General features: G+C 67.5%; 199 protein-coding genes and 4 tRNA genes (2 of these 203 cut by a window edge). 125 read left to right on the forward strand and 78 right to left on the reverse strand.

Annotation, left to right across the window (positions count from 1 at the left end):
* Positions 1-166 carry the final stretch of an acyl-CoA dehydrogenase gene (locus tag QT386_RS05250; RefSeq protein WP_289272692.1) on the forward strand. The gene continues 2,096 nt to the left of window position 1, outside the view, so 166 of the gene's 2,262 nt are visible here — the last part of the coding sequence; the start codon falls outside the window, past its left edge; its stop codon occupies positions 164-166.
* A 63-nt stretch (positions 167-229) separates the two neighbouring features.
* Here the strand turns inward: QT386_RS05250 and QT386_RS05255 are convergent, their stop codons facing one another.
* Positions 230-1,294: an SMP-30/gluconolactonase/LRE family protein gene (locus QT386_RS05255; protein WP_289272693.1), complete on the reverse strand. Its 1,065-nt coding sequence runs from the start codon at positions 1,292-1,294 to the stop codon at positions 230-232.
* A 191-nt stretch (positions 1,295-1,485) separates the two neighbouring features.
* On the opposite strand from QT386_RS05255, the gene QT386_RS05260 reads away from it, so the two are divergent.
* Positions 1,486-3,129 carry an AMP-binding protein gene (locus QT386_RS05260; protein ID WP_289272694.1) on the forward strand — a complete coding sequence of 548 codons (1,644 nt, stop codon included), beginning with the start codon at positions 1,486-1,488 and terminating at the stop codon, positions 3,127-3,129.
* A 148-nt stretch (positions 3,130-3,277) separates the two neighbouring features.
* Here QT386_RS05260 and QT386_RS05265 read toward each other — a convergent pair whose 3' ends face one another.
* Positions 3,278-4,210, reverse strand: coding sequence for an IS110 family transposase (locus tag QT386_RS05265; RefSeq protein WP_289272695.1), 933 nt, complete (start codon positions 4,208-4,210; stop codon positions 3,278-3,280).
* Positions 4,211-4,781: 571 nt separating this feature from the next.
* Here QT386_RS05265 and QT386_RS05270 point away from each other — a divergent pair.
* Positions 4,782-5,096, forward strand: a complete 315-nt coding sequence (locus QT386_RS05270) for a TRL-like family protein (RefSeq protein ID WP_289272696.1) — start codon at positions 4,782-4,784, stop codon at positions 5,094-5,096.
* Positions 5,097-5,215: 119 nt separating this feature from the next.
* Here QT386_RS05270 and QT386_RS05275 read toward each other — a convergent pair whose 3' ends face one another.
* From QT386_RS05275 to QT386_RS05290, 4 genes are all read right to left on the reverse strand, one after another.
* The gene (locus tag QT386_RS05275; RefSeq protein WP_289272697.1) at positions 5,216-6,028 is read right to left on the reverse strand and encodes a CHAD domain-containing protein; all 813 of its coding nucleotides are present in this window, start codon (positions 6,026-6,028) and stop codon (positions 5,216-5,218) included.
* Positions 6,025-6,798, reverse strand: a complete 774-nt coding sequence (locus QT386_RS05280) for a glutathione S-transferase N-terminal domain-containing protein (protein WP_289272698.1) — start codon at positions 6,796-6,798, stop codon at positions 6,025-6,027. Before QT386_RS05280 ends, QT386_RS05275 begins: the two co-directional genes overlap by 4 nt.
* A gap of 9 nt (positions 6,799-6,807) precedes the next feature.
* The gene (locus tag QT386_RS05285; protein WP_289272699.1) at positions 6,808-7,794 is read right to left on the reverse strand and encodes a hypothetical protein; all 987 of its coding nucleotides are present in this window, start codon (positions 7,792-7,794) and stop codon (positions 6,808-6,810) included.
* Positions 7,795-7,879: 85 nt separating this feature from the next.
* On the reverse strand, positions 7,880-9,064 hold the full coding sequence (locus QT386_RS05290; protein WP_289272700.1) for an acetyl-CoA C-acyltransferase: 1,185 nt from the start codon (positions 9,062-9,064) through the stop codon (positions 7,880-7,882).
* A 164-nt stretch (positions 9,065-9,228) separates the two neighbouring features.
* On the opposite strand from QT386_RS05290, the gene QT386_RS05295 reads away from it, so the two are divergent.
* Both QT386_RS05295 and thpR read left to right on the forward strand, forming a co-directional pair.
* Positions 9,229-9,720: a CinA family protein gene (locus tag QT386_RS05295; protein ID WP_289272701.1), complete on the forward strand. Its 492-nt coding sequence runs from the start codon at positions 9,229-9,231 to the stop codon at positions 9,718-9,720.
* Positions 9,717-10,310, forward strand: coding sequence for an RNA 2',3'-cyclic phosphodiesterase (thpR, locus tag QT386_RS05300; protein WP_289272702.1), 594 nt, complete (start codon positions 9,717-9,719; stop codon positions 10,308-10,310). The genes QT386_RS05295 and thpR overlap by 4 nt, the downstream gene beginning before the upstream one ends.
* 73 nt (positions 10,311-10,383) lie before the next feature.
* Here the strand turns inward: thpR and QT386_RS05305 are convergent, their stop codons facing one another.
* Positions 10,384-11,448, reverse strand: coding sequence for a PHB depolymerase family esterase (locus QT386_RS05305; protein ID WP_289272703.1), 1,065 nt, complete (start codon positions 11,446-11,448; stop codon positions 10,384-10,386).
* Between the two features lie 161 nt (positions 11,449-11,609).
* On the opposite strand from QT386_RS05305, the gene recA reads away from it, so the two are divergent.
* Both recA and QT386_RS05315 read left to right on the forward strand, forming a co-directional pair.
* On the forward strand, positions 11,610-12,668 hold the full coding sequence (gene recA / locus QT386_RS05310; protein WP_289272704.1) for a recombinase RecA: 1,059 nt from the start codon (positions 11,610-11,612) through the stop codon (positions 12,666-12,668).
* An 11-nt stretch (positions 12,669-12,679) separates the two neighbouring features.
* Entirely contained in the window at positions 12,680-13,174 is a 495-nt protein-coding gene (locus QT386_RS05315; protein WP_289272705.1) for a regulatory protein RecX, read from the forward strand.
* Here the strand turns inward: QT386_RS05315 and QT386_RS05320 are convergent.
* Both QT386_RS05320 and QT386_RS05325 read right to left on the reverse strand, forming a co-directional pair.
* Positions 13,134-14,120 (reverse strand): patatin-like phospholipase family protein, encoded by a 987-nt coding sequence (locus tag QT386_RS05320; protein WP_289272706.1) that lies wholly within the window; start codon positions 14,118-14,120, stop codon positions 13,134-13,136. The two genes, QT386_RS05315 and QT386_RS05320, sit on opposite strands and share 41 nt — an antisense overlap.
* Before the next feature lie 238 nt (positions 14,121-14,358).
* A complete protein-coding gene (locus QT386_RS05325; protein WP_289272707.1) occupies positions 14,359-15,690 on the reverse strand; it encodes a serine/threonine-protein kinase in 1,332 nt (443 codons plus the stop codon).
* A gap of 125 nt (positions 15,691-15,815) precedes the next feature.
* Between QT386_RS05325 and alaS the strand changes: the two genes are divergently transcribed.
* From alaS to QT386_RS05360, 7 genes are all read left to right on the forward strand, one after another.
* Positions 15,816-18,440, forward strand: coding sequence for an alanine--tRNA ligase (gene alaS, locus QT386_RS05330; protein WP_289272708.1), 2,625 nt, complete (start codon positions 15,816-15,818; stop codon positions 18,438-18,440).
* 23 nt (positions 18,441-18,463) lie between these two features.
* Entirely contained in the window at positions 18,464-19,684 is a 1,221-nt protein-coding gene (locus tag QT386_RS05335; RefSeq protein WP_289272709.1) for an aspartate kinase, read from the forward strand.
* A gap of 163 nt (positions 19,685-19,847) precedes the next feature.
* Positions 19,848-20,057 carry a carbon storage regulator CsrA gene (gene csrA, locus QT386_RS05340; protein WP_289272710.1) on the forward strand — a complete coding sequence of 70 codons (210 nt, stop codon included), beginning with the start codon at positions 19,848-19,850 and terminating at the stop codon, positions 20,055-20,057.
* A gap of 108 nt (positions 20,058-20,165) precedes the next feature.
* Positions 20,166-20,242 (forward strand) — tRNA-Arg (locus tag QT386_RS05345).
* A 29-nt stretch (positions 20,243-20,271) separates the two neighbouring features.
* Positions 20,272-20,364: transfer RNA gene (locus QT386_RS05350), tRNA-Ser, on the forward strand.
* A gap of 257 nt (positions 20,365-20,621) precedes the next feature.
* Positions 20,622-20,698 (forward strand) — tRNA-Arg (locus QT386_RS05355).
* Positions 20,699-21,080: 382 nt separating this feature from the next.
* Positions 21,081-21,839, forward strand: a complete 759-nt coding sequence (locus QT386_RS05360) for a YaiO family outer membrane beta-barrel protein (protein WP_289272711.1) — start codon at positions 21,081-21,083, stop codon at positions 21,837-21,839.
* Positions 21,840-21,888: 49 nt separating this feature from the next.
* Here the strand turns inward: QT386_RS05360 and QT386_RS05365 are convergent, their stop codons facing one another.
* Positions 21,889-22,662, reverse strand: coding sequence for an SDR family NAD(P)-dependent oxidoreductase (locus QT386_RS05365; RefSeq protein ID WP_289272712.1), 774 nt, complete (start codon positions 22,660-22,662; stop codon positions 21,889-21,891).
* A 119-nt stretch (positions 22,663-22,781) separates the two neighbouring features.
* On the opposite strand from QT386_RS05365, the gene QT386_RS05370 reads away from it, so the two are divergent.
* The 5 genes from QT386_RS05370 (at position 22,782) to QT386_RS05390 (ending at position 29,943) form a co-directional block, all read left to right on the forward strand.
* On the forward strand, positions 22,782-23,690 hold the full coding sequence (locus QT386_RS05370) for a LysR family transcriptional regulator (protein WP_367401396.1): 909 nt from the start codon (positions 22,782-22,784) through the stop codon (positions 23,688-23,690).
* A 146-nt stretch (positions 23,691-23,836) separates the two neighbouring features.
* Positions 23,837-25,219 (forward strand): TolC family outer membrane protein, encoded by a 1,383-nt coding sequence (locus tag QT386_RS05375; protein ID WP_289272714.1) that lies wholly within the window; start codon positions 23,837-23,839, stop codon positions 25,217-25,219.
* A gap of 11 nt (positions 25,220-25,230) precedes the next feature.
* Complete coding sequence (locus QT386_RS05380) at positions 25,231-27,579, forward strand: HlyD family secretion protein (RefSeq protein WP_289272715.1); 2,349 nt, start codon at positions 25,231-25,233, stop codon at positions 27,577-27,579.
* Positions 27,576-29,051, forward strand: coding sequence for a hypothetical protein (locus QT386_RS05385; protein ID WP_289272716.1), 1,476 nt, complete (start codon positions 27,576-27,578; stop codon positions 29,049-29,051). The genes QT386_RS05380 and QT386_RS05385 overlap by 4 nt, the downstream gene beginning before the upstream one ends.
* Positions 29,044-29,943 (forward strand): sulfotransferase, encoded by a 900-nt coding sequence (locus tag QT386_RS05390; RefSeq protein ID WP_289272717.1) that lies wholly within the window; start codon positions 29,044-29,046, stop codon positions 29,941-29,943. The genes QT386_RS05385 and QT386_RS05390 overlap by 8 nt, the downstream gene beginning before the upstream one ends.
* An 18-nt stretch (positions 29,944-29,961) precedes the next feature.
* Here the strand turns inward: QT386_RS05390 and QT386_RS05395 are convergent, their stop codons facing one another.
* The gene (locus QT386_RS05395; RefSeq protein ID WP_289272718.1) at positions 29,962-30,474 is read right to left on the reverse strand and encodes a hypothetical protein; all 513 of its coding nucleotides are present in this window, start codon (positions 30,472-30,474) and stop codon (positions 29,962-29,964) included.
* A 61-nt stretch (positions 30,475-30,535) separates the two neighbouring features.
* Here QT386_RS05395 and QT386_RS05400 point away from each other — a divergent pair, with 61 nt between their 5' ends.
* From QT386_RS05400 to QT386_RS05420, 5 genes are all read left to right on the forward strand, one after another.
* On the forward strand, positions 30,536-30,751 hold the full coding sequence (locus QT386_RS05400) for a hypothetical protein (RefSeq protein ID WP_289272719.1): 216 nt from the start codon (positions 30,536-30,538) through the stop codon (positions 30,749-30,751).
* 69 nt (positions 30,752-30,820) lie between these two features.
* Positions 30,821-31,525: a hypothetical protein gene (locus tag QT386_RS05405; RefSeq protein WP_289272720.1), complete on the forward strand. Its 705-nt coding sequence runs from the start codon at positions 30,821-30,823 to the stop codon at positions 31,523-31,525.
* Positions 31,526-31,737: 212 nt separating this feature from the next.
* The gene (locus QT386_RS05410) at positions 31,738-32,208 is read left to right on the forward strand and encodes a MaoC family dehydratase (protein WP_289272721.1); all 471 of its coding nucleotides are present in this window, start codon (positions 31,738-31,740) and stop codon (positions 32,206-32,208) included.
* Between the two features lie 40 nt (positions 32,209-32,248).
* Entirely contained in the window at positions 32,249-33,766 is a 1,518-nt protein-coding gene (locus QT386_RS05415) for a PA domain-containing protein (protein ID WP_289272722.1), read from the forward strand.
* A gap of 88 nt (positions 33,767-33,854) precedes the next feature.
* Positions 33,855-34,394, forward strand: coding sequence for a hypothetical protein (locus QT386_RS05420; RefSeq protein ID WP_289272723.1), 540 nt, complete (start codon positions 33,855-33,857; stop codon positions 34,392-34,394).
* 84 nt (positions 34,395-34,478) lie between these two features.
* On the opposite strand, the gene QT386_RS05425 is transcribed toward QT386_RS05420, so the two are convergent.
* The 3 genes from QT386_RS05425 to QT386_RS05435 are packed head-to-tail and all read right to left on the reverse strand — an operon-like array spanning position 34,479 to position 38,581.
* Complete coding sequence (locus QT386_RS05425; RefSeq protein WP_289272724.1) at positions 34,479-35,387, reverse strand: PHB depolymerase family esterase; 909 nt, start codon at positions 35,385-35,387, stop codon at positions 34,479-34,481.
* A gap of 48 nt (positions 35,388-35,435) precedes the next feature.
* Entirely contained in the window at positions 35,436-37,730 is a 2,295-nt protein-coding gene (locus QT386_RS05430; RefSeq protein ID WP_289272725.1) for a CoA transferase, read from the reverse strand.
* 17 nt (positions 37,731-37,747) lie between these two features.
* The gene (locus QT386_RS05435; RefSeq protein ID WP_289272726.1) at positions 37,748-38,581 is read right to left on the reverse strand and encodes an alpha/beta fold hydrolase; all 834 of its coding nucleotides are present in this window, start codon (positions 38,579-38,581) and stop codon (positions 37,748-37,750) included.
* 83 nt (positions 38,582-38,664) lie between these two features.
* On the opposite strand from QT386_RS05435, the gene QT386_RS05440 reads away from it, so the two are divergent.
* The gene (locus QT386_RS05440) at positions 38,665-39,486 is read left to right on the forward strand and encodes a cyclopropane-fatty-acyl-phospholipid synthase family protein (protein ID WP_289272727.1); all 822 of its coding nucleotides are present in this window, start codon (positions 38,665-38,667) and stop codon (positions 39,484-39,486) included.
* A gap of 24 nt (positions 39,487-39,510) precedes the next feature.
* Here the strand turns inward: QT386_RS05440 and QT386_RS05445 are convergent, their stop codons facing one another.
* The 7 genes from QT386_RS05445 to QT386_RS05475 form a co-directional block, all read right to left on the reverse strand.
* A complete protein-coding gene (locus tag QT386_RS05445) occupies positions 39,511-39,795 on the reverse strand; it encodes an acyl carrier protein (RefSeq protein ID WP_289272728.1) in 285 nt (94 codons plus the stop codon).
* A gap of 52 nt (positions 39,796-39,847) precedes the next feature.
* Complete coding sequence (locus tag QT386_RS05450) at positions 39,848-40,648, reverse strand: CatB-related O-acetyltransferase (RefSeq protein ID WP_289272729.1); 801 nt, start codon at positions 40,646-40,648, stop codon at positions 39,848-39,850.
* A complete protein-coding gene (locus QT386_RS05455; RefSeq protein ID WP_289272730.1) occupies positions 40,645-42,246 on the reverse strand; it encodes an alkaline phosphatase family protein in 1,602 nt (533 codons plus the stop codon). The genes QT386_RS05450 and QT386_RS05455 overlap by 4 nt, the downstream gene beginning before the upstream one ends.
* 37 nt (positions 42,247-42,283) lie before the next feature.
* Complete coding sequence (locus QT386_RS05460; protein WP_289272731.1) at positions 42,284-47,131, reverse strand: type I polyketide synthase; 4,848 nt, start codon at positions 47,129-47,131, stop codon at positions 42,284-42,286.
* Between the two features lie 7 nt (positions 47,132-47,138).
* The gene (locus QT386_RS05465) at positions 47,139-56,456 is read right to left on the reverse strand and encodes a type I polyketide synthase (RefSeq protein WP_289272732.1); all 9,318 of its coding nucleotides are present in this window, start codon (positions 56,454-56,456) and stop codon (positions 47,139-47,141) included.
* Between the two features lie 21 nt (positions 56,457-56,477).
* Entirely contained in the window at positions 56,478-57,293 is an 816-nt protein-coding gene (locus QT386_RS05470; protein ID WP_289272733.1) for a sulfatase-like hydrolase/transferase, read from the reverse strand.
* 673 nt (positions 57,294-57,966) lie between these two features.
* Positions 57,967-58,617 (reverse strand): TetR/AcrR family transcriptional regulator, encoded by a 651-nt coding sequence (locus QT386_RS05475; protein ID WP_289272734.1) that lies wholly within the window; start codon positions 58,615-58,617, stop codon positions 57,967-57,969.
* A 192-nt stretch (positions 58,618-58,809) separates the two neighbouring features.
* Between QT386_RS05475 and QT386_RS05480 the strand changes: the two genes are divergently transcribed.
* Positions 58,810-59,427 (forward strand): DUF4124 domain-containing protein, encoded by a 618-nt coding sequence (locus tag QT386_RS05480; RefSeq protein WP_289272735.1) that lies wholly within the window; start codon positions 58,810-58,812, stop codon positions 59,425-59,427.
* A gap of 14 nt (positions 59,428-59,441) precedes the next feature.
* On the opposite strand, the gene QT386_RS05485 is transcribed toward QT386_RS05480, so the two are convergent.
* The 4 genes from QT386_RS05485 to QT386_RS05500 form a co-directional block, all read right to left on the reverse strand.
* Positions 59,442-60,278 carry an SDR family NAD(P)-dependent oxidoreductase gene (locus tag QT386_RS05485; RefSeq protein ID WP_289272736.1) on the reverse strand — a complete coding sequence of 279 codons (837 nt, stop codon included), beginning with the start codon at positions 60,276-60,278 and terminating at the stop codon, positions 59,442-59,444.
* A gap of 215 nt (positions 60,279-60,493) precedes the next feature.
* Positions 60,494-61,588: a cell division protein ZapE gene (zapE, locus tag QT386_RS05490; RefSeq protein ID WP_301334174.1), complete on the reverse strand. Its 1,095-nt coding sequence runs from the start codon at positions 61,586-61,588 to the stop codon at positions 60,494-60,496.
* Between the two features lies 1 nt (position 61,589).
* On the reverse strand, positions 61,590-62,906 hold the full coding sequence (locus QT386_RS05495; protein WP_289272738.1) for a D-arabinono-1,4-lactone oxidase: 1,317 nt from the start codon (positions 62,904-62,906) through the stop codon (positions 61,590-61,592).
* A 70-nt stretch (positions 62,907-62,976) separates the two neighbouring features.
* Entirely contained in the window at positions 62,977-63,747 is a 771-nt protein-coding gene (locus QT386_RS05500) for a lysophospholipid acyltransferase family protein (RefSeq protein WP_289272739.1), read from the reverse strand.
* Between QT386_RS05500 and xerD the strand changes: the two genes are divergently transcribed.
* From xerD to QT386_RS05570, 14 genes are all read left to right on the forward strand, one after another.
* Entirely contained in the window at positions 63,746-64,693 is a 948-nt protein-coding gene (gene xerD, locus QT386_RS05505) for a site-specific tyrosine recombinase XerD (protein WP_289272740.1), read from the forward strand. The genes QT386_RS05500 and xerD overlap by 2 nt on opposite strands.
* Positions 64,694-64,748: 55 nt before the next feature.
* Positions 64,749-65,495 (forward strand): DsbC family protein, encoded by a 747-nt coding sequence (locus QT386_RS05510; protein WP_289272741.1) that lies wholly within the window; start codon positions 64,749-64,751, stop codon positions 65,493-65,495.
* A 75-nt stretch (positions 65,496-65,570) separates the two neighbouring features.
* A complete protein-coding gene (locus QT386_RS05515) occupies positions 65,571-68,318 on the forward strand; it encodes a PD-(D/E)XK nuclease family protein (protein WP_289272742.1) in 2,748 nt (915 codons plus the stop codon).
* Complete coding sequence (locus QT386_RS05520) at positions 68,315-71,683, forward strand: UvrD-helicase domain-containing protein (RefSeq protein ID WP_289272743.1); 3,369 nt, start codon at positions 68,315-68,317, stop codon at positions 71,681-71,683. Before QT386_RS05515 ends, QT386_RS05520 begins: the two co-directional genes overlap by 4 nt.
* Positions 71,684-71,862: 179 nt before the next feature.
* Positions 71,863-72,729, forward strand: coding sequence for an alpha/beta fold hydrolase (locus QT386_RS05525; protein WP_289272744.1), 867 nt, complete (start codon positions 71,863-71,865; stop codon positions 72,727-72,729).
* 28 nt (positions 72,730-72,757) lie between these two features.
* Positions 72,758-73,522, forward strand: a complete 765-nt coding sequence (locus tag QT386_RS05530) for a metallophosphoesterase (protein WP_289272745.1) — start codon at positions 72,758-72,760, stop codon at positions 73,520-73,522.
* Positions 73,523-73,524: 2 nt separating this feature from the next.
* Positions 73,525-74,199 (forward strand): ion channel, encoded by a 675-nt coding sequence (locus QT386_RS05535; protein WP_289272746.1) that lies wholly within the window; start codon positions 73,525-73,527, stop codon positions 74,197-74,199.
* Entirely contained in the window at positions 74,196-74,690 is a 495-nt protein-coding gene (locus QT386_RS05540) for an NYN domain-containing protein (protein ID WP_289272747.1), read from the forward strand. The genes QT386_RS05535 and QT386_RS05540 overlap by 4 nt, the downstream gene beginning before the upstream one ends.
* A 77-nt stretch (positions 74,691-74,767) precedes the next feature.
* Entirely contained in the window at positions 74,768-75,115 is a 348-nt protein-coding gene (locus tag QT386_RS05545) for a hypothetical protein (protein ID WP_289272748.1), read from the forward strand.
* A 56-nt stretch (positions 75,116-75,171) separates the two neighbouring features.
* Positions 75,172-75,834, forward strand: a complete 663-nt coding sequence (locus QT386_RS05550) for a hypothetical protein (protein WP_289272749.1) — start codon at positions 75,172-75,174, stop codon at positions 75,832-75,834.
* 9 nt (positions 75,835-75,843) lie between these two features.
* A complete protein-coding gene (locus QT386_RS05555; protein ID WP_289272750.1) occupies positions 75,844-76,194 on the forward strand; it encodes a heavy-metal-associated domain-containing protein in 351 nt (116 codons plus the stop codon).
* The gene (locus QT386_RS05560; protein WP_289272751.1) at positions 76,191-76,580 is read left to right on the forward strand and encodes a hypothetical protein; all 390 of its coding nucleotides are present in this window, start codon (positions 76,191-76,193) and stop codon (positions 76,578-76,580) included. The genes QT386_RS05555 and QT386_RS05560 overlap by 4 nt, the downstream gene beginning before the upstream one ends.
* Positions 76,581-76,671: 91 nt before the next feature.
* Positions 76,672-77,364, forward strand: coding sequence for an SDR family NAD(P)-dependent oxidoreductase (locus tag QT386_RS05565; protein ID WP_367401393.1), 693 nt, complete (start codon positions 76,672-76,674; stop codon positions 77,362-77,364).
* Positions 77,364-77,909, forward strand: coding sequence for a nuclear transport factor 2 family protein (locus QT386_RS05570; RefSeq protein ID WP_289272753.1), 546 nt, complete (start codon positions 77,364-77,366; stop codon positions 77,907-77,909). The genes QT386_RS05565 and QT386_RS05570 overlap by 1 nt, the downstream gene beginning before the upstream one ends.
* A 276-nt stretch (positions 77,910-78,185) precedes the next feature.
* Here QT386_RS05570 and QT386_RS05575 read toward each other — a convergent pair whose 3' ends face one another.
* Together QT386_RS05575 and QT386_RS05580 are read right to left on the reverse strand one after the other, a co-directional pair.
* Entirely contained in the window at positions 78,186-78,584 is a 399-nt protein-coding gene (locus QT386_RS05575; protein WP_289272754.1) for a cupin domain-containing protein, read from the reverse strand.
* The gene (locus tag QT386_RS05580; RefSeq protein WP_289272755.1) at positions 78,581-79,054 is read right to left on the reverse strand and encodes a VOC family protein; all 474 of its coding nucleotides are present in this window, start codon (positions 79,052-79,054) and stop codon (positions 78,581-78,583) included. Before QT386_RS05580 ends, QT386_RS05575 begins: the two co-directional genes overlap by 4 nt.
* Positions 79,055-79,154: 100 nt before the next feature.
* On the opposite strand from QT386_RS05580, the gene QT386_RS05585 reads away from it, so the two are divergent.
* Complete coding sequence (locus QT386_RS05585) at positions 79,155-80,129, forward strand: enoyl-CoA hydratase/isomerase family protein (protein WP_289272756.1); 975 nt, start codon at positions 79,155-79,157, stop codon at positions 80,127-80,129.
* On the opposite strand, the gene QT386_RS05590 is transcribed toward QT386_RS05585, so the two are convergent.
* Complete coding sequence (locus QT386_RS05590; RefSeq protein ID WP_289272757.1) at positions 80,126-80,443, reverse strand: hypothetical protein; 318 nt, start codon at positions 80,441-80,443, stop codon at positions 80,126-80,128. The two genes, QT386_RS05585 and QT386_RS05590, sit on opposite strands and share 4 nt — an antisense overlap.
* Positions 80,444-80,559: 116 nt before the next feature.
* Between QT386_RS05590 and QT386_RS05595 the strand changes: the two genes are divergently transcribed.
* From QT386_RS05595 to QT386_RS05605, 3 genes are all read left to right on the forward strand, one after another.
* Positions 80,560-80,832, forward strand: coding sequence for a hypothetical protein (locus QT386_RS05595; RefSeq protein ID WP_289272758.1), 273 nt, complete (start codon positions 80,560-80,562; stop codon positions 80,830-80,832).
* Positions 80,833-80,835: 3 nt separating this feature from the next.
* On the forward strand, positions 80,836-81,402 hold the full coding sequence (locus QT386_RS05600) for an ACP phosphodiesterase (protein WP_289272759.1): 567 nt from the start codon (positions 80,836-80,838) through the stop codon (positions 81,400-81,402).
* Between the two features lie 69 nt (positions 81,403-81,471).
* Positions 81,472-82,539, forward strand: coding sequence for an NADH:flavin oxidoreductase/NADH oxidase (locus QT386_RS05605; RefSeq protein ID WP_289272760.1), 1,068 nt, complete (start codon positions 81,472-81,474; stop codon positions 82,537-82,539).
* Between the two features lie 139 nt (positions 82,540-82,678).
* Here the strand turns inward: QT386_RS05605 and QT386_RS05610 are convergent, their stop codons facing one another.
* Entirely contained in the window at positions 82,679-84,775 is a 2,097-nt protein-coding gene (locus QT386_RS05610) for an EAL domain-containing protein (protein ID WP_289272761.1), read from the reverse strand.
* Between the two features lie 176 nt (positions 84,776-84,951).
* Here QT386_RS05610 and QT386_RS05615 point away from each other — a divergent pair, with 176 nt between their 5' ends.
* The 3 genes from QT386_RS05615 to QT386_RS05625 all read left to right on the forward strand — a co-directional run bounded on the left by QT386_RS05615 (position 84,952) and on the right by QT386_RS05625 (position 88,098).
* Positions 84,952-86,160 (forward strand): acyl-CoA dehydrogenase family protein, encoded by a 1,209-nt coding sequence (locus tag QT386_RS05615; protein WP_289272762.1) that lies wholly within the window; start codon positions 84,952-84,954, stop codon positions 86,158-86,160.
* 173 nt (positions 86,161-86,333) lie between these two features.
* Positions 86,334-87,191 (forward strand): SDR family NAD(P)-dependent oxidoreductase, encoded by an 858-nt coding sequence (locus tag QT386_RS05620; RefSeq protein ID WP_289272763.1) that lies wholly within the window; start codon positions 86,334-86,336, stop codon positions 87,189-87,191.
* A 133-nt stretch (positions 87,192-87,324) separates the two neighbouring features.
* A complete protein-coding gene (locus QT386_RS05625; RefSeq protein ID WP_289272764.1) occupies positions 87,325-88,098 on the forward strand; it encodes an outer membrane lipoprotein-sorting protein in 774 nt (257 codons plus the stop codon).
* 49 nt (positions 88,099-88,147) lie between these two features.
* Here QT386_RS05625 and QT386_RS05630 read toward each other — a convergent pair whose 3' ends face one another.
* From QT386_RS05630 to QT386_RS05640, 3 genes are all read right to left on the reverse strand, one after another.
* A complete protein-coding gene (locus QT386_RS05630) occupies positions 88,148-88,741 on the reverse strand; it encodes a 2-hydroxychromene-2-carboxylate isomerase (protein ID WP_289272765.1) in 594 nt (197 codons plus the stop codon).
* A gap of 10 nt (positions 88,742-88,751) precedes the next feature.
* Positions 88,752-89,486 (reverse strand): SDR family oxidoreductase, encoded by a 735-nt coding sequence (locus QT386_RS05635; RefSeq protein WP_289272766.1) that lies wholly within the window; start codon positions 89,484-89,486, stop codon positions 88,752-88,754.
* 75 nt (positions 89,487-89,561) lie between these two features.
* Complete coding sequence (locus QT386_RS05640; RefSeq protein WP_289272767.1) at positions 89,562-90,050, reverse strand: helix-turn-helix domain-containing protein; 489 nt, start codon at positions 90,048-90,050, stop codon at positions 89,562-89,564.
* A gap of 186 nt (positions 90,051-90,236) precedes the next feature.
* Between QT386_RS05640 and QT386_RS05645 the strand changes: the two genes are divergently transcribed.
* Positions 90,237-91,094, forward strand: a complete 858-nt coding sequence (locus tag QT386_RS05645; RefSeq protein WP_289272768.1) for a metal-dependent hydrolase — start codon at positions 90,237-90,239, stop codon at positions 91,092-91,094.
* 67 nt (positions 91,095-91,161) lie between these two features.
* Here QT386_RS05645 and QT386_RS05650 read toward each other — a convergent pair whose 3' ends face one another.
* From QT386_RS05650 to QT386_RS05670, 5 genes are read right to left on the reverse strand one after another with little or no spacing between them, the layout of a single operon-like run.
* The gene (locus tag QT386_RS05650; protein WP_289272769.1) at positions 91,162-91,875 is read right to left on the reverse strand and encodes an EthD domain-containing protein; all 714 of its coding nucleotides are present in this window, start codon (positions 91,873-91,875) and stop codon (positions 91,162-91,164) included.
* A 14-nt stretch (positions 91,876-91,889) separates the two neighbouring features.
* Positions 91,890-92,996: a DUF1214 domain-containing protein gene (locus tag QT386_RS05655; RefSeq protein ID WP_289272770.1), complete on the reverse strand. Its 1,107-nt coding sequence runs from the start codon at positions 92,994-92,996 to the stop codon at positions 91,890-91,892.
* Positions 92,997-93,003: 7 nt separating this feature from the next.
* The gene (locus QT386_RS05660; protein WP_289272771.1) at positions 93,004-93,795 is read right to left on the reverse strand and encodes an SDR family oxidoreductase; all 792 of its coding nucleotides are present in this window, start codon (positions 93,793-93,795) and stop codon (positions 93,004-93,006) included.
* Positions 93,796-93,833: 38 nt separating this feature from the next.
* Positions 93,834-95,012: a sulfotransferase gene (locus QT386_RS05665; RefSeq protein WP_289272772.1), complete on the reverse strand. Its 1,179-nt coding sequence runs from the start codon at positions 95,010-95,012 to the stop codon at positions 93,834-93,836.
* Between the two features lie 3 nt (positions 95,013-95,015).
* Positions 95,016-96,122, reverse strand: coding sequence for a DUF1214 domain-containing protein (locus tag QT386_RS05670; RefSeq protein WP_289272773.1), 1,107 nt, complete (start codon positions 96,120-96,122; stop codon positions 95,016-95,018).
* A gap of 156 nt (positions 96,123-96,278) precedes the next feature.
* Here QT386_RS05670 and QT386_RS05675 point away from each other — a divergent pair, with 156 nt between their 5' ends.
* Together QT386_RS05675 and cysC are read left to right on the forward strand one after the other, a co-directional pair.
* On the forward strand, positions 96,279-97,022 hold the full coding sequence (locus QT386_RS05675) for a TetR/AcrR family transcriptional regulator (RefSeq protein ID WP_289272774.1): 744 nt from the start codon (positions 96,279-96,281) through the stop codon (positions 97,020-97,022).
* Positions 97,023-97,031: 9 nt separating this feature from the next.
* A complete protein-coding gene (gene cysC, locus QT386_RS05680) occupies positions 97,032-97,652 on the forward strand; it encodes an adenylyl-sulfate kinase (protein ID WP_289272775.1) in 621 nt (206 codons plus the stop codon).
* A gap of 577 nt (positions 97,653-98,229) precedes the next feature.
* On the opposite strand, the gene QT386_RS05685 is transcribed toward cysC, so the two are convergent.
* Entirely contained in the window at positions 98,230-98,997 is a 768-nt protein-coding gene (locus QT386_RS05685) for an SDR family NAD(P)-dependent oxidoreductase (protein WP_289272776.1), read from the reverse strand.
* A gap of 197 nt (positions 98,998-99,194) precedes the next feature.
* On the opposite strand from QT386_RS05685, the gene QT386_RS05690 reads away from it, so the two are divergent.
* From QT386_RS05690 to QT386_RS05745, 12 genes are all read left to right on the forward strand, one after another.
* A complete protein-coding gene (locus QT386_RS05690) occupies positions 99,195-101,132 on the forward strand; it encodes a DUF1302 domain-containing protein (RefSeq protein ID WP_289272777.1) in 1,938 nt (645 codons plus the stop codon).
* A 6-nt stretch (positions 101,133-101,138) separates the two neighbouring features.
* Positions 101,139-103,058 carry a pyrroloquinoline quinone-dependent dehydrogenase gene (locus QT386_RS05695; protein ID WP_289272778.1) on the forward strand — a complete coding sequence of 640 codons (1,920 nt, stop codon included), beginning with the start codon at positions 101,139-101,141 and terminating at the stop codon, positions 103,056-103,058.
* A gap of 5 nt (positions 103,059-103,063) precedes the next feature.
* Entirely contained in the window at positions 103,064-104,749 is a 1,686-nt protein-coding gene (locus QT386_RS05700; RefSeq protein ID WP_289272779.1) for an FAD-dependent oxidoreductase, read from the forward strand.
* Positions 104,731-105,384: a TetR/AcrR family transcriptional regulator gene (locus QT386_RS05705; protein ID WP_289272780.1), complete on the forward strand. Its 654-nt coding sequence runs from the start codon at positions 104,731-104,733 to the stop codon at positions 105,382-105,384. Before QT386_RS05700 ends, QT386_RS05705 begins: the two co-directional genes overlap by 19 nt.
* Before the next feature lie 182 nt (positions 105,385-105,566).
* Complete coding sequence (locus QT386_RS05710; RefSeq protein ID WP_289272781.1) at positions 105,567-106,007, forward strand: Zn-ribbon domain-containing OB-fold protein; 441 nt, start codon at positions 105,567-105,569, stop codon at positions 106,005-106,007.
* A gap of 10 nt (positions 106,008-106,017) precedes the next feature.
* Positions 106,018-107,184, forward strand: coding sequence for a lipid-transfer protein (locus tag QT386_RS05715; RefSeq protein WP_289272782.1), 1,167 nt, complete (start codon positions 106,018-106,020; stop codon positions 107,182-107,184).
* 190 nt (positions 107,185-107,374) lie between these two features.
* The gene (locus QT386_RS05720; RefSeq protein WP_289272783.1) at positions 107,375-108,379 is read left to right on the forward strand and encodes an alpha/beta hydrolase; all 1,005 of its coding nucleotides are present in this window, start codon (positions 107,375-107,377) and stop codon (positions 108,377-108,379) included.
* A gap of 161 nt (positions 108,380-108,540) precedes the next feature.
* A complete protein-coding gene (locus QT386_RS05725) occupies positions 108,541-108,858 on the forward strand; it encodes a hypothetical protein (protein ID WP_289272784.1) in 318 nt (105 codons plus the stop codon).
* Between the two features lie 112 nt (positions 108,859-108,970).
* Positions 108,971-110,461 (forward strand): class I adenylate-forming enzyme family protein, encoded by a 1,491-nt coding sequence (locus QT386_RS05730; RefSeq protein ID WP_289272785.1) that lies wholly within the window; start codon positions 108,971-108,973, stop codon positions 110,459-110,461.
* 9 nt (positions 110,462-110,470) lie between these two features.
* Complete coding sequence (locus tag QT386_RS05735) at positions 110,471-110,926, forward strand: SRPBCC domain-containing protein (protein ID WP_289272786.1); 456 nt, start codon at positions 110,471-110,473, stop codon at positions 110,924-110,926.
* 67 nt (positions 110,927-110,993) lie between these two features.
* The gene (locus QT386_RS05740) at positions 110,994-112,331 is read left to right on the forward strand and encodes a CoA transferase (protein ID WP_289272787.1); all 1,338 of its coding nucleotides are present in this window, start codon (positions 110,994-110,996) and stop codon (positions 112,329-112,331) included.
* Positions 112,325-113,704, forward strand: a complete 1,380-nt coding sequence (locus QT386_RS05745; protein WP_289272788.1) for an amidohydrolase family protein — start codon at positions 112,325-112,327, stop codon at positions 113,702-113,704. The genes QT386_RS05740 and QT386_RS05745 overlap by 7 nt, the downstream gene beginning before the upstream one ends.
* 244 nt (positions 113,705-113,948) lie before the next feature.
* Here QT386_RS05745 and QT386_RS05750 read toward each other — a convergent pair whose 3' ends face one another.
* Positions 113,949-114,869 carry a pirin family protein gene (locus QT386_RS05750; RefSeq protein ID WP_289272789.1) on the reverse strand — a complete coding sequence of 307 codons (921 nt, stop codon included), beginning with the start codon at positions 114,867-114,869 and terminating at the stop codon, positions 113,949-113,951.
* A 247-nt stretch (positions 114,870-115,116) separates the two neighbouring features.
* Between QT386_RS05750 and QT386_RS05755 the strand changes: the two genes are divergently transcribed.
* Positions 115,117-116,490 (forward strand): DUF1329 domain-containing protein, encoded by a 1,374-nt coding sequence (locus QT386_RS05755; protein WP_289272790.1) that lies wholly within the window; start codon positions 115,117-115,119, stop codon positions 116,488-116,490.
* Positions 116,491-116,598: 108 nt separating this feature from the next.
* On the forward strand, positions 116,599-117,462 hold the full coding sequence (locus QT386_RS05760) for an SDR family NAD(P)-dependent oxidoreductase (RefSeq protein WP_289272791.1): 864 nt from the start codon (positions 116,599-116,601) through the stop codon (positions 117,460-117,462).
* A gap of 61 nt (positions 117,463-117,523) precedes the next feature.
* On the opposite strand, the gene QT386_RS05765 is transcribed toward QT386_RS05760, so the two are convergent.
* Both QT386_RS05765 and QT386_RS05770 read right to left on the reverse strand, forming a co-directional pair.
* Complete coding sequence (locus QT386_RS05765; protein WP_289272792.1) at positions 117,524-118,534, reverse strand: flavin reductase family protein; 1,011 nt, start codon at positions 118,532-118,534, stop codon at positions 117,524-117,526.
* 5 nt (positions 118,535-118,539) lie between these two features.
* Positions 118,540-120,477: a DUF1302 domain-containing protein gene (locus QT386_RS05770; protein ID WP_289272793.1), complete on the reverse strand. Its 1,938-nt coding sequence runs from the start codon at positions 120,475-120,477 to the stop codon at positions 118,540-118,542.
* A gap of 241 nt (positions 120,478-120,718) precedes the next feature.
* Here QT386_RS05770 and QT386_RS05775 point away from each other — a divergent pair, with 241 nt between their 5' ends.
* Positions 120,719-122,131 (forward strand): wax ester/triacylglycerol synthase family O-acyltransferase, encoded by a 1,413-nt coding sequence (locus tag QT386_RS05775; protein WP_289272794.1) that lies wholly within the window; start codon positions 120,719-120,721, stop codon positions 122,129-122,131.
* Between the two features lie 45 nt (positions 122,132-122,176).
* On the opposite strand, the gene QT386_RS05780 is transcribed toward QT386_RS05775, so the two are convergent.
* The 4 genes from QT386_RS05780 to QT386_RS05795 all read right to left on the reverse strand — a co-directional run bounded on the left by QT386_RS05780 (position 122,177) and on the right by QT386_RS05795 (position 126,694).
* Entirely contained in the window at positions 122,177-123,445 is a 1,269-nt protein-coding gene (locus QT386_RS05780; RefSeq protein WP_289272795.1) for a hypothetical protein, read from the reverse strand.
* Entirely contained in the window at positions 123,442-124,638 is a 1,197-nt protein-coding gene (locus QT386_RS05785) for an NHL repeat-containing protein (protein ID WP_289272796.1), read from the reverse strand. The genes QT386_RS05780 and QT386_RS05785 overlap by 4 nt, the downstream gene beginning before the upstream one ends.
* Positions 124,639-124,730: 92 nt before the next feature.
* Entirely contained in the window at positions 124,731-125,975 is a 1,245-nt protein-coding gene (locus tag QT386_RS23355; RefSeq protein ID WP_289272797.1) for an ATP-binding protein, read from the reverse strand.
* Complete coding sequence (locus QT386_RS05795; RefSeq protein WP_289272798.1) at positions 125,972-126,694, reverse strand: response regulator; 723 nt, start codon at positions 126,692-126,694, stop codon at positions 125,972-125,974. The genes QT386_RS23355 and QT386_RS05795 overlap by 4 nt, the downstream gene beginning before the upstream one ends.
* 155 nt (positions 126,695-126,849) lie before the next feature.
* On the opposite strand from QT386_RS05795, the gene QT386_RS05800 reads away from it, so the two are divergent.
* Together QT386_RS05800 and QT386_RS05805 are read left to right on the forward strand one after the other, a co-directional pair.
* Entirely contained in the window at positions 126,850-127,728 is an 879-nt protein-coding gene (locus QT386_RS05800) for a DUF4382 domain-containing protein (protein ID WP_289272799.1), read from the forward strand.
* Positions 127,729-127,737: 9 nt separating this feature from the next.
* On the forward strand, positions 127,738-128,217 hold the full coding sequence (locus QT386_RS05805) for a hypothetical protein (protein WP_289272800.1): 480 nt from the start codon (positions 127,738-127,740) through the stop codon (positions 128,215-128,217).
* A gap of 476 nt (positions 128,218-128,693) precedes the next feature.
* Here QT386_RS05805 and gstA read toward each other — a convergent pair whose 3' ends face one another.
* On the reverse strand, positions 128,694-129,302 hold the full coding sequence (gene gstA, locus QT386_RS05810) for a glutathione transferase GstA (protein ID WP_289272801.1): 609 nt from the start codon (positions 129,300-129,302) through the stop codon (positions 128,694-128,696).
* Positions 129,303-129,433: 131 nt separating this feature from the next.
* On the opposite strand from gstA, the gene QT386_RS05815 reads away from it, so the two are divergent.
* From QT386_RS05815 to QT386_RS05840, 6 genes are all read left to right on the forward strand, one after another.
* Positions 129,434-130,306: a DUF4382 domain-containing protein gene (locus tag QT386_RS05815; RefSeq protein WP_289272802.1), complete on the forward strand. Its 873-nt coding sequence runs from the start codon at positions 129,434-129,436 to the stop codon at positions 130,304-130,306.
* 14 nt (positions 130,307-130,320) lie between these two features.
* Positions 130,321-131,004: a response regulator transcription factor gene (locus tag QT386_RS05820; protein WP_289272803.1), complete on the forward strand. Its 684-nt coding sequence runs from the start codon at positions 130,321-130,323 to the stop codon at positions 131,002-131,004.
* A gap of 2 nt (positions 131,005-131,006) precedes the next feature.
* Entirely contained in the window at positions 131,007-132,233 is a 1,227-nt protein-coding gene (locus QT386_RS05825) for an ATP-binding protein (RefSeq protein ID WP_289272804.1), read from the forward strand.
* Positions 132,234-132,301: 68 nt separating this feature from the next.
* A complete protein-coding gene (locus QT386_RS05830; RefSeq protein WP_289272805.1) occupies positions 132,302-132,841 on the forward strand; it encodes a hypothetical protein in 540 nt (179 codons plus the stop codon).
* A 113-nt stretch (positions 132,842-132,954) separates the two neighbouring features.
* Positions 132,955-135,105 (forward strand): TIM-barrel domain-containing protein, encoded by a 2,151-nt coding sequence (locus QT386_RS05835; RefSeq protein WP_289272806.1) that lies wholly within the window; start codon positions 132,955-132,957, stop codon positions 135,103-135,105.
* Positions 135,106-135,120: 15 nt separating this feature from the next.
* A complete protein-coding gene (locus QT386_RS05840; RefSeq protein ID WP_289272807.1) occupies positions 135,121-136,506 on the forward strand; it encodes a metallophosphoesterase in 1,386 nt (461 codons plus the stop codon).
* 138 nt (positions 136,507-136,644) lie between these two features.
* Here the strand turns inward: QT386_RS05840 and queA are convergent, their stop codons facing one another.
* From queA to QT386_RS05855, 3 genes are all read right to left on the reverse strand, one after another.
* Positions 136,645-137,664 carry a tRNA preQ1(34) S-adenosylmethionine ribosyltransferase-isomerase QueA gene (gene queA, locus QT386_RS05845; RefSeq protein WP_367401397.1) on the reverse strand — a complete coding sequence of 340 codons (1,020 nt, stop codon included), beginning with the start codon at positions 137,662-137,664 and terminating at the stop codon, positions 136,645-136,647.
* Positions 137,665-137,684: 20 nt separating this feature from the next.
* Positions 137,685-137,772 (reverse strand) — tRNA-Leu (locus QT386_RS05850).
* A 72-nt stretch (positions 137,773-137,844) separates the two neighbouring features.
* Positions 137,845-138,252, reverse strand: coding sequence for a protease inhibitor I42 family protein (locus QT386_RS05855; RefSeq protein WP_289272809.1), 408 nt, complete (start codon positions 138,250-138,252; stop codon positions 137,845-137,847).
* 97 nt (positions 138,253-138,349) lie between these two features.
* Between QT386_RS05855 and tgt the strand changes: the two genes are divergently transcribed.
* Positions 138,350-139,510, forward strand: a complete 1,161-nt coding sequence (tgt, locus tag QT386_RS05860) for a tRNA guanosine(34) transglycosylase Tgt (protein ID WP_289272810.1) — start codon at positions 138,350-138,352, stop codon at positions 139,508-139,510.
* Positions 139,511-139,513: 3 nt separating this feature from the next.
* Here the strand turns inward: tgt and QT386_RS05865 are convergent, their stop codons facing one another.
* Positions 139,514-139,756 (reverse strand): hypothetical protein, encoded by a 243-nt coding sequence (locus QT386_RS05865; protein ID WP_289272811.1) that lies wholly within the window; start codon positions 139,754-139,756, stop codon positions 139,514-139,516.
* A 349-nt stretch (positions 139,757-140,105) separates the two neighbouring features.
* Here QT386_RS05865 and QT386_RS05870 point away from each other — a divergent pair, with 349 nt between their 5' ends.
* Both QT386_RS05870 and QT386_RS05875 read left to right on the forward strand, forming a co-directional pair.
* On the forward strand, positions 140,106-141,683 hold the full coding sequence (locus QT386_RS05870) for a DUF1800 domain-containing protein (protein ID WP_289272812.1): 1,578 nt from the start codon (positions 140,106-140,108) through the stop codon (positions 141,681-141,683).
* A 5-nt stretch (positions 141,684-141,688) separates the two neighbouring features.
* Positions 141,689-142,918, forward strand: a complete 1,230-nt coding sequence (locus QT386_RS05875; protein ID WP_289272813.1) for a DUF1501 domain-containing protein — start codon at positions 141,689-141,691, stop codon at positions 142,916-142,918.
* A 58-nt stretch (positions 142,919-142,976) separates the two neighbouring features.
* On the opposite strand, the gene QT386_RS05880 is transcribed toward QT386_RS05875, so the two are convergent.
* Both QT386_RS05880 and QT386_RS05885 read right to left on the reverse strand, forming a co-directional pair.
* Positions 142,977-144,485, reverse strand: coding sequence for a flavin monoamine oxidase family protein (locus QT386_RS05880; RefSeq protein ID WP_289272814.1), 1,509 nt, complete (start codon positions 144,483-144,485; stop codon positions 142,977-142,979).
* A gap of 26 nt (positions 144,486-144,511) precedes the next feature.
* Entirely contained in the window at positions 144,512-146,017 is a 1,506-nt protein-coding gene (locus QT386_RS05885) for a hypothetical protein (protein ID WP_289272815.1), read from the reverse strand.
* 50 nt (positions 146,018-146,067) lie between these two features.
* Here QT386_RS05885 and QT386_RS05890 point away from each other — a divergent pair, with 50 nt between their 5' ends.
* Positions 146,068-146,724 (forward strand): TetR/AcrR family transcriptional regulator, encoded by a 657-nt coding sequence (locus tag QT386_RS05890; protein WP_289272816.1) that lies wholly within the window; start codon positions 146,068-146,070, stop codon positions 146,722-146,724.
* 64 nt (positions 146,725-146,788) lie between these two features.
* Entirely contained in the window at positions 146,789-147,670 is an 882-nt protein-coding gene (locus QT386_RS05895; RefSeq protein WP_289272817.1) for a neutral zinc metallopeptidase, read from the forward strand.
* Here QT386_RS05895 and QT386_RS05900 read toward each other — a convergent pair.
* From QT386_RS05900 to QT386_RS05915, 4 genes are all read right to left on the reverse strand, one after another.
* Positions 147,667-148,923, reverse strand: a complete 1,257-nt coding sequence (locus tag QT386_RS05900) for an MFS transporter (RefSeq protein WP_289272818.1) — start codon at positions 148,921-148,923, stop codon at positions 147,667-147,669. The two genes, QT386_RS05895 and QT386_RS05900, sit on opposite strands and share 4 nt — an antisense overlap.
* Before the next feature lie 73 nt (positions 148,924-148,996).
* Positions 148,997-151,264, reverse strand: a complete 2,268-nt coding sequence (gene ggpS, locus QT386_RS05905; RefSeq protein WP_289272819.1) for a glucosylglycerol-phosphate synthase — start codon at positions 151,262-151,264, stop codon at positions 148,997-148,999.
* Between the two features lie 400 nt (positions 151,265-151,664).
* Complete coding sequence (locus tag QT386_RS05910) at positions 151,665-152,141, reverse strand: glutathione peroxidase (RefSeq protein ID WP_289272820.1); 477 nt, start codon at positions 152,139-152,141, stop codon at positions 151,665-151,667.
* A gap of 51 nt (positions 152,142-152,192) precedes the next feature.
* On the reverse strand, positions 152,193-153,935 hold the full coding sequence (locus QT386_RS05915) for an acyl-CoA dehydrogenase family protein (RefSeq protein WP_289272821.1): 1,743 nt from the start codon (positions 153,933-153,935) through the stop codon (positions 152,193-152,195).
* A gap of 144 nt (positions 153,936-154,079) precedes the next feature.
* On the opposite strand from QT386_RS05915, the gene QT386_RS05920 reads away from it, so the two are divergent.
* The 12 genes from QT386_RS05920 to QT386_RS05975 all read left to right on the forward strand — a co-directional run bounded on the left by QT386_RS05920 (position 154,080) and on the right by QT386_RS05975 (position 169,919).
* Positions 154,080-155,087 (forward strand): NAD-dependent epimerase, encoded by a 1,008-nt coding sequence (locus tag QT386_RS05920; protein ID WP_289272822.1) that lies wholly within the window; start codon positions 154,080-154,082, stop codon positions 155,085-155,087.
* Positions 155,088-155,220: 133 nt separating this feature from the next.
* Positions 155,221-155,487: a preprotein translocase subunit YajC gene (gene yajC / locus QT386_RS05925; protein WP_367401398.1), complete on the forward strand. Its 267-nt coding sequence runs from the start codon at positions 155,221-155,223 to the stop codon at positions 155,485-155,487.
* 113 nt (positions 155,488-155,600) lie between these two features.
* A complete protein-coding gene (gene secD / locus QT386_RS05930; protein ID WP_289272824.1) occupies positions 155,601-157,454 on the forward strand; it encodes a protein translocase subunit SecD in 1,854 nt (617 codons plus the stop codon).
* Between the two features lie 23 nt (positions 157,455-157,477).
* Complete coding sequence (gene secF, locus QT386_RS05935) at positions 157,478-158,407, forward strand: protein translocase subunit SecF (protein WP_289272825.1); 930 nt, start codon at positions 157,478-157,480, stop codon at positions 158,405-158,407.
* A gap of 274 nt (positions 158,408-158,681) precedes the next feature.
* Positions 158,682-160,745, forward strand: a complete 2,064-nt coding sequence (locus tag QT386_RS05940) for a nucleoside-diphosphate sugar epimerase/dehydratase (protein ID WP_289272826.1) — start codon at positions 158,682-158,684, stop codon at positions 160,743-160,745.
* A gap of 228 nt (positions 160,746-160,973) precedes the next feature.
* The gene (locus QT386_RS05945; RefSeq protein WP_289272827.1) at positions 160,974-162,137 is read left to right on the forward strand and encodes a hypothetical protein; all 1,164 of its coding nucleotides are present in this window, start codon (positions 160,974-160,976) and stop codon (positions 162,135-162,137) included.
* Positions 162,138-162,158: 21 nt separating this feature from the next.
* A complete protein-coding gene (locus tag QT386_RS05950) occupies positions 162,159-164,423 on the forward strand; it encodes a polysaccharide biosynthesis tyrosine autokinase (RefSeq protein ID WP_289272912.1) in 2,265 nt (754 codons plus the stop codon).
* A 17-nt stretch (positions 164,424-164,440) separates the two neighbouring features.
* On the forward strand, positions 164,441-165,580 hold the full coding sequence (locus QT386_RS05955) for a glycosyltransferase (RefSeq protein WP_289272828.1): 1,140 nt from the start codon (positions 164,441-164,443) through the stop codon (positions 165,578-165,580).
* Positions 165,577-166,656, forward strand: a complete 1,080-nt coding sequence (locus tag QT386_RS05960) for a glycosyltransferase family 2 protein (protein ID WP_289272829.1) — start codon at positions 165,577-165,579, stop codon at positions 166,654-166,656. The genes QT386_RS05955 and QT386_RS05960 overlap by 4 nt, the downstream gene beginning before the upstream one ends.
* Positions 166,657-166,757: 101 nt before the next feature.
* Positions 166,758-167,813: a hypothetical protein gene (locus tag QT386_RS05965; RefSeq protein WP_289272830.1), complete on the forward strand. Its 1,056-nt coding sequence runs from the start codon at positions 166,758-166,760 to the stop codon at positions 167,811-167,813.
* A gap of 23 nt (positions 167,814-167,836) precedes the next feature.
* On the forward strand, positions 167,837-168,748 hold the full coding sequence (locus QT386_RS05970; protein WP_289272831.1) for a phosphotransferase: 912 nt from the start codon (positions 167,837-167,839) through the stop codon (positions 168,746-168,748).
* A gap of 76 nt (positions 168,749-168,824) precedes the next feature.
* Positions 168,825-169,919: an acyltransferase gene (locus QT386_RS05975; RefSeq protein WP_289272832.1), complete on the forward strand. Its 1,095-nt coding sequence runs from the start codon at positions 168,825-168,827 to the stop codon at positions 169,917-169,919.
* Positions 169,920-170,293: 374 nt separating this feature from the next.
* Here QT386_RS05975 and QT386_RS05980 read toward each other — a convergent pair whose 3' ends face one another.
* The 3 genes from QT386_RS05980 to QT386_RS05990 all read right to left on the reverse strand — a co-directional run bounded on the left by QT386_RS05980 (position 170,294) and on the right by QT386_RS05990 (position 174,780).
* On the reverse strand, positions 170,294-171,910 hold the full coding sequence (locus QT386_RS05980; protein WP_289272833.1) for an FAD-dependent oxidoreductase: 1,617 nt from the start codon (positions 171,908-171,910) through the stop codon (positions 170,294-170,296).
* Positions 171,911-172,003: 93 nt separating this feature from the next.
* On the reverse strand, positions 172,004-173,266 hold the full coding sequence (locus QT386_RS05985) for a polysaccharide pyruvyl transferase family protein (RefSeq protein WP_289272834.1): 1,263 nt from the start codon (positions 173,264-173,266) through the stop codon (positions 172,004-172,006).
* A 32-nt stretch (positions 173,267-173,298) separates the two neighbouring features.
* Positions 173,299-174,780: a lipopolysaccharide biosynthesis protein gene (locus QT386_RS05990; protein ID WP_289272835.1), complete on the reverse strand. Its 1,482-nt coding sequence runs from the start codon at positions 174,778-174,780 to the stop codon at positions 173,299-173,301.
* A 348-nt stretch (positions 174,781-175,128) separates the two neighbouring features.
* Here QT386_RS05990 and QT386_RS05995 point away from each other — a divergent pair, with 348 nt between their 5' ends.
* The 6 genes from QT386_RS05995 to QT386_RS06020 all read left to right on the forward strand — a co-directional run bounded on the left by QT386_RS05995 (position 175,129) and on the right by QT386_RS06020 (position 180,803).
* On the forward strand, positions 175,129-175,704 hold the full coding sequence (locus QT386_RS05995; RefSeq protein WP_289272836.1) for an acyltransferase: 576 nt from the start codon (positions 175,129-175,131) through the stop codon (positions 175,702-175,704).
* Positions 175,705-175,798: 94 nt separating this feature from the next.
* A complete protein-coding gene (locus tag QT386_RS06000) occupies positions 175,799-176,917 on the forward strand; it encodes a glycosyltransferase family 4 protein (protein WP_289272837.1) in 1,119 nt (372 codons plus the stop codon).
* A gap of 10 nt (positions 176,918-176,927) precedes the next feature.
* Positions 176,928-177,548, forward strand: a complete 621-nt coding sequence (locus QT386_RS06005; protein WP_367401399.1) for a sugar transferase — start codon at positions 176,928-176,930, stop codon at positions 177,546-177,548.
* Positions 177,545-178,213 (forward strand): acetyltransferase, encoded by a 669-nt coding sequence (locus tag QT386_RS06010; RefSeq protein ID WP_289272839.1) that lies wholly within the window; start codon positions 177,545-177,547, stop codon positions 178,211-178,213. Before QT386_RS06005 ends, QT386_RS06010 begins: the two co-directional genes overlap by 4 nt.
* Before the next feature lie 50 nt (positions 178,214-178,263).
* Positions 178,264-179,439, forward strand: coding sequence for a DegT/DnrJ/EryC1/StrS aminotransferase family protein (locus QT386_RS06015; protein ID WP_289272840.1), 1,176 nt, complete (start codon positions 178,264-178,266; stop codon positions 179,437-179,439).
* Positions 179,440-179,615: 176 nt separating this feature from the next.
* Positions 179,616-180,803: a polysaccharide biosynthesis/export family protein gene (locus tag QT386_RS06020; RefSeq protein WP_289272841.1), complete on the forward strand. Its 1,188-nt coding sequence runs from the start codon at positions 179,616-179,618 to the stop codon at positions 180,801-180,803.
* Between the two features lie 100 nt (positions 180,804-180,903).
* On the opposite strand, the gene QT386_RS06025 is transcribed toward QT386_RS06020, so the two are convergent.
* On the reverse strand, positions 180,904-181,347 hold the full coding sequence (locus QT386_RS06025) for a low molecular weight protein-tyrosine-phosphatase (RefSeq protein ID WP_289272842.1): 444 nt from the start codon (positions 181,345-181,347) through the stop codon (positions 180,904-180,906).
* Positions 181,348-181,354: 7 nt separating this feature from the next.
* Positions 181,355-182,128, reverse strand: coding sequence for an inositol monophosphatase family protein (locus QT386_RS06030; protein ID WP_289272843.1), 774 nt, complete (start codon positions 182,126-182,128; stop codon positions 181,355-181,357).
* 54 nt (positions 182,129-182,182) lie between these two features.
* On the opposite strand from QT386_RS06030, the gene QT386_RS06035 reads away from it, so the two are divergent.
* The 14 genes from QT386_RS06035 to der all read left to right on the forward strand — a co-directional run bounded on the left by QT386_RS06035 (position 182,183) and on the right by der (position 195,894).
* A complete protein-coding gene (locus QT386_RS06035) occupies positions 182,183-183,001 on the forward strand; it encodes an RNA methyltransferase (RefSeq protein WP_289272844.1) in 819 nt (272 codons plus the stop codon).
* 45 nt (positions 183,002-183,046) lie between these two features.
* On the forward strand, positions 183,047-183,829 hold the full coding sequence (gene cysE / locus QT386_RS06040) for a serine O-acetyltransferase (protein ID WP_289272845.1): 783 nt from the start codon (positions 183,047-183,049) through the stop codon (positions 183,827-183,829).
* A gap of 30 nt (positions 183,830-183,859) precedes the next feature.
* Positions 183,860-184,981, forward strand: coding sequence for a cysteine desulfurase family protein (locus QT386_RS06045; protein ID WP_289272846.1), 1,122 nt, complete (start codon positions 183,860-183,862; stop codon positions 184,979-184,981).
* Positions 184,978-186,516 carry an aminotransferase class V-fold PLP-dependent enzyme gene (locus QT386_RS06050; RefSeq protein WP_289272847.1) on the forward strand — a complete coding sequence of 513 codons (1,539 nt, stop codon included), beginning with the start codon at positions 184,978-184,980 and terminating at the stop codon, positions 186,514-186,516. The genes QT386_RS06045 and QT386_RS06050 overlap by 4 nt, the downstream gene beginning before the upstream one ends.
* Positions 186,513-186,836, forward strand: a complete 324-nt coding sequence (locus QT386_RS06055; protein WP_289272848.1) for an iron-sulfur cluster assembly accessory protein — start codon at positions 186,513-186,515, stop codon at positions 186,834-186,836. The genes QT386_RS06050 and QT386_RS06055 overlap by 4 nt, the downstream gene beginning before the upstream one ends.
* Positions 186,837-186,999: 163 nt before the next feature.
* Entirely contained in the window at positions 187,000-187,431 is a 432-nt protein-coding gene (ndk, locus tag QT386_RS06060) for a nucleoside-diphosphate kinase (protein ID WP_289272849.1), read from the forward strand.
* Positions 187,432-187,435: 4 nt separating this feature from the next.
* A complete protein-coding gene (gene rlmN / locus QT386_RS06065; RefSeq protein WP_289272850.1) occupies positions 187,436-188,545 on the forward strand; it encodes a 23S rRNA (adenine(2503)-C(2))-methyltransferase RlmN in 1,110 nt (369 codons plus the stop codon).
* The gene (pilW, locus tag QT386_RS06070) at positions 188,545-189,294 is read left to right on the forward strand and encodes a type IV pilus biogenesis/stability protein PilW (RefSeq protein ID WP_289272851.1); all 750 of its coding nucleotides are present in this window, start codon (positions 188,545-188,547) and stop codon (positions 189,292-189,294) included. Before rlmN ends, pilW begins: the two co-directional genes overlap by 1 nt.
* Positions 189,284-190,231, forward strand: coding sequence for a RodZ domain-containing protein (locus tag QT386_RS06075; protein WP_289272852.1), 948 nt, complete (start codon positions 189,284-189,286; stop codon positions 190,229-190,231). Before pilW ends, QT386_RS06075 begins: the two co-directional genes overlap by 11 nt.
* 28 nt (positions 190,232-190,259) lie before the next feature.
* Entirely contained in the window at positions 190,260-191,357 is a 1,098-nt protein-coding gene (gene ispG / locus QT386_RS06080; protein ID WP_289272913.1) for a flavodoxin-dependent (E)-4-hydroxy-3-methylbut-2-enyl-diphosphate synthase, read from the forward strand.
* 4 nt (positions 191,358-191,361) lie between these two features.
* A complete protein-coding gene (gene hisS / locus QT386_RS06085) occupies positions 191,362-192,654 on the forward strand; it encodes a histidine--tRNA ligase (RefSeq protein ID WP_289272853.1) in 1,293 nt (430 codons plus the stop codon).
* Positions 192,651-193,283 carry a tetratricopeptide repeat protein gene (locus tag QT386_RS06090; protein ID WP_289272854.1) on the forward strand — a complete coding sequence of 211 codons (633 nt, stop codon included), beginning with the start codon at positions 192,651-192,653 and terminating at the stop codon, positions 193,281-193,283. Before hisS ends, QT386_RS06090 begins: the two co-directional genes overlap by 4 nt.
* Complete coding sequence (bamB, locus tag QT386_RS06095) at positions 193,280-194,422, forward strand: outer membrane protein assembly factor BamB (protein ID WP_289272855.1); 1,143 nt, start codon at positions 193,280-193,282, stop codon at positions 194,420-194,422. Before QT386_RS06090 ends, bamB begins: the two co-directional genes overlap by 4 nt.
* 77 nt (positions 194,423-194,499) lie before the next feature.
* Complete coding sequence (gene der, locus QT386_RS06100) at positions 194,500-195,894, forward strand: ribosome biogenesis GTPase Der (protein ID WP_289272856.1); 1,395 nt, start codon at positions 194,500-194,502, stop codon at positions 195,892-195,894.
* A gap of 60 nt (positions 195,895-195,954) precedes the next feature.
* Here der and accC read toward each other — a convergent pair whose 3' ends face one another.
* From accC to cutA, 6 genes are all read right to left on the reverse strand, one after another.
* Positions 195,955-197,313, reverse strand: coding sequence for an acetyl-CoA carboxylase biotin carboxylase subunit (gene accC, locus QT386_RS06105; protein ID WP_289272857.1), 1,359 nt, complete (start codon positions 197,311-197,313; stop codon positions 195,955-195,957).
* 12 nt (positions 197,314-197,325) lie between these two features.
* The gene (gene accB, locus QT386_RS06110) at positions 197,326-197,799 is read right to left on the reverse strand and encodes an acetyl-CoA carboxylase biotin carboxyl carrier protein (protein ID WP_289272858.1); all 474 of its coding nucleotides are present in this window, start codon (positions 197,797-197,799) and stop codon (positions 197,326-197,328) included.
* A gap of 37 nt (positions 197,800-197,836) precedes the next feature.
* Positions 197,837-198,280: a type II 3-dehydroquinate dehydratase gene (aroQ, locus tag QT386_RS06115; protein WP_289272859.1), complete on the reverse strand. Its 444-nt coding sequence runs from the start codon at positions 198,278-198,280 to the stop codon at positions 197,837-197,839.
* A gap of 120 nt (positions 198,281-198,400) precedes the next feature.
* On the reverse strand, positions 198,401-198,925 hold the full coding sequence (locus tag QT386_RS06120; RefSeq protein WP_289272860.1) for a TlpA disulfide reductase family protein: 525 nt from the start codon (positions 198,923-198,925) through the stop codon (positions 198,401-198,403).
* Entirely contained in the window at positions 198,922-199,482 is a 561-nt protein-coding gene (locus QT386_RS06125; protein WP_289272861.1) for a protein-disulfide reductase DsbD N-terminal domain-containing protein, read from the reverse strand. The genes QT386_RS06120 and QT386_RS06125 overlap by 4 nt, the downstream gene beginning before the upstream one ends.
* The gene (cutA, locus tag QT386_RS06130) at positions 199,473-199,790 is read right to left on the reverse strand and encodes a divalent-cation tolerance protein CutA (protein ID WP_289272862.1); all 318 of its coding nucleotides are present in this window, start codon (positions 199,788-199,790) and stop codon (positions 199,473-199,475) included. Before cutA ends, QT386_RS06125 begins: the two co-directional genes overlap by 10 nt.
* Positions 199,791-199,874: 84 nt before the next feature.
* On the opposite strand from cutA, the gene QT386_RS06135 reads away from it, so the two are divergent.
* The 6 genes from QT386_RS06135 (at position 199,875) to ilvD (ending at position 207,965) form a co-directional block, all read left to right on the forward strand.
* On the forward strand, positions 199,875-201,239 hold the full coding sequence (locus tag QT386_RS06135; protein WP_289272863.1) for an MATE family efflux transporter: 1,365 nt from the start codon (positions 199,875-199,877) through the stop codon (positions 201,237-201,239).
* Between the two features lie 80 nt (positions 201,240-201,319).
* Positions 201,320-203,107, forward strand: coding sequence for an ATP-binding protein (locus QT386_RS06140; protein WP_289272864.1), 1,788 nt, complete (start codon positions 201,320-201,322; stop codon positions 203,105-203,107).
* 62 nt (positions 203,108-203,169) lie between these two features.
* Positions 203,170-205,029 (forward strand): sensor histidine kinase, encoded by a 1,860-nt coding sequence (locus QT386_RS06145; protein ID WP_289272865.1) that lies wholly within the window; start codon positions 203,170-203,172, stop codon positions 205,027-205,029.
* A gap of 63 nt (positions 205,030-205,092) precedes the next feature.
* Complete coding sequence (locus QT386_RS06150) at positions 205,093-205,728, forward strand: peroxiredoxin (protein WP_289272866.1); 636 nt, start codon at positions 205,093-205,095, stop codon at positions 205,726-205,728.
* Positions 205,729-205,736: 8 nt separating this feature from the next.
* Positions 205,737-206,168, forward strand: coding sequence for a hypothetical protein (locus QT386_RS06155; protein ID WP_289272867.1), 432 nt, complete (start codon positions 205,737-205,739; stop codon positions 206,166-206,168).
* Between the two features lie 99 nt (positions 206,169-206,267).
* On the forward strand, positions 206,268-207,965 hold the full coding sequence (ilvD, locus tag QT386_RS06160; protein ID WP_289272868.1) for a dihydroxy-acid dehydratase: 1,698 nt from the start codon (positions 206,268-206,270) through the stop codon (positions 207,963-207,965).
* Between the two features lie 52 nt (positions 207,966-208,017).
* Here the strand turns inward: ilvD and QT386_RS06165 are convergent, their stop codons facing one another.
* The 3 genes from QT386_RS06165 to QT386_RS06175 are packed head-to-tail and all read right to left on the reverse strand — an operon-like array spanning position 208,018 to position 210,112.
* A complete protein-coding gene (locus QT386_RS06165; RefSeq protein ID WP_289272869.1) occupies positions 208,018-208,803 on the reverse strand; it encodes a hypothetical protein in 786 nt (261 codons plus the stop codon).
* On the reverse strand, positions 208,800-209,021 hold the full coding sequence (locus QT386_RS06170; protein WP_289272870.1) for a hypothetical protein: 222 nt from the start codon (positions 209,019-209,021) through the stop codon (positions 208,800-208,802). Before QT386_RS06170 ends, QT386_RS06165 begins: the two co-directional genes overlap by 4 nt.
* A 26-nt stretch (positions 209,022-209,047) precedes the next feature.
* Positions 209,048-210,112 (reverse strand): AraC family transcriptional regulator, encoded by a 1,065-nt coding sequence (locus QT386_RS06175; protein WP_289272871.1) that lies wholly within the window; start codon positions 210,110-210,112, stop codon positions 209,048-209,050.
* A 96-nt stretch (positions 210,113-210,208) separates the two neighbouring features.
* On the opposite strand from QT386_RS06175, the gene QT386_RS06180 reads away from it, so the two are divergent.
* The 6 genes from QT386_RS06180 to QT386_RS06205 all read left to right on the forward strand — a co-directional run bounded on the left by QT386_RS06180 (position 210,209) and on the right by QT386_RS06205 (position 215,756).
* Positions 210,209-211,081: an SDR family oxidoreductase gene (locus QT386_RS06180; protein ID WP_289272872.1), complete on the forward strand. Its 873-nt coding sequence runs from the start codon at positions 210,209-210,211 to the stop codon at positions 211,079-211,081.
* Positions 211,078-212,004, forward strand: coding sequence for a patatin-like phospholipase family protein (locus QT386_RS06185; RefSeq protein WP_289272873.1), 927 nt, complete (start codon positions 211,078-211,080; stop codon positions 212,002-212,004). Before QT386_RS06180 ends, QT386_RS06185 begins: the two co-directional genes overlap by 4 nt.
* Before the next feature lie 17 nt (positions 212,005-212,021).
* Complete coding sequence (locus QT386_RS06190) at positions 212,022-213,527, forward strand: NAD(P)/FAD-dependent oxidoreductase (protein WP_289272874.1); 1,506 nt, start codon at positions 212,022-212,024, stop codon at positions 213,525-213,527.
* A gap of 38 nt (positions 213,528-213,565) precedes the next feature.
* Positions 213,566-214,405 carry a metal-dependent hydrolase gene (locus tag QT386_RS06195; protein ID WP_289272875.1) on the forward strand — a complete coding sequence of 280 codons (840 nt, stop codon included), beginning with the start codon at positions 213,566-213,568 and terminating at the stop codon, positions 214,403-214,405.
* 24 nt (positions 214,406-214,429) lie between these two features.
* Positions 214,430-215,266, forward strand: coding sequence for a class I SAM-dependent methyltransferase (locus tag QT386_RS06200; RefSeq protein ID WP_289272876.1), 837 nt, complete (start codon positions 214,430-214,432; stop codon positions 215,264-215,266).
* 70 nt (positions 215,267-215,336) lie between these two features.
* The gene (locus QT386_RS06205) at positions 215,337-215,756 is read left to right on the forward strand and encodes an SRPBCC family protein (protein ID WP_289272877.1); all 420 of its coding nucleotides are present in this window, start codon (positions 215,337-215,339) and stop codon (positions 215,754-215,756) included.
* Positions 215,757-215,770: 14 nt separating this feature from the next.
* On the opposite strand, the gene QT386_RS06210 is transcribed toward QT386_RS06205, so the two are convergent.
* On the reverse strand, positions 215,771-218,164 hold the full coding sequence (locus QT386_RS06210; RefSeq protein WP_289272878.1) for a DUF1631 family protein: 2,394 nt from the start codon (positions 218,162-218,164) through the stop codon (positions 215,771-215,773).
* Between the two features lie 332 nt (positions 218,165-218,496).
* Here QT386_RS06210 and QT386_RS06215 point away from each other — a divergent pair, with 332 nt between their 5' ends.
* A complete protein-coding gene (locus QT386_RS06215) occupies positions 218,497-218,808 on the forward strand; it encodes a hypothetical protein (RefSeq protein WP_289272879.1) in 312 nt (103 codons plus the stop codon).
* A gap of 1 nt (position 218,809) precedes the next feature.
* Here QT386_RS06215 and QT386_RS06220 read toward each other — a convergent pair whose 3' ends face one another.
* Entirely contained in the window at positions 218,810-219,475 is a 666-nt protein-coding gene (locus QT386_RS06220; protein ID WP_289272880.1) for a transglutaminase family protein, read from the reverse strand.
* Between the two features lie 20 nt (positions 219,476-219,495).
* The gene (locus QT386_RS06225; RefSeq protein WP_289272881.1) at positions 219,496-220,407 is read right to left on the reverse strand and encodes a pseudouridine synthase; all 912 of its coding nucleotides are present in this window, start codon (positions 220,405-220,407) and stop codon (positions 219,496-219,498) included.
* A 245-nt stretch (positions 220,408-220,652) separates the two neighbouring features.
* Between QT386_RS06225 and QT386_RS23360 the strand changes: the two genes are divergently transcribed.
* Positions 220,653-221,951 (forward strand): GGDEF domain-containing protein, encoded by a 1,299-nt coding sequence (locus QT386_RS23360; protein ID WP_289272882.1) that lies wholly within the window; start codon positions 220,653-220,655, stop codon positions 221,949-221,951.
* Between the two features lie 27 nt (positions 221,952-221,978).
* On the opposite strand, the gene QT386_RS06235 is transcribed toward QT386_RS23360, so the two are convergent.
* From QT386_RS06235 to QT386_RS06245, 3 genes are all read right to left on the reverse strand, one after another.
* Complete coding sequence (locus QT386_RS06235; RefSeq protein WP_289272883.1) at positions 221,979-222,905, reverse strand: oxidoreductase; 927 nt, start codon at positions 222,903-222,905, stop codon at positions 221,979-221,981.
* Positions 222,906-222,988: 83 nt separating this feature from the next.
* Positions 222,989-223,903, reverse strand: coding sequence for a DMT family transporter (locus tag QT386_RS06240; protein WP_289272914.1), 915 nt, complete (start codon positions 223,901-223,903; stop codon positions 222,989-222,991).
* A complete protein-coding gene (locus tag QT386_RS06245) occupies positions 223,900-224,793 on the reverse strand; it encodes a dienelactone hydrolase family protein (RefSeq protein ID WP_289272884.1) in 894 nt (297 codons plus the stop codon). The genes QT386_RS06240 and QT386_RS06245 overlap by 4 nt, the downstream gene beginning before the upstream one ends.
* A 100-nt stretch (positions 224,794-224,893) precedes the next feature.
* Between QT386_RS06245 and QT386_RS06250 the strand changes: the two genes are divergently transcribed.
* Positions 224,894-225,925: an aldo/keto reductase gene (locus QT386_RS06250; RefSeq protein WP_289272885.1), complete on the forward strand. Its 1,032-nt coding sequence runs from the start codon at positions 224,894-224,896 to the stop codon at positions 225,923-225,925.
* A 167-nt stretch (positions 225,926-226,092) separates the two neighbouring features.
* On the opposite strand, the gene QT386_RS06255 is transcribed toward QT386_RS06250, so the two are convergent.
* Positions 226,093-226,611 carry a DUF3592 domain-containing protein gene (locus tag QT386_RS06255; RefSeq protein ID WP_289272886.1) on the reverse strand — a complete coding sequence of 173 codons (519 nt, stop codon included), beginning with the start codon at positions 226,609-226,611 and terminating at the stop codon, positions 226,093-226,095.
* Positions 226,612-226,656: 45 nt separating this feature from the next.
* On the reverse strand, positions 226,657-227,375 hold the final stretch of the coding sequence (locus QT386_RS06260; protein WP_289272887.1) for a choice-of-anchor I family protein. The gene runs 943 nt beyond the window's last position; the window shows 719 of its 1,662 coding nt (coding positions 944-1,662); the start codon falls outside the window, past its right edge; the stop codon is at positions 226,657-226,659.

The raw sequence follows: 227,375 nt of genomic DNA on the forward strand, positions 1-227,375 counted from the left end.
CGAGCTGGGGCTGATCAGCGTGCAGGAAGCGCAGCTGGTGGCCCACGCCCAGGCCGCGCGCCTGGAGGCGATCGAGGTGGATGTGTTCAAGCCGGAAGCCTTCTTCGCCACGGCCAAGGCCGAGGCGTCGCAGGACCGCGGCTTCAAGCTCGTCGCCAACGGCTGATTCGTACGGCTGCAACGAAAAAGCCCCGGTTCTCACCGGGGCTTTTTTGTGCGCGTCAGCGACTCAGGGTGCCTTCATGCGCCCGAAGGCCGGATGCGACAGGCTGCCGAAGTACAGCCATTCGCCGCTCTGCTCCACGCTGGTGATAGGGCCGAAGGCGCCGGGGCCGTCGTACTGCAGGTTCTCCACCACCTTGCCGTCCAGGTCCAGGCCCAGCGCGAAGGCCTGGATCTTGGGCTTGGGATGGATCGACTCCGGCAGGCGCTGGATGATCTTGCGGGCGGTGGGGTAGGGCAGCATGCGGTCCAGGTCCGGCAGGCGCGGCGCGTAAATCGCCACCCAGATGCGGTCCTTGCCGTTGAAGCTGAGGTTGTCCGGGAAGCCCGGCAGGTTGTCGATCAGCACCTCCACCTGACCGGCCTTGTCGCCCTTGAGCCACAGGCGGCTGACCTGGTAGCGCGCGGTCTCGTCGAACAGCAGGTAATCCTCGTTGGGGCCCAGGGCCACGCCGTTGGGGAAGTACAGGCCGTCCTTGAGCACCGTGGTCTCGCCGCTGGCGCGGTCGTAGCGCAGCAGTCGGCCGCTGCCGCCGTGCTCCAGCACGTCGGACATCAGCTCATGGATGCCGAAGCGCGCCGAGGCGTCGGAGAAGTACAGCGAGTTGCCGTCGGCGGAGACATCCACGTCGTCGACGAACTTGAAGGGCTTGCCGCCGGCGGTGGTCGACAGCACCTTCACCTGGCCGTTCTCGATCTGCACCAGGCCCTTGTCGGCGTCGGCCACGTAGATCTCGCCGCCTGGGCCGATGACCATGCCCAGCGGACGGCCGCCGGTGTTGCCCAACTCGTCCAGCTTGCCGCTGGCGGGGTCCATGCGCACGATGCGGCCGTCGAGGTAACCGGCGTAGACCCGGCCCTCGCGGTCCAGGGCCACGCCCTCGGGGCCGTTGCCGGCGCCCACCGCGAGCTTCTGGATCGCCTGGAGGCGGTCATTCCTGGCGTAGAGGCCTTCCAGGGCCGGCGCGTTGGGCGGGGTCCAGGCCTGGGGCTCGATGGGGGACGGCGCCAGCGCCGCCCAGCCGATCCCGCCGGCCAGCAGTACCACGACCAGCAGCAGCAATTTCTTCATGACCCGGGTCTCCTCCCTGGAAAAGTTTCGAATGTCGCCGATTCTGCGCCAATCCGCCCGCGGACTGGTAATAAAGGCCCGATTGTCCCTGCGGCCCTGTCTCAGAAAGGGCCGCTTTGGCTACACTCCCCCCAGTCCTAGCCGGCTGCCCGCGTGCCCGGCCATAACGATCTACTAGATAGGGGAAGGAAATGACGACGAGGAACCCGGTCGAAATGCTGCTGCACTGGGAGCAGGAACGGCCGACCCAGCCCTGGCTGTTCCAGCCGCTGCACGGCGAATGGCAGGGCATCACCTGGGGCCAGGCGGCCGACCAGGTGCGCCGCATCGCCTCGGCGCTGAAGGCGCGCTACGAGCCCGGCACCGCCATCGCCATCTCGGGCCGCAACACCGCCCACTGGTTCATGGCGGACCTCGCTATCGCCATGGCCGGCTGCATCAGCGTGGGCCTGTACCCCAAGCAGTCCACCGACGCGGTGAAGTACATCCTCAACCATTGCGAGGCCAAGGCGCTGTTCGTGGGCCCCTCGATGGACCTGGAGGAGTTCCTGGGCGCGGTGCCGGCCGGCATCGACCACATCAGCTTCCCCTATCCGGACGTGCCCAAGGGCAACCTGGCCTGGGACGACCTGGTGAAGGCCCACGAGCCCATGAACGGCTATGTGGCCCCTGACCCGAAGAAGCTGTGGACGCTGATCTACACCTCCGGCACCACCGGCAACCCCAAGGGCGTGATGATCACTGGCGAGAACCTCGCCTTTGCCGCCGGCGGCCTGATGAAGGCGATGCCGGCGCAGGGCCAGGAGCGCTTCTTCTCCTACCTGCCGCTGGCGCATGCCTTCGAGCGCGGCGCGCTGGAAGTGGCCAGCATCTACTTCGGTGCCGAGGTCTATTTCCTCGAGAACATCGAGAAGCTGGCCGAGCAGCTCAAGGAAGTGGCGCCCACGCGCTTCTTCGGCGTGCCGCTGGTCTACGGCCGCATCCAGACCGGTGTGCTCAAGAAGATGCCGCAGCAGAAGCTCGATCGCCTGCTGAAGCTCCCGATCATCTCCGGCATCGTCAAGCGCAAGATCAAGCAGGGCGCCGGCCTGCAGAACGCGCGCTACCTGTTCGTGGGCGCGGCACCGATGCCGATTCCGCTGATGAACTGGTTCCAGAAGCTCGGCATCACGGTGCTGCAGGGCTACGGCATGACCGAGAACAACATCTACGCCACGGCCAACCTGCCGGGCGCCAACCGCATCGGCTCGGTGGGCCGTCCGATGCCGGGCGCCAACATGAAGCTTTCGGAGCAGGGCGAGATCCTGTTCCAGCATCCGGGCGTGATGGCCGGCTACTACAAGGAGCCGGAGAAGACCAAGGAGACCTTCACCGAGGACGGCTACCTGCGCACCGGCGACAAGGGCAAGGTGGACGCCGACGGCTACCTCTTCATCACCGGCCGAGTGAAGGACATCTTCAAGACGCTGAAGGGCAAGTACGTGGCGCCGGGCCCCATCGAGGGTGCGATGGCACGCAATACCGACATCGACCAGATGTGCTTCGTCGGCACCGGCCTGAAGCAGCCGATCATGGTGGTGACGCTGTTGCCGGATGCGCTGAAGCAGCCGCGCGAGGAAGTGGGCAAGCGCCTGGTCGCGGACATGGAGGAGGTCAACAAGACGCTGGAGCCGCACGAGGAGATCGCCAAGATCCTGGTGGTGAAGGACACCTGGACGATCGACAACAACATGATGACGCCCACCATGAAGGTGAAGCGCAACGTGGTGGAAGAGCGCTACATGCCGCTGATCCAGAGGGAAGCGGAGACGCGTTCGAAGCTGGCTTGGGAGTGAGCTTTGTCGATTCAAGAAAGGCCGCCTTCGGGCGGCCTTTTCGTTTTGATTGATCACTTGAACCGTTCATGCCGAGTGCCGCGTAGCGGCGTATTGAGGCACGCGCTGCTGTCATTCCCTCTCCCCGCTTGCGGGGAGAGCAACTGTCTTAAGGGGTCGCCAGTTCGGTCTGTTGGAGGAGGAGTTCGTCTCGACGCCTGGCATTGAGGATCACCAGGAGTTTGCGCATGCAGGCGACCAGGGCGACCTTGCCGGGTTTGCCGCGAGCACGCAGCCTCTGGAAGAAGGCCTTGATCTCGGGTTGCCAACGCACGGCTACCAGCGTGGCCATGTAGAGCACCACCCTCAGGCCGGCCCGACCACCCCAGATATGGCGCTGTCCCCTGAGGGTTCCGCTGTCGCGGTTCAGGGGCGCCACACCGACCAGCTTGGCGATCTGGCGACCTTCCAGACGTCCCAGCTCGGGCAGTTCGCTCAGCAGGGAAGCCTGGACCACCGGCCCCAGCCCCTTCATCGAGCGCAGGCAGGGCGTCAGCTGCGGTTGGCTCAGGGTGCGGATCTGGCTTTCGACCTCGCGCTGCTCGTCGCGCAAGGCCTGCAACGTGGCTTGGATGCCGCGTCGCAGGGCTTCCATCCCTGCGGTCGGCAGTTGCTGGCGCTGCTGCTGGATGGCCAGGACGATCTGGGCCCGGCGCCGCACCCAGGCAGACAACTCCGTCTGCCAGCCCGGTACGGGCAGGCTGCGTCGCAGTTTGGGGTGCAGCAGAGCCGCCATTTGCGCCAGGATCCGGGCATCCAGCTGGTCTGTCTTGGCCAGCACGCCAGTGGCCTTGGCGAAATCCCGTGCCTGGCGCGGATTGACCCGGCTGATCCAAAGATCGGCCTGCGTACAGGCGGTGACCACCGCCGTTTCATAGCCGCCCGTGGCTTCCACCACGATCCGGACCTCATCGAATGACTCCAGCCACCGCAGCAGGCGCTGGATCCCGGCAGGGCTGTTGCTGAACTGCACGATCTTCGAAACACCATCCGTCGCCACGTCCAGCTGGGCCTTGCTGACGTCAATACCAATGCCGATCAATGCGCTCTCCGTTAAAGTGGGCTGGTCAAGAGCACTCACGACCAGCCCAGCCTTATCGGTGCGAACGATACTCGGGCAACTGTACGGGCGTCGGTAGTGAGAACCGGCGTGCGGCTCCAGGCTCTCCCACGATCGCTCGATCAAGGGTTTATCGGGCGCGCACGCCGGGCTCTCGACACCAGATTACGAAAAGACCAAGAGATAAGGGCTAGGGTGAGGGGCGGCGGAGTTTCGCCAGAAGTAGGCGGCTCTAGGCAAAGCGCAGCGCACTCAGCCGTGCTGGCATTTCCCAAGGCGGGATGCGCTGCGCTTTCCCGCCCTGCTGCGTGCTACATGCCGCTGATCCAGAAGGAAGGGGAGACGCGGTCGAAGCTGGCCTGGGAGCAACGATCTCTAGCGGGAGACAAAGGCCGCCTCATGGCGGCCTTTGTCTTGAAGGTGCACTCTGAAAACCTGATTCGCTCGTCACTTTGACACTGAGATGCCGCCGCTGAAACCATCCTGCAAAGTAGCCAGGTCCTGCTCTTCGTTTCGCGGAGGCGCCCGGTTGCTTTTTATCCAAAGGAGAGAAATGAAAACGTTCGGTCTTACTGCAGTCCTTGTTGGTGCGGCTCTGCTTTCCGGCTGCGCCGCCGCCCCCTTCCAGCCTGGCCTGCTGTTCTCGCAGCAGAAGATTCCGGTTGTCGCTCCGAATCAGGCGACTACCTGCGCCAAGACGGGTACCGGCCAGGCCACCAACATCCTGGGATTGTTCGCTTTCGGTGACGCCAGCATTGCTACCGCCAAGAGCAGCGCCGGCATCTCGAAGGTCGACTCGGTGGATATCTCGCACACTGGCATCTTGGGCCTGTATAGCTCGACCACGATCCAGGTCTGCGGCGAGTAAGCCTGTGCAGAAGGCCAGCCTAGCTGGCCTTCTTTTCTTGCGGCACTGGTCGCGGAGAGGGGTGAACCTTTACCCCGCATGGGGCGAATGCAGCGGGCCGGGAATCGCTGCCAGTCACACTACCTGAACAACCGCGCCCCTCTCTGTTTCACTCGCCGCTCCAGGGCGACGGCGGGCGCATGCGTTGCGCTTACCAGCCACTCCCGCTGCGGCTTCGACAAGCCCGTCAACTGCGGCAATACATGCAGGTCGTGATGCAGGCCGAGCAGGTCGCTGAGTTCCGCCAGCGACTTCGCGTCCACGGCGTGCTCGTCCAGCAGGGGATCGAGCAGGGTCTGGATGGCTTCCAGGCGCTTGGCTCGCTTGCGCCATTCGTGCAGGGCTTCGGCGTCCGCGACGATGCTGTCGCGGAAGGCCTGGCGGGCGCGTTTGTAGCTCTTGCGCAAGCCGCGGTGCAGGTCAGTGGGTTTGAGCTTTTTCTCGGGCAGGGCGGCGATCAGCGTGCGTGCCTGCTTCAGCAGCTTGCCGGCGGTGAGCAGGGCGCGCGGGGAGGGCTTCTGCCGGGCTTGCGCCAGTTGCCGCAGGCGTTGGCCCAGGGCTCGCCAGTCGGCGGCGCGGATGTCGATGGGGCGTTTCAGGCGCTTGAAGGTGTCCAGCGCCACGGCGGCTTCGCGTGAGCCTTCCAGGGCGTGGGCGGCGGTGCGCAGTTGCGGGTTCAGTTCCTGCGCGGAGCGCTTGACGGTGCGGCCGACGGGCAGGTCGCGCAGCAGGCGGCCGTAGGCGCGCAGGCGCTTGATGCTCTTGCGGGACTGGTGCACGCCGCGGGCGTCGCGGCGGCCCAGCGCGGCCTGCGCCCGTTCCAGTTCCTGCAGGGCCGCGATGCGCAGGGCGCTGGCGGGTGGCAGGGCCGGATCGGGCGCGGTGCGCTTCATCCGGCGTAGGTCCGGTCCAGGTACTTCACGATGGCAGCGGATTCGTACATCTCGGTGCCGGTGTTGGGATCGATCAGGTACGGCACCTGCACTTGGCCGGTGCGCTCCAGCAGGGCCTTGCGGTTGCGGCTGGTGTCCTTGGGGCCCTTGAACAGCTTGTCGCGGAAGGACGGCGGGCCCATGTCACTCATGCGGGCCTTGCCGGTGCTGCGCAGCAGGTAGGGCAGCTCCAGCTCGCACAGCGCCTCGCGCGCCAGGCGCGAGTAGGGGCTGGACTCGAAGCTGTACAGCTCCAGCGGCTTCTTCGGCGGCTTGGACACGCGCATGCGCAGGCCGCGCGGGCCGCGCCAGGAGCGGGCGGCGGTGGCGGCCATGGAGCCGGCCAGTACCAGCTGGCGGCGCAGGCCCTGCGGCTTGCGCACCGGGCCGCCGTAGGTCTTGCCGAGGTAGGCGACGATGTCGGCGGCCTCGTAGAGGCGCGCGCCGGTGTTGGGGTCCACCAGGAAGGGGTACTGCTGCTTGCCCCCCAGGGTCTGCACCTTGGAGCGGAAGCGCCTGCCGTCCTTGGGGCAGGGGTAGATCATGGCGTCCAGGTCCAGCTCGGTCAGCGCCTCGCGCACCAGGCGGCAATGCGGGCAGGCCTCGAATTCGTAGAGCTCCAGCGGCTTGAGCGGCAGGCGCTCCGCCGGGCGCTGGGTCATGCTGCCGCGCCAGGCGGCGAAGGTGCTGGCGAGGACCGAGGTGCCGACTTCGAGGGTGCGCTGGATCATGGGGCGGGCTTAAGGGGTCGTGGCCTTGCGGCGGAATACCGAGAGGCGATTTCCGATGGGTGAGACGTTGTCGCCGAGGATACCTTTCTCGGTGACGAGGATGTCGGTAGGCGCGAACAGCGGCGGCTGGCCCAGCCGCACCTGGGAGGGGAAGCTGAAGCTCAGCAGCGAGGTGCTGGAGACCACGCTGCCGTCGGGGCCCACCAGGCTGATCTGGCTGGTGCCGAAGCCGGCCACCAGGAAGGAGTCGCGCACGAGGCTGAAGTCGTCCGGCACCGTCAGCAGGCTCGCCACCTGCCGGCCGGCGCTGGCGCTGCCGTCGGGCTGGATGTCATAGGCGCGGATCTCGGCCAGGCCGCCGAGGCCGGTGTTGCTGACGTAGATCGTGTTTCCGCTGCGCTGCACGCCGTTGGGGCCGAGCAGCCCCTGGCGGGTCCAGACCTCGTCGGTCACCACTTTCATGGGGTCGAGCGGATCCAGCTTCAGGCGGCGCACCTGGGGGTTGGGCAGCGCATTGGTGGCCAGCGGGCCGTTGGCCAGGAACAGGGTGTTGTCCGGGCCGTCGGCCAGGCCGTTGGGCGCGGCGATGTCGTACTGGTGGATCGGCTGCAGCCGGGGCTGCGCGGTGAGGCGGGCCGCATAGAGCTGCTTGTCGAAGCAGTTGGCGTAGAGCGTGTTGCGCTGGATGGCCAGGCCGGTGAAGTTGCAGCTGCCCTCCAGCAGCGGCGTGGCGACCCACTCCGTGCCGTTGCGCGTGATCTCGAAGACGTTGGTGCCGCCGGAAACGAACAGGCGGCCGTCGGGGGAGAACAGCAGGTTCTCGGCATCGGGAATGGTCAGCAGCACGGTCTTCTCGCCGCAGCTGTTGGCGACGCAGAGCGTGGCGGGGTCCACGGTGCTGTTGCGGCCGTCGTCGCCGCTGCCGTCACCGCCGTCGCTGCTGCAGCCGGCCAGCAGCAGGGCGGCTGCCAGGGCTGCCCAGGTCTTCGTCCTCATCCTGCTCTCCTCGAAAGTCTTATGTTTTTCCAACGCAAAAGGGGCGGCCTCGCGGCCGCCCCTTTTCAAGCCGCAGCTGCGGTTTTTACAGCATCTCGACTGCCAGGGCCACGGCCTCGCCGCCACCGATGCACAGCGTGGCGACGCCGCGCTTGCCGCCGGTCTTCTTCAGCGCGCCGATCAGGGTGGTGAGGATGCGCGCGCCGCTGGCGCCGATGGGGTGGCCCAGGGCGCAGGCGCCGCCGTGGACGTTGACCTTATCGTGCGGCAGGTTGTGCTCCTTCATGGCCGCCATGGTCACCACGGCGAAGGCCTCGTTGATCTCCCAGAGATCCACGTCGGCCGCCTTCCAGCCGGCCTTGGCCAGCAGCTTGGTGATGCCCTGCACCGGGGCGGTGGTGAACTCGGCCGGCAGCTGCGAATGCGTGGCGTGGGCGACGATGCGAGCCAGCGGCTTGACGCCGCGCTTGGCGGCTTCCGCGCCGCTCATCACCACCAGCGCGGCGGCGCCGTCGGAGATGGAGCTGGCGTTGGCGGCGGTGATGGTGCCGTCCTTCTTGAAGGCCGGCTTCAGCGCCGGGATCTTGTCCGGATTGCCCTTGGCCGGCTGCTCGTCGCGCGTGATCTTCTCGGTGCCGGCCTTGCCGGCGATTTCCACCGGCACGATCTCGAAGTCGAAGCTGCCGTTCTCGCCGGCGGCGCGGGCGCGCCGCAGCGACTCGATGGCGAAGGCGTCCTGCTCCTGGCGGGTGAAGCTGTACTTGTCGACGCAGCGCTCGGCGAACACGCCCATGGCGGTGCGCTTCTCGTAGGCGTCTTCCAGGCCGTCCAGGGCCATGTGGTCCAGCAGTTCGCCATGGCCGAAGCGGTAGCCGGCGCGGGCCTTGGTCAGCAGGTGGGGGGCGTTGGTCATGCTCTCCATGCCGCCGGCCACGACCACCTCGGCGCTGCCGGCCTTGATCAGGTCATGGGCCAGCATCACGGCCTTGAGGCCCGAGCCGCAGACCTTGTTGATGGTGGTGGCTCCGGCGGCGTCCGGCAGGCCGGCACCGCGCACGGCCTGGCGGGCCGGGGCCTGGCCCTGGCCGGCGGGCAGCACGCAACCCATGATCACTTCCTGCACGTCGGCTGGCTGCAGGCCGCTGCGCTCGACGGCGGCCTTGATCGCGGTGGCGCCGAGCTGGGCGGCGCTGAGGGAGGAAAACATGCCCTGCATGCCGCCCATGGGGGTGCGCACGGCGGCGGTAATGACGACGTCCTGCTGGCTCATCGGAAGGAAATCCTGCGCTGGGTGTCTGGTTTATGGGGCGCGCATTATCGCATTGCCGCCGCTGGCCTGACTCACCCTCCCGGGTAGTTGCCCGTGACTGCGGGCGCGATGCCGAAAAAATCCTGTGGAATCCTTAGAATGGAGATCGGTTGATTGGTGCTCCCATGTCCAGGCTCGTCGAACAGATTGCGGAACTCCTGCTGCGCCGCGGCGAGATGCTGGCCTGCGCCGAATCCTGCACCGGCGGGCTGATCGCCAAGACCCTGACCGACCTGGCCGGCTCCTCCGCCTGGTTCGAGCGTGGCCTGGTTACCTATTCCAACCTCTCCAAGACCGAACTGCTGGGCGTGCCGCAGGCCGTGCTGGACGAGCATGGCGCGGTCAGCGGTCCCACCGTGGAGGCGATGGGGCAGGGGTTGATCCAGCGCACCCCGGCGCAGTGGGGCATCTCGGTGAGCGGTGTCGCCGGCCCCTCCGGTGGCAGCCCCGCCAAGCCGGTCGGCACGGTCTGGATCGGCTGGTCGCGCCGCCAACCGGGTGGAGCGGTGGCCGAGGCGCAGCATAACCTGTTTGCCGGGGACCGCGAGGGCATCCGCGAGCAGGCCCTGCAGGTGGCCCTGGAAGGGCTGCGGCAGCGGCTGGAGTCGGCGTCATGATGCTCAAGCTCAACCGCCTGTTCTTCGCGCTGTGGCCGGGCGAGGCCCAGCGCCGCGCCTGCGACGAGGCGGCCCGCGAGCTGCGCCTGAAGATGCAGCCGGGCGGCTACCTGTCCAGCCCGGATCGCTACCACATCACCCTGCTGTTCCTCGGCGACACCGTCTCGCCGGAGTCGGAGGCGGCGGCGCTGAAGGCCGCGGCCAAGGTCCGGGCGGCGCCGTTCGCCCTGAACCTGGAGCTGGCGAGCAGCTTCCGCGCCAACAAGAAGATTCCCTGGTGGCTGGGACCGCGCGAGACCCCGGCGGGGTTGACGCAGCTCTACGACCGCCTCAACGAGGCCATGCTGTCGGCGCGCGTGCTGCCGGAGCGTATGAAGTTCGTGCCGCACCTGACGATCCTGCGCGACGCCCACTTACCGCTGCCGGTGACGCCGATCAGGCCCGTGGCCTGGAACGTGGACGAGTTCGTGCTGCTGCGCAGCCGCCTGGACCAGAAGCCGATGAACTATGAGATTCTGGGTCGCTGGTCACTGGATGGCAGCGCGCCGCCGCCCCCGCCGCCGTCGCAGGAGCAGCTGGGGCTGTTCTAGGCGCTGCCTTCAAGCGCCGCAAATGCAAAAGGCCCGGGCGAACATCTCCGCCCGGGCCTTTTTTCGTGATGCCTCAGGGCAGCGAGTACTGCTCGAAGAAGCTCCAGGCGGCCAGCGTGCCGCTGAAGTCGCGCGAGGTGCGGCCCAGGCCCACGGCGTAGGCGTCGTTGCCGTTCGGCCAGGTGTGGCCGCCGTCCTTGATCACGTACATCTCCACCGCGCCGCCCGAGGCGCAGCTGTCGTTGCGCAGCAGGGTAGTGGTGGTCTTGTCCTGGGTGCTGATGTCCGGCAGCGCCAGGCTGGTGACCTTGCTGGTGTCGCAGTTGTGGATGCCCATCCAGCGGTTCAGCGTGTCCGGGCCGGACAGCAGGGCCCAGGCGCTGGTGCGGGAGTAGGACACGCGGCTGTCGCTGGTGCCCAGCATGAAGGTCATCGGCACGGCGCGCGAGGGGCTGCAGGCGCGGCTCTGGCCCTGCCACATGGTCGCGACGACCGAGGCGCCAGCGGCGATCAGGTCCGGGCGCTCGCAGGCGAAGCGGGTGGTCATGAAGCCGCCGTTGGACATGCCGGCCATGTAGACGCGCTTGGCGTTGAGGCCGTGCTTGGCCACGCTGGACTGGATCACCGTCGCCAGGAATCCGACGTCGTCGGTCTTGCTGCTGCTGGTGGGGTCGGCGTTCCACTTCTTGCTGATGCCCTCGGGCACGATCACCCAGGCGCCCTGGTCGCGGGCCAGCTCGCCGGCATAGGCCATGTTGGCGATGTCGGTGCGGCTGCCGCCGTTGAAGTGCAGCAGCACCACCACCGGCGCCGGGGTCACCGAGGCGACCTTGGGCTTGATGAACAGCACGGTGCGCGCCTTGCCCTGGTGGGTGAAGGTCTCTTCAAAGCTCTCCGTGCCCTCGGTCGGCGCCAGGTACTGGCGCGACAGGTGCAGGAAGGACAGGCCCAGGCCGCGGCCGAGGCCGCCGATCAGGCCGGAACCCAGGTTGCCGAAGCCCTCGCCCAGGCCGTCGCCCAGGCGGCCGAGGCCGTCGGCCCAGCCGTCATAGATCGCGCCCAGGTCGAGCGCGGCGGAGCTCACGCCCGGCGCAACGGCGACACAACAGGCCAGCAAAGCGGCAGAAATCCGGCGCATGAACCCCATCCCCTGAAAACACGAACAATGGGACATAGTGTAGCCCCTGGCGGCGATCGCCGCCGTGACGTGGTATACGGTCCCCTGTCGTCCCACGCCGCCGGTCGCTGTGGGATAATTGCCTACGCTGAATTCTCTACATTCCCCGAGCCCCGAACGCCATGGATCCGAACCGCCAGAAAGCACTAGAAGCCGCCCTATCCCAGATCGAGAAGCAGTTCGGAAAAGGCGCCATCATGAAGATGACGCCGGGCGAAGGCCCCAAGGACGTCGAGGTCATTTCCACCGGTTCGCTGACCCTGGACATGGCGCTGGGTATCGGCGGCCTGCCGCGCGGCCGCGTCGTGGAGATCTACGGCCCTGAATCCTCGGGCAAGACCACCCTGACCCTGCACGCCGTGGCCGAGTGCCAGAAGGCTGGCGGCGTCGCCGCCTTCATCGACGCCGAGCACGCCCTGGACGTGAACTACGCCCAGAAGCTGGGCGTGAAGATCGACGAACTGGTGATCTCGCAGCCGGACACCGGCGAGCAGGCGCTGGAAATCTGCGACATGCTGGTGCGCTCCAACAGCGTCGACATCATCATCATCGACTCCGTGGCGGCCCTGGTGCCCAAGGCGGAAATCGAGGGCGAGATGGGCGACTCCAGCGTCGGCGTGCAGGCCCGCCTGATGTCGCAGGCGCTGCGCAAGCTCACCGGCAACATCTCGCGCTCCAAGTGCATGGTGATCTTCATCAACCAGATCCGCATGAAGATCGGCGTGATGTACGGCTCGCCGGAAACCACCACGGGCGGCAACGCGCTGAAGTTCTACTCCTCGGTGCGCCTGGACATCCGCCGCACCGGCGCGATCAAGAAGGGCGAAGAGGTCATCGGCAACGAGACCCGCGTCAAGATCGTCAAGAACAAGATGGCGCCCCCGTTCCGCGAGGCCCACTTCGAGATCCTCTACAACGAGGGCATCTCCAAGCTCGGTGAGCTGATCGACCTGGGCGTGGACAACGGCCTGGTGGAGAAGTCCGGCGCCTGGTTCGCCTATGACGGCAACAAGATCGGCCAGGGCAAGGACAACGCGCGCACCTACCTGCGTGAGAATCCCGAGATCGCCGCCAAGCTGGAAGCCTCCATCCGCGAGAAGCTGAACCCGAAGGCGGCTGCGGCAGCCCCTGCCGCCGCGCCGGCCCCGGCCAGTGGCAAGGCCGCTTCGGTCAGCAAGTAAGTCCCTGAGGCATGCGCGGAGGCAACAAGCCGCGCAAGCCGCTCGACGCCGCTGGCGCCCGCGACTCCGCGTTGCGGGCGCTCGGCCGGCGCGAGCATTCCGCCGCCGAGCTCAAGGCCAAGCTGCAGCGCCGAGGCCTGGAGACCGATGTCGCCGCCGAGGTGGTGGGCGACCTGTCGGAACGCGGCTGGCAGTCCGATACCCGTTACGCCGAGATGCTGGTGCGCAATCGCGTGCGGCAGGGTTACGGCCGCCTGCGGATCGTGGCGGAGCTGGAGGCGGCGCGGGTGCCGCGCGAGGAGATCACCGCCGCCCTGGCGGCGGCAGCCTGTGACTGGACGGAACTGGCCTGCGCGCTGCAGCGCCGGCGCTTCGGCGGCCCGCCCGCGGGGGCGGCCGAGTGGCAGAAGCAGTACCGCTTCCTGGCTGGGCGCGGGTTCGAGTCCGGCCCGGCACGCGCCGCCCTCAAGGGCGGGGCGCAGGAACCGGAGACAGACCCGGAATAACCGCGGGGTTCACCGCCGGCACCGGGGCCGGCACCACCGGCGGCGCCATGCGCGCTGCCAGCTTGTCGCGAATCTGCGGCATCGCCGCCAGTGCGGCGCGCTCGCCCTGCAGGATCGCCATCTGCTTGCTCTCGAAATCGGTGGCCGTGATGCGGCCCAGGTCCGGCTTGATGATGATGTCGGCCTGCGGCAGTTCGGCGGCGCGGATCGACTGGCCCATGATGTCGAAGGTGCGCATCAGTACGTCGAACTTGCCCTCGCTGGCAGTGCCGGCGGGCGGGGTGGAGACGTCCACCGCGATAATGAAGGTAGCGCCCATCTGGCGGGCGTAGCGGATCGGTACCGGGCTCACAAGGCCGCCGTCGACGTATTCGTGCCCGCCAATCTGCACCGGCTGGAAAACGCCCGGCACAGAGGACGAGGCGCGCACCGCCTGGCCCAGGTTGCCGCGCTGGAACAGCACGCCCTCGCCGCTGTCGAGCCGAGCCGCCACGCAGGCGAAGGGAATCTGCAGCTTCTCGATCGGCTTCTGCTTGACCGCGTTGTTGATGAAGTTCTGCAGCGCCTCACCGCGGATCAGGCCCTTGCCGAACATGGACCAGTCGGCCACCGTGGCGCGGTCCAGAGCGAAGGCCATCTCCTGCAGGTCAAAGCCGTTGAAGCCGGCGGCATACAGCGCGCCGGCCACGCTGCCGGCGCTGGTGCCCACCACCATGTCTGGCTTCAGGCCCTGGGCGTCCAGCATCTTCAGCACGCCCACGTGGGCGAAGCCCCGCGCGCCGCCACCGCCGAGCACCAGCGCCACCTTGGTCGGCGGGGGCGGGGGAGGCGGCGGAGGGGGCTGCTCCACGACCGGGGGCGGGACCGGCGCGGGCGTGGAGCAGCCGGCCAGCGACAGCAGCAGGGCGAGGCCGAGGCCGCGCAGCAGGAAGGGCATGGAGTTCATGGGGGCATTTTAGGCAAGACGGCGTGAAGTTGCCGTGGCGGGTGCTCCGCCGCGCCTTGGCGATGCCTGAATGGCATCGCCTGCGGCGGAGCACGGGCGGCCAAGGATGGCCGCCCCGGGGGTTGTTATGGGTAGCAGACGTCCCGCCATGGATGGCGTCACGGCTGTACGTTACTTCGTGGGGAAAGCGGCCCCTTACCCTAACCCTCTCCCCGCAAGCGGGGAGAGGGAGAACAGCTCAAGGCAATATGAAATCCAGCGCCAGGTCCGATTTCGGCAGCAGTTGCGAGGCCTTCTCGGTGGTGGCGGTCAGCCGCAGGATCAGGTTCTCGCAGAAGATGCGGTAGTAACGCAGCTGGCACTCGTCGGACATGCTGTCCAGTAGGGCCGCGTTGACCTGCAGCACCAGCACGTCGGTGGCGGCCACCACGCTGGCGGTGCGCTGCACGGCGTACAGGAAGCCGATCTCGCCGAAGCAGTCGCCCTTCTCCAGAAGGGCGATCATCTGCCCGTTCTTGCGCACCTCGGCGATGCCCATCAGCAGGATGTACAGGGCATTGTCGGTCTCGCCCTCGCGGATGATGGTGTCGCCGGCGCGGTAGCTGACGCTGGTGCTGGCATCCATCAGCTCCGCCAGCTCCGGGCTGCGGAAGGCGCGGAAGAACTGCAGGCGGCGCAGGGAGTCGTGGCTCATTTTCAGCGCCTTGCGGCGCGGCCCGCGGTCCTGCGACAGCGGCGCCAAGTCCTCGGCCAGCTTGCGGCCGCTGACGTGGCGAGTGTCCGGGTCCTTGGCCAGCAGGCGGTTGACGATCTCGCAGAGCGCATCGGGAAGGTCATCGCGCTTGCTCTGAACCGGCGGCGCCGGCTCCCGCATGATCCGCTCGAACAGGGCCTGGGTGCTGCGTGCCATGAACGGCGGTTCGCCGGTCAGCAGCAGGTACATGACCATGCCCAGGGAGTAGAGGTCGCTGGCCGGGCTCAGCTCTCGGCCCTCGATCTGCTCGGGGGACATGAACAGCGGCGAGCCGCTGATGCCGCCGGAGCGGTCGGCGCCCAGCAGGGCGGCGATGCCGAAATCCATGATCTTGGGCTGGCCGTCCTCGGTGACCATAATGTTGCCGGGCTTGATGTCCTTGTGCAGCACGCCGTTGCGGTGGACGTAGTCCAGGGCCAGGGCGCACTTGAGCATCAGGTCGGCCACCCGTTCGGTCCGGGGGCGGGGGGCGTCGCGCTGGCAGGGGCGCTTGAGCGTCTCGCCGGCCACGAACTCCATGACCAGGTAGTTCAGCGGGCCCTCGGTGCCGGCGTCGAACAGGGTGACGATGCCGGGGTGGTGCAGGCGGCCGGCGGCCCGGGCCTCGGCGAAGAAGGCCTTCTGCAGCGCCTCCGCGGCCCCGTCCAGGCTTTCGGCCACCTTGATGGCCACCTCGCGCTGCACGAAGGGGTCGAATCCGCGGTAGACCCGGCCGTAGCTGCCCCGGCCCAGTTCGCCCCGGATCTCGTATTTTCCCAGCTGGCGCAGGGCGGCATCGCCGTCCTGCCGTGGTGCCCCGCCTGCCGAAATGGCCATGCCCACCCCCTGTCCGGGCCATTATGGGCCAAGAAACGGCTGCCGGACGGCCCCCATTTGTGGCGGCAGGTCAACAGCTTGGCTAACATATCGCCCCTTTTTGTCCGCCGTCCCGCGCAGGTCCCATGAACAGCAACGAAGTCCGCGCCCGCTTCCTGGATTTCTTCCGGAGCAAGGGCCATACGGTCGTGCCCTCGTCACCCCTGGTGCCGGGCAATGATCCGACCCTGCTGTTCACCAATGCCGGCATGGTGCAGTTCAAGGACGTCTTCACCGGCCAGGACAAGCGCCCCTACGTGCGCGCGGCCAGCTCGCAGAAGTGCGTGCGCGCCGGTGGCAAGCACAACGACCTCGAGAATGTCGGCTACACCGCGCGGCACCACACCTTCTTCGAGATGCTGGGCAACTTCAGCTTCGGCGATTACTTCAAGAAGGACGCCATCCTCTACGCCTGGGAATTCATCACCGGCAAGGAGTGGCTGGGCATCGACAAGTCGCGCCTGCTGGTGACGGTCTACGCCACCGACGACGAGGCCTACGATCTGTGGAAGAACGAGGTCGGCGTGCCGACCGACCGCATCGTGCGCATCGGCGATAACAAGGGCGCCAAGTACGCGTCCGACAATTTCTGGAGCATGGGCGACACCGGCCCCTGCGGCCCCTGCACCGAGATCTTCTACGACCACGATCCGGACGGCTCCAAGGGCATCTGGGGCGGCCCCCCGGGCTCGCCCGAGGAAGACGGCGATCGCTGGATCGAAATCTGGAACCTGGTGTTCATGCAGTTCGAGCGCTCCGCTGACGGCACGATGACCCAGCTGCCGGCGCCCAGCGTCGACACCGGCATGGGCCTGGAGCGCATCAGCGCGCTGATGCAGGGCAGCAACGACAACTACCAGACCGACACCTTCAAGGTGCTGGTGGGCGCGGTGGCCCGGCTTGCGAAGCAGGAGCCCTACGCCAATGCCTCGCAGAAGGTCATTGCGGACCATATCCGCGCCACGTCCTTCCTGATCACCGACGGCGTGCTGCCCTCCAACGAGGGCCGCGGCTACGTGCTGCGCCGCATCATGCGCCGAGCCATCCGGCACGGCTACAAGCTGGGCCTGAACGAGCCCTTCTTCCACAAGCTGGTGGCGACGCTGGCCGAGGTCATGGGCGGCGCCTACCCGGAACTCAACGAGAAGCGCGCGCTTATCGAGAAGGCCATCCGCCAGGAAGAGGACAGCTTCGCCATCACGCTCGACAAGGGCATGAAGCTGCTCGAGGATGCCATCGGCAAGCTCAAGGACAAGACCATCCCGGGCGAGGTGGTATTCAAGCTCTACGACACCTACGGCTTCCCGCTGGACCTGACGGCCGACATCGCGCGCGAGCGCGGGTTGGAGCTGGACCTGCCGGGCTACGAGCGCGAGATGGAAGCGCAGCGCGAGCGCGCCCGCGCCGCCAGCAGCTTCAAGGGCGGCGCCACGCTGGCCTATGAGGGTGCGGACACCTGCTTCGTCGGCTACGACGGCCTGGTACAGGAGGGCGCCAAGGTGCTCGCCCTGTACCGCGACGGCCAGGCGGTGAACGAGCTCAAGGCCGGTGAGGCCGGCGCTGTGGTGCTCGACAACACGCCGTTCTATGCCACCGGTGGCGGCCAGGTCGGCGACAAGGGCCGCATCGGCGGCTTCGAGGTCGAGGACACGCAGAAGCTCAAGGGGGCCGTCACCGGCCACTTCGGCAAGCAGGCCGAGGGCACGCTGAAGGTCGGCGATGCCGTGCGCGCCCAGGTCACCGAGAGCCTGCGTCGCGCCAGCATGCGCAACCACTCCGCCACCCACCTGATGCACCGCGCGCTGCGCGACGTGCTGGGCACGCACGTGGCCCAGAAGGGCTCGGTGGTCGACGAGCAGCGCACGCGCTTCGACTTCTCGCATGGCCAGCCGGTGAGTGCCGCCGAGATCGCCGAGATCGAGAACCGCGTCAACCGCGCGATCCTGGCCAACGTGCCGGTCAGCGCGCAGCTGATGAAGTACGACGACGCCATCAAGGCTGGCGCCATGGCGCTGTTCGGCGAGAAGTACGGCGACGAAGTGCGCGTGCTCGCCATGGGCGACTACTCCACCGAACTCTGCGGCGGCACGCATGTGTCCCGCACTGGCGACATCGGCCTGTTCAAGATCGTGGCCGAGGGCGGCGTGGCCGCCGGCGTGCGCCGTGTCGAAGCCGTCACCGGCGAGAACGCGCTGGCCTACCTGCGTGAGACCGAAGGCAAGCTGAAGAAGGCGGCCGAGCTGGTGCGCGGCAATGCCGACGACATCGGCACCAAGATCGAGCAGCTGATCGACCGCAGCAAGCAGCTGGAGAAGGAGCTGGCCGCCCTCAAGGGCAAGCTCGCTTCCAGTGCCGGCAGCGACCTGGTCGGACAGGCGCGCGACATCAAGGGCACCAAGGTGCTGGTGGCGCGGGTCGACGGCGTCGAGGGCAATGACCTGCGCACGCTGCTGGATCAGCTCAAGAACAAGCTCGGCTCCGGCATCGTGCTGCTGGGCGCGGCCAGCGGCGAGAAGGTGTCCCTGATCGCTGGCGTCACCGCCGACCTGACCGGCAAGGTCAAGGCCGGCGAGCTGGTGAATTTCGCGGCGGGGCAGGTCGGCGGCAAGGGCGGTGGCAAGCCCGACATGGCGCAGGCCGGCGGCACCCAGCCGCAGAACCTGCCGGTGGCGCTCGACAGCGCCTACGGCTGGGTCGAACAAAAGCTGTAACCCACTCCAACCTACGAAGAGTCATGGCACTGATCGTTCAGAAGTACGGTGGCACCTCGATGGGCTCGGTCGAGCGCATCGAGCATGTCGCCAACAAGGTGGCGTCCTTCCGCAAGCAGGGGCACCAGGTCGTGGTCGTGGTGTCGGCGATGTCTGGCGAGACCGACCGCCTGCTCAAGCTGGCCAAGGCCATCGATCCCAAGGGCAGCCAGCGCGAGTTCGACCAGATCGCCGCGACCGGCGAGCAGGTGACGATCGGCCTGCTGGCCATCGCGCTGCAGAAGGCCGGCGTGGCGAGCCGTTCCTTCACCGGCTGGCAGGTGCCGATCCGCACCGACGGCGCGCACATGAAGGCGCGCATCCAGTCGATCGAGCCCGAGGCGCTGCTGGCGGCCTGCAATGCCGGCATCGTGCCGGTGGTGGCCGGCTTCCAGGGCATCACCGACGACGGCAGCGTCAGCACGCTGGGCCGCGGCGGCTCCGACACCACCGGCGTGGCGCTGGCCGCGGCCCTGAAGGCCGACGAATGCCAGATCTACACCGACGTGGATGGTGTCTACACCACCGACCCGCGCGTCGAGCCCAAGGCCCGTCGCCTGGACAAGATCACCTTCGAGGAAATGCTGGAGATGGCGAGCCTCGGCTCCAAGGTCCTGCAGATCCGTTCCGTTGAATTCGCGGGCAAGTACAAGGTCCCGCTGCGCGTGCTGTCCACCTTCACGGACGGCCCGGGCACCCTGATCACGCTTGAGGACAACAGCATGGAAGACCCCCTGATCTCCGGCATCGCTTTCAGCCGGGACGAATCCCAGATCACCGTTACCGGCGTGCCGGACAAGCCCGGCGTGGCCGCGGCCATCCTGGGCCCGGTGGGCGATGCGAATGTCGAAGTCGACATGATCGTGCAGAACATCGGCGCCGACGGCAGCACCGACTTCACCTTCACCGTGTCGCGCGGCGACCACGACAAGGCGCTGGAGATCATCAAGCGCGTGGCGGGTGAGTTGGGCGCCAAGGGCGTCGCCGGCGCCACCGACATCGTCAAGGTCTCTGTGGTGGGCGTGGGCATGCGCAGCCATGCCGGCATCGCCTCGCAGATGTTCAAGGCGCTGGCCGTGGCCGGCATCAACATCCGCATGATCTCCACCTCCGAGATCAAGATCTCCGTGGTGATCGACCAGGACTACCTGGAGCTCGCCGTGCGAACTCTTCACAAGGCTTTCGGTCTGGAAGAGAAGAAGTAGTGAATCCGGGCCCTGTTCAATGCCGTATGGGGATTGAACAGGGCCCAAACGGCAGGATAACGCCGCCAAAAGGCCTTATCCACAGGCGGCTGCGATTTTTTGGGGGCTACCGCGCCCCCGGCCGGCGCCCGAGACTGCTCGTACAGGACACGGAGAGAGCGGGATGCTCATTTTGACCCGGCGCGTAGGTGAAACCGTTGTGATCGGCGAGGACATCGTCGTCACGGTTTTGGGTATCAAGGGCAATCAGGTGCGGATCGGCGTGCAGGCGCCGAAGAACGTCGCGGTGCATCGCGAGGAACTCCTCAAGCGCATCAACGAGGGTGAAGCGGCTCCGCCGCACGCCGAGCGGCCCGCGCGCGTCGGTTCCTGAACCCGCATCACCCGTTACCGGGCGATTTCTGCCAGTTTTTCTTTACCTTGGCTCCACAGGCCGTTAGAATCCCGCCCCTCTCGAGGGTGAGAATCCTCGCTTCGTCATGCGCCCGTAGCTCAGCTGGATAGAGCACTTGGCTACGAACTAAGGGGTCGGAGGTTCGAATCCTTCCGGGCGCACCATTCGAAGCAAGAGAGAAAGCAGCAGTCCCGGACAGATGGCCGAGTGGACGAAGGCGCGCCCCTGCTAAGGGCGTATATGGTTTATAGCCGTATCGAGGGTTCGAATCCCTCTCTGTCCGCCAATTGAAATCCGGCGGTTCATTGTGGGAACGGTGGCCTGATCGGGTAACGAAAGGGATTCGAGCCCTCGATAGACAAATGATGGGTTCGACCGATCCGCGAAGCGGATCGGCGTCGCTCCGCAAGGAGCGACCCCGAGCGTAGCGAGGGGCAAGCGCCGCAGGCGCGCAGCCATCCCTCTCTGGGCGAGGGTCGTCGGTAGTAACCGCCAGTTTCCTGGGGCGGGCTGTAGAAGGTGGATGCAGTAACAAGGTTTTATGCGCCCGTAGCTCAGCTGGATAGAGCACTTGGCTACGAACTAAGGGGTCGGAGGTTCGAATCCTTCCGGGCGCACCATTGTTGGAAACAAAAAAGCCTCCGCTGCGCGGGGGCTTTTTTGTTTCCAAAGGGGCGGGCCTGCAGGTTCACTCCGACGGAGGTTGGAAGGTCCATCCATGGACCTTCCTCTCGCTTTGCTCGGGCTACGCTACGCTCGCTCCATTTGCGCATCCTGCGCAATTGTGGCCGGGCCATCCATGGCCCGCACCCTTCGGCGCCTGGCGCCGAGGGGCTACGCGGCCCTTGGCCGCTCGCTCAATTCGGCAATCCTGCCGAATTGTCGCATCCTGCTCAGCTGCCGTGGCCAGCCTTCTTTTGGGGGAGGCAACCGTGCGGATTGAACTGTTCCTGGGTAGCCCGGTCGTTAGCTTGGGCAAGGACGCCCGATGGAGAACAACAAATGGACTTTTCAGGGATTCGCCGCGCCGGCATGGCGCTGGTGTTGCTGCCGTGGGCCGTGCTGGCGGCGGATAACGAGGTGGGGGTGGGGTTCAGCCCGTCCAGCCTCAGCGACGGGTACAGCAGCTGGCAGGATATCCGGGCGCACTGGAAACACCGGCTGGAGAAGGGCTCGGTGGAGCTGTCGATGCTGCAGGCTCATCGCTTCGATGAGCACGACACCCAGCTCCTGCTCGGCGGGTCCTATCCGCTCAGCGAGGACTGGTCGGTCAACGGCCAGGTGGGCTACACCCCCGATGCCGACGTGCTGGCCGAGCAGACCTATGACATCGGACTCAGTCGTTTCATCGGCGAGCAGTGGGCGGTGTCGGCGGCGGCCAACATGGCAACCTATCCCGGCGACAAGGTCTATGGCGGCGAGGTGTCGGTGGAGTGGATGCCCAAGCCCTTTCGCGTCACGGCGGGGTTGCTGTACGGCAGCCTGGAGGATGCGGGGCATGCCTGGTCGCAGCTGGTCCTGCTCGACTATGTCTATGGCGCGGACGACGAGGGCGCCATCGGTATCGGCGTCATCACCGGCGAGCAGCCGGAGCGCATCACCGCGAACCAGGTGGCGGTGTCGGACGCCGATGCGATGTTCGTCGGCGGCTCGCACTGGGTAACGCCGCGCTGGGGCTTCGACTACCGCTTCACCCAGTATCGCCGCGAGCTGTTCTACAACCGCCAGGAGCTCAGCCTGGGCGTGATGATGCGCTTCTGAAGCCATGGCGCAGGCAGGCGCTGCCGTGGCCTGCCTGCGCCTTCAAAGCTCAGAGGAACATGCCGCCGGACACCTCGATGCGCTGGGCATTGATCCAGCCGCTCTGCGGGGCCAGCAGCTGCGCGATGGCGCCGCCGATGTCGTCGGGCAGGCCGACGCGGCCCAGGGCGGTCTGCGAGGCGACGAAGGCGTTGAGCTGGGCGTTGTCGCGTACCGCGCCGCCGCCGAAGTCGGTCTCGATGGCGCCGGGGGCGATGATGTTCACGGCGATGCCGCGCGTGCCCAGCTCCTTCGCCTGGTAGCGGGTCAGGACTTCCATGGCGCCCTTCATCGAGGCATAGGCCGCGTAGCCGGGCAGGGCGAAGCGCGCGAGGCCCGAGGAGACGTTGAGGATGCGGCCGCCGTCGCGGATCAGGGGCAGCAGCGCCTGCGTCAGGAAGAACGGGCCCTTGAAGTGGATCTTCACCAGCTCGTCGAACTGCGCCTCGGTGGTGTCGGCGAAGCCGGCGTGGATGCCGATGCCGGCGTTGTTCAGCAGGTAGTCGAACCGCTCGCGCTGCCAGTGCTGGCGCAGGGCGGCGCGGACCTGCCCGGCGAAGGCGGGGAAGCCGGCGCTGTCGGCCACGTCCAGCGGCAGGGCGACGGCGCGGCGCCCCAGGGCGACGATCTCGGCGACCACGGCTTCGGCTTCGTCGCGGCGGCTGCGGTAGGTCAGGATCACGTCGTTGCCCTTGTCGGCCAGGGCCAGGGCGGCGTTGCGCCCCAGGCCGCGGCTGCCGCCGGTGATCAGGGCGATGCGGGAGGACGCGGGGGTGGTGCTCATCGGAGTCTCCATTGGGCCGGGTGCTCCCGGATGGACTCCACTTTATTGGGCGATCCAATAAGGATAAATTTCCTCGAAATGATTTCTGTGTTCGTTTAAAGCGAACAATGGGACTGATGATGAACCGCCTGGATGCCATGCAGACCTTCGTGCGGGTGGCCGAACTGGGCAGCTTCACGCGCGCCGCCGAGGGGCTGGACCTGCCCAAGGCCAGCGCTTCCACCGCCGTCCAGCAGCTGGAGGCGGCCCTGGGGGTGCGCCTGCTGCACCGGACCACGCGGCGCGTGGAGCTGACCCAGGACGGCCGTGCCTTCTACGAGCGTGCCAAGGACCTGCTGGCCGACATGGACGAGCTGCAGGCGCTGTTTCAGCAAGGCGCCCAGGCCCTGCGCGGGCGCCTGCGGGTGGACATGCCCAGCGGGGTGGCGCGCAATTTCATCCTGCCGCGCCTGCCGCAGTTCCTGGAGGCGCATCCGCAGCTGGAGTTGGAGCTGAGCAGCACCGACCGCCGCGTGGACCTGGTGCGCGAGGGCTTCGACTGCGTGCTGCGGGTGGGCACTTTGGGCGACAGCAGCCTGATCGCCCGGCCGCTGGGGGCCTTCCGCATCGCCAATGTCGCCAGTCCGGCCTACCTGCGGCGGCATGGCGTGCCGCAAACCCTGGAGGACCTGGCCGGGCACCGTTTGATCCACTACGTGCACACCCTGGGCGCCCGGCCGGACGGCTTCGAGTTCCGGGAGGGGCAGGGGTACCGCAGCCTGCCGATGGCCGGTGCGCTGACCGTGAACAATGCCGAGGCCTACCAGGGGGCTTGCCTGGCGGGCCTGGGCATCATCCAGGCGCCGGCGATGGGGCTGCGGCATCTGCTGGCCGAGGGCACCCTGGTGGAAGTGCTACCGCAGTTCCGCGCCGAACCCATGCCGGCAACCTTGCTTTATGCACACCGGCGCAACCTGCCGCGGCGAGTGCAGGCCTTCATGTCATGGATGGCGGGTACCCTGGCTCCCCACCTGGACCCGATAATGTGAACGTGAATTCGGCCGATTGTCTCCCCCAACTTGAATTGGGTTGGCTATGCTATTGACGGGGCTGCACAAATAATGAGAAACAAGCGCCTCATAAAAACAGATCATCACGAGACCGCGACACGGTCCGCACGACAACGAGGACTCACATGCGTTTGAGGAAGACACCCGGCGCGGGGGGAATTGCGCGGGCTGTCCTGGGGGCGTGGCTGGCGGTGGGCCTGCAGGGGACGGCTTCGGCGCAGGGACAGACGGATCTGCTGGCGGTGTACAGCGATGCGCTGGAGCGCAATCCGCAGTATCGTGCGGACGCAGCGCAGTACCACGCGGCCCAGCAACTCGTGCCGGCGGCCTTCGGCAAGCTGCTGCCGCAGATCGGCCTGCGCGCACGCTACGAACACATCTGGGAAAAGATCGACGGGCAGTACTACAACGTCCAGAACTTTTCCTATGACGACGACTACGACCGCCATGGCTATGGCGGCGTGCTGCAGCAGGTGATCTTCAACGGTGCCACCTTCGCCGATCTCGACGCCGCCAAGCTGCGCGTCGCGCAGGCCGGCTTCGCGCTCGAGGCGCGGCAGGATGCGCTCGGCGTGGACGTGGTGGAGAGCTACTTCGCCGCGCTGGGTTCCGAGGAGGGCCTGCGCTACGCCAACGCCGAGGTCGAGACGCTGCGCCAGGAGTCCGAACAGGCCAGCGCGCGCGCTGATGCGGGCCTGGCGCTGGAGGCCGACAAGCAGGTGGCGCTGGCGGCCTACGAGCTGGCCCTGGCCAGCCAGGCGGAGGCGAAGTCCCTGGTCGAGAGCACCAAGTTCCGCCTGGAGAGCCTCACCGGCAAGCGTTACGGCCCGCTCAAGCTGCTGCCCACGGACGTGGCGCTGGACCTGCCGCAGCCGATGGACGAGAACGCCTGGATCGAGCGCGCACGCACGCACAACGCCTTCGTGCTGGCGCGTACCGCCGGCCTGGAAGTGGCGCGCAAGGAACTGACCAGTGCCAAGCGCGAGCGCTGGCCGCGGCTCAATGCCCAGGGCACCGCGTTCTGGGACAACTACGGCGGCGGCGTGGTTGGCCAGCGCGACGAGGAAGAGCAGCGCGTCGGCCTGGTGCTGGACCTGCCGATCTATTCCGGTGGCCAGGTCAGCGCCAAGATCGAAGCCAACAAGTCGGGCGTGGTGGCGGCCGAGGCCCTGCTGGAGCAGGCTCGCGCCGAGGCCGTGCAGGCGACGCGCCAGGCTTATCTCACGATCAGCACCGGCCTGATCAAGGCTCAGGGCCTGAAGCGTGCAGTGGAGGCCGCCAATGCGGCGGAACAGGCCACGCGCTCGGCCTATGAGGCTGGCACCCGCACCAATGCGGACCTGCTGCAGGCCATCGGCACGCGCTACGACGCCGAGCGCAACTATGCGCTCATGCGCTATCGCATCCTGCATGCGAGCGTGCAGTTGCGCGCCGCCTCGGGAACGCTGGTGACGGCGGACCTGATCGGACTCAATCGCCTGCTGCAAGCCGGTGAGCTGACGCCCTGAGGGAAGCGCCCATGTCGTCCGGCCATCCGTTCCGTCGCTACGGCACGACCGAACCCGTCGAGGTTACGGGAGAGCTGCGCGCGCCGCGGCGTCCGCCACCCACGGTGACGGATGAAGCCTTTACCCCGGTGGAGCTGGCGCTGGCGCGCCTGTATGACGGCCAACGCGACGCGGCTGCCATCCTGGCGCTGGCGCGCAGTGACCTGCAGCTGGAGCTGGACCGCCAGGAGCTCGAAGCCTTCGCGGCGCGCCTGGCCATCGCCGGGCAGTTGCAGGCCGGCGAGTGGGAGCCGCTACCGTCGCCGGCCATCAGCGATTCCGCACAGGGCGAGCGGCTGCGTCCGCCAGGACCCTGGGCGATGCCGCCTTCGACCATGCCCGGCTCGCTGGCCGGCCCGGGCACCTTTGGCGGCCTGCTGGGCCTGATCACCGACCGCCGCGGCATCGCGCGCCGGCCCTGGACGCAGATCGATCCGCAGCCCTGGCTGCGTCTCGGCCACCTCCTGAACTGGCCGCTGACCGGCCGTACCGGCGCGCTGGCCTTCGTAACCTTGTTGGCCTTCGTCTTCTTCGGCCTCTGGCAGCTGCGGCTGGAAGCGGCGGTGGACCTGCTGCGCATCCGCTCCTGGGTGGGGCTGGCCGGCACGCTGTGGCTGGCGCTGACGCTGATCCACGTCTTCGGCCAGGCGGCGCGTGCCGCGGCCATTCAATACTTCACCGGCGTGCGGCCCGAGATCGGCCTGATGCGGGGGCCCTTCGTATTGCCGCTGGCCTACATCGACACGGCAGGACCTGCCGAGCGCGCCAACCGCTCCGAGCGCAGCCGCATCGTCGCCTCGGCGATCACCGGGCTGGCGCTGCTGTTCAGCGTCTCTGCGATCTTCTGGATGATCAGCCGGGGTAGCCAGACCTCGGTGCCGTCGGTGGCCTTGTGGGTGGCGGTGATCTCGCTGTTCACGCTGCTTCTGCGCCTCAACCCGCTGGCGCGGCGCGACGGTTATTACCTGCTGGCCCAGCATCTCAACCTGCCGGACCTGCGCGAGCAGGCCATGGCGGCGCTGCTGGGCTACATGCGTACCGGTTGGGTGATGCAGCAGCGCCGTCTCGACCTGCGCACGCTGATGATCTATCTGGTGTTGTGCGCGATCAGCCTGATCGTTCTGATGACTTTGTTCCTTGCCTTTGCCGGTCGCTGGGTGATCGAGAGGCAGGGTGGTATCGGTTTTCTTCTTGTAGTCGCGTTCATGGGGGTTCTTGTGAGTCAGTCATACCGCAACTCGCGCGGCGGTGCCGCCAACACCGGCCTGGGGGTCCCCGGACACCCGTGGTGGAAGTTCTGGGCCGACTTCTCCCGCAAGCAATGGATCATCGTCGGCATCGTGGGCCTGATCCTGCTGCTGCCCTATCGCTACAGCGCCAGCGGAGACTTCGTGGTGCTGCCGAGTGCGCGCGCCGATGTCCGCGCGCTGACCGCCGGCGATGTGCGCGAGGTGCTGGTCAAGGAAGGCGACGTGGTCAAGGCGGGGCAGGTGATCGCCCGCATCTCCGACTACGAGCAGCGCGCCCTGGTGGCCGCCGCCGAGGCGCGCCTGGCCCAGCTCGAAGCCGATATGTCGATCGCCAAGAAAGGCGGCAAGCCGGAAGAAGTGGTGGTGGCCGAGAGCGCGGTGCAGACCGCGCAGACGCGCGCCGATGTGTCGGCGGCGCAGGCCAAGCGCCTGCTGGGCGCTTACCAGAAGAAGTCGGTCACCGCGCAGGACTACGATCGCGCCAAGGGTATCGCCGACGTGGACGCCAAGGCCCTGGAAGAAGCCAAGAGCCGCCTGGGCCTGGTGCGCAGCCCGGCGGTGGGTGATCGTCTGAAGGCCATCGAGGCGCAGCTGCGCGAGGCGCAGGCCGAGCTGGCCTACCAGCAGGAACGCCTGAGCTATACCAAGATCACCGCGCCGATCGCCGGCCGTGTGGTCAGCGGCTCGCTGATGTTCTCGCGCGGCAGCTTCCTCAACCGCGGCGACCAGCTCGCCACCATCGAGGACGCCGGCCAGCGCATCGCGGAGGTGAAGCTGCCGGAAAACACCATCGGCGAGATCGAGCTCGACAACACGGTCACCGCCAAGGCCTGGGCCTTCCCGGCCACCGGCTTCGACGGCAAGGTGACCAGCATCGCCCCGGTCGCGGAGGACGGCGAGTACGGCAAGATCGTGCGCGTGCAGGTGGCACTGGAAGATCCGAAGAACAAGCTGCTGCCGGGCCTCACCGGCAACGCCAAGGTCTCGGGTGGCTGGTCGCCGCTGTTCATGGCCTTCACCCGCGCCATCGGCCGCTTCCTGTTCGTCGAAGTCTGGTCCTGGATCCCGTGATCGAACTGCCGCCGGCGCCCAGCGAGGCCGACTTCCGCCTGACCGCTCCCAGCGGTTTCGGCGACGGCTGGAACCACTATGCGCACAGCATGGCGGTTTTCCAGGGCCGCGTGTACGTCGGCACCACGCGCGGCGCCTTCGCGGGCCTGAAGTTCGGCATCACAGTGCCGGCGCTGAACCCCTGGCCGATCGAGACGCCGCCGGGGCTCTACAACATCGACCGTCGCGCGGAGATCTGGGAGTACGACCCGGTCACCGCGGTGTGGCGCCTGGCGTTCCGCTCGCCCACCGTCACCGGCGTGAACGGGCGGCCCAATGTGCCGAGCTACATCGGCTACCGTGGCATGAACGTCTTCCAGGACGTCAACGACAGCAAGCCCTGCCTCTACATCTCCACCTGGTCGCCGCACCTGGCGCATTCGCCCGACGTGCTGCGCACCGAGGACGGCGTCAACTTCACCAAGATCCCGCGCCCGCCCTGGAGCCCGGCGGTGCGCGCCTGCCGCACCTTCCAGCCTTTCAAGGGGCGCGTGCACATGAGCCCCACGGCGTCCGGCACGGCCAAGGGCTACAACCAGGACGTGGGTTCCGAGGCGGTGATCTACGCCAACGGCGATCTGCAGAACGGCAAGTGGACGCCAGCCAACGACGAGGGCTTCGGCGACAAGAACAACGTCACGATCTTCGAGATGGGCGTCTACGACGACCACCTCTACGCCGGCGTGATGAATCCGGTCACCGGCGGCGAGTTGTGGAAGACGCCGGGCGGTGATCTGCCGTACAAGTGGACCCGCGTGTTCGACCGCGGTGCCGGCCGTGGCCCGCAGAACGAAGGCCCGGGTGCGATGTGCGAGTTCAAGGGCGCGTTCTACGTCGCCTGCGCCATCGTCAACGGTGGCTTCCACCGCGAATACAAGATTGGCCCCGCCGCAGCCGAGATGCTGCGTATCTGGCCCGACGATTCCTGGGACCTGATCGTGGGCGAGCCGCGCATCACCGAGCAGGGCCTCAAGGTGCCGCTGTCCGGTTACTCGCCGGGCTTCGACAATATCTTCAACGGCTACATCTGGCGCATGGAAGTGCATGAAGGCTGGCTCTACGCCAGCACCATGTCCTGGGCCATGCTGATGCCCTACCTGCCGCTGCATGCCTGGCCGGCCGACGTGCATGGCGTGATCCGCCGCCTGGGCGTGGACCGACTCGCCGAGACCGGCGGCTGCCAGCTGTGGCGCACGCATGACGGCATCCACTGGGAGCCGGTGACGCGCAATGGTTTCGGCAACAAGTACAACTGGGGCATCCGCACGCTGGCCTCCACGCCGCAGGGCCTGATGGTGGGCACGGCGAACCCCTTCGGCCCCCGCGTGGCGGTGGAGCGCGATGGTGCCTGGGGCTACGTGGACAATCCGCGTGGCGGCTGCGAGCTGTGGATCGGCAAGACCGGTGCGCGCGAGGCGGCGACACGTGGCTGAAACGCAATCTCCGATCTGGTTGCTTGGCGCGCCGTTCTCCGGCGTCACCTGGCTGGCCGGCGTGCTGGGCACGCATCCGCAGCTCTACGCCACGCCGCAACTGCACTTGTCGCTGGCTGACGATGTCAGCAACCTGCTGGAAGTCTTTGGCGCGAGCCAAGGGGAGCATGGACACGGCCTGCTGCGTACCGTGGCCGAGATCGCCTGCGGTGGCCAGGACGACAGCGGCATCGCTGCCGCGAAGCGATGGCTGGAGCAGCGCCGCCAGCTCAGCACCGCTGCCTTGCTGCAGGAACTGGCCGCGCGTGTGGCGCCGCGGCGCCTGGTCATCCCCGATGCCGAGACCGCGCTGCGTGCCTATGAGTTGCTGCGCCTGACGCGGATGGCGCCGGGCGCGCCGATCGTCCACCTGCTGCGGCACCCGTGGACGCAGGGGCGCCTGATGAGCAGTTGGTGCAAGGAGCGGCTGTTCGTGCCGGTGGACTACAAGGATTACTCGCAGGATCCGCCGCAGCCGGAGCCGCAGGTGCCCTGGCTGCGCGCGCAGATCAACCTGGATCGCGCGGCCGCGCACACGCAGATGCACCGCGTCAGCACCGAGGCACTGGACCGTGATTTCAACACCACGCTGGCCGGCCTCTGCCAGTGGCTGGGCGTGGATGCAGACCCGTCCGCGCTGGCGCTGATGGCCGATCCCGGACGCTGGCCCTATGCCGGACTTGGCCCGGCCGAAGCGCCGGGCGGGCTGGAGCCCGACGTGCTGATGGACTGGCCGGCGGACCTGTCGGCCCAGGCACCGGCAGGCAGCCTCGAAGCCTCCTTGCCCTGGCGCGAGGACGGCATGGGCTTCGATGCCCAGGTGCGCCAGCGCGCGCGGGATTACGGCTACTAGTTCCGGCAGCGTCGCGCCTCAGCGCTCGCGCGTCTCCACCACGACGCCGTTGCGCAGCTTTACCACGAAGGGGAAGTTCTCCATGCGCCGCGAGAACACCCACAGCTCGTAGCGGCCATCCGCATCCAGGCCTTGCTCGGTGTTGTGGTCGGTATGGTTGCCGGCGGCCGCCAGGACTTCCTCCGCCTTCATGCCGGGCAGCACGCGGTTGCCCTGGATGGCCGTGCGGACTTCGGCGGATGTCGGTGCGGGTGGCAGCGCGGCATTGGTGGCTGGCGGCTTGGTGGCCGGAGCCGGAGCCGGGGCCTCGGCTGGCGGTGCGGTGGGCGCGGCCTCCCGCAGAGCCGGAACCACCGACAGCGGCGGCAGCGCCACCGGCCCGCCCCCGCGGCCGGCGCAGGGCTTGTCCTGGTAGGTGGGTGGCTTTCCCGGGACTTCGCAGCGGTAGACCTGCGCGCTCGCGGGCGCGGCGACCAGCAGCAGGGAAAGCAGCCAGGTATGGTGCAATGGGCGCAAGATGGAGCCTGCCATTCGAACTCTCGTGGACTTGCCGGTGTCAGTCGGCGGTGACCATGCAAGGGAGTGTACGCCGATGAACATCAGGATGACCGGGCTGGGACTGTTGATGGCGCTGGCGGCTGCGGGCTGCTCCTCGCGGCAGGTCTACGACAGTACCTCGGAACTGCGCGCGCAGGAGTGCAACAAGCTGGAGCCGCGCGAGCGGGCGGATTGCCAGCAGCGTGCGCGCACGCCGTATCCGGAGGTCCGCGCGGCGCAGCAGGACGCTGCGGGCAGCGCCGCACCCTGACGGCCAGGTACTTGCCGGCCCCCGGGATTCCGGGGCAGCATCCGGGTGGGATCGGATACGGGGTGAACGATGAGAGTGCTGCTGCTGGCCGCGGTGCTGCTGTCCGGCTGTGCCTCTTACGTGACACCCGGAGGCCCGGTGCGGCTGCAGGACATCGACCGTGCGGATATCGCGGAGGCCGCGGCACGCAAGCCCTCGCCCAACTTCCCGGCGCGCCTGGCGGTGGCGCGGGTGCAGGCCACTGGCTACAAGTCCTATTCCGCGGAGGCCTACGGCGCCGGGGTCTTCAGTGTGGTCACCACCCAGGAGCTGATGACGGACGGGCAGATGCAGGCCCTCTCCGGCTGGCCGTCGGTGGCGGGCGTGGCGCCCGTGAGCCGCTTGTTGCTGCCCGCCAGCCTGAAGTCGCTGGATGACCTGCGGCTGTCCGCCGCCAAGCTGCAGGCCGACGTGCTCTTGGTCTATACGCTGGACACGGCCTTCCGCATCAATGGGCGCGGCTATGGCCCGCTGACGGCGATCTCCCTGGGGATCGTGCCGGATCGGGACGCCCATGTGACGGCCACGGCCTCGGCCCTGTTCATCGACGTGCGCACCGGCTTCATCTACGGCGTGGCGGAGGCCACCGCCAAGGCCAGCGAACTGACCAATATCTGGAACTCCAGCGATACCGTGGACCGCAAGCGCCTGGAAGCCGAGCGCGAGGCCGTCGGGCTGCTGCTGGCGGAGGCGGGCAAGACCTGGTCGGGGATCGCCGGGCAGTACGCACGCTAGCGGAAGCCGGGGGCAGACTAGCCGCTGGCCGAAAGCGATCCTTCCGCTCCGGAATCGACGTAGGCAAATTCTCCCACCCCGCTTGTATGGTTGCTGTAAAGGACGGCTGGTAGGCTCCGGCGTCCAAAGATGTCTGACCCATCCACGGCAGGCACGGTGCAACCAACAAGATTCCCTGGCGGGGCAGGACGCCCCGACGCAAAGAACCGTTCATGAGTCATAAGCTCGTCGATTACCGCTTCGATCGCATACCCGCCTTCCTGGGTCAGGAATTGGGTGTCAGCGAGTGGATGACCCTCGAGCAATGGCGCATCGACGAGTTTGCCCACTGCACCGGCGACGACCAGTGGATCCATACCGATCCGGAACGCTGCGCCCGCGAGAGCCCCTATGGCGTGCCCATCGCCCATGGCTTCCTGACGCTGTCGCTGCTGGCGCAGTTGATGAACGATCTCAAGCTGATGCCGGAGGGCACCACCCTGGCCTTGAACGCCGGCATCAACAACGTGCGTTTCAAGAGCGTGGTGAGGGTGGGCAGCCGCATCCGTGTCCGCGTTAAACTGGCCGCGGTGACGCCCAACGGACCGGACCGCCTGCTGACCATTTCCGCCTGCGCGCTGGAGGTGGAGGGCGAGAAAGACCCGGCCTTGCTGGCGGATATTGTCGTGCTGCTGTGCCGCTGAGCGGCCGGCGGCGCGGCCGCCCATAACGAGGAGATTGCGGATGCTTTCGCGTGCCAAGCCTGCGGTAGTGCTGTTTGCGGCCCTACTCTGCGCCTGTGGCGGTGGGGGAGGCGGCTCCTCCTCGGTGGTCGGTGGCCCGGTGGGTGAGCCCGGGGTCGAGACCGAGGCCGCGATGCAGTCCTATCTCGAAGTGATCCGCGGCTCCTCCCGCTTCAACGAATGCTTCGGCACCTCGCTGCTGGCCAAGTGCGAGCGCGGCGCCCGCGCCGGCAGCAACCTGTCCGAGGCGGTCTACGACTGGGCCGAGGGGCAGTTCCGCGCCATCCCGGGGCTGACCGCGGTGCAGCGCCAGAACTTCGGCTTCCCGGTGTTCCAGCTGCGCGGCTACGGGCTGGAGGTGGAGGCTGCTGACGGCCGCAAGACGCCGGTGCCGGCCTTCCCCTGGTACTTCCAGGGCACCACGCCCGCCGAGGGCGTGTCCGGCGAGATTGTCTACGTCAACAAGGGCGGCGCGCTGGACCTGCTGGGCAAGAACCTGCAGGGCAAGATCGCGCTGCTGCGCATCACCCTGGTGCTCAACGGCGAATCCGGCAGCGCGCAGGATGTGCTGAAGACCCTGGCCGAGCGTGGCGCCATCGGCGCCATCGTGGCCACCGATGCGCCGGGCAACGAGATCGCCGCGCAGAACCGCGACTTGCCGACCTACGGCCTGGGAACCTTGCCCACCGTGATCGTCGGCAAGCAGGCCGCCGCCGCGATCCGCGAGCAGGGCGCGCGCGCCCGCATCATCGTGGACGCGGCCTACAGCGCCTCCGGCACCGAGAGCAACGTCGCCGCGCTGCTGCCGGGTCGCGACCCGGACAACATCATCGTCGTCGGCACGCCGGTCAACGGCTGGTTCCTCAGCGCGGGCGAGCGCGGGCCCGGCGTGGGCATGCTGGTCTACCTGGCGCGATACTTCGCCGAGAAGGCGCAGAAGGAAGGCCCGCTGCCATATTCGCTCTACTTCGTCGCCACCGGTGGCCACCAGGTCTATGCCTACGGCCTGAACCGCTTCATGTCCTGCATCCAGAAGGACCAGACCGTGGCCTATGTGCACCTGGGGTCCGGCCTGGTCTACAAGGGCTACCGTGACGTGGGCGGCGAACCCGAAGCCACCGGCGGCCTGTCGCAGGTGCGCACGCTGTCGGTGTCGGAAAACGCGATGCTCAGCGCGATCACCCGCCCAGCCTTCAGCAGTTCGGCGATCAAGCCCTTCTACCAGTTTCCGCCGTCGGTGCTCGCCCCGGGCGAGAACCAGGGGCCCTATGCCAAGGGCATCCCCAGCGTGGGCATGAACGGCACCAACCAGTACTTCCATACGCTGAAGGACGACGAGAGCCAGATCGTCACCGCCGCGCTGGGGCCGATGGCCGTGGCCTTCCGCGATACCGTGCAGGGCCTGCTGGAGACCAATGCCAACGGCTTGCGCTCCGCCAATGCCGTGGCGGCTGCGCTGGGTGCGCGCTATGACGCTCCGAACTGGAGCTGCGCGGCGCCGCTGGTGGGCCTGCAGTAGCCGCTTATAGCTTCCGGCTTGCCGGCTGGCAGGGGCTTTGATCAGGATTGAAACACGGCGGGATTCGCGGGGGCGGATTCCAAGCCGCTTGCTGTTCCGTAATTGGGGGATGCTGCAGATGATGTCGTTCAGGAATCTCGCCGGCCTGCTGCTGGGAGTTGCTCTGCTCCATCCGGCGCAGGACGCGACGGCCCAGGTCTTCAAGTGCAAGACCCCCAGCGGGGCCATCGAATTCCAGGCCTATCCCTGCACGGCGGGCACCTCCGCCGACGGCAAGGGCCGGAACAAGATCAACGGGCCCAGCTGCATGGGTGGTGACGGCGAGTGGTATCCGTATGGCGACGCCCGTTGCATGCCTACCGCCTCCCAAGGCGGCAGCGCTGCGAACCAGCAAGAGGAGAAGGCCCAGGCGGAGCGCTACCTGCGTTGCCTGAACGTGCGTGGCAAGCCGGAGAAGCTGCCGGGCACGGTGTTCTCGACCTTCCGCCAGCTCTGCGATGCCGAGCCGGAAGCCCAGTTCGCGGAGAAGGGGCCCGACGGAGCCCGCACGCGCTGGGTGTTCCGCAGTTATGACCTGGACATCTATACCCAGGGTGACCGGATCGTCGACGTGCGCAAGCAGCGCTGAAGCCGGATACCGCGATCGATCGTTTCTCGGCACATTGAAAAAGCCCGGCCTCGCCATGCGAAGCCGGGCTTTTCTCTTGAAGCCTTACGGATGCTGCTGGAAGAACTGCACGACCTTCTGCGAGGCGTTGTAGTTGTTGGTGCCCTTGCCGAGCAGGCGCGGCAGCAGTTCCTTGGCACCGGCCCACTGGTGGCCCATGCCGTCGATGCCGCAGAGCTTCACCTCGGCGCCGCCGGCGCAGCCGCGGCGGGTGACGCAGCTGGCGGAGCCGTCCTGGTCGGTCGATTCCTGGGCGGCGCACTGGTTGCGGCCGGCCAGGCGGGTGAAGATGTCGCGCACCGGCGGGCGGTAGTTGCCCTCGAAATCGCCGCCGTTCCAGGGAATGCGCGGATCGGCGCGGCCCTGGATCAGAAGGGTGGCAATGCCTTTTTTCGTCGCGGCGCAATTCTGCACCATGATGCCGCCGGAGGCGGCGGCGATGGCCTTGAACAGGTCGGGCGCCTCGCAGGACACGCGGTGCACCATCATGGCGCCGTTGGAGAAGCCGGTGCCGTAGACGCGCTCGGTGTTGATCGGCGTACGACGGCCGATGTCGGCGACCATGGCCTTGAGGAAGCCGACGTCGTCGATGCTCTTCTTCAGCGCCGGGCCACAGCAGCTGCCGGCGTTCCAGGAGCGACCCACGCCGTCCGGGTAGGCGATGACGAAGCCGGCATTGCCGCCAACCAGGTCCAGGCCGGTCAGTTCTTCCATGTTCTTGCCGGTGCCGAAACCGCCGTGCAGGGCGACGATCAGCGGGCGGGGCTGGTTGCCGCCGCCGTCGGGTACGTAGAGGCGATAGCTGCGGTCCACGCCCTGGAAGCTGATTTCGTATTCCTGGGAGGCGGCGGCTTGTGCGGAGGGGATGCCGCCGCTGGTGCCGCAGGCGGCGAGCGCGGCGAGCAGGGCAATGCCCAGGCTGCGCAGCGGGCGGGAGAGGCGCGAGGCGACCATGGAACGGCTCCTTGTTCGTGGATACGGCAGACGCTACCGGATCGAAGCTTAATACAGAGCGTACGCGGTGCCGAGAACTTCCGGTGACAGGTCGGGCTCGGTCCCGGAGACCCCGGCGGCGGCGAAGAATCCGGCGTTGTCCGCGCCCAGGTCGGGGCCGCGCCGCGCAATACGAGGCGTGAAGCCGTCGATCCGGAACGGCAGGCCGGGCAGGGGTGTGCCGGCGGCGTCCTGGAACCAGACGCGGGCGGCCAGCTGCGGGTCGGCGGCCAGGTCGGCGGAGCTGGCGACGAAGCCGGCCGGCACGCCGGCCGCCTGCAGTTCGGCCGCGGCGGCCTCCACGCTGCGCGTGGCGCTCCAGGCGCCGATCAGGGCGTCGATGGCGTCATGGTGTCGGCGGCGGCCCTCGGCGCTGGCGTAGCGCGCGTCCTGCGCGCTTGCGCCCAGCAGGCCGGCCAATGCCTGCCATTCGCTGTCGTTGCGCACGCTGAGCAGCAGCCAGCGGTCCTGGCCCTGGCCGGCGTAGCAGCCCTGCGGGGCGTACTCGGCATGGCGGTTGCCGACCGGGGGCGGCTGCCGGCCGCTGCGGGCCACCTCGGCGAAGAACTCGCCGACGAACCAGGCCGTGGTCTCGCATTCGGAGAGGTCGATCCACTGGCCGCCACCGCCACGTTGACGCTGCCACAGCGCGGTGAAGCCGGCGCAGATGCCCATGATGCCGTTCATCACGTCCATCTCGCGCACGCGGTAGGCAGGGCTCTGTTCGTCGTAGGCGGTCAGCGACTGCAGGCCGCTGATGGCCTCCAGGGTGCCGCCGTAGCCGCAGTAGCTGGCGTAAGGGCCAGTGGCGCCGAAGGCGGACATGGCGACCATGACGATGCCAGGGTTCAGCTCGCGCACACGCTCGTAGCCGTAGCCCTTGGCTTCCATGATGCCGGCGCGGGAGTTCTCCAGGATCAGGTCGGTGCCGCGCACGAGTTCGTCCAGCACGGCGCGGTGCTCGGGGCGCTTGAGGTCCAGGGTCACCGACTTCTTGCCACGATGCAGTTGCCAGAAGCGCGGGTGCTCGTTGACCTTGCCAACGTAGCCGCCGCGCATGCCGTCGAGGCGTTGCGGGTATTCGATCTTGATGACCTCGGCGCCGTAGTCGGCGAAGAAGCGGGCGGCATGCGGGCCGGCCCAGTCATGAGTGAAGTCCAGCACGCGCAGGCCGGCCAGGGGGGCGGCGCCGTGCTTGGCGGCGGTGGCGCGGCGCGGCTCCCAGCCCGGGGCGACCGTGGCTTTCGACGGGGCGGGGCGGTTGCTCCAGTGCGCCTTGCCGGGCAGGAAGGGTGCCCCCGGCATCGTCGCCGGCTGGCCGTCAGGCCGGGGCTGCTCGATGAAGAACTGCCGGGCGGCATGCACCGGCTCGGCCAGGGCTTCGGGCATGCTGGCGAGGTAGGACCAGGCCAGACGGTGCTTCTGTCCCATGTGGAACAGCTCGCGCTTGCCGTGGCGCGCCAGGAAGGGGCGCATCAGGTCCTGCGTCTCGGCCCGGTTGGCCATGCGCCCGCCCATGGTCTGCAGCTTTTCCGACAGCAACTCCGGCGCTTCGAACAAGGGGGCGGCGCGCAGCCAGTGGCGGATGGGGCCGCCGATGATGGCGGCCTCGCCGTCGGCGCAGGGATAGGTGCGCCAGGGCACCATGTTGTGCTCGTCGCCGTTGCGGCGCGCGACCTTGCCGATGTTGAGGAACTCGGCGATGGCCGCCTCATAGTTCTCCATCGCGGCTTCGCGGATCGACAGGTCCACGGTGGCGCCGCAGCCGTCGCGCTCGCGGCGCAGCAGGCCGATGATGGCGGCGCAGTAGGCGTTCATGCCGGCGGTGAGCTCGGCCATGCGTGGGCGGGCGTTGAGCGGCTCGCGGGCGCCGCTGCCGGTGCTCTGCATCAGGCCGGAGAGTCCATAGAGCGTCAGGTCGCTGGCCTTCCAGGCGGCCTGGGGGCCGTCCTGCCCGAAGGGCGTGACCTGCACCAGCACCAGGGCCGGGTTCAGCGCGCGCAGGCGCGCGGCGTCGAAGCCGGTGCCGGCCAGTACACCCAGGCCCCAGCCGTCGAGCAGCACGTCGGCGCCGCGGACCAGGGCGGCAAAGGTCTCCGGGTCCAGCGCCGGGTCCAGCGCCAGGCGCTGCTTGGCGGTGTGGTACCAGGCCTGCTCGTCGGCGCCGAGCGCGAAGCCGGGCAGGGTTGCCGGCGCGGGCAGGTGCAGGACCTCGGCGCCGAAGCCGGACATCAGCTTGCCGCAGAAGGCGGCGGCGACGTGGCCGCTGAGTTCGATCACCCGGATCTGGTCGAGGCTGGACATGTGCGTTCCTGTGGCGTTTACGAAGCGCGCAGCAGCGCCTCGACCTCGGCGCGGACCTGCGCCGGGTGGGTGACCGGGAAGAAATGGCCGGCCTGGGGCAGGCTGACCAGCCGTGAATTAGGGAGCAGTGCCTGCAGGCGGCTGGACGTGGCGCCCGAGCGTGAATGGCTGGGGTACATCAGCAGCGTCGGCTGGCGCAGCGAGGCATAGGCCTCGGCCTCGGCGCCGGGCACCCGGAAGTCCTGGCGCAGGCTGGTGTCGTCGAGCAGGCCCAGCCATTGCTTGGCCGCGCGCAGAGCGCCGCGGCCCTCGCCGAAAGGAACGAACTCTCCACCCGCGTCCAGTTCGACGCCGGCGACCTTGTTGCGCGCCGCCACTTCCAGGAAGCGGAAGCCGACCTCTGGCTCGCTGGCCCAGTCGCCGCCGTCCTGGCGGGCGGCGGCCTGTTCGAAGGCGGTGAGCTGGCCCACGTCGTGCAGGCGCAGTTCCGACTGCAGGCGCTGGATGCGGGTGTCCATCAGGGCCAGGTGGCTGAAGCGCTGCGGCTGCAGCAGCACGGCTTCGAGCGCGGCGGCACCACCGTAGCTGTGACCGATGACGGCGGCCTCTTCCAGGGCCAGTTCGTCCATCAGGTGCAGCAGGTCCTGCCCTTGGTCGGCTGCCGTATAGCCGCTGGTCGGTCGTTCGCTGTAGCCGTGCCCGCGCAGGTCATAGATTGTGACGCGGTACTGCGACGACAAGGCCGTCGCCAGGGGGTACCAGAACGCGCGATTGGCAGCCAGGCCGTGGACTAGCACGACGTCGGGACCGCTACCGAATTGCTGATGCGCCAGTTTGGGTCGGGTGGTCAATTGGGATTCCGGTGAGCAGGCGTTCTTCACGAAACCAACGTGAAGCCGGGATGAGACTCGGGATTCAACGCGGACAGGAAGTCATGCAGACGACGCATACACAGGACGTGGCGCGGCACTACACGCGACGTCACGAGCAGCGGGGCGAGCTGTTCGGCAAGCAGCCCTTTGCCAATTACGGCTACTGGACGCGCCCGGACATGAGCATGGAGCAGGCGGCCGAGGCGCTGACGCTGCTGGTGGCGTCCGCCGCGGGGCTTTCTGCGCAAGACCGGGTGCTCGATGTCGGCTGCGGCTACGGTGCCGGCGCGGTGGCCTGCCTGCGGCATTTCCAGCCCGCGTCCATCGTCGGTATCGACGTCACCGCGCTGCGCCTCGAATACGGTCGGGGCTATGTGCGGGAGCAGGGCTTCGCCGAGCGCATCGACCTGCGCCTGGGCGACGCCACGCGGATGGAATTCGAGGATGCCAGCTTCGACAAGCTGCTGTCGGTGGAGTGCGCCTTCCATTTCGATACCCGCGCGGATTTCCTGCGCGAGGCGGCGCGCGTGCTGCGCCCGGGCGGCACGCTCGCGCTGACCGACCTGATCCCGCGGCGCGGGGTGGATCCCTCGGCCTATCTGCAGGGGGCGACGGCGGTGGGCACCGGGGTGTGCCTCGACAATCGTGACAACGCCTACGACGCCGACGTCTACGCCGCGCATTTGCGGGTGGCGGGCTTCACGGCCCTGCGCATCGAATCGATCGTGGACTGGACGCGCATTCCATTCATCGACGCCTTCGAGCGTGCCGGGCTGCAGTTGCAGGGCGAGCGCGCGGCCGAGGTGAGCCGGTCGGTGGCGCGCCTGCGCGGCCTGGTGGCCGCAGGCGAGGACTACGTGCTGGTGGTGGCGCGCAAGGCCTGACTGCGCCGCCGGCATGGCTGGTGCTCAGCCCGGAATGTTCGCGGCCAGGAAGTCGGCGATCTGGCCGATGGACAGGTCGTCGACGTAGCGGCCGTCCTTCATCAGCAGCTTCTCGAATGGCAGCTTGCCGCCGACGATGTCTTCCTGGATCGCCACGATCAGCTGGATGATGTCGATGGATTCGAAGCTGAGATCGCCCAGCAGCTTGCTGCTACGGTCCATTTCACCGTCGAATTCGTTGTCCCAGTCCTGGGTGAAATCCTTCAGCAGCGTGATCAGCTTGGTGACGTAGACGTCGGAGTTGCTCATGGCTCGTGGCGTATTGTCGTAAGGATGAATGACCCGTATTCCCGGCGGGGAATCAGGGCCAGGTGTACAGGGGCTGCGGCAGGCGCTCGGGGCGGAAGCGGACCTTGTAGCGAACCTTGTGCAGGCGCCAGGCCTCGGGTTGCAGCAGATCCAGCTTGCCGTCCGCGAGGCGTTGCTCCAGGCCGTCCAGCGAGGCTTCGATGCGGCTGTAGTCCAGCTCGTTCTTGTGTGGTGCCAGATTGTAGCGCCACCACTGCAGCTTCAGCAGGCGCTCGACGGTCTTCTCGTCGAAGCGCAGGCGGGCGACCTTGGCCGGCTGGCCGACCACGATGGAGTAGGGCGGCACGTCGCGCGTGACCAGGGCATGCGCCGCCACCACGGCACCGTCGCCGATCTTCACGCCGCGCTTGATGAAGGCGCCGGCACCGATCCAGACGTCGTGGCCGATCTCGGTGAACTCGCGGTTGACATCGCGCTTGGACACCGTGGTCAGGTCCTTGAAGTCCTGGAACACGGCGAAGGGCGGAAAGTCCTCCGGCGAGCAGAAGGCGAAGGTGTGCGTCGACAGGCCGTCGGTCGGGTGCTCGTAGGGCCCGACGATGGCGGCCTCCGCGATGGAGCAGTAACGCCCCACGCGGGTATCGTACAGGCTGCTGGTGTACATGCCGTTGACGTAGGTGAACGCGCCGAAGCTGCAGTTCTTGATCCGCCGCGGCGCGAACAGGTAGCTCGGCCGCTCGAAGTCGATCACCCCATAGAGGCCAGTGGCCCCCATGGCTTCCATGCCGAGATCGAGCAACTGCTCCGACGTCAGGGTTCCTTCGTCGGCGGGCTTGGCGGCTTCAGCACTCACTCCATGTAGCCCAGCATCTGCAGCTGTTCGATGATCTGCTGCTTCTCGCCCTGGTCCATCTCTTCCTTGAGTTCCTTCTTGGCGGGCGGCTTGGTGCGGGCGCCCTTCTTGATCGGGTGCGCAGCGAGCCATTCGGCCTCGAAGAAAGTCTCGGCCGGCTTGCCCTCGAAGTCCGCCGGGATCGGCAGGCCCAGGCTGTGCAGCAGGGTCGGGGCCACGTCCACGATCAGGCGGCGGTCGACCATGCCGCTGGCGGCGATGCCGGGGCCGCAGGCCATGAAGATGCCATCCGGGTGATGCGTGCCGATCGCGGCGGGGCGGTGGGCCACCACCGGCTCGAAGTTGCGGATGGAGACGAAGCCGTGGTCGCTCAGCACCAGGGTCAGGTCTGGCGCGCGCTTCATGTGCTGGCCGGCGAACCAGTCCTCGCGCTTGAGCACGTCGATCACCACCGGCTTGCCGGTCTTGGGATCGGTGATGGTGTAGAGGTCGGCGATCAGCTTCTCGCGGAAGGACTCGTAGTCCTCGGGCCTGATGCCGGCATCGCCCGGCTTCTCGGCCACGCGGATGACGATGCCGTTGGACGACGGCGTCTGGCAGTAGGCCAGGGTCTTGGACCAGTCGAGGTTGGCGAAGTCGGAGGCATCGCGGCGCACGGCCTGCTCGCTACCGTCGTTCTTACCCCAGGTGAGATAGCCCTTCTCGCCCAGGAAGGTGTTGATGCGCAGCACGAAGTTGCTGGCGGTGAAGCCGTGGTCGGAGGCGAAGAACACCTGCGTGTCCGGGCCGGCCATGGTCACCAGCTTCTCGATGTAGCCGTCGAGGTTGTTGAAGTACTCGAGGCAGACCTCGCGCATCTCCTTGTCATGGCCCTGCGGGTCCTTGGGCAGCAGGTCCTTGTCCAGCCAGGGCCAGGCCTGGTGCTGGATCTTGTCGGTGCCGTCGAACATCACCGCCATCAGGTCCGGCTTGTCGCTGCCGAGGATGTACTCGGCAACCTTGAACCACTGTTCCTCGCGCGGCAGGTGGTAGCGCACCCACTTGGCGGTCTCGGTGGCCGAGAGCGATTCCATGGCCTGCTTTTCCTTGTCGAAGTCCCAGGCCAGTTCCTTGGGATCGAAGCCCGGCACGTCGGTCTTGATGCGCTCGAACAGCTCGCGCGGATGCGTGTTGCGGCGCAGGTGCTTGGCGGGGATGAAGCCCGGCACGATCGAGCCGTTGATGCCCTCCGGTGCCGGCGCGGTCAGCGGGAAGTTCAGCGCGGCGATCTTCTTGTCCTTGCGCGAGGCGATCGACCAGATCGTCTCGGCGTCGACGTCACGCGCGTCGTACAGCGTCCAGTAGACCTCGGCGCCATGGTCTTCGGCGCGGATGAACTCGAACACGCCGTGCTCACCCGGGCCCTTGCCGGTCATGATGCTGGTCCAGGCCGGCGGGGTCAGCGGGTTGGGCGTGGAGCGCAGCTTGGCGCGCACGCCCTTCTTCATCAGCGAGGCCAGGAAGGGCATGGTCACGCCTTCTCCCGGCAGGTCGCGGGTCATTTCATCCAGCACGGTGAAGGTGCAGCCATCGAGGCCAATGAACAGGGTCGTCGTCATGATCGTGTCTTCGGAGAAGGAAGTTCTGTAGGAATGTTCAGGCTGCTGGCCATGTTGCTGCCCGTGGCGCTGCGGTGACGCAGAGCGCCAGCATGGCCTGACCGGCTTCGGCATGCAGGGCGATATCGTAATCCTGACCGTTGTAGCGCACGCGCGCCATCTGCGGACCACCCAGGCGGTTGTCCAGGTGCGCGGCGACCACCTGCCAGTCCTGTGGACGGCCGTTCAGTCCGGTGCCGGCTGCCTTGGCGGCAGCCTCCTTGGCGCACCACAGGGCCAGCACGATGCGGCTGCGCTCGGCCCCGTCGACGCCCTGGAACCAGACCTGCTCGGCGGCGGAGAAACCGCCGACGGCCACGTCCTCGGTGCGCAGGTTGTCGGCGCGCTGGTAGTCCAGGCCCAGTGCCACGCTCGGGTCGCTGGCCACGGCATAGGCCCAGCGCTGACTGTGCGCGATGGACAGTGCCGGTGCGGCCATCTGCGGCAGGGCGGGGCAGCGCACCAGCGGCCGGCCGTTGGCGTCGGCGTCGATCTCGACGTCGGCCGGCGACAGCTCGGTGCCGCTGCGCAGGCGGTACCAGTCGCGCGCGGCGTCCTTGGCGGCCAGGCGGCCCATCAGCCATTCCTCGCGGCGCGGGCCCTGCTGTGGCAGGGCGTTGAAGATCGCGCGCTCGCGGCGGCTTAGCACCATGTGGGCCAGCATGCGCTTCCAGATCGTGCCGCCCTCGTCGAGCGTGCCTTCCGGCAGCGGCTCGATGCGGCGCAGGCACAGCTCGGCCGGCAACTGGCCGGCCATGGGCGTTTCCGACAGGCGCGCATGGCCCGGGTCGAGGCGGAAGCCGAAGAAGCGCTCGTCGCCGCTGAACACGCGGTCGTCCCAGCCCTCGGCGCGCAGCAGCAGGCGGCCGTCGGCACCGATCACGTCCCAGCGCGCTTCCAGCACCGTGGGGCTGGGCAGCGTGATGGCGCCATGGCAGGCGTAGCGCAGGCCTGGGGCTGGCGGCGGGGCGTAGAGCGACAGGCGCCGCACGCGGAAGGGGAAGCAGTTGGGCACGCCCGGGTTGCGCTCGCGCAGCCAGAAGCCGGCAAGCTGGCCCGCGGCGTCGAGCATGGCGGCGTCGAGCTGGAAGCGCGGCGTGGTGGTGCCGGCGAAGTAGTCGTGCACCGGGATGGTGGTCAGCTCGGCGACGATGCCCTGCTCGCCGTAGCTGTCCAGGCGCGTCACGCCCTGCAGGCGCGGGCCGTGGAACATGCCGTGCTGGTAGAGCTGGCCCGGCAGGTGGATGTGCGGCGGCTTGAGCCCTGCGGACGGCAGCGGCTGCGGTGCCGGCGCGGCGGGGTAGGCGGGCGCCAGCAGCACCGTGCCTTCGAACACCAGCAGGCCTCCGGGCGTGCTGCCCTCGCCGAGCAGGAACACGCGACAGGCGATGGCGTCGGGGTTGCCCGGTGCCGCCTCGGCCAGCACCCGCAACGTGATGGCGCCGTCGTCGAGCGACAGCCAGCGGCTGCCGCGGGCGTTCTCGATGGCCGACACCACGCGGTCGCTGCGACCGCTGAGGCGCATGGCGGCCTCGGCGATCAGCTCCATGCTGTAGGTGAAGGGGATCACCGGCAGGCCGGTCAGCGCCGGGTCGGCGGCGCTGGGCGCGTCGCCCAGCGTGTGGTCACGCAGGAACAGGTCCTGCTCGATGGTGTAGCGGCGTTCCGATGTCAGCTTGCCGGCCGAGAGCTGCACCGGGCCCAGCAGCGGGAAGGCCGGATCGAAGCCAGCCGGCATCGCTACCGCCGAGGCAGTGACCGGCGCCGGCATCGCGGGCGTGGCACTGCTGGCCAGTCCCAGTACGCGGGCCTGGCTGTCGAGGAAGTCCTGCATCAGCGAGAAGTGCGCGTTGAGCGCCGTCATGCGCGGATCGCTGGATACGGCGGCTGCGGGCATGGCGGCCGGCATCGGCGCTGCCACGGCAGCGGGCGCCGCGGCGGGTGCCGGGGTGCCGGCCGGCATCGCGGGCGCGGCGGCCTGCGGCAGCGGCTTCTTCCACTCCTCCGGCAGTTGCCAGACCGGGTTCAGCAGCTTCATGCGTGGCGGTAGCTTGGCAGCCGGCTTGGGCTCGCCCATCAGGTCGAGGTCGGCGATCCTGCGGTGGGCGAACAGGCGCGAGGGGTCGAAGCTCACGCCAGCGGCGAACAGCTGTGCCAGGGTCTGGTGCAGATGCGCCATGCCCGGCTTGCGACGGCTGTTGCTGGACACGGCCAGCACGTCGTCCTTGCCGCGCAGGGTATCGCCGACGAAGGAGGTCAGGTTTCCGCTGGGGCCCACTTCGAGGAATACACGGTAGCCGTCCTCGTAAAGCCGCTGGATGGTCTCGGTGAAGCGTACCGGGTGTTCCCACTGGCGCGCGGCCAGCTCGCGGATGCCGTCGGCATCGGTGGGGAACGGCGCGCAGGTCGAGGCACTGTAGACCGTGGTCGTGCCGGGGCCGAGTTCCAGGGTCTTGAAGTAGCCGCGGAAGGCATCGGCCAGCGGCTTGAACAGCGCAGTGTGGTAGGCGCGGCCGAAGGGCAGCTCCTGGCAGATCGCGCCTTCGGCACTGAGTTGCTCGTGCAGCTTGTGCGCGGCCTCGGGCGGCCCGAACAGCACCAGCTGGTTCGGGCAGTTGTCCATCGCCAGGTGCATCTCGCCCAGGTCCGACAGCAGCGCGCTGCGTAGTGTTGGCGTCAGTCCGCCGATGGTCAGCAGCGAGCCCTCGGCAATCTTCCCGGCTGCATCCAGCTCGTTGAAGATGCGGTTGAACACCTGCACGGCGTCGGCCGTCTCGGCGCGGTGGCGCACGCGATTCATGCCGGCGGCAGTCAGCACGGTGTTCTCGCCGGTGCTGTGGCCGAGCATGGCGTCGGGCGCAAAGCCGAGATCCTGCAACAGCGCATGCAGTCCGAGGCTGGCGGCGAACACGCCTTCCGCGGCCACGTCCATTTCGTACAGGCGGTCTTCCAGCAGCTTGCGGGCTTCGTCGCTGATGACCGTCGGCGGTGGCAGCAGGGCCGGCACGCGCGAGGGACTGCCGCGCCGGTTGGCGTTCTCCTCGATGAAGTCGAACCAGTCTCGTACCTGCGGGAACTGCACGCAAAGGTCGGCCAGCATGTTCGGATACTGCGAGCCCTCGCCCGGGAACACCAGGCAGAGCTTGCCGGCGACGTCACCGGCGCCGTAGTTGATGCCGGCGCGGGTCTTGAACGGCTTGACGTCGGGCCGCTCGATCTTCTCGATGGCCTGGTGCAGCTTGCGTTCCAGCTCGGAGGCATCGGCACAGACGATGGCCAGGCGGAACGGACCGCGGCCATAGGTGCTGCAGGCCTTGGCGACCTCTGCGAGCGTGGCGGTCTTCAGGTGCGCCAGCGCTGCATGGATACGCTGCAGCAGCTCCTCGCGGGACTCGGCGGCCAGCGCCACCAGCTCGGAATCGCTGGGGGTGTGCAGTACCTGCACCTGCACGGGGCGGTGCTCGCGGTACTCCTCGAGGATGACGTGCGAGTTGATGCCGCCGAAGCCGAAGGCGTTGACACCGGCGCGGCGCGGGTGCGCCTTGCCGTGCAGCCAGGGGCGGGTTTCGGTGTTGAGGTAGAACGGCGTCTTGTCCAGGCCCAGGTCCGGGTCCGGCTCGGTGCACAGCATCGGCGGGAGCACCTTGTGGTGCAGCGCCAGTGCGGTCTTGATCAGCGCGGCGCCACCGGAGGCGGGCATGCAGTGGCCGATCATCGACTTGACCGCGGTGATGGCGATCTGCTGGTCGCGGCCGCGCGAGCCGAAGATGCTGGTCAGCGACTCGATCTCGGTCTTGTCGCCAACCGCGGTGCCGGTGCCGTGCGCCTCGATCAGGTCGATCGTCATCGGGTCGATGCCGCTGCTCTGGTAGGCGCGGCGCATGGCCAGGATCTCGCCTTCCAGGCGCGGTGCCAGCAGGCCCTTGGCGCGGCCGTCGCTGGCGGTGCCGATGCCGCGGATCACCGCATAGATCTTGTCGCCGTCACGCTCGGCGTCGGCGCGGCGCTTGAGCACCAGCATGCCGATGCCCTCGCCCAGCAGGGTGCCGTCCGAGTCCTTCTGGAAGGGGCGGATGCGGTCGCGCGACAGCGCGCCGATGCGGCAGAACTGGATGAACAGCTGTGGCGGCGTGTGCACCTGTGCGCCACCGGTGATGATCAGGTCGCAGCGCCCGCTGTTGAGCTCCGCGGCGGCCTGTTCCACTGCGATCAGCGTCGAGGCGCAGGCGGCATCGACGATGTAGCTCGGCCCCATCAGGTTGAGGCGGTTGGCGATCAGGCCGGCGATGACGTTGGGCGTCAGCACGCCGATGTGCTCGGCGTTGAACGGCGGCAACTGCGCCTTCAGCGCGTTCTGCAGCTTCAGGATGTCGCCTTCGTTGAAGTCGGGACGCAGGCCGCGCACCAGGTCCATGGCCTGGTCCAGGAAGCAGTTGCGCGACATCAGGCCCGCCATGCCGCGGTTGCCGTAGGTGCCGCGCGCGATGATCACGCCGGCACGTTCACGGTCGAAGGGCTTGTGCAGGTAGCCGGCATCGTCCAGCGCCTCGTGAGCCACCTTCAGCGCCAGCATGTGGTCCGGGTCGCTGCCCGCGGCCACGTTCGGCATCACGCCGTAGTCCTGCGGGTTGACGCGTGCGTGCTCGCCCAGGAAGCCGCCGCGCGTGGTGTAGATGCGATCCTCGCGCGTGCTGTTGGGCTCGAAGTAGGGGCCGACCCATTCCGGGTCGCCCTCGCTGGTGGCGTCGACCTTGTCGAGGATGTTCTGCCAGTACTGCCGGGCGTTGGACGCGCCCGGGTAGATGCCTGCCAGGCCGACGATCGCGATGTCGAGGGGTTGGGTCATCGTGAAATCACGCCCGGTCCGACGGCTGGTTCTTGATGGTCGCCGCCTGGCCGCCGAGGCGGTTCAGGGCCGCGCTCATGGTGGCCTCGCAGTGACGCATCTCCAGCCGTACGCGGCCGGCATCGTCGAGGTACAGCGCGTCGTAGACCATGGCCGATTCGTGCGGAGCCGGCAGCAGGCGCAGCGCCAGGCGCAGCGTCTTGGGCAGCGGCTCGCTGCCGTAGCGGCGCACCGAGGCGAAGGCCGACGGCAGGGCGGTCATGTTGCGGTTGAGGCGCGACCAGACGATGGCCATCTGCGGTGCCACGTCGCACAGCGCCGGGTCGAACAGCCAGCTGCCCTGCGCCTCCGGCAGCCATTCGGTCGGCAGGGTCGGACGCACGCGGGCGTCGAGACCACCCTCGGCTACCGCCGGGATGTCCGAGGCAAGCTGGAAGCGCGGGCCGTGGAACAGGAAGTGCGCGTAGGCATCCGTGGCGGCGAAGGGCTTGGCACCCGCCAGCGCCTCGACGTTCATCACCGGCGGTTCCGGCATCTTCTGCGCCAGCACCGCGGTGGCGCGGTACAGCGGCAGCTTCTTGGCCGGGTCGATGATCTCCACGGTGATGGTCTGGCCGTTGAGGTCGGAGTGCGAGGAGGCGCGGGCGCGGATCTGCACGCTGCGCTTGCCGCCGTTGACCTCGGGGTCGAGCATCACGCTGTTGAGCACACGGTGGTCGCGCATCTCCACCACCTGCCAGCCCGGCCAGGCCGCGGTGACGAATTCCGCCATCCACTCCAGCGCGCCGGTGGCGGGCAGCACGCCCTTGCTGTCCAGGCGGTGATCGAGCAGGTAGGGATCGGACGTTACGCAGAACTGGTGGTCCATCATCATGTTGCCGCCAGGCCCCATGCGCGGCGCCACCTGCATCAGCGGCAGGCCGCTGGGCTGCGCGGCCGGGGCAGCCGCTGGGGCTTCTGCAGGCTCCTGCTCGGGCTTGTACCAGGGACCGGCGCCGGCCACGATCTCCACGTCGTTGCGCGGGCCGTAGGCGATCTCGTCCAGGAAGAAGCGGCGGCCCGAAGGCACCGGGATGGCCTCGATGCCACGCTCCTTGAAGGCGCGGCGCACGCCCTCGCTGGCCATGCCGGCGTCCCAGGGACCCCAGTTGACGGCGATCACGCGGGTCTGCGGCCATTCGCGATGCAGCTGCCAGGCAAGGCGGTTGAGCGTCTCGTTGGCGGCGGCATAGTCGCTCTGGCCGCGGTTGCCGTAACGGCCGGCTACCGAGGTGAAGAAGGCCAGCAGCTTGAGGTTCTGCGGCTTCAGGCGCTGCGACAACAGGAAGGCGGCGTCGAGCTTGGTGCCGAGCACGCGCTCGAAGGATTCCGCCGTCTTGTCGACGAACAGCTTGTCCTCGATCACGCCGGCACCGTGCAGCACGGCGTCAATGTTGCCGTGCTTGGCGTAGAGGCTGTCGATCAGGCCGCCGAAGGCGGCTTCGTCGCGCACGTCGCAGGCCAGGTACTCGACCTTGGCGCCAGCGGCGGTGAGCTTGGCCAGGTTGGCGCGGATCTCGCGGTCCACCAGGATGCGCGAGACCTCGCGGTCGATCTCCACCGGCTTGGGCTTCTCGCCGCGGGCCATGCGGGCCTTCAGCAATGCGGCCTTGAGCTGCGCGGCGTCGGCATGGCCGCTGGTCTCGGCGGATTCCGGCGCCGGGGCCGCGGTACGGCCCAGCAGCACCAGGCGCATGCCCGGACGCACCAGTTCCTCGACGATCTCGGCGGTGATGCCACGCGCGCCGCCGGTGACCAGAACCACCCAGTCGCCGCTCGGGACGACCGAGGCGGGGAAGGGGCTGGCGGTCAGCGGCTGGCTGGAAGTGACGCTGCCGTGGCGCACCGTGCCGACATAACCCACCTCGGGTTCACGGCAATCGGAAGCCAGCTCGTCCACCAGCAGGCGGGCGATGTCCTCGTCGGACTGGCCGTCGAAGTCCACCGCGCGCATCAGCGACTGCGGGTATTCATAACGCAGGCAGTTGAAGACGCCGTTGGCGGCGCCACCGGAGGCCGCACCCTTGCCCACGGAATCGCGGCCGAAGGTGCCGCCGAAGCGGCTGGCACCGACGATGCGAGCCCTCTCTAGGTCGCTCTCCAGGGCCTTGAGGCCGTGGTAGAGGCTCAGGGCATCCAGCGAATAGCGCGCCTTCCAGTCGGCGAGATTGCCGATCTTGCGGCGATCCAGCCCGTTGATCTGCAGCAGGGCCTTGGCCGGGCCGTGCTTGGCGCGGGCCGCGGCGATGGCCGCACGCAGCTTGGCCGGATCGTTGTCGCTGACGTGTACCGGCGTCATGCCGCGCGACTTCAGCTCGGCGGACAGCAGCTTGGCCACCGGCATCGAATCGCCGAGCACGATCGCCAGGCCGCCGAGCTTGCTGCTCGCGGCCGGCAGCGGCGCGGGCCGCGACTTGATCACGTAGCGCGGCGTCGGGGCAGCCGGCGCCGCAGGCGCAGCGGCCTTGGCAGCGGGTGCGGCGGCGACACTCACGGTGACGGCGGCAGGCGCTGCGGCCGGAGCCTGCAGGCTGTCGAGGGCCTGCAGGATCGCGCTCAGCGTCTTGGCCTTGGTGTAGCGCTCCATGCTGGCCTGCATCTGCGCGCCGAGTTCGGCGGGCAGGGCCTTCTGGAAGGCGCCGAGGATCTCCACGCGCTTGATCGAGTCGATGCCGAGGTCGGCTTCGAGATCGGCGTCCATGCCCAGCATCTCCGGCGGGTAGCCGGTGCGCTCGGCGACGATGCCGGTGAGCAGCGCGGCGAAGTCGATGCGTGCGGCGGGTGCGGCGACGCTGACGTTCACCGCCACCGGTGCCGGGGCGGCCGCAGGGGCCAGGCGCTGCATTTCGGCGACGATGGCGGCCAGGGTCTTGGCCTTGGTGAAGCGCTCCATGGCGGACTGCATCTGCGCGCCGAGTTCGGCGGGCAGGGCCTTCTGGAAGGCACCGAGGATTTCTACGCGCTTGATCGAGTCGATGCCCAGGTCCGCTTCGAGGTCGGCCTGCATGCCGAGCATCTCGGTGGGATAGCCGGTACGCTCGGCGACGATCGAGGTCAGCAGCGCCGTGGTGTCGATGGCCGGCGCGGCCGCGACCGGCGCGGCGACGGCGACCGTCACCGTGGCGGCCGGGACCGCCGCTGGGACCAGGCGGCGCAGTTCGGCGAGGATCGCCGACAGCGTCTTGGCCTTGGTGTAGCGCTCCATCGAACCCTGCATCTGCGCGCCGGCATCGGCGGGCAGCGACTGCTGGAGGGCGCCGAGGATCTCCACCCGCTTGATCGAGTCGATGCCGAGATCGGCTTCGAGATCGGCGTCCATCCCGAGCATCTCGGTTGGGTAGCCGGTGCGTTCGGCGACGATCGAGGTCAGCAAGGCGGTGTAGTCGACCGCGGCGGCCGGTGCGGCGACGGCGACGGTGACCGTGGCGGCCGGCGCCGCGACGGCGGCGGACGGCGCCAGGCGCTGCAGTTCGGCGAGGATCGCCGACAGCGTCTTGGCCTTGGTGTAGCGCTCCATGGAGCCCTGCATCTGCGCGCCGGTATCGGCGGGCAGGGACTGCTGCAGGGCGCCGAGGATTTCCACGCGCTTGATCGAGTCGATGCCGAGGTCGGCCTCGAGGTCCGCATCCATCCCGAGCATCTCGGTCGGGTAGCCGGTGCGCTCGGCGACGATCGAGGTCAGCAGGGCGGTGTAGTCGACCGCGGCGACCGGTGCGGACACCATCTGCACCGACACCTGTGCCCCCTGCGTCGGCAGCAGCGGCTGCACCTGGGCGAGGATGGCGTTGAGGGTCTTGGCCTTGGTGAAGCGTTCCATCACCGCCTGCATCTGGGCGCCGGTCTGGCCGGGCAGCGCCTTCTGCAGGGCGCCGAGGATCTCCACGCGCTTGATCGAGTCGATGCCGAGGTCGGCTTCGAGGTCGGCGTCCATCCCGAGCATGTCGGTGGGGTAGCCGGTGCGTTCGGCGACGATCGCCAGCAGCGCTTCTCGGGCGTCGAAGGACGGCACGGCGGCCGGCGTGGCCACCGGGGCCGCGGCCACCGGCAGCGCGCGCGGCACCGGCATGGCCGTCGGCTGTGCCGGGGCGACCGGCGCGGCAGCGACTGGCATCGCCGACATCTGGGGCAACGTCAGCGGCATCGGGGCCGGCATGGCGGGCATCGAGGGCATCGCGCCGGGCGCGCCGCCACCGAGGAACTGTTGCACCACGCGCTCCTGCAGGCTCAGGAACTGGCGCATGGTCTGCTGGTAGGCCACCAGCGCTTCGTTGCCGAGTGCCGGCGCGGCGGGCATCGACGGCATCGCCATCGGTGCGCCGGCGACCGGCTGATGCACCACCACAGGCGCCGGGCGCGGCAGGGATGCGGCGATCTTGTCGAGCTGTGCCTGGCGGGCGGCGGCCGAACTGGCCTGCGTCAGCGCCGGCTGGCTGCCGGTGCGCATCAGCGGGTCGTCGATCGGGCGGGCGCAGCCGCCGCTGAGCAGCCACATGTGCTTGGGCACCACGCGCGGCTTGGACAGGTCCGCGAGCTGGGTGTTGTCGAGCAAGGCGAGGTCACGGTTGGCGAACAGCGCCGAGGGCTGCCAGGCCACGCCGGCGGCGAACAGCTCGGCCAGGCCCAGCAGCAGGCCGCGCAGGCCGCCGCCGTTGCCGTCCAGCGCGATCGCTTGGGCGTCCTTGCCGGCCAGCGTCTGCTTGGCCATGTTGGAGCAGATGCCCTTGGGGCCCAGCTCCAGGAACACGCGGCTGCCGGCGGCATGCATCGCCTCGACCTCGGCGACGAACTCGACGCTGCTGAGCATGTGCTCGTCGAGCAGAGCCTGCATCGCAGTCGGCTTGGCCGGATAGGGCTTGGCGGTCTGGTTGGAGAAGACGGTGAGCTGCGGCGCGGCGAACTTGGTGGCACGGATCGCGGCGGACAGCGCAGCCTTGGCACTGGCGACCAGCGGCGTGTGGAAGGCACCGGAGACCGGCAGCAGCGTGGCGCGCAGCCCGGCGGCGCCGAGCTTCTGCGCGGCCGCCTCGACCTGGGCACGGGGGCCGGAGATCACGCACTGCTCGGGCGCGTTGTGGTTGGCGATGGTGACGCCGGCGTATTCGGTGATCTGCGCCGCGACCATCTCGCGCCGGCCTTGCACGGCGGCCATGCCGCCGGGCTCGGAGGTGCTCGAGGCTTCGGCCATGGCCCGGCCGCGCACGGCGGACAAGTGCAGGAACTCGGCCTCGGTGATGGTGCCGGCGGCCAGCAGCGCGGTGTATTCGCCGTAGGAGTGGCCGGCGGCCGCGGTGGCTTCCAGGCCCAGGCGCTTGGCCAGGCGCAGGTAGCCCATGGACAGCGTGCCGATGGCCGGCTGCGCCACGCGCGTGTCGGTCAGGGCGCGGGTCTGCGCGGTCTCGGTGGCGTCGTCGAAGGCGGCCGGCGGCAGGATGCGGCTGGACAGTGCCTGCGGCAGCGCCGCCTGCAGTTCGCGATCGGCGAACTCCATGGCTTCGCGCAGTTCGTCGACGAACAGCGCGACCTCGCGGCCCATGTTGAGGTGCTGCGCACCCTGGCCCGGGAACAGGAAGGCCAGCGATGGTGCGGTGGCGGGCAGCGCGGCGTTGTAGCGGATCGACGGCGTCAGCGGCTTGCCTTCGCGCAGATGCGCCAGGGCGGCGTCGATGTCCTTCGCCAGATTGGAGAGATCGGTGGCCACGATGGCCAGCGCGGTGCCGCCGGAGCGGGACTCCGCCTGCTTGGCCAGCGTGAAGGCCAACTCCGACAGGCCGACGCGGCTGCCGGCTTCGAGCCGGGGCCGCAGCGTTTCCAGTTCCTTGACCAGCGCGGCCTTGTCGGCGGCTCGGAACAGGCATAGCTCCACCGGCCAGCGCTGCGCGCCGGCGATGCCGCCGTGCGGGCTGTACTCCTCGAGCACGGCGTGGAAGTTGGTGCCACCGAAGCCGAAGGCCGAGGCCGCGGCGCGGCGCGGATGCTCGGCATGGGCGACCCAGGGACGCGGGTCCTTGAGCAGGTAGGCGGCGGAATTCGGATCGGCCAGCGTGTCGATCGGCTTCTCGACGCCGACATGGGCCGGCAGCACGCGGTGGTGCAGGGCCAGGGCGACCTTGACCATGCCCGCGACACCGGCGGCGGCCTTGGTGTGGCCCAGCAGGGTCTTGACCGAGCCCAGCGCCACGGAGCGCGGTGCGGCTTCCTCGGCGGCCAGGGCACGGGTGATGGTGGCGGCCTCGGCGCGGTCGCCCACGGCGGTGCCGGTGCCATGCGCCTCGATCAGCCCCAGCGTGGCCGGCGAGAAGCCGGCCTTGGCGTAGGCGCGGTGCAGCGCGCGCACCTGGCCTTCGCTGCGCGGGGCGGTCAGGCCCAGGGCCTTGCCGTCAGACGAGCCGGCGGTGGACTTGATGACGGCATAGATGCGGTCGCCGTCGCGCTCGGCATCGGCCAGGCGCTTGAGCACGGTGATGACCACGCCCTCGGAGATGGCGATGCCGTCGGCGTTCTCGTCGAAGGTCTTGGGCTTGCCGCTGGGCGACAGCGCCTGGGTCTTGGCGAAGGTGGTGAAGCCGTAGGCGGACTGCGTGGTGTCGAAGCCGCCGGCCAGCACCAGCGAACTGCGGCCGGACTCCAGTTCGTTCACGGCCATGCTGATCGCGGCCAGCGATGAGGCGCAGGCGGCATCCACGGTGAGGTTCACGCCGCCGAAGTCCATGCGGTTGGCGACGCGGCCCGCGGCCACGTTGGGCAGCACACCGGCGAAGGACTCTTCCGTCCACTCCGGCAGGCGCTCCCAGACGTCGTCAGTGAGGTTCTCGACGAAGCGCGGCAGTTCGGCGCGCACGCCGTACTGCAGGCCCAATTCGCCCGCGCCGCCGCTGCTGCCGAGGATCACCGATGTGCTTTCGCGGTCGAAGCCGCCCTTGGAATAGCCGGCGTCGTCCAGCGCGCGGCTGGCGGCCTCCAGCGTCAGCAGCTGCATCGGGTCGATCGATTTCATCGAGCGCGGCGGGATGCCGAAGCGCGTCGGATCGAAGTGGATCTCCTCGAGGAAGCCGCCCCAGCGCGAGTAGATCTTGTCGCGGGTCTTGCGGTTCTCGTCGAAGAACAGCTTCCAGTCCCAACGCGATTCCGGTGCCTCGCGGATCACGCTGACCTTGTGCAATACGTTGTTCCAGTATTCGTTGGCGTCGTTGGCCTTGGGCAGCACCACGCCGATGCCGACGATGGCGATGTCGGAGGGCTTCTCCACCGGCTTGGCGACGGAAGGCACGGGAGCGGCCTTCTCCAGCAGCACGTGCGAACCCTGGCAGACGTCCTGGTGCAGGTCGGCGATGGAGACGGCGGCATCGCGCAGCGTCGCCACCTGGCCGATCATGTACATGCCGTCGGCCAGCTGCTTGTCCGGCGCCACGCTGACGACCTTGCCCGACTCGTCGCGGTTGACGCCCTTGGAGGCGACACGCAGGCGGCCTAGGTTGAGGTCCTCGAGGATGTCGCGGATTTCCTCCGCACTCTTGCCCTCGCGGATCAGTTCGCGGCGCTGGTTGAAGAAGTCGTCGGCGAACTGCGTCGCCGCGCAGCGCGTGGAGTGGCCGGGGCCGGTCTCCAGGTTGCGCGTGCGTTCGCAGGCCACGGCCTGTTCCTGGAAGCCCTCGACGATGGCGCCCGAGCGCACGATCTCCTGGCTGAACAGGTAGGCCGTGCCCATCAGGGCGCCCACCTTCATGCCACGCGCCGCGAGCGGCGAGGTCATCGCCGCCACCATGGCGCCGGAGCGGGCATCGTGGATGCCGCCGGCGAACAGGACGTGCACGTCCTTCTCCTCGCCCGGCTTCACGTGCTCCAGCAGCACGTCGATCATCTCTTCCCACAGCACGAAGCTGGAGAGGGGGCCGATGTGGCCGCCGCACTCGCGGCCCTCGAACACGAAGCGACGCGCGCCTTGCTCGAGGTACATCTTCAGCAGCGCCGGGGCCGGCGCGTGGATATAGGTCTTGATGCCGCGCTTCTCGAACTCCGCGGCCTGGTCCGGACGGCCACCCGCGATCAGAGCGTAGGGCGGCTTGCAGTTCCAGATCTCGGCGCACTGCTCCTCGCGCAGCGCATGCGGGATGAAGCCCAGCATGCCTACGCCCCAGGGCAGGTTGCCGGCGAGGTCGCGGGTCTTTTCCAGCATCTCCTTGACCTGCGGGCCGCGCATCAGTGCCAGCGCCAGGAAGGGCAGGGCGCCGCCCTTGGCGACGTCCACGGCGAACTCGGGACTGTCGGAGACGCGGGTCATCGGGCCCTGCGCCAGCGGGTAGCGCGTGCCGTGCGACTCGGCCAGCGGGCCGCCGGCATCCAGGAAGCGCAGCTGCGCGGCCTGCTCGATGTGCTTGAGGCTGGAACGGCGGATGGCCTGCACCAGCTTGGCGACCGTGCGGAAACGGTCGCGAAAGGTCGCGGCCAGGCCGATACCCTGGCCCAGCGGGATCAGCTGGCTGCCGTCGCCGGCCCAGCCGATCTGGCCGGTGATGCGCTCACGCCACTGTTCGAGCGTCAGCAGGGCGCCTTCGACCTGGCGATTGTCCTCCTCGGCCTGCTTGAGTGCGGCCGAACCCGGGCGGGCATAGACGCGGCAGGACTGGTCCACCAGTTCGCCGAACAGCTTGGTCTCGGCGCCGTTGAGGCGGGCGAACTCGGCCTGCTGCTGCGGCGGCAGCGGCGATTCGGCCAGCAGAAGTAACTGGTCGTCCAGTACGACGCCAGCGGCACCGGCCGCGCGGCAGGCGGCGGCGGAGTGCACGCCGATGCCGCCCTGCACGAACAGCGGCAGCTTGCTGCGCTCGCCCAGCTTCTGCAGCAGGATGTAGCTGGTGTACTCGCCGACCCAGCCGCCCGATTCATGTCCACGGACCACCAGGCCCTGGAAGCGGTTGCCCAGCTCCGGCAATGCCGAGGCGTCGGAAATCTCCGCCAGCACACGGTCCTGCTTGCGTGCGCCGATGGCCTTGGCCAGGTGCACGAGGCCGGCGGCGGGGCCGCCCAGGACCAGCGTCAGCGCGCGGTCGCCGGCACGTGCCAGCAGGCTTTTGCCCAGCTCCGCCTGTGCTGCGGTGAGCCGCAGGCCGACACGGCCGCGGCCGCCTTCCTGCAGCAGGCGCTGGAACTGCGCGGTCGCGGCCGCGGTGTCGGCGCAGAATTCGAGGTTGAGCAGGCCGGCGCCGCCGGCGCGGGCCATCGCGGTGGCCAGTGCCGGGGTCGGCAGGCCGGCCGGGCTCAGGCCCAGGATTTCAAAGGAGCTGGTCATGGGAATACCCTGCCTCGCGAATTAACGCTTCTTGCCTTCCAGAAAAGGAATTTCCATGACCTTTTCGTGGACGATGGGACCGTGGCCGAAGAACCCGCCTTCGCCGAAGCATTCGCCGTGGTCCGCGGTGATGATGAAGTGGGTCCCGACCGGGGCCTTTTCAATCAGGCCCTCCAGCACCGTGTCCACGTACTCCACCGTCTTGATCTGCTGCTTGTGCAGCGACTTCATTTGCTCGTCGTCGAAGAACTTGTCTTCGGAGCCCTCGCCCAGGTTGTCATCCATGTGCTTGAACACCCCGTGCACGCCGGAGATGTGCGGCAGGTCCTTGCCGTCCAGCATGTACGGATAATGGGTCTCGCCCAGGTTCAGGAAGTAGAACTGCGGCTCGTCATCGTAGAAATCGATCTCGCGCACCATGCCGGCGAAATCATTGTGATTCGTCATCAGCTTGTATTCGTCGAAGTGCTTGTTCATGTGCGAGGTCGGGTTCAGCACCGGCATCGACACCTTGGCGTTGGTGCGGTAGCCGTGCTGCTTCAGCACATTGGGCAGCGACAGCTGCGGCACGAAGGACTTGAACGACAGGCCGTCCACGCCCAGCCGGTCCACCCACTTGGAGAACTCCTTCTTGTAGACCTCCGAGGCGAACACCCCCTGCGGGTTGTCGTGCGGGGTCATGCCCATCAGGTAGGTGTAATGGGAGGGCGAGGTCCAGGACGCGTAGGAGTAGCGCTTCTGGCCTTCTCCGAAGTAATCCATGTTCTTGGTGCGAGCCTGCTTGTAGCTGTCGAAACGGCAGCTATCCATGACAATGAAGACGAGGTTGTTGCTCATTGGGGGTAGGGAAGGCGCGGAAAGGTGGGACCGGGAAAAGGGACTGGCGGCTATGGCCACTCTGCATTTACGAAAGATGACTCTAGGCTTGCTGGCTCAAGGCTGCTGTAAGAGGAACATGACAAGTGTCGAGCGGTAATGTCGATAAGGCATACCGATATGCCGTTTTGCCGACGGCGCTGTAAGTAAAACCCGACACTCGAATCAGGGGTGACTGACCAAAATTGTCACTGCCTAACAAGTCCTGCCGTGCATATTGACGGCATAGCGGTGAATTCGAGTGCGATACGGGGCTGATCCGGGCCAAAGCCGGCATCTTGCGGAGGAATCTCGGTGCATGAGTAAAGATTGATCGATCAGGCGACAAGATGTCGCGATCTGTCCCAACGATGGCATGATCGTCGGCTATCGTCGCCGATAACGGCATGGTCCTCATCCTCCGCCAACATATGCAGCTATATAGTTATAGCCCGCAGTATTGCAGGCTTTTGTCTCAGTTTCATTGATGCATCGCACCAATCTGGCCCTTTTGGAGCCAGGGCTTTCCATAGCTTCCAGCAAGGCTCGCGCCAGCATGGCGGAGGTCTGGCCATTACCCCTCTTGACCCGGCGGACAAACAAAAAAGCGCGCAGCGGACGGGCCGCTACGCGCTGGGTTCATGCGACAGGAGGGTCAGGCCGCGATGGCGCGTGCCGCCGGTTGGCCGCGGGCGGCGGTGACGCCACCGAGTGCCATCAACAGGCTGACCCGCGTGGCTTCCTCGGCATTGGGCTCGCCGGTCAGCAACTGGCGGTTGATGAGGGACAGCAGCAGGCCGACGAGGCCCTGGGCCAGGGAGTTGCGGGTCTGGTCATCCAGGCCGGTAGCCGTGGCGAGTTCCTCGGCGATGGCCTGCTCCAAGTAGCTGTAGTAGGCCATGACCAGGCGGTCGGCGTTCTCGCTGACATCGTGGCCGTGGCGATACCAGGTCAGGAAACCGTCGCGGTCCTGCAGGGACTGCTGCAGGATGAAGCCGACGACGCTGCGCAGGGAGCTGGCGAGCTCGCGGCTGCGCTCAGCCTTGAGGCGAACCTTGAGGGCCTGCAGGCCTTCGCGAACCGGCTCGAAGTGGCCCTTGAGAACCGTCAGCAGGGCCTCTTCCTTGTCGGTGAAGTGGACATAGAAGGTGCCGACCGCGACGCCCGCCTCACGGGTCACGTCGCTGACCTGGGTGCGGCCGTAGCCCACTGCGGCGAAGCACTTGGCGGAAGCCCGCATCAACTGTGCACGTGTCTCCTCCGGAGCATGCTTGCGACGCTTCTTGGTTTCGATCGGCTGCAGCATCAGAAAACCCCCTTCAAGGTCAGATCATGACGACTGAGTCAGTATATCAAGCGACCCCCTAAAAATGACTCGTTAGTCAGATTTTCCCAGCCTAGCGTTCAATTCCAGCAGCCACGCGGCCGGGAAATGGTGCGAACTGCACGATTCCCGGTGCGGCGCTAGACTTCGCGAGTTGTCCCGCGGAAGCATTCCATGCGTCTTTTCGCCATATCATCCGTTGTCCTGATGGGCTTGGTCTGCACGGCCGTCCAGGCCCAATCGGCCTATCGCTGCAACACCCCGGACGGCACGGTGTTCCAGGACCGTCCCTGCAGCAGCGGGGCATCGGTGCGAGTCCACAAGGCGGCTCCGCCGCCGGCCCCGGCCGCCGAGGAGGCGCCCCGCGCCCAAACCCAGCAGGAATTGCAGCTACAACTCCTGCAGTTGCAGACCCAGCAGAAGATCCTGGAGCAGGAGCGCCTGGCGGCCGAGGGGCCGGGCTCGGCCACGCCGCCGGCGCGGCCGCCTGCCAAGACCGGGCAGCAGAACATGGAGGAATACCTGGATGCGCGGGATCGCCAGCGCGAGCAGCTGCGCTCGGAGCAGCGCAGGGCTTTCGACGGCGAAGATGCCCGTACGGCGCCCGGCAGCGCCCTGGCCCGGGTCGATAACCGGCTGCGAGACCTGCGGATGCGGCGCGACAGCATGGCGGCCACGCCGCAGGAGCGGAGACGCGCGTCCTACCAGGAGGAACGCCTGCTGCGGCTGCGCCCCCGGATTGCGGAAGGAAGCTCCCGGGCCATGCAGGAAGCGGAAGACTACATGTACTGACGCACCCGGACGGCTCAGCCGCCCTGGTCCGAGCGTAGCTTCTCCTGGGCTTTTTCCAGGCGGCGCTTGTAGAACTCGGCGAACAGCTTGAGCGCCGGGCCCGGCACCGCCGAGGTGGCCAGCAGGAAGCCGGTGGCCAGCGGGGTGGTGCGGCGTGCCGGGCGGCGCGCGATGGCGTCCAGGATCCAGCCGGCGGCGTCCGCCACTTCCATCTGCGGCAGGTACTTGTAGACCTTGGTCGGCTCGGTCATGGCCGTCTTGACCAGGGGGTAGTTGATCGTGGTGGCGTCGATGCCATGCTCGGCCAGCTCGATGCGCATGGAGCGGGTGAAGGCGTCCAGGGCGGCCTTGCTGGCCAGGTAGGCGGCAAAGCGCGGCGTGCTCATCAGGGCCGCCACGCTGGACACGTTGACGACGTGGCCATGGCCCTGCTGGCGGAAGCGCGGCAGCAGGTTCAACGTCATGCGCACGGCGGCGAAGTAGTTGATCTGCATGGTCCGCTCGAAGTCGTGCATGCGCCCGACCGACTCGATCAGCGGGCGGCGGATCGAGCGCCCGGCGTTGTTGACCAGCACGTCGATGCGCTCGTGCTCGGCCATCAGCTTCTCGCAGCAGGCGTCCACCGACTTCGGGTCCGCCAGGTCGGTGGGGTAGATGTGCGCCTCGCCGCCCTCGGCCTGGATTTCGGCCTGCACCGCGCGCAGTTCCTCCTCGCGGCGGGCGATCAGGCAGACCACGGCGTCACGGCGGGCCAGTTGACGGGCGGCCTCCGCGCCGATGCCGCTGGAGGCGCCGGTGATGACGACGGTCTTGCCGATGAAGCTTTGAATGGGAGAGGTGGCGGCGCTCATGACGGCTGAAATCCCTGTGGAAACGCTGAAAACATAGTGCAGACCTGACTTGTACGGCATGTCCCTGACGTCAGGGGTCGCTGTCCGCACGGCACTGGTCAAGGCCGTGCCGACGCCAGCCCTCAGGGGCGGCCGGGCGGCGGGCGGGGATTCTAAGGCCGAAGCGTGACGGCCGGGTTGGTAGATTCATCCCGGCCAGCCGCTGGTGGCCCACTCTACGGCAGGTGCGGCCGGGCCAGGTATTCTTCGGACTGCATCTCCGTGAGCCGGCTCTGGGTGCGCTGGAACTCGAACTTCAGCTTCTCGCCGGCATACAGCTCCGCCTGGGGCACCTCGGCGGCGATGATCAGCTTGACCGCGCGGTCGTAGAACTCGTCCACCAGGTTGATGAAGCGTCGGGCGGCGTCCTCGTGAAACACGGTCAGCTTCGGGACACGCGACAGCAGCACGGCGTGGTGGGTGCGGGCCAGCTCGATGTAGTCGGCGGCGCCCCGCGGCCCTTCGCAGAGTGCGGCGAAGTCGAACCAGGCGACGCCGTCGGCCAGGCGCCGGGCGTGGATGGTGCGGCCATGCACCTGCATGTCCACGTCCTTGCGGCACTTGTCCGGCGCCAGTTCGTCGAACCAGCACTTGAGGTTGGCCTCGGCGGCGACGTCGCAGGGGTGGTGGTAGATCTCGGCGTGGGTCAGCGTGCGCAGGCGGTAGTCGATGCCGCCGTCCACGTTCAGTACGCCGACATGGCGCTTGAGGATGTCGATGAAGGGCAGGAAGTTGGCGCGCTGCAGGCCGTTCTCGTAGAGCCGCTCGGGCGGGATGTTGCTGGTGGCCACCAGCGTCACGCCGGCCTCGAACAATGATTCGAACAGGCGGCCCAGGATCATCGCGTCGGCGATGTCGGACACGTAGAACTCGTCGAAGCACAGCACCCGCGTTTCCTCGGCCAGTTCGGCGGCCACCAGCTTCAGGGGGTCCTGCTCGTTGGGATACTTGCGGCGCCGCTCATGCACCTCGAGCATGAAGCGGTGGAAGTGCGTGCGACGCTTGCCGCTGAACGGCAGCGAGTCGAAGAACGCATCCATCAGGTAGGTCTTGCCGCGGCCGACGCCGCCCCAGAAGTACAGGCCCGGGACGGCGGTCCAGCGCTTCCTCGACAGGCCGAAGCGGCGCTTGGGCGGATTGGCGACCAGGGTCTCGTAGACGGACTGCAGGGCGTCTACGGCCTGCGCCTGGGAGGCGTCGCGGCTGAAGTCTGCGCGCTGCAGGTCGCGGTCGTAGCGCTGGCGGGGGTTGAGGGGCTTCGTCACGGGCAAGCTACCGGCGCTGGATGTCGAACAGGTCCGCCAGATGCGGGTTCAGGAACAGGCCGCGCGGATCCATCTCCTGGCGCAGCTGCCGGAAGTCGTCGAAGCGCGGGTACAGGGTGCGCAGTTCATGCGCGGTCTTGTCGTGCTGCTTGCCCCAGTGCGGGCGGCCGTCGTTGCGGTCGAAGATGTCGGTGACCGCGGCGAAGTAATCCTCGTAGGGCATGCCGCGGTACATGTGCACGGCAATGTAGGCCGACTCGCGCTGGTAGCTGGGCGACAGCCACAGCGAGTCGGCCTTGACGAAGCTGATGTGCAGCGGGAAATGCACGCGGAAGCGCAACGCGCTGATCAGCCGGTCGATTTGGCGCAGCGCCATCGGCAGGCGATCCAGCGGGATGCTGTACTCGGCCTGGTGGTAGCGCAGCAGGCGGCGCGTGGCGAGACCCTGGTGCGCGTCGCGGACGCTCTGCGAGGTCGGCATGCGCTGCGAGGCGAAGCGGCTGATGCGCTCGCTGAGCGAGGGCACGCGGCGCGCGGCTTCCGACAGCGCCCACATCAGGCCGTTCTCCACCGCCAGGTCGCTGGCCAGCTTGGCCGGCTGCCACAGGGTGGCCGGACGGCGCGTGCTGTCCATGCACTTGATCTGGGCGGTCTCGCTGTAGGGGAACCAGAAGAACTCGAAATTGCGGTAGCCGTGCAGGTACTCGTCCAGACGCACCAGCGTTTCTTCCAGCGGGGCCTGGAAGGTTTGGCAGTGCAGGCGGTAGGCGTCTACGCACTGCAGTTCCACGTGCGTGATCACACCCAGCGCTCCCAGCGACAGCGCCGCGGCATCCAGCAGTTCGCCGCTGGCGTCGCGCGTGAGGGTCTTGACCGTGCCGTCGGCCACCACCAGCTTGAGGCCGGTGACCTGCGAGGACAGGCTGCCGAACGAGAGTCCCGAGCCGTGGGTGCCGGTGCTGATGGCGCCGGCCACGGTCTGCGCGTCGATGTCGCCGAGGCATTCCAGCGCCAGGCCGCGCTCGAACAGCAGGCTGCCCAGTTCCTTCAGGGTGGTGCCGGCACGTACCCAGACGCGGCGGCGCTCCAGGTCGGCGGCCTCGATGCCGGTGAAATCGTCCAGCGACATCTGGTTCTCATCGCTGTAGCACAGCGGCGAGAAGGAGTGGCCGCTGCCGATGACGCGCAGGCGCTCGCCCTCTTCGGCACAGCGCAGGACCTCGGACTGGATTTCCTCGATGCCAAGCGGGCGGCTGCGGTGGTGCGGCTCGCAGCTTACGGAGCCGGACCAGTTCTGCCAGCGGTAGGTTCGTTTCAGCGCCATCGGTTCTGGGGGGAGGCGAGGGCCGGGTCGCGCAGGGCGCGGGCGGGGCGCAAGGATAGCGGATCGCTGCTCAGATCGCCGCCTCGGAGGCGGCGTCGCCCGGGGGCTCTGCCGGGGCATGGGCGGGGGCGCTGTCGGGTTCGCGGCACAGCCGCAGGACCACGGCGCGGGCCTTGTCGCGCAGCTGCTGGGCGGCCTGGGCCGAGCCGTCCGGCTGGATCGGCGCTTCCAGCTCGACCATCACGGGATTCCAGCGGGGCAGCCGGTTGCCACCGCCATAGAGCCGGCGGGTGCCGCGGATGCCGGCCGGGACCACCGGTACGCCGGCACGGGCGGCGATCATGAAGGCGCCGTTCTTGAAGGGCAGCAGGCCAGGGGGCGCCTTGAAGGTGCCCTCCGGGAAGATCACGAAGCTTTCGCCCTCGGCCATGCGCCGGATCAGGGTGCGAGTCAGGGCCGCGGCGCTGCGGGCATTGCCGCGATTGACGAACTCCACGCCCATGCGCTTCAGCGTCCAGCCGGCGAGCGGCCAGCTGGCGGCGCCGTCCTGCACCATGAAAGTGAAGCGGCGGGGCAGGGCGGCGGTCAGCACCAGGCCGTCGAGATAGCTGGCGTGGTTGCAGACCACCAGCGCCGGGGTGGCCGGCAGGTGCCGGCGCCCCTGCACGAACAGCGGTACGCCAATGCAGCCCAGCAGCAGGCGCACGCCAAAGCGGCCGACCTCGCGCCGCAGGGCGGCGCCGGGGGTGGCGATCACGGTCAGGCAGACCAGCGGCAGTACCAGCATGAAGACCAGGAAGGCCAGCGGCGGGTAGACCAGGTCGAGGAGTCGTCGGAGCATGGGCGGCTATTATAGAAGGGTGAACGACGCCGACTTCGAACAGGGTCTCGCCGAGGCCGCCGGCTTCGAGGACGAGGCTGCCATCGCCCGCTTCCTGGACCGGCTGTGGCTGGAGCGGGGGCTGTCCAGGAACACCCAGTCCAGCTACCGCTCGGACCTGGCCCTGTTTGCGCGCTGGCTGTTGCCGCGCGGCGGCGCGCTGACCGCCGCCGGGGAGGCCGACATCAAGGAATACATGGCGGAGCGGCGGCTCAAGGCGCGCTCGCAGGCGCGGCTGCTGTCGGCCCTGCGCCAGTTCTACCGCCATCTGCATGCCGACCGGCAGCGTCCGGACGACCCGACCGCGCGGCTGGAATCGCCCAAGCTGGGCCTGCGCCTGCCCAAGACCCTGGGCGAATCGGACGTGGAGAAGCTGCTGGAGGCGCCGGATGTGGAAACCGACCTGGGCCTGCGCGACCGCGCCATGCTGGAGCTGCTGTATGCCAGCGGCCTGCGCGTGTCGGAGCTGGTAGGGCTGCCGCTGCCGCGGGTGGATCTGCGACAGGGAGTGGTGCAGGTGCTGGGCAAGGGTGGCAAGGAGCGGCTGGTGCCGATGGGCGATCCGGCGATCGACTGGGTGGGGCGCTACGTCGACAGTGCCCGCAAGACACTCCAGGAGGGGCAGGCCAGTGACTGGCTATTCGTCACCCGCCGCGGCGGGCCGATGAGCCGGCAGAATTTCTGGATGCTGATCAAGCGCTACGCCGAGCAGGCCGGAATCCGAGCCAGCCTGTCGCCCCACGGCCTGCGCCACGCTTTTGCCACCCATTTGCTGGAACATGGGGCGGACCTGCGCATCCTGCAGTCCCTGCTGGGCCATGCGGACCTGTCCACCACCCAGATCTACACCCACGTGGCCAAGGCGCGCCTGCGTGACCTGCATCGGACGCATCACCCGCGAGGTTGAACGCCGCCGGGCGGTCTTTGTCATAATGCCCATACCCCCGCTGTCCGGACCCTCCATGAAACATCTGCTCACTCTCCTCGCCAGCGCCCTGGTTCTCGGCGCCTGCACCGCCTGCGCCCAGGACACCCAGATCGAGCGCGTCCAGAAGGCCCTGGCGCAGTACATCCCCGAGATCAAGAAAGAAGACATTCGCCAGACCAGCGCCCCGGGCCTCTACGAGGTCCAGGCCGGCCCGGTCTACGCCTACGTCACCGCCGACGGCAAGTTCCTGGTGCAGGGCGACCTGATGAACATCGAGACCGGCGAGGAGATCACCGAGAACCGCCGCCGCGAGTTCCGCCTGACCCGCCTGGCCTCGTTGGGTCCGGACAGCACCATCGAGTTCGCGCCGGCCAAGCCGCGGCATGTCGTCACCGTGTTCACCGACATCGACTGCGGCTACTGCCGCAAGCTGCACTCCGAGATCGGGGAGTACAACGACGCCGGCATCGCGATCCGCTATGTGTTCTACCCGCGCGCCGGCCTGGGCTCGGATTCCTACCGCAAGGCGGAGGCGGTCTGGTGCTCGGCCGACCGCAAGGCAGCGTTGACCAATGCCAAGGCCGGTTCGCCGATGACCGGCGACCGTCATGACTGCGCCAACCCGGTGACGCGTGACTGGCAGCTGGGCCAGGAGCTGGGCCTGCGCGGCACGCCGATGATGATCCTGCCCGACGGCGAGGTGGTCAACGGCTACGTGCCGGCGCAGCAGTTGGCGATGCGCCTGGACAACCCGCCGCGCCAGGACAGCCTGCCCAGGTAAGCCGACGCGAGTCGATGGAAAGGCCCGCCTCGGCGGGCTTTTTCGTTGGCGCGCCAAGGCATACTTCCGCCACCCATGACCGCCCACGGCCCCGAATACCCGGATGTCCTGCCGCGCATCGCCGCGCCGGAGCTGTTCGCCCGCATGCTGCGTGCGCCCGGAGCGGCACCGGCGCTGCTTTGCGTCAGCAGCCGCCTGGCGCAGCACCTGTTCGAGGCGCATGCCCGCGCGGCGCAGGCCCAGGGCCTGTCGGCCTGGGAAACGCCGGTGATCCTGACGCTGGAGGCCTTCCTGCAGTCCGCGGCAGAGACCGTGCGCCTGGACCTGCGCCGGCAGGGCCGGCCGCTGCCGCAGGCGCTGCGCCCGCAGCAGCGGCGCCTGCTGTGGCGGCTGACCATCGACGAGACGCGACAGGAACAGCCGCTGCTGCGCGAGGCCGAGGCGGCACAGCTCGCCGCGGAAGCCTGGGACCTGGTCCACGAATACGACCTGCCGCTGCCGCTGCCGGCGACCACGCCGGACGTGGAGCGCTTCAACCACTGGGCGCAGCAGTACCGCAAGCGCTGCCAGGCGCTGGAGCGCGTCGATGCGCAGGGCTGGCGTACCGCCCTGCTGCGGGCGATTGCGGAGGGACGGGTGCCGGTGCCGACCGACGTGGTGCTGGCCGGCTTCCACGAGCACACGCCGTCGCTGCGGCGCCTGGTGTCGGCGCTGCATGTGGCGGGCAGCACGCTGCAGGAACTGCAGCCGCCGGCGCGCGAAGCCCGTGTCCGGCTGGTCGGCGCCGCCGATGCCGAGCAGGAGCTGCGGGCCGCGGCGAGCTGGGCCGCCGCGCGCCTGCGCGAACAGCCGCTGCAGCGCATCGGCGTGATCGTGCCGGACATCGGCAGCCGCCGCGGCGCGGTGCAGCGCCTGTTCGACGAGCAGCTCTGCCCGCAGGCCGAGGCGGTGGACGCGCACAGCCTGGCACGACCCTACAACCTGACGCTGGGCGAGCCGCTGTCCGACACCGCGCTGCCGCAGGCCGCGCTGCGCCTGCTGCGCTGGCTACACGAGCCCTTGCCCTACGCGGACGCCACCGCCCTGCTGTGCTCGCCGGCCTGGGGCGGTGGCGAGGACGAGCGCCTGCAGCGTGCGGCGATCGATGCCCGCCTGCGGCGTGAAGGACATACCGAGGTCAGCCTGGAATCGCTGCGCCACTATGCGCGCTCCGAATCGCTGCGCGGGCGTTGCGAGGCGCTGATGGCGTTGCGGCAGCCGCAGCGCCGTGCGCAGGCGGGTGAGTGGGTGGACGTGGTCGGCGAGGTCCTGGAGGCGGCCGGCTGGCCGGGCGCCCGCGCGCTCGATAGCGAGGAGTACCAGGCGCACCAGGCCTGGAGTGCCTGCCTGGCCGAGCTGGGCCGGCTGGAATCGCTGCTGGGCCGCGTGCCCTGGTCCGCCGCCGTCGCGCAGCTGCGCGAGATCGCCGAGCAGACCTTGTTCCAGCCGCAGTCGCTGGCCACCGGCGTGCAGGTGATGGGTGCGCTGGAGGCCGAGGGCCTGGAGTTCGACGCGCTGTGGATCGCCGGCTTCGACGACGAGCACTGGCCGGCCGCGGTGAAGCCGCATCCCTTCATCCCGTATGCGCTGCAGCGCGAGCGTGGCCTGCCGCATGCCTCGGCGGCGCAGGAATTGGACTATGCACGGCGCCTGACGGCGCGCTGGCTCGCCGCCGCGCCGGAAGTGGTGCTGTCCTGGCCGCGCCAGGAGCAGGATCGGCCGCTCGCGCCCAGCCCGCTGCTGGCGCCCTGGCTGGAGCAGGCAGAACTGCTGCCACCGCAACCCCTGCCGTGCAGCTGGCAGGCGCAGCCGCCTCAGGCGCTGGACATACTGCTGGATGCCCAGGCGCCGCCGCTGCCGCCGGAGAGCCGTGCGCCGGGTGGCGTGCGCCTGCTCGGCGACCAGGCGCTGTGTCCCTTCCGCGGCTTCGCCACCCACCGGCTTGGAGCGCATCGGCTGGAAGTGCCGCGCCCCGGCATCAACGCGGCGGACCGCGGCAACCTCGTGCACCGCGTGCTGGAGTCGATCTGGCGTGAGCTGCGCGACCAGCAGGGATTGATGTCGCTGGATGCGGCGCAACTGGAGGAACACATCGGCACCGCCGTGGATGCGGCGCTGACGCGATTGCTGCGCGAGGCGCCTCAGCGCCTGCGCGCGGGCATGCGCCGCCTGGAGGATGAGCGTCTGCGGCGCCTGGTCGCCGCCTGGCTGGAACAGGAGAAGCTGCGCCTGCCGTTCCGCGTGATCGAGCTGGAAGGGCGCGCGCCGGAACTGGGGCCCGAGCTGGCTCCGGGCAGCGATGGCGAGGTGGAGTTCGAGGGCTTGCGCCTGCGCCTGCGGCGCGACCGCGTGGACGAGTTGGAGGACGGCGGTCGGCTGGTGCTGGACTACAAGAGCGGCGGGCGGCGCAAGGCGCCCTGGACCGATGAGCGCCCGGAGGAGCCGCAGTTGCTGATCTACGCGCTCACCGGCGGTGGCGTGCAGGCTATCGCCTACGGACGCCTGGTTGCCGGGGCCATCGGCTTCGAAGGCATTGCCGTGGCGCCGGAACTCGCGCCGGGCATCGCGTCCTGGGACAGCGTCAAGCAGACCGCCGATGCCGACGGGTGGCAGGCCCTGCTGGGTCGCTGGCGTGGCCAGCTGCACACCGTGGCCACCGAGGTGCGTGAGGGCTGGGCGGCGGTGACGCCCAAGCATGCACGCCAGACCTGCCGCGACTGCGACCTGCATGCGCTGTGCCGTGTGCGCGAGAGCGTGGCGGAAGTGGCGGAGGGCGAGCCATGACGAACATCGCCGATCGTGCGCAACGCGAACGGGCCCTGGATCCCGAGGCCAGCTTCATCGTCCAGGCCCCTGCAGGCTCCGGCAAGACCGAGCTGCTGACGCAGCGCGTGCTGGCCCTGCTGGCGGGCGTCAATGAGCCCGAGGAAGTCGTGGCGATCACCTTCACGCGCAAGGCCGCGGCGGAGATGCGCCATCGCGTGTTCGCGGCCGTGCAGCAGGCGCAGTCCGGCGGCGAGCCGGCCGACGAGCATCGGCGCCAGACCTGGCGGCTGGCGCGCGCCGCGCTGGAACGCTCGCAGGAGCGCGGCTGGGGCCTGCAGGACAATCCACAACGCCTGCGCATCCTGACCATCGATGCGCTGTGCGCGCAGATCACGCAGCAGGCGCCACTCACGGCCGGCTTCGGCGGGCGCGTGCAGGTGGCGGAACATCCGCAGCTGGCCTACCGCGAGGCGGCGCGTGCCACCATCGAGCTGATCGAGAGCACACCTGCGCTGGCCGCGTCGGTGGCGCGGGTGCTGACGCACTTCGACAACCGTACCGCGTTGCTGGAATCGCAACTGGTCTTGCTGCTCGGCCGCCGAGATCAATGGATCTCCTACACGCTGGCCGATGACCGCGCCGAGCGAACGCGCGAGGTGCTGGAGTCGGCGCTGGCGGAATTCGTCGCCGGCAGCCTGGCGGAGGTCGAGGCCTTGTTGCCGCGGCCGCTGCGTATCGCCTGGCTGGATTCGGCGGCCTATGCCTCGTCGAGCCTCTACGCCGCGCAGCCGGGGCTGGCGCTGCATGCGTTGCGCGACGGCGAATGGCCGCGCTGCGATGCGGCGGGCCTGGTCTCCTGGCAGGTGCTGGCCGACCTGGTGCTGAAGCGCGACGGCGACTGGCGCAAGGTGGTCAACGCCACCAACGGTTTCCCTGCCGGCAAGAGCAAGGCCGAGAAGGCCGAGCGTGATCCGCCGCGCCAGGCGCACTTGGAACTGATCGCCGCGCTGACTGAAATCCCCGGCCTGCGCGAGCGCCTGGGGCAGCTGCGCATGTTGCCGCCGCCGCGTTACAGCGATGCGCAGTGGGAGATCCTGCAGGCGCTGCTGGATACGCTGCGGCTGGCCGCCGCGCAACTGCGCCTGGTGTTCATGGCGCGCGGCGAGGTGGACTTCACCGAGGTCGCCAGCCAGGCCGTGGCGGCGCTGGGCGGGGCGGAAGGGCCGAGTGACCTGGCCTTGCGCATGGACTACCGAATCCGCCACCTGCTGGTTGACGAATTCCAGGACACCTCGGCGCTGCAGTGGCAGCTGCTGGCGCGGCTCACCGCCGGCTGGCATTCCGGTGACGGCCGCACGCTGTTCGTGGTGGGCGACCCGATGCAGAGCATCTACCGCTTTCGCAACGCCGATGTCGGCCTGTTCATGGATGCACGCAACCAGGGCATCGGCAACCTGCGGCTGGAGGCCCTCCAGCTGTCCTGCAACTTCCGCTCCGAGGCCGGCGTGGTGGACTGGGTCAACCAGGCCTTCGCCAAGGTGCTGCCGGCGCAGGAGGATCGCGAACGCGGCGCCGCCCGGCATGCGCTGGCGGTGGCGACAAGGCCCGCCGCTACCGGGCCCGCGGTGGCGGTGCATGCACTGGGCGATACGCAGCCGGAAGCCGAGGCGCAGCGCGTGGTGGAACTGGTGTGCGAGGCGCAGGCCGCGGACCCGGCCGCCCGCATCGCCGTGCTGGTGCGCAGCCGCGGTCACCTGGAGGCCATCGCCCCGGCGCTGCGCGAGGCCGGGCTGGCCTACCGCGCGGTGGACATCGAGGGCCTGGCGACGCGCCCCGCGATCGAGGACCTGCGCAGCCTGACACGTGCGCTGTTGCACCCGGCGGACCGTGTCGCCTGGCTGGCCCTGCTGCGCTCGCCCTGCTGCGGCCTGACACTGGCTGATCTGCTGCCGCTGTCGGAGGGGTTGCATCCAGAGGCGCCGCTGCTCGCCGGCCTGCGCGATCCGGCGCGGCTGGCGCGGCTGTCGGCCGACGGGCGCGAGCGGCTGGCGCGCTGCATGTCGGTGCTGGAGACGGCGCTGGCGCAGCAGGGGCGCAAGCCGCTGCGACGCTGGATCGAAGGCGCTTGGCTGGCCCTGGGTGGTCCGGCCTGCGTGGCCGCGCCACGCGACCTGGCGGATGCCCAGGTGTTCTTCGCGCGGCTCGACGATCTGGCGCGCGGGCCGGAGTTGCCGGACCTGGAGGCCCTGGACCTGGCGCTGGCGGAACTCAAGGCCAGCGCCGATGCCGCGGCCGGCGAATCGCTGAGCCTGATGACGATCCACAAGTCCAAGGGCCTGGAGTTCGACGTGGTGATCGTACCGGGGCTGGGCCGCGGCACGCGCAGCGATACGCGTCCGCTGGTGGCCTGGGCCACGCGCCGCGGGCGCGACGGCGGCGAGCGCCTGCTGCTGGCGCCGCTGCACGCCAGCGGCGACGAGGAAGACCCGATCTTCGAGTTCGTGCTCGGCCTGCAGGCCGAGAAGCAGTTGCACGAGGATGCGCGCCTGGTCTACGTGGCCGCCACGCGTGCGCGCCGCAGCCTGCATCTGGTTGGCGCGCTGGAACCCGGGGCCGAGGACAAGGCGCCGCAGCCGCCGGGCCGTAGCCTGCTGGCACGGCTGTGGCCGGCGGTGGCCCAGGACTTCGCGGCGCTCGCCGCGGCAGCCGTGTCGCCCGAGCCCGAGACTGCGCGTCGCCCGCCGCCGATCCGGCGCCTGCCTATGGCCTGGAACGCGCCGCCGCTGCCGCCTGGGCCGGAGCTGCCTGCGGGACTGGCCGCGGCCGACCCGATTCCCTTCGACTGGGCCGGCGAAGCGGCCCGCGCCATCGGCGTGGCCTATCACCGCTGGATGCAGCAGATCGCGCGCGAGGGGCTGGAGCAGTGGAGTCCGGAGCGGGTGACGGCGCTGGGTGTGGAACTGGACGAGATGCTGTCAGTCGAAGGGGTCCCCACTACGCGCTGCGAGGCGGCGCGTCAGCGCGTGCAGCAGGCACTGGTAGCTACCCTGCAGGATTCGCGTGGGCGCTGGCTGTTGCAGGCACACGCGCAGGCGCGCAGCGAGTGGGAGCTGACCACCTTGGTCGACGGACAGCCGCGGCGCCTCAAGCTGGACCGCAGCTTCATCGACGAGGCGGGGCAGCGCTGGGTGGTGGACTTCAAGACCAGCGTGCACGAGGGCGGCAATGTCGAGGCCTTCCTCGAAACCGAACGGGAGCGCTACCGCGGCCAGCTCGAGGGCTACCGCAGCGCCTTGCGCGGCCTGGACGGTGGCGATGCCCGTCTGGCGCTGTATTTGCCGTTGCTGTCCGATCCAGAACATCGATGGATCGAGTTGCCGTGATCTGTCGCGATCTGCGCTGATCTTCGCGTCGCTGTGTTACAGCGGCATGTCATTATCGCTTTCCATGGTGCTGCGGCATGGAGCGACGAGAGGGTGGCGACACATTTGCGCCGCGAGCGCAATCTTGTTCGTGGCGCATCAAGCTGTTTAATCTGCAAACTCCTACAGAGCCTGACCTGATGACCTACACGCTCTCGCCCCGCTGGATTCGTGCCAACGGCCTGGAATTCGCCTATCTCGAAGCCGGCGAAGGCCCGCTTGTGCTGTGCCTCCATGGGTTCCCCGATACCGCCTGGAGTTTCGAGCCGGTGGTGAAGTCGCTGGCTGCTGCCGGTTTCCGTGCCGTGGCCGTGTTCATGCGCGGCTATGCCCCCACCGCACTGCCGGCGGATGGCGACTACCGCATCACCACGCTGGGACGCGACGTCATCGCGCTGATCGATCACTTCGGCGTCGACAAGGCGCACGTCGTGGGCCATGACTGGGGCGCGGCTGCGGCCTATACCGCCGCCGCGCTGCGGCCCGACCGCATCCACCGCATCGCCACCGCCGCGGTGCCGCACCTGCGCCGTTTCCTGCTGCGTCCGGCCCTGCGCCAGCTCAAGCGTTCGCGCTACATGGGCTTCTTCCAGCTGCCGCTGATTCCGGAACGCCGCATTCGCGCGCAGGACTTCGCCTGGCTGCGAGCCCTGATCCACGAATGGTCGCCTGACTGGAATTTCACCGACGCCGAGTTCGAGCCGCTGCGCGCGTTGTTCAGCGAGCCGGAGCGCCTGCGTGCCGCCCTGGGCTACTACCGTGCGATGCCGCGCGGCCTGCTGATGGGCGAGAGCTGGCAGACGCTGATGAAGCCGATCGCCGTGCCCACGCGCGTGATCGTCGGCGAGAACGACGGCTGCATCGGCCGCGAGATGTTCCTGGGCCAGGATCACCTGTTCTCGGCGGGTTACGAGCGCATCGAAATGGCCGGCTGTGGCCACTTCATGCACTGCGAGCAGCCCCAGGCCTTTGCCGACCTGCTGATCGAGTTCTTCAAGCGCGGCTGATCCGGGCAACGGGGAGGAGAGGGCGGGCGTGAAACTGCACATCCTCTCTGACCTGCACCTGAGCGTCTGCCCGATGGAGCGGCCGCAGGCCGAGGCCGACGTGGTGATCCTGGCGGGCGACATCTCGCGCCCGGCGGAGGCCGTGGAGTGGGCCGCTGGCTTCGGCAAGCCGGTGCTCTACGTGCCGGGCAACCACGAGTTCTACGGCGGCAGCATCGACGGCACGCTGGCGCAGTTGCGCGAGGCCTGCGGGCGCAGCGGCGTGAGGCTGCTGGATCGCGAGGCCTGCATGATCGACGGCGTGCGCTTCCTCGGTGCCACGCTGTGGACCGACTTTCGCCTGTTTCCCAACGCCGCGCAGCAAGAACTGGCGCTGCAGGGGGCGATGCGCTTCATGCGCGACTTCGCTCGCATCCGCCTGCACGAAGATGCAGAGGAGTTGCTGAGCCCGGAGTCTTCCGCCGAACTGCATGCCGGCTACCGCGACTGGCTGAGCGCGCGCCTGGACGAGCCGCACGACGGTCCCACGGTGGTGATCACCCATCACGCGCCTTCCACGCGCAGCATTTCAGCGCGCTTCGCCGGCTCACCGATCAATGCCGGATTCGTCACCGACCTGGAGTCGCTGATGGGCCGCGAGCGCGTGTCGCTGTGGATCCATGGCCATACGCACGACAGCTTCGACTACGAGATCAACGGCACGCGCGTGGTCTGCAACCCGCGCGGCTATGCCAAGGGCGAGGTCAACGAGAACCGCCGCTTCGATCCGCAGAAGGTCGTGGAGATTCATTGACGATGAATACAGCCGCCTGGAGTCGCATCGCCCGCCGTCACCCCTCAGCCTTCCTGCTGGCAGTGCAATTGCTGAGCCTGGTTGTCTATCCGCTGTTCGACGGCTTGCCCAGCGGACGGCTGGTGTTCGGCGCTTTCGGCGCGACGGCGCTGGTGCTGGCGGTCTGGGTGGTCAACCGCAGCCCGGCGGTGAACTGGGTGGCCTGGTCGCTGGCGGTGCCGGCCCTGGTCAGCGCGGTGCTGGCGGCCATCCTCAAGAGCCAGGCCCTGCTGGTGACGGCCTCGCTGCTGGAGGCGCTGCTGTACTTCTATGCTGCCGGTGCCCTGATCCTGTACATGATGAACGACAACCGCGTCACTGCCGATGAGCTCTATGCGGCAGGCGCCACGTTCACCTTGCTGGCCTGGGGTTTCGCCTATCTCTTCGTGGTCTGCCAGGCCTGGTACCCCGGCAGCTTCACCGGCGCGGTGGAACCGGAGCGTGCACGGACCTGGCTGGAGCTGCTGTTCCTCAGTTTCACCAACCTGGCGGCCGTGGGCCTGGGTGACGTGCTGCCGCTGCGCTCCGAGGCACGCGTGCTGGTGATGCTGGAGCAGTTCGTGGGCGTGGGCTACATCGCCGTGGTGGTGTCGCGGCTGATCGGCTTGACCATCCTGCGGCAGGGAAGGGAGCCGTGAGCACGACCGCTCCCAGCAAGGTCGCGATCTTCGCGGACGTCCAGAACGTCTACTATACGACCAGGCAGGCCCATGGCCGGCACTTCGACTACAACGCCTTCTGGGCGGCAGCAACCCAGGGGCGGCAGGTGTTCAAGGCGCTGGCCTATGCCATTGACCGGGGTGATGCCAAGCAGCGGCAGTTCCAGAACATCCTGCGCGGGATCGGCTTCGACGTTCAGCTGAAACCCTACATCCAGCGGGCCGACGGCTCCTCCAAGGGAGACTGGGACGTGGGCATCGCCATCGACGTCATGGACCATGCGGCAAGCGTGGACGTGGTGGTCCTGGTTTCGGGTGACGGCGATTTCTCCCTGCTGGTGGATCGCGTCCGGCAGAAGTACGGCGTGACCGTGGAAGTCTACGGCGTCGAGGCGCTTACGGCGCAGGCGCTGGTGCGGTCCGCGTCGTCGTTCGTTCCGATCGGGAACACGTTGCTGCTACGGGGTTGAGCCGATGCAGCGGCGGGTGTCCGCTCCATCTCCATGCCGTTGACCCTGGAGCCAGGTCCTGGCCTATGCTTGGGGGCATGATCCGTCCGCTGCGCTCTGCCCTGCTGATCCTGGTCCTGCTGCTGCAGGGCCTGACCCAGGCTTGGGCGCTGCCGCCGGGTTTGGCGCCTTTCACGGCGGAGGCGCAATCCGTGACGCCCTGTCATGACGATGCCGACATGGCCGACCGCATGCCCTGCTGTGACGACCAGCAGGATTGCCGCTGCAGCGCCGCCTGCTTCGGTGCGACCGGGGCCCTGGCGCCGGGCTTCTCGGTCTTCGGCGAGCTTCCCGGGCCGGTCCCACATCTGGCCGCCGCGTTTCCCGGGCCCTTGCCGGCGCATCCCGTGCCATTGCTGAGGCCACCTGCCGACTCCGGAAGCTGACGCCTTCCGCGCGCCGCTTGGGCGCGCGTTTCCGTTCGTTTTTTCCGGAGGAAGACATGTCCCTGATCCGCTGTTGCGGCGTACTGGCCTGCCTGCTGCCGGCCGCCGCTTTCGCCAAGCCCATCGCCTACCAGGGTGGCACCGCCGTCATGGGCGAGTACGGCGCCGGCACCATGCAGGAATTCCAGGTCTTCTACGCGCCCAGCTATCGCTGGTCGGCAGGCGCCGGTCATCTGCGACTGGACGACGAGGACCAGAGCTTTTCGCGCGACATCAGCTATGTCCGCGGCAACCTGTTGCTGAAGCGCTGGAACCTGCCACGGGCGCAGGCCAATGTCTTCACATGGGGCGGTGTCGGCCGTGCCGTGGGCGACGGCTTTGCAGACCCGCAGACCGCCTGGAACGCCGGCGGGCAGGCCGACTACGAGACGCTGCGGGTTTACAGCTCGCTGCGTACCGACTGGCAGTACGCCCGCGAGGCCTTCTCGCATCGCATCGACACCGTGCAACTCGGCTGGGCTCCCTACGCACACGACTGGGATCGCCTGGCGACCTGGTTCGTACTACAGGGGCGCCACTACACCGGCGGGCTTTACCAGGGCGGCGAGGCCGCGGCGCTGCTGCGTTTGTTCCGCAACGGCCGCTGGGGTGCGGCCTGGGCCGAGGCCGGCGTTACCCAGGACGGCGCCCTGCAGACCATGTTCATGTTCAATTTCTAGGAGCTTCCCATGATCCATCATGTGATCCGCTGTATCGCCGCCGCGTCGCTCGCCGCGTCGCTGGGCTTCACCGCCGTCGCGCAGGACGCACCGCGCACCGTCCAGATGAAGGTGGATGGCCTGGTCTGCGCCTTCTGTGCGCAGGGCATCTCCAAGAAGCTCGGCAAGATGCAGGCGACGCAGGAGGTGCTGGTAAACCTCGAGCTGGGCGTCGTCGCGGTGGCGCTCAAGCCGGGCCAGGAGTTGTCCGACGAGGCCTTGCGCGCCGTGCTGACCGAAGCCGGCTACACGGTGCAGGGTATCCATCGTAGCGCCGAACCGCTGGACGCGTTGCGTGCGCGACTCAAGGCCTCGCCATGAACGGCCACACGCTGGGGTTGCGCGGCAGTTTCTGGAGCGCGCTGCTGTCGATCTTCACCAGCAGTTCCACCCTGGTCTGCTGCGCGCTCCCAGCCTTGCTGGTGACGCTGGGCGCCGGCGCCACGCTGGCGGGGCTGGTCAGCAGCTTTCCGCAACTGGTGTGGCTGTCGGCGCACAAGGGACTGGTGTTCGGGCTGGCGGGCGGCATGCTGGCGGTTGCGGGCCTGCTGCAGTACCGGGCGCGCTTCGCAGCCTGTCCGGCGGACCCGCGCCTGGCGGCGGCCTGCATCCGCATGCGCCGCATCAGCCTGGGCGTATACCTGCTGTCCCTGGCGATCTACGCGTTGGGGTTGGTGTTCGCTTTCCTGCTTCCGCTCCTGGGTTGAGCCTGCGGGCGGGGCGCGTTTCATCCATACAGAGGGGTTCGCGCTCCCGCCAGCATGCTAGCGTCCCGGCATCGCGACAGGAGGAATGCAGATGGGCATGCAGGGCAAGACCGTGATGATCACCGGGGCCGCGGGTAGCCTCGGCCGTGCCGTGGCCGAGGCCTTCCAAGCCGCGGGCGCGACCCTGGCGCTCGTCGACCTGCAACTGGACGCACTACAGAAGGCCTATCCGGGCAACGATCCGCGCCGCAAGCTGCTGCCGGCCAACCTCACGGATGCCGATTCCGCCGCCCAGGCCGTGAAGCAGGCCGGCCGCGTGGATGCGCTGTGCAACATCGCCGGCGGCTTCACCATGGGCACGCCGGTGCATGCCACGCCGGCGGAAGACTGGAAGAAGATGTGGGACATCAACGCCGCCACCCTGCTCAACATGGTGCAGGCCGTGGTGCCCGGCATGATCGCGCAGGGCCGCGGCAGCATCGTCAACGTCGGGGCCGGGGCAGGGCAGAAGGGTGCCGCCCTGATGGGTGCCTACAGCGTTTCCAAGAGCGCTGTCATCCGCATGACGGAGGCCATGTCGGGCGAGTTACGCGAGCAGGGCATCAACGTCAACTGCGTGCTGCCCAGCATCATCGACACGCCGCCCAACCGTGCCGCGATGCCGGATGTCGATCCGGGGAAATGGGTGGCACCGCGGGACCTGGCCAACGTGATCCTGTTTCTGTGCTCCGACGACGCGCGTGCGGTGCATGGCGCGGCGCTGCCGGTAGTGGGACTGAGCTGATGAACGCGTCCCTGGAAGCACAGCTGCACGAGCTGCTCGACAAGCAGGCGATCACGGAGCTGATCCACGCCTATTGCAACGCGGCGGACCGGCACGACCACGCCAAGATGCGCGAGCTGTACCACGAGGACGCGATCGACGATCACGGCCATTTCGCGCGCGGACCGGCGATGGAGTTCATCGACAAGCTGCCGGAAATCCAGAAGGCGATGGCGATCCTGCACCACAACGTCACCACGGTGAACCTGAAGCTGGCGGGCGACCATGCGGAGGGTGAGGTCTACATCCTGGCCTTCCACCAGGTGAAGCACGAGAGTGAGCTGTTCGACGTGCTGATCGGCGGGCGCTACTTCGACAAGTACGAGAAGCGAGCCGGCGTGTGGAAGTTCAGCCATCGGGCGATCGTGGCGGACTGGTGTTATCCCTCGCACCCCACGAAGGTGCGGCTGGATCATCCCTTCCTGCATGGCGCCTACATCGGCGAGCCGGGGCCCAGCGATCCTTCGTACAAGTTCTTTTCGCTGTTGAAGCGAGGCGAGCGATAAGCAGTTTGGGTGGTGGCCGTTTGTGCTGAGCCTGTCGAAGCATGAACGGCTATTGGCCGAGGCTGGGTCCATTCACCCTTCGACAGGCTCAGGGCGAACGGAGGACAGGCCGGCTCTGGATGTCGGTACGTCGGGCGATGAACAGATTCGCAGCCCGTTTTCGCATCGCGAAGCCGGGTAGGGGGCAGGTTGTTTCCCGGCAACTGCTCCATGCGTTTCCCTACCTCGGGGAGCCATCCCCTCGCCGGGTTGCCTGCGGCAAACCGGGCTACGGGTTCACGCAGGCTTGTTTTCGGTGCCGGCACCCGGCGTGATGAACAGCATCTTCGTCGGCACGCGTGTCTTCGCCGTATGCCAGGTGTTGCGCGGCACCAGCACATAGCTGCCGGGTTCGGTGAGCTTGACCGACTGAATGCCGGCAGGCCCTTCCAGCAGCAGTTCCGCCGAGCCCGACAGCAGGATCACCGCTTCCTCGCCGGCCGGGTGGCGCTCCCAGGTGGACCAGTCCTCGCCAAAGCTGAAGCAGGTCATCAGGCGGCCGCGATCCAACTGCGGCATCTGGCCGGCCATGACTTTCGGCCAGAAATCCCCGGTCACCGGCACGACCGTCGCGGTGCTGCCCTCGTCCAGGTGTAGGTATTCGCGCTCGACGTGGAAGGGTTCCGCGCCGCTCATGGCGTACCCTGGAGCATCTCGCTCCAGCGCTGCTGCATCTGCTCCGGGTTGATCTCCTCGCGGCGCGAGGCGAGTTGCCAGAGATGGCCGAACGGGTCCCGCAGCATGCCGGCACGGTCGCCGTAGAACTCGTCCTGCACCGGCCGCAACAGCGTGGCGCCGGCCGCCACCGCGCGGTCCACCATGGCATCCACGTCGGAAACGTAGAGATGCAGCCGGACCGGCGTCCCGCCGACCGCGTCGGGGCCCAGGGCTCCGTAGTCCGGGTACTCGTCGGCCAGCATCAGACGACCGCCGCCGAGCCTGAGCTCCGCATGGCCGACCTTGCCGGAGGGCTCGGTGAGGCGGAATTCCTCTACCGCGCCCAGCACCGACACGTACCAGTCGATGGCGCGCGCGGCGTCCCGCAGGATCAGGTGGGGTGTCAGTGCGGAGCCGGGCTCCGGGATAGGGTTCACGGTTTTCATCATGCGGCTCCGGTTCTACACTCGGAACAATGAGTCTTCGCATTGTTCCGCAATCAGATGGCGCTGTCGCGTCGGAGTGCCCGGCCGGCGGCTGGGCCTGTGCATGAGCGTCATCGGCCTGGACGAGCTGCAGGCCCTGGCCATGCTGCCGGAGACGGCCAGCGGCTATTCCCCCTTCGGCGAGCCCTGCCTGCTGCTGGGCCTTGGCGATGCGGCCGAGCGCCGCTTGGGTGAATGGCTGCGCCGGTTGCCTTGCCCGGTGATCGGCATCGGCCGCGCGGATGCGCCGCTGGCGGCGGACTGCGACACGGTGGTGGATGACGAGCGTGCGGCGGCGCCGCTGCTGGCGGGCGTGCGCCGCAATCCCATCGCCGCCTCGGTGTTCGTGCAGTTGCTGCGCGCCACCGAGAACCTGCCGGTGCCGCATGCGCTGGCCATGGAGTCGCTGGCCTATGCCACGCTGCAGGGTGGCGTGGAGTTCCGCCGCTGGCTGGAGGGGCGGCCGGCGCCGCAGCCCCCACCCCGGGAAGCAGGGCCTGCCGTGCTGCTGTCACGCACGGCAGATGGGCTGCACCTGACGCTGAACCGGCCGGAGCGGCGCAACAGCATGTCGGTGGAGATGCGTGACGCCCTGGTTGAGGCGCTGCAGCTGGCGCTGGCCGACGATGCCGTCTGCGCCGTCCGTATCGACGGGGTCGGCAAGTGCTTCAGCACCGGTGGCGAGCTGGACGAGTTCGGCACCGCGCCGGACCCGGCCACGGCGCACGCCGTGCGCAGCCTTACCGTGCCGGGGCGCCTGCTGGCGGCCTGTGCGGAACGCGCGGAGGCGAGGGTGCATGGCGCCTGCATCGGCTCCGGCATCGAATTCCCCGCCTTCGCCGGAAGAGTCGTCGCGGCGCCGGATGCCTGGTTCCAGTTGCCGGAACTGCAGTTCGGCCTGATCCCCGGTGCCGGCGGCTGCGTCAGCATCCCGCGGCGCATCGGCCGCCAGCGTGCAGCCTGGATGGTGCTGGGCGGCAAGCGGATCGACGCCGCCACCGCCCGGGACTGGCGCTTGGTGGATGCTGTAGAGCCCTAGCGGGCGTTGGCCTCGGTCACGGCCTCATTGATGCGCATCTGGATGCGCGCCATGTCGGCGTTGCCGGCGTTCATGTAATCGGTGATGCACTTGGAGTAGACCTGCGCCCTCTGGTTGTAGATGCGCACCTCGCCGTTGTAGGCCAGGGCCTCGGCGCTGCCGCCGACGCCGGAGGGCATCTGCGGCATCACCGGCTTGCTGCAGGAATGCGCGGGGTAGCCGCCCGGGGGCAGCAGGGTCGGCTCCTCGGCCAGGGCACTGCCACAGAAAAGGAGGGCCGCGAGGGCGGGGGCAAGAATCAGGCGGTTGCGCATGCTGGGTCTCGAGGAAGAAGGCCTTGCTAGGACGTAACGATCTGCGATCATCGCGGTGGCCGCAACCTGCCGCCGTCGTCAGGTTCGTGTAACGCCCAGAGGAGTCCGGGGTACCCATGAAGTTTCTCTTCTTCCTGGCGGTCGTGGCGGCGGTCTTCCTGTGGCTGCGGTCGCTGGTGTTGCGACAGGGCAACCGGCAGGACTCCACGGCGGGGCGGGGCAGCAACCAGGCCAGCGCGCCTGCCGACAGCTATGCCAATCCCTACGAACCGCGGGACTACGATGGTGGCTGCCGCCCCCAGGACGCGGACGGCGCGGGCGGTTCCGACAGCGACAGCAGCTCCAGTGGTGACGGTGGCGGGAGCGATGGTGGAGGCGGCAGCGACTGAGACATGAATTTCCTGGCCCATCTCTGGCTGGCCGAGCGCAGCGCCACCTCGCTGCCGGGCGCGATCCTCGGCGACATCGTCCATGGGCGTGACCTGTCCGCCTATCCGGACGACATCGTCACCGGCATCCGCCTGCACCGGCGCATCGACGTGCTGACCGACAGCCACCCGGGCATCGTTGCCCTGCGCAGTGGCTATCCGCAGGGCGCGCGCCGCTATGCCGGCATCCTGCTGGACCTGGTCTGCGACCATGCGCTGATCCTGGATTGGGAGCGGTATGCCGACGAGCCGCTAGCGGATTTCTGCCGGCGCAGTGCGCAACAGGTGGCGGAAGGCGCCGAGTGGTTCCAGCTCGCCGGTGCCCGCCGGCCGCAGGCCGAGAGCTTTTCGCAGTTGCTGCTGTCTTATGGGGAGCCGCAGGGCATCGATCAGGCGATCCGCCGCACCGCGCAGCGCCTGAGCCGGCCGCAGGCCTTGCTGGAGGCAGGGTCCGGCTGGCGTGAGGTGCTGCCGGCCCTGCGTGAAACCCTGCCGTCGCTGCTGCAGGATCTGTGCCAGGCACAAATCTAGTTCATTGCGAGGCAGTCGGCCCTCAGCGGGCACTGCTATCTTCGCCGTCATGTCGATTGGAGAACGTCCATGAAGCTATTCGAGTCCTTCCGCCTGCGTGAGGTGGAGCTGCGCAACCGCATCGCCGTGTCGCCGATGTGCCAGTACTCCGCCGAAGACGGCGCGCCGACCCACTGGCACCTGGTGCACCTGGGCAGCCGTGCTATCGGCGGCGCCGGGCTGGTGATCGCCGAGGCCTCGGCGGTGCTGCCGGAGGGGCGCATCTCGCCGGTGGATACCGGCATCTGGAGCGACGCCCATGTCGAGGCCTGGGCACCGATCACTCGTTTCATCGACGAGGCTGGCGCCGTGCCGGCGATCCAGCTCGCGCACGCCGGCCGCAAGGCCAGCACTGACACGCCCTGGCTCGGCGGCAAACCCCTGGCGCCGGAGCAAGGCGGCTGGGCGCCGGTGGTAGCGCCCAGCGCGCTGCCCTTCGACGAGCAGTCACCCACGCCGCAGGCACTGGACGAGGCTGGCATCCAGGCGGTGATCGAGGGGTTCCGCGCGGCCACCGTTCGGGCGCTGGTAGCCGGTTTCCGCATGGTGGAAATTCATGGCGCGCATGGTTACCTGCTGCATGAATTCCTGTCGCCGCTGAGCAACCACCGCACCGACGCCTGGGGCGGCAGTTTCGACGGCCGCACGCGTCTGCTGCGCGAGGTGATCGCGGCGGTGCGCGAGGTCTGGCCGGAGCGCCTGCCGCTGTTGCTGCGCATCTCCGCCACCGACTGGGCCGAGAGTGGCGGCTGGGACATCGAGCAGAGCATCGAACTGGCGCGTGAGGTGAAGGCGCTGGGCGTGGACCTGATCGACGTCTCCTCCGGCGGTACGCTGCCCTCGGCGGTGCGCATTCCGGTGGGGCCGGGCTACCAGGTGCCGTTTGCGGCGCGCATCCGCCGCGAGGCGGGCATCGCCACCGGCGCGGTCGGCGGTATCGTCGATCCGGCGCAGGCGCAGCAGATCGTCCACAACGGTGATGCCGACATGGTGCTATTGGCACGGCAGATGCTGCGCGATCCCTATTGGCCCTACCACGCCGCCAAGGCGCTGAGGGCGGAGATCGCGGCGCCGAAGCAGTACGGCCGCGCCTGGTAGGTAATGCCCAGGCATCTCTGATTTGGTTGCCGTTCGCCCTGAGCCTGTCGAAGGGGGGCGGCAACTCGTTGACGGACCTGGCGGGAAATCCGCCCATGCTTCGACGGGCTCAGCACGAACGGACTTCTTCAGGGGTTCCCTAGACGGTCGCTAGGGCCTGATCGAGCATCAGCGCCTCGAAGCGCTCTGCCGGCATCGGCCGGGCCAGGTAGAAGCCCTGCAGTTCATCGCAGCCGTTGGCGCCGAGGAATGCCTGCTGCTCGGCGGTCTCCACGCCCTCGGCCAGTACGCGCAGGTCCAGGTTGTGGCCCAGCGAGATGATCGCCCGGACGATCGCGGCCGAGTCCGGGTCCGTGGTGACCTCGCGCAGGAAGGAGCGGTCGATCTTCAGTGACTGCACCGGGAAGCGCTTGAGCTGGCTCAGGCTGGAATAGCCGGTGCCGAAGTCGTCCATCGACAGGCGCACACCCAGCGCCCGCAGACGCTGCAGGATGGCCGCCGCCTGTTCGGCGTCCGGCAGCACCATGCTCTCGGTGACCTCCAGCTCCAGCAGCTCCGCCGGTAGGCCGGTTTCCGCGAGCACCGCCGACACCGTGGCGGCAATGTCGCCATGCACGATCTGGCGGCGCGACAGGTTCACCGACACGGGTATGGGGCCGATGCCGCTGTCGAGCCAGGCGCGGTTCTGCAGGCAGGCCGTGCGCATCACCCAGTGGCCCATGGCCAGGATCAGCCCGGTCTCCTCGGCCAGGGGGATGAAGGTCTCCGGCATCACCATGCCTTCCGGAGACTCCCAGCGCAGCAGGGCCTCGGCACCGGTGATCAGGCCGCTGCGCAGGTCGAACTTGGGCTGGTAGTGCAGGCGGAACTCGTCGCGCTCGATGGCCTGGCCCATGCGAGTCAGCAGCTCCAGCCGCCCGGCCACGCCGGCCTGCAATTCATCGGTGTAGTACTGCACGTTGTTGCGCCCGGCTTCCTTGGCGCGGTACATCGCCATGTCGGCGTTGCGCAGCAGCGCGGTGGCGTCCTCGCCGTCGCCGGGGAACAGGCTGATGCCGATGCTGCAGGTCACGCGCAGTTCACGGCCGCCGAGCGCACAGGGCTGGCAAATCGCGTCCAGCATCAGCCCGGCGAGATAGGCGATGCTGCCGCGGTGGGTGCGCGGCAGCAGCACCACGAACTCGTCGCCACTTTGGCGCGCCACCACGGCGCCGTCGCGCAGGCAGGCGCGCAGGCGCTGGGCCATAGTGCGCAACAGGGCGTCACCGCTGTGATGACCGAGGGTATCGTTGATCAGCTTGAACTGGTCCAGGTCGATGAAGGCCACGGCCACCTGGTCGCCCTGCTCCCGGGCGACATCCAGTGCCTGCTGCAGGCGTTCCTGCAGCAGCAGACGGTTGGGCAGGCCGGTGAGGGCATCGTGCGTGGCCTGGTAGCGCATCGCGGCGTCGTGCAGCTTGCGCTCGGTGATGGCCTCCACCGTGCCCTCGTACATCAGCAACTGCCCTTCGGCGTCGCGTACCTCGCGGGCGTTCTCCGAGATCCACATGACGCTGCGGTCTCGGCGGTAGACCTGCGACTCGAAGTTGGTCACGGAGCCGTCGCGGGCCATGGCCGTCATGAACTGGGCGCGCCGGCCGGGCTCCACGTAGAGCTGGCGGTCGATGTCGCGCAGAAGGGCGATGAGCTGCTCCGGCGAGTCGTAGCCGTACATGCGTGCCAGCGCCGGGTTGACGGTGACGTAGCCGGCATCCGGCGTGGACTGGAAGATGCCCTCGATGGCGTTCTCGAAGATGCTGCGGTAGCGGCGCTCGGCCTCCGCCAGGGATTCCTCCGAGCGCTTGCGCTCGGTAATGTCCTGGATGATGCCCTCCAGCGACTCCACCTGGCCCCGCTCGTCGAAATTGCCGGCGCCGCGCTCCCAGACCCAGCGGCTGCTGCCGTCGGCGTGGGCGATGCGGTATTCCACCTCGTAGCGGCGACGTTCACTCAGGGCGGCATCCACCGAGGACCGCACGCCGGCCCGGTCGTCCGGGTGCATCAGCTGCTCGAAGGACAGTCGCCGGTTCAGGATCAGGTCCTGCGGCTGGTAGCCGGTCAGCGCCAGGCAGCCCTCGCTGACGAACTCCATGGTCCAGTGCTCGTCGTGGCGGCAACGGTAGATCATGCCGTCGACGTTCGACAGCAGGGTAGTGAGCAGCCGCTCCCGCTGCTTGACCCCATCAAGTCCTGGCACGCGGCCCTCATTGGCCTTGCTGCGCTTCTGCGACTCTGGCATGAGCCCAGGGACAGCAAAAGGCGGGCCAAGAGCTCGCCGGACGGGGCCGTCTCACCCGATTGGGCGAAGCGCCCGGGCCACCGGAGCCCCTAATCTGGCTGGTAAGTCAGACTCACCAGAACTACGGAACCCTCATGGCGAACAGCACTTCTTCCGACCGTCCCTCCGTCCTGCAGGCCTTTTCGGGCCTGTCCCACGACGAGATGGAAATCCTGGCCCAGGCCGATCGCTTCGGCCAGAACGAGCTGTACCCCCTGGCACAGCGCATGGACGACGAGGAATGGTGGCCCAGCGAGATCTTCCCCAAGATCGGCGCCACCGGTTACTTCGGCATCACCGCCCCCGAGCAATACGGCGGCTCGGGCATGGACGTGTTCACCTCCGGCCTGATCCTGCAGGCCTTCTCGCGCTGGAACCACGCCCTGGCCCTGGCCTGGGTGGCGCACGAGAACCTGTGCATGAACAACATCCTGGCCAATGCCAACGAGACCCAGCGCCAGAAGTACCTGCCGGGCCTGAACAGCGGCAAGCTGATCGGCGCCCTTGGCCTGACCGAGCCGGGTGCCGGCTCCGACGCCATCGGGTCCATGCGCACCACCGCGCGCCGCGAGGGCGACTTCTACGTCCTCAACGGCCGCAAGATCTACATCACCAACGGCCCGGTGGCCGACGTGCTGCTGGTCTACGCCAAGACCGACAAGGAAAAGGGCAACCAGGGTGTCTCGGCCTTCATCGTCGAGAAGGACGCCCCCGGCTTCAAGGTCGCCCAGAAGCTGATCAAGATGGGCTTCCGTGGCTCTCAGACCGCCGAGCTGGTGTTCGACGAGTGCAAGGTGCCGGCTGCCAACCTGGTGGGCGAGGAGAACAAGGGCGTGCGCGTGGTCATGTCCGGCCTGGACCTGGAGCGCGCCATGATCTCGCCGATCAACCTGGGCATCGCCGAGCGCGCACTGGCGCTGTCGCTGGACTACGCCAAGCAGCGCAAGCAGTTCGGCCAGTCCATCTCCAATTTCCAGATGGTGCAGTCGATGCTGGCGGAGATGTACACCTGGGTGGAGTCCATGCGCCTGTACACCTACCAGGTGCTGCGCGCCGCCAACACGGTGGGCGAGGGCGAGGGCGGGCGCGGCGACATCCACAAGCTCACCGCCGCCGGCGTGATGTACACCGCCGAGACGCTCAACAAGGTGCTCAACCACGCCGTGCAGATCCACGGCGGCAGCGGCTACATCTGGGAGTCCGAGATCAACCGCCTGTACCGCTCGATCAAGCTGCTGGAGATCGGCGCCGGTACCACCGAAGTGCGCAAGATGATCATTGCCCAGGAACTGCTCCGGTCCTGAGGATACGAATAAACCTACTCCGCAGCCCGAGCTTGCATCTCCGGTGCTCGCCATACTTCAGTACGGCTCCGCTCCTCGATCCAAGCTCGGGCTGCTCGCTAGGGTTTCTTCGCATCCTCAAGGGCGTGTGAAGACCAAGAGCAAACAGCTGAAGACACGAGTGCAGGAAGGTCATGACTGTTGATGTAGAAGCCCTCAACGACCCCGAGACCCTCTGGAACGCGGAGACGGTCTACCGCTCCGACCTGTTCAAGGGCAAGGTCGCCCTGGTGTCCGGCGGCGGCAGCGGTATCGGCCGCGCCGTGGCGCTGCTGTTCGCGCGCCTGGGGGCCACGCTGGTGATCTGCGGCCGCACGGCCGAGAAGCTGGAGAAGGTGGCGGCCTTCGTGCGGGGCAAGGGCGGCACCGTGCTGGTGGTGCCCACCAACGTGCGCGAGCCGGAGCAGGTGGAGGCGCTGTACCAGCACATCCACGCCGAGTATGGCCGCCTGGACTACGTGGTCAACAATGCCGGAGGCCAGTTCCCCCAGAACGCCATCGACTACGCCCCCAAGGGCTGGGCGGCGGTGATCAACAACAACCTCAACGGTAGCTGGTACATGATGCAGCGCGCCGCGCAGTACTGGCGCGACGTGAAGACTCCCGGCTCCATCGTCAACATCGTGGTGGTGACCGAGCGCGGCATGCCGGGCGTGGCCCATACCGTGGCGGCGCGCGCCGGCATTATCGGTGCCTCACGCACCGTGGCGGTGGAGTGGGCGCCGCTGGGCATCCGCGTCAACTGCGTGGCACCGGGCCTGACGGCCACCGAAGGGCTGGAGGTCTACCCGCCCGAGGCGCAGAAGGAGTTCCCCCTGGCCAACCCGCTGAAGAGGCCGGGTACGCCCATGGAGATCGCCGAATCCTGCATCTACCTCTCGGCGTCCTCGGGCAGCTTCATCACCGGCGAAGTGCTGACGGTGGATGGCGGTGGCAAGCTCTGGGGCGAGCTCTGGACCGCCGGCCGGCCGGACTACTACCGCCAGGGCTGACCCGCAGTTCATCCAGACGGGGTACGTCCAGTCATTGGACATCATGCAAATCTAACCGGCACAAGAATTCCGGTTTCGCTACAATGTTGCAGTGCAGCATGACGAGGCCCGGAACCACCGGGAGAGGTGCGCGATGAAGTACGGATTCCTGCTGGCCGTGGGTTTGCTCCTGAGTCTGCCGGCCCAGGCCGCCAAGGATGCCCACGAGGTCTTCGCCTGCATGAAGGCGAATATCCCGCAGACCCTGCGCATCCAGGAGATCCAGCTCGACGCCACCGACCGCAGCGGCGGCGTGCGCAGCCTGCGCGGCAAGGTCTACGCCAAGCGCGAAGACGGCCTGGTCCGCGTCATGCTGCGCGTGTCCGAGCCGGCCAACGTTGCCGGTGCTGCCTACCTGGTGCGCGAGACCGGCCAGCGCGAGGACGACATGTACGTCTTCCTGCCGGCGGTAAACCGCGTGCGCCACGTCACCGGCAACTTCGCCAACGGCGCCCTGCTGGGCACCGACTTCTCCTACGTTGAGATCAAGCTAGTCCAGAACGCCTTCACCGGCGCCGCTGGCAGCCTGGAAGCACCCGAGAAGATCGACGGCCGCGGCACCGACGTGGTCACCATCAAGTCGCCCAGCGGCGACAAGGCCGCCTACAGCCAGGTGAAGATCTGGGTGGACCAGCAGACCTGCGTCGCGCTCAAGGCCGAGTTCTTCAACGGCGGCGCGCCGGTGAAGCGCCTGACCGCTCCGGCCAGCAGTCTCAAGCAGACCGGCAAGCTCTGGTATGCCTCCGCCATGGAGATGCGCGACCTGAAGGAAGGCACCTTCACCACGCTGAACATCACCGGCGTGAGCAGCGACGTGAAGCTGGGCAACAAGCCTTTCGACCCGAATTCGTTCCATATCGGGCGCTGATTCACCCTGGCTGCTTCAGGCTGGTTTTCACCGGCCTGAAGCGGGTTCCTCAAGCCGCCAGTGCCTGCTCCACCATGAACAGCCGGTCCTGCCCCCAGTAGAGTTGTCCGTTGACCACGAAGGTCGGCGCGCCGAAGGCGCCGCGAGCCAGGGCCTCGTCGGTGTTGGCGCGCAGCGCCGCCTTGGCCTCGTCGCTGGCGGCCAGCACCATCATCGCCGCCGGATCGAATCCGGCCCGCTGCAGCACGCCCGCCACCACTTGCGGCTTGCTGAAGTCCTGCGCATCCACCCACATCGCGGTGTAGATCGCGCGGTTGAAATCCTCGAAGCGCCGCGGCTCGCGCAGTTGCATGCCCGCCGCCGCCCGCATCAGTTCCAGGCCGTTGAAGGGGAAGAAGGGGTTGATCGTCAGCGGCACGCCCCAGTGCTTTGCCCAACGGTTCAGGTCGGCGAACATGAATTTGGCCTTGGCCGGGATCGTCACCGGCGAGGCGTTGCCGGTGGCCTTGAACACGGCGCCAAGCAGGAAGGGCTTGTACACCAGCGTGGCGCCCTGCTCCGCGCAGATGCGCGCGATCTGCGTCCAGGCGAGATAGGCGGCGGGGCTGCCGAAGTCGTAGTAGAAGTCGACGGACTTGGTCATGAGAGTGCTCTCACCAGGTTTCCATGTAGGGACGCAGGTCCAGTTCGAAGGTCCAGGCGTCGCGCGGCTGCGCATGCAGCTGCCAGTAGCTCTCGGCGATGTGCTCGGGCTTGAGGATGCCTTGCTTGGGCATGCGCTCGGCGTAGGCCTTGGGGAAGTTGTCGCGGATGAAGTCGGTGTCCACCATGCCGTCGATCACCACGTGGCCCACATGCACGCCCTTGGGCCCTAGCTCGCGCGCCATGCTCTGGGCCAGCGCGCGCAGTGCGTGCTTGGCGCCGGAGAAGGCCGCGAAGCCGGCCGCGCCGCGCATGCTGGCGGTGGCGCCGGTGAACAGGATCGTGCCGCGCCCGCGCCTTACCATCCGCTGGGCCGCCTCGCGGCCGTTGAGGAAGCCGGCGAAGCAGGCCATCTCCCAGATCTTGAAGTACTTGCGCGCCGTCTCGTCGAGGATCGAGGACGGCACGTTGGCACCGACGTTGAACACCAGCACCTCCACGGGGCCGATGTCGCGCTCGATCTGTTCGAACAGCGCCGTGACTTCCTCCTCCTTGCGGGCGTCGGTGCCGAAGGCCTGGGCGCGGCCGCCAGAGGCGACGATCTGCGCCACCAGGGGCTGCAGCTTGTCGGCGCTGCGGCGCACGACGCAGGCGACGTAGCCCTCGCGGGCGAAGCGGCGGGCGATGGCCGCGCCGTTGCCGTCGCCGGCACCGATCACGAGGGCGACGCGGGGCGAATCGGTCATGGCGGCTCCGGGAGGGGGTGTGGGCCGACAGTAAGTTCTAAAAAAGAACCTGTCAAACCACGGTGCCGTAAAGGATCAGGCGCGCTTTTTTCGGCGGCCGACCGCGTCGGCCAGCACCAGTCCGGGGCCGGGTAGGGGCGTGATCTCGTGCGCGTGGACGGCTTTACCGCAGTCCGGACAGCTGAGTTGCGGCGTCACGGTGTGGCCGCAAGGCTCGTGCCGGTAGAGCACAGGCGGACCCTTGCCCTCGTCCATGAAGGCATCGCCCCAGGCGGCCATCGAGATCAGCACCGGGTAGAGTTGCCGGCCCTTGGAGGTCAAGCGGTATTCGTAACGCGGCGGCGATTCCTGGTAGGGCGTGCGCGTCAGGATGCCCTCGTCGACCAGGCGCTTGAGGCGGCCGGCGAGCAGGTGGCGCGTGATGCCGAGGTTGGACTGGAAGTCCTCGAAGCGGCGGATGCGCAGGAAGGCGTTGCGCAGGATCAGGATCGTCCAGCGGTCGCCGATCACCGAGGCGGTGCGCGCGACCGAACAGGACAGGCTGCCGACTTCGCTCCATTTCATGGCGGTCAGTATAGGCCGATCCGCGTTCCTTTCGGGAACCCACGCCTTTCGTCGGCAGGATTTGTTGTGCAGACAGGGGCTTGGAGGGGTGTCGCCGAGTGGTCCTTGACGGCATTTGTGGCGGAACTTAGGCTTAATGTGTCAGTCAACAATGTCACAGTAACCAAGATTCCCGAGGCTCCCAGCATGAAAGCCAAGAAAGCCGTCCAGCCGACCCGTCGCGACCTCACGTTCAATCCGCCCGCGGAACACATCCACGACTGGCTCGACGGCGGCGTGCACTTCACGCACCTGATGAACACCATGTCCCTGGTCATCCCGGTGGGCGAACGCTTCTTCATCGACGCCGTGCGTCACTACCGTGACCAGATCACCGATCCGGAACTCAAGAAGGCCGCCACTGCCTTCATCGGCCAGGAGGCCATGCACGGCCGCGAGCACGACGAGTACAACGAGCTGATGCACCAGCGCGTGAAGGGCTCCAAGGAATTCGAGGACAGCGTCACTGCGCTGCTCAACTGGGGCAAGAAGAACCTGCCGGCGTCCTCACGTCTGTCCGCCACCATCGCGCTGGAGCATCTCACTGCGATCATGGCCGACGGCTTCCTGACCTCGGAGTACATGAACGAGAAGTCCGAGAAGCACTACGGCGCGCTGTGGAAGTGGCATGCGCTGGAAGAGACCGAGCACAAGGGCGTGCCCTACGATATCTATGAGCAGGTGGTGGGCACCGGCCCGCGTGCCTATGCCGAGCGCACCTTGACCCTGGTGATCGCCACCGCGATCTTCTGGGGCAAGGTCATCCCCGCACATCTGTCGTTCGTGCGCGCCGAGGGCAAGCTGACCGATCTCAAGGGCTGGCGCGAGTTCTACCGTGTGGGCTTCGGCGAGGTGGGCTTCCTGCGCAAGATGATTCGTCCCTGGTTCAGCTATTTCAAGCCGGGCTTCCATCCCTGGGATCACGACAACAGCCACTTCCTGGAGGAAGTGGAAGGTCACTCCGCCCCCTGGATCACCAAGCGCAAGGTGCCGGCCGCGGCCTGAGCGCAAGCGAAGATAGCCGCTTCAATGTAGGAGCCAGCAAGCTGGCTCCTACATTTTTGGGGCATCCCTACGGTCCCGGCGTCAGCCGGTACTGGCTGGTGGCCAGCACGTCGATCGTCCCCAGGTCCAGGAAGCGGCCGACGCTGGCCATCATCCGGTCCAGGTTGCGCTGGAACTTCTCCGCATCGCCCACGGCGTCGAAGAAGGCCTGGGGATCGGTCATCGCCTCGGGAGGAAAGCACTCCTCCACGACGGCGTCATAGGGCCGTGCGCCCGGCGTGAGTGCACGCACCACCACGTTCTGGCGATACTCGAAGGTGGACTGGGTCTCGATGGCCACCGGCGTGTGCGTGTCATGCCAGACCGCCAGCCATTCGGCGTAGGGCAGGCGCTCCGGCTTCTTCAGTAGCGCGATCTGCGCGAAACCATGGGTGCGCAGGCCGGGCGTGGGCGCATGGCGCTTGTTGCGCAGCGGCTGCGACTCGGTGACGAGGTAGGCGTCATGGCGCGCCGTTGCCGCGCCGATCAGTGCATCGATCGGACGGCGGTGTAGCGCGATGGCGCTGTCCACCCAGATCTGTAGCAGGGCATCGGGTAGCGGCGCATGGGCGACCTGGCGGATGCCGGCGGCGGGAGCCACGTCGGCATCGTCGATGTTCAGTTGCAGGTGGTGCACGCCGGCCTGCTGCAACTGCGCGGCGAGCGGTCCACGCCAGGCGGTCGCGAAGTCCGCCGTCGCCTGGCCCTCGGGCTTCCACAGCGTGTAGATGAGCTTCTCCATGCGTCTCCTCCTGTTCAGCCTGCGCGCAGCGAATCCAGCGATACCACCCGGCAGCGTGGCTGCGGGTGCTCGCGGGCGTCGACCCAGCGCAGCAGCATGCCGCCGCGGTCGTGCCCGTCGGTATCGAGGTAGTTGGCCACGCCCGGATTCTCGGCGGCGATCACCAGCGTGACGCTGCCGTCGGCATTGCGCCGGGCGGCGTGGTGGTTGATGGCCACCGGGCGGTGCAGGGCATCCAGTGACTCCAGCCACCAGTTGGCCAGCTGGAAATTCCAGTAGGCACAGTCCGGCACCTCGGTGTCGATCACCAGGGCCTCGCCCGGGGCAAGCTGCCAGTAGCCGTGGTAGTAGCAGATCTTCGGATCGCCGCCGACACGCATGGCGGCCTCGGCGTAGGGTGCGGCCGCCAGCTGGTTGGGATGCGCCGCGACCATCTCGGTCCAGTCCGCCACCAGCTTGAAGGTGCCCTGCACGAAGCCGGCCGCGCGCTGCAGGCCGGTCGCGAGCGTGGCCGCGTCCAGCGGGCGCGGGGCCTGCGGTGCGCCGATGCGCTCGATATGGAAGCTGCCGGGTGCTTCGCGGGCACGGTCGAAGAACGTCTCGCGCACGATCAGCATCGAGGAGTCGTCCGCCATCGGCAGCCAGTTGCCAGGGTTGGGTTGACGGCTGGCGACGATCTCGAAACTCCCGTCGGCCTCGAACTGCATCTGCGAGGCCTCCAGTTCGCCGGTGGAGGCCATGGTGCCGTCCACCGCGTAGCGGTTGGCCTTGGTGCCGAAGGACAGGTAGGGCGCCTCGCCACGGCGGCCGCTGATGCGGTACTCGCGGTCGCCCGCGATGGTGGCATTGGCGTAGCGGTTGTCGGGGTTGGGCAGGAAGACCTTGATGGTGTCGTCCGATGCCGCGTAGAACTGCGGGAAGTCCGGATCGCCGAACTCCAGCATCATCTGCAGGCCCAGCCGCGTGTAGCGGCTCAGGCAGCGCCAGGCCTCGGCACGATCCAGCTCCGTGGCCGGCGCGTCCGGCCGCAGGGCGATCCGCCCTGCGGCCTTCAGCGCGTCGCAGAAATCGACCCAGGCCTGACCCTGGTCCTGTTGAACGGGAGGGGCGGCCGGGGTCATGTCCGCCTCAGGGCATGTACATGCCGCCGTTGGCGTCCAGCGCAGCGCCGGTGACGGCGCTGGCGTAGTCGGACACCAGGAACAGCGCGGCACGCGCGCACTCGTCGTCGGTGGGCATGCGGCCCAGCGGGATATTCTGCGCCACGCCCTGCACCAGCTGCTCCACCGGGATGCCCAGTTCCTTGGCCTGCCACTCCATGTAGCCCTGCACCGGCGCGCCCCACATCCAGCCCATGTGGATGGTGTTCACGCGGATGCCGTACGGACCCAGCTCCTTGGCCAGCCACTTGGAGGAGTTGGCCAGCGCGGCTTTGGAGGCGGCGTAGCCGGCTTCGCCCAGCGGCGGGATGGCGCGCACCGCCATGGTGTTGATCATGACCACGGCGCCGGACTTCTGGCTCTTCATCTGCGGGATCACGGCCTGCGTCAGCTTCAGCGTGCCGAACAGGTTGGTCTGCATCACCTCGTTCCAGGTGTCGAGGTTGGCGCTGGAGGCGTAGTCCATGTCGCCATGGAAGAACGCGCTGTTGACCAGAGCATCGACGCGACCGAAGGCCTTGGCAGCGGCAGCGGCCAGCGCGTCGCACTGCTCGCGGCTGGTGATGTCGCAGACCTGCTTCACGACCTTGGTCGACACGCCCAATGCCTTGATGCGCTTCTCCGCGTCGTCCAGCTTCTCGGCGGAGCGGGCGGCGACGACGACGCCGGCGGCACCCTCGCGGGCGGCCTCGACGGCGAGCTTCACACCCAGGCCGGGGCCGATGCCGGAAACGATGACGATCTTGTCCTTCAGTAGCATGTTTTTCTCCTCGTGGTTTCTGAATGGCTGGCCGCGGTTCAGGCGGCGGAATCGATATAGGCGGCGCGGTAGTCCGCGAAGTCGCGCTTGAGCTGCGCCTCGGACAGGCCGAAATCCTCCGCCTTGTATTCATGCGCGCCGCGGCTGTCGCGGCGGTTCTGCTCCATCCAGCGCTGCATGGAGGTCTCGGCCTCGTCGGTCAGAGGCAAGCCGGCGAAGCCGTAGATCGCTTTCACCACCTCGAAGGGCTGCTTCACCGTATCGATGAAGCGCACATCGAGGAAAGTGCCCGGCTGGTCGTGGCCGCGGCGGACGTCCTGGGTGTGGTGGAAGGCACGCGCCATCAGCGTGCTCCACTCCTGGCCGGCGGCCACCGGGCTTGCGTCGGCGCCGTAGATGCACCACAGGGTGTGGATGAAGCTGGCGATGGACGGGATGGTGTCCACCGGGTCGCGGTGGGTCTGGATGACCTTGGCGCCGGGGAACTCGCGTAGCAGCAGGCGCATGCGCAGCAGATGGTGCGGCGCCTTGAGCACCCAGCGGCTGGCGACCACGCCGCGCTGGCGCTTCTGCCATTGCAGGAACTTGAGCACGCGCTTGAGGTAGTCGTAGGCCGGCTTCTCGTCGATGGAGTGCAGCCAGTCCATGTACGACGGCACGTGAACATAGGCATTGAACGCAGCCATGAAGGAGTGCTCCATCAGCATCACCTCCTCGTCGGCCTGGTCGGCATCCATCGGGTGCATCGACATCAGCTTGGGCATGGCCTCGACCATCACCGCGACTTCACCGCGGGCACGCTCGATGCGCTGCGACGGGTCCGACACCGCCTCGCCGGGGAAGGGTACCGGGTAGCGCGACTCCCACCAGGGCATCGAGTACAGGTGCGGATCGGCCGCTAGCACGCGCTGCAGCAGCGTGGTGCCGGTGCGCGGCAGGCCCACGATCACGATCGGCGCCTGAATCTGCTCGTCCTCGATCTCCGGGTGCCGCTTGAAGAACTGCTCGATGCGCAGGCGGTTGACCAGCAGCTCCACGAACTTGCCGTGCAGCAGCTGGCGGCCCAGGTCGGAGAGATTGGCTTCGCGTTCCAGCGAGTCGCACAGCACCTCCAGCGCCTTGCGGAAGGACGGATCGCCGAAGTCGGTGAGCCCGCCGGATTGTGCGGTGGCGGCAGCCAGCAGGGCCGGCGGGTCGAAGCGGAGTTCTGCGGTCATGGATCAGCCCTTGAGGTCTGCAACGCGCACCACGCGCGTCTCTGGGTGGATGTGTTCCTTGGCGCCGACCCATCGCAGGCACATGGTGCCGCGGCGGTGGCCGGTGGTTTCCAGCCAGTTGGGGCGGCCGGGGTCGCGCTGGCTCAGCACGATGGTCACGCCGCCATCGGCATCGTGCTGCGCGCTGTACTTGTTCACGTGAATCTTGTGGTAGCGGTAGTCCAGCGACTCCATCCACCAGTTGTTGATCTGCAGGTTCCAGAAGCGGCAATCCGGGATGCGCGGCAGGTGGATCACCAGCGCCTGGTCCTCGTCCAGTTCCCAGGCCGAATGGTAGTAGAAGATATTGGGGTCGCCGCCGGTGCGCTGGCAGACCAGCTGGTTGGCGGGCGGCAGCTGGTTGACGTGGGGCAGGTAGCCCTGCGCCCAGTCGGCGAACACGCGCGCCGTGCCTTCGGTGAAGGCGGCGGCGTTGCGCAGGCCGGCCTGCAGTTGGGTGGCCGACAGCGGCCTGGGCTGGGCATCCGCGCCCAGGCGCGAGATGCGCATGGTAGCGGCGCGCTCATTGGGGCGGTCGTTGAAGGTCTGGCGAACCACGATCGAGTTGCTCTCCGGCTCGATACGCAGCCAGTTGCCCGGGCGCTGCTCGGCCGACAGCACGATCTCGAAGCGGCCGTCGGCGTCCAGCTGCAGGTCCTTGGCCTCGATGAAGCCGGTCTGCTCCATCAGGCCGTTGGTCTCGTAGCCACCCTTCTGCGTGCCGAAGGACAGGTAGGGTACGGTGCCGCGTTCGCCGCGGATCACGTACTCGTTGCGGCCGTTGATGCGCGCGAACAGGTAGTGGTTGTCCGGGTTGTCGGCGCCGATCTTGCCGGTCTCATGCGAGGGCAGGAAGAAGCCGGGGAAGTCCGGGTCGGCGAACTCCAGGTGCATCTCCAGCCCGATGCGCAGCAGGCGCGTCAGGTAGCGCCAGCCCTCGGCGCGGTCCAGCTCGCTGGCGGCTGCCTCCGGGCGCAGGATCTGCTGCCCGGCGCGCTTCAAGGTGTCGCAAAATTCATCCCAGGCCTGGCCGCTGATGACCGCGCCGGCGGGATCCTGTGCTGCCGTCATGGGCTGCTCCTCAGTGACGCTCAGGATTGATGGATAAGGAAAGTCCCTTAATCTAGGCGTCCGCACGGGCTCCAATCCTCGTCCGGGTGGAGGAGGATCGAGGTGCGATTAGCCTTAACATGCTCCCGGCCTGGATTAAGGCCATATCCTTAGATCATGAAATCCGCCTCGGCCACCGCCCTGCGCGTCCGCCCCCAGGCGGCGCGCACCCCGCAGAGCATCGCCACCCGCGCCAAGCTGGTGGCGATCGCGGAGCGCCTGTTCGCCGAGCGCGGCATCGAGGGGGTGTCGCTGAGCGACATCAACAAGGCCGCCGGGCAGCGCAACAAGAACGCCACCCACTACCATTTCGGCAGCAAGCAGGGCCTGCTGCAGGCGATCCTGGACAAGCACATCCATGGCGTCTCGGCGCGGCGCAACCAGTTGCTGGACGAGTTCGAGGGGCAGGGGGCGGTGGGCCTGCCGCAGGTGGTACGGGCCTTCGTCTACCCGGTGGCGGAGAAGCTGTTCGACACCGATGGCGGGCATCACTTCATCCGCTTCCAGGCCCAGCTGGTGGCCATGCTGACCCTGGACGTGCACCAGCTGCACGCCTCGGCCCTGAAGATCGCCCCGGTGGAGCGCCTGACCTCCGCCCTGCGGGATGCCACCCCGCACCTGGCGCCGCCGCTGATGCGCCAGCGCGCCATGCTGGCCACGGTGCTGCTGTTCGACGGTCTGGCCGACCACTCCCGCATGCTGGAGCAGGCCGACCTGCCCAGCCCCCAGATCGACACCGAGCTATTCATCCGCAACCTGGAAGACTGCATAATCGCGCTCTTCTCGGCCCCCGTATCCCCAGCGACCGCGGAGCGCCTGGCCGCCGCCAGCGCCGCCCTGCCGGGGTCCCACCTCAAGTGAAAGCGAAACATGACTGAACAGAAAGCGACCAACGTCCACTGGCACCACGGCCAGGTTTCCCGCGAAGACCGCAACAAGCTGCTGGGTCACAAGGGTGCCACCCTGTGGTTCACCGGCCTGTCCGGCAGCGGCAAGAGCACGGTGGCCGTGGCGCTGGAGAACGCGCTGACCGCGCGCGGCGCGCTGTGCTACCGCCTGGACGGCGACAACATCCGCCTGGGCATCAACAAGAACCTGGGCTTCTCGGCGGCCGACCGCACCGAGAACATCCGCCGCGTGGGCGAGGTGGCCAAGCTGTTCGTGGACGTGGGCGTGATCGCGCTGTCGAGCTTCATCAGCCCCTACCGCGCCGACCGCCAGCTGGCCCGCGAGACCCACGAGAAGGACAGCCTGCCATTCATCGAGGTCTTCGTCGACGTGCCGCTGGACGAGGCGGAGAAGCGCGACCCCAAGGGCCTGTACAAGAAGGCCCGTGCCGGCGAGATCAAGAATTTCACGGGCATTGACGATCCCTATGAAGCGCCGGAGAACGCGGAGATCCACCTGCGCACCGACCAGCTGACGCTGGAGCAGGAAGTCGAGGTGCTGCTGAAGGAACTGGAGAAGCGGGGCATCATCCCGGCCAAGTAAGCTGAATGCGTTGAAGAGAAAGCCCCGTGACTGCGGGGCTTTTTTGTTTCCGCTCTGATCGCACGGTAGTTGCAGAAAGCGGGATGCGCTTCACTTCGCCTGGAGGCGCCTACTTCTGGTCCCGCCCTTGTCTCTGCGGAATTCTTGATGAGCGCGAGCGAATGCTTTTGATGTACCGGGTTCCCTTCCAGTAGCGCCTGCCTGGGGGCCGAGTGCAGGGTCGAGCCGGACAGGATGTCCGGCCGAGGGGCCTCAGGCCATGGATGGCCTGTGGGCCCGACCCGTCGCACTCGTCCACCAGGCAGGTTGCCCCGCTTCAGCGGGGCCGCGGATGGCAGGGTACGTTTTCTTTTGGGTACTTTTCTTTGTCGTACAACAAAGAAAAGTACCTCGCCCTTAGGCGAAATAAACCTCCAAAGAACCACCTCTCCTGACCGGCGTAGTCGCCGGCACCACCGGCAAGCTGCAGGTCGTGCCTCGATACACCGCTACGCGGCACTCGGCATGAACGGTTCGGTTAGGTAAGTCGAAGACAACAAGGCCGCCCGAAGGCGGCCTTGTTCATGCAGCGCGCAGCTCAGATCCCAAACCCGCCCGACACATTGATCTTCTGCCCCGTCACGTAGCTGGCGGTGGCCAGGTACACGGCGGCGCGGCCGATGTCCTCGGGCTTGCCCCAGCGCTTGAGGCACAGCAGCTTCTGGGTTTCGTCGATCCACTTCTGGTCGAACACGCCGCGCTTGAGCAGTTCCAGGAACATGCCGGCTTCGATCACGCCCACCAGCACCGAGTTGGCGCGGATATTGTTCTTGCCTTCCTCCTTGGCGATGCCGGTGATCAGCGCCTCGTTGGCCGCTTTCGGGGCCACCGAGAGGCCGTCCTTGGCGGGCCACCAGGCGTGGCCGGCAGAGCCCAAGTGAACGTAGGAGCCGCCGCCACTGGTGCGCAGGTGCTCCACGGTGGCCTTGAAGGCGTTGAAGAAGCCGTGGGCTTCGATGTTGATCGACTTCTGCCACAGCTCCAGCGACGTGTCGGCCAGGTGGACCTGCTCCACGACCGGGCCGGCGGCCCAGACCACGGTGTGGATGCGGCCGTGCTCCTTGATCGCGGCGGCCACGGCGGCCTCGATCTGCTTGGGGTCGGTCACGTCGGCAGCGTGGATGCTGCACTTGCGGCCCATGGCCCCGATCTCGCCCGCCACGCGCTCGGCGACTTCCTTCTTCGCGCGGTAGACCACCGCCACGTCGGAGCCGGAGGCGGCAAAGGTGGTGGCCACGCCCTGGCCGATGCCGCCGCTCCCGCCGAACACCAGCGTCGCGCCCTTGGGGAAATCGTTGTTCTGCATGGCCATCCTTGAATGAAAGAGGGGGAGTGGGGCGCAGTATTCGGGCGCGGCCCCGGGGAATCCTCACCCTTTGGGATGAACTGCGGGGCATCGCAGTGCAGCAAAAAACAGTACGCAGTTTGAGGGAGGAGGCTATCCGGGGGGCTTCCTAAGCTGGGCGGGCTGCAAACACTAGAACGATCAGCGGAGGAGAACCCATGTTCCGTCGCAACCCATGGCCGTTTGCGTCCCGCGGCCTGCTGGCCGCCTGTGTCCTGGTACCGGTACTCGCCAGCAGCCCCGCAAAGGCAGGGGAGTTCGAGCTGGTCGGGCTCGATGGTGATTGGCAGATGCAGCTGGGCTATGCGGCGGCGATGCGCCTGCACGATGCCGATGACCGCATCATCAATGCGCCGGGGTCGCCGGACATTCCGGTGCCCGAGACGCTGAAGATTCCCGAGTCCGCGAACTACGACGATGGCGATCGCAACTTCGACAAGGGAGCCCTGTTCAACAACCGTCTCAGCGTGCTGGGCGAGATCGGGCTGACACACGAGGACTACGGCATCCGGGTCCGCGCCGACGCGTTCTACGACGACGTCTACCGCCGCCGTAACGACAACCGGCAGTCGGCCACGCTGAGCCAGACCACGGGCAACATCAACTATCCGCACCAGGGCCCGGTGAACCGCTTCACCGACGCGGCGGAGTACTACGACGGCGCGCGTGCGCGGCTGCTGGATGCTTATGTCTACGGCACCTGGTACCTGGGCGACGAGGCGGCGCTGAACCTGCGTGTGGGGCGCCACATCGCGGCCTGGGGCGAAAGCCTGTTCTTCTCCGGCATCGCGCTGGCGCAGTCGCCGGCCGATGCCACCAAGGCCAACGTGCCGGGGGCGGACGTCAAGAGCATCCTGCTGCCGGTCAACCAGGTGTCGATGCAACTGGCGCTGACGCCGGAGCTGACCCTGCTGGGCCAGTACAAGCTGGAGTACAAGTCCACCGAGTTGAACCCGGTGGGCGAGTACTTCTCGGTGGCCGACGTTGTGGGGCCGGGCGCACAGTTCACCTACGGCCTGGAGAACCCGCTGTACCTGCCGAACCTGGGCGATGTGAACCTGCTATCGAGCGACTTGGGCGAGTACCTGCAACTGGTCGCCGACTTCGCCGGCCTGCCGCCGAACCAGGCGCTGACCTTCCTCAGCAACACCCTGGCGGCGCTGGACCCCTTCCTGCCGGACCTGCCGCTGCCGGTGGCCAGCATCCCGATGCCGGGTCAGCCCAAGTACATCAATGTGCTGTACAACGGCGAGAAGAAGCCCAGCGACCATGGCCAGTACGGCGTCGGCGTGAAATACCAACTGACGCCGAACACCGGTGTGGGCCTGTACCACCTGCGCTACCACAGCACCACGCCGGCACCGGTGCAGACCTACGGCTCCGCGCCGCTGCTGGTGCTGCCCAACGGCACGCCGCTGCTGGCTACCGGCTACCTGGGCCTGCAGGTGCCGGTGACCTACCAGCCTAACTATTTCGACGGCATCCACATGACGGCGCTGAGCTTCTCCACGGCGCTGTTCGGCGCCAACGTGGCCGGCGAGGTGATCTATCGTGACGGTGCCGACGTCCTGGTGGACCTCAGTAGTGGCCTGCTCGGCCCGGTGCCTTCGCCGACGCGCGCCAAGATCATCCAGGGCCTGCTGTCGGCGATCTACTCCTTCGGGCCTCAGAACCTGGGTGGGCTGCCGCTGTGGGACACGCTGTCGGTGGTGGGTGAAACCGGCTACGTGCATGTGCAGGAGGTCGATCCGGTCTGCAATCCCTACGAGTGCAATACCAAGCTGCACAACTCGACCGACTCCTCGGCCATCTCGCTGCTGTTCATCTTCGATCGCAAGAACGTGCTGCGCGGCTGGGACCTCACCGTGCCGGTCTATGCCGCGCGCATGCTGGAGGGCCAGTCCTCGCTGACGGCCGCCTTCGGTCCCCTGGCCGGCATCCAGGACAAGCGCCTCAGCGTCGGCGTCAACATGACCTACCTGCAGCAGTTCACGCTGGGTGTCACCTGGGCCGGTTATTTCGGCACTCCGCACTTTGCCAAGAACCCTTATGCCGACCGTGATTTCGTCGGCGTCTCCGCCAAGTACAGTTTCTGAACCTCGATGAATTTCCGCGCTGTCCTGCTGTTCCTGCTGCCCCTGTCCGCGCTCGCGGCGGACCCGCCCAGCCAGTGGTCCTACGTCGGCGGCGATGCCGGTGGCCAGCGCTGGTCGCCACTGGCGGATATCCGCAAGGACAATGTGCAGAAGCTGAAGCCGGCCTGGACCTTCCATCACGGCGACTTCTCGCAGGGGAACGAGCAGCACGGCGCCACCGCCTTCCAGGCCACGCCCCTGCTGGTGGATGGCACGCTGTACTTCTGCACGCCCTACAACCGCGTTATCGCGCTGGATGCCGCCAGCGGGCGCCAGAAATGGCGCTTCGACCCCAAGGTGAAGCTTGACGGCGTCTATGCGCCGACCTGCCGCGGCGTGGCCTGGTGGCGTGACGCGCAGCGGAAACCCGGCGCCGCCTGTGCAGAGCGCATCTACACCGGCACGGTCGATGCGCGCCTGATCGCGGTGGACGCGCGTACGGGCCGGCGCTGCGAGGACTTTGGCTACAAGGGCGAGGTCAACCTGCTGCAGGGCCTGGGCAAGGTCGGGGTGGCTGAGTACTACATGACCTCGCCGCCTCAGGTGATCCGTGACCGCGTCGTCACTGGTGCCTTCGTCAAGGACGGCCAGCGCATCACTGCGCCCAGCGGCGCCCTGCGCGCCTTCAATGCGCGCACGGGCGAACTGAAGTGGGTCTGGGACCCGGTGCCCCCTGGCATGAAGGCCGTCACGGCGGAGCAGGTGAAGCAGGGCGCCACGCTGACCCCCGGCACGCCCAACGTCTGGGCGATGATGTCGGCCGACGTCGAGCATGGCTTGGTCTTCGCACCCACCGGTAACGCGGCGCCGGACCACTACGGCGGAGCCGAGCGCCATGGCCTGGATTACTTTGCGTCGTCCATCGTCGCCCTGGATGCCGATACCGGCGCGCTGCGCTGGCGCTTCCAGACGGTGCATCACGACATCTGGGACTACGACGTCGCGGCCCAGCCGGTGTTGTTCACCGCGCGCATCGGCGGCAAGCCGGTGCCGGCCCTGGTGGCGGCGACCAAGCTCGGCTTCGTCTTCGTGCTGAACCGGCTCACGGGCGAGCCGCTGCTCCCGGTGGAGGAGCGCAAGGTTCCGCAGTCGACGCTGCCGGGGGAGAAGACCTCGTCGACGCAGCCGTTCCCGACCCGGCCCGCGCCGCTGCACCCGCTGAAACTCACGCGAGACGACATGTGGGGCCTGACGTTCTGGGACAAGGGCAAGTGCCAGGCAGCCTTCGATGCGCTGGACTACCAGGGCGTGTTCACGCCGCCGTCGCTGAAGGGCTCGCTGCAGTACCCGGGCCTGGGCGGCGGCATCAACTGGGGCTCGGTGTCGCTGGACCCGGTGCGCAACCGCCTGCTGGTCAACCTGCAGGCCGCGCCGTTCAGGATCCAGGCCGTGCCGCGCAAGGACTACCACGGCACCACCGGCGCCACCGACCTGGTCGGCATGCATCCGCAGGAGGGCACGCCCTACGTCACCGTGCGCGCGCCCTTCCTGTCGCCGCTGAAGACGCCCTGCATCGCGCCGCCCTGGGGCCGGCTGGTGGCCATCGACCTGGACAGCGGCGACAAGCTCTGGGATCGCCCCCTGGGCAACCTGCACGGCATGGCGCCCTTCGGTGATCGCTGGGAGGTGGGCACGCCCAATTCCGGTGGTTCCCTGCAGACCGCCGGCGGCGTGGCCTTCATCGCCGCCGCCATGGACCAGTACCTGCGCGCCTTCGACATGGACAGCGGCAATGAACTCTGGCGCCACGAACTGCCCTTTGCCGCGCATGCCACGCCGATGACCTACCGGGCCGGCGGCAGGCAATATCTGGTGATCGGTGCCGGTGGGCACGGGGCGCTGGGCACCAAGACCGGCGACGCGATCGTCGCCTTCACCCTGCAATAGCGCTTATGGAACCGCAGAACTGGGATCACGAAACCGACGTGCTGGTGGTGGGCACCGGCGCCGGCGCCATGACTGCCGCGCTGCGCGCCGCCAAGGCCGGTGCGCGCGTGCTGATGGTGGAGAAGGGCAGCCACTATGGTGGCACCTCCGCCACCTCGGGTGGTGGCCTGTGGATTCCCGCCAACCATCTGATGCCCGGCTGCAACATCCCCGATAGCGAGGACGAGGCCCTGGGCTATCTGCGCACACTGACCGGTGATGACGTGCCGGAGGCCAATGTGCGCTCTTACGTAGCCAACGGTCGCCGCATGCTGCGCTGGCTGGTGGACCACAGCCGCGTGGAGTTCCAGGCCATGTCCTACTACGCGGACTACTATCAGCACCTGGCCGGCGCCAAGCCCGGCGGGCGTTCCATCGACCCGCTGCCCTACGACGCAAGACAGCTCGGCGATGACTTCGCCGGCCTGCACGAGCCGCATCGCCAGACCCGCGTGATGGGCATGATGGGTTACACCAATACCGAAGGCGCGATCCTGCTGTCGAAGTCGCCCGGCTGGTTCAGGCTGCTGCTGCAGCTGGCGGTGAAGTATTTCCTGGACCTGCCCTGGCGCCTGTTCTCGCGGCGTTCGCGCCGCCTGACCATGGGTAACGCGCTGATCGCGCGCCTGCGCCATTCGCTGCTCGATGCCGGCGTGCCGATCTGGCTCTCCTCACCGGCAGTGGACCTGCTGCCCGATGGGCAGGGCGGGGTGGCCGGCGCCACCGTGCGTCGCGAGGGGCGGCTGCTGCGGGTCATGGCAGCCAAGGCGGTGATCCTGGGCAGCGGCGGCTTCGAGCACAACCAGGCGCTGCGCGAGCGCTACCTGCCTGCACCCAGCCGCACGCAATGGTCCGCGGCCAATCCCAACAACACCGGCGACATGCTGCAGGCCGCGCAGAAGCTCGGCGCCGCCACCGCGCTGATGGACGAGGCCTGGTGGGGGCCCACGATCCGCCTGCCGGAGGAAGACCGCGCGCGCATGCTGTTCACCGAGCGCTCCATGCCGGGCGCGATCGTGGTCAACCGCGCCGGCCAGCGCTTCTTCAACGAGTCGGTGGCCTACACCACGGCGGTGCAGGCCATGTACGGCCCCGGCAACCTGCCGGCGTACATCGTCTTCGATGCCCGCTACAAGCGCGAATACCCCTACGGCCCGCTGTTGCCGGGTGGTATGCACCTGAACTGGCTGCAGCCGCGCCAGGAGCGCCTGCTCAAGCGCGGCGCCACGCTGGCGGAGCTGGCCGGACAGTTGGGCGTGGATGCCGCGGGCCTCCAGGCGGCCGTGGCGCGCTTCAACGGTTTTGCCGCCGCCGGCAAGGACGGCGACTACCAGCGCGGCGAGAACCCCTACGACCTGCTCTACGGCGACGTGCGCATCCAGCCCAACCCCTGCCTCGCGCCGGTGGCCGAGGGGCCGTTCTACGGCATGGAGATCCACCCGGGCGACATCGGCACCAAGGGCGGCCTGGCCACCGATGAGCACGGACGGGTGCTGGATGGCAATGGCGCCCCGCTGCGGGGCCTGTACGCCATCGGCAACTGCGCCGCCTCGGTGACTGGGCGATACTACCCCGGTGCCGGTGCCACCCTGGGGCCGGCCATGACCTTCGGATTCCTGGCCGCAGAACACGCATGTGCAGTGACGCAGTAGCCGGCAGCAAGCGCCGGAAAGCCCCGCCGGAAGGATCGGCCGCGCCGCTCGGCAAGCAGGCGCTGAAGACCCAGCGCACCCGCGAGAAGATCATTTCCGCGGTGATCTCGCTGATCAAGGAGGGCGGCTATTCGCATGCCTCCTCCAGCCGCATCGCCGAGCGCGCCGGTATCACCTGGGGCGCGGCGCAGCATCACTTCGGCAACAAGGACGAGATTCTCGACGCGGTCATGAACCTGGCTCATGAGCGCTTCGCCCAGCGCATGGCCGAACCCGCCCTGCGGGTAGGCCCGCTGCCGCAGCGCGTGGAGAGCTTCCTGGAGACCATGTGGGCGCATTACCAGGATGACGCTTATCTCGCGATGCTGGAGATCCTGCTCGCCACCCGCGGCTTCCACGAGGAGGCCCCGCCCAACTGGGAAGACCGCTTCAGCCGCGACCCGCTGGTGTCGTTGCGCGAGATCTTCGCCGACGTGAAGCTGGACGACGCCCGCGCCCGAGAGATCCTGACCTTTGCCCACTGCTTCCTGACCGGGCTGACGATCGAGCGTGTGTTCGAGCAGAAGGTGCGCAACACCCCGCGCTATCTGGGCCGCATCCAGCAGACCGTGCTGGCGATGCTGCGGGAGCCCTGAGGCTTTTTCGAAGGTAGGAGCGGCCGTTGGCCGTGAAGGGCCTTGCCCGGAACGGAAAGGATCGCGGCCAACGGCCGCTCCTGCATCGGGCGGGCTGTGGGAAACCCCCATTTCCTGATCCATTCGGAGCAGGCCCCTCCCGCTTTACCCCCTGTAAGGTCCATGCAAACCTGAGGGGATCCATGAGCACGCCAGAACAACCTGCGGCCCCGGCCGCACCCAAGCCCACCCGCATTCCGCCCATCGTAACGCTCGACGCCAAGTTTTTCTGGGAGGGCGCCGACAAGGAGCTGTTCCTCGGGCAGAAGTGCGGCGACTGCGGCGAGTTCCGTTTCCCGCCGCGGCCGATGTGCCCCAAGTGCTTCAGCGTCAAGACCGAGGAGGTGCCACTGTCCGGCAAGGGCACGGTGCATTCCTGGGCCATTGCCCGCCATCCGCCTCCGTTCGGCTTCAAGGAAGCCCCGATCATTGCCGTGATCGAACTGGAGGAGGGCATCCGCTTCGTCTCCAACGTCGTCGGCGTGGGCTATGACGAGGTGGTGCAGGACATGCCGGTCGAGGTCACCTTCGAACCCACGATGAACAACCACAAGGTGCCGGTGTTCCGGCCCATCAAGAAGTAAGGAAGACCCCATGGCCCGCAAATTCACCGAAGCCGCCATCGCCGGCATCGGCGCCACCGAGTTTTCCAAGGAATCCGGCCGCAGCGAGCTGCAGCTAGCCGCCGAGTGCGCCAAGGCCGCCTGCGACGACGCCGGCATCAGCCCGCACGACATCGACGGCATGATCACCTTCACCATCGACAACAGCGACGAGGTGATGCTCGCGCGCTGTCTCGGCGTGAAGAACCTGGCCTACACCACCCGTATCCCGGGCGGTGGCGCCGCCGCGGCCGGCACGATCTTCCAGGCCATGGCCATGATCAATGCGGGCGTCTGCAACAACGTGTTGATCTGGCGCGCCATGAACGAGCGCAGCCAGTACCGTTTCGGCCAGAACCCGACCAACACCACCAGCTACCAGTCCGGCAACGGCACCGGCTCGCTGCTGTGGTGCGTGCCCTTCGGCGCCATGACCCCGGCCAGCTGGGGCGCGCTGCAGGCCCAGCGCTACATGCACAAGTATGGCGTCACCAACCGCGACCTCGGCCTGATTTCGGTGCAGCAGCGTAAGTACGCCGCCACCAACCCCAAGGCCTGGTTCTACAACAAGCCGATCACGCTGGAAGATCACCAGAACTCCAAGTGGATCATGGAGCCGCTGCTGCGCATGCTCGACTGCTGCCAGGAGAGCGATGGCGGGCAGGCGATCCTGGTCACCAGCCTGGAGCGCGCGCGCGATCTCAAGCAGAAGCCGGTGCGCATCCTGGGCGCTACGCAGTCGATCCCCTACAACGTGGAAGTGATCTCCAACTACTACCACGAGGACCTCACCGTGATGCCCGAGGCGCAAGGCGTAGCCGGGCGCCTGTGGGACATGGTGGGCCTGGGTCCCAAGGACATGCAGGCGGCGATGATCTACGACGCCTTCACCCCGCATGTGCTGCTGCAGCTCGAAGGCTTCGGCTTCTGCAAGGCAGGCGAGGGCAAGGACTTCGTCAAGTCCGGCGCGTTGGCCATCGACGGCATCCTGCCGACGAACACCCATGGCGGCCTGCTGGGTGAGGCATATATTCACGGCATGAACAGCATGGCCGAGGGTGTGCGCCAGATCCGCGGCACCTCGGTCAACCAGGTGAAGAGCGTTACCAACGTGCTGGTGTCCTCCGGCATGGCGGGAGCGGTCCTCAGCGCCGACTAGTCTTTGGGGGCGGGCGGGAGCCCGCAGGGAGCAGTGCGATGCGTCGTATCCAACTGGCCGCCTCGGGGGAGGTCCAGGAAGGACGGCTGCAGGCGGTGAGCGCAACCGTGCGCTCACCGCTGCCGGTCCGTATGGCCTTGCGCGCCTGCGCCGTACGCTATCCGCAACCTGATCCCTCGAAGCCATGAACATGCTCTCCCACTCCGAGTACGGCGCCACGCTGCGCGTCGAGTCCGGCATCGAATTGCCCGAGCTGCCGTCCGCGCGCATCGCCGTAGACGTCCACACCCCGGACTTCCGCAGCCTGCGCTCGCCGCCGGTGGTGCTGGTCTGCCTGCCGGGCGGCGGCATGAATCGCCGCTACTACGACCTGATGCCCTCTGACGGCGACAGCAGCTTCAGCTTCGCGCGGCAGATGAGCGCGCGCGGCTTCATCGTCGTCACCATGGACCACCTGGGCATGGGCGACAGTGACCGCCCCGAGGACGGCTACCTGCTGACTGCGGACCTGCTGGCCCGCGCCAACAGCCAGGCCACCGACGTGGTGCTGCAGCGCCTGCGCGAGGGCAGCCTGGTGCCGGGCATCCCGCGCCTGCCGCACCTGCTGAGCCTGGGCGTGGGGCATTCCATGGGGGCCATGATGACCGTGCTGCAGCAGGCCCAGGCCCGGCAGCATGCCGGCATCGTGCTGCTGGGCTTCTCCACCCGCGGTCTGCCGGAGTACCTGCCCCCCGAGGCCCGCGAGTTGGCGGCGGACCCCGTGGCGGTGCGCGCGCAGTTGCCGCGGCTGGCCAGGAAGATGTTCGTGGAGTCCTACCCGGTGATCCGCGCCAACGCGGGCTCCAACTCGATCTATTCCGGCAACAACGCCGACCCGCGAGCAGTGGAGGCGATCAAGGCGGCCCGCGGCCCGCTGCTGCCGGTGCCGGCCTTCATGTCGATGCTGCCCGGCAACGTGGCCCCCGAGGCGGCGCAGATCGAGGTGCCGATCTTCCTGGGCCTGGGCGAGCGTGACATGGCGGGCCCCACCCACCAGATTCCCGCGGCCTTCCACAAATCGCGCGACGTGACTCTGCACATCCTCAAGGAAGCCGGCCACAGCCACTTCCTGTTTGCCTCGCGGGACGGCCTGTTCGAGCGCCTGTCCCTGTGGATCCGCGCCGTGGTCGAGATCCAGGCCGAGCGCGCTGGCTGAGCCTGCCGCCCGCTCCGCCAGGGTCGGGCAGGGAGGTAAGCCGGACTCACTCAAGTGGACGGGGTACTCTCCCCGCTGCTGGACTAAAGTTCAGCCATCGGGCCGCCCCTCGCGCGGTGGCCCTATTATTCGCTTATAACTGATTGACGCTGGAGACAAAGATGGCAAAGACGGCACTCAAGGCAGGCGCTCGCTTCAAGAGCACGGTCTGCGACACCCAGGTGATGGTGGTCAAGGCCCCGGCCGGTGAGTTCGAACTGCGCTGCGGCGGCGCCGACATGGTGGGCGCCACCGCCCCGGCGGCGGCCGGCGGCACCCTGGACCCGGCCCTGTCCGGCGAGACCCTGATCGGCAAGCGCTACGTCAACGCCGACGAGTCCCTGGAACTGCTCTGCACCAAGGGCGGCAAGGGCACGCTGTCGCTCGACGGCGTCGCGCTGGAGATCAAGCAGGCCAAGCAACTGCCGTCGTCGGACTGAAAAGACGGGAATCGGGAATGGGGCATCGGGAATCGTAGAAGCCACAGGTTCAGATTCCTGATGACCCGTCTTTAACGATTCCCCATTCCCCATTCCCGATTCCCGGCTTCCCATGAATATCTCCACCATTCTCGACATGGCCGCCGAAGCCTTCGGCGACCGCATCGGCGTCGTCTCCGGCGGCCAGCGCTACACCTACGCGGAGCTGCGCGAGGCCGCCTACCGGGCCGCGCGCCGCTTCAAGGCCAGCGGCGCCGCCTACGTCGCCCTGCTGGACGTGAACAGCCCGGCCGCTCCGGTCGCCCTGTTCGGCGCTGCCTATGCCGGCATCCCCTATGTGCCGCTCAACTACCGCCTGACCCAGGTCGAGATCAACAAGCTGCTGGCGCGTGTCGCGCCGGCGGTGCTGGTCACCAGCGCCGATTTCAGCGGCAAGCTCGAGCAGCGCGCCGACATCCAGGTGATCGACCGCGCCGATTTCCTGAGCCTGCCGGAGGGCGGCGACGAGCTGCCGCAGCCTGAGGAGGACCCGCGCGCCATCGCCGTGCAGCTGTTCACCAGCGGCACCACCGGCGAGCCCAAGGCCGCGATCCTGCGCCACGAGAACCTGATGTCCTACATCGTCGGCACCGTGGAGTTCGCCGCGGCGGAAGAGGATGACGCCATCATCGTCACCGTGCCGCCGTACCACATCGCCGGCATCTCCGCGGTGCTCAGCTCCACCTATGCCTGCCGCCGCATGGTGCAGATGGAGAACTTCGAGGCCGCCGCCTGGCTCGAAGCCTGCCGCGAGAACAGCGTCAGCAATGCCTTCCTGGTGCCCACGATGCTTCAGCGCATCGTCGACCACCTCGTCGAAGCCGGCTCGCAGCCGCAGCTCCCGGCCCTGCGCGCACTGGCCTACGGCGGCGGCAAGATGCCGCTGTCCACCATCGCCAAGGCGATGCAGCTGTTCCCCACGGTGGATTTCACCAACGCCTACGGCCTGACCGAGACCAGCTCCACCATCGCCGTGCTGGGCCCGGACGACCACCGCGCCGCCGCCGCCAGCAGCGATCCCGCCGTGCAGCGCCGCCTGGCCTCGGTGGGCAAGCCTGGCGCGGTCGAGATCGAGATCCGTGACGAGTCCGGCAAGGTGCTGGGTGCCGAGGAAGCCGGCTTGGTGTTCGTGCGCGGCCCGCAGGTCTCGGGTGAATACCTGTCGCTGGGTAGCCAACTGGACGCCGACGGCTGGTTCCCTACCAAGGACCGTGGCTATCTCGACGCCGAGGGCTACCTGTTCCTCGACGGCCGTGCGGATGACGTCATCGTGCGCGGCGGCGAGAACATCTCACCGGGCGAGATCGAGGACGTGCTGCTCGGCCACCCGGCCGTGGCCGACGTCGCCGTCGTTGCCATGCCCGACGAACAGTGGGGCGAGGGCGTGGCCGCCGCGGTCGTGCTCAAGTCCGGCGCCAGCGCCTCGGTCGCCGAGTTGCAGGAACTCGTGAAGGGCAAGCTGCGCTCCTCGCGCGTGCCGCAGGCCATCGTGTTCAAGGACGCATTGCCCTACAACGAGTTGGGCAAGGTCCTGCGCCGCATCATCCGCCAGGAATTCGTCTGAGGACGCCACATGCCTTTCGTGATCGAGAAGACCGTCGAGATCGCCGCGCCCGCCGACGTGGTGTGGGAAGTGATCACCGACATCGCGCGCTACCCGGAATGGAATCCCTTCCAGGTCCAGATGCAGACCTCGTTCAAGCCGGGCGATGCCATCGACATGCAGGTCAAGCTGATGGCCAAGCCGCAGGCCCAGCGCGAGTGGGTCACCGAGTTCATCCCCGGCAAGCGCTTCGCCTACCAGATGAAGGCGGTCCCGCTGAACACGCTGTCGAGCCGACGCTCGCACGACGTCGAGGCCATCGGCCCCGGCCGCACGCGTTACCACTCCTACTTCCACCTCAAGGGCTGGCTGCACCCGGTCGTGGTGGGCCTGCTGGGCAGCAAGCTGCAGGCCGGCTTCGCCGGCATGACCGCCGCCCTGCAGAAGCGCGCCGAGGACCTGGCCAGGCAGCGCAAGGCCGCCTGAGCCGACCGCGCGCGTAGCGCCGTAGCGCCGTAGCGCCGTCGCGCCGCGTCTGCTGTACTGCGCGCCTATGTCAGAGCGCGAAGACCCCATTGCACAGGCCTATGCCGAACACCTGCTGGCCTCACTAGGCCGGCAGGCCGAGGCATCGCTGGCGCTGCCGATGGAGCATCCCGCCCTGCGCTGGTCGCGCTGCGGCCTGATGGCCCTGACCGGCACGCCCGACACCCCCCTGATGTTTCCTGCGCCGCTGGCGGCCTGCGCCGACGGCGCGCTGGCGGCCCTGGCCGCGCTGGGTCCCGCGGGCGCCCTGGACGGCATCGACGCCGCGGCGCTGCTGGCCGAGCGCGCGGCCATCGCCGGGCACCGGCGGGGAGGGGATGTTTCCCCCGGCGGCGCCTGCCGCCTGCTGCGGGCGGCGGACGGCTGGCTCGCGCTCAACCTTGCACGGGACGACGACTGGGACCTGCTGCCGGCCTGGCTGGAGACGGAACTCTCGCCCGGCTGGGAGGGCGTGGCAGCGGCCGTCCGCGAGCGCCTCCTAGAGGCATTGATCGAGCAGGGACGGTTGCTGGGGCTGGCGCTGGCCGATGCACAGCCCATGACGGACACGGTGCCCTGGCAGCGCGGCCTCACCGCAGCAGCCCCTATGGCCCGCAGCCGCCCGCCTCGAATTCTCGATCTGTCCTCGTTGTGGGCCGGCCCGCTCTGCGGACACCTGCTGCAGCGGCTTGGAGCCGACGTAGTGAAGCTGGAAAGCACCCAGCGTCCCGATGGCGCACGCAACGGCCCGCCGGCCTTCTTCGACCTGATGAACGCCGGTAAGCGCAGTGTGGCGCTGGACCTGCGCGGCGACGAGGGCAGGGCGCAGCTGCGCGGCCTCATCGCCGCCGCCGACATCGTCATCGAAGCCTCGCGTCCGCGTGCGCTGCGGCAGATGGGCTTCGACGCCGAGGCCCTCGCGCGCGAGCATCGCCTGACGTGGATCAGTCTCAGCGGCTACGGCCGCGGCGCGCCGCAGGAGCAGTGGATCGCCTACGGCGACGACGCCGCGGTGGCCGCGGGGCTCAGCGACACGCTGTACCGCGCCACCGGGCAGGCCCTGATCGTCGGCGACGCCATCGCCGATCCCCTGACCGGCCTGCATGCCGCGCTGGCCGCCTGGGCAGGCTGGCAGGCGGGCGGCGGCATGCTGGTGTCGCTGGCATTGCGCGACGTGGTGCGCCACTGCCTGCAGTTCGACCTGCCGGGCGGCGACGAAGCCCTGCGCGCACGCCAGCGCCATTGGACCGGACTGGCCATGGCCGATGGCAGCGCCCGCCTGCCGCAGGCCCGCAGTGCCCGCGGAACGGCGCCCGCGCTGGGCACACACACCGCCGAGGTGATCGCGGAGTGGGCCGCATGCTGATCCGCCGTGCCGAACTGGGCGGCCTGCGCGTGGACCTGCGCCTGCGCGAGAACCGCATCGTCGAGATTGCCGAAGGCTTGCCTGTCCTGCCGGGGGAGGACGTGCTCGACGCGGCAGGTGGCGCCCTGCTGCCTGGCCTCAAGGATCACCACCTGCACCTGCACGCCCTGGCGGCCGCCCGTGCCTCGGTGGACTGCGGTCCACCCGCCGATGCCGACGCACTGGCGCAGGCGCTGCGCTACGCCGACCGCAAGCTACCGCCGGGCCAGTGGCTGCGAGGCATCGGCTACCACGAGTCGGTGGCCGGCGATATCGATCGCCATTGGTTGGACGCCACCGTGCCGGAGCGGCCGCTACGCCTGCAGCATCGCAGCGGCCGCCTCTGGCTACTGAACTCGGCGGCACTCGCCCTGGTGGAGCAATCTGCCGACGATCCCCTGGAGCGCCGTGGTGGACGCGCCACGGGGCGTCTGTACGACGCGGATGCCTGGCTGCGCACGCGCATCGGTGGACGTCGTCCTGCGCTGGGCGAGGTCAGCCGCTGGCTCGCCAGCCGCGGCGTCACCGGGCTCTGCGACACCAGCCATGACAACGACACCGCCGCCTGGTCGGTGTTCGCCGGGGCGCAGCAGCGTGGCGAACTACTGCAGTCGCTGCGCGTGATGGGCAGTGCGGCACTCGATGCCGTCTCCAGCACGCCCGGCCTGCAGCGCGGCGAGCGCAAGTTCCACCTGCACGATCACGAGTTGCCGGACTTTGACGAGCTCTGCGCCGACATCCGTGCCGCACATGCTGCGAACCGCGGAGTGGCGTTCCATTGCGTGAGCCGTGTGGATCTCGCCTTTGCCCTGGCGGCGCTGCAGGAGGCTGGCGTTCGTGGCGGCGATCGCATCGAGCACGCCTCGGTCTGCCCGCCGGAATTCCTGGAGCAGGTTGGCGAGCTCGGCCTCATCGTGGTAACGCAGCCGGGATTCATCGCGATACGCGGTGACGCCTATCTACGCGACGTCGAGGACTTCGATCGCCCCTGGCTTTACCGCCTGCGTGGCTTCCTGGATCGCGGTATCCGGCTCGCGGGCAGTTCCGACGCGCCCTATGGCGATGCCGACCCCTGGGCCGCGATGGATGCCGCGGTGCGGCGGCGCACGGCGTCGGGGCAGTCGGTGGCAGGCATGGAATCGCTGACGCCGGAACAGGCGCTGGCGCTGTTCACCTCACCGCTGGAGGCGCCGGGGTGTGAGGTACCGAAGCTGGAGGTGGGAGCGGTGGCGGACCTGTGCTTGCTGACAGAGCCTTGGGGCGCGGCGCGCAATGCGCTGGCGGAGATCGAGGTTCTGGCGGCGTGGAGAGAGGGGAGGCTGATCTCCGGATGAGATAAGCCGAACCGTTCATGCCGAGTAGCCTCATGAGCGCAGCGAGCGTGCGTATCGAGGCACGTGGCCGGCAACGCTGAGAGCTTTAAAGAGGTGGCGCCATCCATGGTGGGACAGCAGCTACCTGAATAGCCCCCCGGGCATGTTCGGCTTGCTTTGGCATGACATCGAGTCATGCCTCAGCGAGGCCAAGCATTCCATGGCCGCCCGCGATGCCCAGCAGGCGATGCCATTCAGGCATTGCCTAAGCGCTGGGCATCGCCCACGGCGGCAACGGCGCCACCAGCCTCGCTCCGTCATATCCCGTCACCTTGCCGAAGTATTCCGCCTCGGCATTCCAGTCGCGGCAGGCTTGCGTCAGCTCATCCTTGGTGCGCGCCACGAAGTTCCACCACATCAGCGGTGCTTCCTGCATCGGCTCGCCGCCGATCAGCAGCATCACGGCTGGCGCATCGCAGCGCAGCGGCAGGGCATCGCAGCCCTGGCCGAGATAGAGCAGGGTGCCGGGCGCCAGCACTTCGTCGCGCACCGTCACGCTGCCCTGCAGCACCAGCGCGGCATATTCGAAATTCGGGTCCATCGGGAACTGCGTCTGCGCGTCGGCGGCGGCGCGCAGCTCCATGCCCACCAGTGGCGTGTGGATTTCGGCGGGAGAGCGCTCGCCCAGCGCAGTGCCGGCCAGCACGCTCACCAGGAAGCCGTCGTGGCGGGCCTGTGGCAGCTGCGGGTGATGCGCGAAGGCGGGCTCGCCGTGGCGGCGTGACTCCGGCAGGGCGATCCAGAATTGCGCGCCGTGCATGCCGCCAGGGCGGGGCACCGGCGATTCCTCGGAGTGGCAGATGCCGCGGCCGGCGGTCATCAGGTTCAGCTGGCCCGGCTTGATCGGGCATAGGCTGCCGAGGCTGTCGCGATGCAGGATCTCGCCCTCCAGCAACCAGGTCACGGTCTGCAGGCCGATATGCGGGTGCGGTCCCACCCGCATGCCCTTGCCGGTCGATACGTCGGCAGGGCCGAAGTGGTCCAGGAAGCACCAGGCGCCGACCAGTCGGCGCTGGCGCGTGGGCAGGGCGCGGGCGATGCGCATGCCCTCGCCCAGGGTGGCGGTGGAGGCTTCGATCCGCTGCGTCAGCGGACCACCATGGTCGTCAGGGAGGATCAGGCTCATGGGCGGCAGGCTCGCCCAGCCGCGCCGGGGATGCAAGCGGGAACGATGCGCCAGCATGACAGTCCCATGCCAGGTGGCTATTCCCGACTCATGTTGCAGTGCGGGAGTAGTCGGTTCGGACGAGGCACGAAAAGGGGTGTTCAATAACATGGCGCAACGCTACGAACTATGATTCTGGTGGCTGTACCGGGCTGACACGAACTCGAAGGGGACGCAGACGTTCCCCGCGTTATCTGGAGGATATTGGATGAAATTCAAACCCGTACTGGCGTCGTTCCTGCTGGCCTCTGTGGCCGGCATGGCGAGCCAGAGTGTTTCCGCCAAGGTCTCGGCCGAGAAGGCCGCCGAGCTCGATGGCCCGAAGTTCACCTGCATGGGTGCCGAGAGGGCGGGCAACAAGGACGGCACCATTCCCGAGTACAGCGGCAAGTGGGTCGGCACCTGGCCGGGCCAGACCAAGCCTTTCGGCTATGAGCCGGGCCCGTACAAGGACGAGAAGCCGGTCTTCTCGATCACGGCGCAGAACTACACCAAGTACGCGGACAAGCTGACCGAGGGCCAGAAGGCGCTGTTCAAGAAGTACCCGCAGTCCTACAAGATGAACGTGTACCCGACCCACCGCGATTTCGGCCACAAGCCCTGGGTTTGCGACACCACCAAGAAGAATGCCGTCACTGCCGAAGTGGTCAACGACGGCCTGGGCACCACCGGCATCAGCGGCGCCATCCCGTTCCCGTTCCCGCAGAACGGCTCGGAGGCGGTCTGGAACATCATCAACCCGCACCGCGCCTACACCGAGCAGGCGGTCTGCGACATCGCTGACGTCTACGCCAACGGCAGCGTCGCCTGGGGCCGCAACAAGTTCATGACCCTGAACCCGGGCAACAACCCGGCCAAGCGTGGTTCCTACACCGACAAGATCAACGCCTACTTCTACACCGGCTACCTGCTGCCGGAGCGTGACAAGGGCTTCGTCGCTGTCGGCTACCAGCCGAACAACTTCAGCAACGACGCCACGCAGTCCTGGCAGTACCAGCCCGGCATCCGCCGCGTGCGCCAGGCGCCGGAAGTCTGCTGCGACTACCCGGTTCCGCCCGCCGGCCTGCGTACCGTCGACGACGACTACGTCTTCAACGGCTCGCCGGAGCGCTACACCTGGAAGCTGGTCGGCAAGAAGGAAGTGTACGTCCCGTACCACAACTTCAAGATCAACGACCCGGCCCTGAAGTACAAGGACATCATCAAGCCGAACACCGTCAACCCCGACTATGTGCGCTACGAGCTGCGCCGCGTCTGGGTGGTCGAGGGCTCGCTGAAGTCCGGCATGCGCCACATCTACTCCAAGCGTACCCTGTACGCGGATGAAGACTCCTGGATCGCCCTGTGGGCCGACAACCAGGACGGCCGTGGCCAGCTGTGGCGCGTCGCCTTCGTGAACTACTTCTACTCGCAGGAATCCGCCACCTGGCACCGCGGCGCGTCGATCTACCACGACCTGACCTCCGGGGCCTATGAGGCCGGCTACCTGACCAACGAGCGCGGCAAGGACTGGTGGCGCATCAACGTGCCCCTGACCCCGGCCATGTTCACGCCGGAAGCTGCGGCTCGCGGCGGACATTGATGTAAAAGACGGGAATGGGGAATGGGGAATCGGGAATCGTGAAAGCGGTTCCGGTTCCCCATTTCTTTTGCCTGAACGATTCCCGATTCCCGATTCCTGGACGAAGTCATGAAAACCGCATTCATCACCGGCGCCAACATCGGCCAGGCCAACCTGATCACCAAGGCGCTCGCCGGGCAGGGCTGGAAGGTCTTTGCCGGCGTGCTGCCCGGCGCACCCACCGACCTGAAGACCGGCGGCAACATCGTCGTGGTCGACCAGGACGTGTCCAAGACCGAATCCGTGCGCGCCAGCGCCGAGATCGTCACCCAGGCCCTGAACGGTCAGGGCCTCGACCTGCTGATGAACGTGGCCGGCGTGGCCAACGTCGGCGTCGGCGTAGTCGAGGGGGCTGATCTTGCCGCCGTGGAGCGGCTGTTCAACATCAACATGTTCGGACAGCTGCGCGTGATCCAGGCCTTCCTGCCACTGCTGCGCCGCAATGCGCCGGGCTCGCGCATCGCCAACTACAGCTCGGGTGCCATCATCGCCAACCCGGTCGGCGCCGGTGCCTACAACATGACCAAGCACGCCATCCACGGCATGACGCTGACGCTGCGCCATGAGCTGGCACCGCTGGGCATCCAGGTCACCTCCATCATCCCTGGCGGCGTGCTGACCGCCATGTCCGCCAACTCCCATGCCAACACCCTCAAGACCTGGGGCGAGCAGCCGGCCGACATCCAGAGGGTCTATGAGCCGCTGAAGGGCGTCATGTGCCAGGTGTTGCCCGACATGCTGGAGAAGACCGGCAGCACCCCGGAGCAGGCCCTGGAAGGCACGCTGGAGATCCTGGCGAAGAAGAAGTGGAAGCCGATGGAGCTGCTGGGCAAGGACGTGAAGCCCATGGGCGTGATGCGCCGGCTGTTCTCCGACAGCCAGCTCGAGTCGCTGATGCGCATGACCTTCAAGATCCCGACGCTGAAGGCCTGAGAGACTCCCAAAGAAAGCCCCGGCTTCCGCGAGGAGGCCGGGGCCTTTTGCTACGTGCCGTTCAGGCGCCGGTCGGGACGGCGGTCTTGGCGTCCGGGGTTTGCCAAAGCAGGCCCGAGCCGGGGTCGATGGCCCCCAGCAGCCGGTGCAGCAGGGTCTTGAGCATTGCCGCCTCGCCGGGTGCCAGGCGCTCCAGCAGCTGCGATTCCACCGCCTTGGCCGCGGAGATCAGGCGCAGGGCCAGCGCGCTGCCCTCGTTGGTCAGCTGGAACGCCGGGCCTTCGGCATCGGTGGTGCCGCCCACCGAGCGCGCCAGTCCGCGGCGGATCAGAGCACCGGCAGCGGCGTCGCTGTGCTCGCCCAGCACGCTGGACATGCCGGTGTCGAGCTCGTCGGCGTTCATGATGCGTTTCAGGGTCAGCGTCGAGAGCAGGTAGAACTCCTCGTCGCTCAGGCTCTCCTCGGCCAGGGCCTTGCGGATCTGGCTGAAGAACTGGAAATGGCTACGGCCCAGCAGGTAGCCGAGGAAGTCCTCGTTGAAGCTGCCGGCGAGGGCCGGGTTGCGCGGCTCGCTGCTGCCCTTGTGGGCCGCGTGCGCATAACGACCACTGTGGAACACCAGCGGGGCATTCTCGGCACGATCGAAAGCGAGCACCTCGCCGACGAAGATGACGTGGTCGCCACCCTCGTACTGGAAAGCCGTGCGGCACTGGAAGCGCGCATTGCAACCACGCAGCAGCGGCACGCCGCCCAGGCCTTGCTCGATATCAATGCCGGCGAACTTGTCGATGCCGCGCTTGGCGAAGCGCGCCGAGACGGATTCCTGGTCGGCGGCCAGCACATGCACCGCCCAGTTCCCAGCCTTCTGGAAGGCCTCCAGGCTCAGCGAGTTGTTTGCCAGGCTCCACAGCACCAGCGGGGGATTGAGCGAGACCGAATTGAAGCTGTTGGCCGTCAGCCCCACCTGCGTGCCGTCCGGCGCGCGGGTGGTGATGACGGTCACGCCGGTGGCGAAGGTGCCGAGTGCCTTGCGGAACTCCTGCGGATCCAGGGGGGCTGCGGTCTGGCTCATTCTCGTTAGAAGTTGTACTTCGCGGTGAAGCCGACGTTGTCGCGATCGGCGTAGGGGTTGGCCTTGAAGTCCGGCGTGCCGTAGTAGCCGCTGTAGCTGACGCCCAGCGTGATCTTCTGCAGGTAGGTGAAGTTGAAGCCGATGCTGGCTCGCCAGTCGTCCTCGCCCATCTGCGAGCCGAAGCCGGACAGCAGCGAAGACTGGCCCAGCACGGTCTTGGAGTGGGTGACGGGCACCTGCAGGTCCCAGCCGTTGAAGATGTTCTTGCGGTCGAAGATGAACAGGAAGGAATAGGCCGCGGCTTCCTTGGTATAGGTCAGCTTGTCCGAGCAACTGGTCGGGCCGCAGCCCTCGTCACGGTCGATTACCCAGTTGTAGCCGAAGTCCGAGACCACGGTGAGGGCGTCCCAGAAGTACTGGGGCCCGATCACGTACAGCGCGTTGACGTTGACCTGGCCGACCTTGGCGCGTACCGGCGTCGGCACCGGGCCGAGCAGGCCGCCGTCCACGTCCACCAGCACGTCCACGCCGTCGCGGTAGATCAGTTCGCCACCGACGTTGGCACCGAACAGGGCCGTGGAGAAGCTCATCGCCGACATGTGGATGCCATCGAAGTACTTCACGTTGTAGGTCACCGGCACCTGCAGGCCCAGTTGCGCGGTGGTGATGTCCGGGCCGCCCGGCACCGGCGAAGGCAGCAGCAGCGCGGAACCGTAGTTCTGCACCGGAGCTGGCGTGGTGTTGTGGTAGCGCAGGTGGTAGAGGCCGAGATTGGTGTTCGGCGTGAGCTGGTACTTCAGGCCCAGGCCGTACTGGCCGTAGTCGCTGGGGCGGATGTCCGGGCCGCGCTGCACGTTGATGTAGCGCGGAGTGCCGGCCGGCTGGATCGCCTCCAGGTTCGGCAGCGGCAGGTCGGGCAGCAGCGGATCCAGGCGGCCCAGGATGGCGCCCAGCGCGTTGTAGACCGGCGTACCCACCGTGACGTTGGGCAGCAGCAGGCGGTTGATCAGGTCCAGTGCTTCCGGGATGTCGTCGGACAGCAGGTTCACGTCGGCCAGCTGTGCCAGGTATAGCGGGTTGTCGATGCCGTAGATGAACTCGGCGCCGGGGCCCACCACGTCGGCCACGGAGAAGAACTCGCCCACCGGGTTCAGTTCGGTCGGCTTGTATTCGAGCTTGTACTGGCCGAGGATCGTCAGGCGATCGTTCAGTGCCAGCTGCATGGAGACCTGGTTCACCGGCAGCAGGATGCTCTTGACGTCGGCGCCCGGTACGGTCGCCTTGGTGGCGTCGGCAGGCGACTGGGCCAGTGCGATGCCGGCGAAGAACAGGCTCTCGCCCCAGGCGGCGATGTGGCGGCCCACGCGCACGTTCAGCGCGGCTTCGTCGGTCAGGTACCAGGAGCCGTAGACGTAGGCGTCGAGCAGGCGCGCACGCTGGCCGTCGTAGTACTCGGCGTCGTCGCTGAAGCGGTTGGTCGGCAGCTCGGTCTTGTTGATCGTCGCGCCCGGCTGGTCCGGCGCCGGCGAGGTGTTGTCGTTCTTGCGGTGATAGACGTCGTCGTAGAACGCGTCGCCGCGCAACAGGATGCCGTAGTCGCCGTAGCTCAACTGGACTTCGCCCAGCAGCGACAGGCGATTATTCACCAGCGAGTGCTTCTTGAAGTTGCGGTTGCCGTCGTCGTAGTTGTTGGACTCGGGCAGCTTCAGGTAATCCGGCAGCGGGATCGAGTCGGCAGGGGCCGTGGCGATGATGCGGTTGTCCGGATCATGCAGGCGCATGGCGGCGGAGTAGGCGGCCTGGACCTGGTATTGGCCGTCCATGCCCAGGAAATCGAAGGAGCCGGCCATGGCCGGAAGAGCCGCACCACCGAGGAACGCCGCCACCAGCTTCGGACCGTAGGTCCAGCGCGTGCGAGCGCCCTCCATTCCCTGCTTGGACATCATCTTCTCCCCTCAGCCTGCTTTTATTAGGAATATGCAGACGTTACCGTAGAGTTCCGGACTGAGCCTAGCCTCACCCGAAAAGATTAGGGGTGTCTCCTGCGAAGCGGGTATGGCGGCCCTCTCGGAAATCGGGCATCTTGAATGGCGCCTCAGGACAGGCCCTGAAGGCACAGGCTCTGAAGGCACAGGCTCTGAAGGCTGCGGCACACGATAACGACAAGTCCTGGGAGAGACCCGCATGCAGTACCTGAGTCCCGTCGATGCCTCCTTCCTGCGCATGGAGTCCAAGCGCACCCCGATGCACGTGGGCGGCATGCTGACCTTCAAGCTGCCGGACAACGCCTCCCCGGACTTCCTGCGCGACCTGCTGCAGCACATGCGCACGGTGCCCTTCATGCCGCACCCCTTCGACTGCAAGCTGGCCCGAGGCCGCCTGTCGAAGCTGGCCCCGGCCTGGGTCAAGGCCGACCTCGACATCGACTACCACATCCGCCACTCGGCGCTGCCCTATCCGGGCGGCGAGCGCGAACTGGGCGTACTGGTGGCGCGTCTGCATTCCCATCCCCTGGACCTCAGTCGCCCGCTGTGGGAGGCCCACCTGATCGAGGGCCTGGAGAACCGGCGCTTCGCCATCTACTTCAAGGCCCACCACTGCGCCATCGACGGCGTAGGCGGCATGAAGATGGTGCGCAGCTGGCTCAGCGAAGACCCCACCGATATGAGCGGCCCCGGCCGCCCCCGGGCCGCCGAGACCGCCGAAGCCCCCCGTCCGCAGTCCTGGAAGACCCGCCTGGGCAAGCCCTTCAAGGTGGCCGGCCACCAGATCCGCACCCTGCCGGAGCTGATCAAGGTCCTCAAGGAAATGAGCGCCCCGGGGCTGGAGGGTGGCACCCGCGCCGCACTGACGACCCCGCGCAGCCTGCTCAATCGTGCCATCACCCAGCAGCGCCGCCTGGGCACCCAGCTGCTGGACCTGAAGCGTATCAAGGCGATCAGCGCCGCCACCGGCACCACGGTCAACGACGTGTCACTGGCCGTCTGCGGTGGTGCCATCCGCCGCTACCTGCTGGAGAACGGCGCCCTGCCGGAAAAGTCCCTGCTGGCTTCGGTCCCAGTGGCGCTGCCCCGGCCGGCGGGCAAGGGCGGCAACGCCGTCGCCGGCTTCGTCTGCCCCTTCGGCACCGACCAGACCGACCCGCTCAAGCGCCTGCAGCGCATCAATCGCGTCACCAGCGTCACCAAGCAGCAGCTGCTGGGGCTGTCGGCCACCGCACTGGAGCAGTTCACGCTGATGGGCCTGTCGCCGCTGCTGCTGGGGCAGATGGCCGGCGTGCTGTCCAAGGTGCCGCCGTTCTTCAACGTCACCGTCTCCAACGTCGTCGCCTCCAAGGTGCCGCTGTACCTGCGCGGTGCCCAGCTGGAGGCGATGTACCCCATGTCGATCCTGTTCGACGGCTACGCGCTGAACATCACCCTGGTCGGCTACTGCGACCGCGTGGCCGTCGGCTTCACCGGCTGTCGCGACGCGATCCCCAGCCTGCAGAGGCTGGCCGTCTACACCGGCGAGGCCCTGACCGAAATGGAAGAGGCGCTGGCGGCCGCGATGCCGCCGCCGGCCAGCGGCGCGAAGAAGAAGCGCGCCCGCAGCTGAAGACGGCAGGCGAAAGAGGAAGGGGCGGCCTTGGCCGCCCTTTCTTCATTCTGGCTTCTTGCGGTAAGTGTGGATCGAGATTTCGCCGCCGAGGCCACTGAGGTCGTTGGCGCTCACGTCGACCACCGTATCGCCCTCCAGCGACGTCGCCGTGATCTCGCCGCCCTCGATGCCCGCGCCCACGGTGGCCACGCTGGTATTGCGGCTGGTCCAGGTCACGTTGTGCCGGATCGGCCGCTCGATGCCGTCACTGAACAGGCCGTAGGCCTGTGCCTGCAGCGTCTCGCGCAACTCCAGCTGCGCCTTGTCGGTGGACAGCCGCAGGCTCATCAGGTTCAGGTCGCGCGCCTCGATCAGGCGGGTGTCCACGCTCAGTCCGGCCGACTCCAGCTCGTAGCGGAAGCGGAAGGGCTTCTTGGCGGCCAGGGGCTGGATCAGGCGGCCGGCGCTGTCCGCCGTCTCACTGAAAGTGCTCTCGTCGCCCTCGATCAGGTCGCGGGTCACCTGCAGCCCCAATTCCTGCGGCGGTGCCGAGCTGTCCTCGAACAAGCCGGAGATGCGCACGTAGTCGCTATAGCCCAGCGGCAAGAAGGTGTCGGCCGCCTGTTCGTAGGCCAGCTGCAGCTCGCGCAGGTTGCTGAGCTGCAGTTCCCGCCGCACCGAGCGCCCGCACAGCGGCAGCGCCGCCTCCAGCAGGAAACGCGAGTTCACCGGGCCGGTCAGTGCCTGCAGGGCCGAGCCGCTGCGGGTGACTGGGGCACCGGTGGTCAGTACCTGCCATGACGCGACGCTGGTCAGGTCCACCGGCACGCTGCTCTCCAGCGTGGTGGTTTCCAGCTTGAAGGTCTGGCTGGTCTGCGGTGCCATGCGTGTCAGCTCCGGCGTGATGCGCAGCTCGCCGATGGACGTCGCGCTGACGCCGTACTGCGCACGCAGGCCGGCGTAGTCCGCCGTGATGGTGGCCGAGCCCGGCCGCAGCACGATCACCGTGCCCTGTGCGTAGTACAGCCCCGTGGCGCCCGGGATCGGGATATCGCCGTTGCTGACGATTGCCACGCCCGTATCGTTGCTGCTCCAGGTGCTGCGTTCCGACACCGATTCCAGCGTGTCGTCGCCTTCGCCGCTGAAGGTGGCGAGGGCCGCCAGCTGCACCGCCGCGCACTCGTAACTCTCCACCGAATCGCCGCCATAGGCCGAGGTGATCTGGATCTTCACCGGGGCGCGGCCATCGCCGACGCCGCCTGAGCAGGCCGCCAGCGCCAGGAGCGCGGCGCCGGCCGGAGCCGCCGCCGTCCTCGTTGCCGGTCGCTTCACTGGGGGAAGAACAGGATGCGGTTGTTGTTGCGGTCGCTGACGTAGAGCACACCGCTGTAGATGAACGCGCCCGACGCGCCGCTCAGCGTCGTCTTGGCCGGTGTATCGTCGCTGTCGCCATCCTGGTCCGCGTCGTTGGGCGTGACGGCAGTGAAGCTGTCCTGACCGTAGACCTCGCCCGCGGCCAGGCCGTTCTCCAGCGGGAAGGCGTTGTAGCGCAGCACGCGGTTGTTGCCGGAATCAGCCACGTAGATGCGGGTGCCGTCGGAGCCGATGCCGAAGGGTGCGCGCAGGGTGGAGGCCGAGCTGCCCGGCGAGGAACGGCTAAAGCCGCTCTGGCCGATCACGTAGTCGGCCTCGGCGCTCGACTGCTGCGGGAACAGTGCCCAGTACAGCACGCGGTTGTTGCCGGAGTCCGTCACCAGCAGGCGGAAGCCGTCGCTCCAGACGCCGGCCGGCTTGTTCATCTCCTCGGCCTCGTCATCCGCCAGGCGGCTGGTGAAGTCCAGCTGGCCCAGCACCAAGTCGGCGGCGGCGCCATTGGCGGTCGGCACGCTGCTCCAGACCAGCACGCGGTTGTTGTTCTGGTCGGCCACCACCAGGCGCCCGTTGGCGATCACGACCGAGGTCGGGAAGGCCAGGCGCGTCGAGCTGGTGCCCGAGGTGGAGGAGACGAAGTCGGTCTGGCCCACCACCACGTCCGGCAGGGCGCCAGCGGCGGTCGGGATCGTGTTCCAGATCAGCACGCGGTTGTTGCCGGAATCGGCCACCACCAGCTTGCCCTCGCCGATGAAGGCGGCGCTGGGCAGCGCCAGACGGTCGCGCGCGGTGGCAGGGGTGTTGCCGGTGGCGCTGGACTGGCCCAGCACGAAGCTGGCGGCGGTATCCGGGTTGGAGGGGACCGCGGTGAAGCCCAGCAGGCGATTGTTCGCCGTGTCTGCGATGAACAGGCGCGTGCCGTCGCTGGCGACGTTGCCCAGCGGTTGCGCCAGGGTGTTGCCGGCGGTGGAGGCGCCGCGGTTCGGGGCGCTCTTGGTGTAGTCGGCCTGGCCGTAGAGACCGAAGGCCTCGATCAGGTCGAGATCGTCGTCACCGCCGCTGCCACCACCGCAACCCGCCAGCAGGGCCGGCAGTAACAGCAGCAGGGTGGGAACGGCTAAGCGCAGGCCGCGCGCGGACGGGGTCGCCGACATCGATTTCTCCGGGGAATAGTGGGGAGTCCCATGATTTCCCGGACCGTCGCGCTACGGCTGCAAGGCTTTGTATGGAATTGTGTCGAAGGCGCTCAGGCCGTCAGCGGCAGGCACAGTTCCACCGCGAACGGGCGGTCTGCACGGCGCTCGCGCAGTTCCACTTGTGCGCCATGCGCGGATGCCACGCGCTGTACGATCGCCAGTCCCAGGCCTGCGCCGCGCCCATCCCGCGCGCGGTTGCCGCGCTCGAAGGGCTCGATCAGGCGCTGCCACTCCTGCCGCTCGATGCCACGGCCATGATCCTCCACGCTCAGGCGCAATTGCTCGCCGTCGCGTCGCGTCACCACGCGTACCGGCGCCAGTCCATGGGCGAGGGCGTTATCCGCGAGATTGCGGACCAGGCGCAGCAGCCCCAGGCGGCGCGCGCCCACCTGCAGTCCTCGGCAATCGAGATCCAGCTGCAGGCCCTCGTGGCGCTGCAGGGCCGTGCGCACCAGCGCGTCGAGCTCCAGGCTTTCCAGCGGCTCGTCCTGCCCGTCACGCACGAAGTCGATGCACTGGTGGACGATATGATCGATGTCGCGGATGTCCGCCATCATCGGGTTGAAGTCACCCGGGTGATCGGCCGCATGCAGTTCGATGGCGGCCTGCAGCCGTGCCAGCGGCGAGCGGATGTCATGCGACAAACCGGCCAGCATCAGCTCGCGCTCGCGCAGGCTGCTGCGCAGCTTCACGCTCATGCGCTGCAGCGCCTCGCCGATCAGGCGGAACTCCTTGGGCCCACCGGGCGTGACGGAAGGGGGAGCACCTCGCTCGATATCGCCGATGCCCTCGATCAGCCGCCGCACCGGGCGGCGCAGCAGCAGGGTCAGAAGCAATGCCGCCACCAGCATCAGGATGCCGATGGTGGCGAGATTGACCAAGGTGAAATGCCGGCGCATCGCCTTGATCGCCGCCTCGTGCTCCGGCGAGGGCACGCCGCTGATGCGCCGTACCACCGGCGGTACACCGGGCTCGCCGGCATCGCTGCGCAATACCTCCACGCGCGTGCGCAGGGGCATCTGGAAGCCCGAGGCAGGCAGCCCCAGCAGGCCGGTGCCCGGGCCGCCGGCGAAGCCCATGCGGGCCATGCCAGCCACCGGTGTGGCCGGCATGGCCGCAGCGGCACCCGCCTCCTCGCGCCGCTCGCCGGTGGGCGGGGGAGGGGGGGCGGGCATCGTGCGGAGCAGCAGGTCGTCCGGCGGAAACACGCGCAGCAGCGCGAAGTTGAGCAAGGGGCTGGCCAGCAATGCCGCGGCAACGATCAGGCCGACCCAGTTGCGCAGGCTGATGCTCACGGCGCCGCCACCACCGTATGGTCGGGCACGAAGATGTAGCCGCGACCCCAGACCGTCTGGATGTAGCGCGGCTCAGCGACATCCGGCTCCAGGATGCGGCGCAGCCGCGACACCAGCAGGTCGATGGAGCGGGACAGCGTCTCGCCACGGTTGCCGGACACCATGCGGTGCAGCTCGTCGCGGCCCAGCACGCGGCGCGCGTTGAGCGCCAGCGCTTCCAGCAACTGGTACTCGCCCGTGGTCAGGCGCACCGGCAGGCCATCGCGCTTCAGCACGCGGCTCCACAGGTCCAGTTCGAATTCTCCGAAGCGCAAGGTCTCGCGGGTGGTGGGCAATCCAGGCGTGCCGCGCTGCCGCGTGCGACGCAGTACCGAGTGGATGCGTGCCACCAGCTCGCGCGGATTGCAGGGCTTGGCGAGGTAGTCGTCTGCGCCGACCTCCAGGCCGATGATGCGGTCCACATCGTCGCCGCGCGCCGACAGCATGATCACCGGCGTGGACGGGGCCAGTTCGCGCAGCCGGCGGCACAGGGCGATGCCGTCGCCGTCCGGCAGCATCAGATCCAGCACGACCAGGTCGTAGGACTCGCGCTGGATGTAGCGCTGGGCGGAGGCGGCGGTGCCGACGCCCTCGGCGTCGATCCCGTGCTTGACCAGGAAGCCCGCGATCAAGGTGCGCAGGCGCTCGTCATCGTCGACGAGCAAGACTTTGGGGTTCATGGACATGATCGGACCAGCCTAGGTACGCAATGGAAACGGTGAAAGGGTTTTGCCCGAGCCGGATACAGCCTGATACGAATTGCGACAAATGCGGGGCGGACCCGGATAGGTGGCGGCCGATACCTTCGCCGCAACTCCTCCATGGCCCCTGCCGAATGCCTGACCCCCTGTCGCTGCAACGCTGTATCCCCCTGCTGGCCTGCCTGCCGCTGCTGTGCGCCTGCGAGGCCAAGCTCGATGTCGACCTGACGGATGGCCCGATCGACGGGGCCGAGTCGGTCGTACTGCGCCTGACCGGCATCCAGTTGCTCAAGGACGACGGCAATCGCGTCACCATCAACGTCGATGCCGATGTCGACCTGCTGCAGTACCGCAACGGTTCGACGCTCAGACTGGCCGAGGGCGAGGAGGTTCCCGCCGCCCGCTATGTCGGCGCCCAACTGGTGTTTGCGGACAGTGGTTCCTACGTGGGGCGCAGCGATGGCAGCCAGGTCCCCATCGTCGCCCCCGGGACCCAGGCGTACGCCGACCTGGACCTGAATGTCGGCGACGACGACGAGGCCGGCTTGCTGCTGGACCTGGAACTGCGCTTCTCGCTGGACGACCAGCTCTCCACCCTGGGCAACTACGCCCTGGTCCCGGTCCTGCGGGCCATGGACCCGGAGGATGCCGGCGAGGTCTCCGGCAAGGTCGCCAACGCCCTGGTCGAGGACGCCGACTGTCGCCAGGGGCGCAGCCTGCTGCGCGGGGTCAGCGTCTACGCCTACGAGGGTACCGGCGTTACCCCCGTGGACTACGCCCGCAACCGGATCACCGGCATCCAGCCGGTATCGGCTGCCGCGGTCTACGACGACGGCGACGGTGGCTACCGCTACCGCTTCGCCTACCTGCCCGAGGGCGACTACACCCTGGCGCTGACCTGCGACGCCGACAGCGAGCGCCCGGCCATCGTGGACGACCTGGGGTTCCTGCAGCGCCGCAACGCCACCGTGAACGCCGGCGAGACCCGCAGCATTGCCTTCACCGCCGAATAGGAGTTCCCCATGCTGACCATCAACCCCTCCCTGGAAGTCGGCCTGTTGCTGCTCGCCTTGCTGGCCCTGTCGGGCGCCGCCCTGGCCCAGCCGCCGTTGCCGGCCGACTACGACGAGAACGGCCAGGTCGACCGCAACGAGTGGCGCGAGGGCACCGCCGCCCGCTTCCGCTTCGCCGATCGCAACTCCGACGGCTATCTTGACGCCTCCGAGCAGAAGCAGTTCGGTCCGCGCCGCTTCGTGCTGCGCCTGGATGGCCCTGGTGGCGGGCCCCCGACCGGACAGGGCCAGGATCGCCCACGTCCTCCACCGGGCATGGTGCGCGCCCACGGCGTCTCGCCGCAGGCCCCGCGGGACCGTAACGGCGACGGCCTGCTGGACCTGGCCGAGGTGCAGGCCCAGGCCGACGAGGCTTTCCCGCGGATGGATGTGGATGGCAATGGAGTGCTGGAGGCGGATGAACTGATGCCGCCGCCGCCGGCGTTTTAGCTCGTTGCCCTGACACTGCCTCTCCCCGCTTGTGGGTAGAGGGTTGGCGAGGGCATGGACGCCCGAGCTAGGGCAACGCATGGAGCAGTTGCCGAGGTGAGGGGCAGGAGGGTCAAATTGTCAGCCCAAGCCGTTCGCCCTGAGCCTGTCGAAGGGTGCACGAGCTCGGGCGACTATCCGGGCGATGAGAAACGGAATAGCCATCCCTGGCGGGACCTTGGTTACCTGAAGGATCCCTGGGCATGTTTGGCTTGCTTCGGCATGACATCGAGTCATGCCTCAGCGATGCCAAACATTCCATGGCCACCCGTTGATCTAGTGCTGGCGATGAGATTTGGTCATCGGGTCAACGTGCCGAACAGTAGGGGCGCCGTCCATGGCGGGACTTGGGCCACCTGATTAAACCCCTGGGCGGCCATCCATGGCCGCCCGCTCATCTGACGCTGGCCATGCCATTTAGGCATGGCCAAAGCGCGTCAGATGAGCCCCTCAGCCCGCATCGCGCTCTGCACGGCCGGCCGGCTACCCACGCGCTCCATGTACGCCGCCAGGTTCGGCCGCGAGGACAGCAGGTCGATTTTCAGCACGCGGCTCCAGCCGGTCACGGTGAAGAGGTAGGCGTCGGCCACGGTGAACTGGTCGCCGGCGATGTACTGGTGCTTGGCCAGCATCTGCTCCACCGTGTCGTAGCGGCGATTCAGCAGGTCGATGAAGGCCTGCTTCATCTCCGGCGTGCTGTTCGGCTTGAACAGCGGGCTGTAGCTCTTGTGGATCTCGGTGCTGATGAAGTTCAGCAGTTCCTGCAACTGGTAGCGCGGCAGCGTGCCGTTCTCCGGCACCAGCCGGGCGGCCGGGCGCTGGTCGGCCAGGTATTGCACGATGGCCGGGCCTTCGGTCAGCACGGTGCCGTCGTCCAGCACCAGGGCGGGGACATAGCCCTTCGGGTTCACCTGGGTAAAGTCGACGCCGGAGGCGGTCTTCTTGCTCCCCAGGTCTACTTTCTCGGTCTGCGCGGCCAGGCCGGCTTCGTGCAGGACGATGTGCGGGGAGAGGGAGCAGGCGCCGGGGGCAAAGTACAGTTTCATGGGATCTCCTGGGGTGTTCTGGTTAGTGGGATGGAGCGCAGCATAGGCCCCTGCCCGGAGCAGCAAAACCGGAATTTCCTGAAGGGGACCTTCAAAATGACTGAACCCCCGCTGGCCGCTACACTCGCTCCATGAAGACCCAAAACCTGCTGCGCCTGTGCCTGCTGTCGCTGGTCCTCGCCCTGGCCGCCTGCGAATCCACCCTGGACATCAACCTGGCCACGGTCAACCGGCCGGTGGACGCCGAGCGCATCAGTGTGCGCATCGAGGCGGTGGAGTTGCAGGATGATGCGGGGGGAACTTATCGCATCGAGACCGATGACCGCCTGGTCGACCTGCTGGATTTCCAGGGCACCGAACTGCTCAGCCTGGTCGGCGGCGAGGAAGTGCCGGCGGCCCGCTACCGCAAGCTGCGCCTGATCTTCAGCGACCGCGACGCCGAGATCCAGACCGAAGACGGCGAGTTCCCGATCCGCCTGACCGACCTGCAGCCCGGCGCCGACATGGATGTCCAGCTGTCGGACGACGAGGACGAAAGCGAAACCATCCTGGCGGTGCTGGACCTGCGCTTCTCGTTCTCGCGCCAGACCCAGCCGGAGAACCTCTACCGCCTGCGCCAGGCTGCCACCGCGGCTCGCGCCAGCGATACCGGCACGCTCACGGGTACCGTGGATGAGGACTACGTCGCCAGCGGCCCCTGTGCCGGTAGCGAGAAGGAAGGCTTCGCCATGTACCTGTATCGGGGTGATCGCCGCAGCCAGCTGACCGACTATGCCGCGGACTTCGAGACGGCTTCCCCGCTGGTCTCCGCCAGTGTCGAGCGCAGCGGCAATAGCGGCGACTACCAATACCGCTTCCGCGGCCTGCCCGTCGGCCAGTACACCGTTGCCTACACCTGCAAGGCGGAGCTGGATGATCCATTCACAAGGCAGGACACGTTGGTCTTCCGCGATGCCTTCCTCGTGCAGATCGAAGAGGGCGGCACGGTCACGCGCGATTTCTAGGATTCGCTGACGCCATGCGCATCCTGATCGTCGAGGATCACGCGGACATCGCCGAGTCGATCGGCGAATACCTGGAGCAGCGTGGTCATGCCGTGGACTATGCCCGCGACGGGCTCTCTGCGATGCGCCTGGCCACGCAGGAAACCTATGACGTGCTGGTGCTGGACCGACTGATGCCGCGCATGGACGGCGCCACGCTGTGCGCGCGCCTGCGCGGCGAGCACGGCCTGACCGCTCCGGTGCTGATGCTCACGGCGCTGGACACGCTACCCGACAAGGTCGCCGGCTTCGACGCCGGTGCCGACGACTACCTGGTCAAGCCCTTCGAGCTGGCGGAGCTCTACGCCCGCCTCACCGCCTTGCACCGTCGCGCCACCAACCGCGTGGCCACGCCGCAACTCACCGCGGGTGATCTGGTGCTGGATACCCGCACCCGCGAGCTCCGCCGCTCCGGTCGCCTGATCCCCCTGTCGCCGACCCTGGGCAAGCTGCTGGAACACCTGCTGCGCAATGCGCACCGCATCGTGCCGCGCGAGGAGTTGGAGTACTTGCTCTGGGGTGACCAGCCGCCAGACCAGGATTTCCTGCGCGCGCACATGCATAAGCTGCGCGAGGCGATCGACCGCGACCAGCCGCGCAAGCTGCTGCACACCTACCGCAGCGTCGGCTACCGCTTGGCCGATATCGAAGGAGCCTGAGCATGCTGCGCCAGCGTGTGCGCCGGATCGTGTTGGGCCTGTCGGTGGCGGCATCGCTGCTCGGGGCCGGAGCTCTCTATGTCGCCGACGAGGCGATCGAGGATGCCGCCATCAACGACATGCTGGCCAAGCAGATGGACGCGATGCTGGAGGCCGATATCGTGCCGCAGCCGCAGGAGCAGCAGGCCTCGGCGCTCAAGTACTTCCGGCCGGCCCGCACCGGCGAACTGCCGCCGGAACTGCAGGGCCTGCCCGAGGGCATCACCGAGCCGGTGGAGGTCGATGGCGTGCCCTATTGCATCTACAAGCGGCAGGTCGCCCCTGGGGACGAGGCCTACCTGGCCTATCCCGTGGCATTCGTCGAGCAGCGTGAATCCTGGCTGTGGATGGGCGTCTCCATCACCGCGCTGCTGGTCTTCCTCGGTACCTGGATCGCCGCGGATCGCACGGCCGATCGTGTTCTCAAGCCCTACCTTGAGCTGCTGGAACAGGTCCGCGTCTTGGATCCCAGCAAGCGGCACTTGCGCATTTCCGTGCCCCGCGCCGACGAGGAACTGGACCTGGTGGTCAACGCGCTCAACGGGCGTCTGGAAGACATCGAGCAGTTGATCGAGCGCGAGCGTGCCTTCTCCGCCGCTGCCAGCCATGAACTGCGCAGCCCGCTGACGGTGATCTCCGCCGCCGCCGAGTTGCTGCGCGAGCGCGTGGACGAGACGGCGCAACGGCCGCTACAACGGCTGGAGCGTGGCGCCCGCGACATGCGCGAAATCCTCGACGCCCTGCTGGCCCTGTCGCGCACACGCGAATCGCCGCCGCTGGCCAATCTCCGGCTGGAGGAAATGCTGCCGCAGGCCGCCGAGCCGCACATGGACGAGGCGGCAGAGGCGCGCGTGCACTGGCAACTCCTGCCGGACACCCTCGTGGCACCGCCCGGCGCCGTGCGCGTGGTCTTCACCAACCTGTTCCGCAACGCCCTGCAGGCCTCGGCGACAGGGCAGGTGATGGTGCGCATGGCTGACGGTATCGTGGTGGTGGAAGACCAAGGCCCGGGTGTGCCGAAGGACGCCCTGCCGCATCTGTTCGAGCCGGGTTTCCACGCGCGCGCAGGCGGTTCCGGCATGGGGCTCTATATCGCCAAGGCCCTGTCCGAGCGTTATGGCTGGGAGTTGCGCCTGGAGAACCGCAGCGAAGGCGGCGCTCGCGCCACCTGGCGTTACCGCCGCGCCTGAAGCCGGGCTATGATCGGCTCAGGCCCGCCGTCAGGGCCTACTGCGCCTCAGGCACCCGAAGGGAACCCATGCAACCCATCCTGCAGCACGACCTGCTCGACTCCTTGCTGCACGAACACGCCTCGGTCCTGGGCGCCGACATGACGGCCTACCGCAACCATTGCCTGCGTGTTTTCAATTACTACTGCTGGCAGCGCACGCCGGACGAGCAGGAGCAGCGCCACGCTGCCGTTGCGCTGGCTTTCCACGACATCGGCATCTGGACCGACGGCACCTGGGACTACCTGGACCCCTCGGCGAAGCGGATGCGCGACTGGGTTGCGGCGCGGGCGTCGGACCTGGATGTGGAACTGGTCGAGGCCATGATCCAGCAGCATCACAAGATCACGTCCTGGCGTGGCGCGCAGACCGGGCCGGTGGAAGCCCTGCGCCGCGCCGACTGGATCGACGTACTGTTCAGCTTCGTCGGCTACGGCGTGGCGGCCGACTTCCGCCGTGCGGTGAAAGCAGCCTTACCCGACGCCGGGTTCCACTGGCGCCTGGTGCAGCTCACCGCGCGGCGCCTGCTGACGCGGCCGTGGAGCCCCATGCCGATGATGCGCTGGTAAATACATCCCCACCGGCGCATTCCGCGCGCCGCGGTAACGGTACTGTCAAACAGCCGCCTTAGCGTTCCCGCTTCGATTCGGGAGACGTCATGTCGGGCAGGTGGTTGGGGAGCATGCTGTTGGCTGTGCTCGGCCTGGCGGCCTGCCAGTCGTCGCAACCGGAATCCTCCTCCGGGAATTCCGTCTCCAGCCTCAAGGCGGTGGAGCAGGGCGGTGAACTGATCGTCGGTGATGGCCGCAGCGAGCTGCGCTTCGCCCGTGAGGGCTGGAGTACGCAGTGGCGCGTTTCCCGCGGGATCATCGTCGGCGATGCTGCTCCTTCCGGCGCAGACTCCATCGCCAATCCCGACTACGAGCGCTTCAACGACAAGCAGGACGGTATCGACCGGGCCTATCCCGGCCTGCCGCAGATTTCCTATCGCCCGCTGGCCTATCTCACCGCCGTAGGATGGCAGCGTGTCACCGGCCTGGGCAGCTGGCGTCTCGCTGGAGACGCCCTGGAGATCGAGGCGCGCACCAGCGACGGCCGAGGCGCCGGCCTGCGCTATCGCTTCGCCGCCGACGGGGCGCTGGAGCTGCGCTTCCGTCCGCACGCTACGGCGGTGCAGGCGGTCTCCACCGCCTGGGACAGCCCGGATTCGCAGCACTATTTCGGCGGAGGCCAGCGCTTCTCCTCCTTCGACCTGCGCGGCAGCAGCCTGCCGCTGTGGATCAGCCACGGCCCGCGCTCCAACCGCGCCAACTCCACCAACGAGATCGCCGCCAGTTTCTTCTGGTGCCCTTGCGGTTGGGGCGCCTGGAGCCCGTCCGACGCACGCGGCGAGATCAATTTCGCCGAGAGAGCCGAGCGCGACGACGCCCTGCGCATCGCCCAGGAGACCGACACGCTGGACCTGGTGCTGTACCGCGGCCGCCCGCGCGACATCCTCAGCGCCCACACTGCCCGTGCCGGCCGCCCGCAGTGGACGCCGCCGTCCTGGACCTGGCGCCCCATGGTCTGGCAGGACTCCGACACCACCACCGACACCGTGCGCCGCCTGGTCAACGGCATGCGCGAGCGCGACATCCCACTGGGCGCCGTCTGGCTCGACAACCCCTGGGACGCCGGCAAGGCCAGCTTCGACTTCGACCCCGCGCGCTTCGAGGACCCGGACGCCCTGATCCGCGAAGTGCGCGACCAGGGCGTGCGCTTCATGGTCTGGCTATCGCCCTTCGTCACCGGCGACTACGAGACCCTCGCGCGCGGCAAGGGCTGGGTCGTCGAGGGCACGCGCCCCGACCGCAACGACGCCACCTACTACCCGGCGCGCGGCATCGACCCGCACCTGGACTTCACCCATCCCGATGCCGTGGCCTGGTGGCAGGACGGCCTGCGCCGACTGGTGCGCCGCGGTGTCGACGGCGTCAAGGTGGACCGCGGTGAAGAAGACCTCTCCGAGGATTCCATCTGGCACAACGGCCTGCCCAACCGGCTCAACCACAACGCCTACGTCGATCGGTATCACAAGGCGATCTTCGAATCCTTCCTGGCCGAGCGGCCGGGCGGCGACTTCGCCATCTTTGCCCGCGGCGGCTGGAACGGCTCCGGTCGCTGGGCCGGGCATTGGGCGGCAGACAACGGCAGCTTCTTCGGTGAGTTGGGCCTGACGCAGGCACTGCGCTCGCTGCTATCGCTGTCGGCCAGCGGCCTTCCCTACAACGGCTCCGACATCGGCGGCTACGCCGGACTGCGCCAGGACATGGGCGAGCCCGCCGGCGGCATCCCGCTGCTAACACCGGGCGAGAGCCTCTACATCCGCTGGACCCAGCTCGGCGCCTTCTCCCCGGTAATGCAGACACCGGTGCCGCCCTGGTGGGTCAGTGAGCGTAGCGTGCGCGTCTATCGGCGCTATGCCGTGCTGCACGACCGCCTCGTGCCCTATATCGACAGCGCCGCGCGCCTGGCCATCAGCGAGGGCGTGCCCATCGTGCGGCCCATGCCCTATGAATACCCCGACGAGCCGCTGGCGCTGCAGGCCGACGACCAGTACCTGTTCGGCCCCGACATCCTCGTCGCCCCGGTCACCACGCTGCTTGAAGGTGGCCTGCCGGCGGGCCTGCGCATGGTCTTCATCCCGCCGGGGCGCTGGATCAACTTCTGGACCGGCGCGGTGCAGGAAGGCCCGCGGCGCATACCGGTACTCGCGCCGCTGGAGCAGGTGCCGCTGTTCGTGCGCGAGGGCGCACAGCTTCCCTCCGGTGCCGCAGCCGCCGAGCTTCCCTAAAGCCGATACCCCATCATGAAACGACGCGATCTTCTCAAGGCCGGCGCCCCACTGTTGCTGGCCCCTTGGCTGCCCGGTTGCGGCAGCTCTTCTTCTCCGATCAACGGTGGCGGCTCCAATCCGCCGCCGGGCCGCAACAACATCGCCCGTGGCCTGCACGTCAGCTGGACCGGCGATCCGCACACCACCCGCGCCGTCACCTGGTTCACCGACGGCCTCAACGCGTCGGAGGGCGCGGTCGAGTTCGGCCAGGGCGACTTCAGCAAGACCGCGCGTGCCGCGGCTTCGCAGGCCTACGATATCGACGTGCTCACGCACCGCGCGCAGCTCACCGGCTATGACCCGGAGCGGCCGCTCCAGTACCGCGTGCGCCACGGCGGCGATTCGCTGTCCGCCACCTACACGCTCAAGCCGATGCCGCGCGGTGCTTTCCGTTTCGCCCACTTCGGCGATCACGGCACCAGCGAATTCTCGCGCCTGGTGCGCGAGGGCATCCTGCGGCGTGGCGTGGATTTCGTGCTGATCGCGGGCGACCTGTCCTATGCCAATGGTGACCAGCCGATCTGGGACACCTGGTTCAACCAGATCGAGCACATGAGCGCCTCGCTGCCGGTGCTGTGCGCCGCCGGCAACCACGAGGAAAAGGACGGCAACGGCTCCGCCTACAAGACCCGCTTGTCACAGCCCGGCAACGGTCGCTACTACGCCTACGACTTCAACAACGTGCGCTTCATCGTCTCCACCGGCGGCGCCTTCATCGCCGACGGCACCCTGCTGGCAGAGCTGCTGTGGCTGGAGACCGAACTGGCCCAGGCCGCGCTGCGCCGCGCCCGCGGCGAGATCGACTTCATCGCCTTCGTCCAGCACTTCACCATCTGGACCGACGAGGAAGGCCGCAGCCCCAACAATCCCACACTGGTGCTGCTGGAGGAGAACATCCTGCTGCGCTACGGCGTGGACCTGCTGCTGGTGGGGCATGACCACGAATACCAGCGCTCGCGCGCCATGGCCTTCGGCCAGCCGCGCGAGACCGGCTACGTGCAGGTCTGCGGCGGCGGTGGCGGCGTCGGCATCCGCAGCTTCAGCGGCCAGAGCGCCTGGAGCGCCGCGCAGCACCTGCGCTACAGCTTCATCGAGTATGCCGTGGAAGGCCGCCACATCAAGGCCCAGGCCTGGGCCGTGGACACGCCCGACCTGCAGCCCTCGAGCCAGCTGACCCTGATCGACGAGTTCGAGCTGACCGCACGCTCACCGCAGGCCCGCAACGAAGCCGTGTTGCCGATCCGCGACGCCGGCACCCTGATGGCCCAGAGCGGCGCCAACTGGCGCTACGTCGAGGCGCATACGCGCCTGCGTAACGCCAGGCATCTGCACCAAGCCATCTGGCACGAGCACGCCTAGGCAGTAGGTGAGAACGGTTCCGCCGCAGGCCTATGGCTTGCAGGTTATTCTCCCTCTCCCTGCAGGCGGGGAGAGGCTTGAGGGTGGGAGCTTGCTGAAACCCGTTGGAGACGGGATCAGCCCGGCATCTGCTTCTTTTCAGCCGTTCTCGATCAACATCGCATCGCCATAGCTGAAGAAGCGATAGCGCTGTACCACCGCGTGACGGTAGGCTGCCATCAGTCGCTCGTAGCCGCCAAAAGCGCTGACCAACATCATCAGCGTGCTCTCCGGCAGGTGGAAGTTGGTCAGCAGTGCGTCCACCACCGCAAACTTATAGCCCGGCGTGATGAACAGCCGCGTCTCGCCCTCGCCGGGCTGCAGGCCGTTCTGCACCGCAGCGGATTCCAGCGCGCGCGTCACCGTGGTGCCCACCGCCACTACGCGGCCGCCGCGGGCACGCGTATCGGCGATGGCCTGAACCAGGGCAGGGGAGAGCGCGTAGCGCTCGCTGTGCATGCGGTGCTGGCTCAGGTCGTCCACGCGCAGAGGCTGGAAGGTGCCCGCGCCCACGTGCAGCGTCAGCGTTGCCGTGCGCAGTCCGCGTGCGCGTAGCGCTGCGAGCAGCTCCTCGTCGAAGTGCAGGCCCGCGGTGGGCGCCGCCACCGCGCCGGGGTTCTGCGCGAACACGGTTTGGTAGCGTTCCGCGTCCTCACCGTCGGGCGTGTGGGTGATGTAGGGCGGCAGCGGCAGGCGACCGGCGCGCTGCAGGAAATCCATGACCGTGCCCGGCCCCTCGTAGCGCAGGCGGAACAGGTCGTCATCGCGGCCCAGCACCGTCAGGCGGTCTTCGCCGATCTCGACCAGGCCACCGGCCTGGGGCTTCTTGCTGACGCCGAGTTGTGCCAGGAACTCGTGCTCGTCCAGCACGCGCTCCACCAGGATCTCCACCTTGCCGCCGCTGGGCTTGCGCCCGAACAAGCGAGCCGGGATCACGCGCGTATCGTTGAACACCAGCAGGTCGTCGGGCCGCAGCAGCTCCGGTAGCTCACGCACCTGGCGGTCGGCCAGGTTGCCACCGGCCTGCAGATGCAGCAGGCGGCTGGCCGAGCGGCGGGCCGCCGGGTGCTGGGCGATCAGCTCGTCCGGCAGCTCGTAGTGGAAATCCGATTTGCGCATCGCGCCGACGACCGAAGAAGTGGTGCCCGGGGAGAGACTCGAACTCTCATATGGGGTTGCCATGGCAGATTTTGAGTCTGCTGCGTCTACCGATTCCGCCACCCGGGCAGGCAGGGGGGCGCATTATAGCGGCCCGATGGGGGAACGTCGGCTCCCCCATCGTTTTTCCTTTGGCTGGCCTTACTTCTCTACCTTAACCGTATAGGTCAGCACCTTCTCCGCCGGGGTCTGCATGCCCCAGGGGCGGCGGTACTCCATGCGCACGGTGGTCTCGCCGTAGGCGGTGGGCAGGAAGGTCCAGGTCTCGGTGCCGCCGGCGCCGACCATGCCGTCACGGGCCGATTCGCTGGGGGTATAGACTGGCTCGCCCGACTTGGCCAGTACCGGGTTGACCGGGTTGGCCCAGATCCAGCGGTAGCCGGTGGTGTGGTTGGACACTAGGTTCAGTCGCAGCGCCTGCTTGGGCGCCAGACTGACGGTCTTGCCGGAATCGGCCGCCGCCAGTTCCACCGGCTTGGCCGGGCCCATCATGGCGCAGCCGGACAGGGAGACGGCCGCCAGCAGGCCGGTGAGGATGAGCTTACGCATTCGGGACCCCTCGGTATGGTCTTGTTATGCCCCTAAAACTACCACGCCGCGCCGCGGTTTCCCTATGGGCGGGCCGCTACTCGGCGATAATGGGCGGATGAAATTCGAACTGCTTCACACCGACGGCCAGGCCCGCCGCGGTCGCCTGCAGCTGCAGCACGGCACCGTGGAGACGCCGGTGTTCATGCCGGTGGGCACCTACGGCACGGTCAAGGCGATGACGCCGGAGGACCTGCGCGGCATCGGTGCCCAGATCATCCTGGGCAACACCTTCCACCTGATGCTGCGCCCGGGGGCGGAGATCATCCGTGCCCACGGCGGCCTGCACGGCTTCATGAACTGGAACGGCCCGATCCTGACCGACTCCGGCGGCTTCCAGGTCTGGAGCCTGTCCGGCCTGCGCAAGATCACCGAGGAGGGCGTGAAGTTCCAGTCACCGGTAAATGGTGACCGTATCTTCCTGACGCCGGAGCGCTCCATCGAGGTCCAGCACGCGCTGAACTCCGACATCGTCATGCAGTTCGACGAGTGCACGCCGCACCCCGCCACCGAGAAGCAGGTCCGCGCCAGCATGGAGCTGTCGGCCCGCTGGGGCCTGCGCTGCAAGACCGCCCATGGCGACAACCCCAACGCGCTGTTCGGTATCGTGCAGGGCGGCATGTCGGCGGAACTGCGGCGCGAGTCGCTGCAGCGCCTGCTGGAGATCGGCTTCGACGGCTACGCCCTGGGTGGACTGTCGGTGGGGGAGACCGAGGCGGAGCGGCTTTCGGTGCTGGACGCCATCGGCCCGTCGCTGCCGGCCGGTCACCCGCATTACCTGATGGGCGTCGGCACGCCGCGCGACCTCGTGCAGGCCGTGGGGCGGGGCATCGACATGTTCGACTGCGTGATGCCCACCCGCAACGCGCGCAACGGGCATCTGTTCACCAGCGAAGGCGTGATCAAGATCCGCAACGCCAAGCACCGGGCAGACCAGGGGCCGCTGGACCCGAAGTGCGGCTGCTACACCTGCCGCCACTACACCCGTGCCTACCTGCATCACCTCGACAAATGCGAGGAGATGCTGGGCGGGCAGCTCAACACCATTCACAACCTGCACTACTACCAGGAGCTGGCGCGGCGCATGCGCCAGGCGATCGAGCAGAACCGCTTTGCTGTCTTCTCCGCGGAGTTCCTGGCCTCGCCGGAGGGCGCGCCCTCCAAGACCGCGGCCGGCGAAGCCGGGGCTCCCGTGGAATCCCAGCCGGCCGCGGAGTAGCCCCTAGCGGGCCGCGATCGCCAGCGCGCCGGTGGTGGCGGCCGGCGGCAGGCTGAAGCCGCTCATCGAGCCGGCCAGGGCCAGGTCGATCAGCGACATCTGCTGCTGGATCCTCGCCTCCAGGGCGGACGTGCGGGCGGCCTGGGTCAGGTCGTGATCGATCGCCTGGGCTTGGTCGCCGGCCTGGGTCAGGGGAGCTGCCAGCAGTGCGGTGAGCACCGCGGCAATCTTCAGTCGGGTCTTCATGCTGTGCCTCCTTCAAGGCTGGTTGTTGCAGTGCAACAAGACTAACAAAACGGTCAGTATGTTGCAACGCACAACTTTTCTATTGACCCGATAGTCATTTTATTAAGTAATATTTAATCAATGACTTGCGATGTAGTGCTTTTCCGCATACTGTCGCAAGTGACGTCGATTTCTTGACGTCAGCGAAAGTGTCGGAAATGCCAATGCCTGAGTACGCAATGGCGCTCGCCTTTCGTTCACGGACACTAGTCAAAATCCGACATCGGCCTGGCCAGGGTGTGGCTAGGCTATCCATGGGGCGCGATCCGGCAGCCAATCCAGGCTCGCCAAGGCGCAGGGAGTCAAAAGAATGCTCACGATGAATCGCCGCGCCTTCCTCGAGGCGGCGGGGTACACCTCGGCCGCCGGATTGCTGGGCGGCTTCTGGCAACAAGCCAATGCCATGACGCCGGCCCAGGTCGCCGGCACCGACCAGGACCTGCACCTGCTGCGCCGCATCAGCTTCGGCCCCACCGACACGGCGCTGGCCCGCGTACGCAAGATCGGCCGCGCCGCCTACATTGAAGAGCAGCTCACGGCGCGCGACCTTCCCACCGGCCTGCTCGCCGCGGCGCTGTATCCGCGCATCGACACCGCCGGCGCCGGCATCTACCTGACCTCGCTCACCGGCGGCAATCCGGAAGGACACATCCTGGACCTGCAGAGCGCCGCAATCTACAAGGCGCTGTTCTCCAGCGCGCAGCTGTTCGAGGTGATGGTCGATTTCTGGAACGACCACTTCAACACCTACATCCGCAAGAACCCGGTACCGCTGAAGATCGACTTCGATCGCGCGGCGATCCGGCCCAATGCGATGGGCAACTTCAAGACGCTGCTGAAGAAGACGGTGCGCAGCGCCGACATGCTGCACTACCTCGACAACTGGCTGAACCGCAAAGGCCAGATCAACGAGAACTACGCCCGTGAGCTGCTGGAGCTCCACACCATGGGCAAGGGCAACTACACCGAGGCCGACATGAAGGCCCTGGCGCGCATCCTCAGCGGCCTGGGCTACATCAGCGACCTGCCGCTGAGCGTCGCGCTCTACGGCACCGTGCAGTTCAACGCCACCCAGCACGACACCAGCCAGAAGACCTTCCTCGGCCAGAACTTCCCGGCCGGCGGCGGCCAGGCCGAGATCGACCGCGCCCTGGACCTGATCCTGGATCACCCGGCCACCGCGAAGCACATCGCCGGCAAGCTGTGCCGCCGCTTCGTCTCCGACAACCCGCCGGCCTTGCTGGTCAACGCCGTGGCCGCTACCTTCACCAGCACCGGCGGCGACATCAAGGCGATGCTGCGTCAGATCCTGAACTCCGCGGAGTTCGCCGCCAGCACCGGCGCCAAGCTCAAGCGCCCGCAGGACGCCATGATCGGCGCGCTGCGCGCCTGCGGCATCAACCGCGTGGATCACCTGGCCGGCACCGACATGTTCGGCATTCCCGTCGCCAATCCGGCGGGCCTGCTGTTCACCGCCCTGAACAAGGCCGGCCACGCACCCTTCATGTGGGCCGCGCCCAACGGCTATCCGGACACGGCCGACTACTGGGGCAACACCAACAGCATGCTCTACCAACAGAAGTACCTAGTGAAGCTGGTGGAGGGCGTCAGCTACAGCTACATCCTGGCGCGCCCGCTGATCCTGCTGCAGGGAGGGCAGTCCGTGGCCGGCAACGTCACCCGCGCCAAGACCCCGCGCGAGGCCGTGGACAACGCCATCGCCAACCTGCTGTTCCAGCCGCTGCCGGCTTCGGTGCGCGCCCTGGCGATCTCCTTCGTCGCCCAGGAGGCCTCGCCCGATGCGGTGATGGACCCCGCGACGCTGGAGCGTCGCGTCAAGGGCCTGGTCTTCGCCCTGCTGGCTTCGCCGTGGTTCCTGCTGAGGTAATTCCCATGTCGCTCAACCTGCGTACCACCCTCAGCAACCTGCTGCCCACCGCCAAGCCGGCCGCAGCTCCCGCCACCACGGCCGCGCCCGCCGCTGCTCCGGCCGCCGCCGCGCGCAGCACGGTCGCCAGCAAGTCCGTCAACGATCACACCCTGGTCGTGGTGTTCCAGCGCTTCGCCGCCGACTGGATCAACATGCTGGTGCCCTACGGAGACCCGGACTACGCCGTCCTGCGTCCCAACCTCAAGGTCACCAACCCGGTGGTGCTGGACAGCTTCTTCGGCCTCAACCCGGGCCTGAATGCGCTCAAGCCGATCTACGACGCCGGCCGCCTGGGCTTCGTCACCGCCACCGGCTGGATTCCGCTGGACTCGCGCGACCGCTCGCACTTCTACGCCCAGACCCTGGCCGAGGCCGGCGCGCGCGCCGGCGTCACCGGCGGCTGGCTCGGCCGCACCATGCTGCGCACGCCGGCCACCGACAACATCTGGTCCGCCATCGCCGCCGAGAACTCCATCCCGGCGAGCCTGCAGGGCTACCCGGGCGCCATCGCCGTGCGTGACTTCGCCGACCTGGACCACGGCTCCACCATGGGCATCGCCGTCACCGCCCTGATCGAAGCCGTGGCCGAGCTCGCCGGCCCTCCGGGTGACACCACGCGCAACCTGGCGCAGGGCATGCGCGCGCTTACCGAGACGCCGCCGCCGGCTCCCACCGTCACCTATCCCAACACCGCACTCGGCGGTGGCCTGCGAGTCGCCGCGCAGGCGATCCGCGCCGGCATGTCGCCGCGCGTGGTCACGGTGAATTCCGAGGACGACTGGGACACCCACGTGACCCAGGCCTCGCGCCACGCCGTCTCGCTGCCCAACTTCGCCAACGCTCTGGTCGCCTTCCACAACGATCTCGGCAACCTGATGGACAAGGTCACCGTCGTCACCATGACCGAATTCGGCCGCAAGGCCCGCGAGAACTTCGGCGGCACCGACCACGGCACCGCCTCGTCGATGCTGGTGATGGGTGGCGGCGTGATCGGCGGCCGCGTCCACGGCCAGTGGCCGGGCCTGTCGCCGCAGGCCCTGTTCCAGAACGAAGACCTCGAGCCCACTACCGACTTCCGCGCCGTGCTGGGCGAAATCCTGGCCAAGCGCTTGGGCGTGAGCCTGGCCGACCTCGAGCAGGTTTTCCCGGGCGGCTATGCCGGGCAGGGCAACTGGCGGAATTTCTTGGCGTAGTGCCGTTTCCCCGCGCGGGCAACGCAAGCGTTGCCCACGCGGTCCCCGCAGGGATGTGCTAAGCCCGCGCCGCGACCACCTCCGTCGCCGCCCGCTCGCCCGAGCGGATTGCGCCATCGAAATACCCGTTCCACAGCTCGGCGGTTTCCGTGCCTGCCCAGTGCAGGCGGCCGATCGGCGCGCGCAGCGCTTCGCCGTAGTCCAGCCACACGCCCGGCGGGAAGATGCCGGCGTAGCAGCCGCGGGTCCACTCCTCCGATGCCCAGTTCTGCTCGATGTACTGCAGCGGATTGCGCGCCTGCTCGCCGAAGTAGCGCACGAAACTTTCGATGGTGCCCTGGCGGCGCTGCTCGGGTGTCTGGCGCAGTACGGCGCGGCCGTCGGAGCCCTCGATGAATCCCATCATGACGCCGATGTGGCCGTCCGGCGGCGAGTTGTCGAAGGTCAGCTTCACCGGCCCCACGTCGCTGGTGGCCTGGCCGTTGAGGCCGGCCTCGCGCCAGAAGGGCTTGGGATAGACGCACTGCACCTTGATCACCGTGCCCATCGGCAGGCGCTGCGTCAGCTGGTCGCGCAGGCCATCCAGTGCCGGCGCGTAGCGGATGCGCCCGGCCAGTGTCGGCGGGATCGCCACGATGGCGCGCTGCGCCTTAACCTCGAAGCCATCGCCGCGCAGGGTTACGCCTTGGTCGCCATGCTCGATGCGCAGCACCGGCGCATTGAGCAGGATGCGGTCGCTGCCCAGGGCCTCCGCCATGCCCAGCGCGATGCGCTGCGAGCCACCGACGATGCGCGAGTCCTGCGCGCCGCCCTCGGTGTTTATCAGGTTTTCCAGGCTGCCGGCGGAGCGGATGTAGAACAGCACGCCGAGCAGCGACAGGTCGCGCGGCTGCGCCGAGAACACCGACTCGATGGCCAGTTGCAGCAGGGCGCGGCCGTTGTCGCTGAACAGGTTGCCGTCGATCCAGCTCTGGAAGGTCTCGCTGTCCCATTCCGCGGCCTTCGGCGCGGTCCAGGGTTTGTCCAGTGGCACGTCGGCCGCCATGCTGTTGAGCCGCATGATCGCCACCTGGGCCTCCACCGCGCCCAGGAAGGCGCCGGGCGGGATGCGTCCGGCATACTCGGAGCGCCGGCCGCCGCGGAAATCCACCAGCTTGCCGGTGTTGAAGGTCTTGAAGGTCGACAGGCCCAGTTCCTGGATCATCGCCAGCACGCGATCCTGCGTCGGGCCCACCCACTGGCCGCCCACTTCCACCACCGTGCCGGGTTGAGCGCCCGGCGCGGTGACGGCGCGGTTCAGCGTGCGGCCGCCCACGCGGTCGCGCGCCTCCACCACCAGCACCTTGCGGCCGGCGGCCACCAGTTGCCGCGCCGCCGACAGCCCGGCCAACCCGGCGCCGACGATGGCGATCTCGGCCTGGTAGCGGCCCTGTGGGCCGCCGGGCGCCGCGGCCTGGGCGCTGCCCACCGGGCTGCTGTTGCCGCAGCCCGGGATCAGTGCGCCGGCGCCGAGTGCCGCGGCACCGGTGAGCAGGCGGCGACGGGCAAGATCCTTGATGTCTTCCATGGGGGGTCCTGGATAAGCGGTTGGGTTCAGCGTGTGAGGTCGGCCCACACGGCGGTTTCGAGGTAATCGTTTTCCAACGCGTCGCCGCTGCCGGGTGCGAGTTGCGCGCCGGTGGCCAGCAGTGCCGTGCGCGGCGCGTCGGCTGTGACCCAGGGGGCCAGCTCCAGGAACTCGGGCTTTCCGCCCTGGAATGCCTGGTACCAGTCCACGTCGACACCGGGTTCGAATTCGAGATTGCCGACGTAGTGGCGTAGCGGTGCCTGCGCCGCACGCTCGGTGATCGCGCTCTGGCCGTCGAAGGCCAGGTCCAGCAGATTGCCGACCAGGTGCGCGGTGATGTTGTAGCGGAAGCCCACCGTGGGCTCCGCCACGGTGCGCCAGGTGCTGTTCATCCACTCCAGCGGCTGCCAGCCGCCAGCGTAGTGGGCGGCCCAGCGCCCGGGGTTGGCCTCGGCCTGGATCACCACGTCCACGCCCAGCGCGTCCATGCAAGGCATATAGCTGGCGGGGATATCGGCGCAGGGCTCGAAGCCCGCCGGGCGCCGGCCGAACTCGTAGCCCCACTGGAAGGCGGGCAGGGACGTGGCGAAACCCAGGCGGAAGCCCTCCACCTCCACGCCCGCCGCGTTGGCCAGGCCAGCCTCGCCCGTGGCCGGGCCTTCGTCCAGGCCCAGCACGTTGAGCTCGATGTCGGTCAGCGGCACCTTCTGGTTGGCGAACAGCAGGTTGGTCTCGCCGCGCGGGGCATCCGGGTGCAAGTCGCGCGGGCCCCATAGGAAGGTGACGTTGGCGACGTGGTTGCTGGTGGCCACGTAGACCTCGTCCACGTCCGCGAGGTCAGGGTCCTTGAACAGCGCGATCTCCAGCGGATCGCGCGAGGCACGGTAGGGCGCCTGGTTGTTGGAGGCCACCACGTAGACGCCGTAGTCGCGCGCGATGTCGGAGAAGGTCTGAGAGAAGGCGCGGGCGAAGGTGTCGGTGGCCGCCAGGAACACCTGCTTGCGCGGATCGGTGAGCGGGAAGCGCAGCTGGTAGGCCAGCACCTGCGGCAGATAGGCGGTATTGAGCAGGCCCAGCGCGCCGAGGATGCCCAGCGGCAGGGCGTCGCCAGTGGGCGCACGCAGCGGCGTCTGCGCCTGCGCGCGCACCAGTGCGCCGCGCGAGCCGGTTGCGATGGTCATCAGCCCCGCGTCCTCGTTGAACACCACCAGGGTCGGCAGGCCGGGGCGCATCACCGGCACTACGTGCTCCTCCATCAGGCAGCGCATCTTGCGGCGGAAGGCGGCGTAGTCGCCGACGTGGCGGATCTCCTGCTTGTACTGCAGGGCCACCGCGCGCAGCCGCGCGCCGGCCTGCGCCGTACCGGTGGCGGCTTGCCAGCGCGCCGGCCGCAGCGCCGCGCATTCGGCCAGCGTCGGGCGTTCGAAGGTGGGTGGCGTCACCGGTGTCGCGACCGGCGTGCTGCTTTGGCCACAGCCGGCCAGCAGGGTGGCAGCCAGGCCCGCCGCGACTGCGAGAGTCCCCTTGCTCATCCACCCGCCCCTTATTTATTGTACGTGTACGAAAAATAAGGCCGAGGGCCATGGCGAGTCAAACCGGCAAGGGCGGCGAGGGCGGCGAGGCGGAAGCGGGCGCTGCGCGCGGGCGGCCGCGCCGCAGCGTCGATCTGGAGCAGGCGGTGCGTCAGCGCGTCATCGAGGCCGCGCGCGGCCTGTTCGCCAGCGAAGGTTTCGAGGCGGTGAGCATGCGCCGCATCGCCGCCGTGGCCGGCTGCAGCACCATGGGCCTGTACGGCTATTTCCGCAGCAAGAACGACATCCTGCGCTACATCTGGGAGGACTTCTTCGTCGAACTGTTCGCCGGCATCGAGTCCGCCGCGCGGCGTGGCACGGCGGCGCAGCGCCTGCGCCGTGCCTGCCTGGCCTATATCGACTACTGGTGCGACCAGCCCGAGCGCTACCGCATGGTCTACCTCAACCAGGACCAGGCCGAGCCTGGCGAGCAGTTGTACGTCGAAACCTCGGCGATCCTGGAGCGCTTCGACCTGTTCCGCCGGCTGGTGGAAGCCGCGCAGGCGGAAGGCAGTGCCCATCCGGGCGATCCGCAACTGCTGGGCGAGGCGCTGCTGTGCTCGCTGCTGGGACTCTGTCACTCGCTGGTCACGATCCCCGAGTACCCCTGGAAGCCGCGCGCAAGGTTGCTGGACGCGGTGCTGGGCCAGGTGCTGAGGCCGGCCTGAGCCGACCCTTGCGCTGGCGTCGCCCGCGATGGAGGATCGCGGCAGGCCTCGGAGGGATCGGTGCATGAAATGGCGCGGCGGTCAGCGTAGCGACAACGTGGTGGACGTGCGCGGCTCCGGCCGTCGCGGCTTCGGCGGCGGGGGAGGTGGCGGCAAGCTCGGCCTCGGCGGCATCGCCATCGTCGTGGTGCTGAGCCTGCTGCTGGGCAAGAACCCGCTGGAGATGTTGGGCCTGGTTTCGCAGGTGACCGAGGGCATGAGCCCACCGGCGCAGCAGCAGGGTGTGCCGCCACCCGCCAATGACGAGGGCGCCGACTTCGTGCGCGCCATCCTGGGCGAGACCGAGGCGGTCTGGGGCGAAATCTTCCAGCAGTCCGGGCTCCAGTACGAGCAGCCCAGGCTGATCCTGTTCTCCGGCGGCGTGGATTCCGCCTGCGGCAGCGCCACCTCCGCCTCCGGCCCGTTCTACTGCCCGGGCGACCATCAGGTCTACCTGGACATGTCCTTCTTCCGGGACATGCAGCAGCGCCTGGGCGGCGGCGGCGACTTCGCCTATGCCTATGTCATCGCCCACGAGGTGGGCCATCACGTGCAGACGCTGCTCGGCGTCAGTGCCAAGGTCAACGAGGCGCGCCGCCGCGGCCAGAACGTGCAGGGTGATGGCGGCCTGCTGGTGCGCCAGGAACTGCAGGCGGACTGCCTCGCCGGCGTCTGGGCCAACCGTTCGGAAAAGAAGCTGCAATGGCTGGAGAGTGGCGACGTCGAGGAGGCCCTGAACACCGCCACCGCGATCGGCGACGACCGCCTGCAGAAGCAGTCGCAGGGCCACGTGGTGCCCGACGCGTTCAGCCACGGCACCTCGGAGCAGCGCGTGCGCTGGTTCCGCGCCGGTTTCGAGTCGGGCGACCCCAACGCCTGCGACACCTTCAAGGCCGGCCGTCTCTAGGCAGCCGGCCCTGCTTCTGGCGTAGTGTCTTCGGTCGTCGGTGCAATTAGTTCCAGGGCCGCTGGCGTGGTGCGCACCATCGGCTGGAAGGGCGTATGGGCCTCGGGCCCCTGCGGCGAGATCCACAGGCGCCAGGCTGCATAGGTGGCCAGCAGGCCCAGCATCAAGGCGAAGTGCAGCATCAGTGCGGTCGGCCCCAGCCATTCCATGAGTAGGCCGGCCAGGAAGGGTCCCAGCACCGCGCCCGCGCCATGCAGCAGCAACAGGCTGCCGGCGCCGCGCAACAGGTCCTCGGGGCGCAGGCGGTCGTTGGTCAGCGCGATGCTGACCGGATAGATCGCAAAGGCCAGGCCGCCGAACAGGAACATGCCGCCCAGCAGTAGTAGCGAGCGCTCCAGCGGCAGCAGGAACAGGCCCAGCGCCGTGGCGGCGGAGGCCAGGGTCAGAAGGAACAGGACGCGTCGGCGATCTCCGCCGCGGTCCGACCAGCGGCCGATGGGCAATTGCAGTAGCGCACCGCCCAGGATCGCGGCGCTCATGAAGGCGGCGACGCCACTGCCCTGGAAACCCAGTTGCTGGGCGGCCGCCGGACCCATGCCCCAGAACGCGCTGAGTGCCAGCCCCGAGCCCACGGCACCGGCGATGCCCACGGGCGCGAGTGTGTAGAGCGCCCGCAGGCTCAGGTGCGGAGCCTGCGTGACGGTGGGCTGTGCCACCGAGGTCAGTGCCACCGGCACCAGCGATAGCGACAGCAGCATCGCCGCCACGCCAAACAGTTCGAAGCCTTGTACCGGGTATAGCGCCAGCAGCGTCTGGCCGGCGGCCAGGCCGCCGAAGTTGACGGCCATGTAGCCGGCGAATACCTGGCCGCGCGTGGACGGTTCGGCCTGCGCGTTGAGCCAGCTTTCCACGACCATGTACAGGCCGACCAGGCAGATGCCGGTCAGCAGGCGCAGCAGCAGCCAGGCCAGCGGATGCACCAGCAGGCCCTGCAGCAGGGCTGCGCTGGAGGCCAGCGCGGCGAAGATCGCGAACGCGCGGATGTGTCCGACGCGCGTGATGATGCGCGGATTGACGAAGGTGCCGAGCAGGAAGCCAGCGAAGTAAGCCGACATCATCAGGCCGATGGTGCGGCCCGACCAGCCTTCGGCGGCGCTGCGCACGCCCAGCAGCGTGCCGAACAGGCCGTTGCCAGCCAGCAGCAGGGCAACCCCGAACAGCAGCGACGAGATCGGCAACAGGCGCTTCATCATGCGAGGGCGTGGCAAGCGATGCAGGCCTGTTCAGACCTTGGCGAGCCGCCGGGGTTCCGATGCCGTGCCTGGCTTAGCCTTTGATGCTGCGTGCTGCCGGCTTGCGCGCGGGCTGCGGGGACTTCGCGTGGGTGGCGGCAAGGAAATCGTCGCCCCAGCGACGCACGTCGTAGTGGCTGACGATGTCGAAGAGCTGGCGCATGCGCGCGCCAGCTTCGGCACGGCCCATGTTGAGACCCAGGTAGCAGGCGTTCTTCAGGTCCATCACGTCGTGCGGATTGGTCAGGATGGCGCCCTTGAGTTCCGCCGCGGCGCCGGCGAACTCGGACAGCACCAGCACACCGCGGCCCTTGCTCAGGCCTTGCGTGGCGATGTACTCCTTCGCCACCAGGTTCAGGCCGTCGCGCAGCGGCGTGATCCACATCAGGTCCGCCATGGCGTAGTAGGCCACCACGTCGTCGAAGGGCAGGGCGCGGAAGAAGAACTGCACCGGTGTCCAGCCCACGCGCGAGTAGTGGCCGTTGATGCGCCCAACTGCCTGCTCGATGCTGTGCTGCAGGTTGCGGTAGACCGTCATCTCCTTGGCGGCCGGCACGCAGACCGTGATCAGCGTGACCTTGCCCTGCAGTTCCGGATGCTCCTCCAGCAGCTTCTCGAAGGCCTGCAGCTTCTCCAGGGTGCCCTTGGTGTAGTCCAGACGCTCCACCGACAGGATCAGGCGACGCCCATTGAGCGACTGCCGCAGCTCGGCCATGCGCTTCTGCACCGGCGCCCGCGACAGGGCCTGCTCGATGCGGCCCAGGTCGGTGCCGACCGGGTGTGCGCCCAGGCGGATGCGTCGGTCGCCGACGTCAATGCAGGTGCTGTAGTTCTCCAGTCCCACGGCGCAACCGTAGGTGATGAAGCGCGGGGCGCAGCTGCGCCGCTCGATGACCCGCACCGGGGCTGCGCCGCGCACCACGTCGACGAAGTTCTCCACCTGGCGCGGGATGTGGAAGCCCACGTAGTCGCATTGGAGCAGGCTGCCGACGATGGCGCGGCGCCAGGGGATCACGTTGAAGACGTCGGCGGAAGGGAAGTAGGTATGGTGGAAGAACGCGATCTTCAGGTCAGGGCGCAGCTCGCGCAGTGTGGCCGGCACCATCCACAGGTTGTAGTCGTGGATCCAGACCGTGGCGCCCTCGGCGGCCTCGGCCGCCGTGCGTTCGGCGAAGAGCCGGTTGATCTTCAGGAATACCTGCCAGTGGTCTTCGCGGAACTGGGCACGTTCCCAGAAGGTGTGCAGGGTTGGCCAGAACGCCTCCTTGGAGAACTGGCGGTAGAAGATGTCCACTTCCTGCTTGCTCAACGCCACCCGGGCGGCGGTGAGCCGCGGATAGCGCAGCGGATCGACGGTGCTCTGCGGCTCGAACGGCCCGCGCTTGGGGTCGTTGACGGCCCAGGCTACCCAGGCCCCGCGGCGCCCGTCGGCGAAAAAGCTCAGCAGGGTCGGCATGATGCCGTTGGGCGATTTGGGCATCACGCGCCGCAACTGGCCGTCCTCGACGATCTCGTCGTAGGGCATGCGGTGATAGACGATCACCAGGTCGGAGCGTCCAGTCTCCGCAGGCGGGGCGGCGAGGGCGTCGATGCCGGCGCTGCCGATGAAGCCGAAGTACTCCAGGGCTTCCAGGATGCCGCCACAGCCCCTGGAGTCGGCGTGCAGCACCCTGGCGTTGCCCTGCGTAGCCTGCAACAGCCAAGACTCCGAATCGCCCACGCAGACCCCCTTGAAGCCCTGCTGGAACATCGACAGGTCGTTGAGGGTGTCCCCAGCGACCAGCACGCGCTCCTGCGGGATGCCCAGGTGGTCGATCAGCCCCATGAGGGTGCTGCCCTTGTTGACCCCGCGAGGCAGCACGTCCAGGTACAGGTCGGCCGAATACAGCAGTTCGCAGCCGAGCTCGCCCACGGCTTGCTGCAGGCCATCGGTAATCGCGGCCTCGCCGCAGAAGTAGGAGCAGCGGCGTTCCTGCGGAACGTCCTGGCGCCGCAGGCCGAAATGCTCCAGCGAGGCCGCGACCACCTGGTCGCCGGGCCACAGGGCGCCGATGCGGCTCTGCAGCGGCTCGACCGGCTGCAGGCTGTGGCCGTCCACCACCGTGGCGCCCACGTCGCAGACGATGTAGTCGGGCTTGGGCAGGGCGGGATCGGCCAGCAGTGGCAGGACCGAGTCCAGGCCGCGCCCGGTGACGTAGGCCAGCCGGATGTCCGGGTGGCGGGTGACGAGCTGGTACAGGCGCAGTCGATCCTCGGGGGTGCCGGCGAGGAAGGTGCCGTCCAGGTCCGTGGCAAGAAGCATGCGCATTCTCCCTGTAGTGTTTTCTAGGAATGGCGCACCGCCGTCTGACGGTACAAATGAACTCACATTTTATTCAAATAATGAAAATATTCAAATTTTTAATGAAAAAATCCGAAAAATTGACATTATTATGTCTATTAAAATTACTTGGACCTAACGATTCATGCAGATAAATATAAAGGATTCTTTTATTGAATTGAGATGAATTAATGTTTTAACAACAGCATTAAATTCTCTGCGAAATGGCTTTTATAAATTCATCGATCGACGCCAGTAAAGGCTACTGAATTCGGATATTGATTTCTTATTCATCGAAAAAAGTATGTGATTATTTATTTAATAAATCTTCACGGCCGGGCACAAAAAAGGCCCCTTGCGGGGCCTTTAATCGTTCGCAGGCTCAGAGCAGCGCCGCGATGTCCTTCTCGATCTTCTCCGGCGTGTCCATCGAGCCGTAGCGCTTCACCACGTTGCCGCTCTTGTCGACCAGGAACTTGGTGAAGTTCCACTTGATGCCCTCGGTGCCGAGGATGCCGGGGGAGGCGGTCTTCAGGTACTTGTAGAGCGGGTGGGCGTTGTCGCCGTTGACGTCGATCTTGGCGAACAGCGGGAAGCTGACGTCATACGAGAGCGAGCAGAAGTTCTTGATCTCGTTCTCGTCGCCCGGCTCCTGGTGGCCGAACTGGTCGCAGGGGAAGCCCAGCACCGCCAAGCCCTTGTCCTTGTTGCGGCGGTAGACCTCTTCCAGGCCCTTGTACTGCGGCGTGAAGCCGCACTTGCTGGCCACGTTGACGATCAGCAGCACCTTGCCGCGGTAGGCGTCCAGCGACTGGCTCTGGCCGTCGATGGTCTTGGCTTCGAATCCGTACACACTCATCGTCGATCCCCTGTTCCTGTGAATGGAGCGCAGCCTAGGCCGCGCTTGGGTTCACTGCAAGCCGGCGACGTCGAACGCCATCAGCGGCGCCGCGCTCTGGCGCACATTGGCCAGCAGCGCCGGCACCTGCGACAGCATGCGGCCGGCGAAGAACTGCGCGGTGGCGCGCTTGGTGTCGGCGAACAGCTTGTCGCCGGTGGCGTCCGCGGCGCGGGTCATGCGCAGCCAGTTCCAGCCCAGGTAGGCCAGCGAGAAGGCACGCAGGAAGTCCACGCAGCCGAAGGCACCATCGTCCGGGCTGGTCTTGTAGGACTGCTGGATCCAGGCGGTGGTGCTCTCCAGTTCGTCGATGGCGGTGGCGAGCGGGCCGGCGATGAAGTCCGGGGCGCCAGCCAGGTCCTTGCGCACGGCTTCGAAGAAGCGCTTGGGCAGGCGGCCGCCGTTGAGCATCAACTTGCGGCGCACCAGGTCCATCGCCTGGATGCCGTTGGTGCCTTCGTACAGGCACAGGATCTTGGAGTCGCGCACGATCTGCTCGATGCCGTGCTCCTTGATGAAGCCGTGGCCGCCGTAGACCTGGATCGCCATGGAGCCCAGCTCCACGGCGCTGTCGGTGCAGTAGGCCTTGACCAGCGGGGTGGCCAGCTCGACCCAATCCTGGGCCTCTTCGCGGGCGGCCGGGTCGGTGGCGTGGTGGCTGGCGTCCACGTGCAGGGCGGTCTCGTAGGCCAGCACGCGGGCGCCTTCGGTCACGGCCTTCATCTGCAGCAGCATGCGGCGCACGTCGGGGTGGTGGGCGATCACGTCGCCGCCGTTGAAGGCCTTGCCCTGCTTGCGGTCCAGCGCGTAGGCGATGGCGTTCTGGGTGGCCAGCTCGCACTGGCCCAGGCCCTGGTAGCCCACCATGATGCGCGCCAGGTTCATCATCACGAACATGTTCTGGATGCCGGTGTTCGGCGCGCCGATCATCCAGCCCTTGGCGTTCTCGAAGCTCATGGTGCAGGTGCAGGAGCCGTTGATGCCCATCTTGTGCTCGATGGACACGGCCTTGACCGGGTTGCGCTCACCCAGCGAGCCGTCGGCATTGACCAGGAACTTGGGCACCACGAAGGTCGACAGGCCCTTGATGCCCGGGGGCGAGTCCGGCAGGCGGGCGAGAGTGAAGTGGATGATGTTGTCCACCATCCCGTGCTCGCCGGAGGTGATGAAGATCTTGCTGCCTTCCAAAAGGTACGAGCCGTCGGCCTGCGGGGTGGCCTTGGTCTTGACCGCCGCCAGGTCGGAGCCGGCCTGCGGCTCGGTCATGCACATGGTGCCGGACCACTCGCCGGTGGCGAGCTTGGGCAGGTAGGTCTGCTTCTGCTCGTCGGTGCCGTTGGCGGCAATCGCCTCGAAGCAGCCCTGGGTCAGGCCCGGGTAGAGCGCGAAGGCCACGTTGGCTGAGCACAGCATCTCCTCGATCACCTTGCCCAGCGTGTAGGGCAGGCCGGCGCCGCCGTATTCCTGGCTCTGCATGATGCCGATCCAGCCGGCCTCGGAATAGGACTTCCAGAACTCCTTGAAGCCGTCCGGCACCTTCACTTCGTGGTTGGCGTAGACGCAGCCCTGCTGGTCCGACTTGGCGTTCAGCGGCGCCAGCTCGTTCTGGATCAGCTTGGCCGCTTCCTCGATCAGCCCCCCCAGGGTCTCCGGGGTCGCGTCTTCCAGGCCCGGCAGCTGCGACAGCCGCTCGGCCTTCAGGACATTGTTGAGGACAAAGTTGATTTCGCGCAGGGGGGCCTTATAGGTAGCCATGGCAAGGTCCGGGGCAGGGTGGGGGAAATTTCAGGGCGGAAAGGCTAGCACAGCCGAAAGGGCCAGCCATTGCAAAAGTTGCCATCAGAGCTTGCTAGAATTTGCGATTACCTCTGCGTTTGCTTCGACAACAGGTCCATAACAATGAAAGTGCTGGTCACCGGCGCCGCCGGCTTCGTGGGTTTCCATTGCATCCAGCAGTTGCTGGAGCGGGGCGACGAGGTCCTGGGCTACGACAACCTCAACGACTACTACGACCCTGAGCTTAAAAAGGGGCGCCTGCAACAGCTCGAAGGGCGCCTGGGTTTCCGCTTCGTGCAGGCCGACCTGGCCGACATGGAGGCCATGCGCAAGGTCTTCGCCGACTGGCGGCCGGAGGTGGTGCTGAACCTGGCGGCCCAGGCCGGCGTCCGCTACTCGCTGCAGAATCCGCGGGCCTACGTCGATAGCAACCTGATCGGCTTCGTCAACCTCCTGGAGTGCTGCCGGCACTACCCGGTGAAGCACCTGGTCTATGCCTCGTCCAGTTCCGTCTACGGCGCCAACACCAAGGTGCCGTTTTCGGTGTCGGATACGGTGGACCACCCGGTGAGCCTCTACGCCGCCACCAAGAAGTCCAACGAGGCGCTGGCGCATTCCTACAGCCACCTGTTCGGCATCCCCATGACGGGGCTGCGCTTTTTCACCGTCTACGGTCCCTGGGGCCGGCCGGACATGGCCTATTTCTCGTTCACCAAGGCCCTGTTCGAGGGCAAGCCGATCGACGTCTTCAACCATGGCGACATGGAGCGGGATTTCACCTACATCGACGACATCGTCACCGGCGTGATCCGCACCATGGACCACGTGCCGTCCGGCGACTCCTCCTGGACCGGCAATCCTCCGGTCCTGGGGCACAGCACGGCGCCCTACCGCCTCTACAACATCGGCAACCACTCACCGGTGAAGCTGATGCACTTCATCGAGGTTCTGGAAACCCTGACCGGGCGCGAGGCGAAAAAGAACTTCAAGCCCATGGCGCCGGGCGACGTCTATCGAACTTATGCGGACGTGGACGATCTGAAGCGCGATGTGGGGTTCGAGCCCTCGACGCCGATCGAGGTGGGGTTGGCCCGGTTCGTGGCCTGGTACCGCGAGTACTACCGGGTCTGATCCCGGGGCGGTCGTGGCATAATCCGCCGCTCGATTTTCAAGAATCATTCTAATTCCGGAGCTTTACGTGTTGGATTTCTTCGTTTCGCCGGCGTACGCCCAGGCCGCCGCCCAGCCCCAGCCCAGCCTGGTGATGCAGTTCGCGCCGCTGATGATCCTGGTCGTGGTGTTCTACTTCCTGCTGATCCGTCCGCAGATGAAGCGCACCAAGGAACACCGCCAGATGCTGGACAAGGTCGCCAAGGGTGACGAGGTGGTGGCCAGCGGCGGTCTCGCCGGGCGCGTCACCGGCATCGGCGAGGCCTACCTCACGGTGGAGATCGCCGACGGCGTCAACGTCAAGATCCAGAAGCAGGCCATCACCAGCGTGCTGCCCAAGGGCACCCTGAAGAACCTGTAATCCATTGATTCCCCTCTGATTTCTGGAGGGGCTGAAGGCCTGCGGGGCGGATGCCCCGCAGGCCGTCCCCTGCATTCAAGCAGGGGCCCCATATCCCTGGCGAGATCCGCCTCATGAAGCCCTACGCAAGCTGGAAGTACGTCGTCCTGGTCCTGGCACTGGTATTCGGCGTGCTGTACTCGGCGCCCAATATCTACGGCGACGACCCCTCGGTGCAGATCACGATGGAATCCGGCGACCCGCTGCCGGCGGACTTCGCCGACATCGTCGCCCGGGCCCTGGAGTCCCAGAAGCTGGTGCCGATCTCCAGCGGGGTGGAGGACAGCCACTGGGTCGTCCGCCTGGCGAATACCGACGCCCAGCTGCAGGCCTCCGAGCAGCTCAAGCGCGAACTGGGCCGGGGCTACATCGTCGCCCTGAACTCGGCCTCCAAGACGCCGGCCTGGCTGCGCGCCATCGGCGCCAAGCCGATGAACCTGGGCCTGGACCTGCGCGGCGGCGTGCACTTCCTGCTGGAAGTGGACATCGACGAGGTCAACAAGAAGGCCGTCCAGCGCATCATCACGGACGTGCCGGCCTTCCTGCGCAAGGAAAACGTGCGCTACACCGGCCGCCGTGAGGCCAACGGCGCCGCGGTGCTGGAGTTCGCCGACGCCGCGACGCTGGAAGAGGCGCGCAAGCTGGTCGCGCGCAACTTCCCCGAATACAGCCTGGCGGTGCCGGCCAACAATCCCAACCAGCTGCAGATCTCGCTGTCGCAGCAGGAAGCCAAGCGCATCGTCGACTTCGCGGTGCAGCAAAACCTGACCACCCTGCGCAGCCGCGTCAACCAGCTCGGCGTGGCCGAGCCGCTGGTGCAGCGCCAGGGCGTCAACCGCATCGTGGTCCAGTTGCCGGGCGTGCAGGACACCACCCGCGTCAAGGAACTGCTGGGCGCCACCGCCACGCTGGAATACCGTGCGGTGGATGAGTCCGACGCCTACTCCGCGGCGGCCAGCGGCATCACTCCGGCCGGCACCGAGCTGTTCTACACCCGCGAGGATCGCCGCCCCGTGCTGCTCAAGCGCGAGATCATCGCTGGTGGTGACAACCTGGTCGATGCCTCCGCCACGGTGGACGAGCAGGGCGGCCCCGCCGTCAGCGTCGTGCTGGACGGCCCCGCCGCCAAGCGCATGTACGCCTTCACCGAGAAGAACGTCGGCAAGCCGATGGCGGTGCTGTTCAAGGAGCGCGAGGTCGTCACCAACTACAACGCCCAGGGCGTGGCGATGCGCGAGCACCGCGACGTCGAGGAGATCATCTCCATCGCCAGCATCCGCGGCGTGTTCGGCAAGCGCTTCCAGACCACCGGCCTGTCCAGCAAGGAGGCCCACGACCTGGCCCTGCTGCTGAAGGCCGGCGCCCTGGCGGCCCCGGTCGAGATCGTGGAAGAGCGCACCGTCGGTCCCAGCCTGGGGGCCGACAACATCCGCCGCGGCATCGCCGCCGCCGTGCTGGGCATGGCGCTTGTGGGGCTCTTCATGGTTGTCTATTACCGGGTATTCGGCTTGTTTGCCGTGGCGGCCGTGCTGCTCAACACCGTCCTGGTAGCCGCCATCCTGTCGCTGCTGCAGGCCACGCTGACCATGCCCGGCATCGCCGGCATCGTGCTGCACCTCGGTATCGCCATCGACGCCAACGTTCTGATCTACGAGAGAATTCGAGAAGAACTCCGCAATGGCATGAAACCCCATGCGGCGATCGAGGCGGGTTACGACCGAGCCTTCCTGACCATTGCGGATGCCAACATCACGGTGTTGATCGCCACCATGACGCTGTTCGCCCTGGGCGCGGGCCCCATCAAGGGCTTTGCCATCACTCTGGCCATCGGCATCGTCTGTTCGCAGTTCACCGCCATCGTCGGGTCGCGTGCACTGGCCCAGCTGTTCTTCGCCAAGCGTCCCCTCAAGGACGTGCCGGTCTGGTGATCGGGCACTGAAAGGTTACAGTCATGAAAATCTTCGCCAATGTTCCCAACATCAACTTCATGGCCCAGCGCAAGACCGGGCTATGGGCGTCGGGCGTGCTCACCCTGGTGGCGATCGCCCTGATCGCCTTCCACGGACTCAATTTCGGTATCGACTTCACCGGCGGCGTGCTGGTGGAAGTCAGCTACCCGCAGCAGGTCGAGCTGGAAGAGGTCCGCTCCGAACTGGGGGAGGCCGGCTACCACAATGCCATGGTGCAGCACTTCGGCAGCAACTCCTCCCTGCTGATCCGCCTGCCCCCGGCCAGGGACGCCAGCACCGCCGAGGTCAGCAGCCGGGTGCTGGAAGCCTTGCACGCGCAAGAGAAGGGCATCGAACTGCGGCGCATCGAGTTCGTCGGCCCGCAGGTGGGCGAGGAACTGTTCAACGACGGCGGCCTGGCCCTGCTGGTGGCCTTCATCGGCATCGCCGTCTACATCATGTTCCGCTTCGAGTGGAAATTCTCGGTCGGCGCCGTCGCCGCCGTGATCCACGACGTCATCATGGTGCTGGGTTTTCTGGCCCTGTTCGACATCGAGTTCGACATCACCACACTGGCCGCCATCCTGGCGCTGATGGGCTACTCAAACAACGAAACCATCGTCATCTTCGACCGCGTACGCGAAAACCTGCGTGACGAGCGCCGCATGGAAGTCCTTGATGTCGTTAATCTTTCTGTTAACCAGACGCTGCTTCGCTCGATCATCACCCACGTTTCGACTTCGCTGGTGCTGATCGCCCTGCTGGCCCTGGGCGGTGCCACGGTACACAGCTTCTCGTCGGCCCTGCTGGTTGGCGTGATCGTTGCTACCTACTCCTCGATCTACATTTCGACCAACCTGGCCGTGGCCCTGGGTGTTTCCCGCGAAGACCTGCTGCCGCCCCAGGACAAGGAATTGGACGAAATGCCGTGACCCCCGATTGAGGTGGGAGCAGGGCCCCGGTAATTGGCGTAGGCTACGATCGTGAAAATGCTGCTGCGGTGCAGCAATCATCAGGAATTTGAGCTAAGATTCACCTGTGAAGGGTGGCTTGCGCCATCCTTGATCGATGATTTGAGGCTCTGCAGTAGATAATTCCCGTTTGAGGGTGCTGTATTTTCAATAATGTCGGGTGCTATGTGACCTTGCGCGCAGTCAGGCTGCTGGTTCGGAAGGACAATACGCTCGATATGAAAAGGGCAATCCAATGCCGCTGAGCAGAGAAGTTGGGGCGCGTCTTGCAACGACGCTGATCGGGCTATCCTCGCCTCACAAGCGACTGATTGCACTTTCGGCCGATGTGCTGATGGTGCTGGCTTCCAGCTATGTCCTGTGCGCGCTATTCCTGCGCCAACCCATTCCCCCGCAGGAAGTCTTCCTCAGCTTTATCCTGCCTGCTCCCCTCTTTGTCCTCCCAGCGCTCCACGTGGTCGGCGTCTACGACGCCATGATCCGCTTCTGGAGCGGTAACCAAGTCTTCCGCGTGCTGGCGGGAACCCTGCTGGGCATGGCTTCGCTCGGCTGCATCCTGTTGCTTGCCTCTTCTTTGAATTCCTATTGGAACATGCTGGTGCTACAGGGGATCGTGGTTTTCATGTCCCTGTCCTGGCTTCGTTTCGTCGCCAGCTCATTGCTGCGCCCGGTCACTCATGGCGTCAAGTCGGAGCGAGTGCTGATCTATGGTGCTGGCCGCGCCGGCAGCCAGCTGGCCAGCGCCCTGATGGCCTCCGGCGAATACTGGCCAGTTGCTTTCGCAGACGACCGCAGGGATCTCACCGGACGCCTGGCCGGTGGTCTGCGAGTCTACGCCCCGGACAATCTGGCCGGCTTGCGTGATCGCCTGAAGTTCACGCGCGTGCTGCTGGCTATGCCCTCCGCCTCGGCGTCTCGCCGCGCCGCGATCGTTCGCAGCCTCGAGCCGCTGGCCCTCAAGGTCATGGTGATGCCTGGCCTGGATGAACTCGCCTGTGGCCGCAAGCAGGTTGGAGAGTTGCGCGATGTGCAGGTTGAAGACCTGCTAGGGCGAGAGCCGGTGTGCCCGGATACGCGCCTGATGGAGGCCTTCATCAAGGACAAGAGCGTCCTGATCACCGGTGCCGGCGGCTCCATCGGCTCCGAGCTGTGCCGGCAGGTCCTGATGCGGGGAGCCAGCCGCCTGGTGCTATTCGAAGTATCCGAACTGGCCCTCTACCAGATCGAACGTGAACTGCAGGGCATGGCCTCCGGCCTGGGGTGCAGCACGGAAATCATCGCCGTGCTCGGAAACGTGCTCGACAAGGCCTGCGTCGAGCGTGCAATGCTGCGCCACACCGTTCAGACGGTATATCACGCCGCCGCCTACAAGCATGTTCCGCTGGTCGAGCAGAATGTGCTGGCCGGCGCGCTCAACAACATCATGGGTGCCCAGATCGTGGTGGATGTTGCGGTCCGGTCACGGGTCGAGAACTTCGTGCTGGTCTCCTCGGACAAGGCGGTCCGCCCCACCAGCGTCATGGGGGCCACCAAGCGCATGCAGGAGCTGATTGTCCAGGCCACGGCTCGTTCCAACGCCGGTGCGGGCATGAACCTGTCGATGGTCCGGTTCGGCAACGTCCTGGCTTCTTCCGGGTCGGTGGTGCCGCTGTTCCGCGAGCAGATCAAGCGAGGGGGGCCGGTAACCGTCACCCATCCTGACGTGACCCGCTATTTCATGACCATTCCCGAGGCGGCCCAGCTGGTCATCCAGGCGGGCGCCATGGGTAGCCGGGGAGACATCTTCGTCCTGGACATGGGCGAGCCGGTCCGGATTTCCGACCTTGCGCGCAAGATGATTCATCTGTCCGGCTTCCATCCCAGGGAGGCCAATGGCGAGGGCGATATCGAGATCGTCTACAGTGGATTGCGCCCGGGTGAGAAGCTCTATGAAGAGCTGCTCATTGATGCCAGCGCACAGCCCACCCCGCACCCCCGTATCCAGCGCGCTCAGGAGCCCTGCCTGCGTATGGAGGAGTTGACCCCCAAGATCGGGCAGATGCGCCAGGCCATCGAGCAGGAGCGCCCCGAGATAGTTATTGAGCTTCTGCGCGAGCTGGTGTCCGGCTACGGTGCCGCTGTCAGCGTCAAGACCCCTGTCGTGACCCTCCCAATGGTCGAGGTGGGCGAGACCATCGTCGAAACGGCTGATCGTGGTGAATCCCTGGCTCCCCCCCGCCGGCTCCCGGGGCGTGCCGCAGCCGCGGGCTTCAGGCCGGCATCGAACCAGGACTTCATTCCTTCGTCGACGACAGCTTGACACGCTGGTCGCTCCGAGGCCGATAAAGTTAAAATGATCGGCTAGGAGACCCTTCCGTTGCCGCTGTTTTGGGCTAGCGTCAGGCATCGTGCCGGGGCCGCGGGCACCCTCCGGCAGTCACTGCGGTTCTGTGACATCCAAGCCTATTTGCCTCTTAAATCGTTCCCCAATGACAGCTGATTCTTCAAGCGGCGAGTCGTACGGCTCACATTCAGGACGCACGAGAACATGAACGCGTCGCTTATCCTGTGGGGCCTGCACCTTGCACTGTTACCGCTGTATGTCTTCAAGAGTGGCGGCATGCAGCCATCTCATCTGATTTTTCTCGCCGCCCTGGGGGCCTTGGCCCTCGAGGGGCGCGTGCAGACGGTAGCCTTGACGGACCCGAACTCCTCTCGGTATTCGCTGATGCGCAACACGGGACATTTGTTCGGCATGCTGTTCGGAGTGTTCGTGCTTTACGGCTGGGTGGTCAATTCGGTCTGGACGGTGCTGCTTTCCAGCATCAAGCCGATGATGTTCAGCGTGTTCCAGATCTACAACCTCATGCTGGTCTACTTTGTCGTTTCGGTGGCGCCTGGAAATTGGGAGCGGTTCTGCCAAGCGACCCGGACAGGATTCGCAGTTGCCTTGCTGCTGACGGTGTTGGTCATTCTGTTCCGTGGTCAAGCCGACGCGGCGCGAGAGGAGGGACTGTTCAACAATCCCAACCAGCTGGCGTTCTTCAGCCTCTCCGCATGCGTGGTTTTCTTTGTCATGGAGCGCCTGTCGGTGGGGTCGGCCATGTGGAATCGCATTGCCATCGCCGCGGCCGCCTTCGCTTGTCTGGCCAGCCTGTCGCGCGCCGGACTCGTGGGCTGCGGTCTGGTGCTGTTGGCCAGCTTGTTTTCCGGACGAGGGGGCTCCTCTCGCATGTTTATGGGATTGGCGATCGCAGGCACCATGGTTCTGGTGATCGGATCCATGCAGGTTATTGACCGCCTGGAAACTCGAAACGAAAGACTAAGGGTCCAGCAGATCAGCACCGTCGAGGGCCGCGGCTACGATCGCCTGGTGAACCACCCCGAGTACGCGGTGCTGGGGGCCGGAGAAGGCGAGGTCCGACGCTTCGATGGATTGTTGTCATCGATCGGCGCTGAGATGCATTCCACCTTTGGCACCGTTCTGTTTAGCTATGGTGTCATCGGGTTACTTCTCTACGGCAGCGCCTGGCTGCTGGTGGTGTTCGCAGGCCCAGGCTTGGCGTTCAAGGTTTGCGCGATGACCCCTTTACTTTACGGCGTCACGCATAACGGCTTGCGCTTCTCCGCTGCGATGGTGGCGATGCTGATGTTGTTGCTGGGGGGGCTGGCCATGCGCCAATCCCACCGCTCCGGTTATTTACAAGGCTGAAGGATGAACAGACCCGTGGAAATGCAGGAAAGCTTGGCGCGAACGGAGAATGCTGGAGCCTCAGCAGAGGGAACTCTGGGGCCTCGCGAGCTGATCAGCATGGTGTTCGGCAACTGGCCGATGCTGTTGCTGTTTGTCGTCATTGGGTTGTTGGCTGCTGCTGCTGCCCTCTATGTTGCTCGGCCCATGTACTCGACCGAGTCGGTGGTGCTGTTCGAAGCGAAGTCCAACTCGCTGGAGCTGGCGTATGGTGAAGCCGGCAACGGCTTCTTCAACTCCACGCAGACCCTGGCTGAAATTGAGATCATCCGCTCGCAGGTGGTGCTGGCACGTGTGATCCGCGATCTGAGCCTGGATATCGCCGTAACCCCGCGCTATTTCCCGGTGATTGGCGAAGCCGTAGCGCGTCGCAACGGGATAATCGGCCAGTTCGCCGTGCGCGTTCCGGGGCTGCGTCGCTATGTCTGGCATTCCACCAAGGTAAAAGTAGCCAGCCTGCACGTCCCGCCCGCTTACGAAGGTCGATTGTTCACGGTCCAGGCGATGGAGCCTGGCACCTTCAATCTGTTTCTGGACGACACACTCCTGGCCTCTGGCGCCAAGGTAGGAGCGCCTCTGTCTGTGAAGCTGGCTGGTGATTCCGACAGTGCGCAGATTGTAGTGACCCAACTGGACGCGCCACGAGGTTCCCAGTTCAGTGTGGTCCGTCAGAAGCCGTCCACTGCGGTTCGCGGGCTGCGCAGCATGCTGGAGGTGGAAGAGGCAGTTCGTGGTAGCGGCGTAATACGGATCGGTGCAAAGTCGCCGAGTCGGGAGCGCTCCGCTCAATTGGCCAATGCCGTTGCAAATGCCTACTTGCGGCAAAACGTAGAACGCCGTTCTGCGGAGGCTGCCCAGACACTGGCTTTCCTCAAGTCGCAGCTTCCGGGCGTGCGCCAGAAAATGGAAGCCTCCGAGGGTGAGCTGAACGCCTATCGCCTGCGCAACTCCTCGGCGGATCTCGATCGCGAGACCGAGATGGTGCTGACTCAGTCTGCAGACGTCGAGCGCGCCCGCAATGAGGCCAAGCAGCGTCGCGAGGAGTTGTTGCTCTCGGTGACCGCGGCTCACCCTTCCATCAAGGCGCTGGATTTGCAGTTGGGCCAGCTAGCTGAGCAGTCCGGGCGTGTCCAGAAGAACATTGCGAAGCTGCCCGAGACCCAGCAGGAGCTGCTGCGCCTGCGCCGCGAGATGGAGGTCAACACCAGCCTCTACACCACGATGCTGAACAACATGCAGCAGCTGGAAGTCGCCGAGGCCGGCACCCTGGGCAATGTGCGTGTGATCGACGAGGCTGCGGTGCCTGGTGGCCCGTTCAGCCCGAAGCCGATGGTGATGTTGTCGGGAGGCCTGGTAGGTGGCCTTGCGCTCGGACTGCTGATCCTTCTCCTTCGTCGCTTGATGGATCATGCAGAGCACGATCCCAATGTGATCGAGCAGGTCGCGGGCGTGCCTGTGTATGCCACCATTCCCTATTCACGCGAGCAGGACCGCCTGGAGGTTTCCCGCAAGCGTGGCGTGGATGCCGTCGGCTCCAAGCTGCTGGTCACGGCCGAGCCCCGTGACCCTGCATCCGAATCAGTGCGTAGCCTGCGCACTACCTTGCATTTCAGCCTGTTCGAGGCGAAGCACAAGAGTGTCCTGTTCACCGGTCCCTCGCCAGGCATCGGAAAGTCCTTCGTCACGTCCAACCTCGCTGCGGTGCTGGCGCAGATGCCGATGAAGGTGATCCTGATCGACGCCGACTTGCGTCGCGGCACGATCCACGAGTACTACGGTCTGATGCGCAACAAGGGCGTGACCAACTATGTTCTCGGTGCCAGCCTTGAGGAGGTGGTGCAGGATGCCGGCGTGCCAGGTTTGAGTGTCATCAGTACGGGCGATGTTCCGCCGAATCCGTCGGAGCTGCTGATGTCGCCACGTTTCGCGCAACTGATCGCGGAGGCCGAGAACGCGGCGGACCTGGTGATCATCGATACCGGTCCTATCCTTGCCGTGACCGACGCCAGCATCATTGGCCGCATCGCGGGTGCGACGCTGCTGGTCATCAAGGCCGGCCAGCACACCCGCCGTGAAATCCAGGAGACGGTCAAGCGCCTGATCCAGGTCGGTGTGCCGGTACGCGGCCTGGTCATCAATCAGGTCGGTCATCGCAGTGGCAGCTACGGCTACTACGGCGGCTATTACGGCAAGTACGGCAAGTACGGGTACTACTACTCGTACAACTACGGCAACAAGAAGAAGTGACGCCTTCCGGCAAACGCATGAAGGCGCTCCTGTTCATCCCGCAGCTGGACCGCGGAGGCCCCGACCGGGTCTTCGCGGAGCTGGCCGCGCACCTTCCGGCTTTCGGTATCGGGACAGAGGTGCTGGTGCAGGAGCCGGGTGGGGACTACTGGGACCTGTTGCCGGCGGATGTGCCGAGAGTGGTCCTGCCCTCGGGCAACTCACCACGCGGGGCTTCCAAGGCCTACCCGGTCGGTGCATTCGCGGAGTACGTGCGCGCGACGAAGCCCGACGTCGTGCTGTGCACCTTGCGTAGCCTGATGACGGCGGCAGCGGCTTCGATGCTGGGCAAGATCAAGGTGCCGGTGGTGACGCGGCCGGCCAATCACCTGACGCGCAACAGCATGGAGCTGCTGCGCAAATCACCCGCCAAGCATGGGCTGTCCTGGCTCGCCGGAATCGCGAGCCTTCATGCTGGACGTCACCTGGTGTGCCAGAGCCAGGATCTCTACGATGATTTTCGTCGATACGGCGTGCCAGCTTCGCGCATGACGATCATCGGCAATCCCATCGAGCTGCCCCAGGTCGAGCGGATCGAGAAGCTCAAACAGCAGCGACAGCCAGGCGCTCCCTCGCTGGTGGCGGTAGGGCGCCTGATGCCCCAGAAGGGGTTCGATCTGCTGATCGAGTCCATTGCCCTGCTGCGCACGCGACTGCCCCAGGTTCATCTGGGGATCTTTGGCGAAGGCCCAGACCGCTCGATCCTGGAGACGCAGATTCGCCGCCTGAACCTCGAGCAGCATGTGCGCCTGAATGGCTTTGTCCGCGAGGTTGATCGGTCGGTGGCAGGTGCGGACTTCCTCGTCAGCTCTTCGCGCTACGAGGGCTTTCCCAATGTCGTGCTGGAGGCCTTGTCGCTGGGCACGCCCGTAATTGCCACTGCCTGCCCCGGGGGTACGCGGGAACTGGTTGTTCCGGGAGAGACCGGCTGGCTGTGTGCACCGAATTCGGCGAGCGCGTTGGCCGATGCGATCGAGGCAGCCGTCAAGGCCCCGATACTGCCCATGGACCAACTGCGCGGCTTCATTGAGAGGCATTACTCGACCGCGCATGTGGTGGGACAGTACGCTGGCGTTCTGCGGCGGGCAGCGGGAAAGGCTGAGGAGGCCACAAGGTGACCCACTTCAACATCTGCATTCCAAACTACAACTACGAACGCTACCTCCGCCTGACGCTGGACAGCGTTCTGACGCAGTCTCACGGCGATCTCCAGGTGCTGATCTCCGACAATGCCAGCACGGATGGCTCGGTCGCCATGGTTCGTGAGTACCAGGAGCGCGATTCGCGCGTGGCGATGAACATCAATCGCTGCAACGTCGGCTTCTTCGGGAATCTCGGCAAAGCGGCAGCCATGTCCGGCGAAGGCTGGATGAACATGCTGTCGTCGGATGACCTGATGCGGGCCGGATGCCTGGCCGCCATGAGTTCCCTGATCGAAGGGCTGGGTGATCAGGCAGCACGCACGGTGGTTTCGACCGCAGTGCACGAGATCGACGGGGAAGGGCAGCAGACGGGCTACCGGGGTTTCGACCGTTCCCTCTGGGCCGGGGCCCGGCGTGATGAGGCGCTCTCCGAGCGATTGGGGGCGGACGTCTGGATCATTTCCGCGGATCGCCTGCTTCGGAACTGCCTGCCGAGACTGCGCTGTCCCTTCATTTTCTGTGCGACGCTTTACTCGCGCGAACTGCACGACGCCGTAGAAGGCTACAGCCAGGGCGGCATCATCAACCCGGACAAGCGCTTTGCGTGGGCCTTGCTGGGGCAGGCAAGCCAGGCCATTTTCGTGGATGCGCCTTATTTCAGCTATCGCTTGCATGCGGCCAACCAGGAAGCCCAGCAGGCCCAGAGCGGTGCGCTCAAGCATCTGGTAGACGAGTACGTTTCGACCTTTGCGCTCGAAAAGGCAATCCTTGACAAGGCCGGCCTGACCCGTGACCAGATGGTGCGGGGATTCGTACGGGAAGACATTGCCCTTCGCGGCCTGAAGCAACTGTCCGAGAACAAGCGCAAGCTGGCCCTGAGAGGCCTTCGCCTTGGACAGGCGGCCTATCCGGACGAAATCCGCCGGGACAAGGCCATCTTCGCTCTGCGTGCCTTGCTGCTCCTGGGGCCGATCGGTGTCCTGCTGGCCAAGCTCGCGCGTGGCCCGGCCCAGCGTGCCTGGACACGGCGCCTGCAAGGCGCGGCTGCCTGAGCGCCCCGCACGAAACGCCCTGACTCACGACTCACCGACTGCAGCCATTCGAACTTCGCCAACGTCTCCGGCCCTGACCCGCTGATCCGCAACAACTCGCCATGAAGAAAAGCACACTCCTGATCCCCTGCGCGGGCCGCTCGACCCGTTATCCCGGTACCCGTCCCAAGTGGATGCTGACGGTTCCCGATGGACAGCTGATGATCGAGCGTGCGGCGCAGTCGCTTCCGCGCGAGTCGATCGAGCGCGTCGTGATCGGCACGCTGACCGAGTTCGAGGAGCTGTACGGAGTCCGCGACATCCTCAGCCGTACCTGCCTCGCCGATGCCGAGGTGGTGTTGCTCGACCAGATGACCAGCGGTCCCGCCGAAACCGTGCGCCTGATGATCGAAAAGGCCGGTGTCACGGGGCCAGTCGCGCTGAAGGACTCCGATAGCTTCTTCAGCCTGGAGGCGCCGCTCGAGGGTTCCTACAGTGCCGTGCTCGACCTGCGGAAGAATCCGCAAGTGACTTCCGTGGGGGCCAAGAGCTTCGCCGTGCTCAATGAGCAGGGGCTGGTCAGCGACATCGTCGAGAAGAGCGTCGTCTCCAACCTGATCTGCGTCGGCCTTTATGGTTTCTCCGATACGTCGGTGTTCACGCGGGTCTACGACGATCTCAGGCAGCGCTTCAATGGCGGGGAGTTCTTCATCTCCCACGTCATCTCGGCGGCCATCAATGCCGGTGAGGTCTTCCGCCCCGCGATGAGCGTGGGCTTCCAAGATGTCGGCACGCTCGACGACTGGCGCCGCTACACCCAGGACTATTCGACCTATGTCCTGGACCTGGACGGCGTGGTGTTCGTCAATCACAGCAAGTACTTCCGCCCCCTGTGGGAAGAAGACGACAAGCCGATCACCGAGAACGTCGAGACGCTGCGCAAGCTGCAGGCACGCGGCGCCCAGTTGATCTTCATGACGGCACGCCCTGAGAAGTACCGCGCCAAGACCGAAAAGTCGCTGCGCGACCTGGGCCTGAATCCCCACGGGCTGCTGATGGGCTGCCTACACGGGCGCCGATTCCTGGTGAACGACTACGCGCCCAGCAACCCGCATCCGTCGGCGGTGGCGATCAATCTTGAGCGCAACAGCAACAAGCTCTCCGGCCTGATTGGCTAAGTCCGAACCTGGAAGACTGACGCGTGGTCGCACATACCGCCCTCAAGGGCCACTCCGGCGCCAAGCTATCCATCGAGATTCATGATGGGCAGCAAGTCGTGCGTAAGGAGGCGGCCGATGCAGCGCGCAGTGATCGGTTGCGGGCGCAGGCAGCCAAGCAGGAGGCTGCCTTCCTGGCGGGCATCCCTTGTCCCAGGGTGCTGGCGCGCAGCGAGCGGGATGACTGCTTCCATTTCGACATGGAGTACCTGCCGTCGATCAGCATCGCCCAGACGCAGATCGACGCGGTGCCGATCGATCGTCCTGCCCTGCTGGACTTCATCGAGCAGAACCTGGAGCGGCTTGCAAGCGGAGCTCAGGGCACCATCCCCGTGGCCCAGTTCAAGGCCAAGATCGACCAGGTACGCCAGCGTTGCCGGGCTTCCAACCTGCTGGCTGATCTGGTTCCGGCGATCGACCGGATCATGGATGCCCTCGAAGGGTTTGACTGGTCGGGCATTCCAGCGTCATCCTGCCATGGCGATTTCACCCTGGAAAACATCCTGTACAACAAGGAGCGCGGTTTTTTCCTGATCGATTTCGACGAGGTGGATCTTTCCTCGTTCTATCTTGATGCAGCCAAGCTCTTCCAGGATCTCTGGGGACACTGGTGCTTGCGGGAGCTTTCACTGGGTGGCGCGGGCCAGGTGGCCCTGCTCAATGCCATGGTCAACATCGATGGCTTGCGTGCCAGCTTGCTCAAGCGTTTGGCTCGACGTTGGCCAGAGTTGCCGGCCAAGCTGTTGCCGATGGTGATCCTTCACCTGGTTCGTGTCCTGCCGTACTGCAGTCGCCAGGAACTCGCGGTTCTGGTGGTGATGCGCATCAACCAGATGCTCGTCGAGGCCGACATGCACGTTGACCCTGCCGAGCGATCGCTGAATGGGGTCGTTTGACATGATCGTGATCGTCCTCGGCAGTGCGCCAGCCTCTCACTGCGGCCAATGCTGAACCCGTCAAGCATGACTGGTAATGACAGTGCGCAAAATCAAGATGCCGAAAACTGATCTCCACAAGCCTGCCAACCTTACCGGACTGACGGCGTTGCGCTTCTTTGCGGCACTGTGGGTGGTGCTGTATCACTTCCTTAACCAGCTATCCTTCTCCGTAGAGCCCTACGGGTATGTGCTCCACAAGGGCTATCTGGCAGTGGATTTCTTTTTCATACTGTCTGGCTACATCATGGCTCACGTCTATGGTGAGTCTATCCGATGTGGCGCATTCGACTGGTGGGACTACCTGCGCAAACGTCTGGCCCGCGTCTACCCGATGCATGTCGTGACCGTTCTTGCACTGGTATGCCTTTGGGGCTTGTTCCAGTTGCTGGGAATGAAGAACTGGTCACCGGAAAAATACGATTTCAGCGCCCTTCCTGCTCATCTCCTGCTGATCCATTCCTGGGGCATCCTGGAAACGCATGCCTGGAACATCCCTTCATGGTCGATCAGCGCGGAGTTTGCCGCCTATCTGCTGTTTCCCGCCTTGTTCCTAGCTGCCACACGTTTCAGGGGGCTCTTCGGCTTGGCCCTGGCGTTGCTCCTGCTGATGGCATGCTGGGTGATCGCCCTGCGCATCAGCGGGTATGAACTGACCAAGTTTCAGCTGTTCGGAGTTCCGCGCATCCTGCCGGAATTCTTCCTGGGTATTGTCCTGCGCCACTTAAACTGGAAAGTCCCGGGCAGGCTGCTGATTCCACTGATCGTTGCCGTTCTTCTGTCCGCGCAGTTCTCGCCGTCCGACTTTCCGACGGTCCTGCTGCTTGCGGCCATTGTTTGCGTAGGAGCCCAGTTGAGCGCTCCGCCCTGGCTGGTCCTTCTGGGGGATGCTTCGTACAGCCTGTACATGGTCCACGCGATTGTGCAGACCGTGTATTTCAATGCGCTGCAGGTCGTTGGATTCAGGGCTGAAAATCCGTGGGTGTCGACCACCTTGATGCTCGGTGCAGTGGCGCTCTCCATCATAGTGTCCATCTGGGCCTACAAACATATCGAGATTCCTGCGCGTGACTGGCTCACACGCAGGCGTTCGAATCATGTGGCGACCCATTCGAGCGGCAGACGCCCATGAATAACCGTTTCGTTCCGGCATTCGGTGGGCGTGCGGTGGCCGTGATCAAGAAGCAACAGAAAAAGGCGACGAGAGCGCTGGGTTGCAGCGTAAGCCTGCAAATCCCAGGTAAGCCTGCTCGTCGACATGGAAGCGCGTACTGAAAGAGCATGCCGGTTGCAACATTTCATTAGCGTGAGAGACACGCAACCTGATTAGGGCGTCAGGTCATTGCTTGTGATTTAGGCATCGGGAAGGAGCGTCGATCCCTGCAAGCGCAGGGGTGAGTGCTTGCAGACTTACCGCCCGACGGACGAGAGATCGATGCCTATCGCCGCCCTACGAAAGCCCACCGGAAGGCGGGTCCATATGGCCATCATCCTTGTATCACCACGCTACTTGGCGAGATCCAGGACCTGCTTGTCGCTGCGCAGCTGCGCAGCGAGGGTCGGGTAGTCCACGTCTTGCACCGCGGCATTCTGGTTGATCGCCATCGCAGCGGCGGCGCCGGCGGCCTGTCCCATGATCATGTAGGTCGGCTCCAGGCGCAGGGACTGGAACGCCACCCGACTGGAAGACACGCAGACGCTGACCAGCAGGTTCGTGGCTTCGCTGGCCTTGGGTGTCAGCACGGCGTAGGGAATCTGGTAGGGCGGGATATCGGTGAACAGATGGCCCTCTGCCTGCACGGTGCCGCGGCGCGCGAACAGGCGGACGGTGTGGGAGTCGATCCAGTAGGAGCCCACGCCGATCGGCTTCTCGGCCTCGCGTGCGGTCAAGTGATTTTCCGTCAGCACGAAGCTGCCGAGCATGCGGCGCGCCTCGCGCACATAGAGCTGGCGGGGAAAATTGCCGTTGTCGATGTACTCGTCCTTGCAGTAGCCGAGCTTGTTGGCCGCCTTGCGCAGATCGACCGGCAAGCGAGGGCTCTTGGTCAGGAAATAAAGCAGTGACCGGACATAGCGCTCATGCGCGGCAGCGATCTCGCGGCGTTGTTCGGGCGTGGCCAGCGGATACTGGTGACTAGCGCCGACCAGATCGACCGACAGATCGCGCACGTTGTTGATGTCGAATTTGTCGTTCGGCAGCCCCTGCAGCGTCAACAGGCGATCCAGGCGCAGGCCTTCGCCGGAGGCGATCTTGGCCTCCGCCATGCGGGCCAGTGCCTCGAACTGTCCCGGGTCGTAGCCCGGCGGTGCTTCGAAGGGGACGCGGTTGTTGGCCTGGCGGGTCACACAGACGCGGTAGGTGAAGGCCTGCAGCCGGTCGTCCCCCGAGCCGTAGGGCCCCGGGCCTTCGGCATCCACCAGCGGAATCGTGCCGCTGGAGGGGTCGCCAGGAACAACGTACGGGTCGAAATTGACGTTGTGGCTGGCGCCGAACAAGCGCACGCCGGCGGAGGGCTCGTTGTATTGGCTGCTGGACTCGCGCCCGATCGCGAAGCCGACGCCCGCGGCTGCGAGCAGATCGCCTTCGTAGCTGGCATCGATGAACTGCTTGCCGGTGTAGTTCTTGCCGTCCGGGGTGGTCAGCACCTGCAAGGTGGTGCCGCTCTTGCCGACCGTGGACAAAGGTGAGCCGGTGATGACGGTGACCCCAGGGTGGGCGCAGGCCATACCACGCATGATCCTCTCGGCGACCTTGGGTTCGAAGTGCAGGCCATCCTGTACGCGACGCGGACCGTAGAAGCTACGGACCTGCTCGTAGAACTCGCGGGACATTCCGCCGATCGTTTCGAGCGACGCGAGATTCTTTACTTCGCCGACGCCGATGCCGTTGCCGAACTTACCGCCGACATAGGCGCTGGGCTCTAGCAGGATCACGGACTTGCCCAGCTTGGCCGCTTCCGAGGCGGCCGTGATGCCCGAAGGCGTGGCGCCGTAGACGATCACGTCTGCCGACGTGGGCAGGCCTGCCTGTGTCGAAGGAACGATGCATCGATCGGCTACTTCGGGTGGCGGACCGCCATTGCCTGAGCCGCCATCGCAGCCCGTGATCAGCAGGGCGGACATCAGTGAAGCTTGCACGAGGCTGCGATATGTCATCGGACCATATATCCCTTTATCTGCCAGGGCAGGCGCGCCCCGGCTATTTCCGCAATGAGCCTAGCCCAGCACTCGATCGTAGCCCGCCAGGATCTTCCGACGCGTCTCGGTGACCAGGCCTGCAATTTCCTTTGCTAACCGCTCGCGCTCTCCCAGGGCGACCTGGATCGACTCCCAGGCGTTGTCGACCCATCCGGCTTCGCGCACGGAGGGCACGGGCAGTGAGTAGTTCATGTCCGCGAGCACACCCCGAACCTTGCGCAGGATGGGTTCGATGGCGACGACTGGGGTGCCGGCTGTCATTGCCAGGACGCAGGTATGCAGGCGGTTGCTCACCACCAGGCACAGATGGGACAGCAGGGAGGCATACTCGCGGTACGAGAACTGGCGCTGGATCAGCGTGGCGCCGGACCGGCGGGCCAGTTCCTCCAGGAACCCGATGTCCGAGGACAGTTCGTTCGACAGCAGCACGACCTTCTTGCCCACCTTGCGGATACGGTCGATCAGGATCGTCCAGTCCTCGACCTTGCTCAGGCCGGTCTTTCCATTGACCACGATGGCTACGGTATCGCGGTCGATGCCGAGGGTTTGGGCCAGTGCCGCGCCCTCGTCCTTCGAGGCCGGTTCGGTCAGGAAGACCAGGTCCGGCACCAGATGCAGGCGCTCCCGGGAAACGCCCGAGGACACCAGCACTTCCAGGGACAGTGAATCGCGCACGCAGATGAAGTCGCACTGCTCGAACAGCTGGGCGAAGATCGGCGCGATGTGCGGCTGGGTGATTTCGTAGCTGAAGTTGACGACGCCGACCCGGCTGCCCTGCTGCCTGGCAGCCAACAGTTCGGTAAGCATGCGCAACGGCGGATCGATGCTTTCCGGATTAAGTTCCCCCGCCGGATTGAGGACGACATGGGACGAACGAGCGAAGATGCCGAGGCGCTGCGCGAACTCGGGCTGGTACAGGCCCACTCGCGCGGCCCAGCGGCGCAGTTGCAGGCGCGCCTTGAACTTCAGCAGGCGCTTGCTCTGGCCGCGTTCGAAGTACAGCTCGATGCGATTGTCTGGCGGTGGCGCGATCTGCGGCGTGACGCGGCACAGGCGGGTTACCCAGCGCTGGATGGTCTTCGCGGCAGCCTTGGGTCCATCGTTGAGCGCGCTCGAGACGAACTGGGCGAGATGGCGCGGCGCGCGTTCCAGCGCGACGGCAGTCTGTCCCCGCTCCGCTGCCTTTTGCTCAAGCAGGCGCATCAGTTCGGCAGACAGTGCTTCATTGCCGATGTTGACGGTGCGGACGCGCGTGATGGCGGTGATCAGTTTTTTGGTCATGATCGGATGATCGACGTGGGTAGCAAGTTGGTTCAGGTTTTCTTGCGCTTGCGGCTCAGCCCGCTGCGCATGGTCTGGTAGAAGCGCGATGATTGCAGGCGCCGCCGCATCAAAAGGGCCACGAGGCCTGCCAGGAGTATTCCCGGGAGGGGTGACAGCAGGACGATGGGCAGGGCTTGCAGCGACAGTGCGCGCAGTGCATCGGCAGTGATCCAGGCCGGCAGCCCGATCAGGGCGGCGAGGCCGACGCCAGGCAGGGCCGAAGCCAGTGCGCCCAGCAGCGTGGTCTGGGTCAGCCTTGCCGACAGGCGGGTGAGCAGCAGATATTCCAGGACCAGTGCCAGCATGACGCCGAAGGCCAGGCCGTTCACGCCCCAGGGCAGAAGGGCGAAGCTCAGGGACGGCACGGCGATCGCATAGACGGCCTGGTACCGCACCACGGCGCGCGTTTGCCCGAGCGCGCGGGCCAGGGTGCCCGATAGCTTGTAGCCGGTGCGCAGGAAGGTGCCGGCTGCCAGCCATTGCAGGGGAACGATGGCGCTTTCCCAGCCCTTGCCCAGGACGATCTGGATGATCTCGGGCGCCAGCAGGCACAGCAGCACACTGGCCGGCAGGGTGATGATGCCGAGTGCCGTCTGTACCGACCCGTAGGCCTGGCGCAGCCGCTCCGGCTGATCCTGGACGGCGGCCAGCACCGGGAACAGGATCTTGTCGACGATCAGGGCGAAGCCCAGTGCCGGGGCGGCGGTCAGCTGATAGGCGCGGCCGTAGGCGCCCAGGGCGGCGGCGCCGAGCCAACGGCCGCCGACGAACTTGTCACCCTGGTTGGCGATATAGCTGAGGAGTTCCACCGCGGTGACATCCAGCCCCAGCGGCAGGAGTTCACGCAGGGACTTGATGTCCAGGCTGCCGCGCTTGGCATGAGGCACCTGCATGCTCAGGATCAGGGTGCGGATGGCGGGTTGCGCCAGCTGCGCCACCACCAGTGACCATACCCCGGCGCCCATGTAGGCCGCGGCGATGCCGCAGCCACCGTAGCCCAGGAAATAGGAGGCGGCTTGCGAGCCGCCGATCACGCCGAAGCGGAAGTGCTTCTGCGCCAGCGCCTCGGCGACCACGCAGCTGGCGCGCAGGGGGAAGACCAGCGCCAGCGGCAACAGCAGGTCGGCCAGCCCGTCGATCCGGAACAGCGCCTCCAGCTGGTAGCGTCCCACGATCATCGCGGTTGCCGTCGCCACGCCCAGCAGCATCGTGGTCTGCCAGGCCGTCACAATATGGCGGGACTCGACGTTCTGGCGCTGTACCAGCGCCGGTCCCAGGCCCAGGCGGCAGAAGCTGTCACCGAGCAGGGTGATGACCTGGGCTGCGGTGATCATGCCGAAGGCGGTCGGGTCGAGCAGGCGAGCCAGGACGGCCAGGAACAGGATGCTGACGACCGCCTGCCCGGCGGTACTGCCGGTCAGCAGCAGGATGCCACGAAAGGACCGCGAGGCAAGTTGCGTGGGAGGAGACATGCGGTGGTACCCGCCAGGGTGGACTCGCGGCCGACGCCGGGCTGGGACGAAGCCTTGCAGGCTATGTTCGTCGGACCGTCCGGCGCTCCGTGGAGATGTCTGACGAGGGGGCGGGTGGTTTCGGGGCGGGCTGTTCGAGAGGATGAATTGTACGTGACATGCCCCGCCGCCGCAGCCTCGAAGCTGCGGGAAATCCTGCATGGGATGGCGCAATGTGCGATGGATCACACTCGCTACTGTCGCAAATGAGGGGGATTCGGTTGCCGCTGCCCTTGGCTCCGGGGGATAATCCACGATTCTACTGATGCCGTGCTCTGCGCGGCTCTCCGGTGATCATCACGAGGCCCCATGGAAGATCGAGCACGCTTTCGGCTGCGCGCGTTTGGCCGCGAGGGTCGTATCGCGACGCTGCTCCGCGAGGAAATCTGGATGTGGTTCGAGGCCTCCCTGGCCTGGGTGCCTGGACGTACGGGCCGTTTCCTGCGCGGATTCGTCTACGGGCGCCTGCTGGATTCCGACGGTCCCTTGGACATGGAAGAGGGCGTCTACATCCGGGCCCCCGGACTGCTTCGCTGCGGCAGGCGGGTTTCGCTGGGGCGCGATGTGCAACTGAATTGCCGTGGCGGCCTGACGATCGGGAGCAACGTAATGATCGGCCCCGGTACCCGCCTACTGACCAACGGGCACCGCATGGAGCGGACCGATATTCCCATGCGGGAGCAGGGGCTGTACGACAAGCCCATCAGCATCGGCGACGATGTCTGGATCGGCGCCAATGTCATGGTGCTGCCGGGCGTGACAATCGGCCGGGGCTCGGTGGTGGCGGCGGGTGCGGTCGTAACCAAGGACGTTCCGGAGTATTCCCTGGCGGTTGGCGTGCCGGCCAAGCCCGTGAAGAGCCGGCTGACGCCGCCGGCCGCCTAGCCGCCTGCCGGGCGGCCCCATGGCGGGGCCAGCCTTGCCCGACGGCTGTTCGGACCGCAGTGCCGCGGCCCGCGATGTGCAGAAAACTAGACCAATGAAGCGTTTCCTACTGATTGCGGGTTTTGCGGATTCAATCGTCAAATTCCGCGGGCGACTCATCGAGTCGGCCGCTAAGCGGGGCTATGAGGTTCACGTTGCCGCTCCGGAGCTCCTTGCCAGCACCGTGGGCTCCGAGCTGCGGGCGATGGGCGTGATCCTGCATGATATCCCGCTAGGGCGCTCTGGCCTGAACCCCTTTGCGGATCTGCGGACCTTACTGTCGTTGATCGTCCTGATCGGCCGCCTTCGACCCGAGGTGGTCCTGGGCTACACCATCAAGCCGGTGATTTACGGGACGCTGGCCGCCTGGATCATGCGGGTGCCGCGCCGCTTCGCCATGATCACTGGGCTGGGGCATGCGTTCCAGGAGCAGCAGGGCCGTGGGTTGCTGCGCCGGGTCGTCGAATACCTCTACGTCGTGGCGCTGCGCGGCGCGCACACCGTGTTCTTCCAGAATCCGGATGACGAGGCCCTGTTCCGCAATCTGAATATCATCAGGGCCAAGGCCCGAACCGTCGTGGTCAACGGATCCGGCGTCGACGTTGCGGAATATGCTGTGGCCCCGCTGCCGGCGGGGCATGCCTTCCTGCTGATCGCACGCCTGCTAGGAGACAAGGGCGTGCGCATCTACGCCGATGCAGCTCGCCGTTTGCGGCAGCGTCATCCCGGCGCGAAGTTTCGCCTCGTGGGCTGGATCGACCAGAACCCGAATGCCATCCGGCAGGACGAACTGGATGGCTGGGTCCGTGACGGTATTATCGAGCACCTCGGGCGCCTCGCGGATGTGCGGCCCGCCATCGCGGACACGAGTGTGTATGTGCTGCCTTCTTTCTACCGCGAAGGGACCCCCCGCACCGTGCTGGAGGCCATGGCCATGGGTCGCGCCGTGGTTACGACGGACGCTCCCGGCTGCCGGGAAACGGTGGTCGATGGTGAGAACGGCTTCCTGGTGCCGGTGAAGTCCGCCGATGCGCTGGAGGCCGCGATGGAGCGTTTCATCGCGGAGCCAGGCCTTGCGGCCCGCATGGGGCGGCGGTCCCGTGAAATCGCAGAAACCAAGTACGATGTGCATGCCGTGAACGAAGGCATGCTCCGTGAAATGGGAATCCAGTGAGCGGAAACAGATGCTGAAGCGAACCCTTGATGTGCTGGCCGCGCTGGTGGCCCTGATCCTGCTGGCGCCGATCCTGCTGGTCGTGGCCCTGCTGGTACGGATCAACCTGGGATCCCCCATCCTGTTTTCGCAGGTCCGGCCCGGTTTGCAGGGACGGCCGTTTCGCATGGTGAAGTTCCGCAGCATGCGCGACGCCCGTGATGCTGCCGGCAATCCGCTTCCCGACGACCAGCGACTGACGCGCTTCGGCATGCTGCTGCGCTCGACCAGCATGGACGAGTTGCCCGAACTGTGGAATGTGCTGCGCGGCGATATGAGCCTGGTGGGGCCGCGCCCCCTGCTGATGGAATACCTGCCGTTCTACACCCCGGAGCAGGCGCGGCGCCATCAAATGCGTCCCGGCGTCACGGGTTGGGCGCAGATCAACGGGCGCAATGCAATCAGCTGGGAAGAGAAGTTTGCCCTGGATGTCTGGTACGTCGACAACCAGTCGCTGTGGCTGGATATCAAGATTCTTCTGATGACCGTCAAGAAGGTGCTGATCCGCGACGGCATCAGCGCGGCCGATACCACGACCGCACACCGCTTCGACGACATGATCAGGGCCGCTCGCGCCAAGGCGCCGGAGTGACGCAGACGCAGCCCCTATTCGCCGTCTACGGCGCCAGCGGCTGCGGCCGGGGCATCATGCCGCTGGCGCGGGCGTCGGTCCTGGCGCGGGACATTCCCCTGGACCGGCTGGTGTTCATCGACGATTCCGGTGCCGCCGGCACGGTCAACGGGCAGGCCCTGCTAGGGTACGAGCAGTTCCTGCGCATGCCGGCGTCCGACCGCCACGTCGTGATTGCCATCGCCAACTCGAGAGTACGCGAGAAGCTGGCCCTGCGGACGGCCGCGGATGGTGTGTTGCCCTGGACCGTGACGGCGCAGAATGCCGTGGTCATGGACGACGTCGTCATCGGCGAGGGCGCGGCCATCAGCCCCTTCGTCACAATCACGTCCAACATCCGCATCGGCCGTCACTTTCACGCCAACCTCTACAGCTATGTTGAGCACGACTGCGAGATCGGCGATTTCGTCACCTTTGCCCCGGGCGTAAAATGCAACGGCAACATCCGCATCGAGGATCATGCCTACATTGGCGCCGGGGCCATGCTCAGGCAGGGGCAGCCGGGCAAACCCCTGGTGATCGGCAGGGGAGCGACGGTAGGAATGGGAGCCGTGGTCACCCGGGATGTGCCGGCCGGGATGACGGTCGTGGGCAATCCGGCGCGCCCGCTGAAGAAACCAACATGAACGGCCGTGCCGGAGCCATTCCGGCATCGCCCCAGCCGCGAGTCTGAACAGTGCTCAACACGCCGTTTTCTCCTTGGCCGTCCTTTTCCACTGAAGAGGCCGATGCCGTACGCGCCGTCCTGGCGTCTAACCGCGTCAACTACTGGACGGGCACCGAGGGCCGGGAGTTCGAGAAGGAATTTGCCGCCTGGGCCGGCACGAGCCATGCCGTGGCGTTGACCAACGGCACGGTCGCCCTGGACTTGGCGCTGAAGGTCCTGGGGGTGGGCAGAGGCGATGAGGTGATCGTTACCTCGCGTACTTTTCTGGCGTCTGCATCGAGCATCGTGACCGCAGGGGCCACCCCGGTCTTCGCCGATGTGGACCGCGACTCCCAGAACGTATCCGCCGAGACTATCCGGGCGGTGCTCTCGCCACGGACGCGGGCGATCATCTGCGTGCACCTGGCGGGATGGCCCTGTGACATGGATCCGATCATGGAACTGGCGCGCGAGCGCGACCTGTTCGTGATCGAGGACTGCGCACAGGCCCATGGTGCTCATTACAAGGGACGCCCCGTCGGCGGTATCGGCCATGTCGGGGCCTGGTCGTTCTGCCAGGACAAGATCATGACCACCGGAGGCGAGGGGGGCATGGTCACGACCAATGATCCCGCACTCTGGTCCGCGATGTGGTCCTACAAGGACCATGGCAAGAGCTGGGATGCCGTCTACAACCGCCAGCATCCCCCCGGATTCCGTTGGGTCCACGATTCCTTCGGCACCAACTGGCGCATGATCGAGATGCAGGCCGTGATCGGGCGCCTGCAGCTCAAGCGCATGCCGGACTGGACGGCGCGTCGCCTGGAGAATGCCGGGCGGATCTGGAGCACCGCGGCTGAGTTTCCCGCGCTCAGGGTGCCGGCGATCCCCCAGGGCATCGGACATGCCGCTTACAAGTGCTATGTCTTCGTGGAGCCGGGGCTTCTCGCCGAGGGGTGGAGCCGAGATCGCATCATGTCGGAGATCAACGCGCTCGGAGTGCCCTGTTATTCCGGGTCCTGCTCGGAGGTCTACCTCGAGCGGGCCTTCGAGCAGACCTCTTGGCGTCCGGCCGAGCGGCTGCCGGTGGCCAGGGAACTGGGCGAGACGAGCCTGATGTTCCTGGTACACCCGACGCTCCAACCCGCCGAGATCGACAAGACCTGTGAGGCCATCCGCCAGGTCATGCAGGCCTCTTCGGCCTGAGGCGAGACGCGCGTCTTATTGAAGACCAGTGAATCCGGGTAAGATGAACTGGCTCAAGGCCGGCGCAGCGCGCGTGGCCTGTGCAGGCAGGGCGAGCGGCTCTGTGCGGAGCCCTTCAGCCGCGAGTCAGCGGGGCCAGGGACGGCCAGGAACAAGACACCAAGTCGGGAGATGCCATGCAGCTGTTTTCATTTAGTCCGGTTCTCGGACGGCGCGCAGCGCCGATCGTTGCCGCCGTCATGCTCGCCGGGTGCTCGATCACCCCGGGTATGCGTAACGATATCGACGACGGCCGAGTCTCTGTACCTGGCCTCGAGATCGTCAAGGTAACCCCGGAGGTCGTTGTCGCGGAGGCGCTGGCCTCGCGCACCGCGAGACCGGCCGCAGCCAGCCTGGCGGGCATGCAAGGCGCAGCCGATGCCTACGTTTACCGCATCGGGGTTGGCGACGTGCTTCGCGTTGTCGTCTGGGAGCGTCCCGAACTGAACAACCCCAGCGGCCAAGCCCAGGGCGATGCTTCTGCCAGCGGCCGAGTCGTCGACTCCGACGGGACCATCTTTTTCCCATACGTCGGCAAGACCCAGGCCGCAGGCCTGACCGCCGCGGAACTGCGCGCGAACCTCACCCGCTCGCTGACCCGCCTCATCCGTGAGCCGCAGGTAGACGTGCGCGTGATCGAGTTCCGCTCGCAGCGCATCTACATCACGGGTGAAGTGGCCAAGCCGGGCATGGTCTTCCTAAACGAGACTGCCTCGGGCGTGCTGGACGTGATTGCCGCTTCGGGGGGATTTACCGAACTGTCCAACCGTCGCCACGTGCTGTTGACGCGTGACGGAGTGGTCACCGAGCTGAACCTGGAAAAGATTGGTCGTGGCGATGTCCAGGCCAATGTTCGCCTGCAGGCGAACGACCAGGTGCATGTCGACGATGTTTCCGACGACAAGATTTTCCTGCTGGGTGATTTCGTGACCCAGAAGACCATCGTGCGCCAGCGTACGGACATTTCCCTGGCAGAGGCCCTGACCGCCGGAGGTGGCCTGGACAAGCTGGGTGCCAATGCCGGCGCGATCTTCGTCTTCCGCCGCAGGGATGCCGGTGCTCCGGCGGAGCCCGTCCCGGCGATCGCCAGCGGCCAGCCGGCGGCCTCGCGCAGCGCCGACGCGAGCGGTTCGCTGTTGCCGAAGGTCTATGCGCTGGATCTTTCCCGCGCGGAGGGCCTGCTGCTGGCGGAGCGCTTCCCCCTGCAGCCGCGTGACGTCGTCTATGTCGCCTCGACGGACTTCTCGAAGTACAACCGCATCATCAATCAGCTGCTGCCGACGATCTCGGCAACCTTCCAGCTGGATCGCCTGATCAACGATTGATGAACGGGCTGTCGTGGCTGGCGGCAACGGTGGAACTCCGTGCCGCGGGTCACGGCGGATCGCAGCGCAATCCATGAAATCGCCGGCTTTGCCGGCGGTTTTATTTTGGCTGGAGATACGTCATCCATCGCTCCACGCCGGTGTCGATGTCGGCATAGGCTTTCTCGAAGGCGGCCAGCGGCAGGCGGTAGGGATCCTCCACGTCGAGGTTGCCGTTCCACTTCAATATCTTGTGGACGCGGCCCCGCAGCTGCGGATACTGGCGATTGATCCAGTCGCTGTGAGTCTGGTCCATGGTCAGGATCAGGTCCATCGACGACAGCAGCCCCAGGGTCGCCTGCTGGGCACGATGCGAGGTGATGTCGTGATTCTTCGCCCGCATGACATCAATAGCATGGCCATCGGCCGGGGCTCCGACGAGCGCGCCGATGCCGGCCGAGACCACCATGTTGTCCCCGCCTTGAAGGCGGGCCTTGAGCAGGCCCTCGCCAATGGGGCTGCGGCAGATGTTGCCTGTGCAGATGACGGCGATCTTCTTGAACATGCTGCGTTCAGGACTTCAGGATTTCGTGGATCGGATCGGCCATTTTCGCCGAGGCGGCAAAGACATGGCCGGTGTTCAGCGGGTCGTCATTCTCGTCCAGCAGTTCCCGCACCGTGCCGCCGGCTTCCTGGACCAGCACGATGCCGGCTGCCATGTCCCAGGGCTTCAGGTTGAACTCCCAGAACGCCTCGAAGCGTCCGGCGGCAACGTAGGCCAGGTCCAGGGCTGCGGACCCGGCGCGGCGGACACCGGCGGTCTGGGCGGCGATCCGCTGCAGCGTCGGCAGGTAGCGCTCCATGTACTCCTCGCGCAGCGGCACGCCGGTGCCGATCAGGGCCTGGTCCAGGTCCTTGCAGTTGCTGACGCGGATGCGGCGGTTGTTGAGCAGGGCGCCCGAGCCGCGGGAGGCCACATACAGGTCCTGGGTGCAGGGGGCGTAGATCACGCCGTGCTCGAGGCGCCCCTTGACCTGGATGCCGATAGACACCGCGAAATGCGGGATCCGGTGCAGGAAGTTGGTGGTACCGTCCAGCGGGTCGATGATCCAGGTGACATCGCTGTCGCCGTGGGCACCGCTTTCCTCCGCCAGGATCGCGTGCTGGGGGTAGGCCTTGCGGATGATCGCGATGATCTCCTGCTCGGCGCCCCGGTCCACCTGGGTCACGAAGTCGTTGCGGCTCTTGCGCTCGATCACCAGCTGATCGGAGCGCTCGAAGTTGCGCATGATGAAGTTGCCGCCCGCCCGGGCGGCGGAAACGGCGATATTGACCAGCGGATGCATGGCAGGACCGAAGGAATGGAAAGGAGCGAAGGAGAGGACGATAGAATATCACGCATGTCTTCCGAAACCGCCCCCGCCCGCGCCCCGGAGCCCCCTGCGGGCCCCCTGGCGAACCTCCGCGTCGTCCTTGTCTCCACCCAGCACCCGGGCAACATCGGCTCGGTGGCCCGGGCCATGCTGACCATGGGCCTGACCGAACTGGTGCTGGTCAACCCCGAGCGCTACCCCCACCCCCAGGCCCGGGCCAATGCCGCCGGGGCCCTGGAGGTGCTGGACCGGGCCCGGGTGGTCTCCAGCCTCGACGAGGCCCTGGTCGGCTGCGGCTGGGTGGTGGGTCTGTCGGCCCGGGTCCGGCACCTGGGTGACGAGCCGCTGACCCCCTGGGCCACGGCCGAGCGCGCCATGGCTCTGTCGGTCAGCGCCCCGGTGGCCCTGATGTTCGGTTGCGAACGCACCGGCCTGACCAACGAGGAACTGGATCGTTGCCATGCCCGGGCGCTGATTCCCGCCAACCCCGGCTATACCTCGCTGAACCTGTCCCAGGCCGTCCAGATCATGGCCTACGAGCTGCGCAAGGTGGCCTTCCCCGAGGTGCCCAAGGTCTCCTCCAAGGACGGCCACCCCTGGTACGAGGCCCCCTCGGCCGACGACCTGGAGCGCTACTACGAGCACCTGCAGCGCATCCTGCTGTCCACCGGTTTCCTGGACCCGGCCAACCCCCGCCACCTGATGCGGCGCCTGCGGCAGTTCTATGGACGCGCCATGCCGGACCGCAACGAGCTCAACATCCTGCGCGGCATCCTGACCTCCTTCGAGCGCCCCAAGGGCCGGCGTATCCCGCTGGAGCCCAGCGACGAGGCCGGCGGGGAATAGCGGAACGGTCTAGAATCCGCGCCTCATTGCGACCCCGAGACCGTCATGTTCGCCCGCATCCGTGAAGACATTGCCAGCGTGTTCCAGCGCGACCCTGCCGCGCGCACCACCTGGGAAGTGCTCACCTGCTATCCGGGGCTGCACGCCGTCTGGATGCACCGCATCGCCCATGCCCTGTGGAACGGCGGCTGGCGCTGGCTGGCACGCTGGACCGCCCACTGGTCGCGCTGGCTGACCGGCATCGAGATCCATCCGGGTGCGAAGATCGGCCGCCGCCTGTTCATCGACCACGGCATGGGCGTGGTGATCGGCGAGACCGCCGAGATCGGCGACGACGTCACCCTCTACCAGGGCGTCACCCTGGGCGGCACCAGCTGGAACCAGGGCAAGCGCCACCCCACACTGGGCAACAAGGTGGTGGTCGGTGGTGGCGCCAAGGTGCTGGGGCCGTTCACGGTGGGCGAGGGTGCGCGCATCGGTTCCAACGCTGTGGTGGTCAAGGAAGTACCGCCTGGCGCCACGGCGGTGGGTATCCCCGCGCGCATCGTGCAGGAGCAGATCGAGCCCTCCGAGCAGGTCAAGGCCATCGCCCAGACCCTGGGCTTCGATGCCTATGGCCTGTCCAAGGACATGCCGGATCCCGTGGCTGGTGCCATCTCGCGCATGCTCAGCCACATCCAGGAGCTGGACGAACGCGTCGTGCAGCTGTGCAGGGTGCTGCACCAGATGGACGCCCGCATGCCGGAGACCGAGCTGTCGAAGCTCGACCTGCCGGAATTCTGTGCGGAAGGCCCCGTCGTGAAAAGCGGCGGCTCTCAGGCCGACTGAGAAACGGCCGCCCTCGCGGGTAGCGATCCCATGCCCACCTACCTCGACCACAACGCCACCACCCGCGTCGACCCGCGCGTGCTGGAAGCCATGCTGCCCTACTTGTCGGGGCCCTACGGCAATGCCTCCTCGCTGCACCGCTATGGTCGCGCCGCGCGCGACGCCGTGGAGCAGGCGCGTGCCCAGGTCGCGCAGCTGATCAACGCCCAGCCCGGCGAGATACTCTGGACCTCCGGCGGTACCGAGTCCAACAACCTCGCGCTGAAGGGCACCACCGACCGCGTCGCGCCCACGCGCCTGCTTTATGGCGTCACCGAGCACCCGGCGGTGATGGAGGCGGCCGAGTCGCTGAAGGAGCGAGGCTGGCAGGTCGAGCCGGTGGCGGTGAATGCCGACGGCCTGGTCGACTGGCCCGCCTTTGAACGCCAGCTCGGCGCCGGCCCCGTGCGCCTGGTGGCCCTGATGCGTGCCAACAACGAGACCGGTGTGATCCAGGACATCGGCCGCGCGGCGGCCCTGGTCCATGCCGCCGGCGCCTGGCTGCACGTGGATGCCGTGCAGGCGGCCGGCAAGATTCCGGTGGACTTCGACGCGCTGCAGGCTGATCTGATGAGCCTGTCCAGCCACAAGATCTATGGCCCCAAGGGCATTGGCGCGCTGGCGGTTAAGAGCCACGTCGAACTCACACCCCTGCATCATGGCGGCGCCCAGGAGCGCGGCCTGCGCGGCGGTACCGAGAACGTGGCCAGCATCGTCGGCTTCGGCGTCGCCGCCGAACTGGCCCTGCAGGAACTGGAGGCCCGCGCCCACCATGTCCTGGCGCTGCGCCGTCCGCTCGAGCAGGGCCTGCGGGAAATCCCCGGCATTCGCATCTTCGGCGAGTCGGCCGAGCGCCTGCCCAATACCGTGCAGTTCGCGCTCGCCGGTTACGACGGCGAGGCCCTGCTGATGCAGCTGGACCGCAAGGGTTTCGCCGTCTCCAGCGGTTCCGCCTGTGCCAGCGGCCTGGGTGAGCCCAGCCACGTGCTGATCGGCATGGGCCTGGACCGCGACACCGCCAAGGGCGCCATCCGCGTCAGCCTCGGCCAGGACAACAAGCCCGCGGAGATCGAGCAGTTCCTCGTCGCACTGCGCGGCTTCGTGTCGGCATGATCTACCTCGACCACGCCGCCACCACGCCCCTGGATCCGGCGGTGCTGCAGGCCATGCTGCCCTGGCTGCAGGGCCGCTTCGGCAATCCCGCCTCCGACCACGCCTGGGGCCAGGCCGCCCGCGCCGCCGTGGAGCGCGCCCGCAGCCAGGTCGCCGCCCTGCTGGGGGCGCAGCCGGAGGAGATCATCTGGACCTCCGGCGCCACCGAGGCCAACAACCTCGCGATCAAGGGCGCCCTGGAGTTCCGAGGGCTGCGCGGCGCTCATATGGTCACCGCCCGCACCGAGCACAAGTCGGTGGTCGACAGCGTGCGCCAGCTCGAGAGCCAGGGCCTGCGGGTCACCTGGCTCAAGCCCGACGCCCAGGGCCTGATTACCGCGGAGCAGGTGCTGGCGGCACTGACGCCGGATACCGCCCTGGTCTCGCTGATGTGGGTCAACAACGAAACCGGCGGCATCAATCCGGTGGAGGCCCTGGCGCCGCTGCTGCGCGAGCGCGGCATCCTGTTCCATGTCGATGCCGTGCAGGCCGCCGGCAAGCTGCCGATCGACCTGTCGCGCACCCCCGCCGACCTGCTGTCGCTGTCCGCGCACAAGCTCTATGGTCCCCAGGGCATCGGCGCGCTGTTCGTGCGCAAGCGTCCGCGCGCGCGCTTGAGCCCCCAGTTGCACGGCGGTGGCCACGAGCAAGGCATGCGCTCCGGCACGCTGCCCACCCACCAGATCGCGGGTTTCGGCGAGGCCTGCCGCATCGCCGGCGAGCGGATGGCGGAGGAGGGTGCGCGCCTGTCCGCTTTGCGTGATCGCCTGCAGCAGCTTCTGCAGGCCGCGCTGCCAGGCCTGCACCTGAATGGCCACCCGCAATCCCGCGCTCCCGGCATCCTCAACCTCTCCTTCGAGGGTGTGGAGGGCGAAAGCCTGCGAGCCAGCCTGGGAGACCTGGCCGTGTCCAGCGGCTCCGCCTGCTCCTCGGCCACACGCGAGCCGTCCTATGTCTTGCGCGCGCTGGGGCGCGACGACGAGCTGGCCGGCGCCTCGCTGCGCTTCTCCCTGGGCCGCGGCACGACCCCGGCGGAGGTCGACCAGGCCGCCGCCCGGGTGATCGGCGCGGTCGGCAGCCTTCGCCGGATCGCCGGCAGCGGCACCGCCGCCCTCGTGTCACCGCCGCTCAACGCCCATGGCTACGCCGCCCCCGTCTGGGCCGCCTTCTCCGATCCGCGGCATGCCGCCACCCTGCCGGAGGGCGCTATCGCCGCCAGCGCCGGCAGCCCGGCGGGCGCCCTGCGGCTGCGCCTGCAGGCCGAGCTGGACGGCCGGCGCATCGTCCGGGCTGCCTGGCAGGCCTATGGCTGCCCGGTCACCCTGGCGGTGGGCGAGTGGCTGGCGGGCTGGCTGGAAGGCCGGTCGGCCGGGGAACTCCAGCTGTCGGCGGCCGATCTGAGGGCTGCGCTTGAAATCGGCGACGACAAGGCCCAATGTGCCTTATTGGGCGAGGACGCCGTCCTGGCCCTGGAACGACAGATGAGCTTGGCATGACGATTCAACTGACCCCCAGCGCCGCCCGGCGCATCGAAACCCAGCTGGCCAACCGCGGCAAGGGCCTTGGCCTGCGTCTCGGCGTGCGCAAGTCCGGTTGCTCCGGATACGCCTACGTCATTGATTATGCGGACGAAGTAAAGCCGGGTGAGGAAGTGTTCGAGCAGCACGGGGCCAAGATCGTGATTCACCCTGAGCACCTGCCCGTGCTCGCCGGCCTGACCCTGGACTTCCAGAAGCAGGGCCTGAACGAGGCCTTCAAGTTCCTCAATCCCAACGTCAAGGGCGAGTGCGGCTGCGGCGAGAGCTTCACCGTCTGAGTCCCCGGTCGGCCCCGTAGGCGGAAATATCCGCCTTCATACAATTGCCGCAGTGCGGCAATACCCTTTACAATTCCTTGTTTTACGAGGGCTTATAGCCCGGCCGGATCGCAATCGGCTGGCCTGGGCCCGCTTCCTCCCGCCTTTTCAAGGAGTTTCACCCGTGGCTGTCGAACGCACCCTTTCCATCATCAAGCCGGACGCTGTCGGCAAGAACCACATTGGCGAGATCTACTCCCGCTTCGAGAAGGCCGGCCTGAAGATCGTTGCCTCGCGCATGACGCACCTGACCTCGGGTGAAGCCGAAGGCTTCTACGCCGAGCACAGCGCGCGCGGCTTCTTCAAGGATCTCGTCAGCTTCATGACCAGCGGCCCGGTCGTCGTGTCCGTGCTGGAAGGCGAGAACGCCGTCCTGGCCCACCGCGACATCATGGGCGCCACCGACCCGAAGAAGGCCGCGCCGGGCACCATCCGCGCCGACTTCGCCGCCTCGATCGACGAGAACGCCGTCCACGGTTCGGACAGCGTCGACAGCGCCAAGCGCGAGATCGGCTACTTCTTCCGCGCCACCGAGCTCTGCCCGCGCACGCGCTAAGCCGATGACCGCCGCCTCCGCCAGCACGCCCGTCAATCTGTTCGGTCTCGACCGGACCGAGCTGCGCGCGCGCTTCGCGGAGGCCGGCGAGAAGCCCTTCCGCGCCGACCAGATCATGCAGTGGATCTACCGGCGCGGGCAGGGCGACTTCGACGGCATGACCAACATCTCGAAGGATTTGCGCGGCAAGCTGGCCGAACGCTTCGAGATTCGCACGCCGGAGTTGCTCGCCGAGCAGGTATCGCAGGACGGCACCCGCAAGTGGGTGCTGCGCCTTGATGGCGGCAACGCCATCGAGACGGTCTACATCCCCGAGGAAGGCCGCGCGACGCTGTGCATCAGCTCGCAGGTCGGCTGCGCCATGGACTGTTCGTTCTGCTCCACCGCGCAGCAGGGCCTCAACCGCAACATGACCACGGCCGAGATCATCGCCCAGGTCTGGTTCGCCGCCCGCACGCTGGGCGGGGATTTCCAGAATGAGCGCGTGATCTCCAACATCGTGTTCATGGGCATGGGCGAGCCGCTGGCCAACTACGGCGCGGTGCTGCCCGCCATCCGCATCCTGCTGGACGACTTCGGCTTCGGCATGTCCAAGCGCCGGGTCACGGTCTCCACCTCCGGCCTGGTGCCGTTCATGGACCGCCTGCGCGGCGACGTCGACACCGCCCTGGCCGTCTCGCTGCACGCGCCCAACGACGCGCTGCGCAACGAGCTGGTGCCGATCAACCGCAAGTACAACATCGAAGAGCTGATGGCCGCCTGCCGTCGCTATGTCGAGGGCAAGGACCGCAAGACGCACATCGTCTACGAGTACGTCATGCTCGACGGTGTCAACGATTCGCCCGCGCTGGCGCGCGACCTGGCGAAGCTGCTGGGCAACATGCCCGCCAAGGTGAACCTCATTCCGTTCAACCCCTTCCCGGGCTCGGACTACACGCGCTCCAAGCCGGAAGCGATCCGTGCCTTCGGCGAGGTGCTGCGCGCCAAGCGCATCATCACCACCACCCGCAAGACGCGCGGCGACGATATCGACGCGGCCTGCGGCCAGCTCGTCGGCCGCGTGCAGTCCAAGCAGAAGAACCGCCTGCGCGACATTCCCGTGAGGCTGGGCTGATGCGCCTCCTGGCCGTGGTGCTGCTCGCGGCCCTCCTGGGTGCCTGTGCCTCCTCCGGCAATCGCGGCAACAAGCAGGAAGCCTCGCGCATCAACACCCAGCTGGGCATCGACTACGCGCGCAATGGCCAGTTGCAGTTGGCCGAGGAAAAACTGCAGCGCGCCCTGGAGCAGGATTCCTCCAACGCCCTGACCTACGCGGCGCTGGCCTTCGTCTACCAGCAGCGCGGCGAAATGGATCCGGCCGAGCGCAACTACCGCCGCTCGCTGTCGCTGAACCCCAACGATTCCCAGGTGCGCAACAACTTCGGCGCCTTCCTTTGCGGCCGCGGCAAGAGTGCCGATGGCGTGGAGTACTTCCTGCAGGCCGCGCGCGACCGTCGCTACGCCACGCCCGAGGTGGCCTGGACCAACGCAGGCGTCTGCTTCCGCAGCAAGGACCCCGAGAAGGCCGAGAGCTACCTGCGCGAAGCCCTGCGCGTCAACCCGACCTTCCCCGATGCGCTGGCGCAGATGATCGCCCTGTGCGTCGAGAAGCAGGACTACCTGCGCGCACGTGCCTTCACGCAGCGCTACGAACAGTCCGGCGCCGCGGCGTCGCCGCAGATGCTGTGGCAGGCCGCCCAGGCCGAGGTTGGCCTGGGTGACTGGGATGCCGCGCGCAAGTACCAGATCCGATTGAAGCGCGAGTTTCCCGATTCCGCGGAAGCCGCCATGATGCTGAAGACCCACCAGAACGATGAACGCTGAAAACGAAACCCAGACGACGGGCGAGCAGCCCGCAACGGCCACGGAGGCCAGCCCCGGTGCGATGATCCGCCAGGGACGCGAGCGCATGCACCTGTCGCTCGACGAGCTGGCCGGCGTCACCAAGCTGTCGTACAGCACCATCGAGGCGCTGGAGCGCGACGATTTCAGCGCGCTGCTGGAGCCGGTTTACGTGCGCGGCTACTACCGCAAGTGCGCCAAGGTGCTCGACCTCCCCGAGAAGGCCTTGCTCGATGCCTACCAGGCCCGCGTGGCGCCGCGCCAGCCGCTGCCCCCAGCAAAGCTGCGCCTGGCCTCCGGCGCCGACCTCGGCTCCGCCAGCCGCCTGCCGCTGACGCTGGCCCTGGTCGGCGCGATGATCGCCGTACTGGTTTGCGCCGTGGTCTGGGTGGCACGCAACACCGGCGGCCAGCCGCCGGTTCAGGCGGGCGAGGCGGGCCTGGCCGCCGCTCCGGCCGCCAGCGATGCCACCGTGGTGCCCGGCGCGGATATCGCCGTGCCTGCCGCCACCCCGGCCGAGGTGCCTGCTCCCGCCGCGCCGGATGCCACCGGCGTTCCCGCCGATGCCGGCACGGCCATCGCGGTGCCGGCCGCTGCGGCTCCGACGGCACCCGCGGCTCCGGCGGCCGAACCCGCGCCGAACGCCGCCACGCCGGCCGCCCCGGCCGTTGGGCCCGGCTCGGCCGTGTTGAAGTTCACCGCCACCTCCTGGGTGCGCGTGGACGATGCCAGCGGCAAGACCCTGTTCAACGGCCTGGCGCAGCCGAACGAATCGCACGTGCTCAACGGCGCGCTGCCGCTGAACGTGTTCCTCGGAAACGCGCCTGCGGTGCAGGTGGAGTTCGGCGGCAAGCCGTTCGACACCCAGGCCTTCCAGCGCGACAACAAGACCGCGCGCTTCACGCTGCCGGCACGCTGATTCAAGACGGGGTTTCGCGCTCATGGCGATGAAGAGCCACCACCAGATCCAGCGGCGCAAGTCGCGGCCCATCCGCGTCGGCCGCGTGACCGTGGGCGGCGATGCGCCGGTCGCGGTGCAGACCATGACCAACACCGATACCGAGGACGTCGCCGCCACCGTGGCGCAGATCCAGTCGGCGGTGAAGGCGGGCGCCGACATCGTGCGCGTCTCGGTACCGACCCTGAAAGCCGCTGAAGCTTTCGGCAAGATCAAGAAGCAGGTCGGCTACGTGCCCCTGGTCGCCGATATCCACTTCAACTACAAGTGCGGCCTCGCCGCGGCCGAGGCCGGCGCCGACTGCCTGCGCATCAACCCCGGCAACATCGGCGGCGATCGCAAGGTGGCCGAGGTCATCGCCTGCGCGCGCCACCACGGCATCCCGATCCGCATCGGCGTCAACGCCGGTTCGCTGGAAGCCGACCTGCAGGAGAAGTACGGCGAGCCCAACTCCGACGCCCTGGTGGAGTCGGCGATGCGCCACATCGAGATCCTGCAGAAGCACAGCTTCGATGATTTCAAGGTCTCGCTGAAGGCCTCCGAGGTCTTCATGACGGTGGAGGCCTACCGCAAGCTGGCGAAGATGATCGACCAGCCGCTGCACCTGGGCATCACCGAGGCCGGCGGCCTGCGTGCCGGCGCGGTCAAGTCCGCCATCGGCCTGGGCATGCTGCTGGCCGACGGTATCGGCGACACCATCCGCGTGTCGCTGGCCGCCGACCCGATCGAGGAAGTGAAGGTGGGCTGGGACATGCTCAAGTCCCTGCACCTGCGCAACCGCGGCATCAACCTGGTGGCCTGCCCATCCTGCTCGCGCCAGAACTTCGACGTGATCAAGGCCGTGGCCGAGCTCGAACGCCGCTTCGACGAGATCGACGAGCCGCTGGACCTGGCCGTGATCGGCTGCGTCGTCAACGGCCCGGGCGAGGCGAGGGAAGCCGCCATCGGCGTCGCCGGCGGTCGCCCCAACTCGATCTACGTCGACGGCAAGATCCAGCACAAGGCACACAACGACGAGCTGGTCGATGTGCTCGAGAAGCTGGTGCGCGAAAAGCTCGTTGCCCGCAAGGCCGCCAAGACCTCCTGACCCCATGGCCAACCTGTTCCAGTCCGTAAAGGGCTTCAATGACGTGCTGCCCCCTGCCACCGCGCAGTGGCAGCATTTCCACGCGGTCGCCGCGGACATCCTCAACGGCTACGGTTACGGCGAGATCCGCCTGCCCATCATCGAGCAGCTGGCGCTGTTCAAGCGTTCCATCGGCGAGGTCACCGACATCGTCGAGAAGGAGATGTTCGCCTTCCAGGACCGCGAGGGCGACATGCTGGCGCTGCGTCCGGAAGGCACCGCCGCCTGCGTGCGCGCCGGCCTGGAGCATGGCCTGCTGCACAACCAGCAGCAGCGCCTGTGGTACGCCGGCCCCATGTTCCGCCACGAGCGCCCGCAGGCTGGCCGCTACCGCCAGTTCCACCAACTGGGCGTCGAGGCCTACGGCATGGGCGGGCCGGACATCGATGTCGAGCTGATCGCGCTGTCCGCCCGCTTGTTCAAGCGCCTGGGCCTGAAGGACCTGACGCTCGAGCTGAACTCCCTGGGCAGCAGCGAGACCCGGCAGAACTATCGCGCCGCCCTGGTCAGCCACCTGGAGAAGCACTTGTCCGGGCTGGACGCGGACTCCCAGCGCCGCCTGCAGACCAATCCGTTGCGCGTGCTGGACTCCAAGTCGGCCCAGACCCAGGCCCTGCTGGCCGAGGCGCCGAGCATCCTGGACTTCCTGGACGACGAGTCGCGCGCGCACTTCGATGGCCTGCGTCAGGGCCTGGATGACCTGGGCATCGCCTACCACGTCAATCCGCGCCTGGTGCGCGGCCTCGACTACTACTGCCGCAGCGTGTTCGAGTGGACCACCACCCAGCTCGGCTCCCAGGGCACGGTCTGCGCCGGCGGCCGCTATGACGGCCTGGTGCAGCAGCTGGGCGGCACGCCGACCCCGGCGGTGGGCTGGGCCAGCGGCGTCGAGCGCCTGATCCTGCTGCTCAACGCGCAGCAGGCGTCCTTGCCGGACGGTGCGGCCCAGGTCTACTTCTGCTGGCTGGGTGACGACGCCCAGCGCGAGGCCCGCAAGCTGGCCGAGACCCTGCGCGATCGCCTGCCGGGCCTGCGCATGGTGCTGCATGCCGGTGGCGGCAAGCTCCAGGCGCAGCTCAAGCGCGCCGACAAGAGCGGTGCCCGCCTGGCCCTGATCCTGGGTGACCAGGAAGCAGCGGAAAAGCGCATTCAAGTAAAATCCCTGCGCAGCAACGAATCCCAACAGCAAACCCTGGGTTGGCCGGAACTCCCGGCCCACCTGGCTGGTCTGCTGGAACTCAGCGAGAAACCCACGTGACGACTCATTACGACGACGAAGAACAGGTCGAGAACCTCAAGCGCTGGTGGAAGGAGAACTGGCTGGCGCTGGTGGTCGGCCTGGGTATCGGCCTGGCCGGCATCGTCGGCTGGGAGCAGTGGAAGAGCCACAAGACCGGCGAGTCCGAGCAGGCCTCACAGATCTACGAGGACATGAAGAAGGCGGTCGAGGCCGGCAAGGGTGAAGACGCCCAGGCCGCCGGCGACAAGCTGCTGAAGGACTTCGCCGCTTCGCCCTACGCTACCGACGCTGCGCTGCTGCTGGCGGCCCGGGCGGTCGAGGCCGGCAAGCTGGACGAGGCCCTCAAGCAGCTGCAGTGGGTCACCGCCAACAGCAAGGACGCCGGCATGCAGCGCCTCGCGCGCCTGCGCCAGGCCCGCGTGCTGTGGGCGCAGAGCAAACCCGAGGACGCCCTCAAGCAGCTCGACGGCGATGCCGGCGAGTACGGCCACCTGTTCGACGAACTGCGCGGCGACATCAAGCTGGCCCAGGGCGACCGCGATGCGGCCCGCCAGGCCTACGAAAAGGCCCTGAAGGCCCAGGCCGACAAGCCGGGCGCCACCGAACTCCTCCAGCGCAAGCTGGATGACCTCGCGGTGCAGTCATGAAGACCTCCCGCGTCCTGCTGGTCCTGCTGCTGGCGGCCGCCGCCGCGGCCTGCTCCAGCAAGGGCAAGGTGCGCGAGCCGGCCAAGCTCACCAGCATCGAGGCGCCAGCGGTCAAGCCGCAGACGGCTTGGAGCCACTCCGCCGGCAACGGCAGCAAGGGTGAATTCGGCGGCTTGCGCCTGGCGCTGGAAGCCGATGCCCTGTTCGCCGCGGACACCGCCGGCCGCGTCTATGCCTTCGAGCCCAAGACCGGCAAGCGCCTGTGGGAAGCCAGCACGCAGAGTCGCGTGATCTCCGGCCCCGGCGTTTCCGGCGACCTGGTGCTAGTCGGCACACTGGATGCCGAGGTGATCGCCCTGTCCCGTGCCGACGGCAAGGAAAAGTGGCGTCGCAGCGTGTCCAGCGAGGTCATGTCGGCCCCGGTAGGCAACGGTGACGTCGTCGTGGCCCGCAGCGGCGACGGCCGCGTCTACGGCCTCACCGCCACCCGCGGCGACCGTGTCTGGCTGCAGGACCGTAGCGTCCCCAACCTGACCCTGCGCGGCATGTCGACCCCGCTCGTGGCCGGCAACCGTGTCTACATCGGCTTCGACAACGGCCGCCTGGCGGCCCTGAAGCTGTCCGACGGCACCCCCGAGTGGGAGCAGGTCGTGGCCGTGCCCAGTGGCCGTACCGAGCTGGAGCGCCTGACCGACGTCGACGCCAGCCTGCTCGACAACGGCAAGGACCTGTTCGCCGCCAGCTTCGGTGGTGAAGTGGCCTGCCTGGACGGCGACACCGGCCAGGTGCTGTGGCGCCGCTCGATCAAGAGCTACACCGGCTTCGCCGAGGCCGGCGACTTCGTGGTCGTCACCGACGAAGCCGGCGTGGTCTGGGCGCTGGATGCCCGTACCGGCGCTGCCGCCTGGAAGCAGGAGGCCCTGCTCAATCGCCGCCTGTCGCCGCCGGTCTCCTACAAGGGCTGGGTCGTGCTGGGTGACTTTGAGGGCTACCTGCACTGGCTGGATCCCAAGGACGGCAAGATCGTCGGCCGCTCGCGCGAGGGCAGCGACCCGATCCGCGCAGCGCTGGTCAGCGGTGACGACCTGCTCTACGTGATGAACAGTACCGGCCGCATCGCTGCCGTCCACCTGAAGTAAGCAATGGTGGGAGAAAGGGCGGGCCCTAGGGGTACCTGGGGCCCGCCCTTTCGTTTCCACCGGTATGATGACGCCGTATGAACGAGAAGATCCCCACCATCGCGCTGGTCGGCCGCCCCAACGTCGGCAAGTCCACGCTGTTCAACCGGCTGACCGGAACGCGCGACGCGCTCGTCGCGGACCTGCCAGGCCTGACGCGCGATCGCCAGTACGGCTTCGGGAGCTTCGAGAACAAGGCCTTCATCGTCGTGGATACCGGCGGCCTGATGCCGGACTCGGCCGACCCGCTGGCCGCCCTGGCCGAAGAACAGGCGCAGATCGCGCTGGACGAGGCCGACCAGGTGCTGTTCCTGGTTGACGGCCTGCAGGGCCGCCTGGGGCCGGACGAGGCCATCGCCAAGCAGCTGCGCAAGCTGGGCAAGCCCCTGACCCTGCTGGTCAACAAGTCCGAGGGCCAGACCAAGGCCACGGTCGCCAACGATTTCTATGCGCTGGGCCTGGGCGAGCCGGTGCCGGTTTCGGCCGCACACGGTGACGGCATTGCCGGGCTGCTGCGCGAACTGCTCAAGGACACCCCGGAGCAGGAAGCCCCGCGCCCGCAGGACGGCATCTGCGTGGCCATCGTCGGCCGTCCCAATGTCGGCAAGTCCACGCTGGTCAATCGCCTGCTCGGCGAAGAGCGCGTGGTCGCCGCCGACATGCCGGGCACCACGCGCGACGCCATCGCCGTGCCCTTCGAGTACGACGACCGCAAGTTCACGCTGATCGACACCGCCGGCATCCGCCGCCGCGCCCGCGTCTGGGAGGCGGTGGAGAAGTTCTCCATCGTCAAGACGCTGGACGCAATCGAGCGCGCCCACGTCGTGATCGCCGTGCTCGACGCCCACAACGACATCAGCGAGCAGGACGCGCGCCTGCTGGGCCTGGTGGCGCAGCGCGGTCGCGCCATGATCCTGGCCGTGAACAAGTGGGACGGCCTGCAGCCCGACGAGCGCGAGCAGGTGCGCTACCAGGTCACGCTGAAGATGCCGTTCCTGGACTACGCGCCGGTGCGCTACATCTCCGCGCGCCACGGTACCGGTGTCGGCGAACTGATGGGCTTCGTGCAGGATGCCTATGAAGCCACCATGCGCGAGATGCCGACGCCGGAACTGAACAAGGTGCTGGAGAAGGCGGTGGAGCAGCACCAGCCGCCGGCCGTGCTGGGGCGGCGCATCAAGCTGCGCTATGCCCACCAGGGTGGCCAGAACCCGCCGATGATCGTCGTGCACGGCAACCAGACCGAGAAGCTGCCGGACGTCTACAAGCGCTACCTGACCAACCGCTTCCGCGACGCCTTCAAGCTCGTCGGCGTGCCCCTGGTGCTGACCTTCAAGACCAGCGAGAATCCCTTCAAGGGCCGCAAGAACCAGCTGACCGGCCGCCAGATCAAGAAGAAGAAGCGCCTGATGGCGCGCGTGAAGCGCAAGTAGATTCCGCCCCGCAACGAAGAAGGCCCGGCATTGCCGGGCCTTCTTCGTTTCATGCAGCGATCACTCCGTCTGCCACTGGGCCAGCATGTCTTCCAGGTAATGGATGTTGTGCTCGCCTTCGCGGAACACCCCGTCGCGCATGATGCGGCTCTGCAGCGGGATGTTGGTCTGGATGCCCTCGATGATCATTTCCGCCAACGCCTGGCGCATGCGCGCGATGGCAGACTTGCGGTCCGGACCCCAGGTGATCAGCTTGCCGATCATGGAGTCGTAGTTGGGCGGGACCTTGTAGCCGTTGTAGATGTGCGAATCCAGGCGCACGCCGGGACCACCCGGCGCATGGTACTTCTTGATCTCGCCGGGCGAGGGGATGAAGGTGCGCGGGTTCTCGGCGTTGATGCGGCATTCGATCGCGTGGCCGCGCAGGCGCACGTGCTTCTGCTGCTTCTTCAGCGGACGGCCCGCGGCGATCTTGATCATCTCGCGGATCAGGTCCACGCCGGTGACCAGCTCGGTCACCGGGTGCTCCACCTGGATGCGCGTGTTCATCTCGATGAAGTAGAACTGGCCGTTCTCGTAGAGGAACTCGAAGGTGCCGGCGCCACGGTAGCCGATACGCACGCAGGCGTCGGCGCAGAGCTGGCCGATCTCGTCGCGCTGCTTCTGCGTGATGCCGGGAGCGGGGGATTCCTCCACCACCTTCTGGTTGCGGCGCTGCATCGAGCAGTCGCGTTCGCCGAGGTGGATGGCGTTGCCCTGGCCGTCGGACAGCACCTGGAACTCCACGTGGCGCGGCGCCTCCAGGTACTTCTCCATGAACACCGAGGCGTCCTTGAATGCGTTCAGTGCCTCGGTGCGGGCCAGCTGGACCTTGACGATCAGTTCCTCGGGCTTGCGCACCACGTGCATGCCGCGGCCGCCACCGCCAGACACCGCCTTGATCAGCACCGGGTAGCCGACGCGCTCGGCGATGGCCAGGCACTCGGCCTCGTCCTCTGGCAGGATGCCGTCGGAGCCGGGCACGCAGGGTACGCCGGCCGCGATCATCTCGGCCTTGGCGTTGGTCTTGGAGCCCATCATGCGGATGGTTTCCGGACGCGGGCCGATGAAGATGAAGCCGGACTTCTCCACCGACTCGGCGAAGTCGGCGTTCTCGGACAGGAAGCCGTAGCCCGGGTGGATCGCGTCGGCCTGGGTGATCTCGGCCGCAGCGATCAGCGCCGGCATGTTGAGGTAGGACTTGGTCGCGGGCGCGGGGCCGATGCAGACCGCCTCGTCCGCCAGGGCCACGTGCTTGAGCTCGCGGTCGGCGGTGGAATACACCGCCACCGTCTTGATGCCCATCTCGCGGCAGCAACGCAGGATGCGCAGGGCAATCTCACCGCGGTTGGCGATGAGGATTTTCTTGATCTCTTTCATGGCCGGAGCCGCTTACTCAATCGCGAACAGCGGCTGGTCGAATTCCACCGGCTTCTCGTTGTCCGCCAGGATTTCCACGACCACGCCGGCCTTGTCGGACTCGATCTGGTTGAGCATCTTCATGGCTTCGATGATGCACAACACCTGGCCGGCCTTCACGGTCTGGCCGACCTCGACGAAAGACTTGGCGCCCGGCGAGGGCGAGCGGTAGAAGGTGCCGACCATCGGCGCCTTGACGATGTGGCGGCTGTCCGAGGCGCGCGGCGCGGCGGCCGGGGCCGCGGCAGGAGCGGCGGCAACGGGCGCAGCCGCGACCGGGGCGGGCAGGGCGGCAGGCGCGGCTACCGCCGGTGCGGTCAGGTACTGCGTCACCGGACCGGTGTTGCGGCTGATGCGGACCGATTCTTCGCCCTCCTTGACCTCCAGCTCGGAGATGCCGGACTGCTCGACGAGGTCGATCAGGGTCTTGATCTTGCGCAAATCCATTTGAATGTCCCTCCCGGGGAGCTTTTGTCTGTTGGTGTCAGCGCTTGGAAAGTCGTTCGTGGGCAGCTTGCAGGGCGAGTCGATAGCCCAGCGGGCCCAGGCCCACGATTTGGCCGACGGCGATGTCGGAGAAATACGAGTGATGCCGGAACTGTTCACGAGCGTGCACATTGGACAGGTGCACCTCGATGAAGGGGATCGCCACGCCCAGCAGCGCGTCGCGGATGGCGATGCTGGTGTGCGTGAAGGCGGCGGGATTGATCAGGATGAAGTCCACGCCCTCGGCCCTTGCCTGGTGGACGCGTTCCACGATCTGGCCTTCCTGGTTGCTCTGGAAGGCCGAGAGCCGGTGGCCGAGCTGCTGGGCTTCCTCAGCCAGCCCTTTCTCGATGTCGGCCAGCGTGGCCGAGCCGTAGATACCTGGCTCGCGGGTGCCGAGCAGGTTCAGATTGGGGCCGTTGATGAGGAGCAGGTGGCTCAAGCAGGCGTTTTCCGGTGCGAAGTGCCCGGATTCTGCCGTCAGCTACGCCGAAAAGGCAAGTTCGCTGCAATTCGGTGCAAGATACCGTACGTTCAGGGGGAGATGCTTGTGCGATCCAGCCTACAAGTGTTCCTGCACAAGTGTATCGATTTGCTCGCGCGTCATGCCGCCCAAAACGGTCTTCAGGACGCGTCCGTCCCGTGAAATCAACACGGTATAGGGCAGCATGCCGTTGTGGTTGCCCAGTGCACGGGCGGCCGCGTCGGCCTGTGCCAGATCGGCCGACACCGGGTAGTTGATGCGCAGGCGCTGCGCCATGGCCTTGGCCGGTTCCGTCTCGTCGAAGGCCGGCCCCAGCACCTGCAGGCCCTTGGCACCGTAGCGTGCCTGAGCCTCCACCAGCAGCGGGATTTCGTCGACACAGGGCGCGCACCAGGTCGCCCAGAAGTTCACCAGCAGCAGCTTGCCCTGCCACTCGGCCAGCGTACGCGACTGCCCATTGAGATCGGTCAGCGTTATCGCAGGCGCCGGCTCGCCCTGCATGCGGCTGCCTCCCATCCACCAGCCGGAGGCGAGGAAACCCGCCGCCATCGCCGCCATGCCGGCGACGACGAAGCCGGCGGCCAGCCAGCCGCGGCGCGTCATGAGCGCACCGCCGCGGGCACCGCTAGCTGCTGCTGTTGAGGCGGGTAGCAGATGCCGAGGTCGGCACAGCCCTGGTAGTGCACCCGCAGCTTCAGCGGGCCCTTCATGCCCGGCGGCAGGTCGAACTCGGCGGCAACGATGCCGCGGTAGACCTCGACCTTGCCGAACTCCCGATCCTGGATCGTCTCGCCCTTGGGCAGGCGTGGCGGTGCCAGGCGGAAGCCCTGCGGCGTCAGCACCTCGAAGGCCAACTGGCCGCGGTAGAGGTAATAACCGGGAGCGATGTTCCATTCCAGCTTGAGTGCCTGCGCCTGGCGCCTGGCCGGCAGCAGCTGGAAGGCTTCTTCCACCGGCAAGAGACTCTCCTCGGCTGGAGACAGCCAGCCTGGGTTCGCCCTCAACCCACCACCCGCTCCTCGGGCGCCCCCCCCCTCTCCCGCGATGCGGGCGAGGGACGGCTGCCGGCCTGCGGCCGGGTCTTCATTCGTGGGGCGGGCAGTGGCGCCCATGGCAAGGCTGCAGGCCAGGGCCAGCAGCAGCGTGCGGATCAGCGGCATGAAGCGAGAATCCAGTCGAGGTACGGAGGATGGACGGCGTCGGGGTTGACCGCGACGATCTCGGGAAGTTCGTAGGGGTGCCGGGCCAGCACCGCCTGGCGCAGGGCCTCGAAGCCCTCCGAGGGCGCCTTGACCAGCAGCAGGGCCTCCTCGTCGCGCTGTACCGCCTCCTGCCAGCGGTAGACCGAGACGATCCCCGGCAGGACGTTGACGCAGGCGGCGACACGGGCTTCCACCAGCGACCGCGCCAGCCCCTCGGCGCGGTCGGCCGGGCAGGTGACGAGGACGATTTGCAGGGAGGCGGTCATTGCGGACGCCATTGTGCCTGCGCGGCGGCCGGGCTGCGTGCATGCAGTACACTTCGCGCCCCCCGCAGCACCCGTGACCCGCTCGTGACCGATTCGCCCCATTTGCCGCCCGGCGCGTCGTTCCGCCGTGAAGCCGGCGCCAACCTAAAGCTGGCCCTGCCGCTGATGGCGGCCCAGATCGCCGCCGTGGGCATGGGCACGGTGGACACGATCCTGGCCGGCCAACTCGGGGCGCAGGCCCTGGCCGCGGTCGCGGTGGGCTCCAACTACGCCGTGCTGTTCTTCATCTTCTTCCACGGGGTGCTGATGGCCTGCTCGCCGATCGTCGCCCAGCGGGCCGGCGCCGGCCGCCCCGCGGGCGATACCGGCATCTTCCTGCGCGAACTGCTGCCCCTGGGCCTGGTGGTGGCGGCGTTGTGGTGGCTGCTGCTGCGCCTGACCGCTGCTCCACTGATCGGGCGGCTGGGGCTGCCGCCGGAAACCGCACGCACCGCCGTCGAGTTCCTGCAGGCGCTGTCCTGGAGCGCCTTCGGCTTCAGTGCCTGGTTCGTGCTGCGCTACACCGCCGAGGGCCTGGGCCAGCCGCGGCCGATCCTGCTGGCCGGCGTGGTCGGCCTGGTGGTCAACGGCCTGCTGGCCTGGGGGCTGCTGTTCGGGCACTGGGGCCTGCCGGCGCTGGGTGCGCCGGGCTGCGGCTGGGCCACGTCCATCGCCGCGCTTGCGATGGCGGCGACCCTGGCGCTGCAATACAGATTGCGCCCGGCGTTGCGGCCGGTGCGGCTGTTCGAGGGCGAACTGGTCCGGCCGGCGGCCGACTCCGCCGAGGTGCTGCGCCTGGGCCTGCCGATCGGCCTGATCCTGGCGGCCGAGGCCGGCCTGTTCGTGATGGCGGCGATGCAGATGTCGCTGTTCGGCGAGTCCACCGTGGCGGCCTACCAGGTGGCGATCAACTTCGCCGCGCTGATGTTCATGATCCCGATGGGCATCGGCCTGGCGGCCACCGTGCGCGTGGGGCAGGCCGTGGGCGCGGGGCTTGGGGCCGCCGAGGTGCGCTTCCGTGGCCGCGTCGGCATGCAGCTTGGCTTGATCAATGCGGCGTCCAACGCCCTGATCATGCTGCTGCTCGCCACCCTGATCGTGAGGCTCTACACCGCCGATGCCGAGATCGGCGCCCTGGCCGTGAAGTTCCTGTGGCTGGCCGCGGCCTTCCAGTTCTTCGACGCCGTGCAGGTCACCGCCAACGGCGCCCTGCGCGGCATCAAGGACACGCGGCTGCCGATGCTGATCACCGTGGTCGCCTACTGGGCCGTGGGCTTCCCAGTCAGCTGGTGGCTGGCCTTCCATACCCCGCTGGGGCCGGACGGCGTCTGGTGGGGCCTGACCGTCGGCCTGGCCGCCGCCGCGGTGGGGCTCGCCGCGCGCTTCCGCCACAAGGCACAATCCGCCTGAGAAAAAGGGCGCGGTGGGCGCCGGGGGCGTGCGTGGTCGGGAAGTCCGTGCGGTGGCGGGGACTGTGGGCGTGGCTCCTGTTGCTGGCAGCCGGGGCGGCCACCGGGCCGGCGCGTGCCGATTCCATACAGCTGCTGACCGCAGGCGAGTTCCTGCCGCAGGCGACCATGGCGCTGCCCGACGACGCCGATCCGCGCTGGCGGCCGGTCGTCCTGCCGGACGTCTGGCGCGGCGATGAACGCTTCGCCGGTGGCAGCGCCGGCTGGTACCGCTTCCGTCTCGCCGGACTGCAGTCCGGAGGAGAGGCCTGGGCGATCTACCTGCAGCGCGCCAGCCTCAACGTCACGGTGTACTTCAACCGCAGCATGCTGGGTGATGAGGGCAGCTTCGATGAGCCGATGGCGCTGTACGCCAATCGCGCCCTGCTGCTGACGGTGCCGGCGCCGCTGCTGCGGCCTGACGCCAACGTCCTGCACGTCTACCTGCGCGGCTACCCGAATTTCACCGGCCTGCCGCCGCTCGAAGTGGGCTCGTTGGACGAGCTGAAGCCCGAGTACGAGCGCCGCCGCCTGCTGCAGAACCATGCCGGCCTCGGCCTGATGATGCTGAGCCTGGTGGCCTGCGGCTTTGGCCTGAGCTTCTGGCGGCGTCATCCGGATCAGCCGGTGTACCTCTGGTTCGGCCTGACCGCGGCCTTCTGGTGTGTGTTCTGTGCCTACACCGCCTTCAGCCAGCCGCCGCTGCCGGGACGCTGGTGGCTGGCAACGGTGCACAGCGCCATCGACTGGTCGTTCGCCTCGCAACTGATCTTCGTCCACCGCTTCCTCGACATGCGCCGACCGCGGCTGGAGCAGCTGGCCCTGGGCCTGGCCGTGGTCGCCACCCTGGTGAACTTCCTCGGCGGCTGGTGGGAGCTGCGCTACCTGGGCAGCCTGATGCACCTGCCGGGGCTGATCAGCGTCGCCTACTGCCTGGTCTTCGCGATTGGCCGCGGGCGCCTGAGCCCGCGTACCGACGTGGTGCTGCTCTGTGCCGGCCTGGCCCTGGAACTGGGGCTGGTGCTCGGCGATGCACTGCCGACCGTGGCGGGGGCCGAGGGCCGCTATCTCAATCCGCTGCTGCTGGCGCATTTCGCGGTGCCGCTGCTGCTGTACGCCATGGCCTGGCGCCTGATCGACCGATCACTGGCCATGCGCCGCGAACTGGAGCAGCTCAACCGTCGCCTGGAAGGGCGCGTGGCGCAGGTACGCGCCGAGGTGGAGCAGGTCTATCTGCACCGCTATACGCTGGAGCGCGAGCAGGCGCGGCTGGAGGAGCGCGAGCGCCTGCATCGCGACCTGCACGACGATCTCGGGGCCAAGCTGCTGACCCTGGTGCATTCGGCGGGCAACGAACAGAACGTGACCCTGGCCCGCTCCGCGCTCGCCGACTTGCGCGAGGTGGTATCGCTGAACCCGGAAGACGCCATCAGCCTGCGAGGCGCCCTGTCGGAGATGGAAACCGACGCTCGCCATCGCGCCGAGGCGATGCACTGCCGCCTCGAATGGCGTTACTCCGAGGAGGCCGAAGATTTGGAGCTGCCGTCCGGCTTCGCCTTCCACGTTGCCCGCATCCTGCGAGAGGCGCTCGGCAATGCCCTGCATCATGGGCAGGCGAGCCGGGTCGAGGTGGATGTCTCGGTGGTCGGGGAGGCCTTGTCCGTACAGGTCCGTGATGACGGCTGCGGCAATGCCGACTACCGGCCTGGCGGCGGCATGAACCGGATGCGTACGCGCGCGGGCCAACTGCGCGGCGATGTGCGCTGGCTGCCCCTGGCGGGCGGCGGGACCTGCGTCGAGTTGAGCGCGCCGCTTCCGGCTCCGGCCTGAGGCTCGCACGACGCCGTCCCAGGCGGCAGAATTCCAGTGGAAGCGGGTGAAAAGGGGGCAGGGTGGGGGGAGACAGACGAGGCTGGGCAACGGCGGTGCTGCTGGCGCTGGCCCTGCTCGTGTCCAGCGCTCCCGCCGTGGCCCAGATCCTGAGCCTGTCGTCCGGTGAATTCCTGCCGGAGCCTTCCATGCAGTTGCCGGACGATGCCGATCCGCGCTGGCGCCCGGTGCAGTTGCCCGACCAGTGGAACGAACCGGGACGGGCGGGGGTGGAGAGCAGCGGCTGGTATCGCTTCCGCGTCGAGACACCGACCGACGCCGACGGACCCTGGGGCCTGTACTTCCTGCGCGGTGCCATCAATCTCGCGGCCTACTTCAACCGCAGCTTCATCGGCAGCGGCGGGCGCTTCGAGGAGCCGATGGCCTTCAACGCCAACCGCCCCCTGCTGTTCGTCGTGCCGCAGCCACTGCTGTCGGACGACGGGCACAACCTGGTACACGTCTACCTGCGCGGCTACCCCCACTTCGTCGTGCTGTATCCGCCCGAGGTCGGGCCGCTGCAGGAACTGCGACCGGCCTACGAATGGCGCCGGCTGCTGCAGAGCGACATCAGCTTCGGCCTGACCGCGCTGACCCTGGTCACCGCGCTGTTCAGCTTCACCTTGTACCTGCGCAACCGCGACCAGTCGCTGTACCTGTGGTTCGCGCTGTTCACGGCCTGCTGGGGTGTCTTCGGGGCCAACATGTCGGTGCGCGACCTGCCCCTGCCGGGACGCTACTGGCTGGCGCTGGTCCACAGCAGCATCGACTGGGCCTGCGCACTGCAGATGATCTTCGTCCACCGCTTCCTCGATGCACGGCGGCCCCGCATCGAGGCCGCCGCACTGGCGCTGGCGGCGCTCGGCACGCTTTGCAACCTGCTGGGAAGCTGGTGGACGCTGCGCTACGTCGGCGCCTTCTTCAACCTGCTGAGCGTGCTGAGCCTGGTTTACGCGCTGGCCTACACCTACGGCCGGCGCCACCACAGCCGGGATGCGGCGATGCTCTGCGCCGGCCTGCTGCTGCAGCTGCTGCTCGCCGTGCATGACTACGGCCTGGCCGCGACGCGTTCCGCCAACTGGTACGGCCACAGCAGCTTCCTGCTGCATTTCGCCGTGCCGCTGTTCCTCACCGTGCTGGGCTGGCGTGTGCTCGACCGCAGCCTGGTGGCGCGGCGTGACCTGGAAGAGCTCAACCTGCAGCTGGAGACGCGCGTGGCCGAGGCCCGGCGCACGCTAGAGCAGGGTTTCGAAAAGCGCTGCAAGCTGGAGCGCCAGCAGGCGGTGCTGGAGGAGCGCGAGCGCATTCACCGCGAGCTCCACGAGGACCTCGGCGGCAAGCTGCTGACCCTGATCCACGCCGGCGAGAGCGAGGCCAATGTCGAGCTGGCGCGTTCCGCGCTGGCCGACCTGCGCGAGGTGGTGATCTTCGACCCGGCTATCGCCGTGAGCCTGCGCGGCACCCTGGCAGAGATGGAAGCCGAAGCGCAACAGCGCACGGCGCGCGCCGGTTGCCGGCTGCATTGGGCCTATCCCGAGGGCGTCGACGAGCTGGAGGTGCCGCCGCTGTTCGCCTTCCACCTGGCGCGCATCCTGCGCGAGGCCGTCAGCAATGCCCTGCGCCACGGTGAGGCGCCGGAGCTGCGCGTGGACTTCCGGCTCGGCGGCGGCAACCTGCACATGCGGGTTGCCGATACCGGCTGCGGCTTCGAGCACAGCCGTCCGGGCATCGGCATGCGCGGCATGTGTGCACGCACCGAGCTGCTGCGCGGCCGTATCCAGTGGAAGCAGGGCGAGTACGGCGGCACGATCGTGGAACTGCAGGCGGCGTTGCCCGGTCTGGATGTGGGCCATGATCCAATCCGTTCTGTCCTTATGCCTTGATCTGCCACGGGAACGGCGCATCATGGAGCCCCCGCACCACCCCATAACCCACAGGAGAACCACATGACACTGCGACTGGGCGACATCGCCCCCGATTTCGAAGCGGACACCACCGAGGGCCGCATCCGCTTCCACGAGTGGCTGGGCAATTCCTGGGGCGTGCTGTTCAGCCACCCGCGCAACTACACGCCGGTCTGCACCACCGAGCTGGGCTACACCGCCAAGCTCAAGCCCGAGTTCGAGAAGCGCAACGTCAAGGCCATCGGCCTGTCGGTGGACAAGCTGGAAGACCACCACGGCTGGAGCAAGGACATCGCCGAGACCCAGGGCACCTCGCTGAACTTCCCGCTGATCGCCGACGCCGACAAGACGGTGGCGAACCTCTACGACATGATCCACCCCAATGCCAGCGACACCTTCACCGTGCGCTCGGTATTCATCGTGGACCACAACAAGAAGATCCGCCTGACGCTGACCTACCCGGCCAGCACCGGCCGCAACTTCGACGAAGTGCTGCGCGTGATCGACTCCCTGCAACTCACCGATAAGTACAAGGTCGCCACGCCGGTGAACTGGAAGCAGGGCGATGACGTGATCATCGTGCCGGCCGTCAACAACGAGGACGCCAAGAAGCTGTTCCCGCAGGGCTGGAAGGAGCTCAGGCCTTACCTGCGCGTCGTGCCGCAGCCGAAGGGCTGAGGACCGACATGCATACTGTCCTGAGTGCTGCGCGGGCTCTCGCCGCCGGACTGCTGCTGGCCCTGGTCGCTGCCTGCGACCGGGCGCCGCCGGCGCCGGGGCCGGCCGGTGGTCTCGAGGTGGAGGGCGGTAGCCTGAGCTTCACTGCCGTCCAGGGGCAGGGCGTTCCGCCGGCACCGCAGACCCTGGCCGTACGCGTGGACAAGGACCAGGCCCAGCGCATCGGCACCGGCCCGGCCCTCGGCGAGACGGCGGACTGGTTTGCCGCACGCATCGATGGCGCCCCTCCGGATCTCAAGCTGGTGGTCAGCATCACCCGCACCACGCTGCCACCGGGTGACTACAAGGCGCGCCTGGAAGTGGCCACGGGCGATGCCCAGCAGAACTTCCTGCAGTCGCGCCCGGTGGAGCTGAACTACCGGGTATTGCTCAAGCCCTAGCTGTATCGGCAAGCCCTGCCGGTGCCGCCGGCAGGGCTCAGGGCTGCCCGGGGCCGGCCGTGATACGGTTGCACACCCGTCTCACCAGCCAGGTCCGCCATGTCCGACGCCAGAAAGCCGGTTTCCAACAGCCGCTCGCGCAACATCACCGAGGGCGTCGCCCGCTCGCCGAACCGCGCGATGCTGCGCGCCGTGGGCTTCACCGACCAGGATTTCGACAAGCCCATCGTCGGCATCGCCAGCGGTCATTCGACGATGAACCCCTGCAACGCCGGCCTGGGCCCGCTGGCCGATCGCGCCGATGCGGCGCTGAAGGCTGCCGGTGCCATGCCGCAGACCTTCGGATTCCCTACCGTCACTGACGGCATCTCCATGGGTACCGAGGGCATGAAATTCTCGCTGGTGTCGCGCGAGGTGATCGCCGACTCCATCGAGACCGCCGTGCAGTCGCAGTTCATGGACGGTGTGCTCGCCATCGGCGGCTGCGACAAGAACATGCCCGGTGCCATGATCGCCATGCTGCGCATGAACGTGCCGGGGCTGTTCTGCTACGGTGGCACCATCAAGCCGGGCTTCTGGAAGGGCCAGGCCCTGACCATCGTCTCGCCCTTCGAGGCGGTGGGCAGCTTCACCGCCGGCAAGATGAGCCGGGAGGACTTCGACGGCATCGAGAAGAACGCCTGCCCCAGCCATGGCGCCTGCGGTGGCATGTACACCGCCAACACCATGTCCTCGGCCTTCGAGGCCCTGGGCATGTCGCTGCTGGGCTCCTCGCAGATGGCCAACCCGGACCCGGAGAAGGGCGACAGCGTGGCGCAGTCGGCCGCCGTGCTGGTCAATGCGATCCGCCTCGGCATCAAGCCTCGCGATATCGTCACGCGCAAGAGCATCGAGAACGCCATCGCCCTGGTGATGGCCACCGGCGGCTCCACCAATGCCGTGCTGCATTTCCTGGCCATGGCCCATGCCGCCGACCTGGAGTGGTCGCTGGACGACTTCGAGCGGGTGCGTCGCAAGGTGCCGGTACTGTGCAACCTCAAGCCCTCGGGCGCTTACGTGGCGGTGGACTTCCACAAGGCCGGCGGCGTGCCGCAGGTGCTGAAGATGCTGCTGGTGAAGGGGCTGTTGCATGGCGATTGCCTCACCATCACGGGCAAGACCCTGGCCGAGGAACTGGCGAACGTTCCCGCCGAGCCTCGCGCCGACCAGGACGTGATCCGTCCCTTCGACAAACCGCTGTACAAGGAAGGCCACCTGGCGATCCTAAAGGGCAACCTCGCCCCGAACGGCGCCGTGGCCAAGATCAGCGGCCTGAAGAACCCGGTCATCACCGGCCCGGCGCGCGTGTTCGACTCCGAGCCGGAGGCCATGGACGCCATCCTGGGGGATCGCATCCAGGCCGGCGACGTGCTGGTGATCCGCTACATCGGCCCGCGCGGCGGCCCCGGCATGCCCGAGATGCTGGCGCCGACCTCGGCCATCATCGGCAAGGGCCTGGGCGAGAGCGTCGGCTTCATCACCGACGGCCGCTTCTCCGGCGGTACCTGGGGCATGGTGGTGGGCCACGTCGCGCCGGAGGCCTTCGTCGGCGGCCCCATCGCGCTGGTGGGCGAGGGTGACAGCATCACCATCGACGCCCATCACCAGCTGATCCAGCTCAACGTGCCCGACGAGGAACTGGCCCGGCGCCGCGCGGCCTGGAAGCAGCCGGCGCCGCGCTATACCCGAGGTGTGCTGGCCAAGTTCGCGCGGCTGGTGAGCGGCGCCGACAAGGGCGCCGTGCTCGACGGCGAGTAGGCCGCAGGCGCGAAAGAATTAAGGGCGGGCCCTCGGGCCCGCCCTTTTCGTTTCAGGCCGCGAAGAAAGGCTGCAACTGCTCCAGCGTGCCGTTCTTCTCAGCTGCCTGGCGCGCGGTGGCGCGATGCTTCGGGTCCACGGCATCGCTGAGTTTCGCCATGCGCTGCTGATCCTTCGGCGGCATCTGTGCGGTGACCAGGCCCACTTCGTTGATGAACTCGGGCGCCTTGAAGGCGGCTTCGATCAGGCTGCGGATCTGCTGATCATCCATCTTCGCCGTGAGGCGCGCGACGCGGTCCTTGCGCTGCGCGAAGCTGGAGATGCGCAGGGAGTCGGCGGGGTCGGCGATCTCCTCCATCAGGATCATCGCCTTGTCTTCCGGCAGGTAATCGGTGAAGCCGCCCATGATGTGGTAGTCGCGGCTGGCCAGCATCTGGCGCGTGACGCCGCGCATCAGGTCCACCGGCAGTTTCTCCAGCTGCTCCCTGGCCCTTTCCGGGATCTGCTCGCGCGCGATCTCCGCCATGAACTCGTCGTCGAAGTGCTTGCACATGCGCGCCGCGCGGTCGGCCGGCACGTAGTACGACATGTTGGCGGTGATGCTGGGGCCGAAGACCTTGCGGCACAGCAGGGCGCTGAGCGCATCCGGTGCCAGCTTGCCGCTGGCGGCGATCTTCTCGAACAGCCCGGCGAATTCCTCCAGCAGGCTGTTCTGGATCAGCGTGCGCAGCTTCATCAGGCCGGCGCCGTCGAGCGCGGCGAGGTGGCCCAGCTGGGCCGCGTCGCGGTGCAGTACACGCGCCAGGCGGCGCAGCTCGGTGTCGCGGTCGATGTTCATACGCCGAAGAGCTTCTTGATGGGCGCGCGCAGCAGCCAGGGCAGCTGGTTCAGCGCCTCTTCCATGCTGCCGCGGATGTGCTTCGAGTGGGCTTGCCGCGCCTGCTCGATGTCGCCAGCCAGCTTCAGCCGGTCAGCCTCGGACAGCGCGGACAGGAAGTCCAGCTTCGCCGGCTGCGTGCGCAGCAGTTTCGCCAGCTTGTCGTTGGGGTTGGCCATGCCTGTCTCCTCGTTTGCGGCGCAGTCTAGCCTGAGTTTCCGTCCAGCAGCCGGCGCCGGTAGCCGCTGGGTGAGTCGCCGGTCCACTTGCGGAAGGCGCGGGTGAAGTTGGCCGGGTTGGTGTAGCCCAGCCGTGCGGCGACCTGCTGCAGTTCCAGCGTGGAGTGGCGCAGCAGTTCCTGGGCGTCGCGCTGGCGCACGTCCTCCAGCAGGGCCAGGTAGGAGGTGCCTTCGGCCTGCAGCTTGCGCTTGAGGCTGCGTCCGGACATGTGCATGCGCTCTGCCACCGCGTCGACGCTGGGATAGCCACCGTTGTGGGACAGCCGAAGTTCGGCGCAGACGCGCAGGCCGACGCTGTCCTGCAGGCCGCCGGCCTGGGCCAGCTCGCGTTCGCAGAGCTCGATGGCCTGGCGCGAGGCATGCGGGTCGGCCAGCACCGGGCGCAGCTCCAGGTAGCGCAAAGGGAAGCGCAGCAGGTTGGCCGGCTGGCCGAAGCGGATGTTGGGCAGGCGTTCGCGGTAGGCCGCGTGGTAGGGCGGCTCGGGCCAGTCGAACCCGATTTCCGCGCCCTGGAAGTCGCGCAGCTCCATGCCCAGGATCGCGCAGGCGCCCCGCGCCAGGCCCAGCAGGATGTTCTCGACGAAGAACGAGCGCAGCACCGGGATCGGGTGCTTCTCGCGCAGTGTGATGGTGCCGTGCGTGGCGTCGGTGCTCAGGCTCATCGTGAAGTTGCGCTGGCGTGCCTGCACGTAGCGGATGGTGACGTCCATGGCCTGGCGCATGGAGTCGCAGCTCATGGTGGCGTAGCCGAGGAAGCCGTGCGAGGTCGGACGCATGCGCAGGCCGTATTCGTAGCCCAGACCCGGGTCGCCGGACAGGCGGATGCCGTTCATGGCCAGCAGGGTCCACTGGTAGGCGGACATGCGCGCCTCCGGCTGCGCCAGCAGTTCCGGCGCCATCGGCACCCCCGCCAGCAACTGGTCCTGCTCCACGCCGCGCTCGGCCATGATCTCCACCAGCAGTTGCAGGTAGGAGACCGGGATCGACGGCTGGTTGATGTCGGGTGGCAGCTTCAGGCGGGACAGGTCCATGGCGCAAAATGATAAGCAAATTGGCGCGGCCGCGTCTCACGCGGCGGGGCGCCGCGCGCCAAACTGTGCCATCGATCAATGACGAGGTTCGGAGCGATGGCCAGGCAGGGTCTGCGGGGTAAGGTGGTGGCGGTGACCGGCGGTGCGCGCGGCATTGGCCTGGAGATCGCCAGGGCGCTGGCGGCCGAGGGCGCCCAGGTCAGCATCGGCGACATCGACGAGAAGCTGGCCCAGCATGCGGCACGGCCGTTGGGCGCCCATGCCGCGAAGCTGGACGTGCGCGACCGTGCGTCCTTTGCCGCCTTCCTCGACGCCACGCGCAAGGTACTGGGGCCGGTGGACGTGCTGGTCAACAACGCTGGCATCATGCCGATGGGCGCCTTCCTCGACGAGCCGCTGGAGCGTTCCGACGCGCAGATCGACATCAACTTCCGCGGCGTGATCCATGGCATGCAGCTGGCCCTGCCGGAGATGTTGAAGCGCGGCAGCGGCCACATTGTCAACATCGCCTCGCTGGCGGGCCGCTTCGGCATTCCCGGCGCGGTGGTCTATACCGGCACCAAGTTCGCGGTGGTGGGCCTGACCGAGGCGGCGGACGCCGAGTACCGCGGACGCGGCGTGCATTTCACCGCGGTGATGTCGTCCAAGGTGCGCACCGAACTGGCCTCCGGCACCGAGCAGGCCGGCAAGGGCATCCCGGCGGTGGACCCCGAGGACGTGGCGGCGGCGGTGGTGCAGGCGCTGAAGCGGCCGCAGCTGTTCGTGGCGGTGCCGGGCTTCCTGAAGCCGGCCGCCGCGGTGTTCCAGCTGGCACCGGAATGGCTGGTCCGCCTGGGGCGGCGGGCCATAGGCGACAACCGCATCCTGTCGAAACTCGACCATGACGGTCGCCGCGATTACGAGCGGCGCCTGGATGCGTTGGCCAAGCCTGCCGCGAAGCCAGCGCCCAAGCGCAAGGTGCGCGCGTGACCCGCCGCGCCCTGGTCATCGGCTGTGGCGGCGTGGCCGGCGGTGCCTGGAGCATCGCCACGCTGGCGGCGCTGCAGCGCGAACTGGACTGGGACCCGCGCGAGGCGGAGATCCTGATCGGCACCTCCAGCGGCGCGGTGCTGTCGGCCCTGCTAGGAGCCGGCGTCTCCGTAGAGCGCATGGTGGCCAGCCAGCTCGGCGAGGCGCCGGATTGCGTCTGGAACCATGACCGCGACACCGGCGGCGTGCTGCCGCCGCTGCCGGCGGCGGACTGGCCGGGCCTGCCGCTGGCACGCCTGGGCCTGCGGCGGCGCATCTCCGCCTTCACCGCCTTCACCGGCCTGCTGCCGCGCGGCACCGCCGACATGGCGCCGTTCCGGCGGCTGGTCGGCAGCGTGGTGCCGCCGGGGGAGTGGGCGCCGCATGCCAATACCTGGATCGTCGGCGTGGACGTGGACAGCGGCGAGCGCGTGGCCTTCGGCCGCGAGGACGCGCCGCGGATTCCGCTGGACCTCGCGGTCTGCGCGTCCTACGGCGTGCCGGGCTGGTGCCCGCCGATGGAATGGCAGGGCCGCTCGTATCTCGACGGCGGCATTGCCTCGCCGACCTCGGCGGACCTGCTGCTGGGCAGAGGCGTCACCGAGGCCGTGGTGCTGGCGCCGATGGCCTCCAGCGAGCCCGACCAGCCGCGCTCGCCACTGGCGCGGATCGAGCGCCGTGTGCGCCGGCACATGACCGCGATCGTGGACCGCGAGATCGCGCAACTGCAGGCCGCCGGCATCCGCACGATCCGGCTCGAGCCGGGCCCGGCCGAGTTGGCCGCGATCGGTTACAACATGATGGATCACCGCCGTCGCCGCCGCGTCTTCGACGTGACGGTGGCGGGCAGCGACCGCGCGGTACGCGCGGCGCTCCAGCGATAACCTTTGGGAGGGCAGCAATGGGCAGGGCAGAACGCATGGAACGCCAGCCGGACTACGAGGCCATCGTCATCGGCACGGGTTTCGGGGGCATGGGCGCGGCGATCGAACTGAAGCGGCAGGGCATCGATTCGCTGCTGCTGCTGGATCGCAACGACGATCTTGGCGGCACCTGGCACGTCAACAGCTATCCGGGCCTGGCGGTGGACATCGCCTCCTTCACCTACTCGTACTCCTTCGAGCCGAATCCCGGCTGGACGCGGCTCTACGCGCCGGGCGCGGAGCTGAAGAAGTACGCCGAGCACGTCGCCGGCAAGTACGACCTGCGCCGCCACATGCGCTTCAATACCGTGGTGCTGAAGGCCGTGTGGGACGAGGCGAATCGCTTGTGGACCGTGCATCTCGCGCGCGGCGAGCCGTTGACGGCGCGCTTGCTGCTGACCGCCACCGGCTTCCTGTCGCAGCCGAAGAAGCCCGGCATCCCGGGCATCGAGACATTCAAGGGCAAGGTCATGCACACCGCCGCCTGGGACCATGACTACGAGCTGCAGGGCAAGCGCGCCGCGGTGATCGGTACCGGCGCCACCGCGGTGCAGTTGCTGCCGAAGATCGCGCCCAAGCTAGCGCGGCTCGACGTCTACCAGCGCACCGCGATCTGGGTGACGCCCAAGCTCGACGGGCCGATCCCGCTGGCGCTGCGCCGCCTGTTCGCCGCGCTGCCGTCCACGCAGCGCTCGGCGCGCCTGGTCAGCTCGGGCCTGCTCGAAGCGATCATGGTCACCGGCGTGCTGTACAACAAGCAACTGCCGCTGCTGATGCGCACGATGGAGCGGGCCTGCAAGACGCACATCGCGCGCCAGGTGAATGACCCGGCGCTGCGCGAGAAGCTCACGCCGGACTACAGCTTCGGCTGCAAGCGGCCGACCTTCTCCAATACCTACTACCCGACCTTCAACCGCGCCAACGTGGAGCTGGTGACGGACGCCATCGAGCGCATCGAGCCCGACGCCATCGTCACACGCGATGGGCAGCGCCGGCCGATCGACACCCTGATCCTGGCCACCGGCTTCTCGCTGTGGGAGGAGAACTTCCCGGCGATCCAGATCGTCGGACGGGCGGGCAAGGACCTGGGTGCCTGGTGGCGCGGCACGCGCTTCCAGTCCTACGAGGGCATCGCGATCCCGGGCTTCCCGAACCTGTTCAGCCTGAACAGCCCCTACGCCTACAACGGCCTGTCCTTCTTCACCACCATCGAAGGGCAGATGAAGCACATCGCCCGCCTGCTGGGCGAGATGCGGCGCAAGAAGGCGCGCAGCTTCGAGGTGTCGGAGAAGGCCAACGATGCCTTCGTGGCCGACATGAAGCGGCGCCTGGAGCATTCGGTTTTCGTCAACGGCAACTGCGCCAGCTCGCGCAGCTACTACTTCAACCCGCATGGCGAGGCGACCCTGCTGCGGCCCACGTCGACGGTCTCGGGCCTGCGGCGCTCCGGACGTTTTCCCCTCAAGGACTACCAGTTCGCCTGAAGGCGGCGCAGAATCCGGCGAGTTACAGGAGAAGGGCCATGGGCAAGATGGAGCAGGGCGGTGCCGCGACGATCCCGGTGCGGCGCATGGACTTCGAGTTCGGCGACGACATTCCCACCTGGTGGTTCGATGGTGACCCGGTCAAGACGCTGATCATGGCGGCGCAGTCTTGCACCTTTCCGGAGGGCGAGCGCTTCTTCATCCGCTCCGTGCGCGCCTGGCAGGACGGCGTGAAGGACCCGGTGCTGCGCCAGCAAATCCGCGGCTTCATCGGCCAGGAGGCGCACCACGGCAACGAGCACACGGCGCTCAATGCCTTCATGCAGGGCCGCGGACTGCCTACCGGCAAGGTCGAGGCCTTCGTCAAGCGGGGGCTGGGTTTTCGCGATCGCATGCTGTCGCCGGAGCGGCGCCTGGCCATGACTTGCGCGCTGGAGCATTTCACCGCGATGCTAGCCGAGATGCTGCTGGAACATCCGGAGTTCCTGAAGGGCATGGACGAGCGCGTGTTCGCGCTGTGGCTGTGGCATGCGGTGGAGGAGAGCGAGCACAAGGCCGTGGCCTTCGACGTCTTCAAGGACCAGGTGGACAGCGAGTGGATCCGCCGCAGCCAGATGGTGGTCACCACGCTGGAGTTCTCGCTGTTCAGCGCGCTGCACTTCGCGCGGCTCTACCGTGCTTCCGGCGAGAAGCTGGGACTGCGCGGCGTGATGAAGCGCCTGGCTTACTTCCGCCCCTGGCTGCGCCAGCTCGGCCCGCGCTACCGTGCCTACTACCGCCGTGACTTCCACCCCGACGAGGTGGACAGCCGCGCCCTGCGCGAGGCGGCGCTGAAGCGCCTCGCACAATTGCTGGACCGGCCGACCTTGGCCGCCTGATAACCAGACCTGAAGAACCAAACCATGGCCCGCAGCTCCGAGGCGATCAGCCCGACCGCTCATTACACCGGCTACGCCTGGTTCCACCACGGCCTCTCGCACGAAGCCCTGGTCACGCCGCAGGGGCGGCTGCTGTTCAACGCCCTGCGCCCGCTGAACCGCCTGGCGCAGGCCTGGGAGCGACCCACGGTGGAAGGCTTCCTGCTGGCCCGCCATCGCGCCATCGACGGCCTGCTGGAGCAGGCCATCGTGGAGGGGCGGGTGACACAGGTGATCGAGATCGCCTCCGGCTTTTCGCCGCGCGGCTGGGACTTCAAGCGCCGCCACGGCAACCGCCTGCGCTACATCGAGGCGGACTTGCCGCAGATGGCGGAGTGGAAGCTGCAGCGGCTGGAGCGCGGCGGCCTGCTGCAGCCGGGGCACCGGGTGCAGCCGCTGGACGCGCTGGCGGACCACGGCCCCGCGTCGCTGGCGGCTCTGGCCGAGCGGTTGGACCCGGCGCAGGGGACAGCGATCGTCACCGAGGGCCTGCTGAACTACTTCGACCGTGAGTCGGTGCTGGGCATGTGGCAGCGCTTTGCCGCCGTGCTGTCGCGCTTTCCCCAGGGCCTGTACCTGTCCGATCTGCACCTGGCCCGGGACAACCAGGGTACTTCGCAGCGCGTCTTCGGCCGCCTGCTCTCGGCCTTCGTGCGGGGGCGTGTCCACCTGCATTTCAACGGCCCCGAGGAGCCCCTGGATCTGCTGCGGGCCAGTGGCTTCGCCACCGCCGAGCTGCACGATCCGCGGCAGCTGCCGCAGGCCGGGCGGACGCAGCCCGGCGCCGAGCTGGTGCGCGTGATCGAGGCGCGCAGCCGATGAGCGACCGTCACGCCGTCAGGTCATAATCGACTTCTTCGCATTTCCCTAGCATTTCCAATAGGAGCATCCCATGGCGCAGCACCAGGTCCACGTGAGCCGCGATTTCACGCTTCCGGTCGAGGACGTGTACGCGCTCCTGTCCGATCACAACCGCCTGAGCCGCGTGCTCGGCGTGCCGGTCAAGCGAATCCGCGATGCGGTGGGCGACGACGTCAATGGCGTTGGCTCGGTGCGCCTGATCGGCGTGGCTCCGCTAGGCATCGAGGAGACCGTGACCGCGGCCGAGCCGAACCGCCTGATCCGCTACCGCATCAGCAAGGGTGGCGCGCCGGTGAAGAACCACAGCGGCGAGTTGACCTTCAGCAAGACCGCCGAAGGCTCGCGCGTGCAGTGGGTGATCGACTTCGATTCGTCGCTGCCGGTGGCCGGAACGGTGGTGCGTCTGGTGCTGGGCGCGGCCATCAACCGCGGGCTGCGCCGCATTTCCTGAATCGGGCGGCGGTCTCAGGCGACGAGCGAGCTCGGCGCCGCTTCCGGCGGGGCTTCCTCCGCTGCCGGGGCGGCGCCGTTCTTGTGATCGGCATGCTGCTGGCGCAGGGCCTGCAGTACCAGCACCGTCTGCGGCGGGATGTCGATAGGCTCGGAGCGACCCTCCAGCAGGTCCTCCAGCAGGTCGGCGGCGGTAACGGTCAGGCCGTTGTGGCCGTCGAACTCGGTAAAGGATGCACGCTTCACCTGCGGGAACCAGGAGTTCAGCTTGAGCCAGCGCGTGCCCTGGCTGCGCCGGTCGTAGACGCGGAACCAGGCGCCGACGCGCAGCAGCTGTTCCAGCAGGCGTTGCGGCGTGGGCAGCTCCAGCGGCAGGCTGACGATGCCTGCTGAGGTGGTCTCATCCGCCGGGTCTTCCTCGGCCTCGGAGCCAGGCTCGGCGAAGACGGCGGCGATCTCGGCGGCCTCGGCCGCTACTTCCTCGGAAATCTCGGCGCTGTTGGCGACGCTGTCCATGATGGCGTCGGCAATGGCATCCGCCAGCGCGGCCTCCTCGGCGGGAGTGTCGGCGGTGACCGCCTCGGGCAGTGCTTCCGAGGTGGTTTCAGCCCGCGTGATGACGGCAGTGGCCAGCGGTTGGGCCTGCAGCTCGCGGACGATCTCGGTGGTGCGCGCCAGCGCTGCCAGCTCCGCCTCGGTGGGCAACTCACGGGCCGGGGCGGGTTCGGGGAGAGGGCGCGACGGGCGCTTGAGCGTGATTTCCATGGTGGCCGACAGCGGTTCCCAGTCCGCCATGGCGGGCGCGGCGGCCACGCTGGCGGCACCGGTGCCCGGCGGATCCTGGCGGCTGAAGCCGTTGAGGGCCTGGTCCAGGCCCTTGAGCAGTTCATGCGCGCGTTCGCGCGGCATGCCCACGGCGGTCAATGCCTTGAACAGGTCGACGCGCAGGGTGGCGCGCTCGGCCGGGGTACGGGCGTTCGGCGTCTCGGGGTTGAGGGCCTGCAGCACGCGGTGCAGCAGTTCCATGCCACTGCGGTAGACCTGGCTGTCCGGGCCGTGATGCAGCAGGTGGCTGGCCATCATCGGGCCCCAGCCGCTGCGCAGCAGGGGCCAGACCGGGTCGGGCAGGCCAGAGGTGGCGGTGCAGAGCTCCAGTTCCTGGTCGACCACCTCGCGTACCTTGCGCAGCAGGGCCTTGTGGCGCTCCTGCTGCTGCCGGCCCTGCTCCAGCAGGAAGGCCTCGACCTCGCCGGCGGCCAGCGGCTGCGTGCCGGCCAGTCGTTCGTGCACGGTGCCGGCGGCCAGGTCGGCCTGGCGCAGCACGCGCCGCGCCCAGCCGTCGAAGCGCTGCAAGGCGTCGGCACCACCGATGCGGGTGTCGCCGGCCATGTCGGCCATGTCGTTGATCAGTACGCGCACCGGGTGCTGGCGGTTGGTGAAGAACGAGGCGTCCGCCAGCGCGGCCTTGATGGCGGGGAAGCGGAAAGCTTCGATCAGCGGATACAGGCGCGGGGGAATCTGCGGATCGTCGAGGATTTCATCGATCATGCGGCCGACCAGGCTGGCGCGCTGCTTCATCAGCCGCGTCTGCGGCAGGTCGAAGCCGGTGGCGGCCTGGCCCTGCAGCGCCTGTAGCAGCAGTTGCGCCAGATCGGCATCGGAGAAGCCGGCGCTGAAGTCCGGCAGGAATCCCGAGGCAGCGGAACCCGGTTCGCCGGGCAGCAGCGATTCACCGCACCGGACCTTCTGCAGCATGCTGGCGGTGGCGCGCTCGGAGTTTTCGGTGGAGCGGCCGCGCCGTGTTGTCGGCAGGATGCCATGGCGTTCGCAGCTGGCCACGGCCTCGGCGTAGACCGGGCGCAATTTCGCCAGCACCGTCTGTTCGAACAGGCGGTTGAGCGCACTGCGCGCGGCGGAGCTATCCGGCAGGGTGCCTACGGCGGAGGCGAAGGCCTCGCAGAGGCCTAGCGGCGTCAGGCTGGCCACCGGGGGGAAGTCTGGCAGCAGGCCGCGCAGTGTGTCGAAACGGGAGGACAGGTCCTGGATCTGCGCCTCGCAGCTGCTGCCGGCGCGCACCGCCATGTCGGCCAGGCGGATGCTGTCCTCGACCTCGTCGTTACCGCGCAGTGCCAGTTGCTGTGCCTGCGTGTCACGGGCGGTGGCGGGGTTCAGCCTCCGTTGCAATGCCTCGCGGAAGCTGGCGGTGAGCGTGGCGCGGACGCCTTCGCTGCGCAGCAGGTGGCGCGCATTGAGGAAACCCGGCAGTTGGGTCGGAGGGCTGCCGCGCGCGAGTTCGAACAGCAGGGTGTCGGCTGCCTGCATCATCGACTGCAGGCGGCCGTCCATCTCGGCCAGCAGCGACATGCACAGTTCGCCGAGCAGGGCCTTGGCATCCGTCGCGGTCGGCATGGTGCGTGCACCGGGTTCAGTCATGGGCGGCGGACGTCATGGAACGAGAGCCTGCGGTGCGGGCATTCGCCGGCACGGAATCCGTGGCACAGGTCTGATTGATGCTGTTCATGATCCTCTTGCCCGGCGGCTGTTGGCCCGGCTCACCCGCTACCCCAATGCCGTGCGCTGCATGGCGCACGTCTCTCACCCCGGCGCATTTAACCTCAAGTGCCAACCCCGCCGGTATAGGAATTGGCCTACACCAGTATGAACCGCGGTTCGAGCGGCCGGGGTGCCGGCTGTCTGGCACGTGGCTTGCGTTATGGGCCGCAGACATCAGGGGAACCCATATGAGCGCACCATCCCGAAGCAGCCTGAACGCCGCGGCCCTGGCCTATGCCGTGGCCAACGAGCCGGTGCATGACGAACCGCCGCCGGGGTACGGGCATGCCGAGGAGATGGCCCCGCTGCGAGCGCCGATGCTGCCGTCCACCGGCTTCCAGCTGAGTTGCATCGGCCTGGGGCTGGCGCTGATCCTGTTCCACTTCGGCAAGATGGGCGGCGCCCTGGCGCCCCTGTACCCGGCCAGCCTGGTGATGCTGCCGGGCATGCTGATGATGGCCGCGGCGACCGGCTACCTCGCCTGGCTGAGGCGCGGCTGATTCAGCGGGTGTTCTCGGCGGCGACGTCGGCTTCGAAGCTGGCCTGGTCGAGGCGCGGCAGCGTCGGGTACAGGCGCTCGAAGTCGGCGCGCATCTCCTGCCAGGGCACGTCGAGGTGCTCGCCGCGAAAGGCGAGGTATTCCATGTGCCGGTTACCAGCCAGGTCGTAGGGGTGGTAGATCGAGTCCTCGCGGCCGTCGAACTCCAGCGGCTTCAGGCGGAAGCGTTCGCAGAGCTCGATGTTGAAGGCCGGCGTCGCCTTGACCCACGCGCCGTCGAGCAGGATCGCGGTGTAGCCGTGCCAGTAGAACACGTCGGTCTGCATGGTGCGGCGCATGCGCTCGGTGGACAGGTGGTTGCGCACGTCGGCGAAGCCCACCTTGGCCGGGATCCCCAGGGCGCGGCATCCGGCGGCGAGCAGGGCCGCCTTGGTGACGCACCAGCCATGGCCCAGGCGCAGCACGCTGCTGGCGCGCAGGCCCTCGGCGCTGACGTCGATGGCATAGGGGTCGTAGCGGAAGCCGTCGCGCACGGCGTAGTACAGGGCCACGGCTTGCTCGCGCGGCGTCTCGCCACGGCCATGCCGGCGGGCGAAGGCCTGGACCTCGGGGTGATCGGAATCGACGACCGATGCCGGCTGCAGGAACTCGGATGCGCTGGAATCCACGGGGGCTCCGGAGATAGGGATCAGTTCGTCGATTCTAGGAGCTGCCGGCGGCTTTCGAATCGTCTGAATCGGCCATCCAGCGGATCGCGGAATTCCAGGCTCCGTGCCAGCAACTGCAGCGGGCGGCTGAAGTCCGCCTCGTCGGCGGGATGCAGTTCAGGGTAGAAGTCGTCGTTAAGGATCGGCGCGCCCAGGGCCGCCAAGTGCACACGCAGTTGGTGCTTGCGGCCGGTGACCGGACGCAGGCGGTAGAGGTCCAGCGCGCCGCGCCGCTCGGCGATCTCGAGGCCGGTCTCGCTGTTGGGTATGCCGGGCACTTCGCGCATCAGGAAGAACGGCTCTCCCGGCTCCAGCCGGCTGCAATGCCGCAGCGGGAATTCGCGGCCCGGCAGGTGCGGCGCCAGGGCCTCGTAGACCTTGTCCACCGCGCGCTGGGCGAACAGTGCCTGGTAGCGGCCGCGTGTCTGCTCCTGCACCGAGAACAGCACCAGCCCGGCGGTACCGCGGTCGATGCGGTGCAGGGGGGCCAGCTCGGGCAGGTCCAGGCGGCGGCGCAGGCGTAGCAGCAGGGTTTCCTGCAGGTGGCGGCCGGCTGGCACCACCGGCAGGAAGTGCGGCTTGTCGGCCACCAGCAGGTGCTCGTCGCGGTACAGCAGCTCCGCCTCGAAGGGCACCGGCGTTTCCTGCTCCAGCTCGCGGTAGTAATGCAGGCGCCCGCCGGGCCGGTAGCCGCTGCTAGGCGCCAGCGGCTGGCCCTGCGCGTCCATCACCAGGCCGCGCGCCATGCGCGAATGCCAGGCTTCGGCACCAATGCCCGGGAACTGCTCGACGAGAAAGTCCAGCACCCGGGCCCAGGGGCCCCAGGGCAGCTGTACGGTGCTGGCACTGACGCCGTCGCGGTGCGGGGGGAGGGGGGAGGGGTTGTCATTCACGATGGCGGAAGTATGCCGCCCGTGCCGCCGGCATGGCTCGCCGCCCTGCCGGCATTGGCCTTCGGAAAATATGAGATATGCGTCACATTTTCATGATCCAGCAGGAAGAACTTGCATTCCTGGCACTTTCGAGCGGCTAGAACCCCCCTGAAAGGGGTGGATCATGTCTTTTCTTTTCTTGGCGGCTGGCTCTACCATGGGGCCAGACAGGGGTTGGGGAGACGCCAGATGCGGGGCGCGTCCACGTGAACGGGGCTCTTACCGGCCCGGCCGAGACGGCGGAAGTGGCTTCCGGGGAAATGCCTCCGCTGCAGGAGGCAAGGTCGGCTGCACCCGTCGAAGACGCTGCACTGCCGGAGCAGGTGCTCAATCCCGAAGAAATCCGTGCGCTGCGCGACGTCGCCTCCGAATCGCGCCGCGGTGTGCGCATGGCGCCGCGCCTGGAAGAGGAATTCGAGGCCCATGAGCGCCGCTCCGCGCGCCTCACGCGCATCTGCCTGGGCCTGATCCCGGTACTCAGCTTCGGCACGGCGCCGCTCTGGCAGGCGGCGATTGCCGGCACGCCTCCCGAACTGGTGCTGCTGCTGCTGTGGATCGAGTTGGCGGTGGTGGTGCCGCTGTTCATCGCCGTGACGCTGTCGCAGGTTCGGCGCGTGGAGTCGTCCATGGCGGAACTGCTGCTGATGGGCGGGTTCTTGCTGGTGGTGGCCAGCGTCGAGTTGATCCGCTACCGCGGTCACGCGTTGGGCCACATGGTGGAACCCTACCTGGTGCTCACCATCCCGGTAGCGGTGGTGACGCTGGCCCGCCTGCCGCTGGCGCGCTGCATGGCCTTTGTCGCCGGCTATGTCGCAATCCTCTTCGGTGCCTGGCTGCTGCCCGGCGAGGCACCGGGGCGCGGCACGCAGGAGGTGATCCTGGAGGTTCTGCTGCTGGGCACGGCACTGCTGACGGCCTGGGGTACGCGCCTGTCCTCGCGGCGGCAATGGGCGGCAGGCAAGCTGCTGTCGATGATGGCCTTCCGCGATCCGCTCACGGGCCTGGCCAATCGCCGCGCGCTGGAGGACCGCTACGAGATCGCCTGTCGCACGGTTTCGCGCGGGCAGCAGCGTGGGATGTTCTTCGCGCTGCTGGATATGGACCACTTCAAGAAGGTCAACGATCTCTACGGCCACGAATACGGCGACGGCGTGCTGGCCGAACTGGGCCTGGTACTGGCGCAGTACGCGCGGCGCACCATGGACATGGCGGCGCGCCTGGGCGGCGACGAGTTCGCGCTGCTGCTGTACGACTGCGATCTCAACGACGGCCGCGAGCGCCTGGCCGAACTGCTCGACACGATCCGCAACCTCGGTATCGAGCACCGCGACAACCAGGCGGCGGTGGTGACGGTCAGCGCTGGCGGCGTGGCAGTGGGGCCCAACGTGCCGCTGTCGGACGCCTACCATGCGGCGGACCACTGCCTGTACAAGGCCAAGCATGCCGGCCGCGACAATCTCTACGTTGAAGATCTCGAGGCCAAGGCGGCGCGCCGGGCGCGCTGAGATTGGCCTTGCCGGCCCCGGCGCGAGTCAGAGATAGCGCAGCCCGGTGAGCTGCTCGGAGATCTGCCAGAGACGCGCGCCCAGTTCCGGGTCGCGGGCTTCCGGGCGGTAGCCGACGCGCTTGGGGTGTCCCATGAACTCGATGAAGCCGTCGGGGCCGATGTAGTCGCCGCTGGCGATGTCCGCCACGGTGGCGGCGTACAACGTCGGTAGCGAACCCTGTGCGGCGGATTGGGCGAAGAGGCTGTTGCCCATGTTCATGGCCCAGCGCTTCCACAGCGGCGTCTTGTCCTTGAGGCCGAAGCCGATGTTGGTGGCGGAGTAGCCCGGGTGGGCGGCTACGGCGACCAGCGAGCTGCCGGCCTTCTCCAGGCGCCGCTGCAGTTCGAAGTGGAACATCAGGTTGGCGAGCTTGCTCTTGCCGTAGGCGTCGGCCGGGCTGTAGGGGCGTCGCTCCCAGTTGAGGTCGTCCAGGTCGATGCCCTTGGTGGCGCGGTGGGCGACGCTGGCCACGGTGACGACGCGGGCCGCGGGGGCCGCCTGCAGGGAGTCCAGCAGTTGCCCGGTCAGCGCGAAGTGGCCGAGGTGGTTGGTGCCCACCTGCATCTCGAAGCCGTCGCGGGTCCTCTGCAGGGGCAGGTGCATGACGCCGGCGTTGTTGCAGAGCAGGTCCAGCGAGGCGTAGCGCCCCTTGTAGCCCTCGGCGAAGGCGCGGATGGAGGACAGGTCCGCCAGGTCCAGGGCCATGGCCTCGATGCGGCTGCCGGGGGCGCGGCGCTGCACCTCGGCCACCGCGGCGCTGGCGCGCGAGGGGTCGCGGCAGGCCATCACCACGTCGGCGCCGGCGCGGGCCAGTTCGGCAGCCGTTTCCAGGCCCAGGCCGCTGTTGGCGCCGGTGATCACGGCGCGCTTGCCGGCCAGGGTGGGGATGTCTTGCGCTGTCCACTTCGCCATGTCACACCTGCCGCCGAACGATGAGCCGCCATTCTGCCGGAATGCTGCGACGCAGCATTCGTCTCATCGGCGTAGTGGGCTTTCTACCGCCGGGCCTGGCGCAGGGACAGCAGCAGCATGCCGGTCATGACCAGGCCGGTGCCGGCCAACTGCAGGGCGGTGATCGGTTCGCCCAGCAGCCACCAGGCCAGGAACAGGGTGGACACCGGGCCGATCATGCCGGCCTGGGCCGAGGGGCCGGCGCCGATGCGGCCGACGCTGATCATGGTCAGGAACACCGGCAGCACGGTGCAGAGGCTGGCGTTGAGCAGCGACAGGCGCCAGACCGGCAGGGTCTGCTCGATCAGGCCGGGCAGGGGACGCAGCAGGGCGTACTGCAGCAGGCAGGCGGCGGTGGAGACGGTCATGGCCAGCGCCACCAGGCGCAGCGAGCCGACACGGGCGATCAGTTCGCCGGACAGCAGAAGGTAGATGGCATAGGAGATGGCCGCGCCCGCCACCAGGGCGCTGCCCAGCGCCACCTGTGGCCCTCCTAGGTTCACGTCATGCCAGAACACCAGCACGATGCCGGCATAGGCGAATCCCAGCGACCACCATTGCCGCCGGGTGACGCTGCGCCCCAGCACGAACAGGCCGATCAGCAGCACGAAGCTCGGCGTCAGGAACAGGATCAGCCGCTCCAGGCCGGCGCTGACGTATTGCAGGCCGAGGAAGTCGAGCATGCTCGACAGGTAGTAGCCCAGCAGGCCAAGCAGCGCGATGCGGCCGAGATCGCGCGCGTCCAGCCGCGGCTGGCGCCGCCAGGTCCACACCGCCACCGCCAGGAACACCGGCAGTGACAGCAGCATGCGCAGCGCGATCAGCGTGACGGCGTCGATGCCCTCGCGGTACAGCAGCTTGGCGATGACGGCCTTGGCGGAGAAGAACACCGCGCCGGCGACGGCCAGCGCCAGCCCGGCGAGCCAGGCGCGGCGCTGAGCGTCTTCGCTGGTACTCAGGCGCCGTGCTCCTTGAACCAGTCGCGCGTCAGCTTCCAGGCGTACTGCGCGGCGGTGGCGTCGTAGGTGGGCCGGTAATCGGCATGGAAGCCGTGGTCCACGCCGGGAAAGACGATGATCTTGGAGCCGCTGCCGGACTTCACGAGGTCCTTCTGCATCTGGTCCACCTGCGGCAGCGGGATGTAGGCATCGCCCGCGGCATAGAGGCCCAGCACGGGCACCTTCAGGGTGGTGGCGATGTCCAGCGGGTCCTGCGGCTTGATGTCGGACTTCATGCCGCCGAGCAGGCCGTAGTAGGCCACGCCGGCTTTCACCTTGGGGTTGTGCGCGGCGTAGAGCCAGGTGGTGCGGCCGCCCCAGCAGAAGCCGACGATGCCGACGCGGGCGGTATCGGCGCCTTCCGACTTTCCGGCCCAGGCCAGCGTGGCGTCGAGATCGCTCATCACCTGGGCGTCCGGCACCTTGGAGACCACCTGCTGCAGGATCTGGCCGATGTCGTTCATCTGCGAGACGTCGCCCTGGCGCGCGAACATCTCCGGCGCCACGGCGCAGTAGCCGAGCTTGGCGAAGCGGCGGCAGACGTCCTGGATGTGCTCGTGCACACCGAAGATTTCCTGGATCACCAGCACGACGGGGTAGTGGCCCTTCCTGGCCGGGCGCGCACGGTAGGCCGGGATCTTGCCGTCGGCCACGGCGATTTCCACGGCACCGGCGACCAGGCCCTTCGAATCGGTCTTGATGGCTTGTGCCAGGACCGGGCTGCTGGCCAGGGCGAAGCCGCTGGCGAGCGTGGTGACGAGGAAGCCGCGTCGGGTGAAGCCGTTGGCCGGCGGGGCAACCGTCTCGCCGCTGAAGTCCAGGGGCTTGAGTCCGTATTCATCCAGGTCCATGTGCGTTCCTCGATCCGATGGGGGTGCGCGACCATATGCCGGTCGCCGTGGCGAGGTAAAGTCACAGCCGAAGAAAAAATCCCCCTGACAGGAGTTCACGATGGAATACAGGCAGCTTGGCCGCTCCGGCCTCAAGGTCCCCGTCCTCAGCCTCGGCACCGGTACCTTCGGCGGCAAGGGTGCGATGTTCAGCAAGTGGGGCACCACCGACGTGGCCGAGGCCAAGCGCCTGGTCGATGTCAGCCTCGACGCAGGACTCAACTTCTTCGACACCGCTGACATCTATTCCGCCGGCGCCTCCGAGGAAATCCTGGGGCAGGCGATCCGTGGCCGACGTGATGAGTTGCTGATCTCCACCAAGGGTACCTTCCCGGTAGGGGCGGGGCCGAACGACAAGGGCTCCTCGCGCCATCACCTGATCCGCGCCTGCGAGGCCAGCCTCAAGCGCCTGGGCACGGACTACATCGACCTGTACTTCCTGCACGGCTACGACGCGCTGACCCCGGCCGAGGAAGTGCTGGGCACGCTGGACGACCTGGTGCGTGCCGGCAAGATCCGCTACATCGGCTGTTCCAACTTCTCCGGCTGGCACGTGATGAAGGCGCTGGCCACCTCGGAGCGTTATGGCCTGGGCCGCTACGTGGCCTACCAGGGCTACTACTCGCTGATCGGCCGCGAGTACGAGTGGGAGCTGATGCCGCTCGCCCTGGAACAGGGCCTGGGCACCATGGTCTGGAGCCCGCTGGGCTGGGGCCGCCTCACCGGCAAGATCCGCCGCGGCCAGGCCGCCACCTCCGGCCGCATCGCCCAGGGCGGCGCCGCGGGCGGGCCGCCGGTGAACGAGGAGTACCTCTACACGGTGGTGGACGCGATCGACGAGGTGGCCAGGGAGACCGGCAAGAGCGTGCCGCAGGTGGCGCTCAACTGGCTGCTGCAGCGGCCCACGGTCTGCAACCTGGTGATCGGCGCGCGCGACGAGGAGCAGCTCAAGCAGAACCTTGGTGCGCTGGACTGGAAGCTCACGGCCGGGCAGGTGGCGAAGCTGGAAGCGGCGAGCCAGGTGGAACCGATCTATCCGTACTGGCACCAGAAGGATTTCGGGGAGCGGAATCCGAAGCCGACGCGGTGGTAGGAGGGCGGCGCGGGGTGCCGGACAGTCTCTTTGGTGACGAGCGCAAGCAAGGCACTCGCCTCTGCTACCGCAGTCCTTCTGGAATCGCGCTGGGCTGCAAATCACGCGCCGCCGTTTGCGGTCGGGAAGTTCAAGTCATATGAGGTTGAATGCCCGCAGCGGAGGCATCAGGTCGATATACTGGCTCCGCACTTGATCTTGCGGTATGCCAGCAACGGTATACAGAAGAGGGCAAGACCCAGCGCGATCCAGTCGAGGCGTTCCTCCCAGTGGAGGCGCTCCAGTATGGCCGTTCGGGGATTGCCTGGCTCGTCATACACCTTCACCACGCGCCCCACCGGATAGCGCGCGATATCCTGCTCCGCGGTCTGCTTCAACCCGGCGCCAAAGCCGAGGAAGCGGCCGTAGGCGACGGAGACGTCCGTTTCCGTTCCATCATCCAGGTAGGCGACAAGGATATGAGGATGCCAATGCGTGCCGCGGGAACTGGCGCTGCTGGAACTGCCCAGCCGTGATTGCATCACTTTGGCCTCTCGTGTAGGCCAGGAAGCTGTCGGGTATCGCTCCAAGATGGCGATCATGCCGGCGAAGACGCAGAACGCTCCCATCAGCGCGCAACAGGCCAGGGCCAGAAACCACAGAGAGCGCGTGAGGGTCGATCGACTGGTCGGGAATCCAGTATGCACAAAAAAGGCCCCGCCGAGGCGGGGCCTTTTTTTGTCCGGCTGCTATCAGTTGTTCTTCAGCTCGACCACGTCGATCTGGAACAGGCTGGTGGTGCCGCTGACCTCGTTGCCCACGGCCAGCATCGGCTTGCTGTTGGGGCTGCCGGAGGCAGGGATGAAGGTCACGCCCTCGGGGCCGGTGTCACCGGCTTCGTCGGTGGTGGGCTTGGTGAAGTCGCGGGTGTTGATGTACTGCACGAAGCGGGCGCTGCGCGGGTTGCTGACGTCATAGACCGTGACGCCGCCGACGCGCTCCAGGCCGATGAAGGCGAAGGTGCGGCCGCCGATCTTGCCCAGCGCGACACCTTCCGGCTCCGGACCCTTGTTGTCGCTGCGGTCGTCGAAGTTGTTGTTGTCGTTGCTGGCGTTGAAGAACTGCGGGTTGGCCTTGGCGGTAATGCGCTCGAAGTCGGAGCCGCTGTCGTAGACCTGGCTGCCGCTCTCGTCCCAGATGCTGAACGAGCGGCCGCCGAGAACCAGGATTTCCTGCAGGGTGCCGTCACGGCCCATCAGCTCGCCAGTGCCTTCCTTCTTCTTGGCGCCGAAGGTGGTGATGGTGAGGCGGCCCAGCGCAGCGTTGTCCTTCAGGGCGGCGGCGGTTGGGAAGATATCCGGATCCAGGATGATGGAGGCGTGGCCCAGGCGCTTGGTTTCCTCGCCGGTGATGAAGTCGTTGCGATCATCGCCTTCGTTGGCTGTGACGTAGTAATTTTTGCCGTTGAAGC

Origin of the sequence: Solimonas sp. SE-A11 (assembly GCF_030345715.1) — a bacterium.
Taxonomy (GTDB): Bacteria; Pseudomonadota; Gammaproteobacteria; order Nevskiales; family Nevskiaceae; genus Solimonas_A.

Excerpts from the sequence above, each read along its gene's own strand:
- QT386_RS05445 (WP_289272728.1), bottom strand. The coding sequence starts at position 39,795 with ATGAGCAACTCCGACGTCTACGTCACCAAGCTGATCACGCTGCTGAAG.
- QT386_RS05360 (WP_289272711.1), top strand. The coding sequence starts at position 21,081 with ATGGACTTTTCAGGGATTCGCCGCGCCGGCATGGCGCTGGTGTTGCTG.
- QT386_RS06195 (WP_289272875.1), top strand. The coding sequence starts at position 213,566 with ATGGGCAAGATGGAGCAGGGCGGTGCCGCGACGATCCCGGTGCGGCGC.
- QT386_RS05950 (WP_289272912.1), top strand. The coding sequence starts at position 162,159 with ATGCAGGAAAGCTTGGCGCGAACGGAGAATGCTGGAGCCTCAGCAGAG.
- QT386_RS05500 (WP_289272739.1), bottom strand. The coding sequence starts at position 63,747 with ATGCTCCGACGACTCCTCGACCTGGTCTACCCGCCGCTGGCCTTCCTG.
- QT386_RS05745 (WP_289272788.1), top strand. The coding sequence starts at position 112,325 with ATGCTGATCCGCCGTGCCGAACTGGGCGGCCTGCGCGTGGACCTGCGC.
- QT386_RS05275 (WP_289272697.1), bottom strand. The coding sequence starts at position 6,028 with ATGAAGCGCACCGCGCCCGATCCGGCCCTGCCACCCGCCAGCGCCCTG.
- cysE (WP_289272845.1), top strand. The coding sequence starts at position 183,047 with ATGTTCGCCCGCATCCGTGAAGACATTGCCAGCGTGTTCCAGCGCGAC.
- QT386_RS05460 (WP_289272731.1), bottom strand. The coding sequence starts at position 47,131 with ATGACCCAACCCCTCGACATCGCGATCGTCGGCCTGGCAGGCATCTAC.
- QT386_RS05760 (WP_289272791.1), top strand. The coding sequence starts at position 116,599 with ATGAAAACCGCATTCATCACCGGCGCCAACATCGGCCAGGCCAACCTG.
- QT386_RS05590 (WP_289272757.1), bottom strand. The coding sequence starts at position 80,443 with ATGCGCAACCGCCTGATTCTTGCCCCCGCCCTCGCGGCCCTCCTTTTC.
- QT386_RS05870 (WP_289272812.1), top strand. The coding sequence starts at position 140,106 with ATGCTCACGATGAATCGCCGCGCCTTCCTCGAGGCGGCGGGGTACACC.
- QT386_RS06030 (WP_289272843.1), bottom strand. The coding sequence starts at position 182,128 with ATGCATCCGCTGGTCAATATCGCCGTTTCCGCCGCCCGGGCGGGCGGC.
- recA (WP_289272704.1), top strand. The coding sequence starts at position 11,610 with ATGGATCCGAACCGCCAGAAAGCACTAGAAGCCGCCCTATCCCAGATC.
- QT386_RS05620 (WP_289272763.1), top strand. The coding sequence starts at position 86,334 with ATGACTGTTGATGTAGAAGCCCTCAACGACCCCGAGACCCTCTGGAAC.
- QT386_RS05880 (WP_289272814.1), bottom strand. The coding sequence starts at position 144,485 with ATGGAAGACATCAAGGATCTTGCCCGTCGCCGCCTGCTCACCGGTGCC.
- QT386_RS05655 (WP_289272770.1), bottom strand. The coding sequence starts at position 92,996 with ATGACCCCGGCCGCCCCTCCCGTTCAACAGGACCAGGGTCAGGCCTGG.
- QT386_RS05475 (WP_289272734.1), bottom strand. The coding sequence starts at position 58,617 with ATGCTGCAGCCGATCGAAACCAAGAAGCGTCGCAAGCATGCTCCGGAG.
- QT386_RS05285 (WP_289272699.1), bottom strand. The coding sequence starts at position 7,794 with ATGAGGACGAAGACCTGGGCAGCCCTGGCAGCCGCCCTGCTGCTGGCC.
- QT386_RS05985 (WP_289272834.1), bottom strand. The coding sequence starts at position 173,266 with ATGACCAAAAAACTGATCACCGCCATCACGCGCGTCCGCACCGTCAAC.
- QT386_RS05400 (WP_289272719.1), top strand. The coding sequence starts at position 30,536 with ATGAACATCAGGATGACCGGGCTGGGACTGTTGATGGCGCTGGCGGCT.
- QT386_RS06025 (WP_289272842.1), bottom strand. The coding sequence starts at position 181,347 with ATGTTCAAGAAGATCGCCGTCATCTGCACAGGCAACATCTGCCGCAGC.
- QT386_RS05495 (WP_289272738.1), bottom strand. The coding sequence starts at position 62,906 with ATGGCGCTGAAACGAACCTACCGCTGGCAGAACTGGTCCGGCTCCGTA.
- QT386_RS06020 (WP_289272841.1), top strand. The coding sequence starts at position 179,616 with ATGCAGCTGTTTTCATTTAGTCCGGTTCTCGGACGGCGCGCAGCGCCG.
- bamB (WP_289272855.1), top strand. The coding sequence starts at position 193,280 with ATGAAGACCTCCCGCGTCCTGCTGGTCCTGCTGCTGGCGGCCGCCGCC.
- QT386_RS06150 (WP_289272866.1), top strand. The coding sequence starts at position 205,093 with ATGACACTGCGACTGGGCGACATCGCCCCCGATTTCGAAGCGGACACC.
- QT386_RS05630 (WP_289272765.1), bottom strand. The coding sequence starts at position 88,741 with ATGACCAAGTCCGTCGACTTCTACTACGACTTCGGCAGCCCCGCCGCC.
- QT386_RS06055 (WP_289272848.1), top strand. The coding sequence starts at position 186,513 with ATGACGATTCAACTGACCCCCAGCGCCGCCCGGCGCATCGAAACCCAG.
- QT386_RS05415 (WP_289272722.1), top strand. The coding sequence starts at position 32,249 with ATGCTTTCGCGTGCCAAGCCTGCGGTAGTGCTGTTTGCGGCCCTACTC.
- QT386_RS05430 (WP_289272725.1), bottom strand. The coding sequence starts at position 37,730 with ATGTCCAGCCTCGACCAGATCCGGGTGATCGAACTCAGCGGCCACGTC.
- ilvD (WP_289272868.1), top strand. The coding sequence starts at position 206,268 with ATGTCCGACGCCAGAAAGCCGGTTTCCAACAGCCGCTCGCGCAACATC.
- QT386_RS05305 (WP_289272703.1), bottom strand. The coding sequence starts at position 11,448 with ATGCGCCGGATTTCTGCCGCTTTGCTGGCCTGTTGTGTCGCCGTTGCG.
- QT386_RS05940 (WP_289272826.1), top strand. The coding sequence starts at position 158,682 with ATGCCGCTGAGCAGAGAAGTTGGGGCGCGTCTTGCAACGACGCTGATC.
- QT386_RS05440 (WP_289272727.1), top strand. The coding sequence starts at position 38,665 with ATGCAGACGACGCATACACAGGACGTGGCGCGGCACTACACGCGACGT.
- QT386_RS05835 (WP_289272806.1), top strand. The coding sequence starts at position 132,955 with ATGCTGTTGGCTGTGCTCGGCCTGGCGGCCTGCCAGTCGTCGCAACCG.
- yajC (WP_367401398.1), top strand. The coding sequence starts at position 155,221 with ATGCAGTTCGCGCCGCTGATGATCCTGGTCGTGGTGTTCTACTTCCTG.
- QT386_RS05750 (WP_289272789.1), bottom strand. The coding sequence starts at position 114,869 with ATGAGCCTGATCCTCCCTGACGACCATGGTGGTCCGCTGACGCAGCGG.
- QT386_RS05520 (WP_289272743.1), top strand. The coding sequence starts at position 68,315 with ATGACGAACATCGCCGATCGTGCGCAACGCGAACGGGCCCTGGATCCC.
- QT386_RS05840 (WP_289272807.1), top strand. The coding sequence starts at position 135,121 with ATGAAACGACGCGATCTTCTCAAGGCCGGCGCCCCACTGTTGCTGGCC.
- QT386_RS05825 (WP_289272804.1), top strand. The coding sequence starts at position 131,007 with ATGCTGCGCCAGCGTGTGCGCCGGATCGTGTTGGGCCTGTCGGTGGCG.
- QT386_RS05595 (WP_289272758.1), top strand. The coding sequence starts at position 80,560 with ATGAAGTTTCTCTTCTTCCTGGCGGTCGTGGCGGCGGTCTTCCTGTGG.
- QT386_RS06050 (WP_289272847.1), top strand. The coding sequence starts at position 184,978 with ATGATCTACCTCGACCACGCCGCCACCACGCCCCTGGATCCGGCGGTG.
- QT386_RS05315 (WP_289272705.1), top strand. The coding sequence starts at position 12,680 with ATGCGCGGAGGCAACAAGCCGCGCAAGCCGCTCGACGCCGCTGGCGCC.
- QT386_RS06245 (WP_289272884.1), bottom strand. The coding sequence starts at position 224,793 with ATGGACCTGGATGAATACGGACTCAAGCCCCTGGACTTCAGCGGCGAG.
- QT386_RS05865 (WP_289272811.1), bottom strand. The coding sequence starts at position 139,756 with ATGAAGACCCGACTGAAGATTGCCGCGGTGCTCACCGCACTGCTGGCA.
- QT386_RS05915 (WP_289272821.1), bottom strand. The coding sequence starts at position 153,935 with ATGGCTACCTATAAGGCCCCCCTGCGCGAAATCAACTTTGTCCTCAAC.
- QT386_RS05555 (WP_289272750.1), top strand. The coding sequence starts at position 75,844 with ATGATCCATCATGTGATCCGCTGTATCGCCGCCGCGTCGCTCGCCGCG.
- cutA (WP_289272862.1), bottom strand. The coding sequence starts at position 199,790 with ATGACCGCCTCCCTGCAAATCGTCCTCGTCACCTGCCCGGCCGACCGC.
- QT386_RS05955 (WP_289272828.1), top strand. The coding sequence starts at position 164,441 with ATGAAGGCGCTCCTGTTCATCCCGCAGCTGGACCGCGGAGGCCCCGAC.
- QT386_RS05535 (WP_289272746.1), top strand. The coding sequence starts at position 73,525 with ATGAATACAGCCGCCTGGAGTCGCATCGCCCGCCGTCACCCCTCAGCC.
- QT386_RS05855 (WP_289272809.1), bottom strand. The coding sequence starts at position 138,252 with ATGCGTAAGCTCATCCTCACCGGCCTGCTGGCGGCCGTCTCCCTGTCC.
- QT386_RS05705 (WP_289272780.1), top strand. The coding sequence starts at position 104,731 with ATGTGCAGTGACGCAGTAGCCGGCAGCAAGCGCCGGAAAGCCCCGCCG.
- QT386_RS05335 (WP_289272709.1), top strand. The coding sequence starts at position 18,464 with ATGGCACTGATCGTTCAGAAGTACGGTGGCACCTCGATGGGCTCGGTC.
- QT386_RS05260 (WP_289272694.1), top strand. The coding sequence starts at position 1,486 with ATGACGACGAGGAACCCGGTCGAAATGCTGCTGCACTGGGAGCAGGAA.
- QT386_RS06045 (WP_289272846.1), top strand. The coding sequence starts at position 183,860 with ATGCCCACCTACCTCGACCACAACGCCACCACCCGCGTCGACCCGCGC.
- QT386_RS05740 (WP_289272787.1), top strand. The coding sequence starts at position 110,994 with ATGTCAGAGCGCGAAGACCCCATTGCACAGGCCTATGCCGAACACCTG.
- QT386_RS05710 (WP_289272781.1), top strand. The coding sequence starts at position 105,567 with ATGAGCACGCCAGAACAACCTGCGGCCCCGGCCGCACCCAAGCCCACC.
- der (WP_289272856.1), top strand. The coding sequence starts at position 194,500 with ATGAACGAGAAGATCCCCACCATCGCGCTGGTCGGCCGCCCCAACGTC.
- QT386_RS06210 (WP_289272878.1), bottom strand. The coding sequence starts at position 218,164 with ATGCCGACCGCGACGGATGCCAAGGCCCTGCTCGGCGAACTGTGCATG.
- QT386_RS05690 (WP_289272777.1), top strand. The coding sequence starts at position 99,195 with ATGTTCCGTCGCAACCCATGGCCGTTTGCGTCCCGCGGCCTGCTGGCC.
- QT386_RS05515 (WP_289272742.1), top strand. The coding sequence starts at position 65,571 with ATGACCGCCCACGGCCCCGAATACCCGGATGTCCTGCCGCGCATCGCC.
- QT386_RS05605 (WP_289272760.1), top strand. The coding sequence starts at position 81,472 with ATGAAGCTATTCGAGTCCTTCCGCCTGCGTGAGGTGGAGCTGCGCAAC.
- accC (WP_289272857.1), bottom strand. The coding sequence starts at position 197,313 with ATGAAAGAGATCAAGAAAATCCTCATCGCCAACCGCGGTGAGATTGCC.
- QT386_RS05725 (WP_289272784.1), top strand. The coding sequence starts at position 108,541 with ATGGCAAAGACGGCACTCAAGGCAGGCGCTCGCTTCAAGAGCACGGTC.
- QT386_RS05665 (WP_289272772.1), bottom strand. The coding sequence starts at position 95,012 with ATGACCGCAGAACTCCGCTTCGACCCGCCGGCCCTGCTGGCTGCCGCC.
- ispG (WP_289272913.1), top strand. The coding sequence starts at position 190,260 with ATGAAGAGCCACCACCAGATCCAGCGGCGCAAGTCGCGGCCCATCCGC.
- QT386_RS05695 (WP_289272778.1), top strand. The coding sequence starts at position 101,139 with ATGAATTTCCGCGCTGTCCTGCTGTTCCTGCTGCCCCTGTCCGCGCTC.
- QT386_RS05560 (WP_289272751.1), top strand. The coding sequence starts at position 76,191 with ATGAACGGCCACACGCTGGGGTTGCGCGGCAGTTTCTGGAGCGCGCTG.
- QT386_RS05775 (WP_289272794.1), top strand. The coding sequence starts at position 120,719 with ATGCAGTACCTGAGTCCCGTCGATGCCTCCTTCCTGCGCATGGAGTCC.
- QT386_RS05660 (WP_289272771.1), bottom strand. The coding sequence starts at position 93,795 with ATGCTACTGAAGGACAAGATCGTCATCGTTTCCGGCATCGGCCCCGGC.
- gstA (WP_289272801.1), bottom strand. The coding sequence starts at position 129,302 with ATGAAACTGTACTTTGCCCCCGGCGCCTGCTCCCTCTCCCCGCACATC.
- QT386_RS05470 (WP_289272733.1), bottom strand. The coding sequence starts at position 57,293 with ATGAGCAACAACCTCGTCTTCATTGTCATGGATAGCTGCCGTTTCGAC.
- QT386_RS05255 (WP_289272693.1), bottom strand. The coding sequence starts at position 1,294 with ATGAAGAAATTGCTGCTGCTGGTCGTGGTACTGCTGGCCGGCGGGATC.
- QT386_RS05410 (WP_289272721.1), top strand. The coding sequence starts at position 31,738 with ATGAGTCATAAGCTCGTCGATTACCGCTTCGATCGCATACCCGCCTTC.
- QT386_RS06175 (WP_289272871.1), bottom strand. The coding sequence starts at position 210,112 with ATGGACCTGTCCCGCCTGAAGCTGCCACCCGACATCAACCAGCCGTCG.
- QT386_RS05815 (WP_289272802.1), top strand. The coding sequence starts at position 129,434 with ATGAAGACCCAAAACCTGCTGCGCCTGTGCCTGCTGTCGCTGGTCCTC.
- QT386_RS05885 (WP_289272815.1), bottom strand. The coding sequence starts at position 146,017 with ATGAGCAAGGGGACTCTCGCAGTCGCGGCGGGCCTGGCTGCCACCCTG.
- QT386_RS05320 (WP_289272706.1), bottom strand. The coding sequence starts at position 14,120 with ATGAACTCCATGCCCTTCCTGCTGCGCGGCCTCGGCCTCGCCCTGCTG.
- queA (WP_367401397.1), bottom strand. The coding sequence starts at position 137,664 with ATGCGCAAATCGGATTTCCACTACGAGCTGCCGGACGAGCTGATCGCC.
- QT386_RS05280 (WP_289272698.1), bottom strand. The coding sequence starts at position 6,798 with ATGATCCAGCGCACCCTCGAAGTCGGCACCTCGGTCCTCGCCAGCACC.
- QT386_RS05650 (WP_289272769.1), bottom strand. The coding sequence starts at position 91,875 with ATGGAGAAGCTCATCTACACGCTGTGGAAGCCCGAGGGCCAGGCGACG.
- xerD (WP_289272740.1), top strand. The coding sequence starts at position 63,746 with ATGGGCGGCTATTATAGAAGGGTGAACGACGCCGACTTCGAACAGGGT.
- QT386_RS05580 (WP_289272755.1), bottom strand. The coding sequence starts at position 79,054 with ATGATGAAAACCGTGAACCCTATCCCGGAGCCCGGCTCCGCACTGACA.
- QT386_RS06205 (WP_289272877.1), top strand. The coding sequence starts at position 215,337 with ATGGCGCAGCACCAGGTCCACGTGAGCCGCGATTTCACGCTTCCGGTC.
- QT386_RS05455 (WP_289272730.1), bottom strand. The coding sequence starts at position 42,246 with ATGACGACGACCCTGTTCATTGGCCTCGATGGCTGCACCTTCACCGTG.
- QT386_RS05365 (WP_289272712.1), bottom strand. The coding sequence starts at position 22,662 with ATGAGCACCACCCCCGCGTCCTCCCGCATCGCCCTGATCACCGGCGGC.
- QT386_RS05820 (WP_289272803.1), top strand. The coding sequence starts at position 130,321 with ATGCGCATCCTGATCGTCGAGGATCACGCGGACATCGCCGAGTCGATC.
- QT386_RS05675 (WP_289272774.1), top strand. The coding sequence starts at position 96,279 with ATGAAATCCGCCTCGGCCACCGCCCTGCGCGTCCGCCCCCAGGCGGCG.
- QT386_RS06075 (WP_289272852.1), top strand. The coding sequence starts at position 189,284 with ATGAACGCTGAAAACGAAACCCAGACGACGGGCGAGCAGCCCGCAACG.
- QT386_RS06170 (WP_289272870.1), bottom strand. The coding sequence starts at position 209,021 with ATGGCCAACCCCAACGACAAGCTGGCGAAACTGCTGCGCACGCAGCCG.
- QT386_RS05615 (WP_289272762.1), top strand. The coding sequence starts at position 84,952 with ATGGCGAACAGCACTTCTTCCGACCGTCCCTCCGTCCTGCAGGCCTTT.
- QT386_RS05910 (WP_289272820.1), bottom strand. The coding sequence starts at position 152,141 with ATGAGTGTGTACGGATTCGAAGCCAAGACCATCGACGGCCAGAGCCAG.
- QT386_RS05755 (WP_289272790.1), top strand. The coding sequence starts at position 115,117 with ATGAAATTCAAACCCGTACTGGCGTCGTTCCTGCTGGCCTCTGTGGCC.
- QT386_RS05565 (WP_367401393.1), top strand. The coding sequence starts at position 76,672 with ATGGGCATGCAGGGCAAGACCGTGATGATCACCGGGGCCGCGGGTAGC.
- QT386_RS05685 (WP_289272776.1), bottom strand. The coding sequence starts at position 98,997 with ATGCAGAACAACGATTTCCCCAAGGGCGCGACGCTGGTGTTCGGCGGG.
- cysC (WP_289272775.1), top strand. The coding sequence starts at position 97,032 with ATGACTGAACAGAAAGCGACCAACGTCCACTGGCACCACGGCCAGGTT.
- alaS (WP_289272708.1), top strand. The coding sequence starts at position 15,816 with ATGAACAGCAACGAAGTCCGCGCCCGCTTCCTGGATTTCTTCCGGAGC.
- accB (WP_289272858.1), bottom strand. The coding sequence starts at position 197,799 with ATGGATTTGCGCAAGATCAAGACCCTGATCGACCTCGTCGAGCAGTCC.
- QT386_RS05295 (WP_289272701.1), top strand. The coding sequence starts at position 9,229 with ATGTCCAGGCTCGTCGAACAGATTGCGGAACTCCTGCTGCGCCGCGGC.
- QT386_RS05545 (WP_289272748.1), top strand. The coding sequence starts at position 74,768 with ATGATCCGTCCGCTGCGCTCTGCCCTGCTGATCCTGGTCCTGCTGCTG.
- QT386_RS05990 (WP_289272835.1), bottom strand. The coding sequence starts at position 174,780 with ATGTCTCCTCCCACGCAACTTGCCTCGCGGTCCTTTCGTGGCATCCTG.
- QT386_RS06215 (WP_289272879.1), top strand. The coding sequence starts at position 218,497 with ATGAGCGCACCATCCCGAAGCAGCCTGAACGCCGCGGCCCTGGCCTAT.
- QT386_RS06180 (WP_289272872.1), top strand. The coding sequence starts at position 210,209 with ATGGCCAGGCAGGGTCTGCGGGGTAAGGTGGTGGCGGTGACCGGCGGT.
- thpR (WP_289272702.1), top strand. The coding sequence starts at position 9,717 with ATGATGCTCAAGCTCAACCGCCTGTTCTTCGCGCTGTGGCCGGGCGAG.
- QT386_RS05510 (WP_289272741.1), top strand. The coding sequence starts at position 64,749 with ATGAAACATCTGCTCACTCTCCTCGCCAGCGCCCTGGTTCTCGGCGCC.
- QT386_RS05405 (WP_289272720.1), top strand. The coding sequence starts at position 30,821 with ATGAGAGTGCTGCTGCTGGCCGCGGTGCTGCTGTCCGGCTGTGCCTCT.
- QT386_RS05995 (WP_289272836.1), top strand. The coding sequence starts at position 175,129 with ATGGAAGATCGAGCACGCTTTCGGCTGCGCGCGTTTGGCCGCGAGGGT.
- QT386_RS05830 (WP_289272805.1), top strand. The coding sequence starts at position 132,302 with ATGCAACCCATCCTGCAGCACGACCTGCTCGACTCCTTGCTGCACGAA.
- QT386_RS06190 (WP_289272874.1), top strand. The coding sequence starts at position 212,022 with ATGGGCAGGGCAGAACGCATGGAACGCCAGCCGGACTACGAGGCCATC.
- tgt (WP_289272810.1), top strand. The coding sequence starts at position 138,350 with ATGAAATTCGAACTGCTTCACACCGACGGCCAGGCCCGCCGCGGTCGC.
- QT386_RS05965 (WP_289272830.1), top strand. The coding sequence starts at position 166,758 with ATGAAGAAAAGCACACTCCTGATCCCCTGCGCGGGCCGCTCGACCCGT.
- QT386_RS05920 (WP_289272822.1), top strand. The coding sequence starts at position 154,080 with ATGAAAGTGCTGGTCACCGGCGCCGCCGGCTTCGTGGGTTTCCATTGC.
- QT386_RS05395 (WP_289272718.1), bottom strand. The coding sequence starts at position 30,474 with ATGGCAGGCTCCATCTTGCGCCCATTGCACCATACCTGGCTGCTTTCC.
- csrA (WP_289272710.1), top strand. The coding sequence starts at position 19,848 with ATGCTCATTTTGACCCGGCGCGTAGGTGAAACCGTTGTGATCGGCGAG.
- QT386_RS05670 (WP_289272773.1), bottom strand. The coding sequence starts at position 96,122 with ATGACGGCAGCACAGGATCCCGCCGGCGCGGTCATCAGCGGCCAGGCC.
- QT386_RS05890 (WP_289272816.1), top strand. The coding sequence starts at position 146,068 with ATGGCGAGTCAAACCGGCAAGGGCGGCGAGGGCGGCGAGGCGGAAGCG.
- QT386_RS05480 (WP_289272735.1), top strand. The coding sequence starts at position 58,810 with ATGCGTCTTTTCGCCATATCATCCGTTGTCCTGATGGGCTTGGTCTGC.
- secD (WP_289272824.1), top strand. The coding sequence starts at position 155,601 with ATGAAGCCCTACGCAAGCTGGAAGTACGTCGTCCTGGTCCTGGCACTG.
- QT386_RS05425 (WP_289272724.1), bottom strand. The coding sequence starts at position 35,387 with ATGGTCGCCTCGCGCCTCTCCCGCCCGCTGCGCAGCCTGGGCATTGCC.
- QT386_RS05465 (WP_289272732.1), bottom strand. The coding sequence starts at position 56,456 with ATGACCAGCTCCTTTGAAATCCTGGGCCTGAGCCCGGCCGGCCTGCCG.
- QT386_RS06120 (WP_289272860.1), bottom strand. The coding sequence starts at position 198,925 with ATGACGCGCCGCGGCTGGCTGGCCGCCGGCTTCGTCGTCGCCGGCATG.
- QT386_RS05625 (WP_289272764.1), top strand. The coding sequence starts at position 87,325 with ATGAAGTACGGATTCCTGCTGGCCGTGGGTTTGCTCCTGAGTCTGCCG.
- QT386_RS05485 (WP_289272736.1), bottom strand. The coding sequence starts at position 60,278 with ATGAGCGCCGCCACCTCTCCCATTCAAAGCTTCATCGGCAAGACCGTC.
- QT386_RS05550 (WP_289272749.1), top strand. The coding sequence starts at position 75,172 with ATGTCCCTGATCCGCTGTTGCGGCGTACTGGCCTGCCTGCTGCCGGCC.
- hisS (WP_289272853.1), top strand. The coding sequence starts at position 191,362 with ATGGCCAACCTGTTCCAGTCCGTAAAGGGCTTCAATGACGTGCTGCCC.
- QT386_RS05375 (WP_289272714.1), top strand. The coding sequence starts at position 23,837 with ATGCGTTTGAGGAAGACACCCGGCGCGGGGGGAATTGCGCGGGCTGTC.
- QT386_RS06000 (WP_289272837.1), top strand. The coding sequence starts at position 175,799 with ATGAAGCGTTTCCTACTGATTGCGGGTTTTGCGGATTCAATCGTCAAA.
- QT386_RS05875 (WP_289272813.1), top strand. The coding sequence starts at position 141,689 with ATGTCGCTCAACCTGCGTACCACCCTCAGCAACCTGCTGCCCACCGCC.
- QT386_RS05325 (WP_289272707.1), bottom strand. The coding sequence starts at position 15,690 with ATGGCCATTTCGGCAGGCGGGGCACCACGGCAGGACGGCGATGCCGCC.
- QT386_RS06250 (WP_289272885.1), top strand. The coding sequence starts at position 224,894 with ATGGAATACAGGCAGCTTGGCCGCTCCGGCCTCAAGGTCCCCGTCCTC.
- QT386_RS05715 (WP_289272782.1), top strand. The coding sequence starts at position 106,018 with ATGGCCCGCAAATTCACCGAAGCCGCCATCGCCGGCATCGGCGCCACC.
- QT386_RS05975 (WP_289272832.1), top strand. The coding sequence starts at position 168,825 with ATGACAGTGCGCAAAATCAAGATGCCGAAAACTGATCTCCACAAGCCT.
- QT386_RS05370 (WP_367401396.1), top strand. The coding sequence starts at position 22,782 with ATGAACCGCCTGGATGCCATGCAGACCTTCGTGCGGGTGGCCGAACTG.
- QT386_RS05270 (WP_289272696.1), top strand. The coding sequence starts at position 4,782 with ATGAAAACGTTCGGTCTTACTGCAGTCCTTGTTGGTGCGGCTCTGCTT.
- QT386_RS06125 (WP_289272861.1), bottom strand. The coding sequence starts at position 199,482 with ATGCCGCTGATCCGCACGCTGCTGCTGGCCCTGGCCTGCAGCCTTGCC.
- QT386_RS05805 (WP_289272800.1), top strand. The coding sequence starts at position 127,738 with ATGCTGACCATCAACCCCTCCCTGGAAGTCGGCCTGTTGCTGCTCGCC.
- QT386_RS05640 (WP_289272767.1), bottom strand. The coding sequence starts at position 90,050 with ATGAAATGGAGCGAAGTCGGCAGCCTGTCCTGTTCGGTCGCGCGCACC.
- QT386_RS06155 (WP_289272867.1), top strand. The coding sequence starts at position 205,737 with ATGCATACTGTCCTGAGTGCTGCGCGGGCTCTCGCCGCCGGACTGCTG.
- QT386_RS05635 (WP_289272766.1), bottom strand. The coding sequence starts at position 89,486 with ATGACCGATTCGCCCCGCGTCGCCCTCGTGATCGGTGCCGGCGACGGC.
- ggpS (WP_289272819.1), bottom strand. The coding sequence starts at position 151,264 with ATGCTTCTTGCCACGGACCTGGACGGCACCTTCCTCGCCGGCACCCCC.
- QT386_RS05645 (WP_289272768.1), top strand. The coding sequence starts at position 90,237 with ATGAAAGCCAAGAAAGCCGTCCAGCCGACCCGTCGCGACCTCACGTTC.
- secF (WP_289272825.1), top strand. The coding sequence starts at position 157,478 with ATGAAAATCTTCGCCAATGTTCCCAACATCAACTTCATGGCCCAGCGC.
- QT386_RS05980 (WP_289272833.1), bottom strand. The coding sequence starts at position 171,910 with ATGTCCGCCCTGCTGATCACGGGCTGCGATGGCGGCTCAGGCAATGGC.
- QT386_RS06235 (WP_289272883.1), bottom strand. The coding sequence starts at position 222,905 with ATGGCGAAGTGGACAGCGCAAGACATCCCCACCCTGGCCGGCAAGCGC.
- pilW (WP_289272851.1), top strand. The coding sequence starts at position 188,545 with ATGCGCCTCCTGGCCGTGGTGCTGCTCGCGGCCCTCCTGGGTGCCTGT.
- QT386_RS05730 (WP_289272785.1), top strand. The coding sequence starts at position 108,971 with ATGAATATCTCCACCATTCTCGACATGGCCGCCGAAGCCTTCGGCGAC.
- QT386_RS06035 (WP_289272844.1), top strand. The coding sequence starts at position 182,183 with ATGTCTTCCGAAACCGCCCCCGCCCGCGCCCCGGAGCCCCCTGCGGGC.
- QT386_RS05585 (WP_289272756.1), top strand. The coding sequence starts at position 79,155 with ATGAGCGTCATCGGCCTGGACGAGCTGCAGGCCCTGGCCATGCTGCCG.
- QT386_RS05525 (WP_289272744.1), top strand. The coding sequence starts at position 71,863 with ATGACCTACACGCTCTCGCCCCGCTGGATTCGTGCCAACGGCCTGGAA.
- QT386_RS06165 (WP_289272869.1), bottom strand. The coding sequence starts at position 208,803 with ATGAACATCGACCGCGACACCGAGCTGCGCCGCCTGGCGCGTGTACTG.
- QT386_RS05800 (WP_289272799.1), top strand. The coding sequence starts at position 126,850 with ATGCCTGACCCCCTGTCGCTGCAACGCTGTATCCCCCTGCTGGCCTGC.
- QT386_RS05570 (WP_289272753.1), top strand. The coding sequence starts at position 77,364 with ATGAACGCGTCCCTGGAAGCACAGCTGCACGAGCTGCTCGACAAGCAG.
- QT386_RS05770 (WP_289272793.1), bottom strand. The coding sequence starts at position 120,477 with ATGTCCAAGCAGGGAATGGAGGGCGCTCGCACGCGCTGGACCTACGGT.
- QT386_RS05795 (WP_289272798.1), bottom strand. The coding sequence starts at position 126,694 with ATGAACCCCAAAGTCTTGCTCGTCGACGATGACGAGCGCCTGCGCACC.
- QT386_RS05765 (WP_289272792.1), bottom strand. The coding sequence starts at position 118,534 with ATGAGCCAGACCGCAGCCCCCCTGGATCCGCAGGAGTTCCGCAAGGCA.
- QT386_RS05720 (WP_289272783.1), top strand. The coding sequence starts at position 107,375 with ATGCTCTCCCACTCCGAGTACGGCGCCACGCTGCGCGTCGAGTCCGGC.
- QT386_RS05600 (WP_289272759.1), top strand. The coding sequence starts at position 80,836 with ATGAATTTCCTGGCCCATCTCTGGCTGGCCGAGCGCAGCGCCACCTCG.
- QT386_RS05895 (WP_289272817.1), top strand. The coding sequence starts at position 146,789 with ATGAAATGGCGCGGCGGTCAGCGTAGCGACAACGTGGTGGACGTGCGC.
- QT386_RS06200 (WP_289272876.1), top strand. The coding sequence starts at position 214,430 with ATGGCCCGCAGCTCCGAGGCGATCAGCCCGACCGCTCATTACACCGGC.
- QT386_RS06005 (WP_367401399.1), top strand. The coding sequence starts at position 176,928 with ATGCTGAAGCGAACCCTTGATGTGCTGGCCGCGCTGGTGGCCCTGATC.
- QT386_RS05900 (WP_289272818.1), bottom strand. The coding sequence starts at position 148,923 with ATGATGAAGCGCCTGTTGCCGATCTCGTCGCTGCTGTTCGGGGTTGCC.
- rlmN (WP_289272850.1), top strand. The coding sequence starts at position 187,436 with ATGACCGCCGCCTCCGCCAGCACGCCCGTCAATCTGTTCGGTCTCGAC.
- QT386_RS05785 (WP_289272796.1), bottom strand. The coding sequence starts at position 124,638 with ATGTCGGCGACCCCGTCCGCGCGCGGCCTGCGCTTAGCCGTTCCCACC.
- QT386_RS05290 (WP_289272700.1), bottom strand. The coding sequence starts at position 9,064 with ATGAGCCAGCAGGACGTCGTCATTACCGCCGCCGTGCGCACCCCCATG.
- QT386_RS05735 (WP_289272786.1), top strand. The coding sequence starts at position 110,471 with ATGCCTTTCGTGATCGAGAAGACCGTCGAGATCGCCGCGCCCGCCGAC.
- QT386_RS05700 (WP_289272779.1), top strand. The coding sequence starts at position 103,064 with ATGGAACCGCAGAACTGGGATCACGAAACCGACGTGCTGGTGGTGGGC.
- QT386_RS05945 (WP_289272827.1), top strand. The coding sequence starts at position 160,974 with ATGAACGCGTCGCTTATCCTGTGGGGCCTGCACCTTGCACTGTTACCG.
- QT386_RS05380 (WP_289272715.1), top strand. The coding sequence starts at position 25,231 with ATGTCGTCCGGCCATCCGTTCCGTCGCTACGGCACGACCGAACCCGTC.
- QT386_RS05575 (WP_289272754.1), bottom strand. The coding sequence starts at position 78,584 with ATGAGCGGCGCGGAACCCTTCCACGTCGAGCGCGAATACCTACACCTG.